Source organism: Amycolatopsis sp. lyj-84 (assembly GCF_046549075.1).
Lineage (GTDB): Bacteria > Actinomycetota > Actinomycetes > Mycobacteriales > Pseudonocardiaceae > Amycolatopsis.
This window is the reverse complement of the sequence record NZ_JAJPWO010000018.1, coordinates 1-193,053: the sequence shown is the minus strand read 5'-3', so window position 1 is coordinate 193,053 and position 193,053 is coordinate 1. Positions and strand designations below refer to the sequence as shown.

Below are 193,053 nucleotides of genomic sequence, written 5' to 3'. Positions count from 1 at the left end.
CGGCGGCCTTCACGATGCCGCTCGGTACGGTGAGCGGCGCCTTCGCGGTCGACTGTGAGTGCCGCGTGGCTCGCCGCTTTCCGGATCTGCCCGGAGTTCTTGTCCGGTAACCGGTCCTCCAGGAGGGCGTCGGCGGCGAGGGCGTTGTCGTCGGATAGCCACGCGGTGGCGGCGGCGACTTTCATCGCGCCGAAACCGTCCACTTTTCCTTGGTCCATCAAGCCCAGTGTGCGGGGCAGGCGGGTGGTCAACGCTTCGGCCGCGGCGACCATCGCACCCGCGTGATTGTCCACAAGAGACAACGCGAACGCGACCTCCTGGGTGACACTGCGGGCGCCGTCGCGATGCCGGTTCAGCTGCGCCAGGGCCCGGAACCGGACCGCTTCCAATCGCGCGATCCCCGCTGACGCGGCTTGGGCGACAGCGACGGAATCGGTGTCGCCCAAGGAATCGACAGCAGCGTTGACCGACTCCAACAGGCCAGGGTCGGTGAGTTTCTCAAGGAGCGCCACAGGTGTGGCTTTGTAGGTGTCCACCTGATCAACATACGACCGGCCACCGACAATTTCCGATCATACGGCCACAGCAACCCGTTGCCGAATTCCGGCAATGAAGGCTCGGCGAACCGACCAGATCAGGGCCCGACACCGACCACAGCACCAACGGCCACCCGGAATCATTCGGCCATCGTGAAGCGTCGCCGAATTCCGACAACAAAGCCCCAGCGAACCACCAGGCCATCCGACCACGCAACCCGTCGCCGAATTCCGGCAACGCGTTCCCGGCAGCCGAAATCCGACCGCCGAGAACGCACAAGCCCCTACATCACGTCCCGCACGACCATCCGTTCCGAAGCCCGCTCGATCGCCGCTTCCACGGCACCGACCCGGTCCGCCAGCAGGCCCATCGCGCCGACCGCGCGGCTCATCGGGTCCTCGTCGTCCCCGCCGAGTGCCTGCGATCGCAGATAAGCCGCCTTGACGTCCGCCCACCGCTGCGCCTCCGAGGCGCTCAGCCGTCCGCGCAATTCCGCCAGTTTGAGCAGGTTGGACTCGGCACCCGAGGTCAGCGTCTGCGCCTCGCCGGCGTAGTGGTCGTCGATCAGCGCTTCGAGTTCGGCGTCGTTCATCGCGGGCACGATCCGCCCGGCGAGCTTGTTCATGTTCCGGTACGAACCCTGTAGCTGGAAAGGTGGTTCGACCCGGGACGCGTCCGCCTGCGCCGCCGAAGCGATGTACGCCTGGTTGTTCTTCAGGATGATCCGCTGCACCTGGATCAGTTTCCGCAGCACGGCGAGGATCTGCTCCAGTTCGGTCGCCGAGTACGCGTGCTTCAGCTGATCCGCCCGTACCGAGCCGTCGCCGCGCGCCAGCCGCACGAGAACGTCCACATCGGACCGTTCGCGTGAGACAAGCGGTGCCAGCACGGTGTTCGCGGTGAGCGAGTTCTCGATGTAGCTCAGTGCGAACAGCTCTTCCTTGCCCGACAGTACATCGCCGAGGTTCCACACGTCGGCACGGTTGGCGAGCATGTCCGGGATCCGGAAACGCTTGCCCTGCTCGGTGTACGGGTTGCCCGCCATGCAGACGGCGAACCGCTTGCCGCGCAGGTCATAGGTCCGTGTCCGGCCGTCCCAGACGCCTTCCATCCGTCGCTGCGCGTCGCACAGCGAAATGAACTTCTGCAACAGCTCCGGCGACGTGTGCTGGATGTCGTCCAGGTACAACAACACGTTGTTGCCCTGCTCCAGCGCGAACGAGATCTTTTCGACCTCTTGCCGCGCGGTCGCGTTGGGCGCGTCCGCCGGATCGACCGACGTGACGTCGTGCCCGAGCGCCGGCCCGTTCACCTTGACGAACACCAGCCCGAGGCGGCTCGCGACGTACTCCATGAGTGTCGTCTTGCCGTATCCCGGCGGCGAGATGAGCAGCAGCAGACCGGACTGGTCGGTGCGCCGGGCATCGCCGGTCGCGCCGAGCTGCTTGGCGAGGTTGTCGCCGATCAACGGCAGGTAGACCTCGTCGAGCAGCCTGTTGCGCACGAAGGCGCTCATCACCTTCGGCTTGTACTCGCCGAGCCGCAGCCTGTCCCGCTCGGCGGCCACGAGTTCGTTGCGCTGCCGCTGATACGCCCGGAAACCCGGCACCCGGTCACGCCGGAACCGCCCCGTCCTGGCCAGCGTCTCGTCGAGCCGCAGGGTCAGGGACCGGTTGACGATCCGCGGATGCGAGCCGAGCAGACCGTCCACGGTGGCCGAAAGCTCGGCCGAGGAATCGTACCGGGGCAGTTCGGCCAGTTCGATCGCGACGGCCTCCGCCAGTTCGTCGCCCGGCAGGCCCGCTGAGTCCACAAAGGACGTCAGCCAGGCTTCGGCGAGCTGGTGCCGGTCGGCGAGGTCTTCGAGGGCACGGAGGTCCTCGGCGAAGCTCCGGCGGTCGAGCCGGAACTTGTCGAGCAGCGTCCGCGCTCCGCCGCTGGTGACGAATCCCGGCGATGCGTCGGCCAGTTCCTCGAACAGGTACTCGCCGGCGAATTCGAGGTCCAGCGCCAGTCCGGACGACGCGGCGAAAGCGGTCATCGCCTCGGTGAACTCCCGCGCCAGCGAGTCGATCGCCGTGGTGTGCCCGAACGCCTCCCGCACCCGCGCGAGCGACGCGGCACGCGTCGTCCACGCGGACTTCGCCGCCTCTTCGGCACCGAAAGCCCAGAACAGCTGAGCGGCGGCCCTCGCGGCGGGCGGGTAGCGCAGCAGTCCGGCGGCGGACCGCAGGCGCAGCAACGCGGACAGGATCGCGGCGGCGTCGTGATCGTGCACGCCGCGCGCGTAGCCCTCGTCGTAACGGTCCCCCGCGGCGCGCCGGACGACCTCGAGCAGCTCGGCGTCCGGCAAATCGGGCTTCTCGAGCAGGATCGACGTGGCCAGGTACTCCGCGCGATAGACCTCGGGCGATTCCGAGACCAGCAGTTGATCCCAGTACGGCCGCGTCGCCTCGAACGATTCGTCCCGCACGGGCGAGCGGTAGTCGGTCCCGGTGATCGCGAACTTCATCCCGCCGTCGTGCGGCACCAGGGTGAGGTCGATGTCCTGCGTGTTGACCGCGAAGGTGTTGCGGCCCAGGCGGATCGTCTCCCCGCCCTCGCCGTACAGGTCGAGTCTGTCGCGCAGCGCGCGGCCTGCTTCCTGACGGGCGGCCTTGACCCGGCCTTCGAGTTCTTCGGCGCGCACCTGGTCACCGAGGTCACGCAGTTCGGCGACGACGCTGCGCAGCTTCGCGACCATGGGGTCGGAGGCGAAGTACGTGTTGATCTCGTCGACCGAACCGAGCGTGCCGACCCGCCTGGTCACACTCGACAGGATCCGCCCCGCCGAATCGACCAGCCGGTCCGCGCGGCGTGCGCGTTCGTCGAGCAACGCTTGTTTGCGCGAGGAGAACGCCTCGTAGACGTCCGTGCGCTTCTCGCCGAGCGAAGCCAGGAAGTCGTCGAACTCGCCGAACCGCGATTCGAGGTTTTCCAGCTGCAGCAGCAATCTGCCGAGCTGCTCGTCGCACCGGTCCGGGGTGTCCGCGACCGCGAGCCCGCCGGTGATGGCCTGCGCCAGCAGGGCGAACTCGGCGGCGAACTCCGCCCGGCCCTCGGTCTCCAGCAGTTCCTTGCGCCGCGCCTCGAGCGTGGCCCGGGCCCGGTTGACGCCGCCGATGACCTCGCCGACGCGTTCGAGGATCTTCGTCCGCACCACCGCGTCCGCGATCTCCAGCCCGCCGACGACGTCGGTGAGGACTTCGAGCCCGCCGGACTGCTCGTCCAGCTGCTCGGCGACCGGAACCGCCTCGGCGACGGTGGAGATCGCGCCCGCGGCGTCGATCAGCCTGTCGACCTCGGCGTGATAGCTCGTGAACGCGTCTTCGCCCTGCAGGAACCGGACGGCCCGCTGCGCGGCTTCGCCGAACTCCGTGTCGAGGTCGGCTATCAACTTGTCGACACGGTCGGTGTCGACGTAGCGCAGTTCCCGCACGGTGACGAGATGTCCTCGCGCGCGGTGCATCTCGGCGAGCCTGCGCACCCACGCGTCGGCCGCGTTCAGCGCCTCGCCGCGCACCTTGCGCACGAGAGAGGCGGTTTCCGCGGCCGCTTCCTCGACGGCTTCGGCCGCCTGCGCGGTGAGCGAGGTGACCGTCTCGAACTCGTCGAGCACCTGCTCAGCGGTGACCCGGACGTCCGAAAGCGGCGACCGCAGATCACCGAGTTCGGCATCGCCGAGCCAGTGATAGTGGTCGAAAACCCTCGCGCACGCGGCGATCAGCGCCTCGAACACGGCGGCCGACGGCGCCATCTCGCCGACCATCCGGCCGATCGAAAGACAGTCCGAGATCCCGCGGACCAGATCGGCGTTGCCGACCCGCTCCAGCGGCCCCGTCCCGGCAGGCTGCGACGCCGCATAGGTGTCCGATTGGAACGGCGTCCGCCACACCTGCATCGGGTGCACCCGGCTCGGCTCGTCGGACATCGCCCGGAACAGCACCATCGTGCCGTCGTCGAACAGCGAGTACCCGTGGCACGGGATCGGGTTCGAGACCTCTTTGCGGATCACGTTGTACGGCAGGAGAAGCGAACGTCCCTCGGCCCTGGCGTGGAAGACGTAGAGCACGTCCTCCCCGTTGGGCGAGCGGATCACGCGCTCGAATTCGAGACCGTCGACAGTGGTGTCGAACGTCTTGCTGACACCCGTGTCGAGGTAGTAACCGCCGGGGAAGATGATCCCGTGGTCCTCGGGCAGCCGCTGGCACGCCTGCCCGATCCCGTCGAGGCGCACCACGTCCCGGGTGCGCGTGTTGTACACCAGGTACCGGTACTCGGTCTCCTTGTACGGCAGCATCCGAAGCAGGATCAGCGGGCCGATCCTGGCGTAGGAGACTTCCGCGTCGGCGAGGCTCTGCAGCGGCTCGTCGACCGGTTCGGAGTAGACGCCCTCGCCGGTCTCGGTGTTGTTCTCGACCTTGATCGTCAGGTTGCCGCCGACGGTCTCGACGAACACCTCGTCCTCGATCGAGATGTGCGGGTGCCGCCCGAGAACGTGCTGCTCACGGCTGGTCTCGACCCACTCGAAGTCGTGCGACGGCGGGAAGACGTGGTCGCGTTCGCCTCGGCTGTCCACATAGGACACCGAGCCGTCGGCGGCGATCGCCCAGCGCAGTACGCGGATGTCCTCGGTCCGCGGACCGATCTGGAACACCGCGAGCAGCTTGCCCTCGACCCGCCGCAGCTGCAGCAGTTTCGCCTGCCGGTAGTAGCGGTACAGCTCGGCGAAGTCGCGGACGAACTGCTCGTCGCGCAGCAGCCCCGGCAGTTCTTCGGCGGGCACGTCGTCGAAGCGGAAGGCTTCTTCGTCGTGGCTGAACCCGTGCAGCGAGAAGACGTCGTCGACCGTCGTTTCGGGTTTGAGCCCGATGAAGACGTTGTAGCCGAACAACATCCGCCCGCCGACCGAAACGACGTCCCGCGGCACGCAGTTGTTCGCGGTGCGGATCCGTTCCGTGCCGATCAGCGCGAGCTGTGCGCTGCCGAAGATCCCGAGCCGCGCGGTGTTGAGCTCGTCCGCGCGTTTCGCCAGTTCGGCGGCCTGTGCGGCGAGCCGGGCGCGGAGCACCTCATAGGTGCCCGCGTCCAGCTGCTCCGTTCCTGCCGCCGGTTCGGTCGTCGTCACTGCTTCGCGGGGGCGAGGGCGGCGACGGACTGGTCGGCGAGGCCGAGCCGCTGCGCCATCGACAGCAGCTCACGCAGCTTGTCGCTGTCCGGGCCGCCCGCCTGCAGCTGCTTGGCCAGGAAGGCCGACAGCGTCAGGTTCTTCACGTCCTCGGTGCTCACCGAGCCGACCAGTTTGGTCAGGTCGTCGGTGAAGCTGCCCGAACCGTCGAGCCACGACTTCCCCAGCGTCTGGACGACGTCCGAGTGCTCGACGAACCCGTCCACGCTCTTGCCGAGCCCGATCGAGCCGATGACCTTTTCGAAGAACATCGTCTCGCCGCCGACGATGTCGATGTCGGCCTTCTCCAGACCGATGCCGAGCACCGTGGCCTGCGCTTCGGCGACCTCGCGCTGCACGTTGAGGGCGGCGAGCCGGATCTCCTTCTCGGCCTCCAGGCGCAGGCGGTACTCCTCGTGCTGGCGGCTGGCGGTGTCGAGAGCGGCCATCGCGGCGGCCTTCTCGGTGAGACCTTCGGCCTCGCCCTTGAGCTTGTCGCGCATGCCGTCGGCGAGCACGATCGCCTTCTCGCGCTCGACGATCGCCTCGGCGCGGCCGACCTTCTCCAGCGCGTCGGCGTCGCGTTCCTTGACCTGCGCCGCGGCCAGGCCGATCGCGGCCTCCTCGGCCTGGATCCCTTCCGCCAGGCGGATCTTCGCGCGGGTGTCCAGTTCGGCGGTCTGCTGGCGCGCCTCGGCCAGCGTCAGTTCCTCGCGGGCCTTGTGCTTCGACGCGGCCTCGGCTGCTTCCGCGGCCTTGATGTCCTTGACGAGGCTTTCCTGCGCCTCCGCCTCGGCCCGGATGATGATGGCCGAGCGCTGACGCTCCGCTTCTTCGACGACGCGGAGCTTCTTGATGTTCTCTTCCTGCTCCGCCACGGTCTTCTCGACCGCGATCCGCTCACGGATCACCTCGGCGATGGACCGCTTCTCGGTCTCGACTTCCTTGTCCTTGGCGATCCGGGACAGCTCGGTCTCGCGTTCGCGGCCGATGACCTCGAGGAGCCTGTCCTTCTCGATGCGCTCGCTCTCGATGGCGATCACGCGCTCACGGTTCTTGCCCGCGACCTCGATCTCACGCTGCTGGTTCTGGTGCTGGATGCCCAGCTGTTCGTCCGTGCGCAGATCGGCGGCCTGCGACTTGAGCCGCTCTTCCGCCTGCACCTTGGCGATCTCGGCCTCTTCGCGCGCCCGCATGGTCTCGACCTCGCGGCGCTGCTTGATCTCGGCGTCGGCCTGCCGTCGCTCCAGTTCGAGGATCGCTTCGCGGGCGTCCACGTTCTGGCGCGTGATCTCTTTTTCCTCGCCGCGGCGGAACTCGTTGGTGCGCACGTGCTCGATCGCGGTCAGCTCGGTGATCTTGCGGATACCCTGCGCGTCGAGGATGTTCGCGGAGTCGAGCTGCGACATCGGCGTCTGCTCGAGGTAGTCGATCGCCGCGTCCTCGAGGCTGTACCCGTTGAGGTCGGTGCCGATGACGCGGATGATCTGGTCGCGGAATTCGTGGCGCTTGGTGTAGAGATCCACGAAGTCGAGCTGCTTCCCGACGGTTTTCAACGCCTCGGAGAACTTGGCGTTGAACAGTTCCTGCAGCGTCGCCTCGTCGCTCGCGCGTTCGGTGCCGATCGCCTGCGCGACCTTGATCACGTCCTCGACGGTCTTGTTGACCCGGACGAAGAACGAGATCCGGATGTCGGCGCGGATGTTGTCCCGGCAGATCAGGCCTTCACGGCCGGTACGGGTGATTTCCATCGCCTTGACCGAAGTGTCCATGATTTCGGCCTTGTGCAGCACCGGAAGGACGATCGCACCGGTGAAGGTGACGTCCACCCGGCGGACCTTCGAGATGATCAGTGCCTTCCCCTGCGGCACCTTCTTGAACAACCTGGTGATCGTGAAGAGCAAGACCAGGAGGATGACAACTATCACGGCGATCAGAACGCCGGCCCCCACGCTGATGGCACCCATAGTGTTCCTTTTCTGCTTTTAGATGTCCAAGGACTCGACCCAGAAGAACTCGCCTTCGGAGTCGTAGTCATAGAGAACTACGCGGCTCCCCGCCGTCAGGTTGCCTTGACCCGCCTGCCGAACGTCCACAATGGCCGACGATCCGTCGGCGGCGGTGGCTTCGGCCTGGCCGAAGTCGTGGGTGACGGACGAGGTGCGGATGACCGCGGCACGACCGACGAAGTCCCTCCGGCTCGGTTCCTTCGCGGGACCGAACACCCGGCGCAGTGGCACCACGATCACCCTCGTCCCGAGTGTGCCGAGGACGAGCGCGACGGCGACCACGCCGACGCCGAACCCGATCCTCGAAGGTGTCGAAAGCTCCAAGTCATCGAGAAGAACCGTTCCTGCCAGGCTGGCGAACCAGGTGAATGCGATCAGCAAAGAGAGCGAAATGGACAGTGGGACCCCGCCGAAGCCCGCCAGGAGCCCTTCGCCACCGCCGAATTCGACAGAGTCTTCGATGTCGACGGCGCCGAGCAGCGCCAGCAGCCAATAGCCGATCACCACGATCAGCAGGAAGCTGAAGAGCACGGCCGGAAACCCCAAAGCCGCGGTGACGAACCCGCCCATCGCCGTCGTTCCCTCCCCCATTACCCCGGGTCAGGACTATAACCAGCGCGTGACACCGGGCGGGCCGTTTTCGGCTACGAGTGGGTCACGGTGTGCGGAAGCGTGCGCGAAGGTCGTCACCCTCGCCGCAAGTAGTCCTCCAGTGGCGAAGGGGAGCCACTCCCGAGGCCCGGGCGGGTGCGGAGCGTTACGCCGACCGGCCGCCCGGAAGCCATCCGGTTGGACCTGTCGCGCCACCGGAGCGCCCCCTACTCTCCAGTATTGAGAGTGACACAGGACACACCACGGTCTTGGGAGGCTCCATGGGGTGGCACGTTCGCGAGGTGATCGACGGGGATCAGCGCGAACGGCGGATCCGCCACGTCACCCGATGTCTGAGCTGCACGCTCACCTGCGTCCATTGTGGACTTCCGGCCGGATTCGCCCTCCCCGTGGGACATCCCGGACTCGGCGTTGTCGAGCACCTCCCTGGCTCGACAACGCCCGGCCTGCCCGACCTCGCCCTGCTGCACCGGTTCTGCCGGGACAACCTCGCCGCGGAACCCGGTATCGCGCTCAGGCGCGCTTACCTCGGACTGGCGACCGAACTCTTCGAAGCGGGACGGCGGATCCGCCGCCTCCGCAGGCTCGGCGTGCATCCGCCACGGCCGGGACACCTCGAGGCCTACCGAAAACGGTGGCGAGTGGCCAAAATGCGGTACGCCTGCAAGGCGTGCCGGTACTACACCGGCTCTCACTGAGCCGATTCTCCCCCGGAGGACTCGTGCTCGTTCGTCTCATCCTCGGCCTGCTCATCACCGTCGCCGGTCTCGCCTTCGCCGCCCGCCGCGCCGCCTGGCTCGCCAAACTCATCCGATCCGGCCAGCCGGACGAAAAACGGTCGGACGTCATGGCCGTGCGCGCGAAAACGCATCTGGCCGAGGTCTTCGGGCAGCGCAAGCTGCTGAAGTGGTCCGTCCCCGGGCTCGCGCATCTGTTCACGTTCTGGGGCTTCGTGATCCTCGGCTCGGTCTACGTCGAGGCGTACGGCGCCCTGTTCGACCACGACTTCCACATCCCGCTCATCGGGCACTGGGCGGTGCTGGGGTTCCTGCAGGACTTCATCGCTGTCGCGGTCGTCGCCTCGCTCGTGGTCTTCGCGGTCATCCGGATCCGCCAGGCCCCGGAACGCAAGGACCGCGCGTCCCGGTTCTTCGGTTCGCACACCGGCGGCGCCTGGCTGATCCTGTTCATGATCTTCAACGTGATCTGGACGATGTTCCTCTTCCGCGGCGCGTCGGCGGCGGTCGGCGTCTTCCCGTACGAGTCGGGCGCATGGGTCTCCCTCGGCGTCGGCGAACTCCTGGAGCCGCTCGGCCCCTCGGTCACCGAGCCGCTGGAGACGGTCGGGCTGCTGCTGCACATCGGTGTCATGCTGGCGTTCCTGTCGATCGTGCTCTACTCCAAGCACCTGCACATCTTCCTGGCACCGATCAACGTCACCGCCAAACGACTCCCCGACGCGCTCGGCCCGCTGCTGCCGATGGAGTCCGGCGGCAAGCCGATCGACTTCGAGGATCCGGGCGAGGACGACACCTTCGGCCGCGGCAAGATCGAGGACTTCACCTGGAAGGGCATGCTCGACTTCGCCACCTGTACCGAATGCGGCCGCTGCCAGTCGCAGTGCCCGGCGTGGAACACCGGGAAACCGTTGTCCCCCAAACTTTTGATCATGGATCTGCGTGACCACCTTTTTGACAGCGCGCCCTACATCCTGGACGGCAAGGAGCCTCCCCAGGAGCGTCCGCTCGTCGGCAAGAAGGAGGACTTCGGCGTCATCGACCCGGAGGTCCTCTGGTCCTGCACCTCCTGCGGCGCCTGCGTCGAGCAGTGCCCGGTGGACATCGAGCACGTCGACCACATCGTCGACATGCGCCGCTACCAGGTGATGATCGAATCGGCCTTCCCGAGCGAGCTCGGCGTCCTGTTCAAGAACCTCGAGACCAAGGGGAACCCCTGGGGCCAGAACAACTCCGACCGGCTCGCCTGGACCAAGGACCTCGGCTTCGAGGTACCGATCTTCGACGGCGAACTCGCCGACGACGTCGAGTACGTCTACTGGGTCGGCTGCGCGGGCGCGTTCGACGACAACGCCCGCAAGACCGTCCGAGCCACCGCGGAACTGCTGCATCTGGCCGGGGTCGAGTACACGATCCTCGGCACCGACGAGTCCTGTACCGGTGACCCGGCCCGCCGGTCCGGCAACGAGTTCCTCTTCCAGATGCTCGCCCAGCAGACCGTCGAGACGCTGAACGCGGTGTTCGAGGGCCGCGAACCGGGGACGCGCAAGATCGTCACCACCTGCCCGCACTGCCTGAACACGCTCGGCCGCGAGTACCCGCAACTCGACGGGCACTACGAGGTCCTGCACCACACGCAACTGCTGAACCGCCTGGTCCGCGCCAAGAAGCTGACCCCGGTCAAACCGGTCGACGCCGGCCCGGTGACCTATCACGACCCGTGCTACCTCGGCCGCCACAACAAGGTCTACGAGCCGCCGCGTGAACTCGTCGGCGCGACCGGCGCCACGCTCAGCGAGATGCCCCGGCACGCCGACCGCTCGCTCTGCTGCGGCGCCGGGGGCGCGCGGATGTGGATGGAGGAGCAGATCGGCAAGCGCATCAACCTCGAACGCGTCGACGAAGCGCTCGGCACGGACGCCGAAACCATCGTCACCGGCTGCCCGTTCTGCCGCGTGATGCTGAACGACGGCCTCGTGCAGCGGCAAAGCGAGCAGCGTGGCGAGAACGTCACCGTGCGCGACGTCTCCCAGCTACTGCTGGAGACCGTGCGTGAACGAGACCGGACCGCGACCGAGATTTGAGGCACACGAGAGTTGGAAGTTCGGCATACCGAACTCTAGACTCACGGGATGGCGAATCTCCGCAAGACCGTCTGCGCGCTGGCCGCGTCGGCGCTCGCCCTGACCGCGTGCGGCGCGGGCAACGGAACGAGCGGCGGCACGGACGACAAGCGGCCGGTGGTGCTGACCACGTTCACGGTCTTGGCGGACATCGCCGCGAACGTCGCGGGCGACAAGCTCCGGGTCGAATCGATCACCAAACCCGGCGCCGAAATCCACGGTTACGAGCCCACCCCGGACGACATCAAGAAGGCCGCGAAGGCCGATCTGATCCTCGACAACGGGCTGAACCTGGAGGCCTGGTTCGCCCGGTTCGTCTCGGAGAGCGACGCGCCGCACAAGGTGGTCAGCGAGGGTGTCCAGCCCATCGCCATCGGCGAAGACTCCTACCAGGGCAAGCCGAACCCGCACGCGTGGATGTCGCCGAAGAACGTCGGGATCTACGTCGACAACATGGTCAAGGCGTTCAGTGAGGTCTCCTCCGGAGACGCCGCCGTGTTCAAGGCCAACGGTGACGCCTACAAGGCGAAACTGCAGGCGGTCCAGGACGAGATGACCGGCGCCCTGAGCGGGCTGCCGCAGAACGAGCGCGCGCTGGTCACCTGTGAGGGCGCTTTCTCCTACCTGGCGCGCGATACCGGTCTCACCGAGCAGTACATCTGGGCGGTCAACGCCGAACAGCAGGCGACGCCCCAGCAGATCACCCGCGCCATCGGGTTCGTCAAGGAGAACAAGGTCCCCGCGGTGTTCTGCGAGTCGACCGTCTCCGACGCCCCGATGCGCCAGGTCGTCTCCGCGACCGGTGCCGCGTTCGGCGGTGTCCTCTACGTCGATTCCCTGTCCGGTCCCGAAGGCCCGGTGCCGACCTACCTCGACCTCATCCGCCACGACTCGAAGACGATCGTGGCCGCCCTCACCGGAGCGAAGCCGTGAGCGCCGCGATCCGCGTCGAGGACGTCACCGTCCATTACGGCGAGGTCCTGGCCCTCGACGGGGTCGACGTCTCCCTCGAACACGGCCGCGTCTGCGGGCTGATCGGGATGAACGGCTCGGGGAAGTCGACCCTGTTCAAGACGATCATGGGCATGGTCCGGCCGGACTCCGGCACGGTGTCGGTCGACGGCGGCCCGCCCGTCCGCGCGCGCAAGACCGGCGCGATCGGGTACGTGCCGCAGAGCGAGGACGTCGACTGGTCGTTCCCGCTGTCGGTGCGGGACGTCGTGATGATGGGGCGCTACGGACATCTCGGCTTCACCAGGAGGCCGCGGCGCGCCGACCACGAGGCCGTCGAACTGGCGCTGGAGCGGGTCGAACTGACCGAACTCGCCGGACGTCAGATCGGGCAGTTGTCCGGCGGGCAGCGCAAACGCGCGTTCGTCGCGCGCGGGATCGCCCAAGGCGCCCGCGTCCTGCTGCTGGACGAGCCGTTCGCCGGGGTGGACAAGCGGTCCGAAGCCACGATCACGCGGCTGCTCAAGGAACTGGCGGCCGACGGCGCCGCGGTCCTCATCTCCACCCACGACCTGCACGCGCTGCCCGGCCTCGCCGACGAGGCGATCCTGCTGATGCGCAAGGTGCTCGCGCACGGCTCCCCCGGCGAGGTACTCCGGCCGGAAAACCTCGCGCTGGCCTTCGGACTCGATGTCCTGCAACGGGAAGAAGAACCCGCGTGAGCCTTTACGACCTGTTCCTCGAACCGCTCTCCTACGACTTCATGGTGCGGGCGCTCGCGTCCACAGTGGTCGCTTCGACGGTCTGCGCGGTGCTTTCCTGCTGGCTGGTGCTGATCGGCTGGTCGCTGATGGGCGACGCCGTTTCGCACGCGGTGCTGCCCGGCGTCGTGCTCGCGTACATCCTCGGTGCCCCGTTCGCGCTGGGCGCCGTCGTCTTCGGTTTCCTCGCCGTGGCCCTGATCGGTGTCGTCCGCGACACCAGCCGCGTCAAGGAGGACGCCGCGATCGGCATCGTGTTCACCACGCTGTTCGCGCTCGGCCTGGTGCTGATTTCGGTGACGCCGAGCCAGACCGACCTGAACCACATCATCTTCGGCAACCTGCTCGGCGTCGACACCTCGGATCTGATCCAGATCGGCGTCCTCGGCGTGATCACGCTCGCCCTGCTGGTGCTCAAACGCCGCGATTTCACCTTGTACGCCTTCGATCCCACGCACGCGCACGCCATCGGCTTCAACCCGCGGCTGCTCGGTGCCGCGCTGCTCGGGCTGCTCGCGCTGACCGCGGTGGTCGCGCTGCAGGTGGTCGGCGTGATCCTGGTGGTGGCGATGCTGATCATCCCCGGCGCGACGGCGTACCTGCTGACCGACCGGTTCGGCCGCATGCTCGTGATCGCGCCGTCGTTCTCGGTGCTCGCCGGGGTGATCGGGCTGTACCTGAGCTACCACCTCGACACCGCGTCCGGCGGGATGATCGTGCTGGTGCAGGGCGCCGGGTTCACGCTCGTGTACCTGTTCGGGCCGCGGCACGGAATCGTCGGGAAACGGCTGGCCAAGCGCAGGCGGGAAGCGGCGCGGGTGGCGTGACGCGTCAGTTCCAGCGGCCGGCGCGCACCCGGGCGACGGCGGCGCCGAGCGCCCGCACGCCCTGGTAGGAACCGGGGTCCATCCCGGCGAGTTCGCGGATCCGCCGGAGCCGGTAGTCGAGGGTCCGCGGGTGGATGTGCAACGCCCCGGCGGTGTTCAGCCGGTTCATGTCGTGCCGGTAGTAGGCGTCGAGCGTGGTCACGAGATCGGGCCCGGCCTCCAGCCGCCGCGCGACCCCGCGCAACCAGTCGTCGACCTGCGGCAACCGGGAGACACCGAGTTCGACGAAGACGTCGGTCATCACGGGCAGCCTGCCCGGCCTGGCCTCGACGGGCGCGACCCGGCTGATCCGCCGGGCGAGCGCGGCGGTGTCCCGCAGCGCCCGGATCCGGCCGGAGGCCGCGCCTGTGGCGCACGGCCGTCCGGTCAGCTCCGCGCACTCCCGGACGAGACCCAGCGCGCGTTCCCGCACCGTTTCGGGGTCCTCACAGGGGAACAGGGCGATCAGTTCACCGGGCTCGGGCCAGGTCATCGGCACCCGCTCGCGTTTCAGCAACGCGCCGATGATCTCCTCGCGCCGTTCCTCCGTCGGCAAGGGACCGCCGGAGAACCGCACGACCGTGATCAGGTACCGGCCGGCGGACCCCAGGCCGAGGCTTTCCGGGAGACCGGGGAGCACCGCCTTGTCGTCGAGCAGTGTCTCGGCGAGTTCCCGCGCTCGTCTGACGAACGGCGTAGCGCGTTGCTGCCCGGCCAGAAAACCCCGGAGATAGGCGTTCTGCCCGGCGAGACCGTTGCCGGGCAGCCAGCCGATCATCTCGGTCACGTGAGCGACCTCGTGCAGGCCCGCCGCCTCGTGGATCTCCCGCAGGGTGAGCACGTCGTGCAGGTCGAGCACGCGCCGTCCGGAAGCCGTGGAAACGCCCTGAGCGCCGCGTTGCTCGCCAAAGGCGGCCAGTACCGCCAGATCCTCGCCGGTGAAAGGCGCGCCGTCGGCGGCGAGTTCGACCTCCCGGCGCCTGAGCAGGACGGCGAAGTCCAGCATCGAGGCGCGGGCCCCGTCCATCCGTGCCGCCGCCCGGAAATCGGGCACCTCGCTCAGGTAGACGTCGACGGCCCGCCGCGCGTTGTGGTCCACGCGGTCCCACAGCAGTTTGTAGAGACCTTCCATGTCCCCTCCCCCGCCTTGTTCGCCGGGAAGGCTACGGACGACGACTGGACGTTTTCTGGATCGCCCGGACGGGGTAGCGGCGGGACCCGCGCCGGGCGCAGGTCCGTGAAGGACTCCTTGAGGGCCCCTGGGTCCCTCAAAGTTCCCCTCACCCTGACGGCGCTGAGCGTCTCCAATGCCGCATTGGGGGCAGCAGCTCTCGCGAGGCGTGGGGGCGACCGCCGCCTGCGGTAACCGGACAATCACCCCGCGCTCTGTGTCACTCACGACATCGGCCTGACCGCACGATTAGGTTAGGCTCCCCTCATGTCTACGGAAGACGCGCTGCTCACCGGCCATGACCTGGTGCTCGCGCACCATGAGCGGGCCGTGGTGGACGGCGTGTCCCTGTCGCTGCGTGCCGGGACGGTGACCGCGCTGGTCGGGCCGAACGGCTCCGGCAAGTCGACGCTCCTGCGTTCGCTGGCGCGGCTGCACAAGCCCCGCGAGGGCACCGTCCAGCTGGGCGACCGCACCGTCTGGGGCGGGAACGCGTTGTCCGGCAAGGAATTCGCCCGCCAGGTCACGTTGCTGACCCAGCACCGGCCCACCCCCAGCGGGGTCTCCGTGCGCGACGTCGTCTCCTACGGCCGCTACCCGTACCGCTCGGGTTGGCGCGGGGTCGACACCGACGGCGCCACCGCGATCCGCCGCGCGATGGAACTGACCGGCGTGACGCCGATGGCCGAACGCGGGGTCGACGAACTCTCCGGCGGCGAGCTCCAGCGTGTCTGGCTCGCGTCCTGCCTCGCGCAGCAGACGTCGGTGCTGCTGCTCGACGAGCCCACCAACCATCTCGACCTGCGCTACCAGGTCGAGATCCTCGACGTCGTCCGCGATCTGGCCAACGAAGGCGTCGCGGTCGGTGTGGTGCTGCACGATCTCGACCACGCGGCGATCATCGCCGACGAGGTCGTGCTGCTGAGCGAGGGAACCATCGTGGCCACGGGTGACATCGGGCAGGTGCTCTCCACCGAGCACCTTTCCCAGGCCTACGGCGTCACCGTCCACGTCGCGAACGACCCGGTGACGGGCGCGATCCACTGCAGGCCACTCGGGCGGCATTCGCCCAGGCCCGCCTGAGAAAACCAGGAAGAACCATGCGTTTGCTGACCCCTGCCGTCCTCGTCGCGACGGCGGCGTTGCTGCTGTCCGCCTGCGGCACCACCGAGACCCCCACGGCCGCGCCCAGCGAATCCGCCGCCGCGACCGGGCCGGTCACGGTGACCGACGCGCGCGGCAAGGCCGTCACCCTCAAGGCCCCCGCCAAGCGCGTCGTCGCGCTCGAGTGGGGCGAGGCCGAGATGGTCGCTTCGCTCGGTGTCATGCCGGTCGGCGCGGCGGACGTCGCGGGCTACAACGTCTGGGACAAGGCCGTTCCGCTGACCGCCGAGGTCAAGGACGTCGGCAAGCGCAACGAGCCCAGCGTCGACGCGATCGTCGGGCTGAACCCCGACGTCGTCATCATCGCCGAGGAGCGCGACTCGCCCCTGGTGCCGCAGATCGAGAAGTACGTCCCGGTCGTGGTCACCAAGACCAGTGACGCGAGCCGCAACTTCGACCGCCTGCGCGAGGACTTCAAGCTGATCGCCAAGACGGTCGGCAAAGAGGCCGAGGCGGACAAGCAACTGTCCGAAATGGACGCCAAGCTCGCCGAGGGCAAGAAGGCCGTCGAGGCCAAGGGCGCCGCGGGCATCCCGTTCCTGATGGCCGACGCCTACCTCGAAGGCAGCACCGTCAGCATCCGCCCGTTCGGCAAGGGTTCGCTGGTCTCCGACACCGCCGAGGCCGTCGGCGCGAAGAACGTCTGGACCGGCCAGGTCGACCCGCAGTGGGGTCTCGGCCAGACCGACGTCGAGGGCCTGACCGCGATCACCGACCCGAAGACCGTGCTGTTCTACAGCGCGTCCGAAGAGGACGTCTTCACCACCGGGCTCGCGCAGAACGCCGTCTACCAGCGGCTGCCGTTCGTGGTGTCGAAGAAGATCCACAAACTGGAGTCCGGAACGTGGACCTTCGGCGGCCCGAAGTCGATCATCTTCACCGCCGACCAGATCGTGAAGGCTCTCACCGCCTGATGCTCAAAGAAGTCCGAGGTACTTCTTCCCGCCGAGGGCTCAGGAAAACCGCACGTGCGCCGCAAGCCATTCGCACGGTGGTGGTGTCGGCGGGGCTGGTCGCGCTGATCGTCGTTCTCGCCGGCATCCACCTGACCCAGGGCACCTCGACGTCCGGCCCGCTGGACGTGGTGAAGGCGATCTTCGGCCACGGTGACGCGCAAACCCTCGCGGTACTGGAGGGTTCGCGCGTCCCCCGGCTGCTCGCCGCGCTGCTGCTCGGCGTCGCACTCGGTGTCGCGGGCGCGGGAATGCAGTCCGTGGCGCGGAACCCGCTCGCCTCACCCGACACGCTCGCGGTCAACGCGGGCGCGCACTTCGCCGTGGTGGCCATTTCCGCGTTCGGTCTCTCGCTGCCGCTCGTGCCGGTCGGCGGGGCGGCGTTCGCGGGCGGGCTCGCCGCGGCCGTCATCGTGCTCGGCCTGGCGGGCGGCGGTTCGGCGAGTCCGCGGCTGGTGCTCGTCGGCTCGGCGGTACTGCTGGCGCTGCAGTCGGTGACCATCCTGCTGCTGCTCTTGTTCGAGCAGGAGACCTCGGGCCTGTTCGCCTGGGGCAGCGGCTCCCTGACGGTGTCCGATCTGCGGGCGACCGGCCAGATGACGCCGATCGTGGTGATCGCCGTCGTGGCGCTGATCGCGATGGGCCGCAAGCTCGACGTCCTCGCCCTCGGCGACGACAACGCGACCGTGCTCGGTCTCCGGGTCCGCCGGACGCGGATCGGCGCGATCGTGCTGACCGTCGCGCTGACCGCGGCGGCGGTGACCGTCGCCGGACCGGTCGGGTTCGTCGGGCTGAGCGCGCCGGTGATCACGAAGCTGCTGCTGCCGATCGCTAAACATCGTGTGCTGCTGCCGGTGTCCGGGCTGGTCGGCGTGGTGACGGTGCTCGGCGCCGACGTCGTCCTGCGGGCGATCATGGGCTCGGCCGCCGCCGTGCGGGTGCCGACCGGGGTGGTGACCACGATCATCGGCGCCGTCGTGATGGTGTGGCTGGCCCGGCGCGGCCGGGGCAGTGGCTCGCGCCGTCCGGCTCCGGCGGGACGCGTCGGGGTCGCCGGCTCGACCCGGCGGCTCGTGCTGATCTCCGCCGTGCTGGTGGCGCTGCTCGCCGTGATCCCCGTGGCGGGCATGATGTTCGGCGACCGGGTGGTGCTGCTCGGCGACCTGATGAACTGGGTCACCGGCAACACCGGGACCGCGCTCACCTTCGTGCTGGACCAACGGCTTCCGCGCGTCCTCGCCGCACTGCTCGCCGGTGCCGCGCTGGCGGTGTCCGGCTGCGGGATCCAGTCGGTCAGCCGCAACCCGCTCGCCGAACCCGGACTGCTCGGCATCACCGCGGGCGCCGGGCTCGGCGCGATCACGCTGATCACCGTCGTCCCGGTGGCGGGCGCCTGGGCGATCGCGGGTGCCGCGGGCGCCGGTGCCACCGTGGTGTTCCTGCTGGTCTACGGGCTGGCCTGGCGGTCGGGGCTGGATTCGGACCGGCTGGTGATCATCGGCATCGCGGTCTGGTCGGCCGGGATGGCGCTGATCACGCTGCTGATCGTGGTGTCCGACCCGTGGAACTCGGCCAAGGCGCTGACCTGGCTTTCCGGGTCGACCTACGGCCGCACGCTGGAGCAGGTCGCGCCGGTGGCGCTGGCCCTGATCGCGCTGACTCCGTTGCTGTGGCTCAAGCACCGCGAACTGGACCTGCACGCCCTCGACGAGGACACGCCTCGGGTGCTCGGGATGCGCATCGAGCGGTCGCGGCTGGTGATCCTGGGGGCTTCCGGGATCCTGGCGGCCACCGCGGTGTCCGCGATCGGCGTGGTCGTCTTCGTCGGGCTGGTCGCGCCGCATCTGGCGCGGTCGCTGGTCGGCGGGCGGCACGGCCGGATCGTCCCGGTGGCGGCGGCGCTCGGGGCGCTGCTGGTGAGCGTCGCGGACACCCTCGGGCGGACGGTCATCGCACCCGCCCAGATCCCCGCCGGTCTGGTCATCGCGATGGTCGGGACGCCGTACTTCATCCTGGTGCTCTGGCGGACCCGGCCCTGACGAGAGCTGAAGGGGCCCTTCACCGCATCGCATGCGGTGAAGGGCCCCTTCGTCGCGTCTTATCCGGGGAAAGGCCCCTTCAGCTCCGGCTACAGGGTCTTTTCGAGGCGGCTCGCGAGGAGCTTGGTGAAGCGGGCCGGGTCGCCCAGTTCCCCGCCCTCGGCGAGCAAAGCCATGCCGTAGAGCAGTTCCGCGGTCTCCGCGAGCCCTTCGGACTCACCGTTCTCGGTGAACGACGACCGCAGCCCGGCGACCAGCGGGTGGCCCGGGTTGAGTTCCAGGATCCGCTTGATCTGCGGCATTTCCTGGCCCATCGCGCGGTACATCTTCTCCAGCGTCGGGGTGACGTCGTTCGTGTCGCCGACGATGCAGGCGGGCGACGTCGTCAGCCGCGTCGAGAGCCGGACCTCCTTGACCTGCTCCGCGAGCGAAGTCGTCAGCCAGGCCAGCAGCCCGGAGAACTCTTCCTTCTGCTCGTCGCTGGTCTCGTCGAGTTCGACCTCGCCCTTGGCGACCGACTGGAACTGCTTCTCCTCGAAGCCGGGCACCGCGTCGACCCACATCTCGTCGATCGGGTCGGTGAGCACGAGCACCTCGTACCCCTTGGCCTGGAAGGCTTCCAGATGCGGGGAGTTCTCGATGCTCTGGCGGGACTCGCCGGTCAGGTAGTAGATGTGCTCCTGGCCGTCCTTCATCCGCTCGACATACTCGCGCAGCGAAGTGAGCTTCTCCGGGTCATTCGTCGAAGCGAACGAGCAGATGTCGAGGATCGCGGTGCGGTTCTCGTGGTCGTCCAGCAGGCCTTCCTTGACGGCGCGGCCGAACTCCTTCCAGAACGTCTCGTACTTGTCCGGGTTCTCGTCGGCCATCAAGGTCTTGACCGTCGAGAGGACCTTCTTGACCAGGCGACGGCGGATCAGCTGGATCTGCCGGTCCTGCTGCAGGATCTCGCGCGAGACGTTGAGCGAGAGATCCTGCGCGTCGACGACACCCTTCACGAAGCGCAGGTACTCCGGCATCAGCGCTTCACAGTCGTCCATGATGAAGACGCGCTTCACGTACAGCTGGACGCCGCGTTTGCGCTCCCGCATGAACAGGTCGAGCGGCGCGTGCCCCGGCAGGAACAGCAGCGCCTGGTACTCGAAGGTGCCCTCGGCCTGCAGCCGGATCGTCTCCAGCGGGTCGTTCCAGTCGTGCGCGACGTGCTTGTAGAACTCGTTGTACTCGTCTTCGGTGACGTCGCTGGAGGAGCGTGCCCACAGCGCCTTCATCGAGTTGACCGTGACGACCTCTTCGCCCTCGGTCATCCGGATGGGCCAGGTGATGAAGTCCGAGTACTTCTTGACGATCTGCTTGATCTTCGTGGCCGAGGTGTAGTCGAAGAGCTGGTCTTCGGTGTCCTCGGGCTTGAGGTGCAGGACGACCGACGTGCCCTGCGGCAGGTCCGGGACCGTCTCGATGGTGTACGTGCCTTCGCCCTCGGACTCCCATCGGACGCCCTCGTCCGATCCCGCGTGGCGCGTCAGCAGAGTGACCTTGTCGGCCACCATGAAGCTGGCGTAGAACCCGATGCCGAATTGACCGATCAGGTCCTGCGAGGCCGCGGAATCCTTGGTTTCCTTCAGCTTCTTCAGGAATTCGGCGGTGCCGGATTTCGCGATCGTGCCGATCAACGCGACGACGTCGTCCCGGCTCATCCCGATTCCGTTGTCCCGCACGGTGAGGGTGCGGTTTTCGGAATCGGTGTCGATCTCGATGTGGAGATCGTCGGTATCCGCCTGGAGTTCCTTGTCACGGAACGCTTCGAGGCGGAGTTTGTCCAGTGCGTCGGAGGCGTTGGACACCAGTTCGCGAAGGAAGGTGTCCTTGTTCGAGTAGATCGAGTGGATCATCAGCTGAAGCAGCTGACGTGCCTCCGACTGGAACTCGAGTGTTTCGGCAGAGGTGGTCACGCGGCGATATTACCGAGCGCGGAATCGGCTCAAGCCAGCCTCTGCCCGCCCACCTTCACCAGGCCGTCGCCGGTGGCCTGTTCGATCGTCGTGACGGCGGAGCGGCCGTCGGCGTCGACCGTGGCGATCACGTTGCCGAAATGCGGACCGGACACCTTGTCCCAGGTCAGCGGATCCGGTCCGACCCCGCCCCGGCGTGCCCAGCCGCGCGCGATCGCCGCCACCCGCCTCGACCAGGTGGCGGCGAAGGCCAGCCGGAGCGGCCGCGGCATCGCGTTGTGCACCGGGGAGCAGGTGAGCTGGTAGACGGTCGAAGTCACCGGTTCGGGGTACCGCGCTTCGGCGATGTACGCGTGGTGGACGTCGCCGGAGAGCACCGCGATGGTCGCGGGCGGATCTTCCTTCCGCCCCTCGCGGGCGATCATCGCGGAGAGCCGCTCGAACGACGCCCGGAACGCCGCCCAGTGTTCGAGGTCGGCGGCCTGCCGGATCTTCTCCGCGAGCCTGCCGCGCCACCCGGGGCGGTTGCAGGCGCGCTCGTTGAGGGATTGCAGGTGGGAGATGACCGGCGGCAGCAGCCACGGCAGCGAAGATCCGATGAGCAGGTGGTCACAGGCCTCGGCGGCGTTCTCCTCGATCCAGTCGAACTCGTCGTCGTCGACCATCGACCGGGCGCCGCCCGCCAGGATCCGGCCCGCGCGGCTGTCGATGACCAGCAGCCGCACGCCGCCGAAGTCGCGGCGGTAGCTCCAGCGCGCGCCCTTGGTGCCGTCGCGTTCGTTGTCGGCCTCGTCGGCGAACGCGACGAGCAGCTCGGCGTTGTCGCCGCCGGAGGTGATCGCCTTCTGGAAGGTCTCGTCCTCGGCGAGTTCGGCGGGGCCGAGGTTCCCGAGGTGCTGGTAGACCCAGTAGGTCATGATCGCGCCGCGCAGGCGCTCCTTCCACCACGGCTGCGCGCGCATCTGCCGCTGCCAGGTGTACGAGGTGTTCCAGTCGTCGCGGACGTCGTGGTCGTCGAAGATCATCGACGTCGGCACGGTGGAGAGCAGCCAGCGGATCGCCGGTTCGCCCCACGCCTCGAAGTAGAGGTGGGTGTACTCCTCGAAGTCCATCACCTCGGTGCCCGGCGGTTTCGAGGTGTCCCGGCGCTGCTTGAGCCACTCCTGCGTTTCGTCGGTGGTCTCGTCGGCGTAGACCTGGTCGCCGAGCATCAGCAGTGCCTGCGGCCACTCGGTTTCCTCGCCGTCCGCCATCCGGCGGGCGTACGCGGCCAGCGCGTCCGGGCCGTAGACGTCGCCGTCGTGCGGTTTGCGGCAGGAACCGAACACGAGCCGGACCCGGGACTCGTTCTCCGGCAGCGTCCGGATGACGCTGGGCGGGAACTCCGATCCCTGCTCCGGCCACACCTTCTCGCCGTCCACGCGGACTTCGTATTCGGTGCGGGTGCCGGGTTCGAGCCCGGTCAGCACCAGCAGGGCGTAGTGGTGACCGCGGATCTCGAACGTCCTCGCGGTGGTGCCGAGGACTTCGACCTCACTCGCGGTGTCGGTCTCGACCCACACCGTCGCCGATGTCTCGTCGACGTGTCTCAGCAGGGGACCCAGGAGCAAGCTCATTCCTGAAACGGTGCCACAGCCGGGCCAAGATCGTCCGCTGAGCGTCAGCCGTGCTGGTCGGGGGTGAGCTCCTCGCCGAACCGGTAGACGCCGAGGCAGTAGGAGAACCCGGACTCGCTCAGCGGATCCAGGCCTTCCCTGCGGCAGTGGTCGAGGAAGCCCTCGGCCTGCCGCCACTGTTCACCGTCGAACCAGAACACGCCACCGGCGTAGAGGATCGTCGCTCCCGTCTCCGCGTCGACGAGGTTCAGGGACTCGTAGTTCTCGGGACGATTCCGCACCAGCCTGACGAGGTCTTCGGGGACACCGCCATAGAGCGCCTCCTGCACCGAGTAGTCCTCCTCGGCAAACAGGTTCAAGTCCGACTCGTGGTCGAAGGTCAGCAACAGCGCACGCTGGTCCGGTGTGAAGTACCAGACGGCCGACTGTCCGCCACCGTCGTTCCAGGCGAACCGCTCCGCACCGTCCACCTCGACAGGCGTGATCTCGGTGATCGCGTCGATCATCGCGGCACGTCGCCGCACCTCTTGGAGGGGTGTCGCCGCGAGGGCGGCCCAAATCTTGTCGCTCACGGGCGCAGATTACCGACTGAACCGGTTCGGCCCGCCGTCCGTGTAACCGGATGAAGGCTGCCCCCTTGGAAGGAACCTGCGTTGTCGGTTTTCACGCCTCCCGCCCTGGTGGGTCTGCCGGGCGACCGGACGACCGCTCGCGAAATCGCGTCCAGCGCGGTGACCACCCTCTCCGCGGTCCTCGTGCTGTTCGCCCTGCTCGCGCCGAACGACCTCGACAGGCTGACGCCGGAGGCGTTCGTGCGGCTGCCGGTCGAGGCGCTGCTCGGGGTGGCGGTCGTGCTCATGCTGCGCGACGGGGCCCGGCGGACCGTCGCGGTGTCCGCCGGCGCGGTCCTCGGCCTGCTGACCGTCGTCAAGGCCATCGACATCGGGTTCGGGCTCGCGCTGGACCGGCGGTTCAACCCGGTGTTCGACTGGGGTGTGCTCGGCAACGGCGTCGACCTGCTCGGCACGTCGATCGGCCGGACGGGCGCGATCGCGTCCTTCGCCGGGCTGACCCTGCTGGCCGTGGCCGTGATCGTGCTGATGGCGCTGGCGACGCTGCGGCTGAGCCGGGTGGTGGCCGGACGCCGCACCGCGTCGACCCGGGTGGTCGCCGTGCTCGGCGTGGCCTGGATCGGGTGCGCGCTGTTCGGCGCGCAGCTCGCGCCAGGGCAGCCGCTCGCGTCGCGCAGCGCGGTCGCGTTCGCCTACGACGACCTCCGCCAGGTGCGGGCAGGCATCCGAGACCGGGAGTCCTTCGCCGAAGAAGTCGCCGTCGACGCCTTTCGCGACACTCCACCGTCCGGGCTGCTGAACGCGTTGCGGGGCAAGGACGTCCTGTTCACCTTCATCGAGAGCTACGGGCGGGTGGCCGTCCAGGATTCCGACATCGCGCCCAAGGTCGACGCGGTCCTCGACGCCGGGACAGCGCGGCTGCAGAACGCCGGATACGGCTCGCGCAGCGCGTTCCTGACGTCGCCGACGACGAGCGCGGGAAGCTGGCTGGCGCACTCCACGTTCCAGTCCGGGGTCTGGGTGGACAGTCAGCACCGCTACGACGACTTCGTGAAGACCGACCGGTTCACCCTCGGCGGTGCGTTCAAACGCGCGGGCTGGGAAACCGTCGGCGTCGTCCCGGCGCACACCGAGGACTGGCCCGAGGGCAAGGTCTACGGCTACGACCGCTACTACGACTCACGCGGCATCGGCTACCACGGCCCGCCGTTCTCCTACGCCACGATGCCGGACCAGTTCACGCTTTCGGCCTTCCAGCGCGCCGAACGCGCGAAGGCAGGCCACCCGCCGCTGATGGCGGAGATCGACCTCGTCACCAGTCACTGGCCGTGGACCCCGCTCCCCCGCATGGTCGGCTGGGACGCCGTCGGCGACGGCTCGATCTACCAACCCATGCCCTCACAAGGGAAAACGCCCGACGAGGTGTTCACCGACCCGGCCAAGGTGCGCGGCGCGTACGGCGACTCGATCGCCTATTCGCTGAACTCGCTCATCTCGTACGTGGAGACGTACGGCGACGACGATCTCGTCCTGGTGTTCCTGGGCGACCACCAGCCGAACCCGATCGTCGCGGGCGAGGGCGCGGATCGCGACGTCCCGATCACCGTCGTCACGCGGGACAAGGCCGTCCTCGGCAAGATCGCCGGCTGGAACTGGCAGGAAGGCCTGAACCCGGACCGGAACGCGACCGTCTGGCCGATGCACACGTTCCGGGACCGGTTCCTGACGACTTTCGCGCGCTAGCCGACGGCGTCGCGGTACCGATCGGCCAAGGTACGCAAGCAGTCGACCAATTGCGGCGGTCCTTCGACGGTGAAGGGATACCCGAGGAGTCCTAAATGGACGGCCAGGGTCTCGATGCTGTCGGCGCCGGTGTGCAGCACGCACGTCTTCGCGTCGACGGCCTCCACCGTGCCGACGGCCGGGTTGATCCGCGCGGTCACCTCGTCGGCGGGCGCGTGCACGGTGACGTCGGCCCGATGGCGCCAAGCGGCGGACGAGACGCCGCGGCGCACCCGGTCCGTGACGTCCTCGGGCAGGTCGCGCGGGGTGAACCGGGGTCCGATCGGGACGCGCGGGGTCAGCCTGTCGACGCGGTAGGTGCGCCAGTCGCCGCGGTCGAGGTCCCAGGCGACGAGGTACCAGCGGCGTCCCCAGTTGACCAGGCGGTACGGCTCGACCTTGCGGGCGGTCTCCGAGCCGTCGTGGGCCCGGTAGCCGAAACGCAGCTGCTCGTGGTCGCGGCAGGCGGCCGTCAGCACGGTGAGCGTCTTCGCCTCGACCCTCGGGCCGGGCTCGTCCCTGGGCACGGGGATCGTGTACGCCTGCAGCGCGTTGACGCGGCGCCTCAGCCGCGAAGGGAGCACCTGCTCCAGTTTCGCGAGCGCGCGCAGCGACGTCTCCTCGACGCCCGCGATGGTGCCGCCTGCCGCCGTGCGGAGTCCTATCGCGACGGCGACGGCCTCCTCGTCGTCCAGCAGCAGCGGCGGCAGTTCGGCGCCCGCGCCGAGCCGGTAGCCGCCGACGGAACCGCGGGTCGCGTTCACCGGGTAGCCGAGCCCGCGCAGCCGCTCGACGTCGTTGCGGATCGTCCGGGAGCTCACTTCGAGGCGTTCTGCCAGTTCAGTGCCGGTCCAGTCACGGGGTGTTTGCAAGAGGGAGAGCAAACGGAGCAGTCGAGCAGAAGTGTCCAACATATTTTCAGGTTGCCCTCCTATTAGGAACGGCATGTTCCTAATAGGAGCTTACCTTGGTCTCATGAACGAGAACACCGAGATCAGACCCTTCCGCATCGACGTCCCGCAGTCCGAATTGGACGATCTGGCCGACCGCCTCGCGCGGGTCCGGTGGGCGAACGAACTGCCCGCCGATCAGGTCACCGACGGGGTGCAGCGTGGACCGGTCACGCCGGGCTGGGAGTACGGCGTGCCCCTCGACTACGTACAGCGCCTGGTCGCCTACTGGCGTGACGGCTACGACTGGCGGAAGTGGGAAGCGAAGCTCAACGAGTACCCGCAGTTCACCACCGAGATCGACGGGCAGAACGTCCACTTCCTGCACGTCCGCTCGCCGGAGCCCGACGCGACGCCGCTGATCCTGACGCACGGCTGGCCGAACTCGGTCTTCGAGTACCTCGACCTGATCGACCGGCTGACGGACCCGCGTTCGCACGACGGCGATCCGGCCGACGCGTTCCACGTGGTCATCCCGTCCCTGCCCGGGTTCGGTTTCTCGGGCGCCACCCGGGAGAAGGGCTGGAACCGGTACCGCACCGCCCGCGCCTGGGCCGAGCTGATGCGGCGGCTGGGCTACGAGCGCTACGGCACCCACGGGAACGACGCCGGTTCCTTCGTCGCCCCCGAGGTCGGCCGCGTCGACGCCGAGCACGTCGTCGGGGTGCACGTCACGCAGTTGTTCTCCTTCCCCAGTGGTGACCCCGCGGAGTTCGAGGGCATGACGGAGAAGGAACTGGAGTACATGCAGTTCCTCCAGACCTTCAACGACGACATGTCCGGCTACGCGAAGCTGCAGGAGAGCGCGCCGCAGAACCTCGCGCACGCGCTCGCCGACTCGCCGACCGGGCAGCTGGCCTGGAGCGCGCAACTGCTGTCGGGGACGAGCGACGACCACGTGCTCACCAACGCCACGCTGTACTGGCTGACGAACACGGCGGCCTCGGCGGCGCGGTTCTACTACGAGGACAAGCACACCGAGCACCCGAGTGAGCCGACGACGGCGCCGACCGGGCTGGCGAGTTTCGCCTACGACTTCCGGCCGCTGCGGCGCTTCGCCGACCGCGACCACACGAACATCGTTTCGTGGCAGGAATTCGACCGCGGCGGCCACTGGGCGACCCAGGACGCGCCGGACCTGTTGCTCGGGGACATCCGGGCGTTCTTCCGCAAGCTGGCGTAGCGGCTCGTGAGTGGTAAGGGCGGTTCTAACCGTCCTTACCACTCACGAGACCCGTCAGGCTCCGGCACCGTCCAGCACCGCCAGCGTCGCGGATCTGGCCGTCCGACGAGAGCCGGCCGCACCCTGACTGTCCACAAAGGACATCTTTGGGTGGGCAGGTGTCCGATTGGTGCCTATTTGCACGCTTTGTAGGCGGGGTCGTGAGTGGTAATGCGCGTTCTAACCCTCTTTAACACTCACGACTCCCCTCAAAACCGCACATCCAGCCATCAACCGGACCTTCAGCCGTCAGAGAGTGCCCTCGTGGACACTTAAGGAACGATTGGCGCCCGCTGGCCGGTCCAGAACTGTGCCGCGAAGGCCACCTCTCAGCCTTGAAGCCAGCGAAGGGGTCCTTCATCGCAGAGGCTCGGTCACCCCACCTTTGACTTACCCCTCAATAGCCGTCTTTACCACTCACGAGGCCCGTCAGGCTCCGGCACCGTCCAGCACCGCCAGCTGCGACGCGCTCAGCTCCAGCGTGAAGGCCGGCCGGATCGCCTCGTAGTGTTCCCAGGTCCGCGGTCCGATCAGGGGCAGCACTCGCGGCGACGTCTGACGCAGCAGCCACGCCAGCGCGACCTGGTTCCCGGTCGCCCCGGTCTCCGCCGCCACCGCCTCGATCGCGGCCATCCGCGCTTCGCCGTCCGGCCCGGCGTAGGACTGCCACACGGGGTGCGCGAGCCGTCGCGCGGAGTCGTCGTAGATCCCGCGCAGGATCGACGAGTACGCGGCGAGCGCGATGTCTTCGTTGTCCCGCAGGAAATCGAGCATGTCCCCGGTGGCGAGCGACGCCGAGTCGGCCACGGGCCGCAGATATGAATGCTGCAGCTGGACGGCCACCGGCGACGCCCAGCCGTTCCGTTCCGCGAGCGCGCGGATCCGTTCCAGCCGCCAGGAGCGGACGTTGCTCCAGCCGATGTGCCGCACCTTCCCCGCGCGGACGATCTCGTCGAGCGCGGACAGCGTCTCCTCCAGCGGCGTCGCCCGGTCGTCGACGTGGATGTAGTACAGGTCGATGTGGTCGGTCCCGAGCCGCCGCAGGCTTTCGTCGACGCCGCGCCGGATCACGTCGCCGCCCGCGCCCTCGAAATGCCGTCCGATGTAGTCCCAGTCCGCGCTGCCGTCTTCGTGGTACCCCTTGCGCGCGCTGTCGGCGTCGGCGACCCCGGCCGACACCTTCGTCGCGAGGAAGACCTTGTCCCGCCTGCCTTTCAGCAGTTTCCCGAGCAGTTCCTCGCTCTCCCCGCCCGCCGCGCCGGGCACCCACCACGAGTAGCAGTTCGCGGTGTCGAGGAAGTCGCCGCCGTCGTCGAGGTACGCGTCCAGGATCCGTGCCGAGGTCCGCTCGTCGGTGGCGGTGCCCATCGTCATGCACCCGAGCGAGACCTGGCTGACTTTCCGGCCCGTCCGGCCGAGCTCCACCTTTTCCATGGTCTAGACCTTACGAAAAGATCGGTCCGGGACTACAGTCCATTGACATGACGAAATCCCAGACCAATCTGGCTTGGGACGTGCTCCTCGACCTCTCCGGACCGGGTCCCCGGCACGAGCGGCTCACCCGGGCACTCCGCACGGTGATCCGCGAAGGCGCGCTCGGCTCCGGCGCCGCGCTGCCGCCCAGCCGCACCCTCGCCGCGGATCTGGGCTTCTCCCGCTGGGTGATCACGCAGGCGTACGAGCAGCTGATCGCGGAGGGCTACCTCGCCGCGCGCACCGGCTCGGCCACCGTCGTGCGCTGGGTGGCGCCGGGGACAGAGCCCGCGAAACCCCTTCGCCGCCGGGCCGCGCCGCCGGAGATCGACCTCGCGCCCGGTCTGCCCGATCTCCGCCATTTCCCCCGGCAGCGCTGGGCGGAGGCGGTCCGCGAAGTGCTCGCGAACATGCCGCACGGCGAGTTCGGCTACCCCGTCCCGGGTGGACATCCGCATCTCCGCGCGGTGCTGGCCGACTACCTCCGCCGCTGCCGGGGCGCCGTCGTCGACGACGTGCGGATCTCGTCCGGTGTCACCGACGGGTTCGGCCGCGTGTGCCGCGCGCTGCTCGCGGCCGGGATCACCCGTGTCGCGGCCGAGGAGCCCGGCTGGCTGACGCTCCGCCGCGTCGCGACGAGGGCCGGTCTTGAAGTCGTCGGAGTCCCTGTCGACGAAGACGGCCTCCGCGTCGACGAGATCCCGCCCGGCGTGCGGGCCGTCCTCGTGACCCCGGCGCACCAGTTCCCCACCGGCACCGTCCTGTCCCCCGCCCGCCGCGCCGGGCTGCTGAACTGGGCGCGCGACGTCGACGGGCTCATCGTCGAGGACGACTACGACGCCGAGTTCCGCTACGACCGGCGCCCGGTCGGAACGGTGCAGGGCATGGACCCGGCGAGGGTCGCGCTGCTGGGGTCGGTCAGCAAGACGCTCAGTCCCGCGCTCGGTCTCGGCTGGTACGCCCTGCCTCCACAGTGGACAGAGCTGGTCGAACCCTCGCCGTCCCCGCCCGCGCTGGACCAGCTCGCGTTCGCGGCCTTCCTCGAACGCGGCTCGTACGACCGGCATCTGCGCGCGGCCCGGCGGCGCTACCGTTCCCGGCGCGACGCGCTGGTCGGCGCGCTCGGCCCGCTGCCCCTCTCCGGCGTCGCCGCGGGGCTGCACCTCGTACTGGACCTGCCGGGCGGATCCGCGGCCGAGGTGGTGCGACGAGCGGCGGTCAGCGGGCTGCGCGTCGCCGATCTCGACGACTACCGCGCGACTCCTGGCACCCCCGGGCTCGTCCTCGGCTACGGCAATCTCGCGGACGGTTCCGTCGGCACCGCCGCCCGCCTGCTGATCGAGGCCATCAGGGACTCGTGAGGCTCACTCGGCCATGCGGTGCAGCAGGAAGATCCCGTTCAGCAACGGCCTGTCGAGCCGCTGGTGGTCGGTGGCCATGTACTCGTCGAGGATGTCGAGGATGCGGTTGTCGAGTTCGGTGACCTCCTCGGGCGAGAGGTGCAGCGCGAAGCGCTCGACGACCCGCACCGAAGCCGGGCCCGCCTCGCGGAGTTCGTCCTGGAACGCCTCGATCGGCCCGAACCGGGTGTCCTCGTTTTCCTCGTTCAGGGGCCCGTCCAGCCACCAGGTCTTGCCGGCGTTGCGGTACGGCTTCTCGAGCGCGCCGCTCGCACCCGTCCGCACCGGCGCCTGCTCCAGCAGCCCGGCGTCGACCAGCTGCCGCACGTGGTGGAGCACCGTGCCGGGATCCTTGCCGAGCCGGTCGGCCAGCTCCTTGTTGGTCAGTTCCCGCTCCCCGCAGAGCCGGAGAATGCGCAACCGCACCGGGTGACCGAGCGCCTTGGCCTCGCGCGCCGTCGCCTCACGCCGCCGGTCCGCGACCCTGGCGGCGACCTGATCGTCCATGACCGCAGCGTAGCCGAGTGATGGGAGAAATACACATCGATGGAGTTTTCCCCATCGATGTGCGATCCTCGATCGGTGACCGCGCTGGGGACCGCCTACTGGCGACTGTGGAGCTCGTCGGGGCTGTCGAATCTGGCCGACGGGATCGTCAAGGTCGCGCTCGGCCTGGTGGCCGTCCAGTACACCCGGTCTCCGGCGCTCGTCGCGGGGCTGGCGACCGTGTTGTCCTTGCCGTGGCTGGTGTTCGCCCTGCACGCCGGGGTGCTCGCCGACCGCGTCGACCGCCGTCGCGCGATGCTCACCGCCAACGTGATCCGCGCGGGCCTGCTCGCCTCGCTTACGGCCGCGATCGCACTGGGCTTCGGGTCGATTTGGCTGCTCTACGTGGTCGCGCTCGGACTCGGGCTCGCCGAGACCGTCCATGACACGGCCGCTCAGGCGATCCTCCCCCAGGTCGTGGGCCGCGATCAGCTGACGCGGGCCAACAGCCGCCTCTACGCCGCCGAACTCACCGCCAACGAGTTCGCCGGGCCACCGGTGGGCGGCTTTCTCGTCGCCGCGGGCGCTTTCGCCGCGTTCGCGGCTCCCTCGGCGCTCTGGATCGTCGCGATCGTCGCGCTCTTCTTCGTCCCGGGATCGTTCCGCGCCGAGCGGACCCGCGAAACGAGCGTGCGCGAAGACCTCGTCGAAGGACTGCGTTTCCTTTGGGAGAACCGGATTCTCCGGATCCTGGCGATCATGGTCGGCGGGTTCAACTTCGCCACGAGCGCCATGATCACGATCTTCGTGCTCCACGCGGTGGGCCCGTCGTCGGCGATGGGCCTGTCGGAACAGGCCTACGGTTTCCTGCTGTCCGCCATCGCCCTCGGCAGTTTCGCGGCGTCGTTCGCGGCCGAGCGGATCGAACTCGCTCTCGGCCGCACGCGGTCCCTGGTCCTCAGCCTGCTCACCGGCGCCGCACTCGTCGGGATCCCCGCGGTGACCACGAATCCGTATGTGATCGGCGCGGTGTTCTTCCTCGGCGGGGCCGGGGTCGTGGTGTGGAACGTCGTCGTCGTGTCGCTGCGGCAGCGGATCATCCCGGACCACCTGCTGGGACGGGGCACCAGCGGCCACCGGCTCGTCGCTTGGGGCACCAAACCGCTGGGCGCGCTGGCGGCGGGACTGCTCGCGGAGGTCGTCGGGCTGCGGCCGGTGTTCGCGGGTGCGGCGGCGCTGATCCTGGCGCTGGTGCTGCTCTGCCCTCGTGAGTGGTAAGGACGGTTAGAACCGTCCTTACCACTCACGAGACCAAACGCCTCACCGCCGCGGCTCAGCCAGGCAGCACCGACTGCACGGCCTCCGGGGTCCGCGCGACCACGGTCGTGCCGTCGTCGGCGGTGATGATCGGCCGCTGGATCAGCTTCGGATGTGTCGCCAGCGCCTCGATCCACCGGTCGCGGTCGGCGGGCGTGCGCCCCCAGGTCTTCAGCCCGAGTTCCTTCGCGATCGCCTCGGCGGTGCGGGTGATGTCCCACGGTTCGAGGCCGAGTCGCTTGAGGACGGCCTTCAGTTCTTTCGCCGTCGGCGGCTCCTCGAGGTACTTCCGCACGGTGTATTCGGCCCCGGACTCGTCCAGCATCGACACCGCGGACCGGCATTTGGCGCACGCCGGGTTCACCCAGATCTCCATCCGAGACCGCCTCCCTTCAAAAAGTGCTCAGTCGATGAGCACTTTGCTTCCGATGATGGTCACAGACGTTACGACGAGAGGAACCCGGTCATGGACGAGACCACCTTCACCGCCGCCACCCCCGCCGAATGGCGTGCCTGGCTGGCCGAAAACGCCGGCACCGCGAAGGAGGTCTGGCTGATCATCCAGCACAAAGGCAACGGCGTCGCGAGCGTCCGCATCGAGGAGGCGATGGAGCAGGCACTGTGCTTCGGCTGGATCGACGGGCTCCACCGCAAGAACGACGCGACCAGTTCCCGGCTGCGGTTCACCCCGCGCGGCTCCCGGAGTTCGTGGAGCCGGGTCAACCGCGAGCGGGCCGCCCGCCTGATCGCCGACGGGCTGATGACCGCGCGGGGTCGGGCGACGATCGATCTCGCCAAGGAAAAGGGCCGCTGGCAGATGGTGCCCGACGGCGAAGGTGTCCCCGAGGATCTGCGCGTCCGGCTCGACGCCGACGAAGCCGCCGGAACCCATTTCGCGAAGTTCCCGCCGTCGTCGAAAAGGCTGATCCTGGAATGGATTCTGACGGCGAAGAAGCCGGAGACCCGGGAGCGGCGGATCGCCAGGACAGTCGAACTCGCGGCCGTGAACCTCCGCGCCAATCACCCTGTCCGGTGACTCAGAGCTCGTCCCGCCGGGCCACGAGGAGGGCGATGTCGTCCTGTGCCGGCCTCGAGCCGACGAGCGCGGCCATCACCCGCGCGCACACCACCCCGGGCAGTTCGGGGGTGATCACCCCGGCGAGCCGCTGCAGACCCACGTCGATCAGGCGATCCCGGCGCTCCACGAGACCGTCCGTGTAGAAGGCGAGCACGCCGCCGGGTGGCAGATCGATCACCGTTCTTCGCCGCGTCAGTCCCGTGACCCCGATGGGCGGGTCGACCGGGACCTCGACGAACACCGAGGGGCGGCCGGGCACCGCGAGCACCGGAGGGAGATGTCCCGCCAGCGAAATCGCCACGCTGTCCCGCGAAGCCGGTACCAGTCCGTACACGACGGTGGCCAGCGCCCCCGGCTCGAAATGGTGGACCTTCCGGTCCAGTTTGGACAGGACCTCCGCCGGATCGTCCGATTCGAGCGCGTAGGCGCGAAGCGCGCTGCGCAGCCGTCCCATGATCACGGCGGCGTTGAGGCCGTGCCCGGCGACGTCGCCCATCACGACGCCGAGGCGATCACCCGGCAGCGGGAACAGGTCGTACCAGTCACCACCGACCCCGGGTTCGGTACCCGGGACGTACCGCGCGGAGAACTTCATCCCGGCGACGGCGGGCAGCCGTCCCGGCAGCAGGCTCCGCTGGAGCGCCGCCGCGGCCGCGCGGTCGGTGGCGGAGTTGTCGATCTGCAACGCCAGCGCGAGCCTCGCGGCCACCAGCCGGAGCAGGTCGACGTCGGCCTCGGGGAATTCGCGCGGCGTCGTGGATCCGACGTGCAGCACGCCGATCAGCTCGTCCCCGGCCACCATCGGCACCCCGAGCAGGGTACGGAGCCCGCGTTCCCGCAGCAGCGCGTTGACCACGGTGGTCTCGTCGACGTGGTCGAGGATCACCGGACGCCGTTCCGCGGCCACCCGGCCCGCGAACCCCGCGCCGACGGCGATCCGGACGTCCTGGAAGACCTCTTCCTCGATGCCGGAAGCGGCGATGGCGTGCAGCTGCTGGGCTTCCGGCTCGTGCCGCAGCACCGTTGCCGTGTCGACGCCGAGCACTTCGCGCACCCGGCCGAGAATCGTGGCCATCACCCTTTCGGGATCGAGATGCCCCAGCGCGGTGTCGGTGATGGCCTCGAGCACCCGAAGCCGGTCATCGGCGGTCGAAGTCCCGGACATGCGCTGAGCCTAGCCAGTCCGACGGCGCGATGTCGTCCAGCCCGCCGCCAATCCGTCGAGGCTGTCGGCCAGTTCGGCACTCGGCGGAATCGCGTCCCTCGGGACCCGGCAGGCGAGCGCCGTGCCGAGCCCCGCCATCCGGATGACGGTGTCGATCAGCGCTTCCGGCTCCTCCGGCCAGTCGAATCCCGGCTGGGCGATCAGCAGGCTCACGCATCCGTGCATCGCCGACCAGAGGCCCATCGCGAGGACTTCCGGTTCACCACGCAGGATGCCCGCGCGCACGCAGGCGGCCGTCGCGTCGGCGAGGTGCCGGAAACAGGCGACCGCGCCGGGAGACGAGCCGCCGGACGGTCGCATCAGGAGTACGCGGTACTGCACCGGATGGTCCAGGGCGAACCGCGCGTACACCCGCGCGCACCGGCTGAGCGCGCGCATGGGATCGGCGACTTCGGCGGCGTGTTCGCGCATCCGCTGCGCGAGTTCGTCCCAGACCCCCAGACAGACGGCCTCCAGCAACGCGTCACGGCTCGGGAAGTGCGCGTAGACCGACGGTGTGGAGACGCCGGTCCGCCGCGCGACCGCGCGCAGCGTCAGCGCCTCGTCGGTCCCCGTCTCGGCGAGCAGGGCGTCGGCGGCGCGCAGGATCTCGCCCCGCAGCTTCTCCCCTTCGCCCGGCCGCGCCTTCGTCCGCTTCGCGCCCATGCCGTGATGCTGCCAGCATTGACTTGACACCGTCAACTTGACGATGTCAGCTTGAGCGTATGGCGCATTTCCAGACCGCGACCGCCCTGGTCCGCCGGGGCGACGGCCCGGTGTTCGACACCGAACTCGATCCACAGTGGACGATCGGGGCGAAGCTGCACGGCGGCTACCTGCTCGCCGTCCTCGCCAAGGCCGCCGCGGCGGTCTCCGCGCATCCGCATCTGACCGCGATCAGCGGCTCGTTCTCGGTGGCCCCGGAGCCCGGCCCCGCGGTCGTCGAGGTCGAGGTCCTGCGCGAAGGCCGCGGCCTCACCCAGCTGCGCGCGCGGCTGAGCCAGCACGGCGCGCCCTGCACCGAGGCCCTGATCACCCAGGGCGTCCTGACGGACGGCGACGCGTGGTGGTCCGGAGTGGATCCGGTCGAGATCCCGCCGGAGCAGGACTGCCTTCCCGTACCCGCCGACGGCGGCGGCGGGTTCCGCATCGGCCTGATGGACGTCGTCGAGCAGCGGCTCGACCCGGCCTCGGCCGGTTTCGCGGTGGGACAGCCGTCCCGAAAAGGCGTCATCTCGTCCTGGTTGCGGCTCGCCGACGGCACCGACTGGGATCCGGTGAGCCTGCTCGTGGCGCTCGACCCGGTACCCCCGATCTCCTACGACCTCGGCATCGCGGGCTGGGCGCCGACCGTCCAGTTCACCGCGTACCTGCGCGGGATCCCGGCGCCGGGCCCGGTCCGGGTGCGGATGCGGGCGGGCGAGATCGGCGGCGACCGCATGGACGAGGTCGCGGAACTTTGGGACGAAAAGAACCGATTGATCGGGCAAGCCACCCAAATTGCCGCCGTGCGCGTCCCCTGATCCACCCGAAAGCAGGGTCATGACGGAACTCCGGGAGTTAAGATCCGGCGTCGACGTCATTGTTCTGGGGGCAGGACCATGGAAGTGGAATCACGCCGCGCGGACGCGGGCGGCTCCGACGGGGACGGGGCCGAAATCACCCGGCTCTGCCGGACCCTGGTGCCGCTGGCGGCCGCCGGTAAGCACGCCGAGGCCGCGTCGACCTACCGGTGGGTGACCAGGGCGTCCATGGGTGCTCCGCGTCAGTACGGCGACCACGCGCTCCGGCTGGAGTTCTGCGCGCTCACCGGCAACGAGCACACCGGTTTCGATCTTCTGTCGCTTTTGGACGGTGTCGGCGACCATTCGGACGCCGTCGGCAGGCTGGAGTTCTTCGCGTCGGCCGCTTTGCTCACCCGGCGGTTGACGGAAACCGGATACGGCGAAACCCGGTTCGTTCTCAACGGCCCGTACGACGGCCTTTCCCTGCGGCTGCTGCACCGGCGGATGCGGGCGGCGGCGTTCGTCGAGGCCGAGGAACTCGACGAACGCGATCAGACCGCTTACTTCACCGCGCACGCCGAGCGGAAGATGGCCGCGAAACCGGTCGCTGAATTCGTTCCGCTCCTGCCTGCCGCACTCCCCCGGGTCCCGATCCTGCCCCCGCCGGACCTGTCGGCGGAGGAACTCGTCGTCCGGGCCGAAATCCACAATCACCGGTCCGAACCGGAGGAGGCGCGGGCCTGTCTCGCCGCGATCGGCACCGTCGGAGACGAGATCGCCCCGCGGCTGGCGGAACTGCGCGCGATCTTCTTCCAGGGCGACGACACCGAGGAACGGCTGCGCCGCGCGGCCGCCGGATTCCGGCGGCACGGCGACGAAATCCGGTTCCTGCTCAACCAATGCTGGCTCGGCCTGTGGCTCGTCTTCGACGATCAGGCGGAGACCGGGGTCGCGTTGACGACGGTCGCCGCGGCGCGATTGCGCGCCGGCACCGACGATCGCGCCGCCTGCTGGGGCGAATACTGGCTGGCACACGTGCTTTCCGGGCAAGGACGCACTCCCGAGGCGTACGAGGCCTTGCGGCGTGGCGCCGAACGGGCCCGTGAAGCGGGCGATCCCTTGCTCCACGGCACTCTTCTGTGCCTGGAGGCGTCGCTGCGGAACGGCGACGGCGAGGATCCGGCGACCACCTTGGAACTCGCGCAGGCGGCAACGGACGCCTTCATCGTCGGCAACGTCGGCGAGAAGGCCGTCGAAGCCGTCGAACAGGTCCGGATCGCCTACGAACGAGCAGGATCGCTCGACGAGTTGGACGTCTTCGTGGAGCACCTGCTGGTGACGCTGCCCGTCGGCGGCCCGGAACGGTTGCGCGGGCACCTCCGTCAGCTGCGGGCGTTGTCCCTGATCGGCACCGGCCGATTCGCGGAAGCCGTCGACGACGCCTACGCGTCTCTCGGTGTCGCCGCGTCGAAAGGCAAGGACAACGCGGAACATTGGTACGTCCTCGTCACCGCACTGCACGGCGCCGGCCGCTACGACGAAGTCCTCGACGTCGCACCCCACGCCATCGACCTGCTCACCGGACTGCCGGACTGGGGCCACCGCTGCCGGTGGATGTACGCCGACACCTACCGCGCGCTCGGCGAGTCTTCGCGCGCCTTCAACGAATACGCCGTCCTCGCCGAAATCCTGGAGGAGTCGGGCGACACCGGGCACTCGTACATCTCGGTGAGTATGGCCGCCGCCGAACAACTGGACCTGCTCGGTTACGGCGCGAACGCCGCCGACTTCTACGCGCGGGCGGCCGACGCGGCGCTGGCGATCGGCGGCGGATACGTGGCCGCCACCTGCCGGAACGCCGCGACGCTTTCCCGGCTGCGGTCCGGCGACCTGGACGCGGCGCTGACCGCGCTCGACGCCGCGGAAACCGCCGTGCACGCCGTGGAAACCGAAACCGCGCCCGCCAGGGACCATCTCATCGCCCAGCTCGATCACGTCGCGGCCCACGTGCTCAGCGCCGCGGGCCGGATCCGCGAAGCCGCCCGGCGCGCGCTCCGCGCCGCCGAAACCTTCCACCGGATAGGCGAAGCCGAGTCCGCCCGCGACGTCGACCTGCTGCTCGAACAGATACTTCTCGGCGAACAAAAGTGACGAAGTGTCCTGCTCTGTCAGTGACACGCTCACCATTCGCCGCTTGGGACTCCTGCCGGTCTAGACATGACCAGAAGATTCCTGAGACTCGTGGCAGGCGCCGGTCCCGGCCTGAGTCGCGTTTAGTCCTCTAGATGCTGTTCGGGTTAGCGCGTGAAGGCCCCACCGGCGACGTCTCCCAGACGCTGGCACCGGGGCGATCACAGGTCCGTGAAGGCCTCCTTCCCTACGCTCAAGGTAAGGAAGGAGACCTTCACGGACACCGGAACAGCAACTCTGGCCCCGTCAGTCGGAACGGCAGCGCGTGAAGGTCCCCTTCACGTACTTCAGGCGACCTTGCCAGCCCTCGCGACCCGGAGAAAAATGCCCGTCATGCCCGACGCAGCCAGCGGTACCCGAAGCCTGTCCCTCGGCTCGATCGCGCTGTGGATCGTGCGCGTCGCGCTGGCGGCCGAGTTCCTCTACAGCGGTTACCTGCTGTTCGCCGGCGGCCACACCGAACAGACCTTCGCCGAGATCGGGCTCGGGCAGTGGCTCCGGTACGTCACCGGCGTCCTGGAGGCCGGCGGAGCGATCGGCCTGCTCGTCCCCCGCCTCGGCGGGCCCGCGGCGCTGCTGCTGGCGGGCGTCATGGTGGGCGCGAGTGTCACCGAGCTGTTCATCCTCACCAACGGCGGCCCGGTCCTCCCCCTGATCCTGCTGATCGTCTCCGCGACCCTGGCGTGGTTCCTGCAGGATCAGACCCGCGCGCTCCTCGGAATCGAGCCTCCCGCAGACGACGAGGACCACCACTAGGCGAACGCCAGGCCACCGTCCTCCGAACGGCGCAACGGCCTCCCGCCGAATGCACCGATCACCGGAACAGTCAACGAAAAACCGCATGTCAGCGCGCCTCGCGAGCGCTTGTCGACAGCGCCGAAAACCGATCATCAGCGTGATCACGCGCTCACTCAAGGTGAAAGATTGCGGCTCGTTTACAACGAACCGGCCACCTGCTTGACAGTCGGAGTGGTACGTACCACGCTGCCCGCATTGGTCTACACCATTTTGTGGGAGCCCGGCACAGTGGCCGGGCATCGAAAGGACGGCACGAGTGAAGCGCTGGCTCAAGATGACTGCGGGCGCCGCGGCCATCACCCTCGCGACGGCGGGCTGCGCCGGTTCCGGCAGTGGCGACAGCACGAATTCGAGCGCTCCGGCCTCGAACGGCTCGCTCACGGTCTGGCTCATGACCGGGACCGCCCCGGAAGCACTGACGAACTCGCTCCACAAGGAATTCGAAGACGCGCACCCCGGCGTCAAGGTCAAGTACGAGATCCAGCAGTGGAACGGCATCCAGCAGAAGCTGACCACCGCGCTGGCCAGTGACAACCCGCCGGACGTGATCGAGCTGGGCAACACCCAGACCCCCGCGTTCGCGAACCAGGGCGTGCTCGCCGACCTCACCTCGAGCGTGGGCGACTTCAACGGCGCGCAGTGGCTCCAGGGCCTCAAGGCTTCGGGCGAGTTCGACGGCAAGACCTACGGTGTCCCGTTCTACGCGGCCAACCGTGAGGTCATCTACCGCAAGGACATGTTCGAGCAGGCTGGCATCACCGCGACGCCCAAGACCCGCGCGGAGTGGCTCGACGCGATCACCAAGCTCAAGGCCAAGTTCGGCAGCGACCCCGAGTTCCAGGCCCTCTACCAGCCGGGCCAGAACTGGTACGAGCTGCTGTCGTTCATCTGGGACGAGGGCGGCGACATCGCCCAGGCCAACGGGAAGTCCTTCAAGGCGACCCTGGACTCCCCGCAGGCCAAGGCCGGGCTCGAGTTCTACAAGCAGCTCACCGACGCTTCGGGCACCAAGGCGCCGAAGGACGCCGACGAGGCCACCCCGCAGCAGGCCGGTATCTACGGCGCTGGCAAGGTCGCGATGATGATCGGTGTCCCGGGTGAGGCCGACACCGCGGCGAAGACCGACAAGTCCATCAAGGAGAAGTCGGGCGCCTTCCCGATCCCCGGCAAGGCCGCCGACAAGTCGGCCCCGGTCTTCCTCGGCGGTTCGAACCTGGTCATCCCGGCCAACAGCAAGAACTCGGCCGCGGCCAAGGACTACGTCAAGCTGTTCTCCACCCCGAAGTACCAGACCGAGCTGGCCAAGGCCGGTTACGTCCCCGGTACCTCGACCGACGTGTCCGCGCTCGACGCGAACCCGCTCACCAAGGTCATGGCCGAGGCGTCCAAGAACGGCCGCGCCGTGCCGACCAGCCCCAAGTGGGGTGACGTCGAATCCGGTCAGAACCCGATCAAGGACATGCTGACCGCGTACCTGACCGGAACCAAATCGCTCGACCAGGCGACCGCCGACGCCAACGCAGCGCTCGACAAGCTCATCGGCGGATGACCACGACCAAAGATGTGACGACGCCGGCGGGGGCAACTCCGCCGGCTTCGCCGCGCATCAAGCCCCCGAAATCGAACCGGCGCCTCCGCCTCGGCGAGCGGACGGCGCCGTACCTGCTGATCCTTCCCGCGTTGATCGCGATCCTGGTCCTGCTGGGGTGGCCGACACTGCAGCTGATCGGGATCAGTTTCCGCAAGCTCGACCTCCGTGAGCTGGTCTCCGGAGAGATGGTCTGGGTCGGATTCGAGAACTTCTCCGAAATCCTGTCCGACTCCGAATTCTGGGAGATCACCGTCCGCACGCTGGTGTTCACCGCCGCGGTCGTGATCACCACCCTGCTGCTCGCGCTGTTCATGGCGCTGCTGATGCGGCATCTCAACCCGGTGGTCCGGGTGATCCTGCAGGTCGCGCTGATCCTCGCGTGGGCGACCCCGGTGCTCGCGACGACCACGATCTTCCAGTGGATCTTCGACCAGCAGTACGGGATCCTGAACAAGACGCTCGCGAAACTCGGCTTCGAGGGATTCATCGGGCATTCCTGGTTCGCCACCGGACCGAGCACGCTGACCGTGATCGGCCTGCTGGTCATCTGGCAGGCCGTGCCGTTCGTGGCGTTCACGCTCTACGCCGGGCTCCTCGGCGTCCCCAAGGAGCAGTACGAGGCCGCGGGCATCGACGGTGCGAACGGCTGGCAGGCGTTCTGGGCGGTCAGCTGGCCGGCGATCCGGCCGATCCTGACCATGGTCACGTTCCTGTCGGTCCTGTGGGACTTCAAGTTGTTCGCCCAGGTGTGGGCGATCCGCCAGGGCGGACCGGACGGCTCCAGCACGACGCTGCCGGTCTACATGTACCTCAAGGGCCTCGCGGGCAACCACTTCGGCCTGGCGGCGACCGCCGCCCTGCTGATGATGCTCGTGCTGATCCTGCTCACCGCCCGGTACGTCCAGCTGCTGGTGCGCACGAAGGAGGCCGACCTGTCATGAAGAAGTCCCTCGCACAGCGGATCGGCCTCGGCACTTTCGGCGTGATCGTGGCCTTCCTGTTCGTCTTCCCGACGTACTGGATGGTCACGTCCGCGCTGAAGACGCCAGGCGAAGTCCTATCGCCGAATTACGACCTGATCCCGCTCTCGGTGACGTTCGACAACTTCGTCACGGCGCTGACGAAGCCCGGATTCACCACCTATCTCGCCAACAGCCTGATCGTCACGATCGGCGCGGTGCTGTGCTCGCTCGTCGCGGGCGTGCTCGCCGCGGTTCCCCTGTCCCGGATGCGATTCCGCGGGCGCAAGGGGTTCCTGATGCTGGTGCTGATCGCCCAGCTCGCGCCGTTCGAGGCTTTGCTGATCCCGATGTACCTGCTGATGCGGGACGCCGGGCTGCTCAACCAGCTGCCTTCGCTGCTGCTGGTGTACTTCGCCGCGACGCTGCCCTTCACGTGCTGGATGCTGTACGGCTTCGTCAACGGCATCCCGTACGACCTCGAAGAGGCCGCGATGATCGACGGCTGCAGCCGGGCGGGCGCGTTCCGCCGGGTGACGCTGCCGCTGCTCGCGCCGGGACTGGTGACCACGTCGGTGTTCAGCTTCATCACCGCGTGGAACGAGTTCCTGTTCGCGTTCGTGTTCATGCGCGACCAGAACAAGCAGACGCTGCCGGTGTGGCTTTCGTCGTTCCGGACGGCGTTTTCCGTGGACTGGGGCGGGATCATGGCGGCGTCGGTCATCTACGCCGTACCCGCGCTGGTGTTCTTCATCCTGGTTCAGCGCAAACTCGTGTCCAACCTGACCGCAGGCGCAGTGAAGGGATAATCCTTGTCTTCACCGGAAAAGCTCGCCGGCTCCGTTCTCGTATCGGGCTTCGACGGCACCACCGCACCGGATTGGCTGCGGCGCAAGGTGGCCGACGGCCTCGGCGGCGCGATCCTGTTCGGCCGCAACGTGGTCGACGACGAGCAGGTGGCCGCGCTCAGCGCGCAGCTGCGGGCGGAGCGGCCCGACGTGCTCATCGGCATCGACGAAGAGGGCGGTGACGTCACGCGGCTCGACGTCGCCACCGGCTCGTTCGTCCCGGGACCACTCGCACTCGGCGCCGCGGACGACGTCGAGCTGACGACCTCGGTCGCGGCGGCGCTCGGCGAGCGGCTGGCCGCGTGCGGGGTCACGATCAACTTCGCCCCGTGCGCGGACCTGACCCTGGCGGCGGAAGATCCCTCCATCGGAGTCCGCGCGTTCGGTTCGGATCCGGTGAAGGCGTCGCCGCATGTCGCGGCGTACATCACCGGTCTGCAGAAGTACGGCGTGGCCGCGTCGGCGAAGCACTTCCCCGGGCACGGGGCGGCGACCGACGATTCGCACCACTCGCTGCCGGTCCTGCCCAGGACCGAGGCGGAACTGCACGAGATCGAACTCGTCCCGTTCAAGGCGGCGATCGCGGCCGGGGTGCGCGCGGTGATGACCGGGCACCTCGTCGTGCCCGCGTGGGGCGATTTGCCCGCGACGCTCAACCCGAAGGCGCTCACCGACGTCCTGCGCGGCGAACTCGGCTTCACCGGCGCGGTGATCACCGACGCGCTCGACATGGGTGCCATCGCGGGCGAACTCGGCAAGACCGAGGGTGTCGGCCGGGCGTCGGTGCGGGCACTGATCGCCGGTGCCGACGCGCTCTGCCTCGGCGGTGTCTCGTTCGAAGAGGACGAACTGAACCGGATCGCGGCGGTCATCGCGGCCGCGGTCGAATCCGGTGAGCTGCCGCTGGAGCGGCTTGTGGAGGCGTCGGAGCGGGTCGCCGCGCTCGGCACTCCCCCGGTGTCGACGCCGATCTCGCCGGTCGACCACCGGCTCGGCCTGGAGGCGGCGCGCAAGGCGCTGCGGATCCAGGGCTCGCCGAAGCTGGACGGGCCGCCGCTGGTGATCGACATCGAGACCGAGCCGATCATCGCCGCGGGACCGATGCCGTGGGGGCTCGGGGCGCATCTGACCGAACTCGTGCCGGGCACCCGCGCGCTCAAGGTCACCTCGGACGAGATCGCGACCGCGATCGACGCCGTCCACGGCGCGCGCGACATCGTCGTGGTGACCCGTGAGGCGCACCGGCACCCCGAGGTCCGCGAGTTCCTCGGCTGGCTTCGTGAGGCAGGCGTGGACTACATCCGGGTCGAGACCGGCGCTCCCGGCCCCGGCACCGAAGGTCCGCGGATCGACACGTTCAGTGGGTCCTACGTCAGCCTCCGCGCCGCCGCGGAGTACCTGGCCTGACCCTCTCTCGCGTTTCGTCCTCTGGTTGCGGTACTTGCACGTGCAACTACCGCAGCCAGAGGACGAATTGCGTTGGGGGCACAGCGTTCAGAGCGCCTTCACGACGGCGACCATGTCCTCCGCGCCGAACCCGAGCCGCTCGGTCTCGGCGTAGAGGGCACGGGACGCGTCGAGCAGCGGCAGGGTGAGTCCCGCTCGCCCTGCCGCCGCCGCGATCAGCTCGACGTTGGCCAGGACGTTCGCGATCGACGCCTGCGGCGTGAAGTCCTCTTCGGTCAGTTTGGGCGCCTTGACCCGCAGGATCGGGCTGGCCAGCTGCCCCGCGCCGAGGACGTCGGTGAGCAGGCCGAGGTCGAGCCCGTGTGCCCGGGCGAAGTGGACGGTCTCGGCCAGCCCGGTCACGACCGCGGTCAGCTGGACGTTGACCGCCAGCTTCATCAGGAGCCCGTTCGGCACCGGCCCGCAGTCCACGGCCTCCCGGCACAAGGGCCCGAGCAGCGACCGGATCTCCCCGATCGCGCCCGGGTCACCCGCGAGCATGGCGACCAGCTCACCCGCCTCGGCCGGAACCCTCGAGCCGGAAACCGGCGCCTCCACGTACTTCGCCCCGGCCGCGAGGAGCTCGGCCTCGATCCCGCGGGAGTGCTCCGGCGCCGTCGTTCCCATGTGGACGATCGTGCGGCCGGCGAGCGCGGGCCGTCCGCGGTCGAGCACGGCATCGACGGCCGCCGCGTCCTTCAGCATCAGGAACACGACCTCGCACCGCGTGAAGAGCTCCGCCGCGTCCTCGGCGACCTCGGCACCCGCGGTCACCAGTTCGGAGGTCTTGCCGGGGGTGCGATTCCAGACGAGCAACGGGATTCCGGCCCGCGCCAGGTTCAGTGCCATCGGCCCGCCCATGCTGCCCAGCCCGGCGAAGCCGACTCGTGAGATACCCATGGACCCACTGTGCCGCAGGGTCGCGAACCGGTGTGGACGATGAGATGTTCCTGCCGGAAATCGCGAGGAATGCCCCTCGTGAGCGGTAAGGACGGTTCTAACCGTCCTTACCACTCACGAGGCTTTAGAACGGGTGCACCATCCACACGTTCGCTTCCACGTAGACCCCGCAGTCCCGCTCGACGTTCGCGTGCACCGGCGCGATCCCGCCGGGGATCACGTTGTCGCCGTCGGCGAGTTTGACGCCTGTCCAGTCATGCCAGTCGGCGATCGAGCCCGAGATGGTCACGGCGAACGGGCAGACCTTGATCATCCGCGCGCCGAGCCGTTCGTGGGTGCGCAGCCAGCGGTCGGCGAACAGACCGTCCTCACGGCGCCGGACGGCGTACTCCTCCATCGGCACGTCCGGCTCGTCCTCCTTGCCGATCGGGCGCACCGAGACGATCAGCCGCTTCAACCCCGTCTCGGCCGCACGAGCCTTGAGCGCCTTCAGCATCGGCGTGGACAGGCCCGTCCCGCGCATTTTCGGTGCCACGACGACTTCGAGCGCGCACAGCGTGTCCGGCTCGCGGCCGTCCATGAGGTCCTGCGCGGCCCACTGGATCGCCTCGTCCCAGCCGTGTTCCGGCAGTTCCCGGCGATCCTCGGCGGGATAGGTCAGCGGAACCGACAGCGCCCGCGCGATCGGCACGCCGTCGTCGTCCAACGCGATCAGGAAGTAGCGGGCCCAGTGCCGCAGGAACCGTTCCGGGGTGATCATCTTGCCGCTGAAACCCCGGTAGATGAACTCACCCCCGACATCGCCGAGATTCAGTGCGGGGTCGAGGAGATCGGGACGGGACGCAAGATCGACGATTCGCATGCCGCCCAGTCAAGCGAGCCGATGATCGTCGGCGATAGCTGCTTCCGGGCGATGATCAAGCCAGCTGACGCGGCGCGGCCTGCAATCGGGAAAGAACGTCGGTGAGCCTGCCCGCGGCGACGTCCCATTCCTCGAGGACGCTGCTCCGCGCGAGCGCCGACGTCCGCAGGGAATGCCGGAGTTCGGCGTCGAGCGACCAGCGTGCCAACGCCGTCGCGAGCGCGGACGGATTGTTCGGCGGCACCAGCATGCCGGGGACCCCGCCGCCGGGCGCCATGCCGAGCGCGTCGTGCGTGCCGGCGGTTTCGGTGGCCACCACGGGGATCCCGCGCGCGAGCGCCTCGGCGACGACCAGCCCGGACGTGCCGCCCCGCGACGGGAGGACGAGCAGATCCGCGCCGTCGTAGACCAGGTCGAGGTCGTCCGGTGGCCGGATGAGGCTGATCCGGGAACCGAGCCCGAGCCGTTCGACCGTCCAGCGCAGTTCGTCGACGTAGGTGGGATCGTGGTGCGTCGCCCCGGCGAACACGCATTTGAACGCCAGTTCGTCGACCATCGAGAGCGCCTGGATCAGCACGTCCTGGCCGTGGCGCGCGGTCATCGGCGCGAGACAGAGCAGCCGGGAGACGCCGTCGGCGCCGGCGGCGAGCGGCGCCGCGTCCGTGCCGGGTGTCGCGACGTAGACCCGGGTGGGGTCGAGGTCGTGCCGGTCGATCAGCTGCCGCGCGAGCCACGGCCCGGTGGCGACGACCATTCCCGCGAGCCGCAGGGTCTCCCGTTCGCACGCGTCGAGTTCACCGGCCTGCGCCGGGTCGAGCGCGGGATCGTCGGCGAGCGGCTGATGCACCAGGACGGCCAGCCGCAGCCGCCGGGCGTGCGGGATCACGATCTCCGGGACCCCGCAGGCGACCGCGCCGTCGATCAGGACGACGGTGTCGTCGGGCAGCGCGGTGAGCGAGCGCGCCAATCTCGACCGGGCGAGTGGCCCCGGCATCGGCCAGTCGCCCGCGATCGGCAGTTCCAGCAACGGGAGGCCGGTGGCCGGGAGGTTCTGGCACATCCGCCGGTCGTACTCGCCGCTGGTCTCCCCGGCTTCCCCCGGCAGGACGAAGACGACCGGTTCGGTCACGCGGACATTCGAGGTGAACACGGTTACCTCCAGGTGCGGGCGCCTTATAAGGGGACACGGACGCGGAGCCTGGACGGTTCACATCTGGAGGCAGAAATTTCAGCCGCGCACGCGGGCGATCGCGGCGACGATCTCGTCACGCAGTCCGGCCCCGACCGCGATGGTGGCCGCCGAGCGCACCGTGTGGTCGCCGCCGTCGGTGTCGACGACCACTCCCCCGGCCTCGCGCACCAGCAGGACACCCGCCATCGTGTCCCACGGTTTGTTGGCGAGGATGACGCTCGCGTCGAGTTTGCCGTGCGCGACCCAGGCCAGGTCGATCGCCGCGGAGCCGAGGAACCGGACCCGCTGGACGCGGCCGCCGAGTTCGGCCAGCAACGCCATCCGGACGCGGTTCTTGACCTCGGCGCCCTCGCCGACAGCGAAGTCTCCGATCGAGACGATCGCGTCGGACAGCTTCGTCGCCTTCGAGGCTTCGAGACGTTCTTCGCCCGCGTACGCGCCCTGGCCCTCCACAGCGGTGTAGGTGACATCGAGGAACGGCAGGGAGATGGCCGCGACCGTGCTCTTGAGACCGTCGACGAGACCGAGCGAAACACCGCACAGCGGGATGCCGCGCGCGAAGTTGGCCGTGCCGTCGACAGGATCGAGCGCCCACCACAGGTTCTCGTCGCCCTGGTGCCCGCGTTCCTCGCCGAGGATGCCGATCTCCGGGGTCTCGCGCGCCAGGAACCCGCGCACGGCGTCCTCGACGGCGAGGTCGACGTCGGTCACCATGTCGCGATCACCCTTGGCGGCAACGGAAAACGACGTCATCGAGCGGATGATCCCGGTCGCCTTGGCGACGGCCTCGCGGGCGACGGACAACAATGCGGCGTGGTCGGTCATCTGGGTACCGTAGCCCGGTGAATCTGTTCCCGACGACCACGACGGCCGACGAACGCGCCCGGGACGCCGACGTCGCGGTGCTGCCCGTCGGCAGTTTCGAACAGCACGGCGCGCACCTCCCGCTGGCCACCGACGCGATCATCGCGACCACCATCGCCGACGCCCTCGCCTCGGCGTACCCGGTGCTGCGCCTCCCGCCGATCACGATCGCCTGCTCGCACGAACACGCGGACTGGCCGGGAACGGTCAGCATCTCGGCCGCGACGCTGTACGCCGTGGTGAACGACGTCGCCGCCTCGCTGCGCCGTTCCGGGGTGCCGAAACTGGTGCTGGTGAACGCGCACGGCGGCAACTACGTCCTGTCCAACGTGGTCCAGGAATCGACGTCGCCGATGGCGCTCTTCCCCGGCGTCGAAGGCTGGCAGGCGGCGCACGACGCGGCCGGGCTGGAGACGTCGCTGGACAGCGACATGCACGCCGGGGAGCTGGAGACCTCCCTGTTGCTGCACGCCCACCCCGCGCTGGTCCGGCCCGGTTTCGCGGAGGCGGACCACCTGGCCGACGACCGGCGGCACCTGCTGACGACGGGGCTGCGGCCGTACTCGGAGTCCGGCGTGGTGGGACGGCCTTCGCTGGCGACGGCGGAGAAGGGACGGCTGGTGCTGGAGTCGCTCGTGCGGAGCTTCGAGGACACCCTGACCGCGCTCGCCTGACCCACCCGCGCGTGCAATGAAGGGGACTTTCATTGCAAATTTTGCAATGAAAGTCCCCTTCATTGCATCCGCCGCGGGAACAACGGAGCTTCAGGAGCCGACTGAGCCGACTGAGCCGACAGTGCCGATCGAGCCGACAGAGTCCAGATGCGGGAGGAAGTGGTGCATCCGCTCCCGTTTCGTCCGCAGGTAGCGCAGGTTCTCGTCGTTCGGCGTGACCAGCAGCGGCACCCGCTCGCTGATCCGCACCCCGTGCAGTTTCAGCTGGTCGACCTTCGTCGGGTTGTTGGACAGCAGCCGCACCGACCGCACCCCGAGGTCGGCCAGAATCTCCGCCGCCGCACGGTAGTCCCGCGCGTCCACCGGCAGCCCGAGCGCGATGTTCGCCTCGACGGTGTCGAGTCCTTCGTCCTGCAGCCGCATCGCCTTCAGTTTCGCGAGCAGGCCGATGCCGCGCCCTTCATGCCCTTGCGCGTACACGAGGACTCCGGCGCCCTCCTCGACGATCGCCCGCAGCGCGGCGGCGAGCTGGTCGCCGCATTCGCAGTGCATCGAGCCGAACACGTCGCCGGTCAGGCATTCCGAGTGGACCCGCGCCAGCGTGCCGGTGCCCTCGATGTCGCCGTGCACCAGCGCCATCTGCTCGGTGCCGTCGGCGTCGAGGTAGCCGTACGCACGGAAAACGCCGTAATGGGTCGGCAATCTGGTCTCTACGACCCTCTCCACGGTCATCGCGTTTCTCCTATCCGTACAGGTACCCCGAGGCGCGGTGCGGCGGGCGTATGAGTCTTGAAAGAGCGCGCCAGCAGTACGGCGGCGCCGGGAAGGCTCGCGACGAGCGCGAGCACGCCGTAGACGACGGCCACGGTGACGCCCTGCGCCGAACCGAGCCCGGCCGTGCCGAACAGCAGCGCGCAGACGCCTTCGCGCGGGCCCCAGCCGCCGATGTTCAGCGGCAGCCCCATCGCGAGCAGGGCGAGGATCATCAGTGGCAGCAGTTCGCCGACCGGCGCGGTGACCCCGGCCGCCCGCGCGGCGACGACGAACAGGGCGAGGTGCCCGGCGAGGGTGGCCACCGAAAGCAGGCTCACCCCTGGCCAGGTCTCCTTGGTCAGCAGGCCGAGCCGGACGTCGGCGAGGGTGACGGCGAAACCGCGGCGCCACTTCGATCCACTGTGGATCCAGTGTTTCCCCGCCGTCATCCCGGTGACGACGGCCGTGAAAGCAACGACGACGACCACGATCGCGGCGACCAGGACGACCCCGTCGATCGGCGGCGGGACCACGGAAGGCGCACTGAGCACGACGGCGACCGAAGCGCCGATCACCGCGACCTGCCCCGCCGTCCGCTCCAGCACCACCGCGCGGACCCCGCGCGGGACGTCACCGGATTCGCGGCCGTGCTGCACGGCGCGGTTGACGTCACCGAGGACTCCCGCCGGCAGGACACCGTTGAGGAACAACGCGCGGTAGTACTCGCCGACGGCGCTCCACAGCGACAGCTTCAGGCTCAGCCGCCGCGCGACCAGGCACCAGCGCCAGGCGCTGAACACCGTCGTCGCGAAGCCGATCCCGAGCGCGGCGGCGACACCGGTGGCGTCGACCTCGCGCAGCCCGTCCAGGAAGGCCCGGGTGCCCAGTTGCCAGACGAGAACGGCGAGGATGCCGAGCGCGCCGAGGATCTTCAGCCAAGGCCAAAATCGCTTCACGACGGCACCACCAGAAGATCTTCGTGCTGGATCACCGCGTTCAGCTCGCCCGCCGCGCACTGCGCGAGCCGCCACCGCAGGTAGGCGTCCCCGTCCGCCGAGAGCTCCGGCCGTTGCTCGCGGGCGGCACCGACCCAGCCGGTGAGCCATTCCGCGGTCAGCGCGGCCTGGTCCGCCCCGAGCCGCCACGGGCTCGGGGCTCGCCGCACGGTGGCGCCGAGCCGTTCGAAGACGCCGAACGCGACGTCCACCGCGTCCGGGCCGAGAAGCCACCGGCCGTTGGTCACCCGGCGCTGGTGGGCGTTGAAGGCGTCGGCGATCTCGACGTCGAACTTGTCCTTGGGCGACAGCACGACCCGGCCCGACACGCTCAACGTGAACAGGACCGCGCAATTGGCCTCGACGCACGCCTCCGCCAGCCTGCTCATCTCCTCGGCGGTGAGCAGGTCGAGCAGCGCGGACGCCGCCACGAGCGACGTCCCGGCGAGGTCCTCGGCACGCAGTTCGGTGATGTCGCGTTCTTCGGCGACGACGGTGACTTCGCTTCCGTCCAAAGCGTGCTCCGGACGGCTGGTGCGGGCCAGCGCGTGGGTGAGCAGATCGGTGTCGCGGTCGTGCAGGATCCAGCGCTGGCGGCCGGGCAGCCGCCTGGCCAGCCAGCGGCCGAGTGATCCCGTGCCGCAGCCGAGATCCCGGACGACGACCTCGTCCTGTGTCTTCAAGAAGGAACGGACCGGCTCGATCAGCTCGGTCGCGCGCGCGGCGGCGTCGGCGTCCTCCCGCAATTGCAGCCAGCTGGGGGCGTACTTGGTCATGCCGCCGTCCTTTCGTTCAGCAGCACGGCGGCGACGCCGCGGGCCGTCGCGTCCCAGCCGGTCAGCGTCTCGCGGCGAAGGCGGGCGGAGGCGCGAAGACGGTCACGCAGTTCAGGCTCGGTGAGCCAGCGGCGAAGGGCGGCGGCCAGCGCGTTGACGTCCTCGCCGGGTACGAGCATCCCGGGCACGCTGCCGTCGGGCGACCGGCCGAGCGTGTCCGGCAGCGCGTCGACGGCGGTCACGAGCACGGGAACGCCGTGCGCGAGCGCCTCGGTGACCACCATGCCGTAGGTCTCCGCACGCGAAGGCAGCACGAGAAGGTCTGCGGCCGCGTACGTCGCTTCGAGCGCTTCGCCGGACCGGGGGCCGGTGAGGGTGAACCTCTCGCCGAGAGTGTGTCGCCGCAGGCGCTCGACGTAGCGCGTCTCGCGGCGGATGGCGCCGACGCATTCGCAGATCCACGGGAGATCGGTGAGCGACTTCAGCGCGTCCGCGAGCAAGCCCTGGCCCTTGCGCGGGGTCACGTTGGCGACACAGACCAGGTGCGTCCCGTTCAGGCTTCCGGGCGAGACTTCAGCCTTGTCGACGCCGGGCGGCACCGCGTGAACGCGATGCGGGGCGAGGTCGTGGTGCTCGATCAGCCGCCGCGCCGCCCAGTCGCTCGTCGCGACCACGGCCTCGACAGCGCCGAGCGTCTCTCGCTCCAGACGGTCCAGTTCGGCGGCGAGCGACGGCGAAAGGCCCGTCTCGTCGGCCAGCGGCAGGTGCACCAGCACCGCGATCGACAGCCGTTGCGCCGCGGGCACGATCACCTCGGGCACTCCGCAGGCGACCAGCCCGTCGAGCAGGACCGCCGCACCGTCCGGTAGTTCGGCGAGCTTGCGCGCCAGGACCTTGCGCGCCTCGGTGTCGGGCCGCGGCCAGTTCCCGCGGACGGCGATCTCGCGGACCTCCACGCCCGTCGCGGCGAGGCCGTCGCACAGGCGGCGGTCGTAGACGTTGCCGCCGCTCGGCGCGCTCAGGTCGTCGATGTCGTTGGGCAGGACGACATAGAGGCCGTTCACAACACACGCTCGTAGCTCGCCCACGCGACGTGGGATTCGTGCAGCGAGACGGTGATCCCCTCGAGCCCTCGCGCCCCTTCACCGAGCGCTCCCGCGTGGACGCGGTCCGCGAGCCTGTCGGCGATGACCTTGGCGAGGAATTCGGTCGAGGTGTTGATCCCGGCGAACTCGGGCACGTCGTCGAGGTTGCGGTAGTTCAGGTCGGCGAGCACCGCCTTGAGCTCTTCGGTCGCCTTGCCGATGTCGACGACGATGTTGTCGGCGTCCAGCGCGGACCGGCGGAACGTCGCGTCCACCACGAAGGTGGCGCCGTGCAGTTTCTGCGCGGGTCCGAAGACCTCGCCGCGGAAGCTGTGGGCCACCATGACGTGGTCGCGGACGGTGATACTGAACAACGGACCTCCTCCGGTCGTGCCCTTAACGCATGTCCTCCATCTGATAGGTGACACGGAGGCAGAGCGTTCCTGGTTCATTCGCGGCCAGACGCCCCACGACGTCCGGCAGTTCCTGGAACCGGCATTCCCCGCTGACCAGCACTTCAAAGCCCGGATCGGCCAGAATTCGCAAAGCGAGAGCCAAGCGGTCGCCGTAGCTCCGGTTCGTGCGGCGAGCGGGCGAGACCATGCCGACCTGGCTGCTGCGGATCGTCAGGCGCCGTGAGTGGAAGTTCTCGCCGAGCGGGACACTGATCCGGCGGTCGCCGTACCAGCTCAGCTCGACGACCTCGCCCTCCGGCGCCAGCAGTTCCAGCGACCGCGCCAGCCCGGCCTCGCTCGCGCTGGCGTGCACGACGAGGTCGCAGTCGCCCAGCGCGTCCTCCGGTGTCGAGAACTCGACGCCCAGCGCTTCGGCGATCTTCGCGCGCCCCGGGTCGACGTCGATCAGCTGCACACGGGTCGCGGGAAAGCCCGCCAGCAGTTTCGCGACGCTGCTGCCGACCATCCCGGCGCCGACGACGGCGATCCGGTCGCCGAGTTTCGGCGACGCGTCCCAGACGGCGTTGACCGCGGTCTCGATCGTCCCGGCGAGGATCGCGCGCTCCGGCGGCACCCCGTGCGGCACCGGCGTGACCGCCGACGCCGGGACGACGTAACGGGTCTGATGTGGATAGAGACAGAAAACCACTTGCCCGGCCAGATGCTCCGGACCATGTTCGACCACGCCGACGTTGAGGTAGCCGTACTTCACGGGTCCGGGGAAGTCGCCCTCCTGGAACGGCGCGCGCATGGACTCGCGCTGGCTCGGCGGGACCTCACCGCGGAAGACGAGTGTCTCGGTACCCCGGCTCACGCCGGTGTACAGGGTGCGGACCAGCACCTCGCCGTCCCCGACCGGAGGGAGCGTGACCGGCAGGAGCTCGCCGTCACCGGAACCACTGAACCAGAAGGCGCGTTCCATCGTGTCCTCTCATGTCGGACCCTGGAGACGGGGTCGCCGTCACCATAACGAGGAGGCCTCGTGATCAACCCCGGAGTTTTCCTGGGGGTCCTCGTCCAGCTGGCACTGTTGGGAACGCTGGACGCCGTCACCGGACTGGGCCCGCCGGGCTGGATCGCCGGAGCGGCCTACGGCATCGCCGTCGGCGGATTCCTGACCTACGGCCTGAACCGGAGCACCGCGCGCTCCCTCGGCCCGGCCGACGCCGTGACGCTCGGACGCTCCGGGCTGGTCGGCTGTGTGACCGCCCTCGTCGTCGACACCGCGGGCGGGGAAATCGTCACGATGGTCGTCATCGCGTCGGTCGCGCTCGCTCTGGACGCCGTCGACGGCCAGGTCGCGCGCCGCACCGGTACGGCGTCGCCCCTCGGCGCGCGCTTCGACATGGAGGTCGACGCGTATCTGATCCTGATCCTGAGCGTGGTCGTCGCCCAGTCGCTCGGTCCGTGGGTGCTCACGATCGGCGCGATGCGGTACGTCTTCGTCGCCGCGAGCCGGCTGTGGCCGTGGCTGAACACTCCGCTGCCGCCGAGCCTGGCGCGCAAGACGGTCGCGGCGGTGCAGGGCATCGTGCTGGTCGCGGCGGCTTCGACGATCCTGCCGCTCTGGGCCGGTTTCGTGGTGACGCTGGGCGCGCTCGGGCTGCTGACCTGGTCTTTCGGCCGCGACACGTGGTGGCTGCTGGAGCAGCACGCCTTCAGTGGCACGCGGCGTGTGACGGCCGACGTCGCGTGATCACGCGTACTGCGCTTCTCCGTTTCCGAACGACCAGTTGATCAGATCGGTCTCGTTGATCGTCACGAGCACGTTCCGCGGCTCGGTACCCGAGTACTCCTCCGCGAGCTCCGCGATCCGCCGGTACAGCGCCTTCTTCCGTTCGTCGGTGCGCCCCGGGCGCATGGTGATCGCGACGAACACGACCCCCTCGTCCCGGTGGATCCCCAGGTAGTCGTCGTACTTCAAGGTGCCCTGGCCGTTGAGGACCTGGAACCGGTCGTCGGCCGGGATGCCGAGCGTCTCGACCATCGCGTCGTGGACGGCGTTGCCGAGGGCTTCGAGCCTGTCGGTCCCGACAGCGTCGATGCGTACGAAGGGCATGTCAGTTCTCCTTGGTCGCGAGCAGGCCGAGGGCGCCGTCGACGGCTTTCGCGAACACGTCCGGGGATCCGGCGGCGCGGGCGAGGACATAGCCGCCCTGCAGGACCGCGACCAGCGCGGTCGCCGTGGCGGTGGAATCGAGCGAAGCGTCCAATTCGCCGTTCACGCGGCCCTCTTCGAGCAGTTCGGCGAGACGGCCGGTGAGCCAGCCGAAGGTGTCCTCGACCGGCTTTCGCAGGTCCGGATCGGCCATCACGTCGGGATCCTGGGTGAGCTTGCCGACCGGGCAGCCCTTGAGCACGTCGCGCTCGCGGCGCAGGTAGACGGTGATCCGTTCGACCACCGTGCCGGGTCCGGTGAACTCGGCCTCCGCCCTCGCCCGCAGCTCTTCGGCGTTGCGGCCGATCGCGGCGAGCGCGAGGCCGGACTTGCCCTGGAAGTGGTGGTACATGCTGCCCTGGCCGGCGCCGGAGCGCTCCTGGATCGCCTTCGGGCTGGTGCCGACGTACCCGCGCTCCCACAGCAGTTCGCGAGTGCTCTCGATGAGCTGTTCCCTCTTGTCCACACCGAGACCGTACATACTAGTAGGTACAGAGCGCAAACCGGCGCGGCGAGAGCAAGGGACCTTTGCTGTCACTTTCGCGCCGAACCGCAGGTCAGGTCCACCTTCTGCACCCACAGCGGTACGCCCGAAGACGGCTGTCCGTGAAGGCCTCCTTCCCTACGCTGAGGGTAGGGAAGGAGGCCTTCACGGATAGCCAGGTCGCCAGATCAGCCTCAGCGACCCCACATGTCACGGCCGCGTCGCGTGAAACCGCCGGAACGCGTTTAGTCGGCTAAACGCGCCTCAGGGGCGCGAGTCCTGCCCGAACCGCTCCCACTCCCGGTCCCAGGCCGCGCGCCGCGCCCGGTCCAGCAGGTGCCGCGCGATCAGGTACCCCGCCGCCAGCAGCGTCACCGCGATCAGCCACACGCCCACCCCGACGCCGACCCCCGTACTGGTCGCGTCCATCGGCGTCACCGGCGGATCGACCACGGCTTCGGCCTCGTCGAGCCACACTGTCACCCCGTCACCCGCCGAAGCGCCGAGATCGGCGGTGACGGGCTCCTCCCGGAAAGTCCCGTCCGGCAACGCCCACCGGGCCACCACCGAAGCGGTCTCGGCCGAAGGGGTCCCATCGACGCCGACGCGCGCCTGCGGAGCGTCTTCGAGCAGGAACGCGGTCGTCGAATGCCGCGCGGCCGTCTCGAGCGCCGAGCGCTCCATCATGGCCGCGTAAGCCTCCGAACCGGCGGCCGCGGCCAGCGGGACGCCGAGCAGCGCCACCGCGACGCCGCCGACGAGGATCACCGCCTCGATCCGGTCCCAGATCCGCGCGAGCGGATTCCGGCCGGGACGGATCCGGCGCCACAGGAACAGAAGCGACACGACGGGCCTCCTTCGCCGGTTCCCCACCGACAAGACTGCGCCGGGAAGAGCCGGAGAGATAGGAGGCTTTGGTCCCTGTCAGCGGCGAGGAACGTTCTCACCCGGGATCACGTGCGCGGAGGCCGCACGGTTCATCGCACGACGTGTTCGTACGCGGACTTCAGGTCCCCGACCGGACCGGCCGGCGCGACCAGCGGCCCTTTCGCCCAATCGCAGCCGAGTTCGTGCAGGACCTTCAGCTGCCGCGCGGTTTCGACTCCCTCGGCGACCACCACGAGGTCGACGGCGTGCGCCATCGCCATGATCCCGGCGACGATCGGCTCGGCGTCGCTCGACCTGCCGAGATCGGCCACGAACGACCGGTCGATTTCGATCACGTTCAGATCGAGGCGGCACAGCTGGGCGAGCGAGGAGTACCCGGCGCCGAACCGTTCCGCGGTCACCCTGACCCCGGTCTTCCGCAGCGCGTCGACGGCGTCCGCCGCGTCCTTCAGCGCCGTCTCGTCGACGTCGAGGCTCAGATCGTGCGGTCCCAGCCCCGCGTCCTCCAGTGTGGTCTGAACCAATTGCAGCAAGGTGGGATCGCCCAGTTGGCGGACCGAAAGACTCACATTCACATTACAGTGCACACCATGATCGGCACGCCATCGGGAGATCTCACCGGCGGCCTTGGCAAGGACCTCCGCACCGATGATCGTCAAAAGATCGCCGTCGTCGGCGATCTCGGCCAATTCCGCCGGATCGATCGGCCCCCGGACCGGATGGTCCCAACAGGACTTCGCCTTCACCGCGACCATGTCGCCGGTCCGCAGATCGACGACGGGCTGATAAACGGTCTCGACCAGCCCGTCCGCGACGGCGTTCCGCAGATCCTGCTCCAGGATGAAACGGTCCTGCACGCGTTTCCGCATGATCGGCGCATAGAAAGCAGAGCGGCCCGGTCCGAATGTTTTCGCCTGATACATCGCCAAATCGGCGTCTTCCAGCAATTCGTCGGCACTGCGGGTATCGCCGGGTTCTGCGATCACTATTCCGATGCTCGTATTGATATGCAGTTCCCTGCCGTGCACGGTGAGCGATTCGGCCAGATGCCGCTGGAGGTGGTCGGCCAGCGCCCGCACCTCGGCGGCTTCGGGATAACCGGTGGTGATGACCAGGAACTCGTCCCCGCCGAGCCGTCCGACCAGGTCCGAAGGCCCGGCGACGGCCCGCAGCCGCTCGCCGATGATGCGCAGCACCTGGTCGCCGACGGTGTGCCCGAGCGAGTCGTTGATGATCTTGAACTTGTCGAGGTCGATGAACAGCACGGTGGTCGTCTGCGACGGATCCGCGATCGTGAGGCGCAGATGGTTCAGCGCGAGCGTGCGGTTCGCGAGCCGGGTCAGCGGATCGTGGGTCGCCTCGTAGGCCAGCCGCTCGCTGATCGCCCGCCGTTCGGTGATGTCAGCGAAGGACGTCAGCACCGAGGGCACGCTCTGTCCCGGCGCCATCAGCGGACCGGACGTCAGCGAAAGCCACCGATGGGCACCGTCGCGCCGCCGCACCTGCACGACCCGCCCGGTCTCGACCTTCCCCGAGCGCCGCACGCGCGCCGACGGCAGATCGTCCACGGGCACCGGGGCGCCGTGCTCGTCGTGCAGCCGCAACGTCCGGCTTTCCAGGCCGACCAGGGAACCCTCCGGCACGCCGGAGATCCGGTGCGCGGCGGAGTTCGCGAGTTCGATCCGCCCGCTGGGGCCGACCAGCAGCACCCCTTCGTCGAGCGTTTCGACGACGGTGGCGAATTCGGCCTCGGCCCGGCGCTGCGCGGTCTCGTCGGCGCACAGCAGCACATAGCCGTCGAACATCTCGGCCGCGGAGACGCGGACCGCGAGCGCCGTGCCGTCGGCGCTGAAATGCGTCGCCTGCACCACACCGCCCGCCGCGACGACCTGCCGCGGATTCATCGGCGCGCCCACCACCTCGGACACCGGCACCCCGATGACCTGGTCGAGTTCGTGTCCGTAGACGGCCTCGGCCGCCGGGTTCCAGCTCGTCACCAGGCCGTCGGGCGAGGTCGCGATGATCGCGTCGCTCGCGTGGCCGACCAGCGCGGCCTGAAACCGCAGACCGGCTTCCGCCGCCTTCTGCGTGGTCAGATCGCGCATGATCACCTGATAGGCGGGTTTGCCCTCCCAGGTGGTGAGCACCGCCTGCGATTCGACGGCGACCTTGTGGCCCTGAAGGGTCCGCAGCATCATTTCGGTCGGCTCACTGAACGAGCCGGGCGCGACCAGCGAACCGATCCGCGCCAGCAACGCGTCCTGCGAGCCGTCGTCGACGAGGTCCGTGATGTGCATCCCGATGATTTCGGTCGACACACTCGCGCCGACGAAGCGCATCGTGGCCGAGTTCACGAAGACGACTTTGCCCCGCTGATGGACACAGATCCCGTAAGGGCTCGCTTCGACCATCGTGAGGTATTGCGTACCCAAAGTCCCGCCGTCGGAATTTTGCTCCAAAAGGCGGTACCCCTTGCCGAGAAAGGCAAGTGCGGGTTCACCACGTTGATCCCTCTCGGCGGACAACTCGGTCAGCAGGCGGACGAGCGAAGCATGACGGTCGGGTTCTCCAACCGTGCAGGTCGCGGTGCCGTTCGCTGGCGAGGAATCCTGATCCGAAGGCCGGTGGGTGTCGGGGGTCCCACCGTCGAGATCGTCAGGATCCATGTGATCCAAACCCCCTACTCGACTGATGTAGCTTCCGATTAGATCACTAAATCGACGTAGCCGTCCTCCTCGTCCAGCTGATCGGTGCGGCTTTTCCACCCCAGCGTTGACGGAATGTAGTTGAAGGGAAACACGTGCGGAGCAAAACAGACATCTGCGGCATCGGCGCCGTAACCGCCTACGGCTGGGGGCGCGAATCGCTGTGGGAGGGCCTCGCGAGCGGCGTCCCCTGCGCCCAGTACACCGACGGCTTCGGGGAAACCCCGGAACTGCCCGGCTGGGTGGCCCACATCCCCGAGGGCGGCAGATCAAGGGACGGCAGCCTGCACGCCCGCGCCCTGCTCTCCGCCGCGCGAGAAGCGATCGAAGACGCGGGCACCCGCGGCTGGTCGCCGGGACGGCGGGTGGGCGTCATCTCCGGCGGTGTCCGCGAGGACCTGCGGACCTGGGACAGGCTCACCCATCTCGGCGAGGAACTCATGTACCGGCGCGAGTTCATCGGCATGATGCCCTCGACCCCGATCGCCTCGCTGATGTCGGAGTTCGGTTTCCACGGCCCGTCGATGGCCACCTCCGCGATGTGCGCGACCGGCAGCGCCGCCGTCCTCACCGCGAAGATGTGGCTGGACGCGGGAATGGCCGACGACGTCGTCGTGGTCACCACCGATCTGTCCGCGACCCGGGCGATGGTGCGCAACTTCGTGCACTGCGGGGTGGCGATCACCGACACTCCCCCGCTCGACGCGTGCCGCCCTTTCCAAGAGGGCACAAGGGGATTCACCTTCTCCGAGGCCGCCGTCGCGGTGGTGCTGACCCAGCGGAAGACCGACTCGTACGCGACCCTGCTGGGCGGCGCCATGTCCCATGAGGCGCACAACGCGATGGCGCTCGACCCGAACCCGGCGAACGCGATCTCGGCGGTGACCGGGGCCTTGGAGAACGCGAACGCCGCCGCGAAGGACGTCCGCTACCTGAACGCGCACGGAACGGGTACGAAACTCTGCCACCGCACGGAATCCCAGATCCTCGAAGCGGTCTTCCCCGGCAGTACGGAGATCTACTCGATCAAACCGCTGACCGGCCACAGCCAGTCCGGCAGCGCGCTGACCGAGATCGCGACGACCTGCCTCGCGGCACAGCGCGACCTCGTCCCGGCGCCGAAACCGGTGGCGGACGGGCATCCGCAGCTGATGGACGGGCCCTCCCGGCCGGAAAGCGGGCTCACCGTCAAGACGTCGATCGGGATGGGCGGGTACGTCGCCGCAGTCGTGTTGGACGCCGCCTGACCCCTATTCGATAACACACGGTCTCAACGTCGTCACGAAGTGTCATATTCGGTGCTCATCGGGTCGATACTGCCAAGTAGCGATACGCACTAGGCACGGAGGCGGCCATGAGCCCGAGAACGGCATCCGACAACCTCGTCCACAACTACCTGTTCTTGCGGCGTGCCATCGGTTTCCTCGGGATCGGACTGCCTTTCGTGCTGATCTTCGGGAAGATCGCCGTCGACGGCGGCGGCCTGCTCAACTCGATCAGCGGCTACTACTACTCGGGGATGCGCGACGTCTGGGTCGGCGTCATGTGCGCCATCGGTGTCTTCCTGTTGTCCTACCGGGGTTACGGCCGGATCGACGACATCGCCGGGAACATCGCCGCGGTGGCCGCGGTCGGCGTGGCGCTGTTCCCCACGACACCGTCGAACGGTGACCGCACGGACGAGATCCTCGGCCTGCTGCACCTCGGGTTCGCCGCGGTCTTCTTCCTCACCCTGGCGTTCTTCTGCATCGTGCTGTTCACCAAGTCGGACAAGGAGATCCCCGGCGCCCGCAAACCCGAACGGAACCGGCTGTACGTCACCTCCGGCGTGATCATGCTGGTGTGCCTGGCCTTGATCGTGCTCTGCGGCCTCGTCTTCGACGAGCTGACGAAGTCGCTTTACCCGGCGCTGTGGCTGGAGTCGGTGGCGATCTTCGCGTTCGGTGTCGCGTGGCTCACCAAGGGCGGGACGCTGCTGCCGGACAAGACCGTGACGGCGGGAACGCGGGTGACGGCCTGACCTGTACCGGAGCCGGGCCGATCAAGGTAAAGGAACCTTTATCATCGGCCGGGTCGTTGACGCGGTATGACTGAGCGCATCGCACTCCAGCTCGGCCGCCGCGACCTCCTGGTGGTCGCGGGGATACCCGGGGCGGGCAAGACCACGCTCCTGGCCCGGGCGGCGACCGGCGCGATGCCGGTGCTCGATTCCGACCAGGTCCGCGCGCGGCTGCGCGGACGGCTGCCCGCCGCGCTGCCGTACCGGTGCTACCGGCCGCTGGTCCACCTGTGGCACCGCGCGCGGGTCGTCCGGGCCGCGCTGGCGGACGGTGGCCCACTGGTCGTGCACGAGCCGTCGACCCGCGCGACGACCCGCGGGCTGCTGGCCCTGCTCGGCCTGGTGAGCCGCCGCCCGGTCCGGCTGCTGTGGCTCGACGTCACCCCGGAGGAGGCCCGCGCGGGCCAGGTCGCGCGCGGGCGCGTCATCCGGCCGCGGTCGTTCGCCCGTCACGTCAGAAGGGCCGAGAAGGTGCGCCGCGACCTGCGCGCCGGCTGGGTCCCGGCAGGCTGGCACGGCGCGCGGATGGTGACCCGCGAGGTCACCGGGGCGCTGCGGTTCGTCACCGAAGAGGAGCCGGGAAGAGGCCGCTCAGGCGACGTCCGGCTCCTCCCGGTCGACCGGCCCGGCGCGCCCACAGTGCGCGCAGGTTAGCGGTTCCGGGTCGGGTTCGTCCGAAGGTCCTGGTCGGTTCGGGGGCGGACACGGGTTCCCCGGCGCCCAGCGGATGCGTACCGGCATCGTCGTTCGTCCTTTCCACGCCGCGAAGGACCTTCGCACGGAGATACGGACATACTGATCCACCGGTTCACCCCATCCCCGGATCGGGTCAGATCCCCACGTAGTTCTCAGCGAAGAAGTCCTGGTGCGCACGGGAAACCCGCAGGCTCTCCAGCCGCGCGTCCCGCAGGGCCCGCTGGAAGAGGGCCTCGTCGTCGTATCCGGCCGGACTGTGCAGGAGGCCGATCATCCAGTGCGAGAACTCCTGCGCGCGCCAGATCCGCGGCAGGCACTCCGCGGAGTAGCGGTCGAGCGCCGTCGTGTCGTCCGTTTCGTGGGCGGCGATCAACGCCTTGGCGAGGATCTCGGCCTCCATCAGCGCGAGATTGGCGCCTTTCGCCGCGGCGGGACTGATCAGGCTCGCCGCGTCGCCCGCGAGGAACAGTTTCCCGCGCTGGATCGTGTCCATCACGTGCGAACCCAGGTCGACGATCCGCCGTTCGATGACGGGGCCGCGTTTGAGCGCGCCGTACCGCTCGCCGCGCATCCGCAGGTGCAGTTCGTCCCAGACCCGGTCGTCGGTCCAGGTGTCCGGATCCTCGCCGCGCGGGACTTCGAGGTAGTAGCGCGTCACCGTCGGCGTCCTCGCCATGTGCCCGGCGAAACCGCGTTCGTGGAGTGCGTAACCGATCGCGGACATACTGGGCGGCGCCTCGGCGAGGATCGCGAGCCACGAGATCGCGTGGTCTCGCTGGAAGACCTTGGCGGGAACGGATCTCCGCGAGACGCCGTGCCTGCCGTCGCAGCCGGCGATGTACTCGGCGCGCAGGAGGCGGTCGTCGGCGATGATGGTGGCCTCCGTCCCCGACACCGACGAAACCTCGGTCTCGAACCGGATCTCCCCGCCGCGGGCGAGGAATTCCGCGATCAGATCGGTGACCAGGAATTGCTGCGGATAGACGGTGTGCACCTCGCCGCCGCCGAGTTCGCCGTACTTGAGCTCGAATTCCCCTTGTTCGGCACGGAAGGCGCAGGTGTCATGCCGGACGCCGTTGGCGAGAAGCCCGTCGGCGAGGCCGTTCCCGTCGAGGACACGGACACTGTTCGCGGCCAGGAATCCCGCCCTGGCACGGTTTTCGACGTACTCCCGGCTTTTCCGCTCCAGGATCAGGCAGTCGATTCCGGCCGCGCGCAAAAGATTTCCCACGACCAGTCCGGCCGGACCCGCGCCCACGATCAGTACATCGGCGTCGTTCTTCCCCACGAAAGCCCCCCGTGCCCGCGCCCTCCCCCACTGCGATCCACGGTACACAAAGTGCGTTCACCCGGGGGATGTTCAGCCCTTCTGGGCACGCAACCTTGCCCGGCGTTTCCCTTCGTGCATCGCCACGACACGCGCGATCGGGATCGTGTGCCCCTGTTCGACGAGGTCGGCGGGCAACGTCTGCGGCGCGGGCATCGCCTCGGCCCACGGATCCTTGTCGCCGAGCAGACCCGGCGCCGTGTAGACGGTGAAGTCGGCGGGGACCACGTCCGCCAAAGCGTCCCAGGCGACCGGGAACGACACCGGCAGTCCCGGCCGCAAACGCGGGCTGTACGCCGCCGCGACCGTGTTCCCGCCTGCCCGCGTCGAATCGAGGTACACCTTGCCCTCGCGGTCTTCCACGATGTACGCGGTCGTCGCGACCGAGGGGTCGACCTGCTCCGCGCGAGCGGAAAGGGCGCGGGTCGCGGCCGCGACGTCTCCGAAGGTCTGCCCCGGCACCAACGGGACGAAGATGTGCACTCCCTTGGAACCGCTGGTCTTCACCGCACCGGCGAGCCCGGAATCGGAGAGCGCCTGCCGCACCAGCCCCGCGGCCTTCACCACGTGCGCGAAATCGTCACCCGGCGGCGGGTCGAGGTCCAGGACGAGATGGGTCGGGCCCGCGACGTCCCCGGCGGTCATCAACGTCGGGTGATACTCGACGGCGCGCTGGTTCGCGAACCACAGCAACGTGCGGCGGTCGTCGCACAGCGCGTACGACACCTGCCGCTGGGAGGTCTCCGCCCAGATTTCGTGCCGCTTCACCCAGGCGGGCGTGTATTTGGGCAGGTTCTTCTGCATGAACGGGTCCTGGCCGCGCAGGACGCGGATCACCGACAGCGGCCGGTTCTCCAGTACCGGGAGGAGACGGCCCGCGACGAAGTCCAGGTAATCGACGAGGTCGCGTTTCGTCGCGCCCTCGAACAACGGCTGGTCGAGGTTGGTCAGTTTGACCCCGTCGCGCTCGTCATCGCTCATGACGGTGAGCCTGACACAAAAAGCCTCGTGAGTGGTACGGACGGTTCTAACCGCCCTTACCACTCACGAGGCCGACGCTTAGCTGATGTTGGCGTCGATGCAGGCGTAAAACGCGTTCGCCGTGTCGTAGACGTTCCAGCGGGCGAGGATCTTGTGCCGCCCGCTCTGCTGCAGGTTCACGCTGTGCGTGACCGTGGCGCCCGGCTGCGCGCCGTTGTCGTTGACGGTCGCGACCTTCGCGCCGTCGACGAAGTACTCCCACGTGCTGGTGCGGTGGCGAGCCGTGATCGTCCACCGGAACGTGGTGGTACGGCCGAGGGAATGCACCTTCCAGCCCTTGCTGTCATTGTTGAGATCCGAGAAACGGCCGACGCCGCCGCTACAGCTCATGAGCCCCTTGGGGCCCTCGACGCTTTGCGGTTCCCATTTGATGTCACCGCAGGAAACGGTGTTCTGAGCGCACTGCGCCTGCCTGCTGGCAGGTGAGGAGACGTAGCCGTGCGCGCTGGCGGTACCCGCCGGGATCGCGACCAGAACCGCCGGCACCGTTGCCGCACCTGCCGCCAGGGTCAAAAGCCGTCGTTTGAAGCTCATGCCTACCCCTTTCCCATCTGTGCACCCACCGCTGACCCGGGTGGCGGAACCGTCCGTGGAACTCGAGGTTCCTGGGCCACGGCGAGCGAAAAACCAATGAAGGTTGGGACCACATCCGCCGAAGCGCCGAGCGGCGAATGTGGTCTAGACCATAATTGGTTCAGACGACTCGGTCAAGAGTAACCAACCGGGCACTTGGAGTCGTGAAGATCGAACAGGGTTGTCAAGTCGTGCGCTCAGCCCGCACCCAAACAGACGAACGGTCGCCGGAACGGATCAACCGCGATGGTGTCCGCCAGCGCCGTCGCCGGGCCGGCACCGTCGGCGAGTCCGCGATGGTAGTCGTCCATCGCGGCCGCGGCGGCTTCGTCACCGACTCGGCTCAACGGCGCGATCACCGTCCGCGAACCGCTCGCGAGCAGCGCGCTGGCGAAACCGAGGACTTCGTCGCCGGGCCGGATCCGGTTCAGCGCCAGTTCGCACGACGCGAAGACGACTTGCGACGGCGGCTGCGCGAGCCCGGCCATCTCGTGTGCGAAGAGGGTGCCGTCGGCCAGTTCCAGCCGGGAGAACAAGGCGTTCTCGGGCTCGTGCGCACCGTGCGCGGCGATGTGCGCGAGCTTCGCGCCGTCCAGCGCGCCGAGGACGGACCGCACCGTCGCGTCCGGCCCGGTCAGCGTATGTGCCGTCCGGTAGTGCGTGGCGAGTTTGGCCAGCTCACCCCTGGTCCCCACGAGGCCGGGTCCGCTGACGAGGACGACCTTCCGCGCCTCGGGGACCGTCGTGCGTTCGGCTCCCAGCCAGGCGGTCGCCGACGGGGCGACCACGATCGGCCGCGACCGCAGCGCCGGCAGCACTCCCCACGGGACGGCGAACAGCGGACCGGTCGGCACGACGACCAGGCCGCGGTCCCCGAGCAGCCCCTCCAGCGGCCGGATGAGCTGGGCGTCGAGCCGTTCGGCCTGTTTCCGCGCCGAACCGAGTACCGCCTGTACCAGGGGCGGCGGCAGGTGATCCGGCGCGAGGGCGTCGAGATCGACGTTCAGCATCCGCGCGGACTCCGCCGCCGATGCCGCCGAGCCGAGCCGCACCAGTTCGCACCGCCTGCCCGCGACGACCACCGCCACCAGGTCGTCTCCGGAGGACACGAAGCTCACCAGCGCGCGTTCGCCCAGCTCGTCGGCGACCTCGGCGAGCCGCGCGACCGGCCGCGGCCTGCCCCAGCGTCCGGTGTGCCACCCGAGCCGATGCGCCTCGCGCAACCGCTCGGCGTGTTTCGCGCGCAAGGCCGCCGTCGGGTGCCCGTCGTGCTGCGCCTGGTGGATCGCCTGATCGAGACCCCGGACCTCACCGACCCGCTCGGCGAGATCCGGATCGTCCGCGGCAACAGGTTCGTACCGGTAACTTTGCGCGCGGGTCCGTTCCGTCCAGCCGAACAACCGGGCCGCGTCCGCGCGTTCGAGCACGATCTTGACGGCCAGATCAGCCAGCTCCCTGCCGTGCAACGCCGTCCCGGACACCAGTTCGAGGCCGCCCATCCGGTCGCGGACCCGGTCGAGTTCGGTGAGCCCGCCCCTGATCTCGGCCAGCGCCCTGGCCTTGTCCCCCTCGGCGACCGCGAGTTCCGCGCGGCAGAGCCGTCGCAGCATCCGGTAATCGACGGTGGTCAACCGGCCCGGCTGCGGAATCCGCGCCAGCAGTTCGGCGGCACGCTTGCGTTTTCCCTTCCGCAGCTCGACCCGGACGGCCAGCATGCGCGCCAAGGCCGCCTGATCGGCGAGCCTCGGCATCGGCATCGCGTTCGCCGCCCGCAGTGCGCGGGCCGTCAGGTTGGCCGGGATCTCGTTGGTACGCAACGCATCCCGCACGTCGGCACGAAGGCCGACGATCGTCGCGTTGGCGACACAGGTCTGGCATCCCCAGCGCAGCGTCCGGCGCCGGGCCGAAGAGGCGTACGTCCGGGCGAGCTCCAGGTCGTCGGTCATCAGCGCCGCGGACGCGCGGAACAGCTCCACCCCGCCCAGATCCCTGGTGATGCTCCGCTGTTCCAGCATCACCGGCAGGATCTCGTCGAGATGGACTCCGGCCTCTTCGGCCAGGCCCGCGGTCAGCAGCGCTTCGGCACGTTCCCACCGCAGCAGCGGCGGGATCTCCAGGTCGAGAGATCGGTAGATCCGCTCGCTTTCCTCGTAGAGCCGCAATGCGGCAGGCACGTTCCCGACGCGGAGTTCCAGCGTGCCCAGCGGGCGGCGGACGTCCGCGGCCTGGGCGTGCAGGCCGTTACGTTCCGCGAGCGCCACGGCGTTGGCGAGGTCCCGCCTGGCGCGGCGGATGTCGCCGAGCCTGGTGTAGGCCAGCCCCCGCGTGGTCAACGTGCCCAGGTACGGATCGAGCGAGGGCGCGGGATCCTTTTCCATGGCCAGGAGGGCCTCTTTGTGCGCGAGCGAGGAATCGAAATACCCCGTGCTTTCCTCGTTCCGCCCCACCGCCATGAGCAGGAGTCCGTAATTGTGGTCGAGCTGACCGCGCAATTCCGCGTGGAGCCGGGGGTCGTCCACCGCTTTGAGCAACAACCGGACGTCGTCCAGGCCCGCGAGGCCGGAAGCCACGCCCCCGCTGGTCTCCGACCCCACGGTCGCGATGCTGGAAGCCAGCCGGATCCGGGTGGCCAGCCAGTCGTTCCTCATCCGTTCGGCGACCGGATGGATCGAATCGAGCAGAGCCATCCCCCGCCGCAGCAGGAGAATTCCCTCACGTTGACGGGCCGAACACGCGGCATCGATACCGGCGCGCTGGAGTTCGCGCGCCTTGCGAATGACATCGGCTTGATCGAGCTGTGTAACCGCCACTGATCTATGACAGCACACTCCGTAGCCGAGAGTCGCCCGCCACCGGTTCTTACCCGGGTGACGGGCGAAACCTCTTCAGCCAGGAGTGTGCTCAGGGAGTGGGCGGCGGCGTCTGAGCGCATCCGCCAGGGCAGTCCCAGACTCGTTCGTTCTGGTGCTCGCAGTCGGGGCTGTGCTGGTGTTCTCCCTGGTCGGGCTTGGGCTGAGCCGGGTCGACCGGCTCTTCCTCACCGATGGGATCCTTGACGTCCGTAGGCGTCGACATTTGACGATCTCCTCCCCTGATGATCTTTCTTTGTCGTACCAGGCAGCCCCGTCACACCAGGCCCCCTCTGATTCGCAGGCCCTCTTCCTGCGAACGGGGCAATAGTGCCACAACGGAGCAGTGATCGGGAGTTTTTACCTACACTGAGTCATCGGCGGCACCCAAAAGGGGGACGCCTAGTTAGCGAACCTCACGACCTGCGCCGAATGGCCGAACGGGGGGTACGCCGTCTCCGATCCGCCAGCGGGACCGAGATCATCAACGAATCCCTTGCCCGGGAAGGGAAACCGGCCGGAAGCCACGCGCGGACCCGGCAGAGCCCATTGCGCCATCCGGCCTAAGATCTAAAAATACTTGTGGCACAAGGGTTTCCGGCCACGAAGGCCGGGGAACTCACGGCTCGTCGGGGGTTGCCTGGCAAAACATCCGGAGGAGATAACGATGCCCACGTGGTTGGTCATCATCATCGTCATCGCCGCGGTCCTGGTGGTGGGAGCGGCCGCTTGGTTCGTCGTCGCGGAGCAACGCAAGCGGCGGTTGCGAGAGACGTTCGGGCCCGAATACGACCGGGCCGTCAAGGAACACGAAAGCCCGCGAGAAGCGGAACGCGAGCTGTCGTCGCGAGTGAAACGCCACTCGGACCTCGACATCCGACCGCTGCCGTCGTCCACAAAGGACCGGTACGCGCAGGAATGGGCACTGATCCAGGAACAGTTCGTCGACCGCCCGTCCGGTGCCGTCGTCGACGCGGACCGGGTATTGGTCTCCCTGATGGCCGAGCGCGGCTACCCGACCGAAGGGTACGACCAGCAGCTCGCGGATCTGTCCGTCCGGCACGCGAACGCGTTGCGGCACTACCGCGCCGGGCACGACACGCTGGTGCGCCATCGGGATTCCGAAATGTCCACGGAGGACATGCGTGAAGCGATGAAGCACTACCGCGAGGTGTTCGAAGATCTGTTGACCGATGGTGGCGAAGGAGCGGAAAGTCATGGAGAGCAGGCCTCTGGGAACCGAGGGAACGGAACCGCGGAGCACGGAACGCGTCGCGGGGACGACGGATCGGCTCGACGGGGAACCGACCGCTGACGGTCTCGGCGACACCCGGGCCGACGAGGATTCCGGGCACACGCTGAGCACCGAGGACCTGGTGGCCGCCGAACCCGAGCGCACCACCGGGACCACGACCGAACATCACGAAGACAAGGCGCAGACGTTGTTCGACAACGTCGACGTGGACAGGTTCCGCGACAGCTGGCAGGGCATCCAGACGGCCTTTGTGGACGATCCGCAGCGGGCGGTCAAGGAGGCCGACGAACTCGTCGCCGTCGTGATCCAGAACCTCGCCACGACCTTCGCGGACCACAAGAAGGAACTGGAATCCGCGTGGAGCCAGGGCGAACCGGCCACCGAGGATCTGCGGATCGCGTTGCGCCGCTACCGCTCGTTCTTCAATCAACTGCTGAGCACGTAGTCCAAGAGCTCGTGAGTGGTAGGGACGGTTCTAACCGTCCCTACCACTCACGAGCTTTTACGCGCCGGTCGTCGACCCGGGCCGCACGATCATCAGCACCGTCACCACGGCCCAGAGCAGGTTGAACACCCCCGTGTACATCGCCACGCGCCCCGCCGTCACCGGTTCCGACGGCCGCTCGGCGTCCAGCACCGCGAGGATCGCGTTCTGCCCGGGCAGGACCAGCAACGCCAGCACCCCGGCGGCCGCGGCGGTGAGCACGATCGACACGATCACCCACACGTCACCGAAGACCCGCATGCTGCCCGCGGTCGCCAGCCCGAACAACGGCACGGCCACCCCGAAGATCGCGTACACCCGGCAGATCCGGTTGAGCATGCGCAGGACGGACAGCCCGGAACCCGGTTCGGCGAACGCGCGCCGGGCGGCGGCCGGGAACATGCTCGCCGCGACGGTGACCGGACCGACCGCGATGACGGCGGCGAGCACGTGGAGGATCAAAAGTACTTTCGACACCCGCCGAGCCTAAGATCATCACCCCGGCGCTCGATACGGGTGTTTTCGACGGATGTCGCAGGATTCCGGCCATGCGCTACGTCCGATGACGTACGCCGGGTGCCGCTTGTGAACGGATGTGGTGAGGCCTCGCGAGAGCCACCATTCGTCACCATGAACCTTCCCGTGGACACAGACGAACTCACGAAACGGTACGGAGAACATCTCGCCGTCGACCGGATGAAACTGACCGTGCTGCCCGGCGAGATCTACGGTTTCCTCGGCCCGAACGGCGCCGGCAAGACGACGACGTTGCGGATGCTGCTGGGGCTCGTCCGCCCGACGTCCGGCAGCGTGCGGCTGTTCGGCAGGCCGCCCGGAGACCTCGACGGGGTCGGCGCGCTGATCGAATCGCCGGGCTTCTACCCGTATCTGTCCGGCGCGGACAATCTCAAGGTGCTGGCCCGGTACAGCGGAACGGATCCGCTCCGCGTCGGCGAAGTGCTCTCGCTGGTCGATCTCGCCGATCGCGGCAAGGACCGGTACTCGACCTACTCCCTCGGGATGAAGCAGCGGCTGGGGGTCGCGGCGGCGCTGTTGAAGGATCCGCGGCTGCTGATCCTCGACGAACCGACCAACGGCCTGGACCCGGCGGGAATGGCCGACATGCGCGTGCTGATCCGGCGGCTGGGCGCGGAAGGCTGCACCGTCCTGCTGTCGAGCCATCTGCTGGGCGAGGTCCAGCAGATCTGCGACCGGGTCGGCGTCGTCTCGCGGGGACGGCTGGTCGCGGAGAACACGGTGACCGAACTCCGCGGCGGCACGGTGCTGCACATCGAAACCGACGAGATCCTGCGTGCCGCCGACCTGGTGAAGCACTGGATCGGCGCGGACAACGTACGCGCGAGCGGGACCGGACTCGATCTGACCGTCGACCCGGACCGCGCGTCGTGGCTGAACCGCGAGCTCGTCACGGAAGGGATCCCGGTGCGCGAACTGCACGTCCGCGAACGGGATCTGGAGCAGGTTTTCTTCGAGCTCACCGGAGAGGTGGCAAGTCATGTGGGGTAGCTGCACCGCCGAGCTGGCGAAACTCGTCCGGCGTCCGGCGAACTGGTTCATGCTGGGGATCGCGGTCGTGCTCGGCCTGACCTTCACCTATCTGCTGCCGCTCGCGGGCGCGGCGGGTTCGTCGAGCGGGGCGCCCGGCACGGATCGCGGGCTGGCCGCGACCATGCCGTCGAACCTGGTCGGCAACTCGATCGGCGGGCTGCCGGTGTTCCTCGGCGCGATCGTGCTCGTGCTCGGGGTGCTGGCCGTCGGCACCGAATACGGCTGGAGCACGTGGAAGACCGTGCTGACACAAGGACCTTCGCGGCTGACCGTCTACAGTGGAAAGTTGTTCGCGCTGGCCGTCGCGACCCTGGCCGTCGTGCTGACGAGCTTCGCGACCGGAGCCGCCACGAGCGCGATCATCGCCTCCTCGGAAGGCGAACCGATGAACTGGCCCGCGTTCGGCGAGCTCGTCACCGGGATCGGCGCGGGCTGGCTGATCGCGATGACCTGGGCCGTTCTCGGCGCCGCGCTCGCCATCGCGATGCGCGGAGTGGCACTGCCGATCGGGCTCGGCCTGGTGTGGTTGCTGGTGGTCCAGAACCTGCTGTTCGGCGTCGCGGCCCCGCTGCTGGACTGGGTCGGCACGCTCCAGCTGGCTCTGCCGGGAGCCAACGCCGGTTCGCTGGCCGCGTCGCTCGGCGCTTCGGGGGCGACGCCGGGAATCGGGGAACTCGTCGGCGTCTCCCAGGCGACGCTGGTGGTGACCGGCTACCTGGTGGCCTTCGCCGTTCTCGGCGGCTGGCTGCTGCGGCGCCGGGATGTCCTCTGAACATGTGAAGGCCCCCTTCCCTCTGCTGGGTTTACAAGCAGAGGGAAGGGGGCCTTCACTCGGGATCAGGCGAGGGCGTCGAGGTCCGCGACGACGTCCTCGGGCAGCTCCAGCTTCGCGGCGGCGACGTTCTCGTGCAGGTGCAGCAGCGACGACGTACCGGGGATCACCAGGATGTTCGGCGACCGCTGAAGCAGCCACGCGAGCGCGACCTGCATCGGCGTCGCGTCGACGCGGCGGGCGCAGTCGTCGAGCACGCCGGACTGCAGCGGGGTGAACCCGCCGAGCGGGAAGTACGGCACGAACGGGATGTTGATGGCCGCGAGCGCGTCGAGCAGCCCGTCGTTGACGCGGTTCGCGACGTTGTACTCGTTCTGCACGCAGACGACCGGCGCGATGGAGCGGGCCTCCTTGACCTGCTCCGCCGAGACGTGGCTCAGGCCGAGGTGCCGGATCAGGCCCTGCTGCTGAAGTTCGGCGAGGACCTCGAACGGCTCCGTGATCGAGACCGGGATCGGGAAGACGCCGTGCTCCCCCGCGAGCCGCAGATTGACGACGTCGAGCACGTCGACGCCGAGGTTGCGCAGGTTGTCGTGGACCGCGGAGGTCAGCTCCTCACGCGAGAGCGCCGAAGGCCAGCCCTTGTCCGGAGTCCGCTTCGCGCCGACCTTCGTGACGAGGTGCAGGTTCTCCGGGTACGGGTGCAGCGCCTCGCGGATCAGCTCGTTGGTCGTGTGCGGCCCGTAGAAATCGCTGGTGTCGATGTGGGTCACGCCCAGCTCGACTGCCGCGCGGAGGACGGCGATCGCGGTTTCGCGATCCTCCGGCGGCCCCCAGATGCCGGGGCCGGACAGCCGCATGGCGCCGTAGCCCATCCGGCTCACGGTGAGATCGCCGAGAGTGAGGGTGCCGCCTGGGCTCATGATCGCTCCTTGGTCGTGGTTCCCGGCTCACCCTATGCAGGGTCGGCCGCCTCGGCGCGCGCGGGAAGGGAGCAAGGGACCTTTGCTATCGCCCGAGGCTCTGACCTGCGCGAACGACCAGGCCGACCAGCTGGTTCGCCAGTCCTTCGGCCAGCCCGTCGACGAACATCTCGCGACCCGCGGGTGCTCCCCGTTCGGCCATGACCGTCGCAACGGCCTCACCAGGGTTCGCGTAGGGCCACAGTCCAGCGACGAGGATGAAGACGGCCTTCGCGAAGTGCCCGGCGGCTTCGGCGTCCAACGGGACCTGGGCCCGGACGACGTCCGCGAGCCGTTCGGTGCGTTCACCGGCGCGGGTCTTGAACGCCCGGGCGGTCTCGACGGAGATGTTGCGTTCGAGCACGGCCGCCATCGTGCTGATCAGCTCGCACAGGAGGCGCTGCCGCGAAATCGACGTCGCGATGACGGTCGCGACGCGTACTTCGCGCTCGTAACCAGGTTTCGCATCTCTCGGGGCACCTAGTTCGTCTTCGAGCTCGTCGAGCCACGCGACCCAGATCGAGTCGAGGACCTCCAGGAAGATCGCCTCGCGGCTGTCGAAGTACCGCAGCACGTTCGACTTCGCCAGGCCGACGCGATCGCTCAGTTCGCGCAGGCTGATCTGCGAGACAGGCCGCTCGGCCAGGAGTTCGCGCGCCGAGTCGAGGATCGCCGTGCGCCGCGCCTCCACCTGTTCCGGCCGCCGTGCGCGCTGGAAGTCGGGGGACACGCGCCGCACGGTACCAGACCACCCGGCTGTTATTCGGTCTTCGCGGCCCTCCGGGCCTGCACCCGCTTGTAGCTCCAGATCAGCAAAGCGAACAAGATGAGCCCAGACAGGATCAAGCTCGAACCGGTGCTCCATCCGCCGAGCGGCAGCCCGGGCACGAGTCCCCAGACCACTCCCGCGGCCAGCAGCCCCAGCCCGGCCAGCACCGAACCCGCGATGCGCAGCGGAGACGAAACACTGTCCTCGGCCGCCTTCATCGCCCTGTCGCGGATGGGATCGACGTACTTCTCCACCGCCGGGAACTCCGAAGCCAGCACGAGCAGCCCCGCGAGCACCAGCAGCAGGCCGGGTCCTGGCAGCACGAGCAGCGCGATGCCGACCAGCAGCAGAATGACGCCCGCGATCAGGATCAGCACCTGCCTCACGGGTTTTCCGATGCCCACGTCATTCTCCTCGCCGTCGTTCCTGAGACTGATTGTGCCGGGAACGCGCTGGTCCCGCCCGGTCGAAGGATGGAGGCACGGTCTTGATCAACGAAGCGATCCATCGACGATGAAGGAATCGGGACACTCAACGTCCCGATTCCTTCATCGTCGACTCCGGCACACGCTGAATCGCCACCCTTGCGCTGTCCGAATGGCCGCGCGATCCGGCCGGCTCCCTGAGGCCTGCGGGTACCGAGTGGGTCACCGTGGTCGTGAGTGGCGATTCGGGTTAGAACCCGAATCGCCACTCACGACCACCCGAACATGAAAGAACCCGCAGGCCAGAGTGCCTGCGGCTCTCGTTCGAAGCGGTGGAGCGGGTGACGGGAATCGAACCCGCGTAGCTAGTTTGGAAGACTAGGGCTCTACCATTGAGCTACACCCGCATGCCCCCGGAGGACCCGGGTGCGAAAACAGCTTAGCGTGACCCGCTAGGCTGTGCGCACACCCCCCGGTGATCCAGTGGCCGGGAGTGTGACCCGGGATGTGGCGCAGCTTGGTAGCGCATCCGCTTTGGGAGCGGAGGGTCGCAGGTTCAAATCCTGTCATCCCGACCATAGGTCTTTGACCTGCGAAGATACCCCTCTTTCGGACCAGAAGACGCGGTTCGGAAGCCAGCGCGGCGCTCAGCGACCCTCCGCTTTGAGGATTTCTCCATCAAGATGGGAAAGACCGAGCCGACCATGATCACGGTCGGCCACTGCACCCACACAGGAGGAGAGCCCATGGAGATCCGCCCGGCCCGCAGCACCGACGCCCCTACCGTGACCGCTCTGCTCACCGAGCTGGGCTACCCGGACAACAACGAGGCCGACGTGCGCCGCAGGCTCGAGCGCTGGGCCCGTCATCCCGAGGGCGCCGCGCTCGTCGCCGTGTCGGACGACGGCGTGATCGGCGTCGTCGCGGTGGTCGCGATCCCCCTCCTCGAGAAGGAAGGCTCCGGCGGCCGGATCGTGGCCCTGGTCGTGGACGAGACCCAGCGCGGCACGGGGGTCGGCCGCGAGCTGGTCGCCGCGGCCGAAGCGGAGGCGCAGCGCTGGGGCTGCAACTTCATGGAGGTCACCAGTTCCCGCCACCGGACCGGCGCGCACGCCTTCTACCGGGCGCGCGGCTACGAGGACCGTTGCGAAAAGAGTGCCAGGTTCGTGCGCCAGTTGACCGTCTGACCAGCTCCCGGATGCTGAGAGCCCTAGGCCCCTCGGCACCCGCTTGCGAACATCGGCACCGTGACCGGCAGGCGGAGCGCCAGTGCCAGCGCGGTGCTCCGCGTGGTGCTGGACGAAGGGGCGATAGCGCGCAGCACCATCGCGCGCCGCACCGGGCTGTCCGCGGCGGCCGTCACGGGGCATGTGGCGGAGCTGATGCGCCGGGGGTTTCTCATCGAGCTGCCCGAGGTCGCCGGCGCGGTCGGCAGGCCGCATGTCCCCCTGGAACTCGACACCGAGCGGTTCGTGGTGGGCGGCGCGCACATCGCGGTCGACCATCTCACCGTCGGGTTGCTGGACCTGCGCGGGAAAGTGCTGGCCCAGCAGGAGGCCCCGCATCACGGCGCCGAGCCCGCCGTCCAGGTCGCGCAGATCGCGGAGTTGCTCGACGACCTCCTCATCGGACACGCGCCGGAGCGGACGCCGCTCGGGCTGGGGGTGGCGACCGGTGGGTGGGTCGACGAGGCCTCGGGGACGGTGGTGGAGCACGGTTTGCTCGGCTGGCACGGGGTTCCGTTGCGCGAGCTGCTCACGGAGGTCACCGGTCTCGACGTCCGGGTCGACGGGCATTCGCGGGCGCTCATCCACGCCGAACGCCTGCTGGGGCAGCCGAGAGCGCGCAGCAGTGTCGTGCAGTTGTTCACCGGCAACGTGGTCGACGCCGCGTTCGCCACCGGCGACACCGTCCATCATGGTCCTCGCTCGGCCGCGGGCGCCGTCGCGCATCTGCGGGTCGACGACAGTGAAGAACCCTGTCGCTGCGGGCGTTCCGGTTGTCTCGAGGCCACGGTGTCCGAGCGGACGGTCGCCCGTAAAGCCGTCGAGGCGCAAATCATCGAAGAACCGAATTTCACCGACGTGCTCCATTTGGCTGCGTCGGGAAATTCGGGCGCCATCGCCATTTTCCACGAGCGTGCGCGAATAATCGGACAGGCCGCCGCCTTGCTCTTCGACGTCCTCAATCCGGAAATCCTCATCGTTCTCGATCAGAGTGTACGCGACGTCGAAGGCTGCCTTTCCACGATCCGGGACGAGGTCTCCCAGCGATCCTGGATCTGCCAGGACGTGGCGAAAAATGTTGTGGCGTCGAGCTTTCCGGGTACCGAGCTGGCTACGGCCGGTGGCGCCGTCATGCTGAACGTCCTCTACGAAGATCCGCTTTTCACGAAGCTCGCCAACGCCTCTTGAGTCGGGGTTACTTCATTTAATCGCAAAATTGACGCTCTCCGCCGGGCCTGCGAAGAATCTCCTTCAACGACGCGAACCCGAACGAAAGAGCCCACCGTGAAGAAACCAGTGCCCTTACTCGCCGCGGCCGCCGTGCTTCTCGCCGGGGTGGCGCTGTCGGGCTGCGGCGCGTCCGCGAGCCCGGCGAGTGTCGCCGGACAGCCGGAGAAGCTCGAACTCCGTTACCAGGGATCGGCGAACAACGTCACGTTCCCCGAACTCGCCGAAGACCTCGGCTACTTCGGCCCGGTCAAGCTCAAGTGGGTCGGGAACACGATCAGCGGACCGCAGGACATCCAGTCCGCCGCGACCGATCAGACCGATTTCGGCGGTGCCTTCACCGGCGCCGTCGCCAAACTCGTCGACGCCGGCGCCCCGATCAAGGCCGTCGTCAACTACTACGGCTCCGACGAGAAGACCTTCTTGGGCTTCTACGTCAAGGAAGACAGCCCGATCCGCAACCCTCGCGACCTCATCGGCAAGAAGGTCGGTGTCAACACCGTCGGCGCGAACCTGGAGGCCGCCCTCGACACCTGGCTCAAGCGCCAGGGCCTCTCCGACGCCGAGATCGACCAGGTGCAACTGGTCGTCCTGCCTCCGATCAACACCGAACAGGCCCTGCGCAACGGCCAGATCGACGTCGCGGCGCTCAACGGCGTGCTGCAGGACCGCGCGACCGCCGTCGGCGGCCTGCGGCCCATCGTGAAGGACGTCGAGGCGTTCGGTCCCTACAACGGCGGGCCGTACGTGCTGCGGACCGACTTCATCAAGAAGTACCCGGAGACCACGAAGACCTTCGTCACCGGTGTCGCCAAGGCGATCGAATGGGCGCGCACCACGCCTCGCGACGAGGTGATCGCCCGGTTCACCAAGATCATCCAGAACCGCGGCCGCAACGAGAACACCGAAACGCTCAAGTACTGGAAGAGCACCGGCGTCACCAAGGGCGGGCTGATCTCCGACAACGACTACACGCTCTGGACGGACTGGCTCAAGCAGTCCGGATTCATCAAGAACGACCAGGTCGACCTGAAGAAGCTCTACACCAACGAATTCAACCCCTTCCGCGAAGGCGGTGGCGCATGACCGCCAAGATCAGCCTCCGCTCGGTCACCAAGACCTTCGGCGCGCTGACCGCGCTGGACGACGTCTCCCTCGACATCGAGGACGGCACGTTCCTGTCGCTCGTCGGGCCGAGCGGGTCCGGCAAATCGACCCTGCTCGACCTGCTCGGCGGCCTCGCGAAGCCGAGCTCCGGCGAGGTCCTGATCGACGGGAAGCCCATCACCGGACCGGGTCTGGACCGCGGGGTCGTGTTCCAGCAGTACGCCCTGTTCCCCTGGCGCACCGCACGCGCCAACGTCGAATTCGGCCTCGAAGGCGGCACGCTCACCAAACGGCAGCGTGCCGAGCGGGCACGCGAATTCCTCGACCTGGTCGGGCTTTCCGGCTTCGAGGACCATCTCCCCCACCAGCTTTCCGGCGGGATGAAGCAACGGGTCGCGATCGCGAGAAGCCTCGCCTACGACCCCGACGTGCTGCTGATGGACGAGCCGTTCGCCGCGCTGGACTCGCAGACCCGCGAGTTGCTGCAGGAGGAACTGCGGCGGATCTGGGGCCGCACGGGCAAGACCGTCGTGTTCATCACCCACAGCATCGAGGAAGCCGTCTATTTAGGACAGAGGGTCGCGGTGCTCACCTCGCGGCCGGGCAGGCTCAAGGACGTCGTCGACATCGACCTCGGCGACCGCTCGAACGACGACCTGCGGTCGGCTCCCGCGTTCGTGGCCCATCGCCATCAGCTGTGGGAACTCCTGCACGACGAGATCCGGAGGGCCGCGTGACCACCACCCTCGAAGCACCCACCGTCCACACCGGACCGAAGGTCGCCGAGCAACCTCGCAAGAAGAAGAACCGGCTGAGCAAGGCCTTCCGCAGTTCGGCGGCGATCCTGCTCTTCCTCGCCGTCTGGGAACTCGCTCCCCGCTTCGTCCTCGACGAAGGCACGCGGACCTTCCTTCCGCCGCTGTCGGAAGATCTCGTCGCGCTCTGGGAGCTGGTCCTCAACGGGCAGCTGGCCGACCATCTGCTGGCGAGCCTCGGCCGGTCCGCCGCCGGGTTCGTGATCGCGGTGGGCGTCTCGGTCCCGCTCGGGCTGCTGATCGCCTGGTACCGACCGCTCGCGGAATTCCTGAACCCGTTGCTGGAACTGGCCCGCAACACCGCCGCGCTGGCCCTGCTGCCGGTGTTCACGCTCCTGCTCGGCATCGGCGAGGTGTCCAAGATCGCGCTGATCGTCTACGCCTGCGTCTGGCCGGTGCTGCTCAACACGATCGCCGGGGTGAACACCGTGGATCCCTTGCTGGTCAAGGCCGCGCGTTCGCTCGGGCTGTCGAGTCCGAGCCTGTTCCGGAAGGTGATCCTGCCGTCGGCGGTGCCGACGATCTTCACCGGTATCCGGATGGCGGCGGCGTACTCGATCCTCATCCTGATCGCCGCCGAAATGGTCGGCGCCAAGGCCGGGCTCGGTTATCTGATCAACAACTCCCAGGTCAACTTCCAGATCCAGCAGATGTACGCCGCGATCATCACGGTGTCGGTGCTGGGCCTGGCCATCAACGCGGGCTTCGTCGCACTGGAGCGGCGATTCTCCACCTGGCGTGTCAAGGAGAAGGCATGACCTCGCAGAAACACCTGCACCTCAACGCGTTCGTGATGCCGAACGGCCATCACGAGGCCGCCTGGCGGCATCCGAGCACGGATCCGCGCCGGGCCGCGACGTTGAAGCACTATGTCGACATCGCCCGCACGGCGGAGCGCGGCAAGCTGGATTCGCTGTTCCTCGCCGACGGCGTCGCCTTGTGGGGCAACGTCCGCTACAACTCGCACACCCTGTTCGAGCCGCTGACACTGCTTTCGGCGCTGGCCGGGGCCACCGAGCACATCGGCCTCATCGCCACCGCGTCGACGACCTACAACGAGCCGTACCACCTGGCGCGGAAGTTCGCGTCGCTCGATCACCTCAGCGGCGGGCGCGCGGGCTGGAACATCGTGACGTCGGCGGGTGAGGACGAGGCCCGCAACTTCAACCGCGACGCCCGGCCGGCGCACGCACTGCGCTACGAACGCGCCACCGAATTCGTCGAGGTGGCCAGGAAACTCTGGGACAGCTGGGACGACGACGCGGCCAGGATCGACAAGGAGACCGGGGTCTACGCCGACACCGACCTCATCCACCCGATCGACCACAACGGCCCGCATTTCCAGGTACGCGGCCCGCTGAACATCCCCCGGCCGGTGCAGGGACACCCGTTGCTGGTCCAAGCCGGTTCCTCGGAGACGGGCAAGGAGTACGCGGCCCGGTTCGCCGAGGCGGTGTTCACCGCGCAGCAGACGTTCGCCGAGGGCAAGGCCTTCTACGACGACGTCAAAGGCAGGCTCGCCAAGTACGGGCGGTCGCCGGAAGAGATCAAGATCCTGCCGGGGATCAGCCCGATCCTGGGCCGCACCGAGGCCGAGGCGAAACAACGCGAGGCCGAACTCAACGCCCTCATCACGCCCGCGTACGGCGTGCGGCAGCTGTCGAACATGCTCGACCACGACCTCACCCCGTATCCGCTCGACGGTCCGCTGCCCGACGTCGGCACCTTCACCGAGGGCGCGCAGAGCCGGTTCGAGCTGGTCACCGGCCTGGCGAGGCGCGAGAACCTGACCATCCGCCAGCTGATCGAGCGGCTGGCGGGCGGCCGGGGACACCGTGTCTTCGCGGGGACCGCCACGCAGGTCGCCGACCAGCTGGAGCACTGGTTCACCGAAGGCGCCGCGGACGGCTTCAACGTCATGCCGCCCACGCTGCCCGGCGGCCTCGAGGACTTCGTCGATCTCGTCGTCCCGGAACTCCAGCGGCGCGGACTGTTCCGCACCGAATACACCGCCACGACCTTGCGCGGCCACTACGGCCTCGCCCGCCCAGTCAACCGAATCCCAGTGAAGGAGCACGCCGCATGACCGCCCTCAACACCCAGGTCGAAGTCCGCAAGATCACCGGCAGGATCGGCGCGCAGGTCATCGGCGTCGATCCGGCCAAGGAACTCGACGCCGCGACCATCGCGTTCGTGACCGACGCCCTGCACGAGCACAAGGCGCTCGTGTTCCGCGACGTCGACCTCGACGACGCGGGCCAGCAGCGGTTCGCCGAGCACTTCGGAGAGCTGACGAAGGCGCACCCGACCGTCCCGTCGGTCGAGGGCGAGCCCGCCATCCTGCCGGTCGACAGCGAGCAGGGTCGCGCGAACCAGTGGCACACCGACGTCACCTTCGTGCACAACCCGCCGAAGGCCAGCACGCTGCGCAGCCTGGTCGTGCCGCCCTACGGCGGCGAGACACTGATCGCCAACTCGGCCGCCGCCTACCGTGACCTGCCGGAGCCGCTGCGGGCGTTCGCGGACACGCTGCGCGCCGAGCACACCAACGACTACGACTACGCGAAGCCGCCCGAGACCCTCGACGAGGCGGAGCAGGAACGACGCAAGGTCTTCGTCTCGCAGAAGTTCCGCACCGTGCACCCGGTGGTGCGGGTCCACCCGGTGACCGGCGAACGCGGGCTGTACATCGGCGGGTTCGCGCAGCGGATCATCGGGCTGTCCAAGGGAGAGTCGCGCGACATCCTGCGCCTGCTGCAGTCCTACGTGACGCGGCCGGAGAACGTCGTGCGGGTGAGCTGGGAGCCGAACCAGCTGGTCCTGTTCGACAACCGCATCACCCAGCACTACGCCGTCGACAACTACGACGACCTGCCCCGCCGCCTGAACCGGGTGACCGTGGCGGGCGACGTCCCGGTGGGCATCGACGGCGTGGCCAGCGAATCCCTCGAAGGCGACGCTTCGCACTACTCCCCCGTCGCCTGACGTCCCGAATGGGGTAAGACTGGCGTCGTGAAGGACGATCGCCGGATCGAAGCGCTCCTGAGGGAGCTGGCCCCGCAGGTGATCGGGCTGCTGGTGCGCAAGCACGGGCAGTTCGACGCCTGCGAGGACGCCGTCCAGGAAGCCCTGCTCTCGGCCGCGCAACAGTGGCCGGAGCAGGGCATCCCGGACAGCCCGAAATCCTGGCTCGCGACAGTGGCGTCACGGCGGCTGGTGGACGAGTGGCGCAGCGAGAGCGCGCGACGCCGTCGCGAAGAGAACGACGCGCTGATGGACCCGAGTGAACCATCCACTGTGTCCTCATCGGACGACACGCTCACCGTGCTTTTCCTGTGCTGTCACCCTTCCCTGTCCGCGCCGTCGCAGCTCGCGCTCACTCTGCGCGCCGTCGGCGGCCTGACCACGGGAGAGATCGCGAACGCGTTCCTGGTGCCGGAATCGACGCTGGCCCAGCGCATCAGCCGCGCGAAACAGACCATCAAGAAGGCGGGCGCGGAGTTCGTCCTGCCGCCTACCGCCGAACTCGCCGAACGGCTCCGCGTCGTCCTGCAGGTGCTGTACCTGATCTTCAACGAGGGCTACACGACCAGCGGCGGACCCGACCTGCAGCGTGCCGACCTGACCGTCGAGGCGATCCGGCTGACCCGGCTGCTCCGGCGGCTCATGGCAGGCGAGGACGAGGTCACCGGCCTGCTCGCGCTCATGCTGCTGACCGACGCCCGCCGCGCCGCCCGCGCCGTCGGCGACGGTTCGCTCGTCCCGCTCGCCGAGCAGGACCGCTCGCGCTGGGACACGGAGATGATCGCCGAGGGGGTCTCTCTGGTGAGCGAGGCCCTCGAAGCCGGACCCGTGGGGCCGTACCAGGTGCAGGCCGCGATCGCCGCCGTCCACGACGAGGCGGCGACCGTGGCGGACACCGACTGGCACCAGATCCTCGCGCTGTACGACGTCCTCGAGAAGGTCTCGCCCGGCCCGGTCGTCACGCTCAACCGCGCCGTCGCGGTCGCCGAGGTCAACGGCCCGGAAGCGGGTCTGGAACTGCTCGCCACCCTCGACGACGACAGCCGGATGAGCCAGACCCACCGGCTCGATTCCGTCCGAGGGCATCTGCTGGAACTGGCCGGGGACACCGGCGCCGCGCGTGAGGCGTACCTGCGGGCCGCGGGGCAAACCTCGAGCGAGCCCGAAAAGCAGTACCTGACCCGGCGCGCGGAGCGGCTCTAGTCTTCGACCTTCTTGGCGGTGGCCATGGCGCGCTCGGTTTCCCAGTACGCCCGCATCGAGACGATCAGCCCGTCCTCGCGAACCCGGTAGACGAACACGCCGTCGGTGTCGACGCGATAGCCGCCGGGCAGGTACGTCGTGATCGTGCCGACGTTCGCGACCTCGTCACCGGCCGCGTGGGAATCGCGGATGGTGAACTGGAAACGTTCGACGTTCCCGATCGTCTTGTCCCAGAAGGCGCTGATCCCGTCCTGGCCGTGGTGTCCCTTGCCCTCTTCGTCGAACATCGACGGGCCCACGGGATCTTCGACGACGGCGTCCCCGGCGAAGAGTTCGAGCCACGCCGCCTTGTCGCCGGCGGTGACGGCGGTCATCGAGCGAAAAGCGGCCTCGCGCGCGGGCGGCTGTGTGGCGGCCGGATCCCAGCAGACGTCGACACCCATGGCTCAGTCTCCGATCTTCGCGATGATCTCGTCGCCGAACTTCTTGATGGAATCGAGCTTCGGGCCGACTTCGGCGTCGAAACCGAGGCCGTCGAACACCCACGGCATGGTGATGATGTCGGTGACGCCGATTTCGCCCTGTTCGCGATAGCCGTCGAGACCGAACTTGTCGATGCAGACGGCCTGGTACTCGAACGGGTCTTCGGCGCGGCCTTGCTCGGCCAGCAGCCCGCGCAGCTTGACGATCGTTTCGCGGAGGTCGTCGAATTTCATCATCGCCGACGACCAGCCGTCGGCGACGCGCGCGGCCCGGCGCAACGCGACATCGGTGTGGCCGCCGATGTAGAACGGCACGCGTGACGGTGGTGTCGGGCTCATGCGGAGCTTGTCGAAGTCGAAGAATTCGCCGTGGAATTCGACCATCCCGCCGTCGAGGATCAGCCGCAGCACTTCGATGGCCTCGTCCACGCGTTTGCCGCGCTTCTCGTACGGCGCGCCGCACCAGCGGAACTCCTCCGGCGACCAGCCGACGCCGAGCCCGAGGCCGAAGCGGCCGCCGGTCAGCGCCGCGACCGAGTTGACCTGGCGGGCGAGCAGGACCGGGTTGCGGGAGCCGAGTTTCAGCACGGAGGTGTAGAACGTGAGCCGCTCGGTGACCGCGCCCATCGACGCGGCCGCGACCAGCGGATCGGCCCAGGGCGTCTCTTCGGTCCAGAACCGGCTGCCGTCCGGTGTGTACGGATAGTCGGCCGAGACCGTTTCGGAGTAGAACAGGGAATCCGGGAGCGCGATCGAGGAGAACCCCGCCTCTTCGGCGGCGCGGGCGAGCTCGCCCAGCTGATCGAGCGGATTCATCGCGATCGACAGGGTGAACTTCATGGGGCCGAACTATAACGTGTTCTAGTTTGCCCCGCCAGTGGTCGCGGTGACCGGGAGCACTGGCGGGAACCCCCGGCGCGGCGGCCGCGTTGATCGGGCTAAAGGCCGAACGATTCCTGGAGTTGAACCCATGGGTACCGCGATCTTCCTGATCGTGCTCCTCGTCGTGGTGGTCGGCGGCGGCATCTACTTCGCGAAATCCCAGGCGGCGGCCAAGAAGCGCCAGCTGGACGACGCGAAGGCCGACGCACGGCGCCTCGTCGAGCGGCTCGGCGGTCAGGTCATGAACATCACCGGCACGGACACCGCCTCCCAGCAGGCGATGGCGGACGCGTCCGAGCGCTTCACCGCGGCGGGCTCCCAGATGGAGCAGGCGCAGACCGTCGAGCAAGCCCGGCTGGTGCGCGAGACGGCCATCGAGGGCCTCTACTACGTCCGCGCCGCCCGGCTCGCGATGGGCATGGACCCCGGTCCGGAACTGCCCGGCAGCGAAGAGCGCGACCGCGCGGGCAAGGTCACCGAACACCGCTCCGTCGACGTCGAGGGCGAGCACTACGAGGCTTCGCCGGACCCGAGCCAGCGGACGCCGCACTACTACCCCGGTGGACGCGTGGCGGGCCGTCCGGTGCCGCAGGGCTGGTACAGCGAGCCGTGGTGGAAGCCCGCGCTCGTCGCCGGTGCCTGGGGTCTCGGTTCGATGCTGCTGTTCAGCGCGATGTTCTCCGGAATGGCGGGGATCGCGAGCGCGTCGGCCTGGGAGTCCGGTTACGACGCGGGCCAGGAGGACGCCGGGGCCGCCGATGGCGGCGGTGACGCGGGCGGCGACGCCGGAGGCGACATGGGCGGGGACGCCGGTGGGTTCGACGGTGGCGGCTTCGATGGTGGCGGCTTCGACGGTGGCGGGTTCGACTTCTAGCCGCGAGTCGGTCCCTCAAGCGCTATGAAAGGCCCGTTACTTGCAAAACTTGCAAGTAACGGGCCTTTCATAGCGTCCGGGACCGAGGTCGGGCAGGGCGGGCGGAGGTCAGGCGGGTTGGCAGGTCGGGCACCAGAAGAGGTTCCGTGCCGCCAGATCGCTCCGCAGCACGGGCGTCCCGCAGACGAGACAGGGCATCCCCTCGCGCCGGTAGACGTAGACCTCGCCCCCGTGCCGGTCCTGCCGCGGCGCGCGGCCGGTCGCCTCGGGCAGGTGTTCCGGCGCGACCGTGTCGATCCGTCCCACCCGGACACCGTGCCGCATGAGCGTCACGAGATCCGCCCACATGTCGTCCCACAGCGCGCGATCGAGCGCGCGGCCGGGAACGAGCGGGGCGACACCGTGCCGGAAGAGCACCTCGGCGCGGTACACGTTGCCGACGCCCGCGAGCACCGACTGGTCCATCAGCAGCGCCGCGATCGACGTCTTCGACCGGGTGATCCGGTCCCACGCTTTGTCCGGCTTCGCGTCACGGCGCAGCGGATCCGGGCCCAGCCGCGCCTTGATCGCGTCGACACGGGGCGCGTCGAGCAGTTCGCACTGGTTCGGGCCGCGCAGGTCGGCGGAATGCGTCGGGCCGACGAGCCGCATCCGCACCTGCCCGATCGGCTCGCCCACCGGCAACGGCTCGTCGGAGAACGTGCCGTAGAGGCCGAGGTGGACGTGCACCGTCCCGTGTGGACCGTAGTCGTGGAACAGATGCTTTCCGTACGCCTCGGCCTTCACCAGCACCCGGCCGTCCAAACGGGACGCTTCGGCGGCGAACCGTCCCTGCGGACTGCTCACCTCGACCGGGTGACCGGCGAAACGGCGTTTGTGCAGACGTGCCAGGCGATGGAGCGTATGCCCCTCGGGCATGTCAGTGCTCGGGCAGCGGCGGCGGCCAGCCGGTGTTCTCGTAGTCCAGGATCTGCTGGACGCGACGGCCGTGGCGCTCGTCCGGGCTCGGCGGGGTCGCGAGGAACGCCTCGACGATCTCGGTGGCCTCTTCGGTGGTGTGCATCCGCGCGCCGACGCCGATCAGCTGGGCGTGGTTGTGTTCGCGGGTGAGCTTCGCGGTCTCGACGCTCCAAGCGAGGCCGGCGCGAGCGCCCTTCACCTTGTTGGCCGCGATCTGCTCGCCGTTGCCGGAGCCGCCGACGACGATGCCGAGGCTGCCCTCGTCCGCGACGACCCGGCGGGCCGCCTCGATGCAGAAGGCCGGGTAGTCGTCGGCCGCGTCGTAGACGAAGGGACCGACGTCCTCGACGTCGTGGCCCTGCTCCTTGAGGTGGGCCACGAGGTGGTTCTTCAGTTCGAAACCGGCATGGTCAGAGCCAAGGTAAACACGCACAGCGCGGAGTCTGCCATCACGTTCCGGCGCGGGCATGCTGTGGGGGTGGACATCTGGGGCCAGACCGAAGCGGACATCAGACTCGAATGGGGACCCGAAGGCGTCGGCGTCCTCGGCGGCGCGTGCGCGGTCCTGATCATCGTCGACGTACTTTCCTTCTGCACCACCACGGATCTCGTCCTCGGCAACGGAGGACGCGTGCTGCCGGTCCGCTGGCGCGATCACCGCGGCGAGGATGCCGCGAAAGAGCGAGGCGCCATCCTCGCGGGTGAAGGCGACTGGACTCTGCGACCTTCGTCTGTGACGGAAATCCCTTCCGGCACCCTCCTCGCGCTCCCCTCCCCCAACGGCGCCACGCTCTGCGACGCCGCCGCCACGACCGGTGCCGAAGTCCTCGCGGGCTGCCTTCGCAACGCCACCGCGGTCGCCGCTCGCGCGACCGAACTGGCGGACGGCGCGCCGATCGGCGTCGTCCCGGCCGGGGAACGCTGGGGTATCGACATGCACACCGAAGCCAAGAAGTTCGGACCGCTGAGGCCCTGCGTCGAGGATCAGCTCGGTGCGGGCGCGATCATCGCCGCGCTCGGCGATTACGGCCGCCCGTCCCCCGAAGCCCTGCTCGCGGCGATCGCGGCCAAAGCCATCGACATCGCCGAGGCGCTGACAGAGTGTTCCTCAGGGCGCGAGCTCGCCGCGGCCGGGCACGCGAACGACGTGACTCTCGCCGCCCGGCTCGACACAAGCAGCACGGTTCCGGTGCTGCGCAACGGAATTCTGGAGGACCTGTGACTTGGCTCGAACTCGCGGACGGCGTGTACGCCCGGCGTTACGAGGAACTGGACCTGACCGTCGGCCTGGTCGTGGGCAGTGACCACTGCCTGGTCGTCGACGTCCGCGGCGACGTCGAACAGGGCGCCGAACTCGCCGCGGCGGTCCGGGAGATCACGCCGCTGCCGTGGTCGGTCGTCTACACCCACGCGCATTTCGACCACGCCTTCGGCACCACGCCGTTCCTGCCGTGCGACATCTGGGCGCACGAAGGCTGCCGGACCGAGCTGACCACCTACGGCGAAGGCGCGCGGCGTAAGTGGATACAGCACTACCTCGGGGAAAACCGCCCGGAGATGGCGGAGGCGCTGGAGCGCACCGTGATCACCCTGCCGAACAAGCCGGTCTCCGACACCTCCGAGATCGACCTCGGCGGCCGCAGGGTCGTGTTGCGGTTCCTCGGCCGGGCCCACACCGATCACGACCTGTTCGTCCACGTGCCCGACGCAGGAGTCATATACGCAGGTGACGCCGTCGAGAACGCCGAAGCGGGCTTCAGCGCCTTCTCGTTCAACGAGGACAGCTCACTCGTGGAGTGGACCGGGGTGATGGGCGCGATCCTCGAACTGGAGCCGAAGATCATCGTCGCCGGGCACGGGGCGCCGGTCGACACCGCCTTCATCGAGAAGCACCGCGAAGGGCTGCGTGAGCTCACCGCGCTCAAAACCGCGATCGCGGCAGGAGACCTCACGACGGACGAAGCCGTCGCGAGGTCCTCCTACCCCGACGATGTCACCAGAGCGGCACTCGCGACGGCCTAGTCGAAGTTCAGGTCCCCGGACCGGGTGCGCTTCAGCTCGAAGAAGTCCGGGTAGCTCGCCAGCGCGCGGGCGCCGTCGAAGACCTTGACGGCGTCCTCGCCGCGCGGGATCGAGCTGAGCACCGGGCCGAAGAAGGCGACCCCGTCGATGTGGATGGTCGGCGTGCCGACGTCCATTCCGACCGGATTCATACCTTCGTAGTGACTCTTTTTCAGCGCTTCGTCGTACTCGGTCGACTCGGCGGCCTCGGCCAGCTCCGCCGGGGCTCCGATGGCTTCGAGGGTCTCCTTGATGACCTTCGGGATGTCCTTGTCGCCCTGGTTGTGATGGCGCGTGCCGAACTCCGTGTAGAAGTCGCGCAGGGCCTCCTCGCCGTTCTTCTGCGCCAGCGCGGTCGCGACGCGGACCGGGCCCCAGCCGCGGTCCAGCAGCTCCTTGTACTGCTCAGGCAGGTCCTCGCGGCCGCTGTTGAGCTCGGACAGGCTCATGATCCGGAACCTCAGGTCGAGGTCGCGGTGCTTCTCCACCTCGAGGATCCAGCGCGAGCTGATCCAGGCGAAGGGACAGATCGGATCGAAGTAGAAGTCGACCTTGGTCGTCTCGGACGGGGCGGTCATCAGGTTCTCCCAGTGCCATCGTCTTGGGTGGGCCGGTACACGCAGGGTGCTACACAGCGAGCCAACATCGCGGCCGTCGGCGTTGTTCCCGTCGTCAGCACCGGCCTGGACATGATTGGATGCCTGTAGTTGGAAACCAAAACCGATACCGATGACCAGAGGTGCCAGTGCCCGCCCCCAACCTGACCCGAGACCAAGCCAAGCTGCGCGCGGATCTGCTCGACGTCGAGTCCTACGACATCGAGCTGGATCTGACCGACGGCCGCGGCGGTCCCGGTGAGAAGACCTTCACGTCGAAGACGACGATCAAGTTCGCGAGCGCCAGAAGCGGCGAAGCGTCATGGATCGACATCGTCGCCGAGGGGATCGAGTCGGCCGTCCTCAACGGGACGGAGCTCGACGTCAGCGGGTACGTCGAGGACAAGGGCGTCGAACTGCCCGGACTCGGCGAGTCGAACGAGCTCGTCGTGGACGCGGTCTGCCGGTACATGAACACCGGCGAAGGCCTGCACCGGTTCGTCGACCCGGTCGACGACGGCGTCTACCTCTACACGCAGTTCGAGACCGCCGACGCCAAGCGCATGTTCGCCTGCTTCGACCAGCCCGACCTCAAGTCGGTCTACCGGCTCACCGTGCTCGCGCCGAAGGACTGGAAGGTCATTTCGAACGCGCTGGTCGAGTCGGCCGAGGAGACCCCGGAAGGGGCCGTCCGGACCGTCTTCGCCGTGTCCGAGCGGATCTCGACCTACCTGGTCGCGCTGATCGCGGGCCCGTACAGCGTGTGGCACGACGAGTACTCCGACGAGCACCGCACGATCCCGCTCGGCATCTACTGCCGCTCCTCGCTCGCCGAGCACATGGACGCGGACAGGCTGTTCACCGAGACCAAGCAGGGTTTCGCCTTCTACCACGAGAAGTTCGCCACCCCGTACCCGTTCTCCAAGTACGACCAGCTGTTCGTGCCGGAGTTCAACGCGGGCGCGATGGAGAACGCCGGCGCGGTCACCTTCCTGGAGGACTACGTCTTCCGGAGCCGCGTCACGCGCTACTACTACGAACGCCGTGCCGAGACGCTGCTGCACGAGATGGCGCACATGTGGTTCGGCGACCTGGTCACCATGCGCTGGTGGGACGACCTGTGGCTGAACGAGTCGTTCGCGACCTTCGCGAGCGTGCTGGCCCAGGCCGAGGCGACCGAGTACAAGAACGCTTGGACCAGCTTCGCGAACATCGAGAAGTCGTGGGCGTACCGGCAGGACCAGCTGCCCTCGACGCACCCGATCGCGGCGGACATCGTCGACCTGCACGCGGTCGAGGTGAACTTCGACGGGATCACCTACGCCAAGGGCGCGAGCGTCCTCAAGCAGCTCGTCGCCTACGTCGGGCTCGACCACTTCCTCGAAGGCCTGAAGGTCTACTTCGGCAAGCACGCCTGGGGCAACGCGACCCTGGCGGATCTGCTGGGCGCGCTGGAAGAGGCCTCCGGCCGCGACCTCTCGTGGTGGAGTGCGCAGTGGCTGGAGACCACCGGCCTCAACTCGCTCAGCCCGCGCTACGAGGTCGGCGCCGACGGGAAGTACACCGCCTTCGCCGTCACCCAGACCGGCGCCAAGCCGGGTGCCGGTGAACTGCGCGCGCACCGCGTCGCGGTCGGGGTCTACGACGAGGACGAGAACGGCAAGATCGTCCGCAAGCACCGCGTCGAACTCGACATCGACGGCGAACGCACCGAGGTGCCGGACCTGGTCGGCCTCCCGGCCGGCAAGCTCGTGCTGGTCAACGACGACGACCTGACCTACTGCACGATGCGGCTCGACCCGGCGTCGCTGACCACGCTGATCGACCGCATCGCCGACATCACCGATCCGCTGCCCCGCACGCTGTGCTGGTCGGCGGCTTGGGAGATGACGCGCGAGGCCGAGCTCAAGGCCCGCGACTTCGTCACGCTGGTGCAGCGCGGCGTGCACACCGAGACCGAGGTCGGCGTGGTGCAGCGGCTGCTGCTGCAGGCGCAGACGGCGCTGAACTCGTACGCGAACACCACGTGGGCGGCGGACAAGGGCTGGCCGGAGTTCAGCTCGCGGCTGCTGGAGCTGGCGCAGGGCGCCGAGGCCGGTTCGGACCACCAGCTCGCCTTCGTGAACTCGCTCGCCGGTTCGGTGCTCGACGACAAGACGCTGCAGATCATCTCCGGCTGGCTCGACGGCACGGCACCCCTGGAGGGCCTGACCGTCGACACCGACCTGCGCTGGCGGCTGCTGCACGCGCTGGTCGCGCACGGCAAGGCGGAGAACCCGGAGATCGACGCGGAACTCGCCAAGGACGACACCGCCGCCGGGCGGCGTCAGGCGGAGCGCTCGCGGGCGCTGCGGCCGACCGACGAGGCGAAGGCCGACGCGTGGCAGCGGGCGGTGTACGACGACGAGCTGCCCAACGCGGTCAGCGACTCGCTCATCACCGGCTTCTCCCACCCCGGCCAGAAGCACCTGCTCGGCGACTACGTGACGCGCTACTTCGACGTCATCGACGAGGTGTGGCAGCGGCGCTCCAGCGAGCGCGCGCAGCCGACCGTGGTCGGGCTGTTCCCGTCGTGGGCGGTCGTGGCGTCGACCGTGGAGGCGTCGGACGCGTGGCTGGCCGGGGAAGACCACCCCGCCGCGCTGCGCCGTCTCGTGTCGGAAGGCCGGGCCGGGATCGTGCGGGCGCTGGCCGCCCGTGAGTTCGACTCGCAGGCCGGGCTCTAGGTCCCGTAAACGCAATGAAGGGGACTTTCATCGCAAATTTTGCGATGAAAGTCCCCTTCATTGCACTCGAAAGTGCTTGAGGGTACTTAGTGCTGCGGAGCGCCGGCCTGGTCGCTCAGCATGCGGAGAGCGTTCACGAGCCCGCCGACGAGGTCGCCTTCCTTGAAGGAGGCCACCATGCTGGCCACGGCGAGCTTCGCACCGCGGTCGGGCAGGCGGTGCTTGGCCTGCGAGCCCGTCACGATCTCGATGGCCCGCTGCCCGGGCGACACGGCGAGGAACACGCCGTCGGCCGGGTTGTCGGTCGTGGCGAGCAGACCCTCGGCCGCGACGCGGGTGTCCTCGCCGAGGTCGCCGAGGTACACGCTGAAGTCCAGGCCGGTCTCGCGGCTGGCCAGGGTCAGCGCCTCGTCCAGCCGGGCAAGCTGCTGGGTGGTGAATGGGCTGATCGGCCCAGCCGGTTCGTACATCTTGGCGGCGGAGATCCGGCCGCTGGAGGTAACGACGGCGCCGTAACCGGGCTCTTCGTCAACAGCGGTGGACGAATGGGTCAGTTCACCAGTTGCCACGAGCGCCTCCCGTCACCGAAGTCGTGTTCGCCGCGCCGACGGCGGTCGCGCCGCCCGTGTTCGCGTGCGAATGCCTGGCGCCGACACCGTCGGGGTTGGCGCTCCACCACATGGCCGGGTACTCCCACGGCTGCCCCGGCCGGTACCGGGCGACGCCCGCGCCCTTCGACCGCAGCGTGGCCACTCCGCAAAGTGCGTAGATGGCCAAGGGGATCACCGCGAAGACCAGGATCGTCTCGACAAGGTTCACGCGCGTGAGCGTATCCGACGGGGGTCGGGAACGCCGGGCCGCACCCGGTACGCACCCGCGCGGACGTGCTCCGCGACACGGACCGCTCACCGCCAGGAGGGGGCCGTCCGCCGCTTGCCGCGAAAGCGCTCCCACGTTGAGCCGAAGCCCTCAAGGCCGAAAGGTTGCAACTCAACGTACGGGCGGCCGCACCCGGCGCTGTCGTCTTGTCGCGGCCTTGAAATCCTCGTAGCTTTTTCACCTGTACGGGCCTTGCGCCCAGCTCCCACACCCCAGCAGGTAACGCACCGGTCGCAGGAGGATATGTCATGCAGAGCACCCAGACACCCGGCCAGGCGATCATCGACGACGTTTCGTCACTCTTCGAAATTGGATTCGTCCCCGGTACGCGTGTGACGGCGGGCACACGGGTTACGCGCGGTACACGCGTCACTCGCGGTACGCGGGTCACCGCCGGAACCCGGGTCACTCGCGGCACCCGCGTGACTCGTGGCACTCGCGTCACCGCCGGCACTCGCGTCACCAGGGGCACGCGCGTCACTCGCGGCACCCGCGTGACGGCCGGAACCCGCGTCACCTGCGGCACCCGGGTCACTCGTGGCACCCGCGTCACCCGTGGCACGCGCGTCACCTGCCAGAGCGACTTCTCCCTCGCCGCCTGAGCCAGAGCACGGCCGGCTGACAGGGAAACGGCGTACTTGTAGCGGTAGAGAGCTTCATCACGGCATCATCGGCCCGCCCCGGCCGCCGAAAGGCAGCCGGGGCGCCGACGTGTTCGGAACCCGGTCAAGGCCCGGTCAGGCCGCGGTTCCCAGGTACGGCCGCCACAACGGGTCGGCCTCCTTGGAATGCGCGAGCAGCCGCCAGTGCGGCCCGTGCGGGGCCCTCGGCACGACGCGCAGCCGCCAGCCGATCTCGGAAAGCAGCTTGTCCGCCTTCCGGTGGTTGCACTTGGCGCAGCAGGCCACGCAGTTCGTCCAACTGTGGGGACCGCCCCGGCTACGCGGGATGACGTGGTCGATCGTCTCGGCCCGCCCTCCGCAGTAGGCGCAGCGGTACCGGTCGCGATGCATCAGCCCGGCCCTGGTCAGCGGCACCTGCGCGCGGTAAGGCACGCGCACGTAGGTGCTCAGCCGGATCACCGAGGGCACGGGCAACGACACCGAAGCGGCGTGCAGTTCGAGCCCTGCCGGGTCGCCGTGCACCACCTCGGCCTTGCCGCACATCACGAGGACCACAGCGCGCCGCAGCGGCAACGCCGTGAGCGGCTCGAACGTGGCGTTCAACAGCAATACCCGTCTGCGGCCCCAAGACGACGCCGTAGTCGTAGTGGGTACCGCCGAAGTCGACGGATCCCGCCCTCTACGCTGTCCGGGCGGGCGGGCAACACCCCCTGGCCGCGTTCCCGGCCCGCCCGGTGGAGCCCCGTGCGAGGGGGCACCTCCCGGATGAGCGCGCAACACGACCTCCGGCGCCTGTCCGGCCAAGGCTTGGCTCGGGACGCCGAGGGGGATGGGTTGTCGGTCTGGCACTCGACCACCTCCACCGGTGCAGGCATAGTCGACCACAGATCAGCCCCAAAGTGCACGTGTGTTAGTGGACGTGTCACATGCGCGCGACCCGGCGGCCACCTGATACCGGGTTTTTCGGATCCGCCGGAGCGCCCGCCGCGCCCGAGCAGCGCGAACGATCCCCGCCGAGTACGAAAGGACATTTCTTCTCAGTGAACCTGCTGCCCACCGAACCCCCTGCCTGCACGAAGGACGCCAGCACCCTGTGCGGTCAGGTGTTCGAGGTCACAAAGAACGAATGGCTCTCCGCGTCGGCAGGCTGGCTGCTGACGAAGCCGATCAAGATCCTGATGATCATCGCCGTGGCGTTCCTGCTGCGGTACCTGGTGCGTCGCCTGATCAACCGCGTGACGCGGATGCCGAGCGGTTCCAAGAAGCTGCCCGCCCTGTTGAGACCTCTGCGGGAGAAGGCTCCCGAGATGCTCGGGTCGGCGGTGATGGAACGGCGCCGTCAGCGCGCCGCCACCATCGGCTCGGTCCTCAAGTCCGTGGCGACACTGTTCATCTACGGCCTGGCGTTCATCCTCGTGCTGGGCGAACTGGGCATCGACCTGGCGCCGATCATCGCCTCCGCCGGCATCGTCGGTGTCGCGCTCGGTTTCGGCGCGCAGAACCTCGTCAAGGACTTCCTCTCCGGCATCTTCATGATGATCGAGGACCAGTACGGCGTCGGTGACGTCGTCGACGTCGGCGAGGCGGCGGGCACCGTCGAGGCCGTCGGCCTCCGGATCACCACCTTGCGTGACATCAACGGCACCGTCTGGTACGTCCGCAACGGCGAGGTGCTGCGGGTCGGCAACTCGAGCCAGGGCTTCGCCGTGGCCGTCGTCGACGTCCCGCTCAGCTACTCCGCCGACGTCGAGAAGGCCACCGAGCTGATGGCCGCCAAGGCGACGTCCCTGCTGGAAAGCGAAGGACTGGCGCCCAGCGTGCTGGAGCCGCCGGAGATGCTCGGTGTCGAGACCGTGACCCCCGAGGGCATCAAGCTCCGCCTGACGGTGAAGGTCCGGCCCGGCAAGCAGTGGGCGGTGCAGCGCGCGCTGCGGGCGCACCTGCTCGGCGCGCTCGACGAAGCGGGCTTCGAGCCACCTCTGGGGCGCTTTATGTCGTCCGGCCCCGCGGCCCAGTAGGACAAGGGCAGAATGGAGCTGTGTCCGTGAGCGAACCAGACCCCACGACCTTGTACGAGGCGATCGGCGGTGAACCGGTCTTCACCCGGATCGTCGCGCGGTTCTACGCCGAAGTGGCGGTCGACGAGGTGCTTCGGCCGCTGTACCCGGAGGAGGACCTCGGCCCGGCCGAGGAACGCTTCCGGCTGTTCCTCATGCAGTACTGGGGCGGCCCGCACACCTACTCGGACCAGCGCGGCCACCCGCGGCTGCGGATGCGGCACGGGCCGTTCAAGATCGGCCCGATCGAACGCGACGCCTGGCTGCGCTGCATCAAGATCGCGGTCGACGAAGAGAACATCGAGGAGCCCTACCGCGGTCAGCTGTGGGCGTACCTGGAGATGGCCGCCAACAGCATGATGAACAGTTTCGTCTGATGAAGCGCGCCGTGGCTTGGTGGGACCAGGCGGTCTTCTACCAGGTCTACGTGCGCTCGTTCGCCGATTCCGGCGGGGACGGCGTCGGTGACCTCGAAGGCATCCGCGGCAAGCTCGGGTACCTGGAGCTGCTCGGGGTCGACGCGCTGTGGCTGACGCCGTTCTACCGCTCGCCGATGGCCGACCACGGGTACGACATCGCCGATCCGCGCGATGTCGACCCGATGTTCGGCACCCTCGGTGATTTCGACGTCCTGCTGACCGAGGCGCACAAACGCGGCATCAAGGTCACCATCGACGTCGTCCCCAACCACACCAGCAACACCCACGCCTGGTTCAAATCGGCGATGGCGGCGCCGCCGGGGAGCCCGGAACGGGATCGCTACATCTTCCGTGACGGACTCGGCCCGCGCGGCGACCTGCCGCCGAACAACTGGGTCAGCGCGTTCGGCGGCCCGGCGTGGACCCGGGTCCCGGACGGCCAGTGGTACCTGCACCTGTTCTCCCCGCAGCAGCCGGATCTGAACTGGGGCAACCACGAGGTCGCCGCCGATCTGGAGCGGACCCTGCGGTTCTGGCTGGACCACGGCGTGGACGGCTTCCGCATCGACGTCGCGCACGGCATGGCGAAACCACCGGGCCTGCCGGACATGGACCCGCGGGTGACCCCGCACGGGCCGAGCGAGTTCTACGACCCGCGGTTCGACAACGACCGCGTCCACGAGATCCACCAGATGATCCGCAAGGTGCTCGACGAGTACCCGGGCGCGATGGCCGTCGGCGAGATCTGGGTGACCGACGAGGAACGGCTCGCCCGCTACCTGCGGCCGGACGAACTGCATCTGGCGTTCAACTTCCGGCTCGTGCTCACGCATTTCGACGCGGACGCGCTGCGGACGGCCATCGAACGGTCGTTGGCGGTGCCGAAGTCCGCCGGTGCCCCCGCCACCTGGACGCTGAGCAACCACGACGTCTGGCGGCAGGTCAGCCGGTACGGCGGCGGCGAGCGGGGGGTCCGGCGAGCCCGCGCGATGGCACTGGTCGAACTCGCGCTGCCCGGAACGGTCTATCTGTACAACGGCGAGGAACTGGGACTCGGGAACGTCGACCTCCCGCCAGACGCGCTCGCGGACCCGCGCGCCAAGACCTCCGGCGCCGAATTCGGCCGGGACGCGTCGCGCGTGCCGCTGCCGTGGGAAGGCGACCTGCCGCCGTTCGGCTTCTCGCGGAATCCGCGGACGTGGCTGCCGATGCCCGCTTCGTGGGCTTCGGTGACCGTGGAAGCCCAGCTGGAGGATCCGGCGTCGACGCTGTCGCTGTACCGGCGGGCGATCGAGATCCGCAAGTCGCACCAGGCTTTCAGCGGCGAAGACCTCGAGTGGTACGGCGCCCCGGCGGGCTGTTTCGCGTTCCGGCGGCGGGGCGGCGGGCTGGTCTGCGCGCTGAACACGTCGGCGAGCCCGATCGCGCTGCCGCCGGGCGAGGTGCTGCTGTCGAGCGTTCCGCTGGTGAACGGGAAGCTGCCTCCGGACGCCGCCGCCTGGCTCGTCTGAGTGCCCCCTCAGGACGCTATGAAAGGCCCGTTACTTGCAAAATTTGCAAGTAACGGGCCTTTCATCTCACGCTAGGACTAGTTGAAGCCCGGGTGCAGCTTGTACTGCGTCTGGGCGTTGAACTGGTTCTGCCGGACGAGCTTCGCCGGGAAGGTCCGCCAGTCGTTGAGGTCCAGGACGTCCAGGCCCTTCACGATGTCGGACGAGAAGATGTAGCCGTTGTACCAGTACGCCGACCACGTCCCACCGCCGACGAGCTTCTCGTTCGAGAGCGGGCCCCGCTCCCAGTACGCGATCTCCTTCGGCTTCTTCGAGTCGGTGAAGTCCCACACCGAAACGCCGCCCTGGTACCAGGACTGGACCATGATGTCCTTGCCCGGCACCGGAACCAGCGAACCGTTGTGCGCCACGCAGTTCTCGGTCTCGGACTGGAGACGCGGGATCTTGTAGTAGTTGCGGAACTCCAGCTTGCGGTTGTCGCCGCGGCCGGTGATGTCGTAGATGCCGTTGGCACCGCGGGTGGAGCCGAACTTCTCCAGGCAGGTCGCCATGCCGCCGCCGCCGAGTTCGTCGGTGAAGACGACCTTGGTGGCGTCGTTGTTGAAGGTGGCGCTGTGCCAGAACGCGAAGTTCACGTTGTCCTGGACTCGGTTGATGACGCGCGGCTTGAGCCGGTCGGCGATGTCGATCAGGACACCGTCACCCATGCAGGCACCGGCCATCAGGTCCTTCTCCGGCAGCGCCGTCAGGTCGTGGCAACCGGTGGTCGCCGACCGGTTGGTGCCGTCGGGGTTCGGGCCGCCGGCGTTGCCGCCGTCCGGGAACAGCACCGGCGTCGCGACGAGCGAAGCCTTCGCCGGGTCCTTCACCGGGACCTTGATGATGGAGAGCTTGTCGTGCGGCGGCTGGCAGTCGGGCAGGTTCGCCGACGGCGCGTACGACGAGACGTAGATGTAGACGTCCTTGCCGCGCTTGTCCGGCACCAGGGTGTTGGTGTGCGAACCGCAGTCGGTCTCGACCGCCGCGACGTACTTCGGCGCCGCGAGGTTCGAGATGTCGAAGATCTTGATGCCCTCCCACGCCGTCTTGTCCGATGCGGGCTTCGCGACGCTGGTGCACGAGTTGTCGCTGCGCGAGGCGTCGGTCGACAGGAAGAGCAGGTCGCCGGAGATCGACACGTCGTTCTGCCCACCGGGGCAGAGGACCTGGCTGACGATCTTCGGGCGGTAGGGGTTGCGGACGTCGTAGACGTTGAAGCCGTCGTACGTGCCGGTGATCGCGTGACCCTTGGTGAACGCGATGTCGGTGCCGGTCGAGTCCTTGGTGAACGGTCCCTGCTGCGGGACGTTCGCGATCGACCGGAGATTCGGGCTGTGGACGATCTCGTCCACAGCCGGGATCGTGGTCGCCGACGGCTCGGCGACGACGGCCGGCGCGGCGAACGCGCTGGCGGCGCCGAGGGCGGCGACGGCGGCCACTGACACGAATCCCCTGGTCAAGCGACGTTTCAGCCCAGGCTGCAGCACGATATGGCTCTCCTTCCACCCAGCTTTACGCGCACCTTATTCCTTATTTAGGCTCAGCAGATACCGACCAACGGAGGATCTCCGGGATGAGAAAAAGTTTGACATCGGCGCTGCTCGTTGCGGCTTTCGTCGTCTCGGGCTGCACGGGCGACGAATCACCCGCCGAACCGGCATCGAGCGCACCGGTCATCATTCCGGGCAAACCGGGCGAGCAGGCGGGCACCGGCTCCCCCGGCCCGGTGAACCGCGATCAGGCAGGCGAGGCCGACGTCGAGTACATGACGATGATGATCCCCCACCACCAGCAGGCGAAGGTGATGACCGACCTGGTGCCGGGCAAGACGGCGAACGAGCAGCTCAAGGCGATCGCGGGCCGGATCTCGGTGGCGCAGGACGGCGAGGTCGCGATGATGAAGACCTGGCTGTCCGACCGCGGCAAGCCGGTGCCGGGCGAGGGTCACGCCGGCCACGGCGGAGGGCATGACCACGGGCTCATGCCGGGCATGGCGACCGAAGCGCAGCTGGCCGATCTGCGCGCGGCGAGCGGTCCGGCGTTCGAAAAGCTGTTCCTCGACCTGATGATCGCGCATCACCAGGGCGCGCTGACCATGGCCGAAACCCAGCTCGGCAAGGGAGTGGAGATCAAGGCGCAGGAGATGGCGCAGGAGGTCATCACCGGCCAGTCCGCCGAGATCGAGCGCATGAGGACGATGCGAGGAAAGCTCTAGGCGTCGCCCGAGGAGCCCACGTCACCGGAGTCGTCGAGGGTGCCCGAGACGATCCAGGTCGCCAGCGCGGCGGCCTGGACATAGGGCGCGGCCTGCGCGGCGGCGCGACCGGCGGCCTTGGCGCGCCCCCATTTCTCCGGGCGTTCGGCGCGTTCCGGCGCCTCCTCACCCGGCGGGCGCTCGGTCCGCCACGGGGTCTCCTCAGGCCGGACCTCGGCCAGGAAGTCCGCGGTCGGGTCTTCCCCGTCCTTGCCGTCGTCGCGAGGGCCGCTGTCGCTCATGAGGACAGCCTGACACCGCGGGCGGCCGGAAGCCACCCGCGGCGCGAAGCCGTAAGGCCCCTGTCAGAACAGCAACGGCAGGAGCGCGTGGCGGCGTTTGAGCACGGCGCCGTAGCGGGCGTCGATGCGCATCCACGAATCCGTCGCGGTGATCCGGACGACGTCGCCGGCGATCGACGAGTCGACGAAACCCATCCCGGACAACGCGAACAGGCACCGCATCTGGACCTTGATCTCCTGCTCGCCGCCGGTGACGGTGAGCACCGCCTGGTCCATCAGGGAGGCGGGCGGGTTGCCGTGCGGGCCGACGTTGTCGCGGGCCAGCGCGACGCCGCGGTCGGCCAGCTCCGAGATCACCGTCGCCGGCAGTTCGTCCACCAGCTGCCAGCGGCCGGGTGCGGGCAGCTCGGAATGCCACATCAGGTCGCGGGCCGGGCCCGGATCCATCCGCTCGCCGCCGGCGATGGTCAGTGCGGCGAGCAGTTCGTTCCCGGACACCGTGATGTCCGACGGCGTGATGTCACCGGCGACGGCCCTGGTGGCGAGGACTTCGAACGGGGTCGCGCTCCACGCCTCGACGACGCCGTCACCGCGCTGCCGCAACCGCACCAGCGTGTTCTGGTCGAGCCGGACGGCCCTGGCCACGAACGCGCCGAGCGTTTCGCGGTCCCCCGCGTCCGGGATGACGAGCTCAGGCATCCGCGAACCCCTTCTCCAGGAAGGCGCGTTCGTCCTCGGTCAGTCGCCGGGGCCGCTCCGTCCCGGTGTCGAACGGCGCGAGCACCGTCTCCGCGGTGACCGCGACCTTGTCGACCTCGGCAGGCCCGTCGTGCACCTTGTAGCCGAGGGTGAAGCTGGCGTGCTTCAAGTCCTTCAACGAGATCTCCACCCGGATGTCCTGATCGGACACCACGATCGGCGAACGGTAATGGACGGCCAGCTTCACCACCACGATGCCCTTGGGCAGTTCGGTGAGCCCGGCCCGGACGGCGTCCCCGAACAGCAGGGGGATCCGCGCCTCTTCGAGCAGGGTCACCAGGTTCGCGTGGTTGACGTGCCCGTAGACGTCCATATCCGACCAGCGTGGCCGGATCAGGGAAATGTAGCTCACTACCTCACCGTGCTCCGGATCTGCCTCGCCGCCACCGACAGCGTCGCCAGGTCGAGCTTGCCGAACTGGCTGATCTCGTCCAGTGCGACACGAGCGCGCTGCAGCCGCGAGGCGTTCGTCTTCTCCCAGTGGGCGATCTTCTCGTCCGGGTCGGTACCCGAATCGCTGTGCCGCAACGCGTCCAGCGTGATCGCCCGCAACGAACCATAGACGTCGTCCCGCAGTGCCAGCCGCGCGAGCGCGTGCCAGCGGTTGCCGCGTTCGAGACCGCTGATCGACGTCAGCATCTTGTCGATGCCGAGGTGATCGGACAGGGCGTAGTACAGGCCCGCGGTCTCCGACGGGGTGTGCACCGCGTCGATCCCCGCCTGCTGCTCGGCCAGCTCCGCGACGTCGGTGACGTCGAGCAGGCCGAAGGTGTGCAGCAGGAGCGCCACACGTTCCGCCAGCTCCGTCGGGACGCCCTTCTCCACCAGTCGCTCGGTGTTCGCGTCCACTGACTCGCACTCGACACCGCGAAGCAGCTCGTGCGCCCGCGGCGCCATCTCGCCGACGACCCGGCCGAACCGGTTGATCTCGGCGAGCGGGGCGAGGGGCTGCGGCCGGTTGGTGAGGAACCAGCGGGCGGCCCGGTCGAGCAGCCTGCGGGTCTCCAGCATCATCTCGTCCGCGACCTCGGTCGGCACGACGTTGTCCAGCGCGTCGATCTGCGCCCACAGCGAGGGCAGGTCGTACACGTGGGTGACCACGGCGTACGCGCGGACGGCGTCGGTCGCGGTCGCGTTCATCTCCTCCATCAGGCGGAAGACGTAGGAGATCCCGGCGCCGTCGACGACCTCGTTGGCCACCATCGTCGTGATGATCTCGCGCTTCAGCGGGTGCTGGAAGATCGCGTCGCCGAAGCGCTCCCGAAGCGGCTTCGGGAAGTACTCGGGCAGACGGCGCGAGAACACCTCGGAGTCCGGCAGTTCGCTCGCCAGCAACTCGTCCTTGAGGTCGAGCTTGACGTGCGCGAGCAGCGTCGCCAGCTCCGGCGAGGTGAGCCCCTCGCCCGCCTTCTCCAGCGCGCGGAACTCCGCCGAACTCGGCAGCGCTTCGAGCTTGCGGTCGAAAGCGCCCTTCGCGACCAGTGCCGCGACGAGCCGCTGGTGCACCGAGACCATCGGCCCGGCGTGCGCCCGGCTGACCCCGAGCACGGCGTTCTGCCGGTAGTTGTCGGCCAGCACCAGCTCGCCGACCTCGTCGGTCATCTGCTCCAGCAGCTCGTTGCGCTGCTCGGCGCCGAGTGATCCGGTCGAGACCAGGTGGTCCAGCAGGATCTTGATGTTGACCTCGTGGTCGGAGCAGTCGACGCCGGCGGAGTTGTCGAGCGCGTCGGTGTTGATCTTGCCGCCCGCGCGGGCGAACTCGATCCGGCCGAGCTGCGTCAGCCCCAGGTTCCCGCCCTCGCCGACGACCTTGACGCGGAGCTGGTTCCCGTTGACGCGCAAGGCGTCGTTGGCCTTGTCGCCCGCGTCGGCGTGGGTCTCGTTCTCGGCCTTGACGTAGGTGCCGATGCCGCCGTTCCACAGCAGCTCGACCGGCGACAGCAGGATCGCCTGCATGAGGTCGGCCGGGGCCAGCGCGGTGACGTCCTCGGCGAGCCCGAGCGCTTCGCGGACCTGCGGGCTGATCGGGATCGTCTTGGCCGACCGCGAGTAGATGCCGCCGCCCTCGCTGATCAGCGAGCGGTCGTAGTCCTCCCACGACGAACGCGGCAGGTCGAACAGCCTGCGGCGCTCGGCGAACGAGGAGGCCGCGTCCGGGTTCGGGTCGAGGAAGATGTGCAGGTGGTTGAAGGCGGCCACCAGCCGGATGTGCTCCGAGAGCAGCATGCCGTTGCCGAAGACGTCGCCCATCATGTCGCCGATGCCGACGACGGTGAAGTCCTCGGTCTGGCTGTCCTTGCCCAGCTCGCGGAAGTTGCGTTTGACGCTCTCCCAAGCACCCTTCGCGGTGATGCCCATGGCCTTGTGGTCGTAGCCGACCGAGCCACCGGAAGCGAAGGCGTCGCCGAGCCAGAACTTGTAGTGCGCCGAGACCTCGTTCGCGATGTCGGAGAACTTCGCGGTGCCCTTGTCCGCCGCGACCACGAGGTAGCTGTCGTCGCCGTCGTGGCGGACCACACCCGGCGCCGGGACGGTCTTGCCCTCGACCCGGTTGTCGGTCACGTCGAGCAGGCCGGAGATGAACATCCGGTAGCAGGCGATGCCCTCGTTCAGCTGGGCGTCGCGGTCCAGGCCCGGGTCGCCGGTGGCCGTCGGCGGGCGCTTGACCACGAACCCGCCCTTCGCGCCGACGGGGACGATGACCGCGTTCTTGACCGCCTGCGCCTTGACCAGGCCGAGGATCTCCGTGCGGAAGTCCTCCCGGCGGTCGGACCAGCGGAGACCACCGCGCGCGACGTCGCCGAAGCGCAGGTGGACACCCTCGATCCGGGGCGAGTACACGAAGATCTCGTACTTCGGCCGCGGCTCGGGCAGTTCGGGCACCGCGCTCGGGTCGAGCTTGAGCGCCAGGTACTGCCGGGAATTCCCCTCGCCGTCGGTGACGTGGTAGTTCGTGCGCAGCGTGGCGAGGATGACCGCCATCAGCCGTCGCAGGATCCGGTCCTCGTCGAGACTGGTCACCTCGTCGACCAGCTTGCCGATCTCGGCGGTGAGCTGATCGGCCTGCGACGCGCGGACCTCGATGCCGAGCGCGAGGTCGAAGCGGGTCTCGAACAGCCGCACCAGCGCGGTGGCGATGTCGGTGTGCGCGAGGACGGTGTTCTCGATGTACTCCTGCGAGAACGGGATCTTCGTCTGGCGCAGGTACCGCGAGTAGGCCCGCAGGATGGCCGCCTGGCGCCAGGTGAGCCCGGCGCTCAGGACGAGACCGTTGAAACCGTCGACCTCGCAGTCGCCGCGCCAGGCGGCGTGAAACGCGTCCTGGAAGCGGACGCGCAGGTCGAGGTCCGCGTGGTCGAGGACCTGCGGGTCGATCCGCAGGCCGAAGTCGTAGATCCAGGACCGGCCGCCGTCTTCGCGGCGCAGTTCGTAAGGACGCTCGTCGACGACCTCCACGCCCATCCGCTGCAGGACCGGGAGCACCTGGGAGAGGGTGACGCCCTCGCCGCGCAGGTACAGCTTGAAGCGCCGCTCCCCCGCCTCGGCGTCGGCCGGCAGGTAGAACGACATCGACAGGTCGCCCTCGTCGGTCAGCGCCTCCAGGGCGCGGAGGTCCGCGAGCGCTTCGAGCGCGGTGAAGTCCTCCTTGTAGCCCTCGGGGAACACCGCGGCGAACCGCTGTCCCTGCTCGCCGGCGGATTCCTCGCCCAGCAGGCCGATCGCGACGCCGCTGTCCCCGGCGCGCTCGCGGCGCTCGGCGAGGATCGCCTCGACCATCCGGTCGTCCCAGCCGCGAACGGCTTCGTTGAGCCGTTCCTGGATGCGCAGGGTGTCCGGCTCGGACCGCTGCGACGGGTCGGTGTGCACGATGAAGTGCACCTGCGCGAGCACGGTTTCCCCGATGCGCGCGCTGTATTCCAGTTGCGTGCCTTCGAGTTCTTCGAGCAGGACCTCCTGCATCGCGAGCCGCGAACGGGTCGTGTAGCGATCGCGCGGGAGGTACACGAGGCAGGAGTAGAAACGGCCGTACGGGTCACGGCGCAGGAACAGCCGCAGCCGGCGGCGATCCGAAAGCGTGATCGCGCCTGTCGTCGTGGAGTACAGCGAATCGGTGTCGGCCGAGAACAGGTCCGCGCGCGGCCAGTTCTGCAGCACTTCGAGCATCCGCTGCCCGGAGAAGGACTCCATCGGGAAGCCCGCGCGGTGGATGACCTCGCGGACCCGGTTGCAGACCACCGGGATGTCCAGCACGTTCTCGTGCAGGGCGGTGGTGGTGAACATGCCGAGGAACCGGTGTTCGCCGGTGACGTTTCCCTTGTCGTCGAACGTTTTCACGCCGACGTAGTACGGGTACACCGGGCGGTGCACGGTGGACGGCGCGCTCGCCTGCGTCAGCACCAGCAGCGTCGGCGCGAGCGCGGACGCCGCCGTGTCGGGACCGGCGGTGAGGCTGCGCGCGGCCAGGCTGTCCTGGCGCAGCACGCCCAGTCCGGTGGCGAGAACCGCGCGCAGGGCGGGCTCTTCACTGTCCGGGTGCGGGTTGTCGATCAGCTCGTAGCGGCGGTAGCCGAGGAAGGTGAAGTGACCGTCGGCGAGCCAGCGCAACAGCCGTGCGCCCTCGGCGACCTCACGCGTGGACAGCTTCGGCGGGTCCGCGTCCAGCTGGTCGGCGAGACGACGCGCCGTCTCGGCCATCTTGTCGGTGTCCTCGACGACCTCGCGCACGTCACCCAGCACCGACGAAAGCCGGTTGTCCAGCTCACGGGCGCGGTTCGGGTCCGTCACCAGGTCGATCTCGATGTACATCCACGACTCGGCCGCAGAATTCGGCGGCGGCTCCGCCGGATCGGCATCCGGGTGGACCGCCTGCAGCTCACCGGTCAGATCGCGGCTGACCACGACGATCGGGTGCACGATGCGCTGCACCTGCACCCCGTCACGGGCGAACTCGGCAGCGACGGAATCCACGAGGTAGGGCATGTCGTCCGTGACGACCTGCACGACGGTGGCCTCACGCGTCCAGCCGTCTTCGGGACCGGTCGGGTTCAGCAGCCGCACCGCGGGACGGCCGGGCATCCGGTCCTTCGCCAGGTGCAGATGCGAGCGGACGGCGCCGACGAGGTCGACCGGATCGTCACCGAGAATCTCTTCGGCCGGGATGTGCCGGTAGTACAGGCGGATCAGGTCGCCGATCTCCGGGGCGTACGCCGCGGCGGCGTCGATCAGGTCGTCCCGGATCTGCTCCGGGTTCACCGACCGGCGCCGAGCGCCGTCTTCGGTGCCGACATCTTTTCCGGGCAGGGACGAGACTCCCGTCGAGCTCATTTGAGGCAACTCTCCACTGTAGCGAGATTGACACCGCGACCGGCACGACTCTGTGCCGGACCAGACCCAACCTACAGCTTTGGACAGTCGGCCCGACAAGGCCGGGTCATTCCCGGTCGTCGAAGATTTCCCTGCTCAGATACCGGAATCGCCGTGATCGGTTCAGCTACTCGCGGGTCACATAGGCGGTCTGTCCGGACCTCGCCGCGTCCCGCCGCACCGGGGGTGACCAGCACCCATTGCCGCGCGAACGAGTGGGACGCGGTCTCACCCGACCGACTGAATCGTTCAAGTCCGCGAGGGCTCCCACCGGGGGCGTAGCAAGGGACCTTTGCTATCGCCCGGTCAGTCGCTTCCGTTGGTGCGATGCCGGTCGCGGCCGTTGACCGGACGCTTTCCCGAGTCCTGGGAACCGAGCTGCTTCACGAGCGCGGCCGCGCTGGCGGTCCCCGCCTGGTGTTCGGCGAGGGCACGGGCGAGCAGGTCGGCGAGACCGGCGTCCGGCGGCGGCTCGTCCTCCGCGATCGCGCGGGCGTAGCTCTCCGGGAACGGCGTGATCGGCCGCCAGGAGCCGGTGTCGGTCAGCGGGTCCAGCGACGGCGGCATCCGCAGACGCGGCAGCCACGGATCCGCGACCTCTTCCGGGGGGCCCTGCCGGGGAGTTTCCTGGGCACTTTGCCGGGTTCCGCCGCCGTACGACGGTGGCGGGTCTTCCCGGGGCGGCGGAGCGAGCGGCACGGCGGGTTCGGCGTACTCCACCGGAGGCTGTTCCCGGCGCGCGCGTCCGGCATCGGCGCGTTCCTCGGCGACGGGGTCCGGATGCACGGGATCCGTGGCACCGTCCGCGCGGCGACGGCCACCGCCGTGCCCGCCGGTGCTCGAGATCCCGAGCCGGTCCAGCACCGATTTCGCCGCCACGGAACCGTGTTCGGCGTCGTGCCTGGTCTTGCGCGAAACGGGCGCGGCCGACCGGCGGACCCGTTCCTCGGCCGCCCACTCGTCGCTCTCCCACAACGGGGCGGCGGTCCCCGGCGGACGCGGCGGTTCGGCCTCCGCCGCGATCCGCGGCCGGGGTTCGGCGGCGGGCTCGGGGGCCAGCAGCAGTTCCGGGACCACGGGCTCCGGCTCCTCGTACCGGACGGGCACCTCGGGGCGCCGGCGCGCGACCGGGATCGGGGCTTCAGGCCGGGTGACCTCGGGTTCGGGAACGACGGTCTCGCGTGCGGCAGGCGCCTCCGGACGCCTGCGCCGCGAGGGCTCCGGCGCGGGCTCCGGCTCCGGCTCCGGGCGTGAGACCGGTTCAGGACGCGGCGCGGGCTCCGGTTTCGGCGGCGGCATCAGTTTCGGCGCGGCGGGCTCGAACCTGATCGCCGGCTTGGGTTGTTCAGGCTTCTTCGGTACCCGGCGGCGCCAATCGCTGTCGGGCGCCGCGGCCTCACGGGAGGGCTCCGGACGGGACGGCGGCTTCAACACCGGCGGCGCTTCGGTCTTTTCCGCGGCGGGTGCCACGGGAGTTTCCACCGGCCGCGGAGGCACGGCGGGACGCGGCGGCTCGACCTGTGTGTTCCGCACCGGCTCGGGCTCCGCCTTCCTGTGCTGCCTCGCGGGCCTCGGCGGCTCACGACGAACCGGAGGTTCGGCCGCGGCCCGCTTCGGGGGCGCCACGTCGATCGGCGCCATCACCGCGGTCACCTCGGCGGGAGCCGGAGCCGGAACCGGCACAGGTGCCGCGGCGACGGCCCGCAGGACGTCGTCGAGGTCGACAGCGGCGTTCTCGGCCGCGCCGAACTCGCCGAGCAGGACGTTGCACGCCTGCCTGCGCGCGCGGGCGTGCAGATGCTCGGCGGCCCGCGAACGATGCAGGCAGCCGATGGCCTCCTCGGCCCGGCCGAGCCGTTCTTCGATCTGCGCGAGTTCCAGCCACAGCCGCGCCGTGATCGCGTGCAGCTTGTGGTCTTCGGTCCCGGCGACCGCTTCACGGACGAGCATGCCCGCGGCTTCCCCGGATCCCGCGGGCAGCAGGACACGGGTGGCCACCGCCAGCCGCAGCCACGCGGCGGGCGCGATCCCGGCGGCCCGGACGGGCGCGTCGAGGATCGGCTTCGCGACCTCCATCGCCATCTCCGTGTCGCCCCGGTCCAGCAACGTGCAGACGAGCTGCAGGACCAGCCGGATCCGGACGAGACCTCCGTCATCGTCGGGGTTTCCGAGCTTTTCGAGCATGCCGAGCCCGGTCCGGGCGGCGTCGGCCGCGGCCGTCAGATCGCCGTGACGACGACGGTGCGCCGACACCCCGACCCGCAGCATCGCGCGGATCAGCAACTGCGAATCCGCCGTCATCGCGCCGTCGCCGAGCACGAGCTTGTCCGCCTCGGCGAGCACCCGGTCCAGTTCCGCCTTGCGGCCGAACTGTGCCAAGCAGCCGACGAGATGGCACAACGCCTCGGCCCGGTGCGCCGGCGAGACCGCCGGATCCGCCAGCAGCGGGCGCAGGGCGGCCAGCCCGGTCAGCGGGATGCCGACGCTGCGCGCGCAGACCGCGAGATCGATCCTCAGCCGGGCTGCGATGTCGCCGTAGCCCGCGTGTTCGGCGGCGCGCAAGGCGGCCACCGCCCTGCCGACCGTCCGGGGACGGCCGCCGAGCCGGACCCGGGCGCTCACCACGAGGCTTTCCGCGCGGATCCATTGCTCGTCAGCACCGGCTGCCTCGGCGAGCGCGGCCGCGCGCTCCCCGAGGACCAAGGCGAGTTCGGGCGCCCTCAGGTGCAGGGCGTCCGCGCGTTCGATCAGCCTGCCGACAGCGGACAGGGTTACCCCGGTGGCAGCCGTCCGCCCACCCACCATGGTGGTGGGCGGGCCCGGCCGTTGGCGCTTGCTGGCTTCCACGGGGAACCCCCGGCCCTCAGTCGCGGGTCAGCTTGCGATGGGTGACGCGGTGCGGACGAGCCGCCTCGGCACCGAGACGTTCGACCTTGTTCTTCTCGTAGCCCTCGAAGTTACCTTCGAACCAGAACCATTGCGAGGGGTTCTCCTCGGTGCCTTCCCAGGCGAGGATGTGCGTCGCGACCCGGTCGAGGAACCACCGGTCGTGCGAGATGACCACGGCGCAACCGGGGAACTGCTCGAGAGCGTTCTCCAGCGAGCCCAGGGTCTCGACGTCCAGGTCGTTCGTCGGCTCGTCGAGCAGGATCAGGTTCCCGCCCTGCTTGAGGGTCAGCGCCAGGTTCAGCCGGTTGCGCTCACCACCGGAGAGCACGCCCGCCGGCTTCTGCTGGTCCGGACCCTTGAAACCGAACGCGCTGACGTAGGCACGCGAGGGCATTTCGGTCTGCCCGACGTGGATGTAGTCCAGCTTGTCCGAAACCACCTCCCATACCGTCTTCTTCGGGTCGATCCCGCCACGGTTCTGGTCCACATAGGACAGTTTGACCGTCTCGCCGATCTTGACCACGCCGTCGTCCGGCTCCTCGAGCCCGACGATCGTCTTGAACAGGGTCGTCTTGCCGACACCGTTCGGCCCGATCACGCCGACGATGCCGTTGCGCGGCAGGTCGAAGGACAGCCCGTCGATCAGCACACGGTCGTCGAAGCCCTTGCTCAGCTTCTCGACCTCGACGACCACGCTGCCCAGCCGGGGCCCCGGCGGGATCTGGATCTCTTCGAAGTCGAGCTTGCGGTGCTTGTCGGCCTCCGCCGCCATCTCTTCGTAGCGGTCGAGCCGGGACCGCGACTTGGTCTGGCGGGCCTTGGCGTTGGACCGGACCCATTCGAGCTCGGTCTTCAACCGCTTGGCGAGCTTGGCGTCCTTCTTGCCCTGGACCTCGAGGCGCTCGCGCTTCTTCTCCAGGTACGTGGAGTAGTTGCCCTCGTAGCCGACGACGCGGCCGCGATCGAGCTCCATGATCCACTGCGCGACGTTGTCCAGGAAGTACCGGTCGTGTGTGACGGCGAGGACGGCGCCGGCGTAGTTCGCGAGGAACTGTTCCAGCCACAGCACGCTTTCGGCGTCCAGATGGTTGGTGGGCTCGTCGAGGAGCAGCAGGTCGGGCGCGGACAGGAGCAGCTTGCACAGCGCGACCCGGCGGCGCTCACCACCGGAGAGGTGGGTGACCTGCTCTTCCGGCGGCGGGCAGCGGAGGGCGTCCATCGCCTGCTCCACCGCGGAGTCGATCTCCCACGCGTCGGCGTGGTCGAGGTCCTCCTGGAGCTTGCCCATCTCCTCCATCAGCTCGTCGCTGTAGTCGGTCGCCATCAGCTCGGCGACCTCGTTGAAGCGGTTGAGCTTGACCTTGATGTCGCCAAGGCCTTCTTCGACGTTTTCGCGGACGGTCTTCTCTTCGTTGAGCACCGGCTCCTGCATGAGGATGCCGACGCTGGCGCCAGGCTGGAGGAAGGCTTCGCCGTTGCTGGCCTGCTCGATCCCCGCCATGATCTTCAGAACGGTGGACTTACCCGCGCCGTTCGGCCCCACCACGCCGATCTTGGCGCCGGGGTAGAACGCGGTGCTGACGTCGTCGAGGATGACCTTGTCCCCGACGGTCTTGCGCACCTTCTTCATGGTGTAGATGAACTCGGCCATACAAGCGATCGTAGAGCGAGCCGATCGCGGCCTCGACGGCGGTCACCACCGAACTACCGACGGTCAGCCCGACATCACTGAGCGAGCACCGGAAACCTCACGCCACGGGCGCCTCCTCGAGCGCGGTGACCATGGGATTCCCCACGGGCGGCGGCGCCATCGGGATCGCCCTGGGCCGATCACGCCCGGCCCGCCGGATCTCGGCCGAACAGCGCGCGAGGTTGGGCCCGATCGAGAAGGCCTCAAGCTCAGGTAGACCGAGAGGTGCCGGGATCTCCTCCGCGGTCTCGGCGCCGCGCAGCCGCCCGGCCACGATCACCGGATCGCCCTTGCTCAGGCACGAAAACGCCGCCATCGCCAGCTTGCGCCAGCAGGTGACCTTGACCGCGAGCTGCCGCCCCTCGCCCCACTCCCCTCTTTCCTTGTCGTACCGGCGTTCGACACTCCGCAAGCCGAACGACACGACGTCGTGCCCGTGCACCCGTTCCGGATGGTGGACCGGTTCGCTGGTCAGGTTGCCGATCATGGTCACCCACGTTTCGCCCATCGCCATCACACTCGCCTTTCTCCTCGGTGATTCCCTTGATCACAGACTGCCTCGGATCAAAGGCCGAAAAGGGGCGCGAATCGGATCTGTGGACAACTCGGGGCGTTGTGGGCTTCCTGTGGACAACTCGGGCGGAAGCCGCCGGGCGCGCGAGGACTTGTGGTAGCGCTTGGCCTAGGAGTCCCGTCCCCGGCCCTGATCCGCGAGGTTCTTCAGCATCGCGTTGTAGGCGTTCAGATCCGCGTCGCCCGAGGCGTCCTCGCGGCGGTCCTTGCGCCGGGCCTCGCGCTCGTCCTGGCGTGCCCACTGCACCAGCAGCGCGACGAGCACCAGCAGGACCGGCAGCTCACCGGACGCCCACGCGATGCCGCCGCCGAGGCGCTGGTCGGTGAGCAGGTCGGTGACCCACGGCAGTTTCAGCCCGCGGTAGAAGTCCTGGCCCAGCACGGTCTGCATGCTCATCAGCGCGATCCCGAAGAACGCGTGGAACGGCATGGCGGCGAACATCATCCCCAGCCGTCCCAGCGGCGGGATCCGGCGCGGCGCCGGGTCGACGCCGATCACCGGCCAGTAGAAGACGTATCCGGCGAGCAGGAAGTGCGCGTTCATCGCGAGATGCGCCCAGTGGTAGTTCAGCGCGGAGTCGAACAGGCCCGAGAAGTACAGGCCGTAGAAGGAGCCGACGAACAACAGCAGCGCGACGACCGGATGCGTCAGGAACCGCGAAAGCGGCGAGTGCACGAAGGCGAGCAGCCATTCACGCGGTCCGGGCGGGGCGTCCTTGCCCGCCGCGGGCAGCGCGCGCAGCGCGAGCGTCACGGGTCCGCCGAGCACGAACAGCACCGGCGCCACCATGGACAGCAGCATGTGGTTGCCCATGTGCACGCTGAACATCGCGGGCGCGTACCGGCCGATTCCGGACGACGTCGCGATCAGCAGCACGAAACAGCCCGCGAGCCACGCGACGGTCCGGCCGGTGGCCCATGTGTCGCCGCGGCGGCGCAGTCGCTGGACCCCGGCGAGGTACAGCCCGGCGAGAACGATCGCGAGGGTGCCGTAGACGAGGTCGAACCGCCAGTCCGTGAGCAGCCTGAGCACGGTCGGCGGGCCGTAGAGGTCGTAGCCGATCAGCAGTTCCGTCGTCGACGGCTGGGAGAACGACTCCTGCGGCGGCGGGGTCTTCGCGAGGCCGGTGGCGATGCCGATCGTGATGAACATGATCAGCACCTCGACCGCGGCGAGCCGCAGCAGTTGCCCGCCGCCGGCGCCGTTCACCAGCCCGGCGACGCCCTTCTGGCGCTGCTGGTGCCCGAAGACGCCGAGCAGCAGCAATGCGACGATCTTCGCGAGGACGAGCAGGCCGTAGTCGGTGGTGAACAGGTCGGCGATCCTGATCCTCACCAGCGCGTTCACGATGCCGGAGACCGCCATCACCACCCAGCAGACCAGTGCCAGCTTCGAGAACCGTGTCGCGGCGAGCTTGAGGTTCTCGCCGCGGCGCCAGCCGAGGGCGAGCACCGCCACCAGCCCGCCGACCCACAGCGCGGCGGCGACCAGGTGGTACAGGAGGCTGTTGGTCGCCATGTCGTGCGAGCCGCCGCTCGCGGAGTGCCCGGTGACCGCGACCGGGATCAGGCCGCCGACGGACAGGAAGAAGACCACCGTCGTCCAGCCCCAGGTCAGCGCGAGACGGCAGCCGAGCGCGACCAGCAGCGCGATCAGCGCGGTGAACAGCCAGGCCTTGGGCTGTTCGATGGCGTCCACCAGGTCGATCAGCACCTGCGGCGAGAGCACCTCGGTGAACGGGCGTCCCGCGCCGTCGGCCGCGGAGAAGAAGATCGACGCGGCGGCCGCGAAGAACCACACCCACGCGGCGACGCCCGCGACCCGGATGGCCGCGTACCCGTCCGCGGCGAGCGTGCCGGACTTCTGCGGCGGGACGAGGAACGCGGCGAGCAGCAGTGAACCCACGCACAGCACCGAAGCCGCCTCCGCCAGCACCCGGACGACGGTGATGCCGTAGCGCGTCACCAGCCCCGGATCCGGCAGGCCGGCGATGACGTAACCGGCGCCACCGGTCAGCGCGACCAGGCCGACGGCCACCACCGCCGCCAAGAGCGCTCCGATCGACACCAGCGGCAGGACACCGGCCTTCCGCGCGGGTGGGGCCGGTTTCGTCTCGGGGTCTGAAGGCACGTCACGAGGGTAAGCCGGACGGAAAAGGGGCAAGATGGCGGCGTGCGGATCATCCTGCTGAGGCATGCCGAGTCGCTCGGCAACGTCGACGAACTCGCGTACACGCGGATCCCCGACCACTCCCTCCCGCTGACCGACGCGGGCCGCGAGCAGGCTCGGCAGGCGGGTCCGGAGCTCCGGGAACTCCTCGGCGGTGAGCGCCCGGCGGTCTACGTCAGCCCGTATCTGCGGACGCGGGAAACGTTGCGGCTGCTGGACATCCGCGACGTCTGCGAGCGGATCACGCAGGAGCCGAGGCTGCGGGAACAGGACTGGGGCAACCTCCAGGATCCGCTGGAGCAGGAGATACAGAAGCAGCGCCGTCACGAGTTCGGGCACTTCTTCTACCGGCTCCCGTTCGGCGAGTCCGGGGCGGACGTCGACGACCGGGTCGCGGCGTTCCTCAGCGAACTGGCCGCTTGCGGCGAAGATCACCCCGAGACCGTGCTGGTCGTCTCACACGGCCTGACCATTCGCTTGCTGTGCCGTCGGCTCTTCGGCTGGAGCATCGAGCTGTTCGAGTCCCTGTCCAATCCGACGACCTGCGAATACCGCGTCGTCGAACGCGAAGGCGACAAGTGGACGCTGGACCGCCCGTTCCGCCAGTGGCGGGACTCACCCGACGGGGACACTCAAGACTGACGGGGCGAGAAGCACCACTCGCGTGCCCAGGCCCGGACTGGATTCGATCCGCGCGAAACCACCGATCTCCGCCATCCGCGCGATGATCGAGTTCTCGAGGCCGAACCCGCGCCGCCTGTCGCCGACGTCGAAACCGGCGCCGTGATCGCGCACCGTCAAGGAGACCCCGCCGCCGATCTCCTCGACGCTGACGACGGCCCTTCGGGTCCCCGAGTGCTTCAGTGTGTTGCGCAAGGCCTCCCTGGCCGCGTCGTGCAGCGCCATGGCCGCCTCCTCCGCGAGGCCCGGACCGCAGTCGTCCTGGATGACGACCTCGGCGCGCAGTCCTTCCGAGGCCATCTCGGCGGCGAGCAGGCGGAGACGCTGGTGCAGCCCGACGGACTCGGCGGGTTCGTGCTCGAGGCTGATCCGGAGGCGCATCGCCTGGGCGCGAGCGGTGCGGCGGACCCGGTCGAGGCTGGCCGCCGGATCGAGTTCGTCGGCGGGCGCGGGGATGGCGAACGACTCCATCACCTGCAGGACGGTGTCGTGGACGTCGCGGCGATGCCGTTCCCGTTCCGCCGCCCGGCCCTGCTGCTCGCCGAACCCGAGCGCGAATCGCATCGACGCGCCGACCAGGCCCACGATCGCGAGGCACGCCACCAGCGCGGTCCCGAGCGTGAGGAAGAGACCGAGTGAGGTGGACGGGTCCAGCAGGGAGTGCAGCACCACCGCGCCCCCGATGACCGCCGCTCCCGCCAGTGCGCCACGCAGCAGCGTCCAGATCATCACCGTGCCCATCAGGTGGGTCCAGGTGATCGACGTGATCGCGACGTCCCGCGCGAGCAGGGCGGCTCCCAGGGTCAAAAGCACGGCGACCCCGGCGTCGACCGCCGGTACCAGGCGCGTACCGGCGGGATCACGGGCGGACCAGCGGAAGACCCAGGTCGCTTCGGCGACGTTCGGCACCAGGTGCAGCACCACGAACGTCCACAGCACCGGCGTTCCGCCGGAGCCCGCCGCCCACAGCGCCTGCGCCAGCATCACCAGCCGGAACACCACCGGGACCAGCACGAGCCGGGGCAGGGTGGTCTGCACCAGCCGCGCCGGTATCCCCGGAACCTGATGACGACCGGTCAGGACCCCCACGCCGCCCCCGAGCATCAGCACCCTCACGCCGCTCCTCCCCCGGATCAGCCACCCTGAAACAGCGAACGAGTCGCATTCATTTCAGTTTACGAGCAATCAGCTTGCCCGCGTCGCGGCGAGGATGTCAACGGGCGGCGGGTTCGGACATCTCCTCTCGTTTCGCCGCCCGCGCCGCGGCGAGCGCGGACGGCACGATCAGCGCGGCGGTCAGGCCGACGAACAGGAAGGACACCGAAAGCGACGTCACCTGCGCGATTCCACCGATCAGCGGCGGCCCGGCGAGGAAGCCGGTGTAGGCGATCGCGGTGACGAAGGCCAGCTCCCGCTCGCCTCCGGTGCCGTCGGCGCGTTTGCCCGACGCTCCCGCGAGGCTCAACGCGATCGGGAAGGCCGCGGCCAGCCCGGCACCCGCCAGCGCGAAGCCGACGAACCCGAACACCGGCCGGCCTGCCAACGCGGCGAGCACGAGCCCCGCCGCGGCGATCCCGGCGCCCACCGCCAGCGCGCGGGTCGCGCCGAAGCGGTTCTGAAGCCAGGCGCCCGCGAGTCTGGCGAGCGCCATGGACAGGGCGAACCCGGAGTAGGCGAAGGCCGCGGCGCCGTCGCCGACCCCGTGCGCGGACGTCATCAGCAGGGCGGACCAGTCCGAACTCGCGCCTTCCGCGATCGCCGAGAACAGCGCGATGGCGGCGAGCAGCCAGAGGACGGGACGCTTGATCGGCGGCACCCGCGGCTTCTCGACGGGTCCGGCGTGCGCGGGCCGCGCGCCGGGCACGGCCACGACGACGAAGGCGAGCACGACCAGCGCCGCCAGCGCGGCGACGGTGAGATGCCGTCCCGGCGACCAGTGGTGCGAAGCGGCGAATCCGGCGGCGACGGAGCCCGCCAGCGCGCCGAAACTGAACCCGGCGTGCAGGATCGGCATGATGGCCCGCCCGGACCGGCGTTCCACCTCGACGCCCGCGACGTTCATCGCGACGTCCAGCGCGCCGACGCTCGCGCCGAGGACGAACAGAGCCCCGGCCAGCAGGAAGACCGACGTCGAGAAGCCGATCATCGGCAACGCGGCACAGGCGATGACCGTGCTGCCCGCGACCACCGCGCGCGCACCGTGCCGCTCGATCAGCCGCCCCGAAACCGACGCCGCGATCAGCATGCCGACACTGGCCCCCAGCAGGGCCAGGCCGAAAACACCCGGCGAAGCGTTCACCCTCTCCGACAACGCCGGAGTCCTCGGCGCCCACGAGCCGAGCGCGGCCCCGTTGAGCGCGAACACGACGAAAACGGCCGTACGGTCACGCATAAACCCCAGTCTCCTTCCGATTCCTGTTCCCCCAGAATGACTTAAGCGCTTCAGAAAGTCCACCGGCCCTTGCCGGGACTAGACTGCGGCGGTGACCAGCACGCGACGGCGACGGCCGACGTTGGACGATGTCGCCGACGCCGTCGGGGTGTCACGGGCGACCGTCTCCAACGCCTACAACCGGCCCGACCAGCTGTCCGCCCGGCTGCGGGAAGAGGTGCTGCGCGCGGCCAAGAAAATCGGGTACGCGGGGCCGAACCCGACGGCGCGCAGCCTGGCCACCAGCCGCACCGGCGCGATCGCCGTGCTGCTCGACACGAACCTTTCGACGGCCTTCTCGGATCCCGCGTTGTCGCTCACGCTCGACGCGCTCTCGACCGTCGTCGACCCCGAGGGCCACGCCCTCCTGCTGCTCCCCGGCGACGGCGAGAGCGGAGGTCCGCGCGCGGAACGGGTCCTGACCGCGCAAGCCGACATCGCGGTGGCGTATTCGCTGGCAGACGGCGCGCCCGCGCTGAACGCGGTCCGCGACCGGGGCATGCCGCTGGTGGTGATCGACCAGCCGCACATCCGCGGTTCGGCCAGGGTCGGCGTGGCGGACCGGACGGGGGCGGCCGCGGCCGCCCGGCATCTGCTGGAGCTCGGACACCGGCGGATCGGGATCTTCTCGGCGCAGTGCCTCTCGGCGCCGCGTGGTGGCGAACTGAGCGTGGCGGAGGCCGGGAACAGCCGGTTCCACGACAACCGCGAGCGGATGGCCGGCTACCTGGAGACGCTGACCGCGGCCGGTGTCCCGGCGGCGGACATACCGATCTGGGAGGCGTCCGGGCTCTCGGTCGAAAGCGCCCTCCCGAGCGCGTTCGGCCTGCTCGACCGGCAGCCGCGGCCGACAGCGCTGTTGTGCATGTCGGATCTGCTGGCGCTGGCGGCGATCTCGACGGCTCGACACCTCGGGTTGTCCGTCCCGGGTGATCTTTCCGTCGTGGGCTTCGACGATGTCCCGCCCGCCCGCTGGTCCGAACCACCGCTGACGACGGTCCGGCAGGACCTCACGGCCAAGGGACGGGCGGCCGGCGATCTGGTGCTGGGCCTGCTGCGCGGGGAGAAGGCCCCTGCTCCCGCCGAGTTGCCCGCAGAACTGGTCGTCAGGGACTCCACCGCGCGCGTTTAAACCATGGGCAGCCGCGGCGAAACGAGAAGGAGAACCCCTGGCCACTTGCGTGACCAGGGGTTTCCCTGTGGCGGCGTGCCCCCGGCAGGACTTGAACCTGCGACCTAGAGATTAGAAGGCTCTTGCTCTATCCAGCTGAGCTACGAGGGCCGACGTCGGCGACGTTGGGTGTCGCCCAGCGTCGGCAGCTTAGCCGTCGCCAACCTGTCGATCGTTCGACACCGCCAGATCGTTTCAGGTCGGGCCCACCGTTTTTTGGAACACCCGTGAGCGCGTCACGACGCGGGGTGACGCGCTCACGGGCCGGGGCCGCTTTGGGGGAGCGGCCCCTGGGTTCGCGCAGGTCGCGAGTCGACTCCGCTGCAAGCGACCTGCGCGAACCGCCGGGGTGGTCAGTCCCAGATCTTGAGGGCGCGGATCACGAACGGGCCCTGGGGTACGTAGGTGCCGCCACCCGGATAGGTGATGAAATCTCCTTCGGTCGTGCACTCCTCGCTCTGATAAATCGTCACGTCGCGGCTCAGCCGGTTGACGAACGAATGCCCGTCGAAGCCGTCGGGCAGGGGAATGCATTCCTCGGGGTTGGAGGTGCGCAGGTCGAATTTGTGCGCAACGCCGCCGAACGATTCTTCGCCGTACACGCAGAACTCGCCCTTCTGACAGACCGGTGCGGGCGGGCCGGTGGTGGCACTAGCGACTCCGGTGCTGGTCAGCAGGCCGAACATGGCCAGCAGGAGGACGTGCGGAAGGCGTGCGCGCAGGTTCGTCAAACGTCGTTGCATGGCTGGGTTCTCCCCCGTGAATCGGCGGCTCGATCGCCGTCGGTGAATGTGTGATTCCACGATGACCCGAGGAGAGGGCTTTGTCTGCCCGCATTTCTACTTCTGTGGATAAGTAGTTGTGCGCCGCCTGATCGGGGCGAGTTGTCCACATATCACCGGCACCGCCTTGTGCTCGCCGGAATCGGCTGCTAATGCCCTCGGATCGCGCTTCCGACGCCACGCCGGACTAGCACGCCCCACCCGGGCACCAGCTGGTTCCACCGTCAAGATCCACCGAAGTTTCCCAGGTCAATGCCAACAACTCACCGATCCGGAAGCCACGTTGGCGTCGCGACCATCGGCGAAGCTACGCCCGCAGCCCGGCAGCGGTGTCGTTGAGCGCCACGATGATCTCGCGAGGTGTTCCCGACGTCAGCGCGATATTCCCCTCACCGGTGACATAGGTGAGGACACGGCCTTGCCCGGTGAGGTCTATCGCCGAGATCGGTGAGCTACGAACACGGTGCCCATCGCCCTCACGCCTGGCGGTGTAGAGCTGATGCGCGGCATCGCGAGGACGCCGCATCACCTCGGCGAGATAGTCCACGTCCCTGGTGTCGACTGGTTCCGCGAGAGGGTTGACCGGAGTGGTGTCCGGGTTGTCGTAGAAGGCTTGCTCCACAGCCACCGTCCTCACCGGTGCACCATCGAGTTCCGGCAGACAGTCCAACAGCGATGTGGCAGGCCACTTCGCCGCGACCGGCTGAACTGTCACGGTGTCCGCGTCGGCGAGCACCCGAACGGCGTCCGTTCCTTCGATCGCGACGAGAATCGCGCCGCGCGAGTCATCTTTGTAATGAGACCAGCCGTAAAACTCGGTGGCGGCGGTGGCGATCACCCGCAGACTGTCGGTCCAGAGTGGATTGAGCCGGCCACGCCTGGCGAGCCCATGATCGGCCAGCCACTCCAAAGTCTTCCCGTCCAGTTCTCGCCGGAAGCCGTCCTCCATCCAGAAATGACGCCCGGTGCCGAAAATCGAGGGAGGGTCGCCCAGGTCGAGCATGGTCCATGCGGTCAGAAATGCCAGTCGCGGCACTACCACCGCGCGTTCGATCACAGACATGAGGCCGCTCCCACACACTCTTGCCGAGACGGGAAACCTTTGTAGCGCATCAATTTCAAGCGCCGATAGTCGGCGGAGCCGGCGGCAGGCCCGTGGTCGGGTCGACGTCTTTCTTGTCTTCCTCGGTAAACAGGGTGTCCTCGGCAAGGACATACTTGCGCTGGTGTTCTTTGTCTTCTTCGGGCTTCCCTCGTCCCCCTGGAGCCATACCGCCAGGGGTCGCGGTGCTGAGTCGGTTGCCCGCCCGCCCGGCTCCGGCAGGGCCGCTGTGAACAGGACTCTCCGTCATGCCGCGTATGCCTGTCTGCTTCCCGCCGCCGGGCAGATTGGCACTCTTTCCTGCCTCTCCCGGCGTCCGCCCAGCGCCTCCACCTGGACGTTCGACATAGCCCGGTCCGCCGACCGGATACGTCGGCGGAGTCGTTCCCGTGCCTGGACCAGAGCCAGGCGAGACGCCGGGCGACAACCCGGGGACCCCGGTGTTCGTCATATCCGGCCGCGTGAATCCGGCTGCCACCGTCTCGTCGTCATTCCCCGAACGAGGCGAAGGAGAGAATCCGCTGCCGTTGTCATGGCCACCCTGTGCCGGTTGAGAAGCCGCCGGATGGGAAGCCACCGCCGCAGGGGCAGGCGTGGTCGTTCCTGGCGCGGGAGCGGCTCCCTGGTGCGACTGCGGGCCACCATGACTTGCCTTGCCGGACGCAGTTTGCGGGCTGCTCGACTGCCCGTCCGTGATCGTTATATCGCCACCGTCGAACGTACCGAGGTCGCCGTAATCCCGCTGAAGCGCATCCCCTTGTTGCCGAGTATTGGTGGCGTAAGCCGCATAGAGCTCGTGGTTACGCTTCGCGGCAGCGTTGTACCGGGCGATCTCATCTTCGGTGTCAGTAGCCCATGGGCTGAGCTTGTCCCAAAAACTCTCCTCGGGAGGCTTTGCGGGCAGCGGAACCATACTGTTCCGGGTGTAGTCGAAATTCGACGCGACCCCGGATACGTTGTCCGCGTTGGCTGCCAGCGTTGCACTGGTCAGATCCATGACATGCCCGACCTTGGACACATGCGCGTTCGCGGCCTCCGCGGACTGCCCGGTCCAGGCGGACTCGAAAGCCTGTGACACCGCGAGCACCCGATCCGACAAGCCGCGCGTCCGCTCCGCGAGACTGTTCGCGGTCACCGCTCCGGCGTGCCACTCCTGACTCGTCCCCGCCAGCAACAGCGGCACTTCGCGCTCGATCGAGACAACCCTGCCCAGGTTGCCCGGCCCATCGAACAGGTCATGGGTCCACTCGACGGCTTTCTGCACGGCGTGCTTGATGCCGCTTCCCACCTCGTGCACCACATGCGTGACGGCGTTTCGCGCATCATCCCAGAACGCCATGGCGCTACGCCTTCTGCCTGAGGGTCGTCACCACCGCGCCGGCGACTTTCGCCGCTGCCTCACACGGATCGAGCTCACCGGTCTTCGCCCGGCTCAGAAAGCCGCCGACCTGGACCGAAAGGTCATCCGCGAGGCCGACACTGATATGACAGTGATCCTGTGCCGAGTCATGCGCAGCAGCGGGAAACCCTTCTACCGAGAGCTCTTTCCAGGTATTCGATTGCGGCTTCGTGTTCTGGTACACACTGCTCAAACCAGTGTGCGTGCTCGTGTCGTACCCCACGGTGATCTGCGCGCCCGACGCAGGACTACTGTTGGCCCACGAACAGAACGGGCCTGTCGCCATCTTCTCGCGCTTGCCTTGCACCGAAACACCAAGCGCAGCAGTAACTTGTTCCGAATTCAGCGCATCCACGCAAGGATCGCCCGACAACACCGTGGCCGGTAGAGGGTTTTGGACCTTCGGCGCACCCGCGAACGGCAACGACGAGACAGTTGACGACGACGTCACCTCGGACGATGCACCACTGCCAGGCAGCACAGTCCCGGGAGTTCCCCCGCCACCCGAGCATGCTGAAAGAACGACGGTGAAAATAACCGCGATACCGGCAAAAGCCCCGAAGCGACCCATCACAGAAACCCCTCTGATGCCGCCTGCTCTACGGCTTCCTTGCTCGCCTGGTCGTTCACCTTCATCGTGCCCAATGCCTTGTCGAGCTTCGCCAACAAGCTATTGAGATAGTCGATCAGATTTTGGATCTGATCATTCGCCGCGTCGAACGCCGCCGCCGCCGTGACCCACGGCGTCACCTTCGCCATGAAGGACGCTCCCCCGACAGTCAACTTCTTGTTGTAGCCAGTACTTATGCTGTCCTGGGCAGGCGGACTCAACCTCTTCAGGTCAACTGCCTTCGACTGAATGGCGCGCAACTCGACAATAATATTGCTGATCTCGGTCTGCATTCCCAAGGCTTGCTTGCGATCGAGGGTGAACCCACCCTTTCCCGCCGCCGCCCGCTCGGTGGCAGCCAGCACCCTGGCCCTGTCCGCTTCCTGGCGGACCTGCCGAGAAACATCGGTGTAACTCGCCTGTCTGTTCGGATCGGCCACGACGCCGTAGATCCCCTCTACCCCTCGCCTACGTCCTGCCTTGACCGCCGGTCGCGTCCCGATGGACTGGGCCGATCGGCGGCGTATATCAGCGTAGCGGATCGGTCACCCCGAGTGGAATGCCCGAGCCGACCCCGCAGGCGACACAGAATCCGCGATCAGAGAGCACCGACCACAATTTCGCCCCCTTCCGCAATGTCCGAGAAAACCGCGCACGAAAGGCGTAACAACCAGAGAGATCAAAAATGGAATCCGCAGCAGGATCCCTGCGGCAACCTTGACGTTTTCCAAGCCCGGCAAGAAATTCACTATCCGCACTCCCGGGCGCCCCAGGCGTGGCCATCCCTCTTGCGCGCGTGGAAGTTGTCGCAGGCCAACGACCGGACGAGACCGCCGATAACTGTCATCCGACAGGTTTTTGTCACTTCTCGACGACCGGATCAGTACTGCGATGAGCGGTCAAATCCGGCGCCGAACGGACGTGATTCCGTCCGCATGAACATCTGCATGTGCGGATGCATCTTGCGACTGTTCGGTACCGAACACTTCTTACTCGCCGCGCTACACAAGAGTGAATTCGCCGCACGCGTTCGAGTGACTCCAAGACACTCATTGCTTTTTTAAAGCACGTCTCGGTATCGGTTCATGGCCGGACGGGCCGCGTCATCAATCGATCGAGTGAAGACCATTTGCACTGATCACCCCCGGTGAAGCCGAGCAGACCGCTGGGCGCAGCGATCACGAAACCTCCCGGTTACTGGACCGTAAGCGCAGGAGGTTCGTCCACAATGGGCATTGAGGCCCAGTTCACGCTGTCACCGGCGACGTCGGTGACAGCGGTGACGAGCCGGGGCCTCAAGCACGAAAAGAAAGCGGCTCCCCATGCCCGGGGAGCCGCTTAAAAGGTTCAACCATTCCACCAAACGGCGAAGTTCCATGGAGGCATCACCGATGACCAGCGTACCGCTGGCTTCTGGCGACACGCCAGAAGAAACACCCCGCGAGCAGGAAAACAACCTGCCCGCCACACATAATCACCACCGCGAGTGTCACCCGGCCGAAGTCAGTCTCGACGAATTGCTCGACCTGACCCGCGAACCCGTCGGCATCATCACCGACCCGGCCTGCCGTCACCCGCACCTGCGGCGCGGTCCCCGTTGGCCCGACCTCGTCCACCGCACGCTGTTCGGCAGCTGGGACCACGCCAGGCGAGTCCTTCTCTACTGGTTCGCCCTCGTCACCGCGCTCGTCGCCCTGGCCATCGCCGCCACTCCGGCCATCCAGGCAGGCGCGGTCGGACTCGCCGGACTGTGGTGGCTGCACCGGCGGCACACCACCGGCACCCCGCCGCAGGCGGAACCCCCGGAGCCCGCACCGGCCCTTGTCCTTTAGCGAGCAGCTGAGCAGGCGGTAAGTCCGCCGCGGGTGCGCATGCCGCTGAGGATGACAGCGGCATGCGCACCCCGATCCCGGACCCGGTACGGCGTCTGGGATCCGAACCTGCCGGCTCGCGACGATGTGACAGGCGCTCAGCCTCACCGTGATGTGGCAAACGAGTGACACCCTGCGCGTGCGCGTTGTTACGTTCCCATCATGTCTTCGTAGAAGGACGACCATGTCCTGCTCGCATGCTCGTCCGCATGAGCAGCGAAACCCGTTCCCGACCGGCTGTTTCCCGGCGGCTGGCCGCGTTGATCGCCCTCCCGTTGGTGCTTTCGGCCTGCGGTGGCGAGAAGAAGGAAGCGGACATCGCCTCGGCGAGCTCGCCTTCCGAGGCCGCGCCGCCCGCTTCCTCCGCCGCACCGAAGGCCGAGGGAAAGAGCGCCTTCTACGACGCACAACTCGCCTACACGCAGTGCATGCGGAAGGAGGGTCTGAAGGACTGGCCGGATCCCACCCTGTCGGGCTACGCCGACTGGACCAAGATCGAGAAGATCCAGGAAGAGGAGGAACGCAAGGATTCTCAAGTGAAGCTCGGCGATGCGATGCAGGCGTGCAAGGAGCCGATGCAGAAGGCGATGCAGCTCGAGCCCGAGAAGGACCAGCAGAAGGTCTACGAGTCGCTGCTGGCCCACGCCCAGTGCATGCGGGCCAACGGCGTCAGCAAGTTCACCAATCCGGCCATGCTGAACGGGATCGCCCAGCCCGGTGGTGACCCGAGTCCGGCCAACCCGCAGATCAGCCCGGACTCGCCCGCGTACAAACAGGCCGAGACAGCGTGCCGGGACAAGCTCATCGAGCAAGCGCAAGGCATGCAGTGAAGCGGTGGCTGATGCTCGGCGCGGTGGCGGCGGTCGTGACGGTGGTCGGCGTGAGCGTCTTCGTCGTGGTGGGCAGAGACGACTCCGGTGGCAAGGCGAACGCCGCGGACGCGCCGCCGGCGGTCGCCGAAGTCACCCGGGGTGACCTGGTGCGGAGCAAGACCGTCGACGGTCACTTCGACTACGCGAACCGCCGTGCGGTGAAGTCCCCGGTCGAGGGCACGGTGACGCTGGCCGCCGAGCCGGGGAAGACCGTGGAGCGAGGTCAAGTCCTGTACAAACGCGACGCCCGGCCGGTCGTCCTGCTCTACGGGTCGACGCCGATGTTCCGTGACCTGACCGCCGGCACGCTGGGGCCGGACGTCCAGCAGCTGAAGCGCAATCTCCGGGACCTCGGGCGGGGCAAGGGCCTGCCGGTCGACAACAAATACGACGAGGCCACCCAGGCCGCGGTGAAGTCCTGGCAGAAGGCGCTCGGCGTGCTGGAGCCGACCGGTGACCTCGGCAAGGGCGACCTGGTCTTCCAGCCCGGGGCGGTGCGGGTGGTGGCCGCGGACGCGGCCTTGGCCGACCAGGTCGGCGCGGACAAGCCCGTGCTGACGATCGCGTCGACCAAACCGGTCGTGCGGGCGCAGCTCGACAAGGACGACGAGACGCTGGCGAAGGCGGGCACCCGGGTCGAGGTCAGGCTGCCGGACGGTGCCACGGCGGGCGGGCGGGTGTCCGGCACGGTCAAGGCGGAGTCCGGGAGCGGGGGCGAGACCACGACCGGGATCCAGGTGGAGATCACCTTGGACGAAGGCGCCTCCGTCACCGACGACACCGCCGGAACCTCCAGCGTGAAGTTCATCCAGGAAAGCCGGAAGGGAGTGCTCACCGTCCCGGTCGAAGCCATCATCGCGCTGCGCGAAGGCGGCTACGGCCTGCAGATCGTCCGCGAGTCCACGACCACGACCGTGCGGGTCGAGACCGGGATGAGTGCCGACGGCCGGATCGAGATCACCGGCGACGGGCTGGCCGAGGGCATGAAGGTGGGAGCGGCCAAACCATGACGGCCGTGATCGAGCTGGCCGGGGCCACCAAGTCCCATCCCGGTGACGTGTCCGCGCTGCGCGGTGTCGACCTCCGGATCGACCAGGGCGAGCTGATCGCCATCGTCGGGCCGTCGGGGTCGGGCAAGTCCACGCTGCTCAACCTGATCGGCACCCTCGACAGGGCCACGTCGGGCACGGTGCGGGTGGCGGGCTACGACGTGGGCGGGCTGTCGGACGCCAGGCTGTCGGCGTTGCGCGCCCGGCACATCGGGTTCGTGTTCCAGCAGTTCCACCTGGCGCCGGGCCGGGACGCCGTGGCCAACGTCGCCGACGGGCTGCTGTACGCGGGTGTGCCGATGAAACTGCGTCGCGACCGGGCTCGCGTGGCACTCGAGAGGGTCGGGCTCGGCCATCGGCTGACCCACACGCCCGAGGAGCTGTCCGGCGGGGAGAAGCAGCGCGTCGCCATCGCGCGGGCGCTGGTCGGCGAGCCCGGCCTGCTCCTGGCCGACGAGCCGACGGGGGCGCTGGACACCGCGTCCGGCGAGGTGGTGCTGGGCCTGATCCACGAGTTGAACGCGAGCGGCACCACGATCTGCGTCATCACCCACGACACCGAGATCGCCGCGCGGCTCCCCCGGCGCGTCGGGCTTCGTGACGGCGAGATCGTCTTCGACACCCGGGCGGCGGTGACGACGCCGTGAGCGCGCCGCTGAAGCCCGCCCGGCTCACTCCTCCCGACATCCTCCGGGTGGGCGTGACCGGACTGCGGGCCCGCCGGATCCGGGTGGTGCTGTCCGCGCTCGGGATCGCCATCGGCATCGCGACGATGGTCGCGGTGGTCGGGCTGTCCACGTCCAGCCGGGCCGATCTGATGGCGCAGCTGGACCGGCTCGGCACGAACCTGCTGACCGTGGAGGCGGGGAAGGACGCCGACGAGAAACCGGTGAAGCTCCCCAAGGCCGCGGTTTCGATGGTCGAACGGATCGGCCCGGTCGAGAAGGTCACCGCGACCGCCGAGGTCGACGCGCGGGTGCGGCGCAGCGACGCGGTGCCCGAGGAGCTCGCTCCCGGCGTCACCACGCAGGCCACGCGCATCGACCTGCTCGACGCGCTGGGCGCACGGGTCGAGCGGGGACGCTGGCTGGACGCGGCGAGCGAGCGGATGCCCACCGTCGTGCTCGGGGCGATCGCGGCCGGACGGCTGGGCGTGACCGGGCCCGGCGCCAAGATCCTGATGAACGACGAATGGTTCGTGGTCGTCGGGATCCTCGCGCCGGTCGAACTCGTGCCGACGCTGGACCGGGTCGCGCTGGTAGGTTTCCCCGCCGCGGAGCGGTTCTTCGGCTTCGACGGGCATCCGACCACGCTCTTCGAGCGGTCTTCCGACGCCTCGGTGGAAGCCGTCCGGGGTGTCCTGGCCCGCACGGTCAACCCGGGTGACGAGCATTCCGTGAAGGTGTCCCGGCCGTCCGACGCGCTGGTGGCCAAGGCCGCCACGGACAAGGGCCTGACCACCCTCATGCTGGGGCTGGGCGCGGTCGCGTTGCTGGTCGGCGGGGTCGGGGTCGCCAACACGATGGTCGTTTCGGTGCTGGAACGGCGCCGGGAGATCGGGCTCCGGCGGGCCCTCGGCGCCACCAAGAACGCCATCCTCCTGCAGTTCCTCACCGAATCGCTGCTGCTGTCCGCGCTCGGCGGAGTGGCGGGGGCGGCGCTCGGCGCGATCGCGACAGTCGGGTTCGCCGAGGCACAGGGCTGGACGGCGGTCATCCCGCCTTGGGCACTGGGCGCGGGGCTGGGCGCGACCCTGGTGATCGGCGTCGTCGCGGGGCTCTATCCGGCCGTGCGGGCTTCGCGGCTTCACCCCACCGTCGCGCTCAACGCGACCTAGCCGGCCAAGAACTGGGAGCACTGGTACGGCCCGACGGTGCCCCCTTGGGCCACGACGGTCACCCGCACCGCGTCGGGCCGGGTTCCGTGCAGCAGGGACTCGGCCCGGGCGAGACTGCAGACCAGTTGACCGGCCGCCATCCCGGCGACGCCGCCCACCGGCGTGCGCGGCAGCCGCACCGTCACCTGCCCCTCGGCGGCGGTCGCGGAGAACTCGCCGGTGATGGCGGTCAGATCGGCGAGCCCGGCGGCGAGTTCCGCTTCGTTCGGTCCGGCCATGAGGAGTTTGACGACGGCTTCGAGGCTGGTGACTTCGTTGCCAGGGCGGGAAACCCCGCGCAATCCCTGGTCCGAGGCGAAGTAGATCCGCATGCCTTCGGGGATTCCGGATGCCGGTGCGCCGCCGTCGAGCACTTCGGTGGGGCGCACCCCGCATCCGGCGACGAGCGCCAGAGCCACGAAGGAGATGAGGACACGCTTCATCGCTCGACCTCCTTTCCGTTGCGGGGCAAGCGAAGGATGAAGACCGCGCCGCCACCGTCGCGGTCACCGGCGCTGATGACGCCGCCGTGCAGCCGAGCGTTCTCCTGGGCGATGGCCAAGCCGAGGCCGCTGCCTTCGGACCGGGTGCGGGCCGTGTCCGCCTTGTAGAACCGCTCGAAAACGTGCTGTGCGGCCTCCGCCGTGAGTCCCGGCCCGCGATCGGCGACCTCGACGAGCACGTCCGCCTCGGTCGATCGCAGCACCACCGTCACCGGCGGCGCGCCGTGCCGCAGGGCGTTGCCGACGAGGTTGGCGACGACGACGTCCAGCCGCCGCCGATCGAGCCTGGCCCGCACGGCCTCGAATCCGGCCGAGACCTGGTCCGTCCAGCCGCGAGTGGACAAGGTGGCACGCAGGACCTCGGCGACGTCGAGGTCCTGGAGTGTCAACGTCGCGGCCTGGGCGTCGAAACGGGAGATCTCGATGAGGTCGTCCACGAGCCTGGCGAGTCCGGCGGTCTCGGCGCTCACCGTGCGGGCGGCGTGGGCGGTGTCCGGCGGCAGGTCGTCGGCGTCCTCGTCGAGGACGGACGACACCATGGTCATCGCGGCGAGCGGCGTCCTGAGCTCGTGCGAGACGTCGGCGACGAACCGCCGCGCCCGGGCTTCCTGCTCCCGGAGTTCGGCGACCGACGACTGCAGCGCGTCGGCCGTTTCGTTGAAGTCCCTGGCGAGATCGGCGAGTTCGTCGCGGCCCTTGACCGGGACGCGGGTTTCCAGGCGGCCACCGGCCAGACGGCGGGTCGCCCGCGCGAGCCGCCGTACGGGCCTCAGGACCGTCCCCGCGGCGAGCAGGGCGAGGACGGCGGCGAGCAGCACGACCGGGACGACGCCGTCGCGCACGGACGTCAGCAGGGCGGCGATGTCGTCTTGCTCCGGCTGCAGCGAGATCACCTGGAACACCTCGACCCCGGACGGCCGCCCGGAGCCGGCGAACGCGACAGGGGTGCCCACCACGAGCCACGGGGTGCCGTCCCGTTCGACCCGCTGGAAGCTCAGCCGGTTCTCCGCGCGCACCCGGTCCCGCAGGACCCCGGTGATCGCCTCCTGCTCGGCGGGTGCCACGAGGTCCTGATACCGGACGACGACCTTCGCGTCGCGGGAGCCGGACGCGATGGCCTCGGCGAGCCGGTTCAGCGCGTTCTGATCGGGCGGGACGTCGAACTCCCCGACGCTCGCGTTCACCCGGTCGCGGAAGTTCTGCACGGCGGACGAGCCTGCGCGTTCGAGGATCGCCTCGCGGGCCTGGTCGTAGGCCAGCACCGTGGCCGTCGCGGCGCTGAGCAGCGACACCAGCACGAAGGCGACCAGCAGACGGCCGCGGAGCCCGCCGAACCTCACAGCGGCCCGAAGCGGTAGCCGAACCCGCGCACGGTCTGCACATAACGCGGCCGGGAGGCGACGTCCTCGATCTTGGCGCGCAACCGCCCGACGGCGGCGTCGACCAGCCGCACGTCGGCGAAATAGTCGTGCTCCCAGACCAGTTCCAGCAGTTGCTCGCGGGTGAAGACCCGGCCGGGCGAAGCGGAAAGTTCCAGCAGCAGACGGAGTTCGGTCGGCGGGATCGCCAGCGGGGCACCGTTCTTGGTGACGGTCAGCCCGGCCCGGTCGAGGACGAGCCCGTCGAAGTCCTCGTGCTCCCGCACCGCCGGGACGAGACGGCGGACGGACGCCCGGATCCTGGCCTCCAGCACCCTGGCGGTCACCGGCTTCACCACGTAGTCGTCGGCGCCGGCCTCCAGGCCGCTGACGATGTCGAAATCGTCGCCGCGCGAGGTGAGCATGATGATCGGCATCGTGCTCAGCGCGCGGATCCGGCGGCACACCTCGAAACCGTCCATCCCCGGCAGCATCAGGTCCAGCACGACCACCTCGATCCCGCCCGCGCCGGGACGACGCAGCAGGGCGAGCCCGTCCTCACCGCTCCCGGCGGCATCGACTTCGTGGCCGTGGCGCCGCAGCACGAGTTCCATCGCGTCGCGAATGGACACATCGTCTTCGATCAGCAGGACATGCGGCATGGTCGTGATTATGGCGCCCCGGCTTCAGTCGCCGAGACCCCGCAACGCCACGAGCAGCTCGTCCGGCACGTCGAGCCGGGCTTCCACCTCGGACACCTTCGCGGCCACGCGCCGGTGTGTCGCCCGGCCGCGGGCGCTGAGGTGGACGAGCACCCGGCGCCTGTCCGCGGCGTCGACCTCGCGGTAGGCCTGCGCGGTGGTCACCAGTTTGTCGACCACCCTGGTCAGGGTCGGCCCGGTGGTCAGCGTCCGGTCGGCGAGATCGGCCATGGCGAGGCCGCCCTTGCCGCTCAGCGCGTCCAGCACCAGCCATTGGTCCAGGGTGAGGCCCTCTTTGGCGAGCACCTGATCGACCAGGGCGGCGACGGCCCTCGCGGCCCGGGTGAGCGAGCCGGTGAGCGACGGTCCCGCCGTCGCGACGCCCCGTGTGCCCATATCCCGTCCCCTTGCCAAAACCGGACACCCTCGCAATACTTCCAGGTGAAAGCACTTTGACCTTACCGGGCCACCGCACGGAGCGCCATGCCCCCACGCCTCGCCACGCGGACCCGCGACGACACCTGGCGCGTGGCCATGGTGGTCCCGTTGCAGGGGCCCGCCGGGCTGTTCGGCCCGTCCTGCGAGGCGATCACGGATCTGGCCGTCCACGAACTCAACGAATCCGGCGGCATCCTCGGCAGGCAGGTCGAGGCCGAGGTGGTCGACGGCGGCGGCAGCCCCGGGCAAGTGGCCGAGGATCTGCGTCGTCTCGTCGAGAGCGGGCAGGTCGACGCGGTGAGCGGCTGGCACATCTCGTCGATCCGGCACGCGCTCGCGCCGGTCGTGGCAGACAGGGTGCCGTACGTGTACACCTCGCTCTACGAAGGCGGCGAGCGCCGCTCGGGCATCTTCTGCACGGGCGAGACCCCGCGCTGCCAGATCGAACCGGCGCTGCGCTGGCTGCGCGACAACCTCGGCGCGCGGCGCTGGTTCGTCGTCGGCGACGACTACGTCTGGCCGCACCGGACGACGCGGGCGATCCGGCACTACGCCAAGGATCTCGGCCTGCGCATCACCGGCGAGGCGTTCGTCGGGCTCGGCGAGGGCGATATGTCCACAGTGGTCCGTTCGGTCGAACGGTCCACAAGCGACGGTGTGCTCATGTTGCTGGTCGGACAGGACGCCGTGCGCTTCAACCGGGCCTTCGCCGCGCACGGGCTCAGCGACCGGCTGATCCGGTTCAGCCCGCTGATGGAGGAGAACATGCTCCTCGCGAGCGGCGCGAACGCCACGGCCAACCTCTACGTCTCCGCCGCCTACTTCCGGTCCATGGTCACCGCCGACGCGATGGACCTGCTCGGCCGCTACGTCGATCGCAACGGCCCAGGCGCCCCGGCCCTGAACAACGCCGCCGAATCCTGTTACGAGGGACTGCACACGCTGGCGGAACTCGTCCGGCGGGCGGGGACGCCGGACCTGCCCGCGCTCAACGCGGCGATCGACGGTGTCGCCTACCACGGGCCGCGCGGCACGGTCGAGTTCCGCGGGCAGCAGGCCGACCAGCACGTCCATCTCGCGGTCGCCGACGGCTACGACTTCGAAGTCCTCACCCGGCTCTGAACTTCCTTCCCTTGACTCACCACCACTCACCACATACTTTCATTTGAAAATATTCCATGTGACGCAGTGGAGGTGAGCATGGGCAACGTGGGCCTGCTCTACGTCGGCGCCGCCTTGATGATCAACGGCCTGATGTTGCTCGGCCGGATACCACCACGTTCGGCAGCGGTGCTGAACCTGTTCGTGGGCGCGCTGCAGTGCGTCACCCCGACCGTGCTGATCGTCCAGGCGGGCGGGAACCCGGACGCTGTTCTCGCGGCGTCCGGCCTGTACCTGTTCGGTTTCACCTATCTGTACGTCGGCATCGCGAACCTCGCCGGCCTGGAACCCGAAGGCATCGGCTGGTTCTCGCTCTTCGTGGCGGGCGCCGCCGTGGTCTACGCGGGAATCGCGTTCTGGCACGACGACGATCCGGTGTTCGGCGTCATCTGGCTGTCCTGGGCGTTGCTGTGGGGGTTGTTCTTCCTGGTGCTCGGCCTCGGCAAGGAACGGCTGACGCGGTTCACCGGCTGGACCGTCCTCCTGCTCAGCCAGCCGACCTGCACGCTGCCCGCCTTCCTCGGCCTGACCGGCGCCTACCGCAGCGACGGCGGGACGGCGCTGCTCGCGGCCGCCGTCGCCGTCGCGCTGGTCGCGGTGGCCGGTTCACTCGACGTCCTGAAAACCCAGTCGGAGAAAAGGAGTCTTCATGCGACACGGTGACATTTCCGCCAGCCCGGACACGGTCGGCGTCGCGGTGGTCAACTACAAGATGCCGCGGCTGCACACCAAGGCCGAAGTCCTCGACAACGCCCGCAAGATCGCCGAAATGGTGGTGGGCATGAAATCCGGGCTTCCCGGGATGAACCTCGTGGTGTTCCCCGAGTACTCGACGCAGGGCATCATGTACGACCCCAAGGAGATGTACGAGACCGCGGCCACGATTCCCGGCGAGGAGACCGAAATCTTCGCCGCCGCTTGCCGCGAAGCGCAGACCTGGGGCGTCTTCTCCATCACCGGCGAACGGCACGAGGACCACCCGAACAAACCGCCGTACAACACCCTCGTGCTCATCAACGACCGCGGCGAGATCGTCCAGAAGTACCGCAAGATCCTGCCGTGGTGCCCGATCGAAGGCTGGTACCCCGGCGAGGAGACCTACGTCAGCGACGGCCCCAAGGGCCTGAAGATCTCGCTGATCATCTGCGACGACGGCAACTACCCGGAGATCTGGCGCGACTGCGCGATGAAGGGCGCGGAACTGATCGTGCGCTGCCAGGGCTACATGTATCCGGCCAAGGAGCAGCAGGTCCTGATGGCCAAGGCGATGGCGTGGGCCAACAACTGTTACGTGGCCGTGGCGAACGCCGCCGGTTTCGACGGCGTCTATTCCTACTTCGGCCACTCCGCGATCATCGGCTTCGACGGGCGCACGCTCGGCGAGACCGGCGAAGAGGAATACGGGATCCAGTACGCCCAGCTGTCGGTGTCGGCGATCCGCGACGCACGGACCTACGACCAGTCGCAGAACCACATTTTCAAGCTGCTGCACCGCGGTTACACCGGCGTGCAGGACGCCGACGAGGGCGACAAGGGTGTCGCGGACTGCCCGTTCGACTTCTACAAGCTGTGGGTCACGGACGCCAAGAAGGCGCAGGAGAAGGTCGAGTCGATCACCCGCGACACCATCACTCCTCGGCACCCATGATGAGGACGGTGAGCCGGACACCGCGTGTCGTGTGGACGAAGCTCAGCACCAGCGGGACGAGCACGAGCGCGAAGTAGGTCCACAAAGGCCAGTGGTACAGATGGTGCAGGTGCCACGTCTCCTTGAGGGCGATGAAGAAGGCGCCCGCGCACACGATGAACCAGCCTTTGGCCTTGTTGGCGAAGGTGGTCATGGTGCGCCGCTGGCTCGCCGAGAGCGTCTTCATGAACTCGCGCTGCGCCTTCTTCCGGCGACGGCGTTCCTTGATGACGGCCACCGGCGGCATCAGCCACCACCAGCGCGAGGTGGGGGTGCCGCCGGCGGGACGGCGTGTCTCGACCGAACGGAGGTCTTCGAACCGTTCGCTTTCCTCGCGCAGTTCCAGCGCGCCCTGGTACATGGGCCCGGCGACGAGGAGCCAGCCGCCGAGGAAGGCGGACCAGGCGACGAAGTACTCGATGTGGATCACCCCTCCCCGGACCACCGACGTCCGTGATCCGCGATGATCAGCCTATCCGCCCTAGAATCGGGAGGATGGACAGGATCGACAGCGGCAGCCGGGTGATCGCCGCACCACCCGAGGCCGTCTACAACGCCCTGCTCGACCGGGAATCCCTCGAAGCCTGGCTGCCGCCCGAGGGCATGCGCGGCCGGATCGAACGCTGGGATCCGCGGCCCGGTGGCGGTTTCCGGATGATCCTCACCTACCTCGACGCGTCCGCCGCTCCGGGCAAGTCCTCGGACGCGACGGACGTCGTCGAAGTCGGGTTCGCCGACCTGGTGCGGCCGGAACGCGTGGTGCAGCTGGCCGTCTTCGAGTCCGGCGACCCGGCCTTCGCGGGCACCATGACGATGACCTGGCGGCTCACCGCCGCGGATGACGGCACCGAAGTGACCGTCACCGCGACGGACGTGCCGTCCGGCATCGGCCAGGCGGATCACGAGGCCGGGATCGCCTCCTCGCTGGCCAATCTGGCTTCCTTCACCGAAACGCGCTGACGACCGGACGCGATGACGATCGCGGCGAGGACGGCCATCACCAGCGGCACGACCAGCGCCGCCCGGTATCCGCCGAGCGCGGCGCCCGGCGAGCCGTCGCCGAGAACGGCGACGTTGACGGCGGTCACCGCGGAGAGCCCGAGCGCCGCACCGAACTGGAAGGCGGTGTACAGCAGTCCGCCCGCCAGTCCTTGCTCGTCCTCGGCGATCCCGTCGGTGGCGACGATCGTCAGCGGGCCGTAGGCGAGGGCGAACCCGAGGCCCAGGATGATCATCGACGGGAACATTGCCGCGTACGTCCAGTCCAGGCCCAGTGGCAGGAAGAGCGCGTACGCCACGGCGGCGAGCACGAAGCCTCCGAAGATCAGCCGCGTGTTGCCGAACCTCGCCACCAGCCGCGGGGTCAGCGTCGGCGCCAGGATCGCGTCGATCCCGACCGCCAGCAGCGCCAGGCTGGTCTCGAGCGTCGACCAGCCCCGGAGTTCCTGCAGGTACAGCGTGACGAGGAACTGGAACCCGAAGAACGAACCCGCGAAGAGCAGGGCGCTGACGTTCGCCCGCACCAGCGGGCCCGATTTCAGGATGCCCAGCCGCACCAACGGCGCGGGCGAGCGTCGTTCGATGGCCACGAACGCCACCAGCGACGCCACTCCCCCGGCGAAGGACGCGACCGTCCAGCCCCAGCCCTGCCCGGGGTGTTCCAGCCGGACCACCGCGTAGGCGATCAACAGCATCGCCACGGTCACGGTGATGGCTCCGGCGAGGTCCAGGCGCCGCGGAGGGCGCTCCTGGTTCGCGGGTTCCTTGATGAGCCAGAGCGCGGCGGCCAGGATGACGGCGGACAGGATCACCGGCGTGAAGAACACCCAGCGCCAGTCGATCCTGGTCAGCAGCCCGCCGATGACCAGGCCGAGCGAGAAACCGCCCGCCCCGGTACCGGCGTAGAACAGCAGGGCCTTGTTGCGTTTGGGCCCTTCCTCGAAGCTCGTGGTGATGATCGACAGGCCCGCCGGGGTCATGAAGGCCGCGGCGACGCCGGTGACGAACCGGGCGAGCAGCAGCATCCAGCCCTCGGTGGCGAACCCGCCGAGCCCGGAGAAGACGAGGAACACCACCAGCCAGGTGAGGAACATGCGGCGGCGGCCGTACATGTCGGCGGCGCGGCCGCCCAGCAGCATGAAGCCGCCGTAGCCGAGCACGTAGGCGCTCACCACGCCGCTCAGCGTCGCCGTCGACAGGCCGAGTTCGGCCCGGATGGTCGGCAGCGCCACGTTCAGCATCGCGACGTCGATGCCCTCCAGGAAGATGGCGCCGCACAGCACCAGGAGCACGCCCCAGGCCCGGCCGCTCATCCGGTCGGTGGCGCTCGGGGGCGTTCGCGTTGTGGTCAAGGTCTGTTCTCCCTCGGTGGACACGGGACCGACGGTTACTCCTCTGCCGGTCGGTTCCCTCTTGTAACCAAGGGGATCTTCCGTCACCATCGATGACCATGGAAGAAGGCACTTTGAACTCACCTAGTCGTTGTGAACTCACCGAGGAGGACTACGAGGCCTTCCAGTGGGACACCCGGGAGGACTGCGAAGTCCGCCAGATCCTGGACCGGGTGGCGGACAAGTGGTCACTCCTGGTCATCGCGCTCCTCGACCGGAACACCCTCCGGTTCACCGAGCTGAAGTACAAGATCGACGGCATCAGCCAGCGCATGCTCACCACCACGCTGCGTCATCTGGAACGCGACGGGCTCGTGAACCGGACCGTCTATCCGGTCGTACCGCCCCGGGTCGAGTACGCGCTGACGCCGATGGGGATCACGCTGCACAAGACCATCCAGTCGCTGGTCAGCTGGACCGAGGACCACCAGAGCCAGATCGCCGTCGCGCGCGCCCAGTACGACAAACGCGTCAACGCCTAGGGAGCCGCATGGCCAGACTGTCCGGAGGGGATCCGTCACTGTTGCGGCGGCTCAACGCCATCGCCGTCCTGCGAGCGCTGTACGCGGCCGAGGAACTCACCCTCGCGGAACTGGTCAAGGCGAGCGAGGTCTCCCGGCCGACGGTCGAGGAAATCGCCGCGGACCTCGGCGGACAGGGCCTGGTCGAGGAGGTCCCGCTCTCCCCCGACGCGCCGCGTCCGGTGGGCAGGCCCGCCAAGCGGTACCGCTTCCGCCCCGAGGCGGGGCACGTCGCCGGCCTCGAAGTCGGCCCGCACCAGGCGTTGTGTCTGGTCGCCGACCTGCGAGGCAAGGTCGTCGGAAGGGCGAGGGCCGAACTCACCCCGGAGCTGGACGCGCCCGGCAGGCTCGCCACCGCTCACCAGGTGCTCGGCGCCGCCGTCGCGGGCCACGCGAACCTGCGGGTGCTCGGCGTCGGCACCACCGGCGTGGTGTCCGGCGGCAAGGTCGTCCACGGTGATCGCCTTCCCGGCTGGACCGGCCTCGACCTGCCCGCGGAGTTCGGCGGCGGCTGCCCGGTGCTGGCCGGGAACGACACCAAGCTCGCGACGCTGGCCGAGCACTGGCGCGGTGCCGCACACGGCGTCGACGACGTCGTCTACGTGCGAGCGGGGCGCACCGTCTCGCTGGGCCTGCTGCTCGGCGGCAAGCTGCACGACGGCCACAACGGCGCGGCGGGCGAGATCCGCGCCCTGGAGCGGACCGGCGGGTTCCTCGAACTCGTCGCCGCGACCGTGCTCACGGTCGACCCGCAACTGGTGGTGATCGGCGGCGGGCTCTCGCTGACCGCGCCGCTGCGTACCGAACTGGCCCGGCTGTGCCTGTTCCCGGTGCGCGTCGAGACGTCGATGCTCGGCGAAGACTCGGTGGCGCTCGGCGCGCTCCGGTTGGCGCTGGGCCGGGTGGAACGCGAACTGTTCAGCGTCGCTGATGTCGCCTGAGCAGGCTGATCACCACGATCAGCACGGCCACCGCGCCACTGGTGAACAGCTGCGCCCGGGCGTCGGCGTCGGTCCACATGAGCACGAGGACGCCCGCCATCGCGATCAGGGCGACCCAGCTGAGCCACGGGAAACCCCACATCCGCACCGGCAGGTCGGCGGCCGTGCCGTCGGCTTCCGCCCGCTTCCTCAGCCGCAGCTGGGAGATGGCGACGAAGATCCAGACCAGCAGGATGTTCGCCCCGATGGCGTTCAGCAGGAACGGCAGCACGTGTTCGGGGGCGAGGAAGTTCAGCAGCACGGCCACGAAACCGAAGGCCACCGACGACAGCACCGCCGTCCGGGGAACGCCCGCGCCGGACAGCTTCAGCATCGCGCGCGGCGCTTCACCGCGATCGGCGAGGGAGAACACCATCCGCGAGGCACCGTAAAGGTTCGCGTTCAGCGCGGAGAGCAGTGAAGTCAGGACGACGAAGCTCATCAGCAGCGCCGCGGACGGCACTCCGATCTTCTCCAGGATGGTCACGAACGGGCTGGCGTTGGCCGAAGCGGACTCCCACGGCAGCAACAGCACCATCAGCGCCACGGAGCCGATGTAGAACAGCAGGAGCCGCACGATGACCGTGCGCGTGGTGCGGCGGATCGACCCCGCGGGATCGTCGGACTCCGCCGCGGCGATGGTGACCAGCTCCATGCCGCCGAAGGAGAACGCGACCGCGAGCAGGCCGGTCAGCACGCCCTGGAGACCGTTGGGAAGGAAGCCGCCTTGCCCGGTGAGGTTGCTCAGGCCGACCGGCGACGTCCCCGGCAGGATCCCGAACACCGCCAGCGTGCCGAGCACGAGGAAGCCGACCACGGCGGTCACCTTGATGGCACCGAACCAGAACTCGAACTCCCCGAACGACCGCACGGCGAACAGGTTCACCACGGTCAGCACCGCCATGAACAGCAGCACCCAGGTCCACTGTGGAATCGCGGGCAGCAGCCCGTTCGCGATCCCCGCCGCCGCGGTGGCCTCGGCGGCCACCACGACCACCAGCAGCGACCAGTACAGCCAGCCGACGGTGAACCCCGCCCAGCGCCCGAGCGCCTTCTCCGCGTACACCGAGAACGAACCGCTGCTCGGCTCGGCGGCCGCCATCTCGCCCAGCATGCGCATGACGAGCACCATGAGCAGGCCGGCGACGACGTAAGACAGCAGGATGCCGGGACCCCCGGTCTTGATCCCGGCGCCGGTGCCGACGAACAGCCCCGCCCCGATCGCCCCGCTGATCGCCAGCATGGTGACGTGCCGCCGCCGGAAACCGGTACCGAGCGATCGGGTCTCGATCGCGGTCACGGGTTCGGCGGGACCTGGTGCGGGCATGGCTGATCCATTCGTTCGCGGCGGCAGATCGGTGCTCAACGGCGGGACAACTCTTCCAGCCGCTCGTGGAGCCGGTCGACGTGGTCTTCGCTTTCGGGTTTCATCAGCACGCTACGCAGGATCCGCGCGCCGTCCGCATCCGCGTCGACCCCGGTGTGACGCAGGCCGAATTGCGGCTCGCTCACCCGCAGCGTGCTCAGGAACACCGGATCCTTGGCCGCGGCCATGCCGACCCGCATGATCCGCTCGCTCGCCTCGTCGATCTTCGACAGGGAAAGCGGTTCCGTGCGCGGGAAGTAGGCGACGATGTCGAGTTCCGGTGGCTGGTACAGGTCGAAGCGCTCGGAGTCCTCCAGTAGTTTCGCCCACCGCAACGCCGCGCGGCGCCCGGCCGCGAGCACCCGGCCCAGGCCGTCGGGAGTGGGCGGCAGCAGCCGGAAGGTGAGCCACAACGCGGCGGCGGCCGCGCCCGCCCGGGAGCATTCGAGACTGATCTCGCCGAGGTGCAGGTCTTCCGAGGTGAAGTAGGTGTAGGGCGAATCGTGCAGATAGAACCGGCCGGCCCCGGGGTCCTTGAACAGCACCGCGCCGCAACCGTAGGGCTGGAGGCCGTGTTTGTGCGGGTCGATGACGATCGAGTCGGCCTCGGCGATGGCGAGCCACGGCGCTTCGGGCAGCCCTTCCGGACCGTCCAAACCGGACAGAAGCCGGAAGAACCCGCCGTAGGCCGCGTCCACGTGCACCCGGATGCCGTAGCGTTCGCGCAGCGCCACCACCTCGTGGACCGGTTCCACCGTGCCGAGCGCGGTCGTGCCCGCGGTGACCACCACGGTGCCGATCTTCCCGGTGCGCAGCAGCTCTTCGAGCGCGTCGAGATCCATCGCGCCACGGGCGTCGACGGGCACCGTGTGCCCCTCGACGCCGAGGACGCCGCACATCCGGCCGTGCGTGTAGTGCGCCTCGGCGCTGTAGGCGATCCCCTTGCCCGGATGCGTTTCGCGCGCGACGAACAGCGCTTCGAGGTTCGCCACCGTGCCGCTGGTGGTCAGATGCCCCAAGTGCTCCGCGTAGCCGAACATCGTGGCCAGCTGACGGACGACCTCGCGTTCCATCTCGGCCGTCGCCGGGCCGCCGTCGAGCGCGTGGTTGTTCGGGTTGACCAGCATCGCGGTCAGGTAACCGACCACCGCGGCCGGATGCGGCGGTTTGAGCATCTGGCCGGCGTAGGACGGGTGGAAGAACGGGTAGTTGTCCTTCAACCGCTCGGCGAGTTCCTCGAAGGCGGTCTCGAACCGGCTGTCGGAGATCTCCAAGGACGGATGCGGCCGCACGGGGGTGAACGTCTCCGCCCACGCCTCGTGCGACGTCAACGCCTGACCCAGCCAGTACCGGAAGTCCATCAAGGGCGCCCTTCGATCGTTCGGCTCCAAAAAACGTAGGAGTCATCGGAGGTGTGGCGCAACCGTCTTCGGTAGGGCTCAGCTCCCCCGGGTCGCCGCCGCCTGACGCCGTTCCTCGCCCTTGTCCTCCAGCTGCTTGACGATCTCCCGCAGCGATACCGCCAACTCGGTGCACTCGGCCGGGCTGAGCCGATCGGTGACGAACGCTTCCTCCTGGTTGAACTCCGGGAAGAGCTCCCGCATCAGCCGTTCGCCCTCGGCCGTCAGCGCGAGCAGCACCAGTCGTCCGTCGACGGGATGTTTGCGCCGGGTGACCAGACCGTGCGCCTCCAGGGTCTTCATCACCCCGGTCAGCGTGCCCTTGGTGATCCCGGACTCCGCGGCGACGTGCCGGGTCTCCTTCTCACCGAAGATCCACACCACCCAGAGCACCACGAACGCGGTCCAGGTGAGCCCCGCGGTGCGCAGGACCGAGTTCTCGAAGTGCAGCCGCACCGCCGTGGCGGCGCGGTGGAGGTTGGCCATCGCCTCCATCCGCTCCCACAGCAGGGGGATTCCGCCCAGCTTCGCCCGTACGGCGTTTTCGGTTTCGGCAAGCGTGTGATATCCGGTCAACAGCCACATCCTCACCGGCACCGAGGGCGCCAGTACGGTGGGCGCGCACCCCCGCGCGCCCGATCCGCCGATGGTATGCGGAACGGACAGGAGTCCACAGTGGTCTTTCGGAGCGCCTGTCCTGTTTCGGACAATTTCGCCTCATCGGGCGGGAACGGCGGCGCGGTGCTCCGCGATGTCGCCGAACAGGTCGCCCATCTCCTCGACGCGCTCGATCACCTGGTCGGCGGTGAACAGCAGGTCGGCGGCCTTGCGGCAGGCCTCGACCTCCTCCCAGGTCACCGGGGTGGACACGGTCGGGATGGCGCGGCCGCGCAGGGAGTAGGGCGCGATGGTGGTCTTGGCGGTGTTGTTCTGGCTCCAGTCGATGAACACGCGGCCGGGGCGGATCGCCTTGGTCATGCGGGCGACCACGGTTTCCGGTGACCGGCGCGCGAGCTCCTCCGCGACCGCCTTGGCGTACTCGGAAGTCCGTTCGTCGGACCGCGTGCGCACCGGGCAGTACAGCTGCATTCCCTTGTTGCCACTGGTCTTCGCGTAGACGGTCAGCCCGTCCTCGGTGAGCAGCTCGCTGAGCGTCTCGGCGACCCGGCAGCAGTCGACGACGTCCGCGGGCGGGCCGGGATCGAGATCGAACACCAGCAGATCGGGCGATTTCCGCGCGCCACGCGGTCCGACGGTCCACTGTGGAACGTGCAGTTCCAGCGCCGCGAGGTTGGCAGCCCACATCAGCGTCGGGAGATCGCCGACCACCGGGTAGTCGAGCGTCTCCTCACCGCCCCGGCGGCCGCGGTTGGTGAGCCGCGCGGTGCGCACCCAGTCGGGCGCGTGCCGGGAAACGTTCTTCTCGTAGAACGGTTCGCCGTCGACACCGTCCGGGAAACGGCGGAACGTGGCTGCCCGGTCTCGCAGATGCGGGAGCAGGGCGGGGGCGATACGGCGGTAGTAGTCGAGCACCTCGCGTTTGGTGAAACCGTGCGCCGGGTAGAGCACCTTGTCCAAATTGGACAGCCCGAGCCGCCGCCCCTCGACTTCGACCGTTATCCGCTCTTCAGGCACCCTTCGACGATAGATCACGGGCCGGGTTTTCGGGGTACCGTGAGGCATGAGTACCGTGCCGGACGCGATCGCCCCGATGCTGGCGACCGACGGCGACCTGCCCACCGGCGGGTGGGGGTACGAATACAAATGGGACGGCTACCGCTGCTGCCTGCGCGTCGCCCGCGACGGCGAGACGCGCCTGACCAGCCGTCGCGGCCTCGACATCACGGCGACGTACCCCGACGTGACCGGCGAAGCCCTCGATGGCCGCGAAGCCGTCCTCGACGGCGAGATCGTCGTCCTCGACGACCAGGGACGGCCGAGCTTCCCACTGCTGCAAACGCGGCATCTGCGTACGCCGGACGCGTCGCTGCTGGAGCGCAGCCCGGTGCACTTTTTCGCCTTCGACGTGCTGGTTCTCGACGGGACCGTCCTGCTCGACGAGCCCTACGCCGCCCGTCGCGAACTCCTGACGTCCCTGGGTGGCGGCGGCCGCATGGTCATCCCACCGGGTTACACCGACGACGACATCTCGCCTGACCAGCTGCTCGAGGTCGTCCGACAGCACGGGCTCGAGGGGCTGATCGCGAAGAAGCTCGACAGCCGGTATTACCCAGGCAAGCGGACCAGGCAGTGGATCAAGCGCGCGCTGTGGCACAGCCAGGAGGTCGTGATCGGCGGCTGGCGCCCCGGCGAGGGACGGCGCTCGGGAACGCTCGGCGCGCTGCTGCTGGGCGCGCACGACGAGTCCGGCGGACTGCGGTACGTCGGCGATGTCGGGACCGGGTTCAGCGACAAGGTCCTCGAAGACCTGCATGCCCGGCTCACCCCGCTGGAGCGGAAGACACCGCCTTTCACCTCGGAGGTCCCGCGCGATCGGGCGCGGCGGGTGCACTGGGTGGCGCCGGAGCTCGTCGGGGAGGTCGTCCACCGGAACTGGACCCCGGACGGACGGCTGCGGCACACGACCTGGCGGGGGCTGCGGGCGGACAAGACTCCCGAGGACGTCAAGGTGCCTTGAACGCACCATCGCGAGCACGGCGGAGGTGCGGGCTGACGCGATGTCCTCGGCGGGTGTCAGCGCCGTGGCGGTCCGGTGTCAGGCCGGTCGGTGATCGTTGCTTCACCAACGAAAGATCACCACCACCGAGGGAGTTTCCACCATGTCTGTTTTCACCACTCCGGAACCGATCACCGCCACGCTGACCACCGCGGGTGCCCGAGTGCGCCTCGTCGCGAGCGAGCGTGCGGACACGGTGGTGCGCGTCGAGCCGATCGACGCCGCGAGCAAGTCGGACGTGAAGGTCGCCGAGAAGACCAAGGTCGGTTTCACCGGCGGGGAGCTGACGATCGAGACGAAGAAGGCGGGCGGCAAGGAGGGTTCGGTCGCGATCACGATCGAACTGCCCGCCGGATCGCGGCTGGCACTGAACACCGCGTGGTCGGACGTGCGCGGCGAAGGGCTGTTCGGCGACTGCGTGCTGGAGGTGGGGTCGGGCCGCATCCAGGTGGACGGCGTCGCGGCCGTCCGGGGGAACCTGGCGGCGGGCGAAGTCGAGATCGGACACGTCGCCGGGACCGTCGACATCGAAGGCGGCAGCGCCGGGGTGCGGATCAGCGAGGTCGCGGGCACCATCAGGTACGTCGGTTCGAGCGGGAAGGTCTGGATCGGGCACGCCCGCTCCGACGTCGACCTCTCCGGTGCGAGCGGGAGCTTCGACATCGACCGCGCTGACGGCGCCGTCGCCGCGAAGGCGGCCAACTGCCCGATCCGCGTCGGACGCCTGTCGCGCGGCCAGGCCGAGCTGGTGAACGCGTCCGGGGGCATCGCCGTCGGCATCGACGGGGACACCGCGTCGGTGGACGCCAAAAGCACGAAAGGCTCGGTGCGCAGCGCCTTCGCGACCGACGGCGGCGAGGGCGGGGTCAAGGTCTACGCCCGCACACGGCTCGACGACATCGTCATCCACCGCGCGGCCGCCTGAGCTCCGGCCGCGGTGGCGCCCTCGGGTGCCACCGCGGCCTAGATCCTTTGAAACAGAACACTTTCTCGTCGCTTGCGACGTACTGGGTGACAAATGCTCGACGGTGCGCTCGAAGGGTTCATGAGACGCTTCGACGGCCGGGCTTCGAGGGAAGGTCTTTCGCGTGGGGCACGGAGGTTGTTCCGACACGAGGGTCGTTTCACCGCACGGAAATCGCAATTAGTCGACTAATTGCGAGACTCCTGGTCGGACTGTCACATAAACGTGTGATAGCACAGGTGTTCGAATGCGGGTATTGTTGACGTCGTGGCCAGCGAAGACGCATCCCAGACGACACCCGTCGAGTGGTGGCGTGTCGATACTGCGACGCTGCATGCCCGGAAACAGGAACTGGAAGTTCTGAAGCGTCAATTGGATGCTGAGCAGAACGCGATTCTCGCGGAAATCAATATCCGTGGGGTTCGTGGGTGTTCGGGTCATGCGACGTTGTCGGCGATGATTTTCGAGGACCTCCTTGTGACTGACAAGGAGGCCGATGCTCGTGCTGATCGGGTGCTGGCGTTGCATGCGGGTGTGGCGGTGGGTGGTGATCGGGTACCGCCGCTGGCTCCGTTGACCGCTGATGCCGCTGCGGAGGGTGCGATCGGTGGTTCGCAGATCGACGCGATCATCCGCACTCTGGCGCGTATCCCGTCGTTTGTTCCGGAAGAGGACGTGCGGGGCGGGGAGAAGATCCTCGTGGATCTGGCCCGGCGCGCCGGGCCCCGTCAGATCACCCAAGCTGGACGGAGACTCCTGGACAAGCTCGATCCCGATGGGAAAGAGCCCCGGGACGAGAACCCGAAGGACGCGCGGCCGGAGTTGCGGTTCGTCAAGCACCGCAACGGCACCCTGGGCTTGAAGGGCACGCTCGATCTGGAGACTTACGCACGGTTGAAATCCGACTTGGATCCGATGGCCAAACCGCGCAAGGCCATCGACGGGGTCCGGGACTCCCGTACTCAGGACGAACGCTACGGGGAGGCCTTCACCGACTATGTGCGACTGAAGACCACCAGCCGGAACCTTCCCGGGCAAGCGGGCGAGGCCACCCACATCCTCGTCACCATGTCCTACGAAGACTTGATCAGCGACTTGGGCGAAGCCCATTTGGATCTGGTCGGGCCGATCAGCGCCACCGACGCAAGGATCCTCGCCTGTGATGCCCGCGTCCGACCCGGAGTCCTCGGCACCACAGGCGAACCACTCGACATCGGCCGGTCCAAACGCACCGTGTCACTGGCGCAGAAGTACGCACTCACCATCCGCGATGGAGGGTGCGCCTTCCCCGGCTGCGACATGCCCGTGCCCCGTTGCACGGCACACCACATTGTTTTCTGGCGACACCACGGCGAAACCAAAATCGACAACCTCGTTCTGCTGTGCACGAAGCATCATCGGTTGATCCACCACAGCCAATGGAAAGTCGCCATCGCCCAAGACGGCCTCCCGGAATTCACCGCACCCGCCTACCTCGACCCCACCGGCCAACCCCGACGCAACACCATGCACCTCAGGACATAGGCCGAACCCACGGTATTGACTGTGTGGATTTTGGGACGTCAGATGTCCCAAAATCCACACGGTTCCGCCTCACCCTGCCCGATCGCTCCGGCGCCAGTTCGCCCGGGTTGGTCGTGAGTGGCGTTTCGGGTCAGAACCCGAATCGCCACTCACGACCCGCGTGAGCAGAAGCGGTCCAGCGCCTCCAGCTTCCAGGCCCGTTTCACCTCGCTCGACCGGTGTCCCGAACCGTCGTCGATCAGCAACTCCGCGCCGGGCCAGGCGCGGGCGAGTTCCCAGGCGGTGTCCACCGGGCAGCTCAGGTCACGGCGCCCGTGGATCAGCACGCCGGGGATCTCCCGCAACAGACCGGCGTCGCGGATCAGTGCGCCGGGTTCCAGCCAGGCCGCGTGGGAGTAGTAGTGCGTGACGAGGCGAGCGAACGCGAGTTCCCCTTCGCCGATCGGACCATTGTGGACGGTCGCGCCGGGCTCCAGGGACAGCACGGTGTCCTCCCAGGTGCACCATGAACGGGCGGCCTCGGTCCGTACGGCCGGATCGGGATCTTCCATGAGCCGCGCGTAGGCGGCGATCAGATCGCCGGAGAGATCGCCGCGGAAGCGGGACCACTCTTCGGGGAAGAACCGGCCGACGCCGCGATACAACCAGTCGAGCTCGGCGGGCCGTGTCGTGCTGATGGCGCTGACGATGATCTCCGTGACCCGCTCCGGAAACCGTTCGGCGTAGGCGAGCGCGAGCGTCGTTCCCCACGAGCCACCGGTGACGAGCCAGCGTTCGACGCCCAGGTGCTCCCGCAACCGTTCCATGTCGGCGACGAGATGGTCCGTCGTGTTGTACCGCAGGTCGGTCGCCGGGTCGCTCGCGTGCGGGGTGCTGCGGCCGCAGCCGCGCTGGTCGAACAGCACCGCGCGGTAGCGGGCCGGGTCGAACATCCGCCGCATCCCCGGCGTGCACCCCTGTCCGGGTCCGCCGTGGAGCACGACCGCCGGCTTTCCGGCCGGGTTCCCGCAGGTCTCCCAGTAGACGGCGTGGCCGTCACCTACATCGAGCAGTCCTTTGTCATAGGGCTCGACGGGTGGATACAACTCGATCATGAAATCAGCCTAGACCGTCCGTGAGGCACGAATCACCTTCGCCGCAACGAAGTTCAGCACACCGGCCCTTTCCTCGTCGCGCCGGAAGGGGGAGATTCATTGGTATCGGCGAAAATCACCAGAGACGGAGCGTCATGGCGGTTGACGGCACGAACTTCACCCTTGGCGTGGAAGAAGAATTCGTCCTGCTCGACCCGCTGGACGGTTCGGTCGCGTTGCGCGCGCCGGATCTTCTCGAGCACCTCGCCCCCGAGCCGGACGTCACCGGTGAGCTGATGCGGTTCCAGATCGAGACCGCGACCGGCATCTGCCGGAGCCTCGACGAAGTGCGCTCCGAACTGAGCCGGCTGCGGCAGATCGTCGCGAAGGCGGCGGAGGCCGACGGCTGCCTGATGGTGGCGGCGGGGATCCCGCCCTGTGGCCTGCGGGAAGACGCGATCATGCCCGAACCCCGCTACCGGCGGATGGCCGAGGCGTTCCCCGAACTGATCGACGACGCGGGGACGTGCGCCTGCCACGTGCACGTCGGCTTGCCGTCGCGGGATCTCGGCGCGCGGGTCCTCGCCGGACTGCGGCCGTGGCTCGCCCCGTTGCTGGCGCTCAGTGTCAACTCGCCGGTCGAGAACGGCACCGATTCGGGCTGGTCGAGCAGGCGCTTCCCGCTCTGGGACCGGTGGCCGACGGCGAGACCGCCCGACGAATGGCCCGGTGCGGCCGCGTACGACCAGAGCATCGGGGAGGCCCTGCGGCGCGGCGCCGCGCTCGATCTGGCGGGCGTGTACTTCTACGCCCGGCTTTCCCCCAGTTACCCCACGGTCGAGGTGCGGATCGCCGACGTCTGCCTGGCCGTCGACGACGCCGTGCTCCTCGCGGCGCTGGTGCGGGGGCTGGTCGTGACCTGCGCCGGGACGACCGAGGTTCCGCGAGCCCGCGGCGCCCGCATCGGGTCGGCGCTGACGGCCGCCGCGCGCCGTGGCCTCGATGGGCCGGGCATCGACGTCTTCACCGGCAGGGAGGCCGATCAGCGCGACCTTCTCGGCGAGCTCGTCGACTTCGTCCGGCCGGCGCTCAGGGACGCCGGTGACCTCGACGACGTCGAACGGGGGTTGAACTCGCTGTTCGAGCACGGGACCGGCGCGGCCCGGCAACGCCGGTTGCTCACGGAGGCGGCATCCCCGGGCGAGTTCGCCGCGGATCTGGCCCTCGCCACGATGAGCGTCCCGACCCGGTGAACCGGGCGGGCGTCACAGCCAGCCGGACTCCCGCGCGATCCGCACCGCGTCGACCCGGTTGCGGGCGCTGAGCTTCGACACGATCGTCGTCAGGTAGTTCCGCACGGTCCCGGCGGACAGGAACAGCTCGGCCGCGATCTCGGTCGGCTCGGAACCGACCGACGCCATCCGGAGCACCTCGATCTCCCGCGCGGTGAGCGGGCACTCCTCGCTGTCCCACGCGGCGAGCGCCAGATCGCCGTCGACGACGCGCCGTCCGGCGGCGACCCCGCGGACCGCGTTGGCCAGCCTGTCGGCGGGCGCGTCCTTGCGCAGGAAGCCGTTGACCTTCGCGGCCAGCGCCCGCCGGAGGGTGCCGGGGCTGCCGAGCGAGGTGAGGATCAGCGTGCGCACCCCGGGCAGTTGTTCGTGCAGTTCGGCGGCCGCGGTGAGCCCGTCCTTGCCCGGCAGGTCGATGTCGATGAGCGCGATGTCGGGGCGCGAGGACTTGGCGAGCGGGAGGATCTCGTCACCGCTGGCGCATTCGGCGACGACCTCGATGTCGGCTTCCAGCCCGAGCAGCGCGACCAGGGCCCCACGGACAATGTGCATGTCCTCCGCGACCAGGACCTTGATCATCGACCCCAACTGCCTTTCGCCTGCGCCTCGCCCCACGAGCCGACAATACTATCCTCACACACCCGTCCCGCGAAATGGAAACCGACCCTTGACCGCCGCGGGGGGACGCGGTCAAGGGTCGGTTCTGTGTTGCCGCGGGAATAGGTTCTTCGGACCGCGCCAACACGGCCGGGGTGGTTCCGGCGTGAATGCGCTACCAGGAATTTTGCGGCCATCGGCCGCGGAGATCCAGTGTGGGCACCATCGGCGACATGTGGTTTTCGCATGCCCGGCCCGTGATCGCCGGCTGCCCGCGGTCACCGTGAAATTTTCACGTCGCCGCACACATGAATCCATATCCGGCGGTGAATCAAGCACTTCAGGAGAAGTGGCGGCGAACACTACTGTCGAAACAGCAAAGCACGCCAGAATTTCCCGAGCGAAAGGACGGTACAATGGATGAGACTGTCCGGCGAGCCGTGGAGCGAGCCATTGGGGCCATGAACGAGAAACTGGGCGAAGAGCTCACTATCGACGACATCGCCCGTGCCGCCACGTTCAGCAAATTCCATTTCACCAGGGTGTTCCAGCAGGCCACCGGCGTCTCGCCCGGCCGGTTCCTGTCCGCGCTGCGGCTCGACGAAGCCAAGCGCCTGCTGCTGACGACCTCGATCACGGTCGCCGACATCAGCCACCGAGTGGGCTACAACAGCGTCGGCACCTTCAGCACGCGGTTCAGCAGCCGCGTGGGCCTCTCCCCCTCCGCGTACCGCCAGCAGCGCGGTTTCCAGCACCGGCTGGCAGGTGCCCCCCTTCCCGGCGCGAAGCAGGCGACCGTCCGCGGTTTCGTTTCGGCGCCGCCGGAGATCTCGCCCGGCCTCGTCTTCGCCGGCCTCTTCCCGACGCGCATCCCCGAGGGCGCTCCCGTGTGCTACACGGTCATCGACGTCCCCGGCCCCTACCAGCTGACCGACGTCCCGGAAGGCACCTGGCACCTCGTCGCGCACTGCGTGACCGGGCCGCTCACCCGCCGGGGCACCGGGTACACCGGCTATCACGGCCCGATCACCGTCGAACCGGGCGTCACCGCGCGGCTGGCCGACCTGCGGGTGCGCCCCAAGCGCCTGTTCGACCCGCCGGTCCTGCTCGCGCTGCCCGATCTGCGGTACCGGCCCGCACCGTTCAAGCACGCGGCCTGACCCGGTCGCCGGAAAGGGGCCTTCGAGACGCGATCCGTCTCGAGGGCCCCTTTCTCGTTGTCTACGCGGACAGGCGGCCCGCAGACGGGGCGAAACCCTCGCGGATGTTCCGCCGCCAGAGTTCGTAAGCGGGCGTCCCGTCCGAGGCGTTCTCGACGACCTCGGTCGAGTCGGCCAGGTCGACGGCCTCCTCGATGCTCAGCCCGGCGAGCGCCCGCGCGGCGCGGCGCGTGTGCGGCGGGACGAACGAGGAGAACGTCCTCGCCTTCACCGCGAACACGACACCGAGGCCGAGGTGGTCCTGGTGCTCCCCCGCCGCCTCGCGCAGCCTGATCAGCCCCGGCTGGTCGCAGCCGCCCGCGAAGGTCGCCGCCAGCCCGACCCCGCTCCACAGGTCCGGACGGCGTTCGGCCGGGAACCGGCCGACCGCCGCGGCGACCTTGACCGGGTCGGCGCCGTTGATGAACCACAGCGCCCGCCCGATGCCCTGGTCACAGGCGCGCGGGAAGTACGCGGGCGCGCCCGCCCACGGGTACGGCTTGGGGACGAACTGCTCGTCGACCCACTTGCGGGTGTCGAAGTAGGCGCGGTCGAAGGCGTAGCCGTCGACGGCCAGCCAGCTCATCGTCGGGTGGAACGGGACGCCGTCGAGATCCGGCAGCACCTTCTTCCACAGTGGCCGGGGCAGCCGGGCCATCGCGAAACCGATGCCGATGTAGGTCAAGAACACATGCGGGAGACCGGGGCCGCTCATCAGCTCGGCCGTGCGGTCCTTCCGCCCGCCGGGCATGACGTCGAGGATGGTGAACGCCATCGCCGCGCCCTCGTAGGCGAACCCTCGCATCTCCGGCTCGACCATGTCCAGCCGCCGCTCGGCCTCCCACAGCGCCGGAGCTTCGATCCCCCACTCGAGCCCGCACACCACCGCCTGCGGGATCGACTCCAGCCGGGCGGTCGCCGGGGTCGGCGGGATCCCGAAGCCCCGTCCCTCGAAGCCGACCGAAGCCAGCGAGGGTGCGAACAAGACCTTGCGTAGGGCACCCAGCAATGAGCTCATGATACGTCCTTTGTGGATAGTGTCGGCTTCGCGCGCGAACTCGGCTCTTGCCGAGGAGACCATGCCCCGATCGCCGCCCGCTCGACGGCCGGTCGAGGGGTTCGCACGAGGTGACGGCCCGTACCTCCGAACAGTCCAGCCGACGTCATTGACAATGGTTAATTCACCCGTTCGCCGAGCGAATTCACCGGTTTGGAACGTACTCAGCGGGTAATGCAAGGCGCTTTTGACGGCATTTTGCCGCCTATTATCCTGACACTCGGTAATCGATCGGTAGCGTTTTCAGTATCTGCGAACCTTCGACATCGTCGCAGCTCACCAAGGCCCTGATCACTTCAGGAGGCGTCCGGAAGCCGCTCGAACTCAAATCGTGCGATTTAGATTCACTCTTCCGGGGTTGCTATGTACACTGAGAGTTATCACCTTTGGGGGATAGAGGAGGTCGGAGTGATCCGAGTCCTGTTGGCCGAGGATATGCACATGGTCCGCGGCGCCTTGGTCGCATTACTGAACCTCGAACAGGACATCGAGGTCGTCGCGGAGGTCTGCTCCGGCGACAAGATCCTCCCGGCGGCCGCGGAGTACCTCCCGGACGTCGCGATCATCGACATCGACCTGCCCGCCAAGGACGGACTCGCCGCCGCTTCCGAGCTCTACCAGCAACTGCCCAGCGTCCGCACGCTGATCCTCACCTCGCTCGGCCGTCCGGGCACCGTGCGCCGCGCGCTCGACGCGAAGGTCAACGGCTTCCTGCTCAAGGACGCGCCCGCCGACAAGCTCGCCAACGCCGTCCGCTCGGTCGCCATCGGCCGCCGCGTCATCGACAGCGAACTCGCGTTGTCGGCCTGGGAAACGGAAGATTGCCCGCTGACGCCGCGCGAGGTCGAGATCCTCCGGCTGGCCGCGAACGGGCGCACGGTCGCCGACATCGCGGCGGAACTGTTCCTGTCACCGGGAACCGTGCGGAACTATCTCGCCACGGTGGTCACGAAACTCAACGCCCGCAACCGGGTCGACGCCATCCGGATCGCCACCGATTCCGACTGGCTCTGACCCGCTCGCGCGTCTTCTGTTCTGCCATAACCGGTTCCGCGCTCCAGGTCGTGACGATCGCATATAGGGCAACGAAGAAATCTAGGTCCGCTGGGTGTCTCCGGCACTGTTCCGCGGGTTCCGCCTCTGTCACTGTCGCAGAGGGGGAGTCCGCCGGAGGGGCAGGGGATGCACGCGATGACCATCGAACCGGGAGACACGGCCACCGGGCACCGGGTTCCGGACGCGGTGCGCGCGCGACTCCTCGGCCCGGTCGAACTGCACGCCGGCGGGGCCGATCGAGCGCCGACCACGCCGAAGCTCCTGCAACTGCTGGCGATGCTGCTCATCCGTCCCGGCAAGACGGTCCGCGTCGACTCGCTGGTCCACGAGCTCTGGAACGACGCGCCCCCGCGCAGCGTCCGCCGGACCCTGCACACCTATGTCCACCACCTCCGCCGTCACCTCGACCCCGACGGTGACCGCGGGGAAGGTCTGCTGGTCACCAGCACGCCCGGCTACCGGCTGGAGATCGATCCGGCCGTGGTCGACGTGTCCGAGTTCGCCCGGCTGCACCGCCTCGGCCGCGACCTGCTGACCGGAGGCGACCACGCGGCGGCCGCCCACGCGTTCCGTACCGCGCTGGACCTGTGGTCCGGTCCCCCGCTGGCCAACATCCACTGTGGACCGACTCTGGCGGCCTACACCGTCTATCTGCTGGAGCACCGCCGCAACGCCCGTGACCTGTGGATCGAAGCCGAGATCCTCGCCGGTCAGCACCGGGAGATGCTCGGCGTGCTGCGGTCGCTGACCACCGCGGACCCGCTCGACGAGACCCTTCACGGCCAGCTGATCCGCGCGCTGGGGCTGAGCGGCCGCCGCAGCGACGCGCTGGCGGCCTACCAGCGACTGCGGACGCGGCTCGACGAGGAACTGGGGGTGGAACCCTGCGCCGAACTGCGAGAGCTGCACCGCGAACTGCTCTCCGAGAGACACCCGATCCGCTGATCGCCGTCCCGGCGAACCGGAACCACCCCGTCACCAGAGATCCAGGAAGTTGAGGAGTCAAGCATGACCGCTCGCACCTACGGCCAGTTCTGCGGCCTCGCCCGCGCGCTCGAGATCATCGGGGAACGCTGGTCCATGCTCGTGATCCGCGACCTCGTGCTCGGCCCGAAGCGCTACGACGAGCTTCAGCAGGGCCTGCCGAAGATCCCGACGAGCATCCTTTCGACCCGGCTCAACGAACTCGAACGGCACGGCGTCGTCCAGCGCCGGGTGCTCTCGCAGCTCGACGCCGGGGTGGTCTACGAGCTGACCGAATACGGCAACGACCTCGACCAGATCCTGCTGCAGCTGGGCCTGTGGGGCGCCCGTTCGCTCACCGATCCGGCGGCGGACGACCTGTTCACCCTGGACGCGGCCATCCTGTCGCTGTACACGACGTTCCAGCCGGACGCGGCCCGCGGCGTCCAGTGCTCGTTCGAACTGCATTACGGCGACCAGATGATCGTCCACGCGGTGGTCGAGGACGGCGCGATGACGGCGGGCGAGGGCCCGCATCCGGATCCGGACATCGTCATCGAGCCGCGCGGCCCGGTCATGCTCAAGCTGCTGAACGGCGAGCTGGCCGCGGCGAACGCGCTCACCTGCGGCGCGGTGGCCGTCAAGGGCGACCCGGCGCGGCTGGAGCTGTTCACGCGGCTGTTCCACATCCCCTCGGCCCCCTCGAAGGCCGAAGGGCTCGTCACGCACTGAAGACGGCCTCGCGATTCGGCATCTGCTTGCGTTCCTCGCGTGCGACTAGCAGGAGCAGGTGCCGAATCGCGTCATTCGAAGCGGGTGGTGTCGCCGGCGCCACGCCGGACGATCTCCGGCTCCCCCGACGAGAAATCGATGACCGTGGTGGGCTCGACCCCGCACTCGCCGGAGTCGATCACCGCGTCCACCACGTGCTCGAGCCGCTCCTTGATGTCCCAGCCCTGGGTCATCGGCTCCTCCTGGTCCGGCAGCAGCAGCGTGCTCGACAGCAGCGGTTCACCGAGCTCGCCCAGCAGCGCCTGCGTGACCACGTGGTCCGGGATGCGCACGCCGACCGTCTTCTTCTTGGCGTGCAGCAGACGGCGCGGAACCTCCTTCGTGGCCGGGAGGATGAACGTGTAACTGCCCGGAGTGGACGCTTTGACCGCGCGGAAGACCGCGTTGTCCACGTGCACGAACTGGCCCAGCTGGGCGAAATCCTGGCAGACCAGGGTGAAATGGTGGCGGTCGTCCAGCTTGCGGATGCTCCGGATGCGGTCGATGCCCTGTTTGTTCCCCAGCTGGCAGCCGAGGGCGAAGCAGGAGTCCGTCGGGTACGCGATGAGACCGTCTTCGCGCAGGATGTCGACGACCTGTCCGATCGCGCGCCGTTGCGGATTTTCCGGATGTACGTCGAAATACCTGGCCATGCGCAGAGCTTAGGGCCACCGGCGCCACCGCGCCGCGAGAGCCCGCCCCGGCGTGGTGCGAACGACCGACACCCGCGAGGGTGAGCGGCGGGGTTTTCCTGTCTCCGGCCGGGAAAACGTCACCTGCCGGGCAGGTATCCCTTATCCTCGAAGACCAATGCGGGTAACACGCATGGGATAGGATCCGAATATACCGCAATGGAGGGTGGTGCGACGCCCGGACCCGACCGTCGCGAGGGCGAAGCACAACCGAAAAGAGACTTCTTCTGTTACCACTGGGGTGCCTGTGCCGGACCAGCTCGCGGTGACCGCCGAACCAGCGGGGATCGACCGGCGGCCCCGGCGGGCACTGTTCCTCGCCGGGCTGATCATCACGGTCGTCTTCGTCAACTCATGTCTCTTCGGTCTTCTCGCGGTCCTGTTGCAGCCTGGGGTGGACTTCTGGCAGGGCGTGCTGGCGGTGCTGTACGTCGGGCCCGTGCTGGCGATCCAGCTGCTGTACTTCTCCCGTCCGGCGGTCCGCCTGGACACCCGGCTGGCCAAGGGCGTCCTGGTCGTCCAGGCCTGCCTCGCCTACCTGCCGACCCTGCACTTCGACGCCGCGCTGACCTCGCTGACCACCCTCGCGGCGGGCAGCGCGCTGCTGCTCTTCCGGCCGCGGACGGGCTGGACGGTGTTCACCGTCTTCATGGCGGCCACGACATGGATCCTGTGGACCTACGACGACACCCGGCTCGGAGCGCTGTTCGACAGCATCACCGCGATCTTCTACGCGCTGGTCGTGTACCTGCTGACGTGGCTCGCGCGGCTGGTGACCGAACTGCACCAGGCCAGGACCGAACTGGCCCGGCGTGCCGTGGCCGAGCAGCGGCTGGCCTTCGCGAGGGACCTGCACGACCTGCTCGGGCTCAGCCTTTCCGCGATCGCGCTCAAGGGCGAACTGGTGCACCGGCTGCTGCGCAAGTCGCTGGACCGGGCACGCGAAGAACTCGCCGAGATCACCGGGATCGCCCAGCGGACGCTGTCCGACGTGCGATCGGTCGCCAGGGGCTACCGGGAGCTGTCGCTCGACAAGGAATCACGGACCGCGGTCTCGCTGCTCTCGGCGTCGAACGTCGCGGTGCGGGTCGACCTCGAACAGGTCGAGCTGCCGGTGAAGCTGCGCACCCTGCTGGCGAAGGTGCTGCGGGAGGGTGTCACGAACGTGCTCCGCTACACCGGCGTCGAGCACTGCGAGATCACCGTGCGCGCGAACGAAGGCCGGGTCGCGCTGGAGATCGTCCACGACGGAACGGCGCACGAGGACGTCCCGGAGGAAACGGCCGAGAGCCTGCGTGAGGTCACCGCGGAGGTCTCCAGGCACGGCGGCACGCTGAGCGCCGGCCCCGAAGCGGCGGGCAAGTGGCGGCTGCACGCCGAACTCCCGGTACCCGACCAGGTCGAACCCGCCGACACGGCGCTGGAGCAGGGGCCGGGCCACTGGTCCGTGATCGACGCCAGGAACGTCCAATGGACGCTGACGGTGGTCTTCATTCTCTTCGGCCTCTCCGCGATGACCCGGGCCTTCATGCTGACCGACGACGGCTGGTACATCGCGCTCATCGCCGGCTACCTCACCGCGCTGATCACGCTGCAACTGTCCTATTTCGCCCGCCCGAACGTCCGGCTGCGCTCGCGGCAGAGTCTCGCGTTGCTGGTCGTCCAGGCCTGCCTGATCTTCCTGCCGCTGATCCCGCTCGGGCACGCCTGGGTGAGCCTGCCCAGCCTGTTCGCCGGCACCGCCTTGCTGGTGCTGCCGCCGCTGGCGGGGTGGACGGCGTTCGCCGCGACCGCCGTCGGCGTGGTGCTGATCCGGATCGGGTACGGCACCGACTTCATCGGCGGCTTCTACAGCTTCGCGTCCATCCTGAACACCGGGCTGATGGTGTTCGGCCTCATCTGGCTGCTCCGGCTGGTGACCGAACTCGGCGAGACCAGGAAACGCCTCGCCGAGGTCGCGGTCGCGGAGGAGCGGCTGCGGTTCGCCCGCGATCTGCACGACCTGCTCGGCATGAGCCTGTCCGCGATCGCGCTGAAGAGCGAGCTGACCAGCCGGATCATGGACATCGACACGAACAGGGCCTCAGACGAGCTGCTGGAGATCCTCGGGCTGACCCGGCAGGCGCTGGGCGACGTCCGGTCGGTCGCGAGCGGCTACCGGGAACTGTCGCTGGATCAGGAGTCCCGGTCGGCGCAGGCGGTACTGGTGGCCGCCGACGTCCAGGTGCGGCTGGAGATCGAGCACGAGGACCTGCCGGCGACGGTGCGCACGGTGCTGGCCGTGGTGCTGCGTGAGGGCGTGACGAATGTGTTGCGGCACAGCAGGGTCGAACGCTGCGAGATCGCCGTGCGGCGGATCGGCAACGGTGTCGCGCTGGACATCGTCAACGACGGCGTCGAAAACGGGCGGCCGCCGCGGGCGGAGAAACCGGTGAGGGTCGAGGCGCCGGGCAGTGGCATCACGAACATGTCCGACCGCGTCGCCGGGCTCGGCGGCGAACTGACCGCCGGTGTCGAACCCGACGGGCGGTTCCGGCTGCGCGCCGTGGTCCCGGTCTAGAGCGTGTTCTAGATCCAGCCCGCTTCTTTGGCGATGCGGATCGCGTCGACCCGGTTGCGCGCGTTGAGCTTCGAAACGATGGTGGTCAGGTAGTTCCGGACGGTTCCGGTGGAGAGAAAGGCCTTCGCCGCGACCTCCAGGGTGTCGCGGCCTTCCGCGGTCAGCCGCAGGACGTCGATCTGGCGCGGGGTCAGCGGGCAGTCCGCGGTGTCCCAGGCGGCGAGCGCCAGATCGCCGTCGACCATCCGCCGTCCGGCCGCCACGCCGCGGACGGCGTTGGCGAGTTTCTCCGCCGGGGCGTCCTTCAGCATGAAGCCGTTCACTTTGGCCGCCAAGGCCCGGCGGAGCGTGCCCGGTCTGCCGAGGCTGGTCAAGATGAGCGTCCTGACCTCGGGAAGCTGCTCGTGCAGTTCGGTCGCCGCGGTGAGTCCGTCCTTGCCCGGCAGATCGATGTCGATGATGGCGACCTGGGCGCGCGAAGTCCGCGCGGCGGGGAGGATCTCATCGCCGGACGCCACTTCCGACACCACTTCGATGTCCGGCTCCAACCGCAGCAACGCCACGAGCGCACCTCTGACGATGTGCATGTCTTCGGCCACCAGAACCCTGATCACCATCGCACCGCCCCCCACGCACCGCCCCCGTGCCCACAAGATAAACACGCCCGGGCGGAACGCGTTCCACCGTTCGAGTGGTGAGGCCGGTGGGGACGCCGCGGTGGCCCGCCGACAAAAGCGTTACGAGGCTACAAATCCGGTAACCGGTAAGTGACTTTCCGCCGTCACCGCCGGGAACCCGTCACGCGAACCGGCCGCCCCTCGCGTCCGGATGCGAGAGGCGGCCGTCGAGAATGCACTCAACTCGCCTCGGCCATGGGCGGAGCCGTACAACAGGCGCCGGTGAAACAGTCGAAAACCTGACCACCCGGCCGATTGGTCCAGTTGTCGAACCGGTCGATCACCAGGTCGACCTGATCGCCGGCGACGCCGGTGTCGATTCCCCTGACGGCGAAGAGCGAACGGACGTTGTCGAGCACAGCGTTCTGCATCGCATGTCTCCCAGGCGTTTCAGTGGTTTCCTTCGATGAGGAAATCCTGCTGCCAGGGGTGGGTGCGCAACCAGTGCCAGGCATCATCGCACGGATGTGCTTTTCGCCTACGCCGGAAGGTTCTCCTCGACTGCTCCACTTCGGCGATCGCGGCTACCGGATGGAGCAAGCGAGGCGGTTCCGGGCGCGGAGCGCGACAGGCCGGTCACCATCGGAGACAGTGTCCGGAGTGGACGGCCGGCGGTGTCAGGATTCGAGCAGCCGCGCCAGACCGGCGTAGCCGCCCTCCTTGAGCCGTTCGCCCGAGGTCTTCGCGTAACCGGCGTCCGCCCGGATCCCGAGTCCCTCGACCATCCGGTTCATGAAGTTGAACAAGGCGCACACGAGAACGGCGTCGTGCAGCGCCGCCTCGTCCCAGCCCGCCGCGAAGACGGCCGCGGCGTCCTCCTCGGTCACCCGGGACGGCGTCCGCGTCAGCTTGCCCACGTAGGCCAGCACGGGCTTCATCCGGTCTTCCACGGGTGAGGAGTCCAGATCGGTGAGCGCGGCCGTCAGAAGCCCCTCCGGCACGCCGAAAGCCTCCGCGGTGACGGTGTGGACGCCGTGGCAGTACTGGCAATCGTTGACACCGGAGACGTAGGCCGCGATCAGTTCCCGCTCACCGGGGCCGAACGCCGACGGCGCCCGCATGACGAGTTCGTGGAAGTCCAGCAGCTTCGACGCCGGGGCGGGGAACTTCTGGAAGACCTGCAGCAAGGTGGCGTCAGTCGGCAAAGACCCGAGATAGGACATCGTGCGTGCCACTCCCCTTTTCCGGCGTCCGCCCGTGTTCGGCGAACTCGTCGATGTCGTCGCGGCGCAGCCAGCACGCCGCGAGGCAGGCCACCGACGCCGGTCCGAGCCCGGTCACCGTGGCGGTGACCCGCTTGGTGGTGTGTTCCCATTCTTTGCGCAGGGAACCGGCCGCCGTCATCTCCTGACCGGCTTCGATCAGCGGGCGGACCGCGCGCCAGCGGGCGATACCGGCTTCGATCAGCGCGTCGGTGTCCAGGTCGAGCGCGTCGTGCCGGGCCTGGTCCACGGCGAGGGCGACCAGCGCGGGCTCGTCGGCGATCCGCGCGAGCCCGACACCGGCGAGCAGCCGTCCGGCGTCGAGTCCCATCAGGATCACCCCGGCCTCGGTCGCCGGGGCGTCGTCGATCGAGGGCAGGGTGAACCGCGAGTCGTAGGGCTCAGACACGGGCGACATCCTTCGCCGTCGCCCGCAGCGGGGCGTCCCGGCGCAGGTTCTCGGCGACGGCGGCCGCGACCCGCGCGGTGGCGACACGGTGGCCGTCGATGTTGCGGGCGGCCGGGCCCAGCGCCATCCCCGCGGCCGCGCCGACGGCGAAGACGCGGGGCGCGCCGACGTAGGCGAAGGTGCGCTCGTCCAGCCGAGGCCAGCCGCCCTGGTCTAGTACGGCGTCGTCCGGCATCAGGCCGTCGCCGATCGAGGGTGTCGTGCCGAGCGCCAGTACGGCGTGGTCCACGGAGACGCGCGAACCGTCTTCGAGGTGGAGGCCGACCCCCGGCGTCACCTTCGTGATCGCCTTGCCTCGATGCACGATCAGGCGCCCTTCGGCTTCGGCCGCCTCGAGCATCGGCCGGAACTCGAACATGATCGACGCGCGCCGGAAACGGCCCATCAGTTCGAGCCTGTCGGACCAGCTCACGCCGTCGAAGCGGGCACGGCCCTCGGGACGGAAGAACGACGAGTTGACGTCGGCGCATTGGTAGCGCTCGCCTGCTTCGCGGACCACCCAATGCACCTCGCGGCCCTGGGCGAGCCCGGTGGAGATCAGATGGGCGGCGGTGAGGCCCGCGCCGACGACGGCGAGCCGTTTTCCACCGGTGGGAACGGGTTCGTCCCAGTAGCTCACGCCGCGCGGCGGATAGCCCCCGCCCCACCAGGTGTCCGGGGCGGACCGGCGTTCCTCGCCGAGGCACAGGACCGCGTGGCGCGCGGTGACGGAGAACCGGTCGGCTCGCACGGTGACCGCGTCCGACGTCGGCAGCACCTCACGGACCGAACCGCGCCAGGTCCGTTCGGTGACGTGATGGCTCGCGGCCAGATGACGGCAGTAGGCCTCGAAGACGTCGACGGGGACGACCGAGCGGTGCCCCGCCTGCGCCATGCGGATCTCGCGGCGCTCCACCGGGGTCAGCACCGACCAGTGCAGCCGGGCGAAGTCCAGCAGTTCGCAGTCGCGGTACCCCTCGACGCCGGGGTGGTGTTCGTACGGCGAACGCAGCACGCGCTGGCCGAGGAGGTCGACGCGGTCGAAGAACCGGCCGCAGGGGCGGCCGTCGCGGTCGACGATGACGAGGTCCCGGACGCCGTGGTGCCACAGCGCGGAGGCGACCGCGAGCCCGGCGGGGCCGGCGCCGACGATGACCACGTCGGCACCGGACGGCGGTTCGGGGGTGACGGCCGAGCGGGTGGCGGGCAGGACCGGCCACTCCCGTCCGCGCGGCGATTCGAGCAGATGGGGTTCGGGGACGAAGGTGATCACCGGCGTACTCAGCCGATCACGGTCACCGGGACGATCAGCTCGATCACCGGGCGCTGCCGCATCCCGTTGCTGATCAGCTCGTCCAGCGTCTGCCGGGACTTCTCGGCGGTGTCGGTCGCGATCGGGCTGTACCGGGAGTACGAGTAGGTCGGCTTCCGCCCGCCCGCGTCCAGCGAGTACACCTTCAGCACGGCCTCGCCGGGCCGGACTTCACCGTCGTAGAAGGTGAGGCGGCGCAGGTCCGGCGTCATGAAGGACTTCGAGAACTGACGGGAGAGCACGAGGGTCTCGGCGTCGTCGACGAAGGTCGAGTCCTCGTCGGTGACGACCTGCATCGCGACCCAGGTCTTGTCGGTCAGGTTGGTCTCGGACTTGATCACCTGCCAGCGGCCCGGCTCCGGCAGGTTGACACTGACCGAAACGTCGTGCTCGGTGGTGTCGATCGCACCGGAGATCATCAGCACCCGGCGACGGACGTCGGCCACCCCGGCCATCTGAATGTCACGCGCGCGTACCCGCGTGGAAACGTCCAATCCCGGAAATTCGGGTGATGACATCTTTCCCGCCTCCAGACCTCGACAACCGCAATTTCGCCCACAGAAATTCTTAATCCGCAAACACCCGAAGAATTTCATGCCCAAGTGGACGATGTCAAGATGAGGAAAGCATGATCCACTGGTGCGAAAGGCCGCCACCGCCGGTCTCGGCACTGGTCCGTTCGGCGGTATGAATCCTGGAATCTCGGGCCTCACGCACCCGCTTGCCAGGTCAGGGGCTGTCGGAGTCCTCGGCCCAAGCCGCGGCGGGCGTACCCTGCTCCAGTGCGCCGATATAGACGATCTCGAATGAGGAATCGGTACGCCGGAGCCCTATTTTGATGACGAGGTCGTGTTTCACCAGAATGATGAACTGATGCGGATCCCGGCCATCTCCGAAAATGTCGTAGATGAGAAAGGCGGATCCATCGGCTACCGCGAAGAGGGCTTCGTAGATAACATTGCGGTCGGCCTGCGGTGCGTTCACCGCCCATTCTTCGAGCACCTGCAAACCCGACGTGAGCTGGAGGCGCATAGCCATCCGAAGGCCTCCTCGAGGTCTTGCCGGGTCGCGGACGATCTTCATTCTCCCGCGCGCGATACCCGGTGGTCTTCTCTGTCCGTGCTGTCCACGCTGGTCGCGGCTCATGTTCTTCAGTTGTAACCGAGGATGATGTGCTCGGCCGCGAAATCGTTTTCGACGGGCCGTCTCTGCTCCGGAACGAACACCGTGTCCTCGTTCTCGACGCTCCCGCGCGGGTCGGAATCATCGGTCGCGACCCAAATTCGCACCTGTGCCGTCATGACGTTCCTCCTGGGCCGGGATGAAGAGCTCACTTGACAAACCCAGGATGGACCCCTCCGGTCGGAAGCCGATCGTGGTGCGCTCGAAGGTGGCTGGAGCTCCCGATGAGCAAATAACGAGTCGCCGGTGAGGGGGTACCGGTAGTGCTCTTGTGGTACCCGGAAATCCAAGGAGCGCGCCATGACCGAACGCCTCGACCCGTACGAGATCTACGCCGACGACGAACTGGACGTCGACCTGCTTGGCCTGTCGTGGTCCGAGCCGGCCGTCCCGGAGCAACGGGACCGGCCATGAGCGCCGCGGATCGTCAGCGGACCTGCGCGGCCTGCGGGGGCCCGTTCGCGCCGGAGGAGCGAACGGGGCTGGAGACCGTGATCGACGGCGAGGTCCGCTACGTCGCCGTGCACACGCGCCACAGCACGTATCCCCCGTGGCGGGACACCGAGGCGGCGCTCCGGCTCGCGAACACGACGACCGCCGCGTGAACAGTCACGGGCCGACGGGGAATCGCGTCGGCGCCGTGGGCCGTGTCGCGAAAGCCACTTTCGGGACGTCCGAGGTCCCGAAAGTGGCTTTCGCGACGCCCCGGGCAAAGGTGTCGGTGGCTGAACCCATGGTGAGCGAGGGCCGCCCGATCACGCGAGATCCGGCTCCAAGCACACGTGATCCGTCTCCGATGACTCTCGTCGGCGGTCCGGGTTCGCGCAGCGAAAGGCTCCCTTCACCGCATCGGACTCGGCGAAAGGAGCCTTCACTCCAACACTGACCTGCCCACGAACACTCACGGGCCCAAGCCGACAGGGAACCGCGGGGTTCAGCGCAGGATCGACGTGCGCCAGGTCGACGGGGTCCGGGGCGACCAGGCCGACCGCGCGGGAGCGGCGGGCGGGGGCGCCGCCGACGCGAGCGCGGTGAAGACGGCGACGAGCGCCGCCAGTTCGGCGTCTTCCGGATCCCCCCGCAGGACCCGGAAGACCGGCGCACTGTCCTTTTCGGACGGTGACATGGTTCCCCCGTTCAGATCGGGTGGTTGCCGTGCTTGCGCTGGGGCGCCGCCTTCCGCTTGTCCTGCAGCATGGCCAGTGCCCTGGCGACGGCGGAGCGGGTGTCGGCCGGGTCGATGATGTCGTCGACGAGCCCCCGTTCGGCGGCGTACTGCGGGTTCATGAACTCCTCGGTGTACTCGGCGACCAGGTGGGCGCGCAACGCGTCCGGGTCGGGAGCGGCGGCGAGATCCTTGCGGAACAGCACGTTGACCGCGCCCTCGGCGCCCATCACGGCGATCTGGTTGGTCGGCCAGGCCAGCGACAGGTCGGTCCCGATGGACCGCGAGTCCATCACGATGTACGCGCCGCCGTAGGCCTTGCGCAGGATGACCTGGATCCGCGGCACGGTCGCCTCGCAGTAGGCGTGCAGCAGCTGCGCCCCGTGCCGGATGATCCCGGAGTGCTCCTGTTCGACCCCGGGCAGGAAGCCGGGAACGTCCACGAGCGTCACCAGCGGGATGCTGAACGCGTCGCAGAACCGCACGAACCGCGCCGCCTTCTGCGAGGCCGGGCCGTCGAGGACGCCGGCGAACACCACCGGCTGGTTGCCGACCAGGCCGACCACGCGCCCGTCGATCCGCGCGAGCGCGCACAGCACGTTCTGCGCCCACCGCTCGTGCAGCTCGAAGAATTCGCCGTCGTCGGTGAGTTCGGCGAACACGTCCCGCATGTCGTAAGGCTTGTTCGGCTCCACAGGAACGAGTTCGGCGAACCGGGGCCGCCGGTCCTTGCCCGCGTCCCGCGACGGCTCGCCGGGCGCGGGCTCCAGGTAGTTCGACGGCAGCAGCGACACCAGGTAGCGGACGTCGGCGAGGCAGCTCTCCTCGTCGTCGTGCACCACGGTCGCCACGCCGGACGACGCGCCGTGCACGTCCGCGCCACCGAGTTCGTCGTGGCTGACGCGTTCCCCGGTCACGGTCTCGACGACGTCCGGCCCGGTCAGGTACATGCGGGCGGTGTCGCGCACCATGAAGACGAAGTCCGCCAGCGCGGGCGAATACGCCGCTCCGCCGGCGCACGGCCCCAGCACCACACTGATCTGCGGGATGACGCCGGACGCTTCGACCTGGCGGCGGAAGATGCCGCCGTAGCCGTTGAGTGCCATGACGCCTTCCTGGATCCGCGCTCCGCCGCTGTCGTTGAGCCCGATCAGCGGTGAACCGGTGGCGATCGCCAGATCCATCACCTTGTGGATCTTCGCCGCGTGCGCCTCGCCGAGCGAACCGCCGAAGACGGTGAAGTCCTGCGCGTAGACGAACACGCGCCTGCCGTCGATGGTGCCCGAACCCGCGATGACGCCGTCGGTGTACGGCCGGTTCTCCGCCAGCCCGAGTCCGCTCGCCTGATGCCGCCGGTACAGCTCGACCTCAGTGAAGGAATCGGGATCCAGCAACAGATCCAGCCGCTCGCGCGCGGTGTGCTTGCCGAGCGAGTGCTGCCGCCGGACGCCGTCGAGCCGTCCGTCGACGATGTGCTCGCGCAGTTCGTCGCGCTGGGTGCGCAGCAACGGCATCGTCGGTTCCGGCGGGTGCACCGGTTCGGCGCCGCGGGCGAGCGGGATCACCTGCCCGTCCTTCCCCCTCGGGATCCGCGGGCGCCGCAGCCGGTCTTCCGGCAGCGGCACCACCTCGGAGTCCTCCGTGCGCTGAGCGCCCGGATCACCTTGCAGGGTCACGCCGCCTCCTTCGTGCGGGCTTCACGCTCGAGCTCGTCGAGTTCGATCTCGCGCGCGATGTCGCGCCAGCACACCCCCCGTCCGAGCCGAGGCATCGTGGTCACCACCGGCGGACGGGGCGCCGGGGCGGGCGTCCCGTCCGGCCGGACGGTGGCGGATTCGTTGATGGTCATGACGATTCCTTTCTCTCAGGCGGATGCACGGACCCTGCCGTCGATCTGGTGGTAGCCGCCGCCGTAGAAGACCAGCGAGTCCTGGCCGGTGCCGCGGCTCGAGGCGACCACCTTGCCGAGGAAGATCGAGTGGTCACCGCCTTCGTAGACCTCGGCGAGCTCGCATTCCAGCCACGCCAGCGCGCCGTTGAGCAGCGGGGCGCCGGTCTGCGGACCCGCCGTCCAGTCCACCGAGTCGAATTGCGCGAGCCCGGCGGGCCGTCGCCAATCCGCGAAGTACTTCGCCAGGTCCTTCTGGTCCGACGCCAGCACCGTGACCGCGTACGAGCCCGCCGTCACGATCGCCTCGTGCATCCGGGCCGCGCGGGAAACGCAGCACAGCACCATCGGCGGTTCGAGGGACACCGAGGTGACCGCGTTGGCGGTCATCCCGTGGGCCCGTTCGCCGCCGGCGGTCAGCACGGTGACCCCGGTGGCGAACTGGCCCATCACCTCCCGCAGTCCGGCCTGCGCGGACAACCGGCGTCGTGTCGCGGGCGTCGGCAGGCGTTTCAGCACCGGCCGCGCGGGTTCCTGAGATCCCACCGCAGGGTCCACAGCGCCCACGTCACTCCCCCTTGCCGTTGACCGTGTACGGGGCCAGCGCCTCACGCAACTGCTCCGGGACCCGGCTGGGCACCGTCGCCGTGTTGGGCCCGCGCATGCACGCGATCCGCTGGCGTCCCCGCGCGACCAGCCGTTCCCCCTCGTCGGTGAGGTGGACGTAGTCGAAGGTGAACTGGATCTGGGTCTGGGTCAGCTCTTCCAGCCGCAGCCGGATGGACAGCTCGTCGAACGCGGTGATCTCCGCGTAGAACTCGCAATCCACCTTGAGCGTGAACAGCTTGAGGTCGTGGCGGACCTCTTCGAGCACCGCGGGGGCCTTGTCCTTCAGGAACATCTCGCGGCACCGGCCCTGCCAGCGCACGTAGTTCACGTAGTAGACGTTGCCCACCAGGTTGGTCTCTTCGAACCCGACCGTATGGAGGATCTCGTAGTAGTCGGCCATGTCAGTTTTCCTCTCCCTGGAGCACCGCGAAGACGACGGGATCGGTCCGGTCGTTGACGGTCGTCACCCAGGTGGCGATGCGGGCACTGCCGTGGGAAAGCACCGCCCAGCCGTCCGGATCGACCCGGTGCACGGTGAGCGCCTGTGTCATGTCCCCGGTCTTGCGCACGCATTCCAGCGCGCTCCAGACCCGGGTGTGCGCGACCGAAAGCGGCTCGCGGGCGTCCGCGGCGAGCAGTTCGCCCACCGCGAGCAGATCCTCGCCGAGCAGACCGGCCCAGTCCTCGGGTGTCCGTTCGATCGCCGTCTCGACGTCGCACGCGACCTGGCCGGAGCCCGCGATCGCCAGGGTGAGGTCGGCGCTGTGCGACGCGCTCACCTCGACCCCGTCGGCCTCCGGTTTCCCGTCCGGGCGGTAGCGGATCTCGAGCGGGGCGTCGACGGCGCGGCCGGCGGCCAAGGCCGTCTGCGCCCGCCGTTCGGGCGTGGTCTCCACGGAAACGCCCACCGGATCCGGTTCGACGACGATCGCGCGGGACGAGCCGAGCAGCCGTTCGACGGAACGCTCCAAATAGGACCCGAGCATCGACGGGACCCAAGGCCCTTCACCGTCACGCTTGCGCACCGCGCGCAGCTTCAGCCCTTCCCACCGCTCGACGAGCGTCCCGTCCGGGTTGCGGACGTCGAGGTCGTAGACGTAGCTGTCGCCGTCCTGCGAACGCTCGCGGGCGTCGAGGAGCACGTACTCCGGGTCCTGCTCGCCGGGCTCGGCGAGGTACAGCCGCTCGATTCCTTGCGGCAGCAGGGTCGCGTCCGGGACACAGCACTGGATGGCGTGCATCATCGCGTCGCGGGTGCCCGGGTCGGCCAGGAGCTGTTCCTGCGGGAGGAACGGCGCGAACCAGTCGACCTCGGCGCCGGTCGCGATCTCCGCGACCGCGTGCCGCGCGCTGGCCCGCCGGTATCCGGTGACGCGCTGGAATCGCTTGCCCTGGAAGAGAACCGTGCCGTACAGCTCGGTCGTCGGGTCGACCGGGACCGGCGGCAGCGCGACGTCGCGGAGCACCGTCTCGCCGAGCGGATCCGGCCGGGAGAACCGCAGCCTGGCGCGGAAGTGGTCGGCGCTGAACCCGGTCTCCCCGCTGCGCAGCACCACGTCCACCGTTTCGGCGTCCCTGGCCAGCGCGGCGAGCCGGATCGTGGTCGACCCGCCCGGCGAGACGATGATCGGGCGCAGGAACTCGACGTCGGAGAACACCGGTGCCGGCAGGCTTTCCACGGCCAGCGCGGCCTTGGCGACCTGGGTCATCGCCTCCATGCCGATCACCGCGGGGAACAGCAGCTGACCGTCGAGCAGGTGGTCGGCCAGATACGGGTCGCTGCCCGCCGAAAGGTCGGCCTCGGTGATCAGCTCGACCCCCGGATAGTGCACGACGGCGCGGTCGACGAAGCGGGTCAGCGGCAGTTCGCGCTTCTCCACCGGCAGGGTGGCCAGCCCCGCGGTACGGCCGCAGACGACCAGTACCGACGGGGCGGCCGGATCGCCGACGACCTGGCGGAGGATCTCGATGCCCTCCTCGGTCGGGATCGGGGTGATGCCGTCGCGCATCAAAGCGCTGACCACACCGAGCTTTTCGCCCATCCCGGTCCCGGACCAGACCGACCATTCGAGTGCGATCGCCCGCGCTCGGGGGTGTTCGCGGCCGAACCGCACGGTCAGTTCGGTCATCCAGTCGTTGGCCGTGGCGTAGTGCGCCTCACCGCGCAGGCCCGCCCGTCCGATGATGCTGCCGAAGGTGACCAGCAGCTTGATCTTGTCCTGGTCGACGGCGTCGAGGACGGCGTTGAGGCCGCCGATCTTCGGCGCCAGCGTCTTGCGGAAGGTCTCCTCGGTCAAGGAGAACAGCGCGGCGGGCTCGTTGCGGCCCGCGCCGTGCAGGACCGCGGTGACCGGGCCGAACTCGGCCTGGATCCGGCCGATGGCGTCCGCCACCTGCTGGGCCGCGGTGACGTCGGCGCGCTCGTAGCGGTAGTCGATACCCGCCGCCGCCATCCGCCTGAGGTTCTCCGAAAGTTCGGCGTCGTCGGCGGGATCGCTCCGGCCCAGCAACGCCAGCTTCGCACCGGAATCCTTGGCCAGCGCCAAAGCGCTTTCCGCGGTGATGCCCTTGCCGCCACCGGTGACGAGCAGGACGTCTTCGGTGCCCAGCGGAGTCCCCTCGGCCTCGGACGGTTTGAGGGCGCCCAGTTTCGGCACCGTGCGGACGCCGGCCGGGTCGTAGCGGACTTCGCTGAAGTCGTTGGTCGCCGCGACTTCGGTGACCACGGTGGACACCGCGATGCCGAGGGCCTCGGGGTCGACCGGGTTCACGTCGGCGAGATCGACGATCGTGGTCCGCGCGGACGGGTCCTCCAGGCGAAGCGTCTTCGCCAGGCCGGAGGCGCCGAGTCCGTGCTGCACCACGACGAACCGCGTGCCGTTGGGCGCGGCCAGCACCGCGCGGCCCGCGTCCAGGAACAACCCGACGTCGTCCGCGTCGCTGTCTTCGTTCAAGCAGAGGAGGACACCGTCGCCGACACCCGCGGTGGACAGCGCCGCGCGCAGCGGCTCCGCCAGCGGATGGCCGTCCGGGGCGAACGCCGTCCACTCCGCCCTGGCGAGACCGGCGGTGGAGATGCCCGGGGTGAAGTCGGGCGCCGGCTTCGGCGCGACGACGTACTCGACCGCGAACGGCCGGACCCACGGGCCGACCCCGGCGACCTCGGCCTGGTTGCTGTCGGCGGGTTTGGCGGTCTGTGCCAGTTCGTCGATCATCTCGGCGAGTTCGCCGAGACAGACGGTGGCGAAGTTCGGCATGCCCTCGAGTGCCGGGCGGCCGAGCGCGCGGGTCACGTCGTTGACCAGCTGGCCGACGGTGATCGACGAAAGGTGCAGGTCGTCGAGCGGGTGCGTGTCGGCGGTGACCGCTTCGAGCGGCAGTTCGACGCGTTCGGAAGCGAGCTTGCGCAACAGGTCGAGCGTGCTGCTGCCGCCGCTTTCGGAGGCCTCCCCCGCCGGTGCCGCCTCTTCCGGCGCGGCGACGCGGTCGCGAGTCAGTACCGCGCCGATGGACGGCGCCGCCTCGCACGGGCTGGCCAGGAAGTTGAAGACACCGTCGGCGGGCAGTGCCCGGACGACGCGGCCGGCGAAGAGCGCGGAGGTCTCCAGCGGGGCGCCGAAGGCGAACGCGGCACCGGCGACCTTGAGCACCGCGGCCAGCGTCGGGCTGTCGGTGTCGAGCGGGAGCACCGGGGTGCCGGGCGCGATCTGGCGGAACAGACCGGTGAGCACCCGGCCGGGACCGACCTCGATCACCAGGTCGCTGCGCTCGGCGACCTTCGCGGCCGCCTCACGGAAGCGGACCGGCAGGACCACCTGGTCGCGCAGCAGATCGCGCAGGTCTTCGGCGGCGTGCAGGACGTCACCGGTCACCGTGGAGACGACGGGCCGGTCGAGCCTGGTGAAGTCGAACGCGGCGAGTTCCTCGGTCATCGCCGCGGCGGCCGGGACGACCGCGGGTGAGTGGAACGCGTGCGAGACGTTGATGCGAGCGGCGGTGACACCCTCGGCGCGAGCGCGGGCGACCACCCGGTCGATCGCCTCCGCCGGTCCGGAAAGGACGGTCTGTTCGGGCGCGTTGTAGCCCGCGATGACGACCTCTTCGCCCTCCGCGAGCCGCTCGGCGACACCCGGTGTGGCGGAGATCGCCGCCATGGCACCGTTTCCGTCGCTCGCGGTCGCCATCACCCTGCCGCGGATCTTGGCCAGCGCGAGGACTTCGCGTTCGGTGAGCGCGCCGCCCCAGTGCAGCGAGGTGAGCTCTCCGAGGCTGTGGCCCGCGACGGTCTGGGCCTCGATGCCGAGGCTCTTCAGGACCCGGAGCCCGGCGAGAGAACCGGTGACGATCCGGGGCTGGGCGACGTCGGTGGCGACCTGGTCGGCGCCGGTGGACAGGCCCGCGGCGCGGTAGATGTCGTCGGCGTGGGCGAAGCGTTTGCGCACCGCGCCGACCGTGCCCTGCCCGGAACCCTGACCGGGGAACAGGAAGCCGATCTTCGGCCCCTTGGAGCGCGAGCTCGCGAAGATGCCCTCGCTTGAGGAAAATACTTCCGGCTCACCCTCGCCGAGAAGGTCGAGGAGTTTCGAGAGCTTGCGCTCGGCGTCCTCCGGGTTGGTCGCGACGATCGCGGCTCGCACGGGCTTTCCGGACAGTTCCGCGGAAAGCGTGCCGGCGAGGTCCGCGAGCTCGGCGAGTGAAAGCTTGGGCACGACCTCCAGCAGCCCGGTCACCTGACCGCGCAGCGAGGCCGCGTCGTCGGCGTCGAGCAGCAGCAGTTCGCTGTCCTGCCGTCCGGCGACCAGCGACCGGGTCTTCTCGTCGAGTTCCTTGCGGCGCGCGGCGCCGGGGGCCTCGGTGACGGTGACGTGCGAGTTGATCCCGCCGAAGCCCATCGCCGAGACACCCGCGCGGACCGGGTGGTCCGAGGGCCACAGCCCGGCCTCGGCCGGGACGTACATCCGCGCGGAGTCGCCGACGAGCGACTCGTGCGGGTCGAAGTGGCCGGTGGCGGGCGGGATGACCTGGTGGTAGACCGCCAGGGTGGCCTTGATCAGCCCGGCGACCCCGGCCGCGGCCTTGGTGTGGCCGATGTTGCCCTTGATCGTGCTCAGCGCGGCACGGTCGGCGAGCGGGTCGGCGTCGCGGCGGGCGGTGGAGAGCGCCTCGATCTCGGTGGCGTCGCCCAAAGCGGTGCCGGTGCCGTGGCCCTCGAAGTAGGAGACGGTCTCGACGCCGTAGCCGGCCTTGTCATAAGCCCGCTTCAACGCGAGGCGGTGACCCGACGCCTCGGGTCGGGTGATGCCGCCCTTGCCGTCGGACGAGACACCCCAGCCGCCGATCGAGGCGTAGATCCGCTTGCCCTGCGCGATCGCGTCGTCCTCGCGCATCAGGACGAGCATGCCGGAGCCCTCACCGGGCCAGAAACCGTTGGAGTCGGCGTCGTAGACCTTCATCTCGCGTTTGGCGAGCGCGCCGGTCTTGGCGAAACCGATCACCTCGAACGGGTCGATCGACAAGTCGACCCCGCCCGCGATGGCGACGTCGAGGTCGCCTTCCGAGAGCGCGTTCGCCGCGGTGACCACGGAAAGCAGCGACGACGAGCAAGCGCCGTCCACGGTGAATCCGCCACCGCCGAAGTCGAAGAAGTTGCAGACGCGGCCGGCGATCGTGTTCGCCAGCCCGCCCGCGAGCGAATCCTCGTCGATCTCGGGGAACGGCGCCTTGTACTGCGCCTCGAGGTCGTGGAGGAACTCCGCGGTGTCACCCTCGGCCCAGCCACGCTCGGCGAGCGCCGCCGCGACCGTGCGGCGCACGTACGGCCAGCGCAGCCGCATGATGTTGGCGCGCGAGAACTCACCGGTGAGACTGTTGCCGATGACCACGCCGGTCGCGGGCCTCGGCAGCCCGTCACCCTCCGGGAAACCCGCGTCCGCCAAGGCCTGCGCGGCGACGTCGAGGGCGAGCCAGTGCGTGGTGTCGGTCGAACGGAACGTGCTGCCCGCGACCTTGTACTTGATCCGGTCGAACTCGTAGTCGCGGAGGACCGCGGCCTTCTGGGCGTAGAAACGGTCCGAAGCCTCAGGGTCCGGCGAGTAGTAGTCCTCGCGGTTCATCCGCTCGTCGGGCAGTCTCCGGAACGCCCGGCGGCCGGCGAGGACGTTCTCCCACAGTTCATCCGGGGACCCGGCGTCCGGGTATCGAAGACCGATACCGACAATCGAAATCCGCTCAACGCTCATGCCACCGCACTCCCCTAGCTCTCAACCACTCAAGTCACGGAATCCGGTCTCGGCGCCCGCTCTGTCCCCAGAAACGCGGGTGCCGCCCGCATCTGCAGTCCCGTCAAGCATGACCCTGAGCGGGGCCGGCAGTCTTCTCTCATGTTGTTGAAGCCGGGCCAACGAATCCGGCGGCCGCCACGGGAATCTGCTCCCCGTGACGGCCGCCGTGATCGTCCGGACCGTTTCGTGCGCCTGGAAGCCGGCTCCGGGCGACGCAGGTGCTCCCGGCTCGCTTCCTTCGGTGCTCGATCCGTCCACTCAGGATCGCCCGCGATGGTGCACGCGGTCTTCTCCTGAACCCGCGCGATCAGTCGACTACTTGCGCGGAGACGGCGACGCATCGTTGCGCGGCGGCGAATGCCGACCACCCCACGAGCTCGATCAGCTCTCGATCGGCCAGGCCCGCGGCGGCGACCAAGGCGTCGTCCACCTGATAGGCCGCCTTCGCGACCACCAGGGCCAGCCGGGCGACCGGATCATCGACGGAATCCACCCAAGACCGGCTCAGCCCCGGCGGCGAACCGTCCCAAGTGGACAGCTCCCGGAGGACGACATCCCGCACGGCAGGAGAGATCGTCAACGATGCGAAGGCCGACGAGGCACGCGAGAACGCATCCGCGACGACCGGATTTCCCGCGGCCCAGGCGAAATCCTGCGACCCGGCGGGCAGGAAGTCCAAAGAGAGTCCCGGAGAAGCCCCCGAGACCGGCTTCAGGAACCGGCCGAGCACGGACTTCGCTTTGGAACGCGCGGAATCCGGCACGGACGGAGGCAGCGGCGACGGCCCGAGGAACACGCTCACCACCCGGTTCAGGTAGTGGAACGAGAACGCGACCGCGGTCAGCTCGGCCCGGGCCGCGGCGGAGGACGCCGTGGCCCGCGGATCCGCCACCGGGCGGCCCGCCTCGATCGCCTCGGTCACCGAAGACCGCCCGAGCGAGTCCAGCGCCATCCCGTGGACTTCGACGCAGTAGGGACACGAATTCCCCTGCGACACCAGGGTCGCGACGATCTCCCGGTCCGCCCGGCTCGTCGCCCCGTCCGCCACCAGTGATTCCCGCAGCATCGACCAGACGGCCGCGAGCACGGGAGGGGACGGCGAATGCAGCGCGACCGGCGGCGCCAGCATGCCGAAGTCCCGTTCCACCTGGCGGTAGACGTCGCGCACGAGCCCGGTCGCCCGGCCGGCCGGAACCGGCCGGACGTGCCGGACCTCGCGCAGAGACCGCCTCAAGGCGAGTTGCACCACTTTCGGTGTCATGATCAGCTCCCGGCGACCAGCGACAGCTTGCTGACCGCTCGCCGCCCGGTGATGGAACCGTCCGGGGCCGGGGCGCCGTAGGTGACGTCGACGCCGCGAGCCTGCAGTGCCCGCACGATGCCCGGCACCGAACGTTCGGCCAGCGCCGCGATCGTCATCGCCGGGTTCACCGTCAGCGCGCCCGGCACGGAAGCGCTGTCGGTCACGAAGATCCCGGGGTGATTGCGGAGTTCGTGGTTCGGGTGCAGCGCCGAGGTCTCCGGGTCGTCACCGATCCGGCAGGACGCCAGCGGGTGCACGGTGTACGCGCCGACGACGTCGTTGGTCCACGGCGCCACCTTCGCCAGGCCGTCCTTCTCGAGAATCTCCTTGCACTCCGCGTCGGCCAGTGCCCAGCCGTGCAGGGTGTTCGGCGTCGGGTCGTACTTCAGCGGGCCGCGGCCGAGCATCTGCTGTGAGATGCGATAGGCGTTGCCGGTGGGCGGCGGCGCGCCGAAGACGCCCTCGTTGTCGTCCTCGGTCATCAGGAAGATGGTCAGCCAGGAGGCCCACTGCTTGAGGATCTCCTTCTTCTGCGTACCGAACCAGCGCGGTTCGTCACCGTCCGGCACCTGCGCGAGGATCGTGCCGAGCCCGGGCGGGAAGTACAGCTGCTCCAGCGAGTACCGCTCGTACTCCGGCAGCGAACCGTCGAGTTTGTCCCAGTTCGCCACGGTCGGGCCCTTGCCGATGTGGTTGGCCTCGTAGACCTTCCCGTCCTCACGGGACAGGCCGAGCACCTCGCGGACCCGCTCCTCGTCGATGATCGCGGTGTTGAGCCGCTCACCGTTGCCCGAGAAGTACCGGCCGACCGCGTGCGGCATGGTGCCCAGCGCCGACTCGGAACGCTGCAGGATCACCGGGGTCGCCCCGGCGCCCGCCGCGATGATGACGACCTTCGCGTCGATCGTCCCGCTGCCGGTCTGCGCCCGGTAGTCCGTGTCGTCGACGATGTTGAAGTGCACGCGGTAGTCGCCGTCGTCGATCCGCTCGATCCGCTGGACCTCGTGCAGCGGCCGGATCTTCGCGCCGTGCGCGAGCGCGGCGGGCAGGTAGTTGGTCAGCAGCGAGCGTTTCGCGTCGAACCGGCAGCCTGCCATCATGAAGTTGCAGTTCACACAGCGGTCGTTGTCCACCGCGACCGGCGCCGGGTTGGCGGTCCGCCCCGAGTGGTCGCAGAACGCGGCCCACAGGCCGCCTGCGTACGAGACGTCGTTCCAGTCCTGTTTGGACACCGGGAGCGAATCCGAAACCCGGTCGTACCAAGGTTCCAGCGAGTCCCTCGTCAGCGCCGACGGCCACATGCGCCTGCCGATGCTGCCGTGCCGCTCGAAGACGAACTTCGGTGCCCGCGGCATCGCGGCGAAGTACACCACGCTGCCGCCGCCGACGCAGTTCCCGCCCAGCACGCTCATCCCGTCGCCGACGACGAAGTCGAACGCGCGGGTGTAGGACGAACCGAGCAGGTAGTCGTGCTCGAAATCCTTCGTCTCCAGCCACGGACCACGTTCCAGCACGGTGACCTTGGCCCCGCCCGCGGCCAAGTGGTAGGCGGGGATGGAGCCACCGAACCCGCTGCCGACGATGACGACGTCGGTCTTGTCGTACGCGTTCATGCGGGGCTCCCGGAGGGCGTGGTGTCGGGGTGGAGTTGCGCGAGTTCACGGCGGTAGGAGAACTTCGGGAACCGCCACAGGCCGTCCTCGTCGGGGGCGGTGTACCCCATCGCCAGCAGGCCGGGGTGGCCTTCGGCGATGGCTTCGGCGGTGTGCTTGTGCGCCGCGCTGTCGAAGGACATGTTGCAGAACAACGCGAGGCTGACCCAGCCGTCCTTCTCCGGATGGCCCGGCGCGGTCAGCGACCGCACCAGCGCCGTCCTGTCCACGAAGGACAGTGCGACGAACGACGGCAGCGTCTCGTCCAGGCTGAGGTCGTGTTCCTTGGCGTAGACCTTCGCGTGATCGTTGAGGGCCTGCGCCAGGTAGGGCAGTCCGACGGTCACCCCGGTCGCCTCGGTGTGCAGCAGTTCGAGCGCGCCCGCGACGACCGCGCCCGCCCCCGCCGAAGCGCCGGCGATCGCGTGGTCGTCGGGGAACCGCTTCTCCCCCGGCACGATCGTGTCCGCGTAGGCCTCCAAAGTGGACACCTTGACCTGTTCGTCCGAATCCACGGAACCTACCTCCTGTTCCTGGTGTGCACGGTCATCGGCAGGCCGCCGCGCACCCGCAACGACAGCATCGCCTCGGGTACGACTTCGTAACCCGGCAGCTTCTTGAGCTCGAGGTCCCGCAAGACCATCGTCAGCACGAAAACGGCCTCCATCACGCCGAGGCTGTTGCCGATGCAGAACCGCGGCCCGGCGCCGAACGGGATGTAGGCGTACCGGGGCCGCCCGCTCGGCCGGTCCGGATCGAACCGGTCCGGGTCGAACTTCTCGGGGTCCGGCCAGAAGTCCGGGTGGCGGTGCAGCGTGTAGGGCACGACGACGACGTCGGAGCCGGCGGGGATGTGATAGCCGCCGATCTCGTCGTCGGCCTGCGCCACCCGCGGCAGCAGCCACACCGGCGGGTACAGCCGCATGACCTCCTCGACCACCCGTGCCGTGTAGGGCAACCGGTGCAGGTCGTCATGCGTCGGCAACTGGTCGCCGAGGACCTCGTCCGCCTCGGCGCGCAGTTTCGCCGCGACGTCGGGATGTTCGTCGAGCAGGTGGAACGCCCAGCCCAGCGTGCTCGCCGTCGTCTCGTGCCCGGCCAGCAGCAGGGTGATGAGCTCGTCGCGCATCTGCTCGAGGGTCCCGTCGGTGGCGATGAGACGCGAAAGCACGTCCTCACCGCCTTCGACCGGATTCGCCAGCCGCTGCTCGACGAGTTCCTCGGCGATCCGGCGGAGATCGTTCCGCGATTCCTTGAACCGCAGTTGTTTCTTCAGCGGGGCCCACTGCGGGACCATGCTCAGGGTCACCGCTTCGAACATCGCCTGGTCCTGCACGGCTTCGAACGAGTGCCCCAGCGAGGTGAACCCGCCGAGGTCCGCGTCGAGCAGTGTCTTGCCGAGCACCCCGAGCGTCAGCCCGGTCATCTCGTGCAGGATCTCCACCGGTCCCTTGGTGTCCCGCAGGTGTTTCACGAGACCTTCGACCTCGTTCGCGACGACCGAGGCCTGCCGCGCGATCCGCTTGGGCTGGAACACCGGCTGGATCGTCCGGCGCTGCTTCTTCCAGACGTCGCCGTCGCTGGTGAGCAGCCCGTCGCCGAGGGCCCGCCGCGCCTCTTGGAGGCCGATTCCCTTGTGGTAGTTGGCCGCGTTGTCCGCGAGCACGTGTTTCGCCAGCTCGGGGTGGTTCACCAGGTACATCGTCTTGGGACCGATCGCGATCCGGACGACGTCGCCGTAGTTCCCCGCCGAGTCCGACATGAGCGCCAGCCGGTCGGTGAAGAGCTTCTTCAGCAGACCGAAGGTCGCCCGGCGCGGCGGCCCGGGGGGCGCGAGACGCGCCCCCCGGGTGGTTTCCGCACCGGTGGTCATGCCGCCACGGCCCCGGTTTCTTCGGTTTCCGGCTTTTCGGCCGGCTTGGGCAGGCTCGTGACCTCGGCCGACTTCGCCTGCTCGGCCTCCCACTTCGCGGTGGCCTTCTGCGAGAAGTGCAGGCCCCACAGGAACAGGCCGCGGATCAGGCAGACCCCCGCGGTGGCGAGGAACAGGCCGTACGAGACGTGGACGATCATGAAGAACCCGTAGGCCAGCGCCACACCCGAACCGAACAGGACCTGCGACGCGGGCTTCGACGGCGTCGTACCGGGGTCGGTGACCATGTAGTTCGTGTAGAGCACGAACGCCACCCCGGTCATCATCCCGAGCGCGCCGGGGATCGCGGTGTCGAACACCAGGCCACGGATGATCGCCTGCAGCGCGAACGTGATCAGCCAGGCGCCGATCAGCCACATCCGCTGGGTCAGCATCGCGTTGAGCACGGTGCCCGAGATCATGATGATGCCGACGATCAGCCAGCCGACCCACGAGTCGACCTGCTCGGTGAAGTGGTAGGGCGGCGCGATGCTCGCCCAGGGGAACACCAGCAGGATGATCGTGATGCCGAAGTTCGACGGGTTCATGTAGTGCCGGAGCCTGCCGCGCACCGGGGCCTGGAGGACCCACTTGGCGCCGACGGCCACCACCACGCCGAAGATCATCACGAAGACCTGGTCGTTGACGTAGGTCAGCATGTTCAGCGCGAGACCGGTGATGTGCGCGGGGAACAGGAACTCCACCAGTCCCTTGAACCCGTTGCCGCGGAAGCGGACGTCACGGCCCTGTACTCGTGCGCCGATGATCTCCAGCAGGATTTCCGTGGTGTAGGCGGTGCCGAGGGCGATGAACGGATAGACCCACGGCTGCTCGAAACCGAGCACGGTGTAGCCGATGATGTTGAAGATCGAGATCGAGATCGCGAACCGGCGAAGGGCCGTGATCGTCTTGTTGCTCTTCGGTGCGGTGAGTGTCTGCTCAGCCATGACGGTCATTTCTCCTTCACCTGGGAGCCGAGCTGCAGCGTGTGGCTACCCGGGGCCAGCTGGATCTCCTGCATGCGGATCTGCCCGGTCAGGTCGCGCCACTGCACGCAGACCTTCACCGGCCCGGTGACCTTGCCGAGGCCGATCTGCACCTCGTGGCTGCGCTTGCCGGAGTGGCCGCTGCCGCCGTCGACGCGGTCGATGTACTTCTTGCCGTCGGGGGTGATGACGGTGACCTGGGCGCCGATGGCCGCGGTGCCACCCGCCTTCAGCGCGCCCGCCGCGGCGGGGATGTCGTGCAGCAGCTTCAGGTTCAGGTACGAACCCGAGTCGGGGCTGACGTTGTGGTAGAAGATCGGCTGCTCCCACTGGCGGGCCACGGCGAAGTCGAGCTTGCCGTCACCGTCGGCGTCGCCGGTGGCGATACCGCGGGTGGGCACCGGGACCGCGAGACCGAGGCGCGGGGCCAGGTCGGTGTAGCGGCCGTCGGAGCTCTTGGCCCAGAAGTGCAGGGTGTGGTCGCCGCCGACGTCGTCACCGGCCCGCATGTTCGGCCAGAAGGTGGGGTGCTTGAGCAGTTCGTCGTTGGACGTCGCCAGTTCCTGCAGCTGCGGCCAGCGGTTGACGTCGCCCTTGACGAAGCCGGTCGCCTGGGTGATCACCGATTCGCCGCTGTTGTTGTAGTCGGCGATCTTGACGTCCCAGCCCCAGCCGGACCACGCGGTGCCCGCCTGTGCGCTGCGGTCCACCCACGGCGCCTCGCCGCCCTGCAGACGGCCGCGCAGATCCGCGGTGTCCTTGGCGGTGTTCATGAACTGGAAGTGGCTTTCCTCGATGCCCCAAGACGTCGTGATGTTGCTGACGTACATGTCGTAGAGGCCGTCGTGGTTCAGGTCGCCGAAGTCGACGCCCATGCCCTTGAAGGAGTCGTTGCCGACCACCTTCGACTTGGGTTCGGTGGCGCCGCGGACGCCCTTCACTTCGGCGAAGGAGGTCTTGCCCGCCGTGGACTTGTTGTACAGCAGGCGGTCGTGACCGAAGTCGTTGCCGATGTAGAGCTCCGGCAGGTTGTCCCCGTCGACGTCGGTCGCGCTGACGGCCAGTGCCCAGCCACCGCGGGCGTCGGCCGGGATGGCCTGGTCGTCGCATTCGAAGGTGACCGAGGGCTGGTCGCCCTTCGGGGCGGCGCCGGTGAAGCGGAAGATGTACTTGCCGCCCGCGTTGTCGGCGTGCGACATGGACTTGTTCATCTCGACCCCGCCCTCGACCCGGTCGTCGAGGACCGCGCTGTCGGGGAAGTAGTTGCCGATGAAGATGTCCTGGTGGCCGTCGCCGTCGAAGTCACCGACGGTCGCGGCGTTGGTGTTCCACAGTGGACCGGAGTACTCGCCGTTCTTGACGTTGTTGCCCGGCACCAGTTCCACCGGCACGTAGGACTTGGTGGCGAGCGTGGTCGCGGACGGCTTGGCGAGGAACACGATCGGCGTGCGGCCCCAGTAGTAGGCCAGCAGGTCGACCCGGCCGTCCTCGTTGAAGTCGCCCGGCACACAGCCCATCGGGGCGATGTACTTGCCCATCGGCAGCGGCGCCGCGTCGAGCGCGAACGGCGCGTACCGGTCGCCGCCCTTGCCCGGCGTCGGGGTGACGACCACCTGGTCGCTGCGCGGGTCCACGAAGCACAGGTCGTTGGCGAGCTTGTCCCCGTCGAGATCGTTGACCGCGATCGCGGCGCCGACCGACGAGATCCAGGCTCGGATGTGTTCGTATTCCTTGTTCACCGTGCGGATCGACTGGCTCTTCGCCGCTTCCGGCAGGGCGATCGTCAAGGGTTCGAACGCGTACTTGGAGGCCATGGTGTCCGCCTCGGCGGTGGAGACCGTCGGCAGCTGCGCCACCACGAAGAGTCCCGCCATCAGCAAGAGCGCCACGATGCCCGCAAGCTGCTTGCGGAGCCAGCCCAGGGTCGACCTCATTTGCCTGCACCTCCAGAAGTGAGTACCTCGGCGGCGATGTGCTGTCGCCAGGTTTCGAAATGCGGGAGCTCACCGTCGCGGACCACGGCGGGGCGAACTTCCTGGGTGATGGCCGCGGCGCGTTCGGCCGGCAGCCCGCAGATCGCCTGCGTGGCGACCTCGGTCTCGGGGATCAGCAGCCCGGCCCGGACGCGGGCCTCGGCGGCGAAAGCGCTGCCCTGTGCCAGGTTCCCCCGGTGTTCACCGGCGAACTCGGCCAGCTTCAGCAGCTCGTCGGAGGTGACACCGCACGCGTAGGTCGAGGCGAGCCCGACACCGGCGTAGAGATCCCCGTGACGCCGCTCGGGGAATCTCGCGATCGCCTCGGTGACCAGATCGACGTCGGTACCGCAGATGAACCACAGCGCCCGGCCGATGCCCTGGTCGATCGCCCGCAGCGAATACCCGTTGTTGCCGGCGGGCCAGTTGAAGTCCGGGTCCTGGAACTGGCCGTCGATGTACTTGGCGGTCTTGAAGTAGGCCTGGTGGAAGCCGTACCCGTCGAGCACCAGCCAGCGCAGCAACGGGTCGAAGTCCTCGGCGGACGGCCAGCGGAAACGCGGCAGCCGCGCCATCGCCCAGCCGACACCGACGTAGATGATGTAGTCGTGCTTCTCGCCGGGACCGGCGAGGAAGTCCGCGATGTGCCCGCGGCCGCCTCCCGGCAGCCCGTCCAGCATTCCGTACCCCATTCCCGCGCCCTCGTAGGCGAAGCCGCGGTATTTCACCGGAATACTTTCGAGCCATTCTTCCGCCTGCTCGACGGTGCGCGCTTCGACAGCGTGCGCGTAGCCGAGCAGGAATTTCTCACCGACGGTCTCCAGCAATTCTTGAGCGGCTGGGCTTTTCTTGTGGAAACCCCGCTTGTCCAGCGACGTCTCGGAGACATCCGGTGTGATCATGCGACGTCTGAACGTGCGCCAACCATTGCCCAACGCACTCTCCCCCTATCGGGTGGATTCGGATTCAAAAAGGACTGGTTAAAGGCTCACATGTGCGGCGATGGAGCAGCTACTCCACGGTTGCGCCCGCGTTCTCCCGTTTTGCGTGACCGGGAGAACGCGGGAACAAAGCGTTCGGTCAGGCCACCGCACGGAGGTAGCCGGGAGCGGGCATGGTCATCCGGTTGCCGGACGAAGCGGGCCCGCCCGCCAGGGTGATCGCCATCGGGGCGTCGGTCGGCAGCGGGGTGCGCATCGGCATCCGCAGGTGGACCCGGCCGAATCGGGTGATGTCGACGCGAGCGGGAAGGGTGCCGACGGAGAACGAAGAGGCCGCCGTCCCCGCGGCGTGCTCGGCGACCGCGATGACGGTCCACCGGCCTTCAGGGACGTTCTGGATCTCGATGTCCGCGGACAGGACGTTGGCCCTGCCGCCGAACGCGACCGGGCCGCACTGCGGGATCGACTCGGCGAACAGTCCGATGAGGACACTCGCCGGGCCCGCCCCGCGCGGGGTCTCGACGCGCACGCTGATCGTGCCGGTACCGCTGCGCATCGTGGCGCAGCCCATTCCGGCGCTGTGCAACGCCTCCAGGGTGGGGAGGCGCTGGAAATGCGGGGCCAGCGCCACGAGCAGCTTGCCGACCTCGGGGTCGCGGTACTGGGTCGGGGTCATCCCGACCGCACGGGTGAAGCGGCTGGTGAACGTGCCGACACTGCTGTAGCCGACGCTGCACACGATGTCCGACACCGTCAGCGAGGTCGTCAGCAACAGTCGTTTCGCTTCGAAGAGCCGGATCGCGGTGAGGTACCGGCCGGGGGTCACCCCGGTCGCCTTGGTGAAGATCCGCGAGAAGTGGAACGGGCTGACGAAGACTTCGGATGCCAGGTCACCCAAGGTGATCGGGTCGAAATACCTCGCGTGCATCGCTGAGATGGCCTGCAGCACCGCGGGTTGCAAGGGGGACGCCGGCTCGATGAGCCGACCGGATTCGATGACGCCTTTCTCGTTCGCCGCCGTGGCGACTGTTCGTAGCTGCATCAGACCAACCTCGGATTCGCCGTCGCTTTTCCTCTGTGGTCAGCAAACGCGTCACCGATTTCGGAGCACTCGACACGCGATCGAGATAGGGTCTGTCCAGGCGTTATCCGGCTCCGCGCGATCAAGCGGGGAGATCGAGCGCGCACTCCCCGACGCCCACTTCGGCGGGCCATTCGAGTTTGAGGGCACGGTCGACGCGGTCGCCGGCGTCCACCGGGACGGCGTGCGCGGCCAGCCCCATGGCGCGGGCGACGAGATAGAGCGTCTGTTGCAACGCGCCGACGTGCGCGAGGGTCGTGGCGTACGCGCCACCGCCGAGTACCGACGCCATCCGCGGCATCCGTGCGGTCACCGTGATCAGCGCCGAGGGACGCCGGTGGTTGCCGCCGCCGATCATCGCCATGTCGAGCATCGCGTCGAGATCGGCCTCGTCGTCGTTGACCAGGCTGAGCCGGTGGTCGAGCGGATCGTAGTGGTAGATCCCGCGATCCAGCCCCGAACAGCGGTTCACCGAGACGTACAGCTCGAGCTCGTACAGGCAGGCGACGCTGAAGTACGGCCGCTGCGAAGCACTGTGGCTGGGCCCGTTGGGCATGTGGGCCGGCCCGATCGACCGGATCCGCGCGCCGCGGAACAGGAACTCGCCGAGCTGTTCCGCGGACACCACGCTTTCGGTGAATTCGGGGCAGGTGTGGTCGTTCTCCAGCAACGCCGTCAGCGTCGGATCGGTTTCCGCGCGGTCGGCCAGATCCGGCCGGTAGAGCGCGTACACCGGTCCCTCGCCGTTGGCGGCCTTGACCACCGGCGGTTTTCCGAGCCCGGGAAGATCGGCCGGGCCACCGGGCCGCCAGGTCCGGCTCGTGGTGTGGAACAACAGTTCGTCCGGGGACCACAGGCTCAGCTCGGGGTCCTCGTCCTCGGCGAACCGGCCTTGCTCCCCGGCGAGCTGGACGACACCCGCCGCGACCAGATAGGACACGATCGCGCCGACCACCCCGGGCTCGATCCCCGTCATGGTGACGATCTCCCCCGTCGACTTCGCCGTCGCCAAGGTCGCGGCGACGTGCACCGCCCACGGTTGGTACAGCACGACGCGGTACCGCGCGGACGGTGACTCCAGCCCCATCCCTTCGGCGTCGGAGCGCAGGGAACAGAAGCGGGACAAGCGGATCGGGCGCGCGGCCGGGATCCCCGCCGGCTCGAACACGGGCGCGAGCGCCACCGGGATCACCGACAGCAGCGGGCCCTTCCCGTCGGCGAGACCGAGCGAGTGCACCACCGAACCGCCGAGTTCCTTGAGCGCCTGGCGCAGCGCGTCGGCGCCCTCGGCCGTCCAGCTCAGCTCGCCTTCGAGATCGGGCTCACGCTCGACCGGCTCCCACGACGACGTCACGTTCGCCAGGGAGACCGGCCCCAAAGCCATCCGCCGCAACGATTCCCGGACCAGCGGCTCCGCACGGTCGAAGTCGTACTCCCCCCACCGGGTGACGACCACCAGTGAGCCGTCCTCACCGATCTCGACAAGGCTGTCGTCGGTGAGCGACCACAAGGGGATCGTCTCGGCCACGCCGGTGGGGGGATCAGTCGACACCAGTTGCTCCAGCGGATCTACAAGAACATGGGGAAGGGGTTCAGCCGGTCGTACGACGTGGGTTCGGCGAGCCTGCCGAGCCGCACCGGCACGTCGAACAGCCGCCCGGGGGCGAAGCGGCTCCAGAAGGGCCGCAGCCCCGGGACGACCACTCTGACCACCGGAAGGTCGATGTCGGGTCTGGTCTGATCGAGCACCAGCGTCTCCATCCCCAGCGCGGACAGCTTGCGTACCAGTGATTCCACGTCGTCCCGTACGTCGGGCCGCCGGACGAACTTGAAGTCCGCGGCCCGTCTGGCCGACCGTCCAGGCGCCGGCAGCAGATACGGCTGGTTGGCGACCGTAGCGTGCCGGAGCCACTGCGCCGCGTCGGGATCGTCGAGTTCGACGTCGTTCGCGAGCACCGCCGGGATCATCTGGTTGAGCTCGCTGACCGCCCTCCGCAGCGCCGTCCTGGGGTCCAGGTGGGCGCCGAATCCCATCATGACGTTCTCGCGCGGCCCGGCGATACTCCTGGACAGCGCGACCATCACCGGGACACCGAGGTCCGCGGTCAGGTCGAGGACCCACAGTTCCCGGCCCGCCCGCGCGTACTGGCCGACCATCTCCTCGGCCCACGGGTCGTCGAACGAGGCGATGTCGACGCCGGGCATGGGAAGCCGGTTGTACCACCACATCGCGACGGCGTCGCGTTCGACGAGCTCGAGAAGTCCTTGCAGGATCGCGTCTTCGAGGCTGCTGCCCGCCGCGCAGCCGTTGGAGTCCGCGCGCATCCCGGTGATCCCGCACTCCGGCGGCACGCCGTAGTAGAGGTACGCCGTCGGCATCAGCTTCCGGCGCTGCTGCGAAAGCGACCACAGTGGCGTCCAGTCGACGGCGGCCGATTCGTCGAAGCGTTCGGGGACGTGCTGGAAGATCGCGTGCTTGGCGTTCCATTCGTCGCGAGCGGCGTATTGACGCTCGTCGAAGAGCATGCACGAGTTCGGGTGGACGGCTTCCTCGCCGAGCGCGCGGAAGGTGTCGCGGATCCGCAGTTCGTCGCCCTGGTAGTTCGCCGAGAACCGCTCGATCGCTTCGCACAGCGCGCCGACCTCGGCGTCGAGCGGGCTCGCGCCCTTGCCACCGTTGTCCCCGCGCAGCCCGGCCTGCAGCCCCGCCTCACCGCGCACGCGGCGTGCGACGTTGAGCCCGGACCGGTAGGCGTTCACGAACGCCGGCGCCCTCGGGTCGCGGGCGACCTCCTTGATGATGCCGGTGACCGGGCTGACCAGGTGGCCGTAGCGGTCGAGCACCTCGACCGGGGTGAGCGTCCGGTGCCCGCCACCGCCCGACGTCGCCTTCTTGGCTTCCCGCAGCACGATCGGCTCGGCCGTCTGCGCGGCGACGATCCCTTCGTCACCGCATTCCGGGCACTGCGGGCGCCGCCGCAGTTCGTGCAGCCGCCCCTGCAGATCGAGGGTGTCGAGGATCCAGACGGCCTGCTGACCCGGATACCGGTGTCCCGCCAGCCATTTGGACGCTTCGAGGGAGATCAGATGCGACGCGGCCGCGGTCAGCGGCGGCACGGCGGGCATCGGGAACGAGGCGGGACCGTCGTGCCCGAGCACCTCCTGCACACAGGCTTCCGCGTGCCGGTGCCCCCACAGCCGGTTGGTCAGGCAGTGCCAGCAGCCGGACCGGCCGGGCTGCATGATCGGGCCGATCCACACCTGCGACCCCGACGGCCGGGCCAGCAACCAGGGCCTGCCGGTGCGCCGGTGCTCGGCGTCGATCTCGGCCAGCCTCGGGTCGAGGTAGTCGTCGCACAGCACGATGGCCAGTTCGGAGGCGGTGCCGACCACCTCGATACCGCTCGCGAGGAGCGCGTTCTCCACCTGGGAGGTGTCCACACCGCGGCCGATCGCGGTCAGGCTCGCCGTCGCGGGCTTCTGCCGGGAAGCCACCGCGGACGCGTCGAGGCCGCACGCGTCCCAGTACGCGAGCGCGCGCTCGTCCCCGCTGAGCTCGTCCGGGACCCGGACGGTGACCAGACCCGCTTCCACCAGGCGCGCCAGCACCCCGGTGACCTGCTCGGCGCTCATCCCCGCCGGGCAGGCGGACAGGACGGCGTCGAGGTCACGGGTGCCGTCGAGCAGGGCCGCCACCGAAGCGACCTGCGCGCCGCGCATCGCGATCACCCCCTGCTCCGAGAACAGGTAGGCGCCGTTGCCCTCGCTGATTTCCGCACGTAGATGCCGTTTGAATCCCAGACCGCCGGTGATGGAGCCGGACCCGTTCAACACGGTCTCGTGCATGGGAACCCCCCTAGGTCGGTGTGGTCACCGAATCCTGCTGCCAGAGAGCACATACCGGCCAGTGCGCGATTCACGGCTCGGATGTGAAAAACCCATGTTTTCCCGGGAGACACGCACGCGGGACCTGGTGGACGGCTCACTGGCCCGGTGACAGGGCGCTCTGTCACTGTCGGTGCACTGGGAAAACGACACGACGCGTATCGAGCTGGAGGGCGCTTGCGATGTACCCCGGATCACGAGTATCGGACACGCACCACGGCTCGGCACCCAACCCGATTCAGACGCTGTCCGCAAGTCCAGTCCGCTTCACGCTCCTCGGCCCGCTCGAACTCCTGCGGGACGGGATCGACTACGCGCCGACGACACCGAAGCTGCTGCAGGTGCTCGCCATGCTGGTGATGAGCCCGGGCAAGATCGTGCACATCGACACGATCGTCCAGGAACTGTGGGCGAACGACCCGCCGCGCAGTGTGCGCACCACGATGCACACCTACGTCTACCAGCTGCGCAAGTGCATCGACGAGAACGACCTCGCCCCGTACGGCGAGACCATGCTGGCGACGAAACCGCCGGGTTACGTGTTCCGGATCGACCGCGAGCAGGTGGACGTCTTCGAGTTCCAGGCACTGCAGAAGAAGGGCCGGGAGCTGCAGCTACGCGGCGAGCACGCCGAAGCGGCGAAGTCCTTCCGGGAGGCGCTGGACCTGTGGGCGGGCCCGCCGCTGGCGAACGTCCATTGTGGACCGGTGTTGTCGGCGTACGCCGTCGACCTCGTCGAGCAGCGGCGCAGCACCCTGCACCTGCGGATCGAGGCGGACATCGCGGCCGGGATGCGGCACGAGCTGATCGGCGAACTGCGTTCCCTGGTCACCGCGAACCCGCTGGACGAAGCCCTGCACGGCCAGCTCATCCGCGTACTCGGCCGCAGCGGGCGGCGCTCCGACGCGCTCGCGACCTACCGCCAGGTGCGCGCGAGGCTCAACAATGAACTGGGCGTGGAACCCTGCGACGAGCTGCAGATCCTGCACCATGACCTGCTCTCCGAGGGTGAACCCGCGTGAAGACCGGCTCCTGCCACGAGAAACGCAAAGTGAGGATCGACGGATGAGCACTCGCACCTATGGACAGTTCTGTGGTCTCGCCAGGGCACTGGAGATCATCGGCGAACGCTGGTCACTGCTGATCGTCCGTGACCTCGTCCTCGGCCCGAAGCGGTTCACCGAACTGCAGGCGGGCCTGCCCAAGATCCCGGCGAGCACGCTGTCCGCGCGGCTCAACGAACTCGAGCAGTCCGGGGTGCTGCGCCGCCGCCTGCTCCCCCAGCTCGACGCCGCGGTGGTCTACGAACTCACCGAGTACGGCAGTGAACTCGACCAGATCGTGCTGGACCTCGGCCTGTGGGGCGCGCGGTCGCTCGGGCAGCCCGCCCCCGAGGACGTCTTCACCCTGGACGCGGCGATCCTCTCGCTGTACACGACCTTCCAGAGCGAGCAGGCCAAGGGCACTCACGCCACCTACGAACTGCGCTATCCGGGCGAAATGGTCCTGCACGCGATCATCGAGGACGGCGCGCTCAAGGTGGCGGACGGCGCGCACCCCGGCGCCGACGCGACGATCGAGCCGCTCGGACCGTTCATCAAGGATCTGCTCAGCGGAGAACTCAGTGCCGCCGACGCGGTCCGGACCGGCAAGATCAGGATCGACGGCGCCTTCGAATACCTGGAACTGTTCACCCGGCTGTTCCACATTCCCGCCGCGCCTCAGGTGTCTCACGGAATCGTCATCCACTGACCAACCGGGAAGCCATTCCGTGACCCACAGTGCTTTTCACTGAGCCATTCGTGGTTACCCGCGACCGAACGGCGTAACACCACAGGTCAGATCAGCAATCCGGAGTAACGGAAACGGCCGGTTCGCGAGATATCGTCGATATCCGTCACCGGCCGGCCTTTTCGCCCTAGGAGCCTCTTCATGGCCTCACTCGATTCGCCACGTCCAGGCCTACTCGCCTCGCTCAACGGGAAATACCACCGCGCGGCGCTCAACGTCTTCGCGCTCGTCGTGCTGGCGCACTGGGCGGAGCACCTCGTGCAGGCGTTCCAGATCTACGTCCTGGGCTGGAAGACCCCGGACGCCCGCGGCGTGCTCGGCATCCCGTTCCCCAAGCTGATCAGCTCCGAATGGCTGCACTACGGCTACGCCATCGTCATGCTGATCGCGCTGTTCGCCCTGCGCAAGGGCTTCGCCGGCCGCTCGCGGCAGTGGTGGAACCTGGCGCTCGGCCTGCAGTTCTGGCACCACATCGAGCATCTGCTCCTGCTGATCCAGGCGCAGACCGGCTGGCGCCTCGGCGGCGGCACCGCGCCGAGCAGCATCATCCAGCTGTTCATCCCACGGGTGGAACTGCACCTGTTCTACAACACGATCGTCACCATCCCGATGATCATCGCGATGCTCGTGCACCGGAAGGCCTCCGCCGTCGAACGGCAGCTGACGGGCTGTATGTGCGCGCCCGAAAGCCGGCGTGAGCTGGCATCTACGGCCTCGTGACCAGGAGACTCTTCGCACTCCTGGCCCTGGTGGCCGCGTGGTTCGGGGTCGCGGTGCTCGCCGCGGCCCCTGCCTCGGCCCACGTCGAACTCCTCGCCTCGAACCCCGCCGACGGCGCCCGGCTCACCTCGGCGCCCGCACTGGTCTCGGTCACCCTGTCGGAGAACATCGGCATCCAGCCGAACTCGATCAAGGTCGTCGACCAGCAGGGTACGAACGTCGTCAGCGGACCGGTGTTCCAGCCCGGTGACATCGCCGAGCAGGTCGCCGTCAAACTCGAGCCCGATCTCCCCGACGGCAGTTACCTCGTCGAGTACGCCTTCGTCTCGACGGACTCGCATCCCGTTCGCGGCACGATCGCGTTCGTGATCGGAACCGGGCCGCTCATCACCTCGGCGGGCGCGGTGTCCGCGTCCACCGGGACCGATCCGGTGACCGACGCGCTGTTCACCACCTTCCGCTGGGGCTCCTTCGGCGGTGTCGCCCTGCTCGGCGGCCTGGTGTTCGTGCTGGTCTGCCGTCCGGCCGGCCGGGCCGACCCGGCGGCGCGGAAGCTGATCACCACGGGTGTGTGGCTCTCCGCCGTGACGGCCGTGGCCGGGTTCCTGCTGCAGGGCCCGTACGTCGCGGGCCGGGGCGTCGGCGCGGTCTTCGACCCCGCGCTGATCGAGGCGACCCTGCGGGTGGCGTACGGGAAGCTGCTGCTCCTGCGCCTGGCCGCGATCGTCGCACTCGCCGTGATCGCGCGGAAGCTGCTGGCCGCCGACCAGCCGGAACGTCTCCGATCGCGGTACGAGAACTTCGGCATGGCGGCCGCGTTCATCGTGATGCTGAGCTTCTCCGCGACCGGGCACGCGGTGGCCGACAAGATCATGTTCCTCTCGGTCAGCGCCGACCTCGCGCACTTCGGCGCGATGGCCGTCTGGGTGGGCGGGCTGATCCAGCTGGCCGTGCTCCTGCGCGGCAAGTACCCGGCGGACGAGGCCGAACCGGCGTTGGCGCGGTTCCACCCGATCGCCACCTGGTCGATCGTGATCATGGTGGTCAGCGGCGCCTATCTGGGCTTCCGGCTCGTGCCGTCGGTGGAGGCGCTCTGGACGTCGGCCTACGGCATCGTCTTCCTGCTGAAACTGACCGGATTCGCCGCGTTGCTGCTGGTGGCGAACCTGAGCCGCAACGCGGTGCGCCGCGGGATCGCCGGTCGCGGAGGCACCGGCGTCGTGACCGCCGACCTGCGGAAACTGCGGGTCAGCGTCGGCGTCGAGGTGCTCATCGTGGCCGTGGTGCTCGCGCTGGCCGCGGCGCTGTCGTCGATGTCCCCGACCGGCTGATCAGCGCTCGACCGACTCGACAGCCTCGTCCGGCGGGACGAACGGCCCCCAGGTGAAGGCCCGGAGCCACGGTTCCGGATCGCCCAGCCAGTCCAAGGCGGCGATCTGGGCCGGGCTCCGGCGCCCGGCGAGCGTCCGGTACAGGTCCACGGGCGGCCCCGAGAGCACCGCGGCGACCGGTTCGGTGCCCGCGATCCAGGTCGCGCCCTCGATCTCGATCCGCATCCCGGGCAGCCCGTGGCTCCCCAGCGAAGAGGCGAGGCCGCTGACGAGCACTTCGAAACCACGAAGCCAGGCCGCGTGCGCCTCCGGCGGCGGAACGCCGAGCGCGTACCGGAGATCGAGTTCGTGGGTGAAGGCGTCCATCACCATGATGTCGCCGCGGCTCTTTCCTTCACCGTCCGCGGCGAGGAGGGCGTCGGCCTCGGGTCCGCGTTCGAGCCAGAGCCGCAGCAACTCGGCCGCCGACGCCCGCTCCGGGACCGGGCACGGTTCTCCCCCGAACCGGGTGATCACCCGATCGCAGATTTCGGTCAGATGCGCGAGCAGGTCCCGCACGGTCCACTGTGGACAAGCCGGGACGGTACGGCCGCCCGCGCCCGCGTGATCGGTGAGCAAGATCGCGATGTTCTCTCTGACCTGCCGATACCCTTCGGCCGCGGTCGCCGTATTCCAGCCAGGGACCCGAATTCGGCTACTCGTCACGCGGCCACCTCCATGGGGCGTCTAGCGATGATCGTCCATTCTCCCACCGGTTCCAGGATCACCCTTCTTCCCGCTTGCGCGGACCGCTCGGCGCAAAGATCACCCACCAGTGACGCGTGTCGACGCGGCTTCAGGCACACTGGTCGGGGAAAGCCCCGTGCTGCAACGACTCTGCCGTTCGCAAGAAGTCGCGCACCGGTGACGGATCGCCCACCGTGGAGGTGACCAATGGAAATGCCCGGCTTCGATCTGGCGTGGCGTGGTTTCAACCGTGCCCAGGTCCGGGAATTCGTTCGCGAGGTGGAAACCGAGCTACGGCGCGTGGCCGCCGAGCGCGACGAAGCGATTCGCCGCGGGGAGGCTCTCGCCGCCAGACTCACCGCCGCACAAGAAGAAAACCGCGAGCTGAAGGCCAGCGTCGACCGGATCAGCCGCGTGCCGATCGCACCGGACGCGCTGCAGGAGCGATCGCGCCGGATGCTCGAACTCACCCGCGAAGAAGCCGACGACATCACCGCGCGCGCCACCGAGAAGGCCGCCGAGGCCGAGGCGGAGCGGAAGCGGATCACCGAAGACTTCGAACGCGCCATGACGCTGCGCCGGGCGGAGGCGATGCGCGCCCTCGCCGCACAGGACGAAGCCGCGCAAGCGAGAGCACGAAAGCTGCTCGAAGACGCCGCCGAAGAGGGCGAGCGCCTGGTCGCCGAAGCGCGCCAGCAGGCCGATGTGGCCCTCGGCCTGCGCGCTGACGTGCTGAAACAGTTGGTCGGCTGCCGCGAACTGCTCACCGAGGCCGATACGGTCCTGGCGATCACCGTCGACCCGAAACCGGAAGTGCCCGTTCAGCGCCGGAGCAGGTCAGAGACCCGCGCCGGCACCGAAGCGGCCGCCACTTAAGCGTTGTCCCCCGACGAATAGACCACCGGCCGGATCTCCATCGCGTTGATGTGCGCGTCCGGGATCTGGCCCGCGATCTCGATCGCGCGCTCCTTGCTGTCGCATTCGACCAGGTAGAAGCCCGCCAGGTACTCCTTCGACTCCGCGAACGGGCCATCGGTGACCACCGGGACGCCGTCACGCACCCGGACCACCGTGCTCTCCTTCGGCTCCCCCAGCGCCTGCGTCCCGAGCAGCTCGCCGCTCTCGGTCAGCTTCTTCATGAAAGGGTCGATGCGGGCGACCACCTCGTCGCGCTCGGCCTCGGGCAGGGCGTCCCACGCGGTGGGGTTCATCGTGATCATGATCATGTACTTCATCGGTGTTCCTCCTGGTCGTCCGGCCGGGTGCCCGGCCGTTCACGCTTGAGTCGGAGCCGCCGGATCGTCCTCGACATCCTGGCACCCGCGAATTTCGCCCGCCCGGGGCGGATACGTGGGGAGGGTATACTCGGCGACGGCTGGGGAACGACGAGAGAACGGGTGCGGAATGACGGGCTACGGCAGCGAGCGGGAGGCCTACCTCAAGCGCCTGCGCCGGATCGAGGGGCAGATCCGCGGGTTGCAGCGGATGGTCGAAGAGGACAAGTACTGCATCGACATCCTCACGCAGGTGTCCGCGGCCACCAAGGCGCTGCAGTCGTTCTCCCTCGAACTGCTGGACGAGCACCTCGCCACCTGCGTGGTCCAGGCCGCCGCCGCGGGCGGTGAAGAGGCCGACCTCAAGGTCCGGGAGGCCTCCGACGCCATCGCCCGGCTGGTCCGCTCCTAAGCGATCCCGCGGAACCCGCGCAGCCTCAGGCTGTTGGAGACGACGAAGACCGAGGAGAACGCCATCGCGGCCCCGGCGATCATGGGGTTGAGCAGGCCGAGCGCGGCCAGTGGCAGCGCGGCGACGTTGTAGGCGAACGCCCAGAACAGGTTGCCCTTGATCGTGCCGAGCGTCCGGCGCGAAAGGCGGATGGCGTCCACGGCCGAGCGCAGGTCACCGCGCACCAGGGTCAGGTCGCCCGCTTCGATCGCGGCGTCCGTCCCGGTGCCCATCGACAGGCCGAGATCGGCCTGCGCGAGTGCGGCCGCGTCGTTGACGCCGTCACCGACCATGGCGACCACCCGGCCCTCGGCCTGCAGCCGCTTGACGACGTCGACCTTGTCCGCGGGCAGCACCTCGGCGACGACCTCGTCGATTCCCACTTCGGCGGCGACGGCGTTCGCGGATCCGGTGTTGTCGCCGGTCAGCAGAACCGGCCGGAGCCCGAGCGCCCGGAGCTCCTTCACGGCCTGCTTCGAGGTCGGCTTGACCGTGTCGGCGACCACGAGCACACCGCGCGCCTCGCCGTCCCAGGCGACCACGATCGCTGTCGCGCCACGCTCTTCAGCAGCGGCTTTGACCTGCGCGAACTCGTCTCCGACGGTGATGTCGCGCTGCTCGAGGAGGGCCGTGCGGCCCGCCAAGACCGTCTTGCCTTCGACCTCGCCGACAACACCCAGGCCCTCGACGTTGCGGAACCCTTCCACCGGCGGCAGCTCGCCCAGCCGCTCTTCGGCGGCCGCGACGATCGCGCGGGCGATCGGATGTTCGGAAGCGTGCTCGACCGCGGCGGCGAGCCGGAGGACCTCGTCGGCGCCGTGGAGGTCGGTGAGGCTCATCTTCCCGGCGGTCACCGTCCCGGTCTTGTCCAGGACGACGGTGTCGACCGCGCGAGTGGACTCGAGCACCTCGGGACCCTTGATGAGGATGCCCAGTTGCGCGCCGCGGCCGGTGCCGACGAGCAGCGCCGTCGGCGTGGCCAGGCCGAGCGCGCACGGACAGGCGATGATCAGCACCGCGACGGCGGCGGTGAAGGCGGCGTCCGCCCCGCTGCCCGCCCCGAGCCAGAAGCCGAGCGTGCCGACCGCGAGCGCGATCACCACCGGGACGAACACGGCGGAGACGCGGTCCGCGAGCCGCTGGACCCGCGCCTTGCCGTTCTGCGCGTCCTCGACCAGCCGCGCCATACGCGCGAGCTGAGTGCCGGCGCCGATCCGGGTGGCGCGGACGACGAGCCTGCCGCCCGCGTTGACCGTCCCGCCGACGACGGCGTCGCCGATGGTCACCTCGACCGGGACGGCTTCCCCCGTCAACATGCTCAGGTCGACCGCCGATCCACCGTCGGTCACGACGCCGTCGGTGGCGATCTTCTCCCCCGGGCGCACGACGAACTCGTCACCGGTCTTCAGCTCACCGATCGGGACACGGCTCTCGACCCCGCTTCTGAGGACGGCGACGTCCTTCGCGCCGAGTTCGAGCAGCGCGCGGAGGGCGGCGCCGGAGCGGCGCTTGGACCGGGCCTCGAAGTAGCGGCCCGCCAGCAGGAAGGTGGTGACCCCGGCGGCGACCTCGAGATAGAGGTTGCCGGAGCCGGAGCCGCGCTCCATGGTCAGCTCGAAGCCGTGACGCATGCCGGGCACCCCGGCGGTACCGAAGAGCAGCGCGTACAACGACCAGAGCGTGGCGGCGACGACGCCGAGGGAGATCAGGGTGTCCATGGTGGCGGCGCCATGGCGGAAGTTCGTCCAGGCGGGGCGATGGAACGGCCACGCGCCCCAGGTGACGACGGGCGCGGCCAGAACGAGTGAGACCCACTGCCAGTAGGTGAACTGCCAGGCCGGGACCATCGCCAGCACGATCACCGGAACAGCGAGCGCGGCGGAAACCCAGAGCCGCCGACGGAGACCGTCTGTGTTGTCCGTGCTGTCTTCGTCAGGCTCGGGTTTCGGCGGTTCGGCCGTGTACCCCGCGGACTCGACGACACCGACGAGGTCGTCGACCGACACCGCGGCCGGGAAGTCGACCTGCGCCTTCTCGGTGGCGTAATTGACCGTGGCGGAGACGCCGTCGACCTTGTTCAGCTTGCGTTCGACCCGGGCCGCGCAGGAAGCGCAAGTCATCCCCCCGATGACCAGCTCGACGCGCTGCGATGTCTCGACGCTCACGGCGTGCCTCCCGTGTGGCCCTCGTGATGCCCTTCGTGCACGCTGGTCGGCGCGGGCGGGACCGGCGCCGGCGCCTCGTCCAGTGGCCCGACGGCCGAACCGATCGCCCAGGCGACGACGAACACCGCGACCAGAGCCGCGGCGAACGCCGACACCTTGACGGCGGTACTCACGAGACGAGCTGGTAACCGGCCTCGGTGACGGCCGCGTCCACAGTGTGGACATCGAGCGCGGTATCGCTGGTGACGGTTACTTTGCCACTGGCCACGTCCACGTTCACGGCGCTGACGCCCGCGATGCCGCTGACCTCCTCGGTGACGGAGGAGGCGCAGTGCCCGCAGGACATGCCCTTGACGGTGTAGGTGGTTTCGGCCATCGGTACGAACTCCTCTACAGGACTGGCGAAGCGATCACCTCCTTTATACCCCATGGGGGTAGGGGTGTGCATCGAGGGGGCGGGCACACTGCGGCGATGAGGAAGATCTCCGCCATCGGCATCGGCGCCGGCGACCCGGAACACCTGACCGTCCAGGCCGTCCGGCTGCTGAACGAGACCGATGTGTTCTTCGTCCTCGACAAGGGTTCAGAGAAGCAGGACCTGGTGGGCCTGCGCCAGGAGATCCTCGACCGGTTCGTCGAGCGGCCCGGGTACCGCGTCGTGCGGGCACCGGACCCCGAACGCGACCGTAGTCCGGACGACTACCGGAAGGCCGTCGCCGACTGGCACCGGCTCCGCACCGACGTCTACGAGACCATGATCGGTTCCCTGGGTCCCGACGAGCGGGGCGCGTTCCTCGTCTGGGGCGACCCGGCGCTGTACGACTCGACCCTGACCCTGCTGGACGCCGTACTGGAACGGGGCAACGTCGAGTTCGAGTACGAGGTCGTCCCCGGGGTGAGCAGTGTCGCCGCGCTGACGTCCCGGCACCGGACCACGATGAACCAGATCGGACGGCCGGTGCTGATCACGACCGGCCGCCGGCTCGAGGCGGGCTGGCCCGCGGACGTCGACGACGTGTTCGTGATGCTGGACGCGGGGTGCACGTTCACGAAGTTCGTGGATGCGGGCTTGGAGATCTACTGGGGCGCGTACCTCGGGACTCCCGACGAGCTCCTGCTCTCCGGTCCCCTGACCGCCGATCTCGCCGCGGAGATCCGCTCCGTCCGCGCTTCGGCGCGCTCGCGGAAGGGCTGGATCATGGACATCTACCACCTGCGCCGCCCCGCCCCTCGTGAGCGGTAAAGGCGGTTAGAACCGTCCTTACCACTCACGAGGCCCGGGGCTGCGGTGACCGTTGGGCCAGGGTGGTCGTGAGTGGCGTTTCGGGTTAGAACACGAATCGCCACTCACGAGGCTGCGCGCGAGGGTGTCGTTTCCGCTGTCGGTGGGCCGAAGGGGCCCTTTCGGTCTAGTCGGAAGTACGTGAAGGCTCCCTTCCTTGCGTTAGACGCAGTGAAGGGGGCCTTCATGTACTTCCCGCGGGCCAGGGCCACGTGCGAGGACCGCCTGCGGATCTCGTGAGTGGTAAGGGCGGTTAGAACCGTCTTTGCCGCTCACGAGGCTGTGGGTCGGGTGGGTCGT

General features: G+C 68.8%; 178 protein-coding genes, 3 tRNA genes and 1 pseudogene. 76 read left to right on the top strand and 106 right to left on the bottom strand.

The window, feature by feature from the left end; translation table 11 throughout:
* The 4 genes from ACLJRM_RS38910 to ACLJRM_RS38895 form a co-directional block, all read right to left on the bottom strand.
* The coding region (locus ACLJRM_RS38910) for a DUF222 domain-containing protein (protein ID WP_410665904.1) at positions 1-476 on the bottom strand (476 nt) is incomplete at its 3' end.
* Positions 477-820: 344 nt separating this feature from the next.
* Positions 821-5,704 (bottom strand): DNA repair ATPase, encoded by a 4,884-nt coding sequence (locus tag ACLJRM_RS38905; RefSeq protein ID WP_410665900.1) that lies wholly within the window; start codon positions 5,702-5,704, stop codon positions 821-823.
* Positions 5,701-7,647 carry a flotillin family protein gene (locus ACLJRM_RS38900; RefSeq protein WP_233223826.1) on the bottom strand — a complete coding sequence of 649 codons (1,947 nt, stop codon included), beginning with the start codon at positions 7,645-7,647 and terminating at the stop codon, positions 5,701-5,703. Before ACLJRM_RS38900 ends, ACLJRM_RS38905 begins: the two co-directional genes overlap by 4 nt.
* An 81-nt stretch (positions 7,648-7,728) precedes the next feature.
* Complete coding sequence (locus tag ACLJRM_RS38895) at positions 7,729-8,343, bottom strand: hypothetical protein (protein WP_410665899.1); 615 nt, start codon at positions 8,341-8,343, stop codon at positions 7,729-7,731.
* A gap of 281 nt (positions 8,344-8,624) precedes the next feature.
* On the opposite strand from ACLJRM_RS38895, the gene ACLJRM_RS38890 reads away from it, so the two are divergent.
* Genes ACLJRM_RS38890 through ACLJRM_RS38870 form a run of 5 tightly spaced genes read left to right on the top strand, consistent with a single transcriptional unit; the run spans position 8,625 to position 13,763 of the window.
* Complete coding sequence (locus ACLJRM_RS38890) at positions 8,625-9,062, top strand: hypothetical protein (RefSeq protein WP_101612738.1); 438 nt, start codon at positions 8,625-8,627, stop codon at positions 9,060-9,062.
* A 23-nt stretch (positions 9,063-9,085) separates the two neighbouring features.
* Positions 9,086-11,185 carry a (Fe-S)-binding protein gene (locus tag ACLJRM_RS38885; RefSeq protein ID WP_410665898.1) on the top strand — a complete coding sequence of 700 codons (2,100 nt, stop codon included), beginning with the start codon at positions 9,086-9,088 and terminating at the stop codon, positions 11,183-11,185.
* Between the two features lie 48 nt (positions 11,186-11,233).
* Complete coding sequence (locus ACLJRM_RS38880; RefSeq protein ID WP_410665897.1) at positions 11,234-12,157, top strand: metal ABC transporter substrate-binding protein; 924 nt, start codon at positions 11,234-11,236, stop codon at positions 12,155-12,157.
* On the top strand, positions 12,154-12,897 hold the full coding sequence (locus tag ACLJRM_RS38875; RefSeq protein WP_410665896.1) for a metal ABC transporter ATP-binding protein: 744 nt from the start codon (positions 12,154-12,156) through the stop codon (positions 12,895-12,897). Before ACLJRM_RS38880 ends, ACLJRM_RS38875 begins: the two co-directional genes overlap by 4 nt.
* Positions 12,894-13,763, top strand: a complete 870-nt coding sequence (locus ACLJRM_RS38870) for a metal ABC transporter permease (protein ID WP_174720519.1) — start codon at positions 12,894-12,896, stop codon at positions 13,761-13,763. The genes ACLJRM_RS38875 and ACLJRM_RS38870 overlap by 4 nt, the downstream gene beginning before the upstream one ends.
* A 4-nt stretch (positions 13,764-13,767) precedes the next feature.
* Here the strand turns inward: ACLJRM_RS38870 and ACLJRM_RS38865 are convergent, their stop codons facing one another.
* A complete protein-coding gene (locus ACLJRM_RS38865) occupies positions 13,768-14,934 on the bottom strand; it encodes a PucR family transcriptional regulator (protein WP_101612734.1) in 1,167 nt (388 codons plus the stop codon).
* Positions 14,935-15,240: 306 nt separating this feature from the next.
* On the opposite strand from ACLJRM_RS38865, the gene ACLJRM_RS38860 reads away from it, so the two are divergent.
* The 3 genes from ACLJRM_RS38860 to ACLJRM_RS38850 are packed head-to-tail and all read left to right on the top strand — an operon-like array spanning position 15,241 to position 19,129.
* Complete coding sequence (locus ACLJRM_RS38860) at positions 15,241-16,056, top strand: ABC transporter ATP-binding protein (RefSeq protein ID WP_101612733.1); 816 nt, start codon at positions 15,241-15,243, stop codon at positions 16,054-16,056.
* Positions 16,057-16,073: 17 nt separating this feature from the next.
* The gene (locus ACLJRM_RS38855) at positions 16,074-17,051 is read left to right on the top strand and encodes an ABC transporter substrate-binding protein (protein WP_410665895.1); all 978 of its coding nucleotides are present in this window, start codon (positions 16,074-16,076) and stop codon (positions 17,049-17,051) included.
* Positions 17,051-19,129, top strand: coding sequence for an iron ABC transporter permease (locus tag ACLJRM_RS38850; protein ID WP_101612731.1), 2,079 nt, complete (start codon positions 17,051-17,053; stop codon positions 19,127-19,129). Before ACLJRM_RS38855 ends, ACLJRM_RS38850 begins: the two co-directional genes overlap by 1 nt.
* An 89-nt stretch (positions 19,130-19,218) precedes the next feature.
* Here ACLJRM_RS38850 and htpG read toward each other — a convergent pair whose 3' ends face one another.
* From htpG to ACLJRM_RS38835, 3 genes are read right to left on the bottom strand one after another with little or no spacing between them, the layout of a single operon-like run.
* Complete coding sequence (gene htpG / locus ACLJRM_RS38845) at positions 19,219-21,081, bottom strand: molecular chaperone HtpG (protein ID WP_410665894.1); 1,863 nt, start codon at positions 21,079-21,081, stop codon at positions 19,219-19,221.
* A gap of 29 nt (positions 21,082-21,110) precedes the next feature.
* On the bottom strand, positions 21,111-22,697 hold the full coding sequence (locus ACLJRM_RS38840; protein WP_410665893.1) for an alkaline phosphatase D family protein: 1,587 nt from the start codon (positions 22,695-22,697) through the stop codon (positions 21,111-21,113).
* A 44-nt stretch (positions 22,698-22,741) separates the two neighbouring features.
* Positions 22,742-23,269, bottom strand: coding sequence for a hypothetical protein (locus tag ACLJRM_RS38835; RefSeq protein WP_101612728.1), 528 nt, complete (start codon positions 23,267-23,269; stop codon positions 22,742-22,744).
* An 81-nt stretch (positions 23,270-23,350) separates the two neighbouring features.
* On the opposite strand from ACLJRM_RS38835, the gene ACLJRM_RS38830 reads away from it, so the two are divergent.
* A complete protein-coding gene (locus ACLJRM_RS38830) occupies positions 23,351-25,012 on the top strand; it encodes a sulfatase (protein ID WP_410665892.1) in 1,662 nt (553 codons plus the stop codon).
* Here the strand turns inward: ACLJRM_RS38830 and ACLJRM_RS38825 are convergent.
* Positions 25,009-25,965: a helix-turn-helix transcriptional regulator gene (locus ACLJRM_RS38825; protein ID WP_101612726.1), complete on the bottom strand. Its 957-nt coding sequence runs from the start codon at positions 25,963-25,965 to the stop codon at positions 25,009-25,011. The two genes, ACLJRM_RS38830 and ACLJRM_RS38825, sit on opposite strands and share 4 nt — an antisense overlap.
* Before the next feature lie 61 nt (positions 25,966-26,026).
* Here ACLJRM_RS38825 and ACLJRM_RS38820 point away from each other — a divergent pair, with 61 nt between their 5' ends.
* Entirely contained in the window at positions 26,027-27,184 is a 1,158-nt protein-coding gene (locus tag ACLJRM_RS38820) for an epoxide hydrolase family protein (RefSeq protein WP_410665891.1), read from the top strand.
* Between the two features lie 468 nt (positions 27,185-27,652).
* Here the strand turns inward: ACLJRM_RS38820 and ACLJRM_RS38815 are convergent, their stop codons facing one another.
* Positions 27,653-28,657 carry an aldo/keto reductase gene (locus ACLJRM_RS38815; RefSeq protein ID WP_410665890.1) on the bottom strand — a complete coding sequence of 335 codons (1,005 nt, stop codon included), beginning with the start codon at positions 28,655-28,657 and terminating at the stop codon, positions 27,653-27,655.
* Positions 28,658-28,704: 47 nt separating this feature from the next.
* On the opposite strand from ACLJRM_RS38815, the gene ACLJRM_RS38810 reads away from it, so the two are divergent.
* Positions 28,705-30,057 carry a PLP-dependent aminotransferase family protein gene (locus tag ACLJRM_RS38810; RefSeq protein WP_410665889.1) on the top strand — a complete coding sequence of 451 codons (1,353 nt, stop codon included), beginning with the start codon at positions 28,705-28,707 and terminating at the stop codon, positions 30,055-30,057.
* A gap of 3 nt (positions 30,058-30,060) precedes the next feature.
* On the opposite strand, the gene ACLJRM_RS38805 is transcribed toward ACLJRM_RS38810, so the two are convergent.
* Positions 30,061-30,603 carry an ArsR/SmtB family transcription factor gene (locus ACLJRM_RS38805; protein WP_410665888.1) on the bottom strand — a complete coding sequence of 181 codons (543 nt, stop codon included), beginning with the start codon at positions 30,601-30,603 and terminating at the stop codon, positions 30,061-30,063.
* Between the two features lie 75 nt (positions 30,604-30,678).
* Here ACLJRM_RS38805 and ACLJRM_RS38800 point away from each other — a divergent pair, with 75 nt between their 5' ends.
* On the top strand, positions 30,679-31,860 hold the full coding sequence (locus ACLJRM_RS38800; protein ID WP_410665887.1) for an MFS transporter: 1,182 nt from the start codon (positions 30,679-30,681) through the stop codon (positions 31,858-31,860).
* Positions 31,861-31,915: 55 nt separating this feature from the next.
* On the opposite strand, the gene ACLJRM_RS38795 is transcribed toward ACLJRM_RS38800, so the two are convergent.
* On the bottom strand, positions 31,916-32,275 hold the full coding sequence (locus tag ACLJRM_RS38795; RefSeq protein WP_101612721.1) for an arsenate reductase family protein: 360 nt from the start codon (positions 32,273-32,275) through the stop codon (positions 31,916-31,918).
* Positions 32,276-32,365: 90 nt separating this feature from the next.
* Here ACLJRM_RS38795 and ACLJRM_RS38790 point away from each other — a divergent pair, with 90 nt between their 5' ends.
* On the top strand, positions 32,366-32,935 hold the full coding sequence (locus ACLJRM_RS38790; protein WP_410665886.1) for a YdeI/OmpD-associated family protein: 570 nt from the start codon (positions 32,366-32,368) through the stop codon (positions 32,933-32,935).
* Between the two features lies 1 nt (position 32,936).
* Here ACLJRM_RS38790 and ACLJRM_RS38785 read toward each other — a convergent pair whose 3' ends face one another.
* Together ACLJRM_RS38785 and ACLJRM_RS38780 are read right to left on the bottom strand one after the other, a co-directional pair.
* Positions 32,937-34,142 carry a PP2C family protein-serine/threonine phosphatase gene (locus ACLJRM_RS38785; protein WP_410665885.1) on the bottom strand — a complete coding sequence of 402 codons (1,206 nt, stop codon included), beginning with the start codon at positions 34,140-34,142 and terminating at the stop codon, positions 32,937-32,939.
* 9 nt (positions 34,143-34,151) lie between these two features.
* Positions 34,152-34,847, bottom strand: a complete 696-nt coding sequence (locus ACLJRM_RS38780) for a TetR/AcrR family transcriptional regulator (RefSeq protein WP_101612718.1) — start codon at positions 34,845-34,847, stop codon at positions 34,152-34,154.
* A 59-nt stretch (positions 34,848-34,906) separates the two neighbouring features.
* Between ACLJRM_RS38780 and ACLJRM_RS38775 the strand changes: the two genes are divergently transcribed.
* From ACLJRM_RS38775 to ACLJRM_RS38745, 7 genes are all read left to right on the top strand, one after another.
* Positions 34,907-35,704, top strand: a complete 798-nt coding sequence (locus ACLJRM_RS38775) for a thioesterase family protein (protein ID WP_410665884.1) — start codon at positions 34,907-34,909, stop codon at positions 35,702-35,704.
* 78 nt (positions 35,705-35,782) lie between these two features.
* The gene (locus ACLJRM_RS38770; RefSeq protein WP_410665883.1) at positions 35,783-37,837 is read left to right on the top strand and encodes a hypothetical protein; all 2,055 of its coding nucleotides are present in this window, start codon (positions 35,783-35,785) and stop codon (positions 37,835-37,837) included.
* Positions 37,838-38,209: 372 nt separating this feature from the next.
* Positions 38,210-38,632 carry a DoxX family protein gene (locus tag ACLJRM_RS38765; protein ID WP_410665882.1) on the top strand — a complete coding sequence of 141 codons (423 nt, stop codon included), beginning with the start codon at positions 38,210-38,212 and terminating at the stop codon, positions 38,630-38,632.
* 298 nt (positions 38,633-38,930) lie between these two features.
* On the top strand, positions 38,931-40,223 hold the full coding sequence (locus ACLJRM_RS38760) for a sugar ABC transporter substrate-binding protein (protein ID WP_101612715.1): 1,293 nt from the start codon (positions 38,931-38,933) through the stop codon (positions 40,221-40,223).
* Positions 40,220-41,206, top strand: coding sequence for a carbohydrate ABC transporter permease (locus ACLJRM_RS38755; RefSeq protein WP_101612714.1), 987 nt, complete (start codon positions 40,220-40,222; stop codon positions 41,204-41,206). The genes ACLJRM_RS38760 and ACLJRM_RS38755 overlap by 4 nt, the downstream gene beginning before the upstream one ends.
* Positions 41,203-42,033 (top strand): carbohydrate ABC transporter permease, encoded by an 831-nt coding sequence (locus tag ACLJRM_RS38750; RefSeq protein WP_101612713.1) that lies wholly within the window; start codon positions 41,203-41,205, stop codon positions 42,031-42,033. Before ACLJRM_RS38755 ends, ACLJRM_RS38750 begins: the two co-directional genes overlap by 4 nt.
* A gap of 3 nt (positions 42,034-42,036) precedes the next feature.
* A complete protein-coding gene (locus tag ACLJRM_RS38745; protein ID WP_410665881.1) occupies positions 42,037-43,479 on the top strand; it encodes a glycoside hydrolase family 3 protein in 1,443 nt (480 codons plus the stop codon).
* Positions 43,480-43,566: 87 nt separating this feature from the next.
* Here the strand turns inward: ACLJRM_RS38745 and ACLJRM_RS38740 are convergent, their stop codons facing one another.
* The 4 genes from ACLJRM_RS38740 to ACLJRM_RS38725 form a co-directional block, all read right to left on the bottom strand.
* Positions 43,567-44,418, bottom strand: a complete 852-nt coding sequence (locus ACLJRM_RS38740) for an NAD(P)-dependent oxidoreductase (protein ID WP_410665880.1) — start codon at positions 44,416-44,418, stop codon at positions 43,567-43,569.
* Positions 44,419-44,542: 124 nt separating this feature from the next.
* The gene (locus ACLJRM_RS38735; protein WP_101612709.1) at positions 44,543-45,280 is read right to left on the bottom strand and encodes a Long-chain-fatty-acid--CoA ligase; all 738 of its coding nucleotides are present in this window, start codon (positions 45,278-45,280) and stop codon (positions 44,543-44,545) included.
* A 55-nt stretch (positions 45,281-45,335) separates the two neighbouring features.
* Entirely contained in the window at positions 45,336-46,430 is a 1,095-nt protein-coding gene (locus ACLJRM_RS38730) for a glycosyltransferase family 4 protein (RefSeq protein WP_101612708.1), read from the bottom strand.
* Positions 46,431-46,508: 78 nt separating this feature from the next.
* Complete coding sequence (locus tag ACLJRM_RS38725) at positions 46,509-47,297, bottom strand: inositol monophosphatase family protein (RefSeq protein ID WP_410665879.1); 789 nt, start codon at positions 47,295-47,297, stop codon at positions 46,509-46,511.
* A 17-nt stretch (positions 47,298-47,314) separates the two neighbouring features.
* On the opposite strand from ACLJRM_RS38725, the gene ACLJRM_RS38720 reads away from it, so the two are divergent.
* The gene (locus ACLJRM_RS38720) at positions 47,315-48,010 is read left to right on the top strand and encodes a creatininase family protein (RefSeq protein ID WP_410665878.1); all 696 of its coding nucleotides are present in this window, start codon (positions 47,315-47,317) and stop codon (positions 48,008-48,010) included.
* A 90-nt stretch (positions 48,011-48,100) separates the two neighbouring features.
* Here the strand turns inward: ACLJRM_RS38720 and ribA are convergent, their stop codons facing one another.
* The 6 genes from ribA to ACLJRM_RS38690 are packed head-to-tail and all read right to left on the bottom strand — an operon-like array spanning position 48,101 to position 52,996.
* Positions 48,101-48,742 (bottom strand): GTP cyclohydrolase II, encoded by a 642-nt coding sequence (gene ribA, locus ACLJRM_RS38715; protein ID WP_410665877.1) that lies wholly within the window; start codon positions 48,740-48,742, stop codon positions 48,101-48,103.
* On the bottom strand, positions 48,739-49,719 hold the full coding sequence (locus ACLJRM_RS38710) for a lysylphosphatidylglycerol synthase transmembrane domain-containing protein (protein ID WP_101612704.1): 981 nt from the start codon (positions 49,717-49,719) through the stop codon (positions 48,739-48,741). The genes ribA and ACLJRM_RS38710 overlap by 4 nt, the downstream gene beginning before the upstream one ends.
* Complete coding sequence (locus ACLJRM_RS38705; protein ID WP_101612703.1) at positions 49,716-50,534, bottom strand: class I SAM-dependent methyltransferase; 819 nt, start codon at positions 50,532-50,534, stop codon at positions 49,716-49,718. The genes ACLJRM_RS38710 and ACLJRM_RS38705 overlap by 4 nt, the downstream gene beginning before the upstream one ends.
* A complete protein-coding gene (locus tag ACLJRM_RS38700; RefSeq protein WP_410665876.1) occupies positions 50,531-51,598 on the bottom strand; it encodes a glycosyltransferase family 4 protein in 1,068 nt (355 codons plus the stop codon). Before ACLJRM_RS38700 ends, ACLJRM_RS38705 begins: the two co-directional genes overlap by 4 nt.
* Positions 51,595-51,993 carry a 6-pyruvoyl trahydropterin synthase family protein gene (locus tag ACLJRM_RS38695; protein ID WP_101612701.1) on the bottom strand — a complete coding sequence of 133 codons (399 nt, stop codon included), beginning with the start codon at positions 51,991-51,993 and terminating at the stop codon, positions 51,595-51,597. Before ACLJRM_RS38695 ends, ACLJRM_RS38700 begins: the two co-directional genes overlap by 4 nt.
* Positions 51,994-52,015: 22 nt before the next feature.
* Positions 52,016-52,996 (bottom strand): dehydrogenase, encoded by a 981-nt coding sequence (locus ACLJRM_RS38690; RefSeq protein ID WP_410665875.1) that lies wholly within the window; start codon positions 52,994-52,996, stop codon positions 52,016-52,018.
* A 60-nt stretch (positions 52,997-53,056) separates the two neighbouring features.
* Between ACLJRM_RS38690 and ACLJRM_RS38685 the strand changes: the two genes are divergently transcribed.
* Entirely contained in the window at positions 53,057-53,770 is a 714-nt protein-coding gene (locus ACLJRM_RS38685; RefSeq protein ID WP_101612699.1) for a CDP-alcohol phosphatidyltransferase family protein, read from the top strand.
* On the opposite strand, the gene ACLJRM_RS38680 is transcribed toward ACLJRM_RS38685, so the two are convergent.
* The 4 genes from ACLJRM_RS38680 to ACLJRM_RS38665 all read right to left on the bottom strand — a co-directional run bounded on the left by ACLJRM_RS38680 (position 53,771) and on the right by ACLJRM_RS38665 (position 58,270).
* Positions 53,771-54,133 (bottom strand): tautomerase family protein, encoded by a 363-nt coding sequence (locus ACLJRM_RS38680; protein ID WP_101612698.1) that lies wholly within the window; start codon positions 54,131-54,133, stop codon positions 53,771-53,773.
* A 1-nt stretch (position 54,134) separates the two neighbouring features.
* Entirely contained in the window at positions 54,135-54,698 is a 564-nt protein-coding gene (locus ACLJRM_RS38675) for a TetR/AcrR family transcriptional regulator (RefSeq protein ID WP_410665874.1), read from the bottom strand.
* Positions 54,699-54,980: 282 nt separating this feature from the next.
* A complete protein-coding gene (locus ACLJRM_RS38670) occupies positions 54,981-55,562 on the bottom strand; it encodes a hypothetical protein (RefSeq protein WP_410665873.1) in 582 nt (193 codons plus the stop codon).
* A gap of 131 nt (positions 55,563-55,693) precedes the next feature.
* The gene (locus tag ACLJRM_RS38665; RefSeq protein WP_101612695.1) at positions 55,694-58,270 is read right to left on the bottom strand and encodes a bifunctional diguanylate cyclase/phosphodiesterase; all 2,577 of its coding nucleotides are present in this window, start codon (positions 58,268-58,270) and stop codon (positions 55,694-55,696) included.
* A gap of 134 nt (positions 58,271-58,404) precedes the next feature.
* Between ACLJRM_RS38665 and ACLJRM_RS38660 the strand changes: the two genes are divergently transcribed.
* From ACLJRM_RS38660 to ACLJRM_RS38650, 3 genes are all read left to right on the top strand, one after another.
* Positions 58,405-59,556, top strand: coding sequence for a beta-ketoacyl synthase N-terminal-like domain-containing protein (locus ACLJRM_RS38660; protein ID WP_410665872.1), 1,152 nt, complete (start codon positions 58,405-58,407; stop codon positions 59,554-59,556).
* A gap of 107 nt (positions 59,557-59,663) precedes the next feature.
* A complete protein-coding gene (locus ACLJRM_RS38655) occupies positions 59,664-60,329 on the top strand; it encodes a DUF998 domain-containing protein (RefSeq protein ID WP_101612693.1) in 666 nt (221 codons plus the stop codon).
* Between the two features lie 66 nt (positions 60,330-60,395).
* On the top strand, positions 60,396-61,022 hold the full coding sequence (locus ACLJRM_RS38650) for an AAA family ATPase (protein WP_101612692.1): 627 nt from the start codon (positions 60,396-60,398) through the stop codon (positions 61,020-61,022).
* Between the two features lie 175 nt (positions 61,023-61,197).
* On the opposite strand, the gene ACLJRM_RS38645 is transcribed toward ACLJRM_RS38650, so the two are convergent.
* From ACLJRM_RS38645 to ACLJRM_RS38625, 5 genes are all read right to left on the bottom strand, one after another.
* The gene (locus ACLJRM_RS38645) at positions 61,198-62,352 is read right to left on the bottom strand and encodes a 4-hydroxybenzoate 3-monooxygenase (protein ID WP_410665871.1); all 1,155 of its coding nucleotides are present in this window, start codon (positions 62,350-62,352) and stop codon (positions 61,198-61,200) included.
* 72 nt (positions 62,353-62,424) lie between these two features.
* A complete protein-coding gene (locus tag ACLJRM_RS38640; protein WP_410665870.1) occupies positions 62,425-63,372 on the bottom strand; it encodes a DNA polymerase domain-containing protein in 948 nt (315 codons plus the stop codon).
* 78 nt (positions 63,373-63,450) lie between these two features.
* Positions 63,451-63,966: a lytic polysaccharide monooxygenase auxiliary activity family 9 protein gene (locus ACLJRM_RS38635; protein ID WP_101612689.1), complete on the bottom strand. Its 516-nt coding sequence runs from the start codon at positions 63,964-63,966 to the stop codon at positions 63,451-63,453.
* Between the two features lie 236 nt (positions 63,967-64,202).
* A complete protein-coding gene (locus ACLJRM_RS38630; protein WP_101612688.1) occupies positions 64,203-66,815 on the bottom strand; it encodes a CHAT domain-containing protein in 2,613 nt (870 codons plus the stop codon).
* A gap of 91 nt (positions 66,816-66,906) precedes the next feature.
* Complete coding sequence (locus ACLJRM_RS38625) at positions 66,907-67,080, bottom strand: hypothetical protein (protein ID WP_158255792.1); 174 nt, start codon at positions 67,078-67,080, stop codon at positions 66,907-66,909.
* A 441-nt stretch (positions 67,081-67,521) separates the two neighbouring features.
* Between ACLJRM_RS38625 and ACLJRM_RS38620 the strand changes: the two genes are divergently transcribed.
* Both ACLJRM_RS38620 and ACLJRM_RS38615 read left to right on the top strand, forming a co-directional pair.
* Complete coding sequence (locus ACLJRM_RS38620; protein ID WP_101612687.1) at positions 67,522-68,169, top strand: hypothetical protein; 648 nt, start codon at positions 67,522-67,524, stop codon at positions 68,167-68,169.
* On the top strand, positions 68,072-68,554 hold the full coding sequence (locus tag ACLJRM_RS38615; protein ID WP_101612686.1) for a hypothetical protein: 483 nt from the start codon (positions 68,072-68,074) through the stop codon (positions 68,552-68,554). The genes ACLJRM_RS38620 and ACLJRM_RS38615 overlap by 98 nt, the downstream gene beginning before the upstream one ends.
* 57 nt (positions 68,555-68,611) lie before the next feature.
* Here ACLJRM_RS38615 and ACLJRM_RS38610 read toward each other — a convergent pair whose 3' ends face one another.
* Positions 68,612-69,070 (bottom strand): hypothetical protein, encoded by a 459-nt coding sequence (locus tag ACLJRM_RS38610; protein WP_410665869.1) that lies wholly within the window; start codon positions 69,068-69,070, stop codon positions 68,612-68,614.
* A gap of 153 nt (positions 69,071-69,223) precedes the next feature.
* Between ACLJRM_RS38610 and ACLJRM_RS38605 the strand changes: the two genes are divergently transcribed.
* Both ACLJRM_RS38605 and ACLJRM_RS38600 read left to right on the top strand, forming a co-directional pair.
* Positions 69,224-70,120, top strand: coding sequence for an ABC transporter ATP-binding protein (locus ACLJRM_RS38605; RefSeq protein ID WP_410665868.1), 897 nt, complete (start codon positions 69,224-69,226; stop codon positions 70,118-70,120).
* Positions 70,110-70,934 carry an ABC transporter permease gene (locus ACLJRM_RS38600; protein ID WP_410665867.1) on the top strand — a complete coding sequence of 275 codons (825 nt, stop codon included), beginning with the start codon at positions 70,110-70,112 and terminating at the stop codon, positions 70,932-70,934. The genes ACLJRM_RS38605 and ACLJRM_RS38600 overlap by 11 nt, the downstream gene beginning before the upstream one ends.
* Positions 70,935-70,999: 65 nt before the next feature.
* On the opposite strand, the gene ACLJRM_RS38595 is transcribed toward ACLJRM_RS38600, so the two are convergent.
* The 4 genes from ACLJRM_RS38595 to ACLJRM_RS38580 all read right to left on the bottom strand — a co-directional run bounded on the left by ACLJRM_RS38595 (position 71,000) and on the right by ACLJRM_RS38580 (position 73,497).
* The gene (locus ACLJRM_RS38595; RefSeq protein ID WP_410665866.1) at positions 71,000-71,857 is read right to left on the bottom strand and encodes an oxidoreductase; all 858 of its coding nucleotides are present in this window, start codon (positions 71,855-71,857) and stop codon (positions 71,000-71,002) included.
* An 85-nt stretch (positions 71,858-71,942) separates the two neighbouring features.
* Positions 71,943-72,635 carry a TetR family transcriptional regulator gene (locus ACLJRM_RS38590; protein WP_410665865.1) on the bottom strand — a complete coding sequence of 231 codons (693 nt, stop codon included), beginning with the start codon at positions 72,633-72,635 and terminating at the stop codon, positions 71,943-71,945.
* Between the two features lie 20 nt (positions 72,636-72,655).
* Positions 72,656-73,069 carry a PGPGW domain-containing protein gene (locus ACLJRM_RS38585; RefSeq protein WP_410665864.1) on the bottom strand — a complete coding sequence of 138 codons (414 nt, stop codon included), beginning with the start codon at positions 73,067-73,069 and terminating at the stop codon, positions 72,656-72,658.
* Positions 73,070-73,423: 354 nt separating this feature from the next.
* Positions 73,424-73,497 (bottom strand) — tRNA-Gly (locus ACLJRM_RS38580).
* A 94-nt stretch (positions 73,498-73,591) separates the two neighbouring features.
* Between ACLJRM_RS38580 and ACLJRM_RS38575 the strand changes: the two genes are divergently transcribed.
* The 9 genes from ACLJRM_RS38575 to ACLJRM_RS38535 all read left to right on the top strand — a co-directional run bounded on the left by ACLJRM_RS38575 (position 73,592) and on the right by ACLJRM_RS38535 (position 81,692).
* A tRNA-Pro gene (locus ACLJRM_RS38575) sits at positions 73,592-73,668 on the top strand.
* 168 nt (positions 73,669-73,836) lie between these two features.
* Positions 73,837-74,277, top strand: coding sequence for a GNAT family N-acetyltransferase (locus tag ACLJRM_RS38570; protein ID WP_410665863.1), 441 nt, complete (start codon positions 73,837-73,839; stop codon positions 74,275-74,277).
* Between the two features lie 60 nt (positions 74,278-74,337).
* The gene (locus ACLJRM_RS38565) at positions 74,338-75,504 is read left to right on the top strand and encodes an ROK family protein (RefSeq protein ID WP_410665862.1); all 1,167 of its coding nucleotides are present in this window, start codon (positions 74,338-74,340) and stop codon (positions 75,502-75,504) included.
* Positions 75,505-75,600: 96 nt separating this feature from the next.
* Entirely contained in the window at positions 75,601-76,629 is a 1,029-nt protein-coding gene (locus tag ACLJRM_RS38560) for an ABC transporter substrate-binding protein (RefSeq protein WP_101605954.1), read from the top strand.
* Positions 76,626-77,387 (top strand): ABC transporter ATP-binding protein, encoded by a 762-nt coding sequence (locus ACLJRM_RS38555; RefSeq protein ID WP_410665861.1) that lies wholly within the window; start codon positions 76,626-76,628, stop codon positions 77,385-77,387. Before ACLJRM_RS38560 ends, ACLJRM_RS38555 begins: the two co-directional genes overlap by 4 nt.
* On the top strand, positions 77,384-78,223 hold the full coding sequence (locus ACLJRM_RS38550; protein WP_101605952.1) for an ABC transporter permease: 840 nt from the start codon (positions 77,384-77,386) through the stop codon (positions 78,221-78,223). Before ACLJRM_RS38555 ends, ACLJRM_RS38550 begins: the two co-directional genes overlap by 4 nt.
* Positions 78,220-79,551 (top strand): LLM class flavin-dependent oxidoreductase, encoded by a 1,332-nt coding sequence (locus tag ACLJRM_RS38545; protein WP_101605951.1) that lies wholly within the window; start codon positions 78,220-78,222, stop codon positions 79,549-79,551. The genes ACLJRM_RS38550 and ACLJRM_RS38545 overlap by 4 nt, the downstream gene beginning before the upstream one ends.
* The gene (locus ACLJRM_RS38540) at positions 79,548-80,450 is read left to right on the top strand and encodes a TauD/TfdA dioxygenase family protein (protein WP_410665860.1); all 903 of its coding nucleotides are present in this window, start codon (positions 79,548-79,550) and stop codon (positions 80,448-80,450) included. Before ACLJRM_RS38545 ends, ACLJRM_RS38540 begins: the two co-directional genes overlap by 4 nt.
* 27 nt (positions 80,451-80,477) lie before the next feature.
* A complete protein-coding gene (locus ACLJRM_RS38535) occupies positions 80,478-81,692 on the top strand; it encodes an RNA polymerase sigma factor (protein WP_410665859.1) in 1,215 nt (404 codons plus the stop codon).
* Here ACLJRM_RS38535 and ACLJRM_RS38530 read toward each other — a convergent pair.
* Complete coding sequence (locus tag ACLJRM_RS38530; protein ID WP_101605948.1) at positions 81,689-82,135, bottom strand: nuclear transport factor 2 family protein; 447 nt, start codon at positions 82,133-82,135, stop codon at positions 81,689-81,691. The genes ACLJRM_RS38535 and ACLJRM_RS38530 overlap by 4 nt on opposite strands.
* Before the next feature lie 3 nt (positions 82,136-82,138).
* Complete coding sequence (locus ACLJRM_RS38525; RefSeq protein ID WP_410665858.1) at positions 82,139-83,014, bottom strand: TIGR03619 family F420-dependent LLM class oxidoreductase; 876 nt, start codon at positions 83,012-83,014, stop codon at positions 82,139-82,141.
* A 130-nt stretch (positions 83,015-83,144) separates the two neighbouring features.
* On the opposite strand from ACLJRM_RS38525, the gene ACLJRM_RS38520 reads away from it, so the two are divergent.
* Positions 83,145-83,930, top strand: coding sequence for a hypothetical protein (locus ACLJRM_RS38520; RefSeq protein WP_410604134.1), 786 nt, complete (start codon positions 83,145-83,147; stop codon positions 83,928-83,930).
* Positions 83,931-84,038: 108 nt separating this feature from the next.
* Here ACLJRM_RS38520 and ACLJRM_RS38515 read toward each other — a convergent pair whose 3' ends face one another.
* Both ACLJRM_RS38515 and ACLJRM_RS38510 read right to left on the bottom strand, forming a co-directional pair.
* Positions 84,039-84,848: an Fpg/Nei family DNA glycosylase gene (locus ACLJRM_RS38515; protein WP_101605945.1), complete on the bottom strand. Its 810-nt coding sequence runs from the start codon at positions 84,846-84,848 to the stop codon at positions 84,039-84,041.
* A 1-nt stretch (position 84,849) separates the two neighbouring features.
* Entirely contained in the window at positions 84,850-85,323 is a 474-nt protein-coding gene (locus ACLJRM_RS38510; RefSeq protein ID WP_007034718.1) for a ribose-5-phosphate isomerase, read from the bottom strand.
* A 45-nt stretch (positions 85,324-85,368) separates the two neighbouring features.
* Here ACLJRM_RS38510 and ACLJRM_RS38505 point away from each other — a divergent pair, with 45 nt between their 5' ends.
* Positions 85,369-86,112: a 2-phosphosulfolactate phosphatase gene (locus tag ACLJRM_RS38505; protein ID WP_410665857.1), complete on the top strand. Its 744-nt coding sequence runs from the start codon at positions 85,369-85,371 to the stop codon at positions 86,110-86,112.
* Positions 86,109-86,912, top strand: a complete 804-nt coding sequence (locus ACLJRM_RS38500; RefSeq protein WP_410665856.1) for an MBL fold metallo-hydrolase — start codon at positions 86,109-86,111, stop codon at positions 86,910-86,912. The genes ACLJRM_RS38505 and ACLJRM_RS38500 overlap by 4 nt, the downstream gene beginning before the upstream one ends.
* On the opposite strand, the gene ACLJRM_RS38495 is transcribed toward ACLJRM_RS38500, so the two are convergent.
* The gene (locus ACLJRM_RS38495) at positions 86,909-87,529 is read right to left on the bottom strand and encodes a disulfide bond formation protein DsbA (protein ID WP_101605943.1); all 621 of its coding nucleotides are present in this window, start codon (positions 87,527-87,529) and stop codon (positions 86,909-86,911) included. The genes ACLJRM_RS38500 and ACLJRM_RS38495 overlap by 4 nt on opposite strands.
* A 167-nt stretch (positions 87,530-87,696) precedes the next feature.
* Here ACLJRM_RS38495 and pepN point away from each other — a divergent pair, with 167 nt between their 5' ends.
* Entirely contained in the window at positions 87,697-90,273 is a 2,577-nt protein-coding gene (gene pepN / locus ACLJRM_RS38490; protein WP_101605942.1) for an aminopeptidase N, read from the top strand.
* Between the two features lie 86 nt (positions 90,274-90,359).
* On the opposite strand, the gene ACLJRM_RS38485 is transcribed toward pepN, so the two are convergent.
* From ACLJRM_RS38485 to ACLJRM_RS38475, 3 genes are all read right to left on the bottom strand, one after another.
* A complete protein-coding gene (locus ACLJRM_RS38485; protein ID WP_410665855.1) occupies positions 90,360-90,842 on the bottom strand; it encodes a DUF5130 family protein in 483 nt (160 codons plus the stop codon).
* Positions 90,829-91,092 (bottom strand): hypothetical protein, encoded by a 264-nt coding sequence (locus ACLJRM_RS38480; RefSeq protein ID WP_101605940.1) that lies wholly within the window; start codon positions 91,090-91,092, stop codon positions 90,829-90,831. The genes ACLJRM_RS38485 and ACLJRM_RS38480 overlap by 14 nt, the downstream gene beginning before the upstream one ends.
* A 797-nt stretch (positions 91,093-91,889) precedes the next feature.
* Positions 91,890-92,384, bottom strand: coding sequence for an HNH endonuclease (locus ACLJRM_RS38475; RefSeq protein ID WP_101605938.1), 495 nt, complete (start codon positions 92,382-92,384; stop codon positions 91,890-91,892).
* 431 nt (positions 92,385-92,815) lie between these two features.
* Between ACLJRM_RS38475 and ACLJRM_RS38470 the strand changes: the two genes are divergently transcribed.
* Genes ACLJRM_RS38470 through ACLJRM_RS38460 form a run of 3 tightly spaced genes read left to right on the top strand, consistent with a single transcriptional unit; the run spans position 92,816 to position 95,762 of the window.
* A complete protein-coding gene (locus ACLJRM_RS38470; RefSeq protein WP_101605937.1) occupies positions 92,816-93,793 on the top strand; it encodes a mechanosensitive ion channel family protein in 978 nt (325 codons plus the stop codon).
* Between the two features lie 20 nt (positions 93,794-93,813).
* A complete protein-coding gene (locus ACLJRM_RS38465; protein WP_101605936.1) occupies positions 93,814-94,209 on the top strand; it encodes a globin in 396 nt (131 codons plus the stop codon).
* Positions 94,209-95,762 carry a glycoside hydrolase family 13 protein gene (locus ACLJRM_RS38460; protein ID WP_410665854.1) on the top strand — a complete coding sequence of 518 codons (1,554 nt, stop codon included), beginning with the start codon at positions 94,209-94,211 and terminating at the stop codon, positions 95,760-95,762. Before ACLJRM_RS38465 ends, ACLJRM_RS38460 begins: the two co-directional genes overlap by 1 nt.
* Before the next feature lie 77 nt (positions 95,763-95,839).
* Here ACLJRM_RS38460 and ACLJRM_RS38455 read toward each other — a convergent pair whose 3' ends face one another.
* On the bottom strand, positions 95,840-97,288 hold the full coding sequence (locus ACLJRM_RS38455) for an LVIVD repeat-containing protein (protein WP_101605934.1): 1,449 nt from the start codon (positions 97,286-97,288) through the stop codon (positions 95,840-95,842).
* Positions 97,289-97,374: 86 nt separating this feature from the next.
* Here ACLJRM_RS38455 and ACLJRM_RS38450 point away from each other — a divergent pair, with 86 nt between their 5' ends.
* A complete protein-coding gene (locus tag ACLJRM_RS38450) occupies positions 97,375-98,016 on the top strand; it encodes a DUF305 domain-containing protein (protein ID WP_101605933.1) in 642 nt (213 codons plus the stop codon).
* On the opposite strand, the gene ACLJRM_RS38445 is transcribed toward ACLJRM_RS38450, so the two are convergent.
* The 8 genes from ACLJRM_RS38445 to ACLJRM_RS38410 all read right to left on the bottom strand — a co-directional run bounded on the left by ACLJRM_RS38445 (position 98,013) and on the right by ACLJRM_RS38410 (position 111,703).
* The gene (locus ACLJRM_RS38445; RefSeq protein WP_101605932.1) at positions 98,013-98,297 is read right to left on the bottom strand and encodes a hypothetical protein; all 285 of its coding nucleotides are present in this window, start codon (positions 98,295-98,297) and stop codon (positions 98,013-98,015) included. The two genes, ACLJRM_RS38450 and ACLJRM_RS38445, sit on opposite strands and share 4 nt — an antisense overlap.
* A gap of 63 nt (positions 98,298-98,360) precedes the next feature.
* Positions 98,361-98,996 carry a hypothetical protein gene (locus tag ACLJRM_RS38440; protein WP_101605931.1) on the bottom strand — a complete coding sequence of 212 codons (636 nt, stop codon included), beginning with the start codon at positions 98,994-98,996 and terminating at the stop codon, positions 98,361-98,363.
* Complete coding sequence (locus tag ACLJRM_RS38435; protein ID WP_101605930.1) at positions 98,989-99,408, bottom strand: acyl-CoA thioesterase; 420 nt, start codon at positions 99,406-99,408, stop codon at positions 98,989-98,991. The genes ACLJRM_RS38440 and ACLJRM_RS38435 overlap by 8 nt, the downstream gene beginning before the upstream one ends.
* Positions 99,408-104,381 carry an NAD-glutamate dehydrogenase gene (locus ACLJRM_RS38430; protein ID WP_410665853.1) on the bottom strand — a complete coding sequence of 1,658 codons (4,974 nt, stop codon included), beginning with the start codon at positions 104,379-104,381 and terminating at the stop codon, positions 99,408-99,410. Before ACLJRM_RS38430 ends, ACLJRM_RS38435 begins: the two co-directional genes overlap by 1 nt.
* Before the next feature lie 345 nt (positions 104,382-104,726).
* The gene (locus ACLJRM_RS38425) at positions 104,727-107,267 is read right to left on the bottom strand and encodes a hypothetical protein (RefSeq protein WP_410665852.1); all 2,541 of its coding nucleotides are present in this window, start codon (positions 107,265-107,267) and stop codon (positions 104,727-104,729) included.
* A gap of 16 nt (positions 107,268-107,283) precedes the next feature.
* Entirely contained in the window at positions 107,284-108,960 is a 1,677-nt protein-coding gene (ettA, locus tag ACLJRM_RS38420) for an energy-dependent translational throttle protein EttA (RefSeq protein ID WP_410665851.1), read from the bottom strand.
* A 97-nt stretch (positions 108,961-109,057) separates the two neighbouring features.
* A complete protein-coding gene (locus ACLJRM_RS38415) occupies positions 109,058-109,507 on the bottom strand; it encodes a single-stranded DNA-binding protein (protein ID WP_410665850.1) in 450 nt (149 codons plus the stop codon).
* A gap of 174 nt (positions 109,508-109,681) precedes the next feature.
* Positions 109,682-111,703, bottom strand: a complete 2,022-nt coding sequence (locus ACLJRM_RS38410) for a cytochrome c oxidase assembly protein (protein ID WP_101605925.1) — start codon at positions 111,701-111,703, stop codon at positions 109,682-109,684.
* Between the two features lie 42 nt (positions 111,704-111,745).
* Between ACLJRM_RS38410 and ACLJRM_RS38405 the strand changes: the two genes are divergently transcribed.
* On the top strand, positions 111,746-112,384 hold the full coding sequence (locus tag ACLJRM_RS38405) for a histidine phosphatase family protein (protein ID WP_101605924.1): 639 nt from the start codon (positions 111,746-111,748) through the stop codon (positions 112,382-112,384).
* Here ACLJRM_RS38405 and ACLJRM_RS38400 read toward each other — a convergent pair.
* Both ACLJRM_RS38400 and ACLJRM_RS38395 read right to left on the bottom strand, forming a co-directional pair.
* A complete protein-coding gene (locus tag ACLJRM_RS38400) occupies positions 112,358-113,533 on the bottom strand; it encodes a sensor histidine kinase (RefSeq protein WP_369862462.1) in 1,176 nt (391 codons plus the stop codon). The genes ACLJRM_RS38405 and ACLJRM_RS38400 overlap by 27 nt on opposite strands.
* Before the next feature lie 103 nt (positions 113,534-113,636).
* A complete protein-coding gene (locus tag ACLJRM_RS38395) occupies positions 113,637-114,815 on the bottom strand; it encodes an MFS transporter (RefSeq protein WP_101605923.1) in 1,179 nt (392 codons plus the stop codon).
* A gap of 121 nt (positions 114,816-114,936) precedes the next feature.
* Here ACLJRM_RS38395 and ACLJRM_RS38390 point away from each other — a divergent pair, with 121 nt between their 5' ends.
* Positions 114,937-115,986: a LacI family DNA-binding transcriptional regulator gene (locus ACLJRM_RS38390; protein WP_410665903.1), complete on the top strand. Its 1,050-nt coding sequence runs from the start codon at positions 114,937-114,939 to the stop codon at positions 115,984-115,986.
* 76 nt (positions 115,987-116,062) lie between these two features.
* Here ACLJRM_RS38390 and ACLJRM_RS38385 read toward each other — a convergent pair.
* The 6 genes from ACLJRM_RS38385 to ACLJRM_RS38360 all read right to left on the bottom strand — a co-directional run bounded on the left by ACLJRM_RS38385 (position 116,063) and on the right by ACLJRM_RS38360 (position 120,358).
* A tRNA-Arg gene (locus ACLJRM_RS38385) sits at positions 116,063-116,136 on the bottom strand.
* Between the two features lie 242 nt (positions 116,137-116,378).
* On the bottom strand, positions 116,379-116,768 hold the full coding sequence (locus ACLJRM_RS38380) for a peptidase inhibitor family I36 protein (RefSeq protein ID WP_101605921.1): 390 nt from the start codon (positions 116,766-116,768) through the stop codon (positions 116,379-116,381).
* A gap of 346 nt (positions 116,769-117,114) precedes the next feature.
* On the bottom strand, positions 117,115-117,870 hold the full coding sequence (locus ACLJRM_RS38375; protein ID WP_158255800.1) for an ESX secretion-associated protein EspG: 756 nt from the start codon (positions 117,868-117,870) through the stop codon (positions 117,115-117,117).
* A 55-nt stretch (positions 117,871-117,925) separates the two neighbouring features.
* Positions 117,926-119,248, bottom strand: coding sequence for a hypothetical protein (locus ACLJRM_RS38370; RefSeq protein ID WP_410665849.1), 1,323 nt, complete (start codon positions 119,246-119,248; stop codon positions 117,926-117,928).
* 4 nt (positions 119,249-119,252) lie between these two features.
* Positions 119,253-119,879, bottom strand: a complete 627-nt coding sequence (locus ACLJRM_RS38365) for a DUF3558 domain-containing protein (protein WP_410665848.1) — start codon at positions 119,877-119,879, stop codon at positions 119,253-119,255.
* Positions 119,879-120,358 (bottom strand): hypothetical protein, encoded by a 480-nt coding sequence (locus ACLJRM_RS38360; RefSeq protein ID WP_410665847.1) that lies wholly within the window; start codon positions 120,356-120,358, stop codon positions 119,879-119,881. The genes ACLJRM_RS38365 and ACLJRM_RS38360 overlap by 1 nt, the downstream gene beginning before the upstream one ends.
* A 951-nt stretch (positions 120,359-121,309) precedes the next feature.
* Between ACLJRM_RS38360 and ACLJRM_RS38355 the strand changes: the two genes are divergently transcribed.
* From ACLJRM_RS38355 to ACLJRM_RS38335, 5 genes are all read left to right on the top strand, one after another.
* Entirely contained in the window at positions 121,310-121,750 is a 441-nt protein-coding gene (locus ACLJRM_RS38355) for a hypothetical protein (protein ID WP_101605918.1), read from the top strand.
* Between the two features lie 248 nt (positions 121,751-121,998).
* Complete coding sequence (locus tag ACLJRM_RS38350) at positions 121,999-122,619, top strand: hypothetical protein (protein ID WP_158255799.1); 621 nt, start codon at positions 121,999-122,001, stop codon at positions 122,617-122,619.
* Positions 122,616-123,671, top strand: a complete 1,056-nt coding sequence (locus ACLJRM_RS38345; protein WP_410665846.1) for a peptidoglycan-binding protein — start codon at positions 122,616-122,618, stop codon at positions 123,669-123,671. Before ACLJRM_RS38350 ends, ACLJRM_RS38345 begins: the two co-directional genes overlap by 4 nt.
* Complete coding sequence (locus ACLJRM_RS38340) at positions 123,668-124,357, top strand: ABC transporter ATP-binding protein (RefSeq protein WP_410665845.1); 690 nt, start codon at positions 123,668-123,670, stop codon at positions 124,355-124,357. Before ACLJRM_RS38345 ends, ACLJRM_RS38340 begins: the two co-directional genes overlap by 4 nt.
* Complete coding sequence (locus ACLJRM_RS38335) at positions 124,354-125,547, top strand: ABC transporter permease (protein ID WP_410665844.1); 1,194 nt, start codon at positions 124,354-124,356, stop codon at positions 125,545-125,547. Before ACLJRM_RS38340 ends, ACLJRM_RS38335 begins: the two co-directional genes overlap by 4 nt.
* Here ACLJRM_RS38335 and ACLJRM_RS38330 read toward each other — a convergent pair.
* The 4 genes from ACLJRM_RS38330 to ACLJRM_RS38315 are packed head-to-tail and all read right to left on the bottom strand — an operon-like array spanning position 125,544 to position 128,544.
* Positions 125,544-126,029 carry a hypothetical protein gene (locus tag ACLJRM_RS38330; RefSeq protein ID WP_410665843.1) on the bottom strand — a complete coding sequence of 162 codons (486 nt, stop codon included), beginning with the start codon at positions 126,027-126,029 and terminating at the stop codon, positions 125,544-125,546. The genes ACLJRM_RS38335 and ACLJRM_RS38330 overlap by 4 nt on opposite strands.
* Complete coding sequence (locus ACLJRM_RS38325) at positions 126,026-127,429, bottom strand: sensor histidine kinase (protein WP_101605912.1); 1,404 nt, start codon at positions 127,427-127,429, stop codon at positions 126,026-126,028. Before ACLJRM_RS38325 ends, ACLJRM_RS38330 begins: the two co-directional genes overlap by 4 nt.
* Entirely contained in the window at positions 127,426-128,109 is a 684-nt protein-coding gene (locus tag ACLJRM_RS38320; RefSeq protein ID WP_101605911.1) for a response regulator transcription factor, read from the bottom strand. The genes ACLJRM_RS38325 and ACLJRM_RS38320 overlap by 4 nt, the downstream gene beginning before the upstream one ends.
* A gap of 24 nt (positions 128,110-128,133) precedes the next feature.
* Entirely contained in the window at positions 128,134-128,544 is a 411-nt protein-coding gene (locus tag ACLJRM_RS38315) for a MarR family transcriptional regulator (protein ID WP_101605910.1), read from the bottom strand.
* Between the two features lie 87 nt (positions 128,545-128,631).
* Between ACLJRM_RS38315 and ACLJRM_RS38310 the strand changes: the two genes are divergently transcribed.
* From ACLJRM_RS38310 to ACLJRM_RS38300, 3 genes are all read left to right on the top strand, one after another.
* Positions 128,632-129,708 carry a substrate-binding domain-containing protein gene (locus ACLJRM_RS38310; protein WP_255414909.1) on the top strand — a complete coding sequence of 359 codons (1,077 nt, stop codon included), beginning with the start codon at positions 128,632-128,634 and terminating at the stop codon, positions 129,706-129,708.
* A gap of 78 nt (positions 129,709-129,786) precedes the next feature.
* The gene (locus tag ACLJRM_RS38305; protein ID WP_101605909.1) at positions 129,787-130,410 is read left to right on the top strand and encodes an AmiS/UreI family transporter; all 624 of its coding nucleotides are present in this window, start codon (positions 129,787-129,789) and stop codon (positions 130,408-130,410) included.
* The gene (locus ACLJRM_RS38300) at positions 130,397-131,395 is read left to right on the top strand and encodes an aliphatic amidase (protein WP_410665842.1); all 999 of its coding nucleotides are present in this window, start codon (positions 130,397-130,399) and stop codon (positions 131,393-131,395) included. Before ACLJRM_RS38305 ends, ACLJRM_RS38300 begins: the two co-directional genes overlap by 14 nt.
* On the opposite strand, the gene ACLJRM_RS38295 is transcribed toward ACLJRM_RS38300, so the two are convergent.
* Positions 131,376-131,864 carry a hypothetical protein gene (locus ACLJRM_RS38295; protein ID WP_101605907.1) on the bottom strand — a complete coding sequence of 163 codons (489 nt, stop codon included), beginning with the start codon at positions 131,862-131,864 and terminating at the stop codon, positions 131,376-131,378. The two genes, ACLJRM_RS38300 and ACLJRM_RS38295, sit on opposite strands and share 20 nt — an antisense overlap.
* Positions 131,865-131,929: 65 nt before the next feature.
* Between ACLJRM_RS38295 and ACLJRM_RS38290 the strand changes: the two genes are divergently transcribed.
* Complete coding sequence (locus ACLJRM_RS38290; RefSeq protein ID WP_101605906.1) at positions 131,930-132,394, top strand: SRPBCC family protein; 465 nt, start codon at positions 131,930-131,932, stop codon at positions 132,392-132,394.
* Here ACLJRM_RS38290 and ACLJRM_RS38285 read toward each other — a convergent pair.
* Complete coding sequence (locus tag ACLJRM_RS38285; protein WP_410665841.1) at positions 132,334-133,785, bottom strand: MFS transporter; 1,452 nt, start codon at positions 133,783-133,785, stop codon at positions 132,334-132,336. The genes ACLJRM_RS38290 and ACLJRM_RS38285 overlap by 61 nt on opposite strands.
* Positions 133,786-133,877: 92 nt before the next feature.
* Between ACLJRM_RS38285 and ACLJRM_RS38280 the strand changes: the two genes are divergently transcribed.
* Both ACLJRM_RS38280 and ACLJRM_RS38275 read left to right on the top strand, forming a co-directional pair.
* Positions 133,878-134,306 (top strand): winged helix-turn-helix transcriptional regulator, encoded by a 429-nt coding sequence (locus ACLJRM_RS38280; protein WP_101605904.1) that lies wholly within the window; start codon positions 133,878-133,880, stop codon positions 134,304-134,306.
* Between the two features lie 8 nt (positions 134,307-134,314).
* On the top strand, positions 134,315-135,286 hold the full coding sequence (locus ACLJRM_RS38275; protein ID WP_410665840.1) for an ROK family protein: 972 nt from the start codon (positions 134,315-134,317) through the stop codon (positions 135,284-135,286).
* Here ACLJRM_RS38275 and ACLJRM_RS38270 read toward each other — a convergent pair.
* The 4 genes from ACLJRM_RS38270 to ligD (ACLJRM_RS38255) all read right to left on the bottom strand — a co-directional run bounded on the left by ACLJRM_RS38270 (position 135,264) and on the right by ligD (ACLJRM_RS38255) (position 139,726).
* Complete coding sequence (locus tag ACLJRM_RS38270; protein ID WP_410665839.1) at positions 135,264-136,652, bottom strand: amino acid permease; 1,389 nt, start codon at positions 136,650-136,652, stop codon at positions 135,264-135,266. The genes ACLJRM_RS38275 and ACLJRM_RS38270 overlap by 23 nt on opposite strands.
* Positions 136,653-136,687: 35 nt before the next feature.
* Positions 136,688-138,052, bottom strand: coding sequence for a pyridoxal phosphate-dependent decarboxylase family protein (locus ACLJRM_RS38265; protein WP_410665838.1), 1,365 nt, complete (start codon positions 138,050-138,052; stop codon positions 136,688-136,690).
* A gap of 78 nt (positions 138,053-138,130) precedes the next feature.
* Complete coding sequence (locus ACLJRM_RS38260) at positions 138,131-138,676, bottom strand: MarR family winged helix-turn-helix transcriptional regulator (protein ID WP_101605900.1); 546 nt, start codon at positions 138,674-138,676, stop codon at positions 138,131-138,133.
* Between the two features lie 132 nt (positions 138,677-138,808).
* The gene (ligD, locus tag ACLJRM_RS38255; RefSeq protein WP_101605899.1) at positions 138,809-139,726 is read right to left on the bottom strand and encodes a non-homologous end-joining DNA ligase; all 918 of its coding nucleotides are present in this window, start codon (positions 139,724-139,726) and stop codon (positions 138,809-138,811) included.
* A 46-nt stretch (positions 139,727-139,772) separates the two neighbouring features.
* Between ligD (ACLJRM_RS38255) and ligD (ACLJRM_RS38250) the strand changes: the two genes are divergently transcribed.
* The 3 genes from ligD (ACLJRM_RS38250) to ACLJRM_RS38240 all read left to right on the top strand — a co-directional run bounded on the left by ligD (ACLJRM_RS38250) (position 139,773) and on the right by ACLJRM_RS38240 (position 143,256).
* Complete coding sequence (ligD, locus tag ACLJRM_RS38250) at positions 139,773-140,729, top strand: non-homologous end-joining DNA ligase (RefSeq protein ID WP_410665837.1); 957 nt, start codon at positions 139,773-139,775, stop codon at positions 140,727-140,729.
* Positions 140,730-140,871: 142 nt separating this feature from the next.
* Complete coding sequence (locus tag ACLJRM_RS38245; protein ID WP_410665836.1) at positions 140,872-141,693, top strand: hypothetical protein; 822 nt, start codon at positions 140,872-140,874, stop codon at positions 141,691-141,693.
* Positions 141,694-141,999: 306 nt separating this feature from the next.
* A complete protein-coding gene (locus ACLJRM_RS38240) occupies positions 142,000-143,256 on the top strand; it encodes a DUF222 domain-containing protein (RefSeq protein ID WP_410665835.1) in 1,257 nt (418 codons plus the stop codon).
* A gap of 149 nt (positions 143,257-143,405) precedes the next feature.
* Here the strand turns inward: ACLJRM_RS38240 and pip are convergent, their stop codons facing one another.
* Complete coding sequence (gene pip / locus ACLJRM_RS38235) at positions 143,406-144,350, bottom strand: prolyl aminopeptidase (RefSeq protein ID WP_410665834.1); 945 nt, start codon at positions 144,348-144,350, stop codon at positions 143,406-143,408.
* Between the two features lie 134 nt (positions 144,351-144,484).
* Between pip and ACLJRM_RS38230 the strand changes: the two genes are divergently transcribed.
* The gene (locus tag ACLJRM_RS38230) at positions 144,485-145,582 is read left to right on the top strand and encodes a glutamate--cysteine ligase (RefSeq protein WP_410665833.1); all 1,098 of its coding nucleotides are present in this window, start codon (positions 144,485-144,487) and stop codon (positions 145,580-145,582) included.
* Between the two features lie 12 nt (positions 145,583-145,594).
* Here ACLJRM_RS38230 and ACLJRM_RS38225 read toward each other — a convergent pair whose 3' ends face one another.
* On the bottom strand, positions 145,595-146,200 hold the full coding sequence (locus tag ACLJRM_RS38225) for a DNA-binding response regulator (RefSeq protein WP_101605894.1): 606 nt from the start codon (positions 146,198-146,200) through the stop codon (positions 145,595-145,597).
* Positions 146,201-146,679: 479 nt separating this feature from the next.
* Here ACLJRM_RS38225 and ACLJRM_RS38220 point away from each other — a divergent pair, with 479 nt between their 5' ends.
* On the top strand, positions 146,680-147,378 hold the full coding sequence (locus ACLJRM_RS38220) for an AraC family transcriptional regulator (RefSeq protein ID WP_410604101.1): 699 nt from the start codon (positions 146,680-146,682) through the stop codon (positions 147,376-147,378).
* A gap of 61 nt (positions 147,379-147,439) precedes the next feature.
* On the opposite strand, the gene ACLJRM_RS38215 is transcribed toward ACLJRM_RS38220, so the two are convergent.
* The gene (locus ACLJRM_RS38215) at positions 147,440-148,435 is read right to left on the bottom strand and encodes a DUF1702 family protein (protein WP_410665832.1); all 996 of its coding nucleotides are present in this window, start codon (positions 148,433-148,435) and stop codon (positions 147,440-147,442) included.
* 447 nt (positions 148,436-148,882) lie between these two features.
* Between ACLJRM_RS38215 and ACLJRM_RS38210 the strand changes: the two genes are divergently transcribed.
* The 3 genes from ACLJRM_RS38210 (at position 148,883) to ACLJRM_RS38200 (ending at position 151,225) form a co-directional block, all read left to right on the top strand.
* The gene (locus ACLJRM_RS38210) at positions 148,883-149,488 is read left to right on the top strand and encodes a DNA-binding response regulator (RefSeq protein ID WP_410604099.1); all 606 of its coding nucleotides are present in this window, start codon (positions 148,883-148,885) and stop codon (positions 149,486-149,488) included.
* A gap of 168 nt (positions 149,489-149,656) precedes the next feature.
* Positions 149,657-150,475, top strand: a complete 819-nt coding sequence (locus ACLJRM_RS38205; RefSeq protein WP_410665831.1) for an AfsR/SARP family transcriptional regulator — start codon at positions 149,657-149,659, stop codon at positions 150,473-150,475.
* Positions 150,476-150,538: 63 nt separating this feature from the next.
* Positions 150,539-151,225 (top strand): winged helix-turn-helix transcriptional regulator, encoded by a 687-nt coding sequence (locus ACLJRM_RS38200; RefSeq protein WP_410604097.1) that lies wholly within the window; start codon positions 150,539-150,541, stop codon positions 151,223-151,225.
* A gap of 71 nt (positions 151,226-151,296) precedes the next feature.
* On the opposite strand, the gene ACLJRM_RS38195 is transcribed toward ACLJRM_RS38200, so the two are convergent.
* Positions 151,297-151,917, bottom strand: coding sequence for an L-threonylcarbamoyladenylate synthase (locus tag ACLJRM_RS38195; RefSeq protein WP_101605888.1), 621 nt, complete (start codon positions 151,915-151,917; stop codon positions 151,297-151,299).
* Between the two features lie 286 nt (positions 151,918-152,203).
* Here ACLJRM_RS38195 and ACLJRM_RS38190 point away from each other — a divergent pair, with 286 nt between their 5' ends.
* Positions 152,204-154,516, top strand: a complete 2,313-nt coding sequence (locus tag ACLJRM_RS38190) for a sensor histidine kinase (RefSeq protein WP_410665830.1) — start codon at positions 152,204-152,206, stop codon at positions 154,514-154,516.
* A gap of 8 nt (positions 154,517-154,524) precedes the next feature.
* Here the strand turns inward: ACLJRM_RS38190 and ACLJRM_RS38185 are convergent, their stop codons facing one another.
* From ACLJRM_RS38185 to ACLJRM_RS38150, 8 genes are all read right to left on the bottom strand, one after another.
* A complete protein-coding gene (locus tag ACLJRM_RS38185; RefSeq protein WP_410604095.1) occupies positions 154,525-155,133 on the bottom strand; it encodes a DNA-binding response regulator in 609 nt (202 codons plus the stop codon).
* A gap of 239 nt (positions 155,134-155,372) precedes the next feature.
* Positions 155,373-155,564: a hypothetical protein gene (locus ACLJRM_RS38180; RefSeq protein ID WP_410665829.1), complete on the bottom strand. Its 192-nt coding sequence runs from the start codon at positions 155,562-155,564 to the stop codon at positions 155,373-155,375.
* Between the two features lie 246 nt (positions 155,565-155,810).
* On the bottom strand, positions 155,811-156,356 hold the full coding sequence (locus ACLJRM_RS38175) for a carboxymuconolactone decarboxylase family protein (protein WP_410665828.1): 546 nt from the start codon (positions 156,354-156,356) through the stop codon (positions 155,811-155,813).
* Positions 156,328-156,813, bottom strand: a complete 486-nt coding sequence (locus ACLJRM_RS38170; protein WP_410604093.1) for a DUF6187 family protein — start codon at positions 156,811-156,813, stop codon at positions 156,328-156,330. Before ACLJRM_RS38170 ends, ACLJRM_RS38175 begins: the two co-directional genes overlap by 29 nt.
* A complete protein-coding gene (locus ACLJRM_RS38165; protein ID WP_410665827.1) occupies positions 156,797-158,116 on the bottom strand; it encodes an FAD-dependent oxidoreductase in 1,320 nt (439 codons plus the stop codon). The genes ACLJRM_RS38170 and ACLJRM_RS38165 overlap by 17 nt, the downstream gene beginning before the upstream one ends.
* An 8-nt stretch (positions 158,117-158,124) precedes the next feature.
* Positions 158,125-158,610 (bottom strand): DUF6423 family protein, encoded by a 486-nt coding sequence (locus ACLJRM_RS38160; protein WP_101605882.1) that lies wholly within the window; start codon positions 158,608-158,610, stop codon positions 158,125-158,127.
* Positions 158,611-158,884: 274 nt separating this feature from the next.
* Entirely contained in the window at positions 158,885-159,193 is a 309-nt protein-coding gene (locus ACLJRM_RS38155) for a DUF6235 family protein (RefSeq protein WP_410604091.1), read from the bottom strand.
* A 113-nt stretch (positions 159,194-159,306) separates the two neighbouring features.
* Positions 159,307-159,456, bottom strand: a complete 150-nt coding sequence (locus ACLJRM_RS38150; RefSeq protein ID WP_410665826.1) for a hypothetical protein — start codon at positions 159,454-159,456, stop codon at positions 159,307-159,309.
* Positions 159,457-159,747: 291 nt separating this feature from the next.
* Here ACLJRM_RS38150 and ACLJRM_RS38145 point away from each other — a divergent pair, with 291 nt between their 5' ends.
* Positions 159,748-159,942, top strand: coding sequence for a hypothetical protein (locus tag ACLJRM_RS38145; protein ID WP_410665825.1), 195 nt, complete (start codon positions 159,748-159,750; stop codon positions 159,940-159,942).
* A 329-nt stretch (positions 159,943-160,271) separates the two neighbouring features.
* Here ACLJRM_RS38145 and ACLJRM_RS38140 read toward each other — a convergent pair whose 3' ends face one another.
* The 16 genes from ACLJRM_RS38140 to ACLJRM_RS38065 all read right to left on the bottom strand — a co-directional run bounded on the left by ACLJRM_RS38140 (position 160,272) and on the right by ACLJRM_RS38065 (position 182,974).
* The gene (locus ACLJRM_RS38140) at positions 160,272-160,463 is read right to left on the bottom strand and encodes an acyl-CoA carboxylase subunit epsilon (RefSeq protein ID WP_410665824.1); all 192 of its coding nucleotides are present in this window, start codon (positions 160,461-160,463) and stop codon (positions 160,272-160,274) included.
* A gap of 11 nt (positions 160,464-160,474) precedes the next feature.
* Positions 160,475-162,016: an acyl-CoA carboxylase subunit beta gene (locus tag ACLJRM_RS38135; RefSeq protein WP_410665902.1), complete on the bottom strand. Its 1,542-nt coding sequence runs from the start codon at positions 162,014-162,016 to the stop codon at positions 160,475-160,477.
* Positions 162,017-162,174: 158 nt separating this feature from the next.
* Positions 162,175-162,351 carry a DUF6222 family protein gene (locus ACLJRM_RS38130; protein WP_168214239.1) on the bottom strand — a complete coding sequence of 59 codons (177 nt, stop codon included), beginning with the start codon at positions 162,349-162,351 and terminating at the stop codon, positions 162,175-162,177.
* A 15-nt stretch (positions 162,352-162,366) separates the two neighbouring features.
* A complete protein-coding gene (locus ACLJRM_RS38125; RefSeq protein ID WP_410665823.1) occupies positions 162,367-162,936 on the bottom strand; it encodes a flavin reductase family protein in 570 nt (189 codons plus the stop codon).
* Positions 162,937-162,958: 22 nt separating this feature from the next.
* Positions 162,959-163,399, bottom strand: a complete 441-nt coding sequence (locus ACLJRM_RS38120; RefSeq protein ID WP_101605876.1) for an acyl-CoA thioesterase — start codon at positions 163,397-163,399, stop codon at positions 162,959-162,961.
* A 1-nt stretch (position 163,400) separates the two neighbouring features.
* Positions 163,401-169,238, bottom strand: a complete 5,838-nt coding sequence (locus tag ACLJRM_RS38115; protein WP_410665822.1) for an SDR family NAD(P)-dependent oxidoreductase — start codon at positions 169,236-169,238, stop codon at positions 163,401-163,403.
* Between the two features lie 349 nt (positions 169,239-169,587).
* On the bottom strand, positions 169,588-170,541 hold the full coding sequence (locus ACLJRM_RS38110; RefSeq protein ID WP_410665821.1) for a carboxymuconolactone decarboxylase family protein: 954 nt from the start codon (positions 170,539-170,541) through the stop codon (positions 169,588-169,590).
* A 2-nt stretch (positions 170,542-170,543) separates the two neighbouring features.
* Complete coding sequence (locus ACLJRM_RS38105) at positions 170,544-172,196, bottom strand: GMC family oxidoreductase N-terminal domain-containing protein (protein WP_410604083.1); 1,653 nt, start codon at positions 172,194-172,196, stop codon at positions 170,544-170,546.
* Complete coding sequence (locus ACLJRM_RS38100) at positions 172,193-172,750, bottom strand: DUF5987 family protein (protein WP_101605872.1); 558 nt, start codon at positions 172,748-172,750, stop codon at positions 172,193-172,195. Before ACLJRM_RS38100 ends, ACLJRM_RS38105 begins: the two co-directional genes overlap by 4 nt.
* Before the next feature lie 5 nt (positions 172,751-172,755).
* Positions 172,756-174,108: a cytochrome P450 gene (locus tag ACLJRM_RS38095; protein WP_410665820.1), complete on the bottom strand. Its 1,353-nt coding sequence runs from the start codon at positions 174,106-174,108 to the stop codon at positions 172,756-172,758.
* The gene (locus tag ACLJRM_RS38090; protein WP_174720384.1) at positions 174,105-175,103 is read right to left on the bottom strand and encodes an enediyne biosynthesis protein; all 999 of its coding nucleotides are present in this window, start codon (positions 175,101-175,103) and stop codon (positions 174,105-174,107) included. Before ACLJRM_RS38090 ends, ACLJRM_RS38095 begins: the two co-directional genes overlap by 4 nt.
* On the bottom strand, positions 175,100-177,067 hold the full coding sequence (locus ACLJRM_RS38085) for a CRTAC1 family protein (RefSeq protein WP_410665819.1): 1,968 nt from the start codon (positions 177,065-177,067) through the stop codon (positions 175,100-175,102). Before ACLJRM_RS38085 ends, ACLJRM_RS38090 begins: the two co-directional genes overlap by 4 nt.
* A complete protein-coding gene (locus ACLJRM_RS38080) occupies positions 177,064-178,041 on the bottom strand; it encodes a DUF1702 family protein (protein ID WP_101605869.1) in 978 nt (325 codons plus the stop codon). The genes ACLJRM_RS38085 and ACLJRM_RS38080 overlap by 4 nt, the downstream gene beginning before the upstream one ends.
* Before the next feature lie 145 nt (positions 178,042-178,186).
* On the bottom strand, positions 178,187-179,089 hold the full coding sequence (locus ACLJRM_RS38075) for a helix-turn-helix transcriptional regulator (protein WP_410604078.1): 903 nt from the start codon (positions 179,087-179,089) through the stop codon (positions 178,187-178,189).
* Positions 179,090-179,210: 121 nt separating this feature from the next.
* Positions 179,211-180,656, bottom strand: coding sequence for a SagB family peptide dehydrogenase (locus tag ACLJRM_RS38070; protein ID WP_410665901.1), 1,446 nt, complete (start codon positions 180,654-180,656; stop codon positions 179,211-179,213).
* 41 nt (positions 180,657-180,697) lie between these two features.
* Entirely contained in the window at positions 180,698-182,974 is a 2,277-nt protein-coding gene (locus ACLJRM_RS38065; protein WP_410665818.1) for a TOMM precursor leader peptide-binding protein, read from the bottom strand.
* 221 nt (positions 182,975-183,195) lie between these two features.
* On the opposite strand from ACLJRM_RS38065, the gene ACLJRM_RS38060 reads away from it, so the two are divergent.
* The 4 genes from ACLJRM_RS38060 (at position 183,196) to ACLJRM_RS38045 (ending at position 186,855) form a co-directional block, all read left to right on the top strand.
* Positions 183,196-184,035, top strand: coding sequence for an AfsR/SARP family transcriptional regulator (locus ACLJRM_RS38060; RefSeq protein WP_410665817.1), 840 nt, complete (start codon positions 183,196-183,198; stop codon positions 184,033-184,035).
* Between the two features lie 43 nt (positions 184,036-184,078).
* On the top strand, positions 184,079-184,765 hold the full coding sequence (locus ACLJRM_RS38055; protein ID WP_410604075.1) for a winged helix-turn-helix transcriptional regulator: 687 nt from the start codon (positions 184,079-184,081) through the stop codon (positions 184,763-184,765).
* Between the two features lie 180 nt (positions 184,766-184,945).
* Positions 184,946-185,524 carry a hypothetical protein gene (locus ACLJRM_RS38050; RefSeq protein WP_101605864.1) on the top strand — a complete coding sequence of 193 codons (579 nt, stop codon included), beginning with the start codon at positions 184,946-184,948 and terminating at the stop codon, positions 185,522-185,524.
* Positions 185,521-186,855, top strand: a complete 1,335-nt coding sequence (locus tag ACLJRM_RS38045) for a copper resistance protein CopC (protein ID WP_410665816.1) — start codon at positions 185,521-185,523, stop codon at positions 186,853-186,855. The genes ACLJRM_RS38050 and ACLJRM_RS38045 overlap by 4 nt, the downstream gene beginning before the upstream one ends.
* On the opposite strand, the gene ACLJRM_RS38040 is transcribed toward ACLJRM_RS38045, so the two are convergent.
* On the bottom strand, positions 186,856-187,560 hold the full coding sequence (locus ACLJRM_RS38040) for a maleylpyruvate isomerase family mycothiol-dependent enzyme (RefSeq protein ID WP_255414908.1): 705 nt from the start codon (positions 187,558-187,560) through the stop codon (positions 186,856-186,858).
* A 234-nt stretch (positions 187,561-187,794) separates the two neighbouring features.
* Between ACLJRM_RS38040 and ACLJRM_RS38035 the strand changes: the two genes are divergently transcribed.
* The gene (locus tag ACLJRM_RS38035; RefSeq protein WP_410665815.1) at positions 187,795-188,457 is read left to right on the top strand and encodes a M protein; all 663 of its coding nucleotides are present in this window, start codon (positions 187,795-187,797) and stop codon (positions 188,455-188,457) included.
* On the opposite strand, the gene ACLJRM_RS38030 is transcribed toward ACLJRM_RS38035, so the two are convergent.
* Complete coding sequence (locus ACLJRM_RS38030) at positions 188,454-188,816, bottom strand: YciI family protein (RefSeq protein WP_410604071.1); 363 nt, start codon at positions 188,814-188,816, stop codon at positions 188,454-188,456. The two genes, ACLJRM_RS38035 and ACLJRM_RS38030, sit on opposite strands and share 4 nt — an antisense overlap.
* Positions 188,817-188,985: 169 nt before the next feature.
* On the opposite strand from ACLJRM_RS38030, the gene ACLJRM_RS38025 reads away from it, so the two are divergent.
* On the top strand, positions 188,986-189,267 hold the full coding sequence (locus ACLJRM_RS38025) for a metal-sensitive transcriptional regulator (protein WP_009081418.1): 282 nt from the start codon (positions 188,986-188,988) through the stop codon (positions 189,265-189,267).
* On the opposite strand, the pseudogene ACLJRM_RS38020 reads toward ACLJRM_RS38025, so the two are convergent.
* The 3 genes and pseudogenes from ACLJRM_RS38020 to ACLJRM_RS38010 all read right to left on the bottom strand — a co-directional run.
* A pseudogene (locus tag ACLJRM_RS38020) lies at positions 189,267-191,426 on the bottom strand (heavy metal translocating P-type ATPase); the annotation flags it as partial. The gene ACLJRM_RS38025 and the pseudogene ACLJRM_RS38020 overlap by 1 nt on opposite strands.
* Positions 191,427-191,467: 41 nt before the next feature.
* Entirely contained in the window at positions 191,468-191,644 is a 177-nt protein-coding gene (locus tag ACLJRM_RS38015) for a hypothetical protein (RefSeq protein ID WP_168214238.1), read from the bottom strand.
* Positions 191,641-191,847 carry a heavy-metal-associated domain-containing protein gene (locus ACLJRM_RS38010; protein ID WP_101605859.1) on the bottom strand — a complete coding sequence of 69 codons (207 nt, stop codon included), beginning with the start codon at positions 191,845-191,847 and terminating at the stop codon, positions 191,641-191,643. The genes ACLJRM_RS38015 and ACLJRM_RS38010 overlap by 4 nt, the downstream gene beginning before the upstream one ends.
* A 96-nt stretch (positions 191,848-191,943) precedes the next feature.
* Here ACLJRM_RS38010 and cobF point away from each other — a divergent pair, with 96 nt between their 5' ends.
* Entirely contained in the window at positions 191,944-192,714 is a 771-nt protein-coding gene (cobF, locus tag ACLJRM_RS38005; protein WP_101605858.1) for a precorrin-6A synthase (deacetylating), read from the top strand.
* Positions 192,715-193,053 lie beyond the last annotated feature (339 nt).

Bases quoted from the DNA above. Each gene is read 5' to 3' on its own strand.
- ACLJRM_RS38445 (WP_101605932.1), bottom strand. From the start codon at position 98,297: ATGAGCGACAGCGGCCCTCGCGACGACGGCAAGGACGGGGAAGACCCG.
- ACLJRM_RS38805 (WP_410665888.1), bottom strand. From the start codon at position 30,603: ATGGACGATCAGGTCGCCGCCAGGGTCGCGGACCGGCGGCGTGAGGCG.
- ACLJRM_RS38030 (WP_410604071.1), bottom strand. From the start codon at position 188,816: ATGAAGTACATGATCATGATCACGATGAACCCCACCGCGTGGGACGCC.
- ACLJRM_RS38895 (WP_410665899.1), bottom strand. From the start codon at position 8,343: ATGGGGGAGGGAACGACGGCGATGGGCGGGTTCGTCACCGCGGCTTTG.
- ACLJRM_RS38145 (WP_410665825.1), top strand. From the start codon at position 159,748: ATGAGCGCCGCGGATCGTCAGCGGACCTGCGCGGCCTGCGGGGGCCCG.
- ACLJRM_RS38135 (WP_410665902.1), bottom strand. From the start codon at position 162,016: ATGCCGTTGCTGCGCACCCAGCGCGACGAACTGCGCGAGCACATCGTC.
- ACLJRM_RS38440 (WP_101605931.1), bottom strand. From the start codon at position 98,996: ATGCCTGAGCTCGTCATCCCGGACGCGGGGGACCGCGAAACGCTCGGC.
- ACLJRM_RS38050 (WP_101605864.1), top strand. From the start codon at position 184,946: ATGGCCTCACTCGATTCGCCACGTCCAGGCCTACTCGCCTCGCTCAAC.
- ACLJRM_RS38140 (WP_410665824.1), bottom strand. From the start codon at position 160,463: ATGTCACCGTCCGAAAAGGACAGTGCGCCGGTCTTCCGGGTCCTGCGG.
- ACLJRM_RS38765 (WP_410665882.1), top strand. From the start codon at position 38,210: ATGCCCGACGCAGCCAGCGGTACCCGAAGCCTGTCCCTCGGCTCGATC.
- ACLJRM_RS38120 (WP_101605876.1), bottom strand. From the start codon at position 163,399: ATGGCCGACTACTACGAGATCCTCCATACGGTCGGGTTCGAAGAGACC.
- ACLJRM_RS38300 (WP_410665842.1), top strand. From the start codon at position 130,397: ATGCGACACGGTGACATTTCCGCCAGCCCGGACACGGTCGGCGTCGCG.
- ACLJRM_RS38600 (WP_410665867.1), top strand. From the start codon at position 70,110: ATGTGGGGTAGCTGCACCGCCGAGCTGGCGAAACTCGTCCGGCGTCCG.
- ACLJRM_RS38855 (WP_410665895.1), top strand. From the start codon at position 16,074: ATGCGTTTGCTGACCCCTGCCGTCCTCGTCGCGACGGCGGCGTTGCTG.
- ACLJRM_RS38620 (WP_101612687.1), top strand. From the start codon at position 67,522: ATGCCCACGTGGTTGGTCATCATCATCGTCATCGCCGCGGTCCTGGTG.
- ACLJRM_RS38200 (WP_410604097.1), top strand. From the start codon at position 150,539: ATGACCGCTCGCACCTACGGCCAGTTCTGCGGCCTCGCCCGCGCGCTC.
- ACLJRM_RS38095 (WP_410665820.1), bottom strand. From the start codon at position 174,108: ATGACCACCGGTGCGGAAACCACCCGGGGGGCGCGTCTCGCGCCCCCC.
- ACLJRM_RS38170 (WP_410604093.1), bottom strand. From the start codon at position 156,813: ATGTCGCCCGTGTCTGAGCCCTACGACTCGCGGTTCACCCTGCCCTCG.
- ACLJRM_RS38655 (WP_101612693.1), top strand. From the start codon at position 59,664: ATGAGCCCGAGAACGGCATCCGACAACCTCGTCCACAACTACCTGTTC.
- ACLJRM_RS38625 (WP_158255792.1), bottom strand. From the start codon at position 67,080: ATGTCGACGCCTACGGACGTCAAGGATCCCATCGGTGAGGAAGAGCCG.
- ACLJRM_RS38150 (WP_410665826.1), bottom strand. From the start codon at position 159,456: ATGACGGCACAGGTGCGAATTTGGGTCGCGACCGATGATTCCGACCCG.
- ACLJRM_RS38205 (WP_410665831.1), top strand. From the start codon at position 149,657: ATGCACGCGATGACCATCGAACCGGGAGACACGGCCACCGGGCACCGG.
- ACLJRM_RS38430 (WP_410665853.1), bottom strand. From the start codon at position 104,381: ATGAGCTCGACGGGAGTCTCGTCCCTGCCCGGAAAAGATGTCGGCACC.
- cobF (WP_101605858.1), top strand. From the start codon at position 191,944: ATGAGGAAGATCTCCGCCATCGGCATCGGCGCCGGCGACCCGGAACAC.
- ACLJRM_RS38065 (WP_410665818.1), bottom strand. From the start codon at position 182,974: ATGCACGAGACCGTGTTGAACGGGTCCGGCTCCATCACCGGCGGTCTG.
- ACLJRM_RS38395 (WP_101605923.1), bottom strand. From the start codon at position 114,815: ATGCGTGACCGTACGGCCGTTTTCGTCGTGTTCGCGCTCAACGGGGCC.
- ACLJRM_RS38890 (WP_101612738.1), top strand. From the start codon at position 8,625: ATGGGGTGGCACGTTCGCGAGGTGATCGACGGGGATCAGCGCGAACGG.
- ACLJRM_RS38160 (WP_101605882.1), bottom strand. From the start codon at position 158,610: ATGGCCGGGGTGGCCGACGTCCGTCGCCGGGTGCTGATGATCTCCGGT.
- ACLJRM_RS38055 (WP_410604075.1), top strand. From the start codon at position 184,079: ATGAGCACTCGCACCTATGGACAGTTCTGTGGTCTCGCCAGGGCACTG.
- ACLJRM_RS38280 (WP_101605904.1), top strand. From the start codon at position 133,878: ATGACCATGGAAGAAGGCACTTTGAACTCACCTAGTCGTTGTGAACTC.
- ACLJRM_RS38780 (WP_101612718.1), bottom strand. From the start codon at position 34,847: ATGGGCGCGAAGCGGACGAAGGCGCGGCCGGGCGAAGGGGAGAAGCTG.
- ACLJRM_RS38265 (WP_410665838.1), bottom strand. From the start codon at position 138,052: ATGGACTTCCGGTACTGGCTGGGTCAGGCGTTGACGTCGCACGAGGCG.
- ACLJRM_RS38825 (WP_101612726.1), bottom strand. From the start codon at position 25,965: ATGTTGGACACTTCTGCTCGACTGCTCCGTTTGCTCTCCCTCTTGCAA.
- ACLJRM_RS38735 (WP_101612709.1), bottom strand. From the start codon at position 45,280: ATGCGAATCGTCGATCTTGCGTCCCGTCCCGATCTCCTCGACCCCGCA.
- ACLJRM_RS38595 (WP_410665866.1), bottom strand. From the start codon at position 71,857: ATGAGCCCAGGCGGCACCCTCACTCTCGGCGATCTCACCGTGAGCCGG.
- ACLJRM_RS38860 (WP_101612733.1), top strand. From the start codon at position 15,241: ATGTCTACGGAAGACGCGCTGCTCACCGGCCATGACCTGGTGCTCGCG.
- ACLJRM_RS38520 (WP_410604134.1), top strand. From the start codon at position 83,145: ATGGGTACCGCGATCTTCCTGATCGTGCTCCTCGTCGTGGTGGTCGGC.
- ACLJRM_RS38380 (WP_101605921.1), bottom strand. From the start codon at position 116,768: ATGCAACGACGTTTGACGAACCTGCGCGCACGCCTTCCGCACGTCCTC.
- ACLJRM_RS38105 (WP_410604083.1), bottom strand. From the start codon at position 172,196: ATGAACGCGTACGACAAGACCGACGTCGTCATCGTCGGCAGCGGGTTC.
- ACLJRM_RS38315 (WP_101605910.1), bottom strand. From the start codon at position 128,544: ATGGGCACACGGGGCGTCGCGACGGCGGGACCGTCGCTCACCGGCTCG.
- ettA (WP_410665851.1), bottom strand. From the start codon at position 108,960: ATGGCCGAGTTCATCTACACCATGAAGAAGGTGCGCAAGACCGTCGGG.
- ACLJRM_RS38340 (WP_410665845.1), top strand. From the start codon at position 123,668: ATGACGGCCGTGATCGAGCTGGCCGGGGCCACCAAGTCCCATCCCGGT.
- ACLJRM_RS38570 (WP_410665863.1), top strand. From the start codon at position 73,837: ATGGAGATCCGCCCGGCCCGCAGCACCGACGCCCCTACCGTGACCGCT.
- ACLJRM_RS38180 (WP_410665829.1), bottom strand. From the start codon at position 155,564: ATGCAGAACGCTGTGCTCGACAACGTCCGTTCGCTCTTCGCCGTCAGG.
- ACLJRM_RS38725 (WP_410665879.1), bottom strand. From the start codon at position 47,297: ATGACCGACCACGCCGCATTGTTGTCCGTCGCCCGCGAGGCCGTCGCC.
- ACLJRM_RS38615 (WP_101612686.1), top strand. From the start codon at position 68,072: ATGGAGAGCAGGCCTCTGGGAACCGAGGGAACGGAACCGCGGAGCACG.
- ACLJRM_RS38130 (WP_168214239.1), bottom strand. From the start codon at position 162,351: ATGACCATCAACGAATCCGCCACCGTCCGGCCGGACGGGACGCCCGCC.
- pip (WP_410665834.1), bottom strand. From the start codon at position 144,350: ATGATCGAGTTGTATCCACCCGTCGAGCCCTATGACAAAGGACTGCTC.
- ACLJRM_RS38330 (WP_410665843.1), bottom strand. From the start codon at position 126,029: ATGAAGCGTGTCCTCATCTCCTTCGTGGCTCTGGCGCTCGTCGCCGGA.
- ACLJRM_RS38175 (WP_410665828.1), bottom strand. From the start codon at position 156,356: ATGTCCTATCTCGGGTCTTTGCCGACTGACGCCACCTTGCTGCAGGTC.
- ACLJRM_RS38740 (WP_410665880.1), bottom strand. From the start codon at position 44,418: ATGGGTATCTCACGAGTCGGCTTCGCCGGGCTGGGCAGCATGGGCGGG.
- ACLJRM_RS38690 (WP_410665875.1), bottom strand. From the start codon at position 52,996: ATGGAACGCGCCTTCTGGTTCAGTGGTTCCGGTGACGGCGAGCTCCTG.
- ACLJRM_RS38415 (WP_410665850.1), bottom strand. From the start codon at position 109,507: ATGGGCGAAACGTGGGTGACCATGATCGGCAACCTGACCAGCGAACCG.
- ACLJRM_RS38665 (WP_101612695.1), bottom strand. From the start codon at position 58,270: ATGGATCCTGACGATCTCGACGGTGGGACCCCCGACACCCACCGGCCT.
- ACLJRM_RS38355 (WP_101605918.1), top strand. From the start codon at position 121,310: ATGACCAGCGTACCGCTGGCTTCTGGCGACACGCCAGAAGAAACACCC.
- ACLJRM_RS38060 (WP_410665817.1), top strand. From the start codon at position 183,196: ATGTACCCCGGATCACGAGTATCGGACACGCACCACGGCTCGGCACCC.
- ACLJRM_RS38790 (WP_410665886.1), top strand. From the start codon at position 32,366: ATGGACGAGACCACCTTCACCGCCGCCACCCCCGCCGAATGGCGTGCC.
- ACLJRM_RS38850 (WP_101612731.1), top strand. From the start codon at position 17,051: ATGCTCAAAGAAGTCCGAGGTACTTCTTCCCGCCGAGGGCTCAGGAAA.
- ACLJRM_RS38370 (WP_410665849.1), bottom strand. From the start codon at position 119,248: ATGGCGTTCTGGGATGATGCGCGAAACGCCGTCACGCATGTGGTGCAC.
- ligD (WP_410665837.1), top strand. From the start codon at position 139,773: ATGAGTACCGTGCCGGACGCGATCGCCCCGATGCTGGCGACCGACGGC.
- ACLJRM_RS38075 (WP_410604078.1), bottom strand. From the start codon at position 179,089: ATGCAGCTACGAACAGTCGCCACGGCGGCGAACGAGAAAGGCGTCATC.
- ACLJRM_RS38635 (WP_101612689.1), bottom strand. From the start codon at position 63,966: ATGAGCTTCAAACGACGGCTTTTGACCCTGGCGGCAGGTGCGGCAACG.
- ACLJRM_RS38755 (WP_101612714.1), top strand. From the start codon at position 40,220: ATGACCACGACCAAAGATGTGACGACGCCGGCGGGGGCAACTCCGCCG.
- ACLJRM_RS38110 (WP_410665821.1), bottom strand. From the start codon at position 170,541: ATGACACCGAAAGTGGTGCAACTCGCCTTGAGGCGGTCTCTGCGCGAG.
- ACLJRM_RS38545 (WP_101605951.1), top strand. From the start codon at position 78,220: ATGACCTCGCAGAAACACCTGCACCTCAACGCGTTCGTGATGCCGAAC.
- ACLJRM_RS38275 (WP_410665840.1), top strand. From the start codon at position 134,315: ATGGCCAGACTGTCCGGAGGGGATCCGTCACTGTTGCGGCGGCTCAAC.
- ACLJRM_RS38365 (WP_410665848.1), bottom strand. From the start codon at position 119,879: ATGGGTCGCTTCGGGGCTTTTGCCGGTATCGCGGTTATTTTCACCGTC.
- ACLJRM_RS38530 (WP_101605948.1), bottom strand. From the start codon at position 82,135: ATGGGTGTCGACGTCTGCTGGGATCCGGCCGCCACACAGCCGCCCGCG.
- ACLJRM_RS38245 (WP_410665836.1), top strand. From the start codon at position 140,872: ATGTCTGTTTTCACCACTCCGGAACCGATCACCGCCACGCTGACCACC.
- ACLJRM_RS38290 (WP_101605906.1), top strand. From the start codon at position 131,930: ATGGACAGGATCGACAGCGGCAGCCGGGTGATCGCCGCACCACCCGAG.
- ACLJRM_RS38770 (WP_410665883.1), top strand. From the start codon at position 35,783: ATGGAAGTGGAATCACGCCGCGCGGACGCGGGCGGCTCCGACGGGGAC.
- ACLJRM_RS38650 (WP_101612692.1), top strand. From the start codon at position 60,396: ATGACTGAGCGCATCGCACTCCAGCTCGGCCGCCGCGACCTCCTGGTG.
- ACLJRM_RS38460 (WP_410665854.1), top strand. From the start codon at position 94,209: ATGAAGCGCGCCGTGGCTTGGTGGGACCAGGCGGTCTTCTACCAGGTC.
- ACLJRM_RS38495 (WP_101605943.1), bottom strand. From the start codon at position 87,529: ATGACCGCCCCGTCCGAGACGACCAAGGTCGACTTCTACTTCGATCCG.
- ACLJRM_RS38090 (WP_174720384.1), bottom strand. From the start codon at position 175,103: ATGACCGTCATGGCTGAGCAGACACTCACCGCACCGAAGAGCAACAAG.
- ACLJRM_RS38880 (WP_410665897.1), top strand. From the start codon at position 11,234: ATGGCGAATCTCCGCAAGACCGTCTGCGCGCTGGCCGCGTCGGCGCTC.
- ACLJRM_RS38750 (WP_101612713.1), top strand. From the start codon at position 41,203: ATGAAGAAGTCCCTCGCACAGCGGATCGGCCTCGGCACTTTCGGCGTG.
- ACLJRM_RS38260 (WP_101605900.1), bottom strand. From the start codon at position 138,676: ATGTGGCTGTTGACCGGATATCACACGCTTGCCGAAACCGAAAACGCC.
- ACLJRM_RS38085 (WP_410665819.1), bottom strand. From the start codon at position 177,067: ATGAGGTCGACCCTGGGCTGGCTCCGCAAGCAGCTTGCGGGCATCGTG.
- ACLJRM_RS38680 (WP_101612698.1), bottom strand. From the start codon at position 54,133: ATGCCCTTCGTACGCATCGACGCTGTCGGGACCGACAGGCTCGAAGCC.
- ACLJRM_RS38195 (WP_101605888.1), bottom strand. From the start codon at position 151,917: ATGGCCAGGTATTTCGACGTACATCCGGAAAATCCGCAACGGCGCGCG.
- ACLJRM_RS38775 (WP_410665884.1), top strand. From the start codon at position 34,907: ATGGCGCATTTCCAGACCGCGACCGCCCTGGTCCGCCGGGGCGACGGC.
- ACLJRM_RS38815 (WP_410665890.1), bottom strand. From the start codon at position 28,657: ATGGAAAAGGTGGAGCTCGGCCGGACGGGCCGGAAAGTCAGCCAGGTC.
- ACLJRM_RS38525 (WP_410665858.1), bottom strand. From the start codon at position 83,014: ATGAAGTTCACCCTGTCGATCGCGATGAATCCGCTCGATCAGCTGGGC.
- ACLJRM_RS38795 (WP_101612721.1), bottom strand. From the start codon at position 32,275: ATGGAGATCTGGGTGAACCCGGCGTGCGCCAAATGCCGGTCCGCGGTG.
- ACLJRM_RS38705 (WP_101612703.1), bottom strand. From the start codon at position 50,534: ATGACCAAGTACGCCCCCAGCTGGCTGCAATTGCGGGAGGACGCCGAC.
- ACLJRM_RS38115 (WP_410665822.1), bottom strand. From the start codon at position 169,238: ATGAGCGTTGAGCGGATTTCGATTGTCGGTATCGGTCTTCGATACCCG.
- ACLJRM_RS38820 (WP_410665891.1), top strand. From the start codon at position 26,027: ATGAACGAGAACACCGAGATCAGACCCTTCCGCATCGACGTCCCGCAG.
- ACLJRM_RS38230 (WP_410665833.1), top strand. From the start codon at position 144,485: ATGGCGGTTGACGGCACGAACTTCACCCTTGGCGTGGAAGAAGAATTC.
- ACLJRM_RS38785 (WP_410665885.1), bottom strand. From the start codon at position 34,142: ATGTCCGGGACTTCGACCGCCGATGACCGGCTTCGGGTGCTCGAGGCC.
- ACLJRM_RS38010 (WP_101605859.1), bottom strand. From the start codon at position 191,847: ATGGCCGAAACCACCTACACCGTCAAGGGCATGTCCTGCGGGCACTGC.
- ACLJRM_RS38540 (WP_410665860.1), top strand. From the start codon at position 79,548: ATGACCGCCCTCAACACCCAGGTCGAAGTCCGCAAGATCACCGGCAGG.
- ACLJRM_RS38840 (WP_410665893.1), bottom strand. From the start codon at position 22,697: ATGAGCTTGCTCCTGGGTCCCCTGCTGAGACACGTCGACGAGACATCG.
- ACLJRM_RS38515 (WP_101605945.1), bottom strand. From the start codon at position 84,848: ATGCCCGAGGGGCATACGCTCCATCGCCTGGCACGTCTGCACAAACGC.
- ACLJRM_RS38215 (WP_410665832.1), bottom strand. From the start codon at position 148,435: ATGAGCTCATTGCTGGGTGCCCTACGCAAGGTCTTGTTCGCACCCTCG.
- ACLJRM_RS38220 (WP_410604101.1), top strand. From the start codon at position 146,680: ATGAACGAGAAACTGGGCGAAGAGCTCACTATCGACGACATCGCCCGT.
- ACLJRM_RS38640 (WP_410665870.1), bottom strand. From the start codon at position 63,372: ATGAGCGATGACGAGCGCGACGGGGTCAAACTGACCAACCTCGACCAG.
- ACLJRM_RS38225 (WP_101605894.1), bottom strand. From the start codon at position 146,200: ATGATCAAGGTCCTGGTCGCGGAGGACATGCACATTGTCCGTGGGGCC.
- ACLJRM_RS38555 (WP_410665861.1), top strand. From the start codon at position 76,626: ATGACCGCCAAGATCAGCCTCCGCTCGGTCACCAAGACCTTCGGCGCG.
- ACLJRM_RS38310 (WP_255414909.1), top strand. From the start codon at position 128,632: ATGCCCCCACGCCTCGCCACGCGGACCCGCGACGACACCTGGCGCGTG.
- ACLJRM_RS38035 (WP_410665815.1), top strand. From the start codon at position 187,795: ATGCCCGGCTTCGATCTGGCGTGGCGTGGTTTCAACCGTGCCCAGGTC.
- ACLJRM_RS38185 (WP_410604095.1), bottom strand. From the start codon at position 155,133: ATGGTGATCAGGGTTCTGGTGGCCGAAGACATGCACATCGTCAGAGGT.
- ACLJRM_RS38450 (WP_101605933.1), top strand. From the start codon at position 97,375: ATGAGAAAAAGTTTGACATCGGCGCTGCTCGTTGCGGCTTTCGTCGTC.
- ACLJRM_RS38865 (WP_101612734.1), bottom strand. From the start codon at position 14,934: ATGGAAGGTCTCTACAAACTGCTGTGGGACCGCGTGGACCACAACGCG.
- ACLJRM_RS38605 (WP_410665868.1), top strand. From the start codon at position 69,224: ATGAACCTTCCCGTGGACACAGACGAACTCACGAAACGGTACGGAGAA.
- ACLJRM_RS38350 (WP_158255799.1), top strand. From the start codon at position 121,999: ATGAGCAGCGAAACCCGTTCCCGACCGGCTGTTTCCCGGCGGCTGGCC.
- ACLJRM_RS38305 (WP_101605909.1), top strand. From the start codon at position 129,787: ATGGGCAACGTGGGCCTGCTCTACGTCGGCGCCGCCTTGATGATCAAC.
- ACLJRM_RS38025 (WP_009081418.1), top strand. From the start codon at position 188,986: ATGACGGGCTACGGCAGCGAGCGGGAGGCCTACCTCAAGCGCCTGCGC.
- ACLJRM_RS38320 (WP_101605911.1), bottom strand. From the start codon at position 128,109: ATGCCGCATGTCCTGCTGATCGAAGACGATGTGTCCATTCGCGACGCG.
- ACLJRM_RS38810 (WP_410665889.1), top strand. From the start codon at position 28,705: ATGACGAAATCCCAGACCAATCTGGCTTGGGACGTGCTCCTCGACCTC.
- ribA (WP_410665877.1), bottom strand. From the start codon at position 48,742: ATGACCGTGGAGAGGGTCGTAGAGACCAGATTGCCGACCCATTACGGC.
- ACLJRM_RS38155 (WP_410604091.1), bottom strand. From the start codon at position 159,193: ATGGCTATGCGCCTCCAGCTCACGTCGGGTTTGCAGGTGCTCGAAGAA.
- ACLJRM_RS38270 (WP_410665839.1), bottom strand. From the start codon at position 136,652: ATGCCCGCACCAGGTCCCGCCGAACCCGTGACCGCGATCGAGACCCGA.
- ACLJRM_RS38375 (WP_158255800.1), bottom strand. From the start codon at position 117,870: ATGTCTGTGATCGAACGCGCGGTGGTAGTGCCGCGACTGGCATTTCTG.